The following is a 172,859-nucleotide window of genomic DNA, read 5'->3' as shown; positions in this document are numbered from 1 at the left end:
GGACGCGGATGGTGGCTCCGGGGGCGACGGGGCCGCTGATGCCGCCGGTGCCGTTGCGGGTGTCCAGTTGCCGGAACGGGGCCTGGGACGAGAAGGCTCCCGGCAGTCGGGGAGCGGTTGGTACGTGCAGCAGCATGTTTGGCGTTCCGGCGCCGGCAGCTGTGATCGTTCCGGGAACGGCCGTTGACAGTACCTCATCGGCCACCTGGGCCGGGGTGAAGAGAGGGCGCTGGGAGAGGACCAGGGCCGCGGCTCCGGCGACGTGCGGTGCGGCCATGGATGTTCCGCTCAGTGTTGCGGTGGCCGTTGACGACGTATTCCAGGTTGAGGTGATGCCTACCCCCGGAGCGTACAGGTCCACGCATGGGCCAAAGTCGGAGAAGGACGCCTGCCGGTCCGAAGAGTCGCTGGCTGCCACGGTCATGGCGGACGGGGCGCGGGCGGGCGACGCGGTGCAGGCGTCCATGGCCGAATTCCCCGCGGCGACGATGACCGGGACACCGTCGTTGATGACGTTTTGGACTGCGGTGTCAAGGAGGCTGCTGCCCGGTCCGCCCAGGCTCATGTTGACCACCGCCGGCGCGCCCGCGGCATGGTCGCCGGCAACCCAGTCAAGTCCGGCGATGATGTCCGAGTAAAAGCCCGACCCGTCACAGGCCAGTGCCCTCACGGGCACGATGGTGGCGGATTTTGCCACTCCGTAGACGGTTCCGGCGATGATGCCGGAGACGTGGGTGCCGTGTCCATTGCAGTCACTTGTGCCGCCGCCGTCGGACAGGGCTGTCCAGCCTGCTGCAACGCGGCCGCCGAAATCCACGTTCGAGGCGAGGACTCCGGTGTCAACCACGTACGCGCGGACACCAAGGCCGGAACTGTCGTGCGTGTAGGAGCCGGACAAAGGCAACGCCTGCTGGTCGAGCCGGTCGAGGCCCCAGGGCGCCGGCTTCTCGGTGTCGGAAATCGTCGATACCGCGTCGGCCTCCACCGCCGATGCCCTGCCCGAACGGAGCAGTGCGGTCGCCTGCGCCGGGGTGGCCTTGATCGCCGCCCCCCGGAGCGCTTTCGTAAACGTGTGGTTGATCCCAATACCCTGGGCACGCAAATCCCGTGCCTCCGCTGGCACGTCGGCTCCCGGCGGGAACTGGACGAGGTAGCGGCCAGTTGCGCTTTCAGGAGCGGCAGCGGGCGAGGTGGGTGCCGCCGCCGGCGCCGAAGCCTGCGCCGGTGCACCGCTTGAGCAGAGGGCGACGACGGACAACAGTGCGGCGCCAACGGCCAGGCGCAAAGACTGGGGCAACGGAATCGGATTCCTTTTGTGCTCGGTAGGGGAAGATGCCGGATGATGTCTTCCGGCTTCCAAGGTATCCGAGCCAGGAAGTCTGGCGGCCAAAGCTCGGGCGATCCTGCGCATTATTTGTGGAACCTTGGAAAACCTCCGCATGACACTGCCATCGCGCACATCGCGGCAAGACCATGTTCGTCACAATGCTGTCCACGGCCGGAGCGATGTTCCTACACTGGGCGCAGGTCATGAGTGCCAGCGCCAAGCCCCGGCTCGCTGGCCGGCAACCCTCCATCCGCGGTGGGGTGCCCCGGGTGAGGACCAGGCTGTCCGGCAATGGCCGGAAAGCAAGCGCGGCCCGTGGTGCTCCCAGCATGCCGGGCCCATGTCATAGGAGACTGAGATGTCCAACGGATGGTCCTTCGAAACCCGCCAGATCCATGCAGGCCAGGAGCCTGACGGCGCCACCGGAGCCCGCGCCCTGCCCATCTACCAGACCACGTCCTTCGTGTTCCCGAGCGCCGAGAGCGCGGCCAACCGTTTTGCACTGGCTGAACTGGCTCCGATCTACACCCGCATTGGCAACCCCACCCAGGACGCGGTGGAGCAGCGGATCGCCAGCCTCGAAGGTGGCCTGGCCGCTTTGCTGCTGAGCTCCGGCCAGGCCGCGGAGACCTTCGCGGTCCTTAATATCGCCGAGGCCGGGGACCACATCGTGGCCAGCCCCAGCCTGTACGGCGGCACCTACAATCTTTTCGCCCATACCTTGAAGAAGTTCGGCATCTCGGTCACCTTCGTTGAAGATCCGGACAACCTGGACCAGTGGCGGGATGCCGTGCAGCCCAACACCAAGCTGTTCTTTGGGGAGGTGGTTTCCAACCCGCGCCAGGACGTCCTGGATATCGAAGGCATCTCCCAGGTGGCCCACGACGCCGGCGTTCCCCTGATCGTGGACAACACCCTGTCCACTCCCTACCTGATCCGGCCATTGGAGTGGGGTGCGGACATCGTGATCCACTCCGCCACCAAATACCTGGGCGGTCATGGCTCGGCCATTGCCGGCGTCATCGTCGACTCCGGCAAGTTCGATTTCGGCAAGGACCCTGACCGTTTCCCCGGCTTCAACACCCCGGATCCCACGTACAACGGGCTGGTCTACGCCCGGGACCTTGGCGAGGGCGGCGCACTGGGCGCCAACCTTTCCTACATCCTCAAAGCCCGTGTCCAGTTGCTGCGCGACCTCGGCTCGGCGGTCTCGCCCTTCAACGCCTTCCTGATTTCCCAGGGCCTGGAAACGCTGAGCCTGCGGGTGGAACGGCACGTTTCCAACGCCACGGAGGTGGCGCGCTGGCTGGAGAGAAGGGACGACGTCGAATCGGTCGCCTACGCGGGGCTGCCGTCCAGCCCCTGGTACGAACGCGGCCGCAAGTACGGCCCCAAGGGGACCGGCGCCGTCGTCGCCTTCAACCTTGCAGGCGGCGCGGAGGCGGGCAAACGCTTTGTCGACGCCCTGGAGCTGCACTCGCACGTAGCCAACATCGGTGACGTCCGCTCGCTTGTCATCCACCCGGCGTCGACCACCCACAGCCAGCTCTCGCCCGAGCAGCAGGTGGTGGCCGGGGTCAATCCGGGGCTGGTCCGGTTGTCTGTCGGCCTGGAGCACATCGACGACATCCTGGCCGACCTTGAGGCCGGTTTCCGCGCGGCCAAGGGAGGCGCCGACACCTGATCGACAGCACGCTGCGGCACCGCCGGCCGGCAGCGCCGGGAAGTCACAACCAGTCACACTCTTGGCCTGGACCGGGGGGTGTTTCGTACACTCGAACCAGGTCATGAGTGCCAGTGACAGCCCCGGCTTGCTGGCCGGCAACCCTCCTTCCGCGGTGGGGTGCCCCGGGTGAAGACCTGGCCTGCCGGTCAAATGACGGCAGGCAAGCGCGTAGAAGAGGTCTTGCCATGACGGTTACCGTCGCCCGTACCACCATTCCCGAACACGGAGTTGTCCGCTACGCCTCCATTGGGGGACTCGAGCTGGAGGGCGGCGGCTACCTTCCGGATGTCACCCTGGCGTACGAGACCTGGGGCACGCTGAACGCAGATGGCAGCAACGCCATCCTGATCGAGCACGCCCTGACCGGCAGCACCCACGTGACCCGGGGCGATACTGACGAAGAGGGCTGGTGGGAACAGCTGGCCGGTCCAGGCGCTCCCGTCGATACGGACCGTTTCTTTGTCGTGTCCATCAACATCGTGGGTGGGTGCTACGGATCCACTGGCCCGTCCTCGCCTTCCCCGGACGGAGCACCCTGGGGGTCACGGTTCCCGCTGGTAACGCTGCGGGACAGCACTGTTGCGGAGGCCCGGCTGGCGGACCAGCTGGGCATCGGGAGCTGGTACGCAGTCCTTGGCGGTTCCATGGGCGGTGCCCGCGCCCTGGAGTGGGCCGTGACCTACCCCGGCCGGGTGCAGCGCTGCGCCGTCATCTCCGTCGGCGCTGCCAGCACGGCTGAACAAATCGCCTTCGCCCAGGCCCAGACGCTGGCCATCCGCCAGGATCCGAACTTCAACGGCGGCGACTACTACGGTGGCCCGTGCCCGGAAGACGGGCTGGCCCTGGCCCGGCGGATCGCCCACATCACGTACCGGTCCGCCGCGGAACTGGAAGGGCGCTTCGGCCGGGAGCCCCAGGCCCCCGAGTCGCCCCTGCACGGCGGATTGCTGGCAAACCGCGGACGCTACCAGGTGGAAAGCTACCTGGACCACCAGGGCAGGAAGCTTGTCCGCCGGTTCGACGCCAACAGCTACATCGCCCTCACCGAGGCACTGATGAGCCACGATATCTGCCGGGGCCGCGGGCCGCTGGTCGAAACCCTGGCATCCTCCACGGCCCGGTTCTTTGTTGCCGCCGTCGATTCCGACCGGCTCTACTTCCCGTCCCAGTCCCGAGAATTGGCCCAGGCCCTGCCCGGTGAGGTTGGCGTGCATATGATCAATGCACCGATAGGCCATGACGGCTTCCTGACCGAGATCGGACAGCTGGGGCACCAGCTCCGGACCTCCTTCCTGGTGTAGCAGCGCTCGCCGGATCCCGGCAGCGGGCGACCGACGTCCACCACGGGGCTGCCGCCGCGCTGCGGTGCCGCAGTGCAGCCGGCCCCGAGAAGAAGTACGGCATGATCGTGTCATGAAAGCCGCCGTCCTTTATTCGACCGTTCCCGCCGCCGGACAGGCGCCGGGAAAGCCCACCTACGCTGACGCCAAGCCGTTGGTGGTGCAGGAGCTGGACCAACCGCGGCCCCGCGCCGGCGAGCTTGGCGTTGCCATCACGTATTCGAGCCTGTGCCATTCGGACCTGTCCGTGGTGGACGGCTCCCGGGCCCGGCCGCTTCCGATGGCATTGGGCCACGAGGCGGTGGGGCGGGTGGTGTCTGTGGGCGACGCCGTAGCCGACGTATCCGTAGGAGACCACGTGGTGCTGGTCTTCGTGCCCAGTTGCGGCCACTGCCGGGCGTGCCGCGCCGGAAGGCCCGCGCTCTGCCACCGCGCAGCAGAGGTCAACGGCTCCGGCGACCTGCTTCACGGGCCTGCCTTGCTGCGCACGCCGGCGGGGGAGCGCATCAACCACCATTTGGGCGTCTCGGCGTTTGCGGATTACGCCGTGGTGGCGCGGGAATCGGTGGTGGTAATTGACGACGACGTCCCGGACACCGTCGCGGCGATGTTTGGTTGCGCCGTGCTCACCGGAATGGGGGCCGTCCTCAACACGGCAGGTGTCAGTCCGGGACAGTCCGTGGCAGTCTTCGGCCTCGGCGCAGTGGGCTTGTCGGCCGTCATGGCGGCCCGCCTCGCCGGGGCAGCCGGCGTGATTGCCATCGATCCGAATCCTGGCAAGCACCACTTGGCCTTGGACGCCGGTGCCACGGCGGCCGGCACACCGGAGGACGCGGCGGCGCTGATTGAAGAGGCAGCCGGCGACGGGGTGGACGTTGCCGTCGAAGCGGTCGGCTCGGCGGGCGTGATCGCCACTTGCCTTGACCTGGTGACGCGGGGCGGCGCGGTTGTCTCGGTGGGACTGCCCCATCCCTCTGCTGAACTGACGGTTCCCGCACTGCAGTTCGCGGGTGCCGGCAAACGACTCCTGGGCTCCTACATGGGTGACGCAGTTCCCGGCCGCGACATCCCGGCGTACCTTGGCTACTGGCGGGAAGGCAGGCTTCCGGTGGAACTGCTGCACACCGATACCCGGCCGCTGGCCGAAATCAACGAAGGCCTGGACGCGCTGGCATCCGGGCGGGTGGTCAGGCGGCTCTTCCGGGCTTGAGGCGTGGAGGCGCCAGGCCGTCAGCCGTTCATGATGTCGCCGCGGCGCTTCATGTAGTCCTCCATGGACATTTCGCCGTTGCTGTACTGCTGGTCCAGTTCTGCGAGCTTCCGGGCACGGAACCCCTGGGGCGCTCCCGGCAGGGGAGCGGCCGGGCCTGACGGCGGGTGGCCGGTACCTGGCTGCTGGCCGGGGAACTGCTGGCCCATACCCTGCTGCTGGCCCGGGAACTGCTGGAAGGGCGGTTCCTGGGGAGCGCCGTACCGGGGGTCCGGCATGGGCGGTGGCCCGTACTGGTACGGCTGGGGCTGGGAACCATCGGCCGGCCGGGGCTGGCGGAAGCCGCCGGAGAAGTAGTCCTGCTGGGTGTAGCCGTCGCGGGGCTGGTTGCTCTGCGGCCCCGCCGACCCGGGGAACCCGCCCGGCCCGTACTGTCCCGGAAACTGGCCCGGGTACTGGCCGGGCAAACGCTGGTCCCGGTCCCGCCGTGCCATGGACCGCCGGTACATCCGCATGGCCGTGGGGACAACGAAGGACAGGATGATGATCCAGACAAACAAGCTGCTCACGGTGCCGCGCCTCTCAAAGGTTGTCCTTCCAGCGTAACCCCGGGCGGCGCTACCGGCGGCTGGGTTCCGAGGTTCCCAGCGGACCCTCACCGGATCCCAGCGGCACGCCCGGGCCGAAGACGGGACCCGGCGTCGGCCGTTTTGCCGTGATGCCGTCACCGGAGGACTGGTGCCGCAGCCGGCGCAGCACCCACGGCACGAAGTATTCGCGGGCCCACACCAGGTCCCCGGTCCTTGCCTCGCGCCAGGTCCGGGGCGGCAGCGCCTTGGGCTGGAGCGGTTCCAGGGAGTGCTCCACGTTGAGCGAGTCCAGCACCATGGCCGCGATGGTGTGGTGCCCCAGCGGGGAGAAGTGCAGCCTGTCCTGGTCCCACATCTGCGGATCGCTCAGCTGCCGGAGGGACCACATGTCGGCGATGACGGCGTCATGGCGCGCCGCGACAGTCCGCAGGTTCTCGTTGTAGATGGCCACCTTGCTCCGGATCCTGCCCAGGACCGAGGAGCCGGTGTCCGGACCGTTGAACAGGACCACGGTGGCGCCGCCCATGGACAGGATCTGGACCACGGAATCGAGCTTTTCGGCGAGCACGTCGGGGTCGCCGCCCGGGCGGATGAGGTCGTTGCCGCCGGCGGACAGGGTGACCAGGTCCGGCTTCAGTTCCAAGGCCGGAGCCAGTTGCTGGTCCACGATCTGCTGCAGGAGCCGGCCGCGGACGGCGAGGTTGGCGTAGGCGAAGTCCGGCTTGGTGCGGCCCAGTTCTTCGGCCACCCTGTCGGCCCAGCCGCGGTGGCCTCCGGGGCTTGCGGGCTCGGGGTCGCCGATGCCCTCGGTAAAGGAATCGCCCATCGCCACGTACCGGCTCCAGGGGTGGGAACCGGGGTGCACGGAGGGGGTCTGGATGGCACTTGCGTCAGTCACTGTCCTATCCTGCCTTCCGCTTCACTGGCTACGCCAACGTAGGTTGTTACTTTCGGGTAACTGTAAGAATGGAAACCATGACTGACGCCGAAGTATTTCCCGCTCCCGTTGTCCTGTGGTCCCACCCCGAAGACCAGCGTGCCGGCAAGCCGCTCTTGGTGCTGCTGCACGGCTACGGTGCCAACGAACAGGACCTGTTCAGCCTCGCCGGGATGCTTCCAGGGGACTTCGTGGTGGCATCCGTCCGTGCGCCGATCGCCATGGGCCCCGGCTTCACCTGGTTCCCGCTGACAGCGTCCATCGACTATTCCCTGGACCGGGTCAAAGCGGCTTCGGCCTACGTCCTGGAATGGATCGACACCATCAGGGCAGGCCACCCCTCCGTCTCGCTGCTGGGCTTCTCCATGGGCATGGCGATGGCCACCACCCTCCTGCGGCAGCGTCCCACGGACTTCGCTGCCGTCGTCGGACTCTCAGGCTTCGTGGTGGACGCCGCCGGCGACCCCACGTTCAAGGACGCCGAACTGGACGGAACCGTCCCCATGTTCTGGGGCCGGGACCAGCAGGACCCGGTGATCACCCAGGACAAGATCGAGTTCACCATGGGCTGGGTGCGCAAGCACGTCAAGCTCACCAAGGTGCTCTACGCGGGCATGTGGCACGGCATCAACGAGCAGGAGATCGGCCATGTGGGGGAGTTCCTCACCCACGAGGTGCTCACCAAGTAGGCGTACGACGGCGGCGCTCCGGCCTTGGAGGTCAGCCCGCCTCCGGCGCGACCACCTTCACGGTGTGCCCGTTGACGGTGACAGTGTCCCCGTTGTGCAGCTGGCGGCCGCGGCGGTCATCGATTTCGCCGTTGACCTTCACCAGCCCGTTCTTGATGAGCTCCGTTGCCTCCACGCCGTCCTCCACGAGGTTGGCAAGCTTCAACAGCTGGCCCAGCCGGATCATGCTGTCGCGGATGGGGACGTCGTCAATGGGGTTGCTCATACAGCAATAATGCCTGAACTAAGGTGGATCCAATGACCTCCCCTCCACGCCTGCCCGTCCTCGCAGGCCTGCCCCTGGCGGTGGGCGCCGGCCTGGCCATCCCCGTCCAGGGCCGCATCAACGGGGCGCTCGGCGCCCGCCTCAACGACGGAATCGCCGCAGCCGTGGTGAGTTTCAGCACAGGCCTGCTGGTGATGATCCTGATCTCGCTGGTCCTGCCGCGGGGCCGTGCCGGGCTGGCGGGCATCCTCCCGGCCGTCCGTACCCGCGCTTTTCCCCGCATCTACGTGCTGGCCGGTGCCATCGGCGCGCTGTTCGTCTTCGCCCAGTCCTTCACCGTGGGCCTCCTCGGGGTGGCCCTCTTTACGGTCGCCACGGTGACGGGACAGACCGTGAGCGGGCTGCTGGTGGACAGGCTGGGGATCGGCCCCGCCGGGAAGAAGTCCGTCACGGGAATCCGGATCATCGGTTGCGTCCTGACCATCGCCGCCGTCGCCTGGGCAGTGTCGCCGCGGTTCAGCGGTGCAGGCGCCGGGACCGACGCCGGCCCGGGTGCATTGCTCGTGCCGCTGCTGCTGCCGGTGGCGGCAGGGTTCCTCATGAGCTTCCAGCAGGCCATGAACGGCACCGCCACAGTCCACTACGGCACCCCCATCGCCGCCACGCTGGTCAACTTCGTGGCCGGCACAATCGTGCTGTGGGCGGCTTTCGCCGTGAAGCTCGCGGTGGCCGGGCCGGGCAATCCGTTGCCCGGTGACTGGTGGTATTACCTTGGCGGTCCCATGGGCTGCGTGTTCATCGGCCTGGGTGCCCTGCTGGTCCGCAGCCTCGGCGTGCTGGTCACCGGGCTTGGCATGATCGCAGGCCAACTCCTGGGATCCCTGGCACTGGACCTGTCGCTGCCCGCCCCGGGCACCGTCGTCGCCCCTGCCACCGTCCTGGGGACCCTGCTCACCCTCGGCGCCATCATCCTGGCCACGTTGCCCTGGCCTCGGGGCGCGCTGCGCAGGCAGCGGCCGGTACGCTAGGACACAAGCTTTCCCCGCTTTCCTTCATCCGCCCCGGGCCACTGCCCCTGTGCCACAGGCACGCAGCAGCCGGGGCCTGACAACCCGCGGACCGCACCCAGCGGCCCTGTAGAAATTGGAGTTACCCCATGGCAGCAAAATCCGTCCTCGACCAGGTCATTTCCCTCTCCAAGCGGAGGGGCTTCGTGTTCCAGGCCGGTGAGATCTACGGAGGCTCGCGTTCTGCCTGGGACTACGGCCCCTTGGGCGCGGAGTTGAAGGAAAACATCAAGCGCCAGTGGTGGCAGTCCATGGTCCGCGGCCGCGAGGACGTGGTGGGACTTGACTCCTCCGTAATCCTGCCCCGCCAGGTGTGGGAGGCCTCCGGCCACGTCGAGGTCTTCTCCGACCCCCTGGTGGAATGCCTCTCCTGCCACAAGCGTTACCGCGCCGACCACCTCGAGGAAGAATACGAGGAAAAGAAGGGCCGCCCGGCGGAAAACGGCCTGAAGGACATTGCCTGCGCCAACTGCGGCACCCGCGGCGAATGGACCGAGCCGCAGGAGTTCTCCGGCCTGCTCAAGACCTACCTGGGACCGGTCGCCAGCGAGGAAGGCCTGCACTACCTGCGCCCCGAAACCGCCCAGGGCATCTTCGTGAACTTCAACAACGTCCTGACCACTTCGCGGAAGAAGCCGCCGTTCGGCATCGGCCAGATCGGCAAGTCCTTCCGCAACGAAATCACACCCGGCAACTTCATCTTCCGCACGCGCGAGTTCGAGCAGATGGAGATGGAGTTCTTCGTCGAGCCCGGCACGGATGAAGAGTGGCACAAGTACTGGATGAACGAGCGCATGGCCTGGTACACCGGCCTGGGCATCCGCGACGAGAACCTGCGCTTTTACGAGCACCCCAAGGAGAAGCTGAGCCACTACTCCAAGGGCACCACGGACATCGAGTACCGCTTCGGTTTCCAGGGCTCTGAGTGGGGCGAGCTGGAAGGCATCGCCAACCGGACCGACTTCGACCTCTCCACCCACGCGAAGGCCTCCGGCACGGACTTGAGCTACTTCAACCAAGCCACCAACGAGCGCTACACCCCGTACGTGATCGAGCCCGCCGCCGGTCTGACCCGCTCCTTCATGGCGTTCCTGGTGGACGCCTACACCGAGGATGAGGCACCCAACGCCAAGGGCGGCGTGGACGTGCGCACCGTGCTGAAGCTCGACCCGCGCCTGGCCCCGGTCAAGGCCGCCGTGCTGCCGTTGAGCCGTAACGAGGACCTGTCACCCAAGGCCAAGGCACTGGGCGCCCAGCTGCGCAAGAACTGGAACATCGACTTTGACGACGCCGGTGCAATCGGCCGCCGCTACCGCCGCCAGGATGAGATCGGCACCCCGTTCTGCATCACCGTGGACTTCGACACCCTCGAGGACCAGGCCGTCACCATCCGCGAGCGGGACACCATGAGCCAGGAACGTGTTTCCCTGGACAAGGTGGAGGGTTACTTGGCCGCACGGCTGATCGGCGCCTGAGCATGGCCATCGAATACCGCCCATGGCGCGACGGTGACGACCTTGCGCTCCTGGAGATCTGGGGTGACCCGGGCACCGCCGAGGCACGCCAGTTCCGCGGCGCCCTGGCACTGTCCTCCAACGGCCGTGACGGCACCCCGTGGCGCCGCTGCATCGTGGCCGAGGACGTCATTGACGGCGTCGGCATCCCGGTAGCCGCCGGCGTCATCTACGAGGCGTCCCTGCACCCGGAACGCCTCTGGACCTACATAGAGGTGGCCCGGGACCACCGCCGCGCCGGCATCGGCGCCAGCCTGCTGACCATGCTGCGACGCGAAGCTGAAAACGCGCCATCGGGCGTCACCAGGCTGCGCGCCAAGGTCGAGCCGGGTACCGCCGGCGCAGCCTTCGCCGAAGCATTCGGGCTGGAACCCATCCAGCGCTCGCGCCTGGTGGTCGTGGAACCGGGCGCCCTCCGGCTGCCCGTCTTCCCGGCCAAGGACGGCGACGGTGCGGCCGGCGGCGAGAACGCAGGCTCCGACGTCGTCATGGACCTGGCCACCGGATCGGTGGAGCTCACCGACGTGGTGGGACGCTACTACACCGCCATCCACGACTGGGACTCACCCGGGGTCCTGTCTGTGGGACAGGTACAGAAACTGTTCCTGGACGAGCTCACCGGCGCCCACGGCGCCATCGTGCTGCGGGCCAAGCCGGAATCGGCGTTCGGAGCCGGCGTGGCGCCGAGCAAGAAGGGCCGCATCCGGGCCTTCGCCGTCAGCTACGCGGCCCCGGCCGATCCCGACGCCGCCCCCGGGACCGAGTCCGCAGGACGGGACACGCCGACGGACGTTTTCGTGGGGCATGAGCCGGCGTTGTCCGCCGGGGACGCCGCCGAGGCCGTGCGGGACATGCTCGCCCTCATCGCGTACCAGCACCCGGTGATGCTGGAGCTGGACGACTCCATGACCGCCCTGCGCGCCGCCGTCGAACCCCTCCTGGAGTCCGGCAAGGCCCGCCTCGCCGCGGCGGAAACCTTGGTGGTCTCCGACTGAGCGGGGCCGGGCCGCCCACCCGGCAGCCGAGGCAGCGCCAGGTTTCGCCGTGACCTTCACGGCGGGGCCTGGCGCTTACTTGGTTTGGCGCAAACCACGACGCCGGCCTGCGGCGGCGTCCGCGGCGTCCAGGCGCCGCCGCTCGGCGTCCGAGGGAGCGGCGCCGCCCAGGTGCGCCGGCATCCACCACGCCCCGGGTTCGGGCTGCAGCGGGAAGCCTGCGGTGCACCGGTCGATCCCGGCCTGGAGCGTGCGGCGCAGACCGTCCGTTGCTTCCTCCACGTCAACGTCAGCCGGAAAGACGATGGGCGCTCCCACTTCAAGCCGCACCGGCGCCCGCCAGCTGCGCCGAAGGGAGAAGCCGTGGCCGCGGGTCATCACCCTGTGGGCACCCCAGACCGAAACCGGAATGACCGGGACGCCGGCCTCCGCCGCCATCCGCACGGCACCGGTCCTGCACTCGCGGACGGTGAAGCTGCGGCTCACCCCGGCCTCCGGGAAGACCGCGAGGTACTCGCCGGCCCGCAACTTGGCCACCGCCGCGTCGTAGGCGTCTGAACGGTCCGCATAGCCCACCACCACATGGCCGCTGGCGCTGATGGCAGGTCCGGCCAACCAGTGGTCCGCGGCACCTTGATGGACAAGGAACCGCAACTGGGCACGCGTGTGCCGCCACAGGAGCAGTTCGACCACCGCGAAGTCCACGTAGCCGAAGTGCGTGACGGCAAAGACGGCTCCCTTTCCGGGGGAGGCCCGGCGGGAAGGGCCGGTGGCCGGTTCCTTCGCGGGCAGGTTCTCCACGCCCGTTGCCGCGATGTCCAGCCCGAGGGCCCAGCGCAGGAACTGCCCGGTACGGACGATGACCCGGTAGAAGCGGTCGTTGGGCGGGGGACGCCAAGGCATCGGGACCCGGCCTAGAGGGTGACGTGCACGGACGATTCCGGCAGCAGTTGCGTAAAGGCCCGCGACGGCCGGACAGCGGCGCCCGTGCTCTCGGCGAACGACTTGATGACGAAACCGGAGGCCAGCGTCTGCCACACCCGGATCTTGCGGAGCATGAAGTGCCCCACACCCCTCAGGGACACGTATTGCATGCTTGCCGCTTCCGCAGTGGCGCGGCGGGCGAACGCCAGCGACTGCTTCGGGCTGGTCATGTGGTCCGTGGTTCCGTGCACAATCAGCACCTTCCGTCCGGCCACCCGGGCGGACGGGGTCTCCGGGCTCAGCCACGGCGCAAGCGCCACCACGGCCTCCACCTGGGGATGGTCGGCGGCGCAGACGGCCGTCAAGCCGCCCATCGAGTGGCCCAGCAGGAAGATCGGGACGCCGGGGTGGCGCTCCTCGATCTGCCGAAGCGCCCACCGTGCGTCCTGCAGCGGGGTCATGTCCGGGCCGTTCCAGCCGCGGACGCTGTTGCGCAGGGACCAGACCGCGAGCCCGTGCTTCCTGCCGGTGCGGTGCAGGTCCCGGGCGAACGGGACCATCCTGGCCGGGCTCAGGTGGCGGGCCTCCACTGGTGCGCGGCTGTGGGCCCTTCCGCCGTGCAGGACCAGGACCACGCCCTTGGTGGCGCCGGATGCCTCAAGGACGCTCAGTACTGGACGGTACAGGGGAGCCCCAGGAGCGTGCCCGGCCTGTTCGCCGCCGCTGTTTCCCGTGCCGCGAGTATCGGTTCCACGTGTCCCACCGTTGTCCATGCCTGGTTCCTCCCCATCCGATGGTCCATTTATAAACCCTATGGCGCCGCACGTAGAGTACAAGCCATGAGGTTGTACTGCTGATGGGCGCCGGTCACTCCCACACTTCCGGGAGCCATTCGGAGCCGACACCCCAAGCGATGGCTGCCCGCAGCAAGGCGAACCGCATCCTGGCGGCGGTCCTCATCCCGCTGGCGCTGCTGACCCTGGCCGGGATGGCCGCGCTGTGGCCGTCGGGCAGCAAGGACGGAATCACGCTGGCCAACCCGTATTCCACGGCCCCCGGCGTGACATTCGATACGGGAACCATCCAAAGCGTGGTGACCGAGAACTGCATGCAGGGGACCAGCCAGCAGGGCGGTGGACAGCAGGGCACCGGCCAGCAGACGCCGCCCGGCCAGCAATCCAGCCAAGGCTCGGACTGCACGTTCGCCTTCACGGAGCCGGACAAGGGCGGAAGCCCGGTCAAGGTGGTTATCAACCCGGATGTGGCTTCTTCGCATGGGGTCAAGCCCGGTGACCAGATCCGGTACCTGAACCTCTCGAAGGCCCAGGGGGCCACCGGGTCACAGGGTTCGCCGGCCTACATCTTCGTGGACTTCGTCCGCACGCTGCCCATTGTCCTGCTCGCTGTCCTCTATGCCGCAGTGGTGATCGCCGTCGCCCGGTGGCGCGGGCTCCGCGCCCTGATCGGACTCGTCGGTGCCTACTTCGTCCTGGCCAATTTCCTGCTCCCGGGCCTGGTGGAGGGCAAACCGCCGCTGCTCCTGACCCTGGTGGGCTCCACCGTGATCATGATCGGGGTGCTCTACTTTGCGCACGGCTTCTCGGCGAGGACGTCCACGGCATTGTTGGGCACCATCTTCGGGCTCGGCATCACGTCGCTGTTGGCCGCCTGGGCCACCGACGCCGCCAACCTCGCCGGTGTCGGCAGCCATGACGCCGCCACCCTGGTAAACACCTCGGCAAACATCTCCATCTCCGGCGTGATCCTGTGCGGGCTCATCATTTCGGGACTGGGCGTCCTGAACGACGTCACCATCACCCAGTCCTCGGCCGTGTGGGAGCTCTACGAACTGGCACCGGGCAGCAGCGCCCGGAAACTGTTCACCTCCGCCATGCGGATCGGCCGCGACCACATCGCCTCCACCGTGTACACCATCGCCTTCGCCTACGCGGGGGCCGCACTGCCCATCCTGATCATCGTCATGCTCTACGACCGGCCCCTGATGGATACGCTCACCAGTTCGGAACTGTCCGAGGAGGTCATCCGCACGCTGGTGGGCTCCATCGGCCTGGTCCTGGCCATCCCGGTCACCACCCTGATCGCGGTGCTCGTGGTCAAGGCCACCGGCATCGTGCCAGTGGAGGGCCATGCCGGGGGCGTGGCGCACGACGACGGCGACGTCCACCCCGGGGACGTGGCGGATACCGGGGCGCTCGCCGCAGCCGCGGTGGGGGAGCGCAACCGGCGAGCAGGCGTCGAACCAGCCGCGGAAACCGCCACCCGCCGGGGCCGGAGGGCGGACCGCGCCTGACCGGACGCGCGGCAACCTGCCCCGCGGCGCCTGCCGGAAACCTCCGCCAGACAGCCGTGCGGCCAAGGGGGAACCCCCGATTTGCCCGGCTTTGCAACAATGGACAGGTGACTGTTGCAGCAACCCCTCCCGCCCCCAAGCTGGAACTCCCGCCCCTGAAGCTGGGACCCATCACCGTTGACACCCCGGTGATCCTGGCCCCCATGGCCGGCATCACCAACTCCGCGTTCCGCAGGCTCTGCCGTGAATACGGCGGCGGCATGTATGTGGCGGAGATGGTCACTTCCCGCGCGTTGGTGGAGCGGACACCTGAATCACTCCGCATCATTTCCCACGACGACGACGAGAAAGTCCGTTCCGTCCAGCTGTACGGCGTGGATCCGGGCACCGTCGGCGCCGCCGTGCGGATGCTCGTGGAGGAAGACCGGGCAGACCACATCGACCTCAACTTTGGCTGCCCGGTCCCCAAGGTGACCCGGCGCGGCGGCGGTTCGGCCCTGCCCTGGAAGATCGATCTCTTCACCGCGATCGTGCAGACCGCCGTCAGGGAAGCCTCCAAAGGCAACGTCCCCCTGACCATCAAGATGCGCAAGGGCATTGACGATGACCACCTGACGTACCTCGATGCCGGCCGCATCGCCCGCGACGCCGGTGTTGCCGCCGTCGCGCTCCACGGACGCACGGCCGCCCAGTTCTACTCCGGCAAGGCGGACTGGTCCGCCATCGCCCGCCTCCGCGAAGCCCTGCCGGACATCCCGGTGCTGGGCAACGGCGATATCTGGTCGGCAGAGGACGCCGTCAGGATGGTCCGCGAAACCGGCGTGGACGGCGTGGTGGTGGGCCGCGGCTGCCAGGGGCGCCCATGGCTTTTCGGCGACCTGCAGGCAGCATTCGAAGGCAGCGACGTCCGGCACCGGCCCAACCTGCGCCAGGTTGCCGAGGGCGTCTACCGGCACGCCGAACTGATGGTGGAAACCTTCGGTGACGAGGGCAAGGCGCTGCGTGAAATCCGGAAGCATATCGCCTGGTACTTCAAGGGCTACGTGGTGGGCGGTGAACTGCGCACCAGGCTGGCCCTGGTGACCAGCCTGGAGGTGCTGCGGGAAACCCTCGCGGAGTTGGACCTGGACTCGCCCTACCCCGGGGTGGACGCCGAGGGCCCGCGGGGACGTGCCGGTTCCCCGAAACGGCCAGCCCTGCCCAAGGACTGGCTCGACTCCCGTGCCCTGAACGACGATCAGTCCCGGGACATCGCTGCGGCCGAACTGGATGTTTCCGGTGGCTGAGGCTTCCCTGAGCACCCCGCTCGCTGGCACTCCGGCGCCCGGCACGCCCACCGCGGCCCTCGCGTTGCCCGGCTACGAGCTGCACGATTCCGCCCGCTGGGTGGAGGAACCGCCCAAGAACACGTACCGGTCCGACTTCGAGCGGGACCGCGCCCGGGTGCTGCACTCATCGGCCCTGCGCCGGTTGGGCGCCAAAACCCAGGTGGTGGCCCCGGACACGGACGACTTCGTCCGCACCCGGCTCACGCACAGCCTGGAAGTGGCGCAGGTGGGCCGCGAACTGGGCCGGGCCCTGGGCTGCGACCCCGATGTGGTGGACACGGCCTGCCTGAGCCACGACCTCGGCCATCCGCCGTTCGGCCACAACGGCGAATCGGCGCTGAACGAGGTGGCGCACGCGATCGGCGGGTTCGAGGGCAACGCCCAGACGCTCCGCCTGCTCACCCGGCTTGAGCCGAAGGTGCTCACGGTTGACGGGCATCCGGCCGGGCTGAACCTCACCCGCGCAAGCCTCGACGCCGCGTCGAAATACCCGTGGTCTGCCCTGGAGGCCCCGGTGATCCACGGCCAGCGGACCAGCAAGTTCGGCGCCTACGAGGACGATCTTCCCATCTTCAACTGGATCCGCGAGGGTGCCCCGGAGCGCCGGTCCTGCCTGGAAGCCCAGGTGATGGACCTCGCGGACGACATTTCCTATTCGGTGCACGACGTCGAGGACGCGATCGTTGCCGGCCACTTCCAGTTGCGCTGGCTGGACAACCCGGACCACCGTGCCCGCGTGGTGGGATACGCGAAGCAGTGGTACCTGCCGCACAACGATCCCGCAGCGATCGACGCCGCCCTGGCCCGGCTCGAAGCCACGGACGTGTGGGTGCGTGAGGCGGACGGCAGCCGCAAGTCGATGGCGGCCCTGAAGAACATGACCAGCCAGCTGATCGGCAGGTTCTGCCAGAGCGCCCTGGAAACCACCCGCGCCGTCTACGGGCCCGAAAACCTTACCCGCTACAGCGCCGAGCTCATGGTTCCCGACGAGACGGTGATGGAAATCGCGGTCATGAAGGGCCTCGCCACCACGTTCGTGATGACCACCGAACACCGGCAGCCCATCTACGAGCGACAGCGCGAAGTGCTCCACGCCCTGGTCACTGCCCTGAGCGCCACGGGGGACAGGCACTTGGAACCGATGTTTGCCGCCGATTGGCGGGATGCTGCCGACGACGGGGCACGGCTTCGGGTGGTCATCGACCAGGTGGCGTCCCTGACGGACGGGTCGGCGCTGGCCATGTACGAGCGCCTGGTGGGGAGCCTGCCCTCGCTCTGGTAGTCCCGCGAGGCCTCGGCGGATCCTGCCAACACCCGATCGATCAACAGCTTGCTCAAAGAGTTTCCACAGGAATGAGGGGCAAGATAGGGGAAAAGGCAGGCCGTTAAAGCACGGGAGCAGGTCATGAGTACTCGCAGCAGGGGCAAGCGCCTCGCCACCGGGATTACCGTGGCGGTGGGCGTGGGCAGCGTCGCAGTTGCCGGCGTCAGCGCGGCCGCCGTGTACGCCGCCACGCCTTCCGTCATCGCCAGGACCACTGCCGCCACGGACAACAGCACCCAGGGCACCACGCCGAAATCGGGCGGCTCCGCCGGTTCCGGCAACGACGGCTACGGAAGCCGGCAGGACGGCACGCGCCGTTCCAAGAGCTACGGCAGCACCACGCCGGTTCAACCGGGCAACGGCGGCACGGTCCACGGCAGGTCCTCGGGATCCTGAGATGAACGGTCCTGGCACACACGGTGCCCGCACGAACGGTTCCGGCCCGGCCGGCAGCGCGGCGGCTGAACGCGGCGCGGCGGCGCAATCAACCTGGAAAGTCTGGGAGCTTGAGGCCTCCGTCACCGTTACCGACGCCGGCGCCCTGGCCGACGCGGAACGGATTGTCCGCGACGTTGTGGCCGCCGTCGACGCCGCCTGCAGCCGCTTCCGCGGCGACTCGGAACTTCTGATCCTCCAACCCCGGATGGCGCAGGGCGTCACCGTCAGTCCGATGTTCCGGCTGCTCCTGCAACGCGCCCTGGACGCTGCGGCGATAACCGGCGGCGACGTCGACCCCACTCTGGGAGCGGACCTGGCCGCACTGGGCCACGGCCCCGGCCTGCAGGGTTTGCCGGGGCTCCGCAGCGTGCCGGTCCCGGCACTGGCCGACGGAGCGGCTCGAACTCCAGCGCCGCCGTCGGCCGGATCCCCGGACATGCCCGCGCCGCGGGCACCCGGATGGACCAGGCTTCGCCTTGACTCCACCACCCTGACCCTGCCCGCCGAACTCCGGCTTGACCTCGGTGCCACAGCAAAGGCGGTCGCAGCGGACCTCGCTGCCGCCGAAGTACACCAGCGGCTCGGCTGCGGGGTCCTCGTGGGGCTCGGGGGAGACCTGGCCAGCGCAGGGCAGGCACCCCACGTGGATGGCCAACCCGGCCAGTGGCAAATCCTGGTGCAGGACCTGCCCGCCGACCCCGCCCAGCACGTCTCCCTGGCATCCGGATATGCCCTGGCCACGTCCAGCACGCAAAAGCGCCGCTGGACGCACCGGGGAACCGGCGTCCACCACATCCTTGACCCGCGCTCCGGGCTCCCGGCCGAGCCCGTCTGGCGATCCGTGACGGTGGCCGCGCCCACGTGCCTGGAAGCCAACGCCTACAGCACTGCCGCCATTATCCGCGTCCACGCCGCCGTGGACTGGTTCCGCGCCGAAGGTATCGTGGCCCGGCTCGTGGACCGCCGCGGCCGGATTGTCACCACGGGCGGCTGGCCCGCCGACAGCCAAGGCCCCCGCCGCGCCGGGTCAAACCCGGCAGGACCACCCCGCCAGGCAGCCGGCCTCGGCGCGGCCGGGGGTGACCGCCATGGATGAGGCAATGTGGGCCTTCGGCCGGGTCAGCGGCTTCATCTCCCTGGCCCTGTTCACCGCCTCCGTGCTGCTGGGAATCCTCAACAGGTCCGGCCGGCCCCTGATGGTGCTTCCGCGGTTCTCCATCAGCCTCCTGCACCGGAACATCGCCCTGCTCGCCACCGTATTCCTGGGGCTCCACGTGGGCTCCCTGCTGCTGGACTCGTTTGCCAAGCTGAACCCGGTGGACATTGTGGTGCCCTTCCTGGGCTCCTTCCAGCCGTTCTGGCAGGGTCTGGGAACGGTGGCCCTTGACCTGGTCCTGGCCGTGGTTGCCACCGGTTTGCTGAGGCGCCGGATCGGACAACGGACCTTCAAAGCAGTCCACTGGCTGGCCTACGGCGTCTGGCCGGTGGCGATGGCGCACGCCCTCGGAAACGGAACCGACGTCTCGAGCGGCTGGTTCCTGCTGCTTGCCGCGGCGTCCGCCGTCGCCGTGGCCGCGGCGCTGCTGTGGCGGCTGTCCCCGACATTTCTTGAAACCTCCGCTGCCAGGCAAGGAAACCTCCCGTGAGCCCCGCCAGAGACACCTCCCAGCCCGCGCCGCCGGATGCGGCCCGGCAGGAACCGCGCCTCCTCGCGGCAGGCCCGGATGCCGGCTGGGACCAGCACCTGGGCACCTTCGGCCCCCTGGACGCGGACGCCGCCGCACCGGGGCTGCTTGACGCACTCGCGGCGTCGGGGCTGACCGGCCGGGGCGGGGCAGCGTTCGAAACGTGGCGCAAGGTGACCGCGACGGCGGAGTCCGGCAGGAAGGGCCTGTTTGCGGCCCGGCCGGTGGTGATCGCCAACGGCGCCGAGGGCGAACCACTCAGCTTCAAAGACCGGACCCTGCTTAGCCACGCACCGCACCTGGTGATCGACGGCCTGCTCACCCTGGCATCAGCCCTCGGCGGCGCCGGCACGTACGTGTACGCGCCGGCAGCAGGCCTTCCCCGCGTCCGGCAGGCCCTCGCGGGGCGTCCCGGCACCAAACGGGTGCGGGTGGTGGAGGCACCGGAAACGTTCATCTCGGGCGAGTCGAGCGCGGTGGTCAACATGATTGCCACCGGAAATGCGGTGCCCGTTGACCAGCGCCGGCGCCTGAGCGAATCGGGCCTGAACGGCAGGCCCACGCTGGTGGTCAATGTCGAAACCCTGGCACAGGTTGCCCTGATCGCCCGCTACGGGGCGCAATGGTTCCGCGAAGCGGGGACGGCGACTGACCCGGGAACCCGGCTGGTGTCCGTCTCCGGGCGTGGCCCGGTCCGGGACGTGGTGCTGGAGGTACCGGGCGGGGTGGAACTGTCCGCTGTCCTCAAGGAAGCGGGGATGGACCCGGCTCCCTTGTCCGCCGTCCTGGTGGGCGGCTACCACGGCCGCTGGGTACGGCCCGCTTCGCATGTGCTCTCGCCGGTGGGGCCGGTGGCCGGGACGGTGCGTCCCGGAGCAGGCGTGATCCATGCGCTTGATCCGCACGCCTGCGGTATCGGGGCGACCGCCCGGATCCTCACCTACCTCGCCAACGAATCAGCCAGGCAATGCGGACCCTGCATGTTCGGCCTGCCGGCCATGGCGTCCGTCCTCAACCGGATCGCGGGCGGGGAACGCAACTCCCGCCTCGCCTCCGAACTGGACCGCCTGGGACGGCTGGTGTCCGGCCGCGGCGCCTGCCGGCATCCCGAGGGGACCACCGGCCTGGTCAGCAGCGCCCTCGAGGTGTTCGCCGCAGACTTCCGTGCGCACCTCGCCGGCTACTGCGCGGCCTCGGGAGGGGTGGCGGCATGACGGCCATCCTGCACATCGACTGGACCAGCTGCGATGGCCGCGGCTTGTGCACCGAACTGCTTCCCGGCGTGCTGGCCAGGGATGACTGGGGATACCCCGTGGCACGCGGGAAGTCCGGCCGCGAACGCACGGACGTTCCGCTGCGGGACGCTGACCGGGAAGCCGCCCTGGAGGCCGTGGTCCTCTGCCCCAAGCTGGCCCTCAGCCTCCAGGAACGCTCGGCGCCGGCAAGTGAAAGCCGTACGCCGGGCCGGTGACTAAGATTGCAGTGTGGCTGGGCTGATTAAACGTGAAGATATCGACGAAGTACGCCAGCGCACGGACATCAAGGAAGTGGTTGACGGCTACGTCACGCTCAAAGGCGCCGGGCTGGGAACCTGGAAGGGCCTGTGCCCCTTCCACGACGAGCGCTCGCCGTCCTTCACCGTCCGCCCCCAGGTAGGCCGCTACCACTGCTTTGGCTGCGGCGAGGACGGCGACGTCATCGCCTTCGTCCAAAAGCAGGACCACAGCTCCTTCCACGAGGCGGTGGAAAAACTCGCCGCCCGGATCGGCTACGAACTGCGCTACGAGGACGGCGGAACCGGGCCCAACCGGGAGGAGGTGGGCCGGCGGCAGCGTCTGCTGGATGCCCACAAAATCGCCGACGAGTTCTTCCGGGCCCAGTTGCTCACGCCCGGTGCCGCCGAGGCCCGGAACTTCCTGCACGGACGGGGCTTCGACCGGGCAGCAGCCGAGCACTTCGGCTGCGGGTACGCCCCCCAAGGCTGGGACGCGCTCCTGAAGCACCTCCGGGGCCGCGGCTTCACCGACGCCGAGCTGAAGCTCACCGGCATGTTTTCGGAGGGCAACCGCGGCATTTACGACCGCTTCCGCGGCCGCCTCATCTGGCCCATCAAGGACATTGCCGGCGACACCATCGGCTTCGGGGCCCGCAAGCTGTACGAGGACGACCAAGGCCCCAAGTACCTCAACACGCCCGAAACCACGCTCTACAAGAAGTCCCAGGTCCTGTACGGAATCGACCTCGCCAAGCGCAGCATCGCCAAGGACCGCCAGCTGGTGGTGGTGGAGGGCTACACGGACGTGATGGCCTGCCACCTTGCAGGAATCACGACGGCGGTGGCCACCTGTGGAACGGCGTTCGGCACCGAGCACATCAAGATCGCCCGCCGGCTGTTGTCCGACGACGGCACCGGGGGCGAAGTGGTGTTCACCTTCGACGGGGACGCCGCGGGGCAGAAAGCGGCCCTGCGCGCCTTCGAGGAAGACCAGCGCTTCACGGCCCAGACCTATGTGGCCGTCGAGCCCACGGGGGCCGATCCCTGCGACCTCCGCCTGAGCCGGGGCGACGAAGCCGTGCACGCCCTCATCCAGTCCCGCCGGCCGCTGTTCGAATTCGCCATCCGCACCACGTTGAAGCAGTTCAACCTGGACACCGTGGAAGGCCGGGTACAAGGCCTGAAAGCTTCCGTGCCCGTGGTGGCCGCCATCCGTGACGCCTCCACCCGGACCGGCTACTGCCAGGCCCTGACCGGTTGGCTGGGCATGCCGGACCCCAACGAAGTCCTCCGCCTGGTCACCGCCGCCGTGAAGCGGGGGGACACGGGACGTCCGGCCGCCTCCGGCCAGCCGCAGGCCGGCAACCCCGCCCAGCCGGGTGCCGCCCAGCCCGGCGGCCCGGGCGTTGCTGCCGGGCCGTCGTCGGGCGCGGTCCCTTCCTTCCACCGGCCGGACCCCCGGGACCCGGTGGCCTCAATGGAGCGCCAGGCCCTTGAGGTGGCACTCCAGCAGCCGTCCCTGCTGGCCGGCGCCGTCTGGGACCGTTTTGCTGCCGCCCGCTTCGCCACGCCCGCCTTCCAGGCCGTCCACGACGCCATGCGCGCCACCGGCCCGGGACAGGCTGCCGGCGATCCGGTTCGCTGGGTGGAACATGTGATGCACGAAGTTCCCGAACCCCTCCGGCCGCTGGTCTCGGAGCTGGCTGTGGTGCCGCTGCCCGCGCACACGGAGGAAGCGGTGCTGAAGTATTGCCGCGACATCCTGTCCCGCCTGTTCGAGCTGCAGATCACCCGGGTCAAGGCGGACAAGATGGGGCAGCTGCAGCGGCTCGATCCTGCCGCGGATCCGGAAACCTACCAGCGGCTCAACCGTGAACTGATGATGCTGGAAATGGAACGCCGCTCGCTGCGCGCGGAGGCGTAGCGGCTCCGCACGCGCGTTGCCCCACCGGGCAGAGCCCCGATTTCGTTTCCGCCGCAGGTGTTTGCTAGGCTAATACCCGCTTCATTCCTCCTTAGCTCAATTGGCAGAGCATTCGACTGTTAATCGAAGGGTTGCTGGTTCAAGTCCAGCAGGAGGAGCGCACAGTCCCCGTTCCGGCCTCCGGAACGGGGACTTTTCTTTGCCGCGCGGGGTGTTCAGGCCCGGCAAACCGCCGATTTCCCTTGGGCCGGAATCCTTTGCTAATGTCATACCTGCTTCATTCCTCCTTAGCTCAATTGGCAGAGCATTCGACTGTTAATCGAAGGGTTGCTGGTTCAAGTCCAGCAGGAGGAGCGCAACGGAAAATCCCTGTTCCTCCAGTTGGAGGAACAGGGATTTTTTCTTTCCGCAAACCAAGCTTTGGACGCTCCCGGAAGATTAGACGAAGTCCATTTCCACCTGCAGGAATCTTTCGGCCTCCGCGATGGCTGCATTGAAGGCCTCGTTCTCCGTCGGCGACCTGCGGGGTTCGCGCGGGTTCCATTCGTGCGGGGCCGAGTGGATCCGGACAAAGCCGGCATCCGGCGGGGCGTAGAAAATTCCGAACCGCTGGACCGGCCACTCCGGCGAGGTTTCCGGAGCCACCAGCAGGGCTGCATTGAAGGCGGGATTGAACCACTGGGCGATGGGCCGGCGGCGGTCCTCGGTGAACAGCCCCGCGGCGTACAGCGCCGCTGACTGCTGCCCGGCCTGGGCACACAGGCGCTCCCACCACAGTGGCAGGATCCGGGCGTCGCACCGTTGCCATGTGGCCGGAAGTGGCGGTTGGTTCTGCCAGTTGGGCACGGGAATATTTTATCGCGGGAAGGCCCGGGAGGGCAGGGAGGCGCGTTCGCTGCCGGGCCCGGCCGTCAGCGCCGTTTCCGGTGGCCAGGGTTGAGCCGGTACAGCAGTGCTGCGCCTGCCAGCGTGCCCAGGATGATGCCCCAAGCCGGGTTGCCCACGGCCCGGCCGGCAAAATAGCCGACGACGGCGCCGAGCACGGCGCCCAGGAAAAGTCCCCGTCCGTTGCGGTGCGGTTTCCGGCTCATCGGTAGCCTTCCTGGTCGACGTTTAGTGGATTGAGGGTACCGTGCGCGGGCGGACAACCAGCCACAAGGCCCCGATGGCGAGCAGGATGCACGCGGCCTGTACCGAGCCCATGGGCGCCGCGCTCGTAATGCCCAGCCAGCCCACCACGGGGGAAATCAGTCCGGCCATGAGGAACGTGGCAGCACCAAGCAGCGATGCCGCCGTCCCCGCCTGGGCGGCGTGGCCGGCCAGTGCCAGCACCTGGACGCAGGGGAACATGAAACCCGTACCCAGAATGTAGAACCACAGCGGCACCATCACTCCCCACAGGCCCAGCCCCATGCGGTCGAACACGACGATCAGCACGGCCATCAGGAACATCCAGGCCGTGGCGCACGCCAGGATCCACTGCGGCGGGACAACCCGGATCAGGCGAGCACTGGTTTGGACGCCGGCAACAATGCCCAAGGAGTTGATGCCAAAAAGCAACCCGTACTGCTGGGCCGAGAACCCGAACACGTCCTGGAACAGGAAGGGCGACGCCGACAGGTAGGTGAACAGGCCGCCGAAATTGAAACCGGCCACCATCAGCAGCCCAACGAAGATCCGGTCGCTGAAGAGCGACTTGTACCGCTGCCGGGCGGTCATGCCGCTCTTGCCACGCTTCTCCGGCGGAAGCGTCTCGCGCACCAGCAGCAGGGCGGCCACGATGACAAGGGTTCCGTAGGTGGCAAGGAACACGAAAATTCCGGGCCAGGGCATGACCAGCAGCAGCTGTGAGCCGATCACCGGTGCCAGGATGGGGGCCAGGCCGTTGACCAGCGCCATCCGCGAAAACATCCGCACCATGGCATAACCGGAAAACAGGTCGCGAACCATGGCCATGGCCACCACGCCGCCACCGGCAGCGCCGACACCCATCAGGACACGGAAGATCCCCAGGGTGGTGATGTCCGTGGACAGGGCCGCACCCACGGAGGCTGCGATATGCAGGGCGGTGGCAAGGATCAAGGGGGTCCGGCGGCCAAACTTGTCGCTGAACGGCCCCACCACCAGCTGCCCGAACGCAAAACCCACGGTGGTGCCGGCCAGAGTCAGCTGCACCTGCGCCTCCGTCACGCCCAGGCTTGCCTCCAGTGCAGGAAAAGCCGGCAGGTAAAGGTCGATCGTGAACGGACCCAGGGCCGTCAGGGCGCCCAGGAGGAGGATGTACAGAAGCTTGCGTCGGCGGGTCAGCAGGTCGCCTGGATTGGGGGCATTGGTCACGGTCACCAATCCTAGGCCCGGTGGGGGAGGTTTTTTCAGCGTTGTAGGCCGCGCCGCCCGGCACGCCCCGGAGTTCGCCCTGAACCTGAATGGTAGTTTGGGTGGCGTGGACTGTGCGGCTGCACATTTCCGCAGTACAACGCAGGCAGTATCGACCCAGACGACCAGTAAGGCGGAACCGATGAGTGGACGTCACAGCGGGCGCACCAGTCCCGGATTGCGCATCAGCGCGCTGCCGGGGACGGCACGACTCCTTTTCCGGTTGGCCCCACGCCAGCTCAATGACGAGATCGCCTTCGCCAAGATCGAACTCAAGCGCAAAGGCATCCAGGTGGGGGTGGCCGCAGCATTCTTCGCCATCGCCCTGGTCTTCGTGGCGTTCCTGGTGGTGGGCCTGATCGTCGCCGCCATCATGGGCCTGGCCACCATCATGCCCGCCTGGCTGGCAGCGCTCCTCGTGTCCGCCGCCTTCCTGGTCATAGCCCTCGTCGGCGGCCTTGTGGGCCTGGCCAGGTTCAAGAAAGCCATGCCGCTGGTGCCGGAAGAAACCATTCGCGGCATCAAGTACGATCTCGGCGTCGCCCGCGAAGGATCCGCCTTCAACCCCGCTGTCCTGGATCCGGACAGCCCGGAGGCAAAGGCGGCGAAGGCTGCCAAGGCCGAAGCCGCCGCCAAGGCAAAGGCCGAGAAGGAAGCCAAGGCTGCCCAGCACGACCAGGAGTTCCCGCACGCTTCCGAGCCCGAGCTGGTCCGCCGGCTGAGCCAGCGCCGCCACCACCTCGCCGAGGTCCGGGATGAACTCGGCACGGAGCTGGACCTCAAGACGCAGGGCCGGTACCTGCTGGCCGCGGCCCAGGTCAAAGCCCGGGAGGGCCAGCTGCTCGCCGCCCGCGGCGCGGACGCGGCGGGGCAGCGGTTTGCCGCCGTCGCCGATTCCGCGGACCTGGCCCGCCGCTGGAAGCCGCTGGCCGCCCTTGCAGCTGCCGGTACCGTGCTGGTGGTCCTGCTCCGGCGGCTCCTGCGCGCCAACCAGGCCTGAACCGGCCCGTAACGCACAACCGAAAGACCGCGCCGCGGCGCAACAGCAAGGAGAGGGGGACGGGTGAGGTTCATTGGTGCAGGCGCCCGCCCCGGCCAGCCCCAGGTGGACCACGACCGCGTGTTCACGGTCCCCAACCTGCTCACCGTGGTGCGGTTCATGGGCGTTCCGCTCTTCATTTGGCTGGTCCTGGCCGAGCGGGAGTACGGAGCCGGAGTGATCGTCCTGGCGGTCATGGCCGGAACGGACTGGATCGACGGCTACATTGCCCGCCGGTTCGACCAAGCGTCCAAGCTCGGCCGTGTCCTGGATCCCATTGCTGACCGGCTGGCCCTGCTTGCCGTGGCCGTCACCCTGGTGATCGCCGGCGTCGTGCACTGGCTCTACCTCGCCGCGCTGGTGATCCCCGACGCCATCCTGCTGGTCCTCACGCTTTCCCTCTTCCATGGCCATCCCGACCTCCCCGTCAGCGTCGTGGGCAAGGTCAGGACCGGCCTGCTCCTGCTGGGGACGCCGCTGCTGCTCCTGTCCCGCCTGGACACCGTCGCCGCGGGCCAGCTCCTCGCTGCCGCCTGGGTGGTCCTGGTACTGGGCCTGGTAGGCCACTGGATTGCCGCCTACAACTACTTTTGGGCCATGCTGCGCAAGGGCCGAGAAGCGGAACAACATCACGGCGGTAACGGCTGATGGTGTGGTTCGCCGTCGCGCTGGCGGTCCTGGGTGCCTTCTGCCTGGCCCTCGGCGCCCAGCGGCAGGGGAGTGCAGTCAAGGCCGATACCGGCGGGCTCGCGCTGAGTTCCAACGGTTTCCTCCGCCTGCTGCGCAACCCGCGCTGGATGTTCGGGCTCCTCCTGCTGTGCCTCGGCATGGCCATGAACGCCGTGGCCCTGGTATCAGCCCCGCTGACCGTGGTGCAGCCGATTGGCGCCATTGCCCTGGTGATCACCACGGTGGTCAATGCCCGGGACCAGGACCTCACCATCAACCGGGCCACGGCGGTGTCCATCGCGGCGTGCGTCACGGGATCGGCGCTCTTCGTCCTCCTTGCCGTGAACGTGACCCAGGAAAGCCACCACGTCAGCCTTGCCGACGAGCTGACCATCGTGCTGCTGCTCGCCCTCGCGGTGGGTTTGTTCGGCACGCTGGCGGTGACGTTCAAGCACCGCATGAACGCGTTCGTCTACATCCTCGGGGCCGGTATCCTGTTCGGCTTCGTGGCGGTCCTGACCCGCATTATCGGCAAGCACCTCCTGGACCCCAACGGGCTGTTCCTGCTGAACGTGCAGTGGTACTCGGTGGTGGCCATCATCGCCGCCGGGGGCCTGGGCTCCTGGTTTGTCCAGAGTGCGTACTCCACAGGCCCTCCGGACCTGGTGATCGCCGGACTCACGGTGATCGACCCCATGGTGGGCATCGCCATCGGCGTCATCATCCTGGGCGAACTGCGCCCCGACGTCCACGCCGTCATGGCCATCGCGATGGGAACGGCGGCGTGCCTTGCTATCGTTGGGGTTATCGCCCTTTCCCGGCACCACCCGGAGGTCACCAAGCGCAAGAAGGACGCGCGGAAGGCCGCCGGCAAACCGACCCAATAGCCCGTTCCCGCACATACCTAGCAATCCCACGAGGCCGTGAGCCACCCGCGCCGGCGGCCAACCGTGCTGTCAGTTCCACGCTGCCCGCACCGTGACCATCAGGAGTACTCCATATGACCACGCCAGCCGACCAGCGCCCCCTGACCATCCTGATCGCGGCGGACACCTACCCGCCGGACGTCAACGGCGCCGCCCAGTTCGGATACCGGCTGGCCAAGGGCATGACCGCCCGGGGCCACAGCGTCCACGTCCTCGCGTCCCGCGACAGCAAGGGAAAGAGCTTCACCGAATTCCGTGCGGAAGCAACCGTGCACCGGCTCCGCTCGCACCGGGCGTTCACCCACGAGACCTTCCGCATCTGCTTCCCCTGGGAAATCAAGAAGGAAATCAGCCTGCTTTTCGACCGGGTCAGGCCGGACGTGGTGCACATCCAAAGCCACTACATGATCGGCGAGCACGTCCTCTATGAGGCCGTGAAACGCGGCATCCGGGTAGTGGCCACCAACCATTTCATGCCGGAAAACCTCAACCCCTTCCTGCCGTTCCCGCAGTGGTTCAAGGACATCATCGGCCGGGTTTCCTGGAAGGACATGGGCAAAGTCATGGGCCAGGCCGACGTCGTCACCACGCCCACGCCGCTGGCCGCCAGGGCCATGCACGAGCACGCCTTCCTGCGCAAAGTCCTGCCGCTGTCCAACGGCATAGACTCCGCCGCCTATGAGCTGCAGCCCGGCGAGCACATCGAGCCGCACGCGCACCCCACGGTGCTCTTCGCCGGCCGCCTCGCCGAAGAAAAGCACGTTGACGTGCTCATCGAAGCCATCGGCAAGACTCCGCCGGAACTGAATGTGCACCTGGAGATCGTGGGCGGCGGCGAAGTACGGCCAGCCCTCGAGGACCTGGTCCTGCGGCTGGGACTTGGCGCCCGGGTGAAGTTCCTGGGGCTGGCCAGCGACGAAGAACTGCGCAGGGCCTACATCGCGGCAGACCTCTTCTGCATGCCCGGAACTGCTGAGCTGCAGTCGCTGGTGACCCTGGAGGCGATGTCCGCCTCCACCCCCGTGGTCCTTGCCGACGCCATGGCCCTGCCGCACTTGGTGCGCGACGGTGAAAACGGCTACCTCTTCACGCCCAACGACAGTGACGATCTCGCCAAGAAGATTACCCAGGTCCTGGAACTGCCCGAGGATGAACGGCGCGCCATGGGCCGGGCGAGCCGGCAGATGGTGGAGCCCCACAGTATCCAGGGGACCCTGCAGACCTTCGAGGACCTCTACCGCGGCGCCACCTACGAGGACAAAGTGGTCTGAACCCTGTCCCGGGTTTGCTAGAGTGTTTCTGCCCTGCCGGAGCGCGGCGTTTGCGCCCGCTCCCGGGGCCGCTGGGGGCTATAGCTCAGCTGGTTAGAGCGCGGGACTCATAATCCTAAGGTCCTCGGTTCAAGTCCGAGTAGCCCTACCGCCACGGAACGACCGCGGCCGACGACCCTTGTCGGCCGCGGTCTTCTTGGTTAATGGGGCACCGTCGGGTATGTTACTGACCAGTAACATACCCGGCCGCCACCGCGCCCGGTCAGCGATGATCACCAAAGAAGGTACCCATGCCCACATCGGCAGCCGATCCCCGTGAGCTTCCCTATGCCGACGGCGACTTCTTCGCCTTCGAACAACTCCTTTCTGACAAGGAACGGGACCGGCTGGCCGAAGTCAGGGACTTCCTGGCGCGCGAGGTCCGGCCGATCGCCGTGGACTGCTGGAACCGCGGCGAGTTCCCGATGGACCTGGTACCCAAGCTTGCCGCCGTGGACCTGGTCAGCCCCGTCCGGCGGCAGGGCTACTCCAACCTCTTCGCAGGCATGCTGCACGCCGAGGCCACCCGGGCCGACGCCTCCATCGCCACCTTCCTGGGCGTGCATGACGGGCTCTTCACCGGATCCATCGAACTGCTGGCATCCAAGGAACAGCAGGACGAGTGGCTGCCCGACATTTATGCACTGAAGAAGATCGGCGCCTTCGGCCTGACTGAACCGCTGGGCGGCAGCGACGTTGCCGGCGGAACCCGTACCACCGCACGAAAAGACGGCGACCGGTGGATCCTGAACGGGGCAAAGCGGTGGATCGGCAACGCCACCTTCTCGGACTGGGTAGTGGTGTACGCCCGCGACGAGGCGGACAACCAGGTCAAGGGCTTCATGGTGGACACCACGCTGGACGGCTTCAGCGCCACAAAGATCGACAACAAGATATCCCTCCGCACCGTCCAGAACGCCGACATCGTCCTGGATAACGTGGCGGTTCCCGAGCACTTCAAACTCGCGAACGCCAACAGCTTCCGCGACGTCAACAAAGTCCTGAAGGTCACCCGCCTGGCCGTCGCCTGGCAGGCCGTGGGACTCCAGTTGGCGGCGTTTGACGTTGCCCGGCGCTACGCGGTGGAACGTCAGCAGTTCGGCCGGCCGCTGGCCTCCTTCCAGCTCATCCAGGACCAGTTGGTGCGGATCCTCGGCAACGCGGTCAGCTCCATGGGCATGATGGTCCGGTTGTCGCAGCTGGAGGACGACGGTGAGGCAAAGGATGAACAGTCCGCACTGGCCAAAGCCTTCGCCACCGCGCGCATGCGGGAGAGCGTGGCGCTGGGCCGCGGCATCCTTGGCGGCAACGGCATCGTGACCGACTTCGAGATGGCCAAAATCTTCGCCGACGCAGAGGCCATCTACTCCTACGAGGGGACGGCCGAGATCAACACCCTGGTCACGGGCCGGGCCATCACGGGCATCTCAGCCATCGTGTGATCCGCCGCCGGCTGCAGTGCTCCGGCTAGGGTGCGCCGGCCAGCGGGAGCAGGATGGACGGGCGCAGGTCCAGGACGAACTGCAGCGGATTGACATACTCCTCCCCGTTCCTGACGCCCCAGTGCAGGCACAGGGAGGCTGGGCAATGACCCGGGACCGCCGTGCCGACCATCTCGCCTGCACCCACCGGGGTCCCCACCGCCAGTGTGCTTTCCACCGGTTCGAAGCTGCTCCGCAGGCCGCCCCCGTGGTCGATGGTGATCACCGGCCGGTCCACCACGACGCCCACGAAACTCACCGTTCCCGGCGCAGGCGAGACGACGCCGGTCCCGGCCGCGGCTGCATCAAGGTCGACGCCGCGGTGCCCGCTGAGCCACGGTTTTGGCGGCGGGTCGAAGCCCCGGAGCACCTTCGGCCGGGGAGCCAGCGGCCATAGCCAGGATGGCCTGGCACCTGCTTCGGCTGCCGTCGTCGTGCTGCCCGGTTGGAGCACTGCCGGCCCGCCGGCGTCGTCGGCGCCGGCCGGAACGGGCCCGCCGGGCGAAGGCTGCCCGGCGGACGCCAGGGATGCCGGCAGCAGCAGGAGCGCGGCCAGGAGGACGGGTGGTTTCATGCCACCAGCCTGCCCCGAGGCCCAGGGTGGGGGCAGGGCCCGCAACAGCTATGTGGATAAGCTCCCCGGGGACTGCCTGGACTGTCCGGCGCGCATGGGTCCCTGTAGTACACTTGATGGAGCAGTTTGCTGCGCCCTCAACGCTTCCCGTCCCAGTGGTTCACCCCCGCGGTGCATGCCCCTGTCCGGATTGCGTCGGCACATCTCATTCAGGAGTGTGGGGGAGCAGCGGCTGACTACGCGCATCCAGGCCTCCGGGACCCAACGCCACGGCGTTGACCTTGGAGGACCGGGCTTCCTGCGGTCAGGGCTATCGTCCTGATGGGAAGGCCGGAGGATGCCAGGAGCAACGCCCGTCCGGGCCGCGCTGATCAACCGTCAACTGTTGGCAGGGTAAGAAGCCTTCGGGGTTTCTCATGAATGACCTGCCGGAAAATAAGGAGCGTCGGAATGCCCGTCGTAACCATGCGCCAGCTGCTTGACAGCGGCGTCCACTTTGGACACCAGACCCGCCGTTGGAACCCGAAGATGAAGCGTTTCATCTTCACCGAGCGCAACGGCATCTACATCATCGACCTGCAGCAGTCGCTGTCCTACATCGACCGCGCCTACGAGTTCGTCAAGGCCACTGTCGCCCACGGCGGCACCGTGCTGTTCGTCGGTACCAAGAAGCAGGCCCAGGAAGCAATCGCAGAGCAGGCAACCCGCGTGGGCCAGCCCTACGTGAACCAGCGGTGGCTCGGCGGTATGCTGACCAACTTCCAGACTGTCGCCAAGCGCATCCAGCGCATGAAGGAACTCGAAGAGATCGACTTCGACGACGTCGCCGGTTCCGCGTACACCAAGAAGGAGCTCCTGCTCCTCAAGCGTGAACTGACCAAGCTTGAATCCAACCTCGGTGGTATCCGCAACCTGACCAAGGCTCCGTCCGTGCTCTGGGTTGTCGACACCAAGAAGGAACACCTCGCCGTTGACGAGGCCAAGAAGCTGAACATCCCGGTTGTTGCCATCCTGGACACCAACTGCGATCCCGACGAAGTCGACTTCCCGATCCCGGGCAACGACGACGCCATCCGCTCCGTGAACCTCCTGACCCGCGTTGTCGCCGACGCCGTCGCCGAGGGCCTCATCGCCCGCAACAACCGCGGCACCGGAACCACCGAAGCTCCGGAAGAGCCCCTGGCCGAGTGGGAGCGCGAGCTCCTCGAAGGCAACAAGGCAGAAGCTGCTGCTCCGGCCGAGAACGCTGAAGCTCCGGCCGCCGAGGCTCCCGCCGCTGAAGCTCCCGCCGAAGAGGCTCCCGCCGCTGAAGCTCCCGCCGAAGACGCCAAGTAACACACACGTCAATCCGGATTCTCCGTCCTGTCCTCAGGCGGAGCTGCTGACAGGATGGCAGCCCACACCCGTGGGCTGCCGTCCTGTCGGTCCGTACACCACCAAACATTTCTAGACAGAGGGGTTCACATGGCGAACTACACTGCCGCTGACATCAAGGCCCTGCGCGAGCGCACCGGCGCCGGCATGATGGACGTCAAGAAGGCTCTTGACGAAGCCAACGGTGACGCCGAAAAGGCCATCGAGATCATCCGCATCAAGGGCCTGAAGGGCGCTACCAAGCGCGAAGGCCGCTCCACCGCCGAAGGCCTGGTGGCCGCAAAGGTCAGCAACGGCGTCGGCGTCATGATCGAGGTCAACTGCGAGACCGACTTCGTTGCCAAGGCTGACAAGTTCATCCAGCTGGCCGACAAGGTCCTGGCCGTCGCCGTCGAGTCCGGCGCTGCCGACCTCGAAACCCTGCTCGCCACCGACGTCGACGGCAAGCCGCTGTCCGAGGTCGTCGTTGAAGAGGGCGCCATCCTGGGCGAGAAGGTTGTGGTTCGCCGCATCTCCCGCATCGAGGGTGCAACGGTCGACGCTTACCTGCACAAGACCTCCAAGGACCTTCCGGCCCAGGTCGGCGTGCTGTTCGCCGTTGACGGTGAAGGCGAAGCCGCAGCCACCGCTGCCCACGACGTCGCCGTCCACATCGCCGCGATGGCTCCGAACTACCTCACCCGTGAGGACGTTCCCGCCGATCTCGTTGAGTCCGAGCGCCGCATCGCCGAGGAGACCGCCAAGGCTGAAGGCAAGCCCGAGGCAGCCCTCACCAAGATTGTTGAAGGCCGCGTGACGGGCTTCTACAAGGGCGAGGTCCTGGTTGACCAGGCATTCGCGAAGGACGCCAAGAAGTCCGTGGCACAAATCCTCGAAGAGGCCGGTGTCAAGGGAACTGCGTTCACGCGTTTCCGCGTCGGCTCCTAGTCGAAACTGCAAGGGGTGGCCACTTCGGTGGCCGCCCCTTTTGCATGCGCCCAATCCGCTGGAATCGCAGCGGCAAGCGCGGCCGGTTCCGAGCACTGGACCCGGCAGGATACCCTTTTTTCAGAATCACCAACGGGAAGGCATCATGGAAGCCGTCAACACTGACATGCATTCAGAGAAGAGCAAGCGGCGGGTCCTCCTGAAGCTCTCCGGCGAGGTCTTCGGCGGCGGGAAACTGGGTGTCGATCCCGAGACCGTCCGCGACGTCGCCAAGCAGATCGCAGCAGCCGTTCCGCAGGTCGAGGTGGCCATCGTGGTAGGTGGCGGCAACTTCTTCCGCGGCGCAGAACTGTCCCAAAGCGGCATGGACCGCTCCCGCGCCGACTACATGGGCATGCTGGGAACCGTCATGAACTGCCTCGCCCTGCAGGACTTCCTGGAGCAGGCCGGAGTGGAAACCCGCGTCCAGAGCGCCATCACCATGGGCCAGGTGGCCGAGGCCTACATTCCGCGCCGTGCCATCCGCCACATGGAAAAGGGCCGCGTGGTCATCTTCGGCGCAGGCGCCGGCCTGCCCTATTTCTCCACCGACACGGTGGCCGCCCAGCGGGCCCTGGAAGTCCACGCCGACGTCGTCCTGATGGCCAAGAGCGGGGTGGACGCCGTCTACACGGCAGACCCCAAGAAGGACCCCAGTGCCGAGCGCCTGGAAACCCTCAGCTACGACGATGCATTGCGCCGCGACATCCGGGTCATGGACCAGACTGCCATGACCATGTGCAAGGACAACGACCTCTCGATGGTCGTCTTCGGCATGGAGGGTGAAGGCAACGTCACCCGCGCCATCCTCGGCGAGAAGCTGGGCACGCTGGTCACCGCCTAGCTCCGGCTAGGATGATTTCAGGACAGTTCAGTCCCCGCCTGCGACGGCGGGGACTGAAACAGCAACAGAGAACCACGTGAGTGCAACCGGCGCGATCGGACTGCACCAGACCGTCAGGAGAGACCGTGATCGAAGAAACCTTGCTCGAAGCCGAAGAAAAGATGGACAAGGCGGTAGAGGTAGCCAAGGAAGACTTCGCTTCCGTCCGCACCGGCCGCGCCAACCCCGGCCTCTACAACAAGGTCCTGGTGGAGTACTACGGCTCGCCCACGCCGCTGCAGCAGCTGGCCTCGTTCGCCATCCCGGACGCCCGCACCATCCTGATCACCCCGTTCGACAAGACCGCACTCCGGGACATCGAACGCGCCCTGAGCGACTCCGAGGTTGGCGCCAATCCGTCCAACGACGGCAACGTCATCCGGATCACCATTCCTGAGCTGACCAAGGAACGCCGCAAGGAATACGTCAAGATCGTCAAGACCAAGGGCGAGGACGCGAAGATCTCCATCCGCAACATCCGCCGCAAAGCCAAGGAAACCCTTGACCGCCTGGTCAAGGACGGCGAAGCCGGCGAGGACGAAGGCAGCCGCGCCGAGAAGGAACTGGACAGCCTCACCAAGGCCCACGTGGACGGCATCGACGAACTGCTCAAGCGCAAGGAAGCAGAGCTGCTCGAAGTCTGATGGGCCAGGCAGATCAGGCCCCCGCCCCACGGGCCCGCACACGGGGGAAGCAGCCCAGGAGCAACCCGACGCCGAAGGCCGGCCGGAACCTTCCCGCCGCCGTCGTGGTGGGCCTGGCCATGCTGCTTGGCGTGCTGGGCGGCCTGCTGTTCCTCCCGCTGGCGTTCGTAGCGATCGTTACCGCCTTCGCCGTCTTCGGCGTCTGGGAAATCTACCGTGCGCTGGAGGCCAACGGGACCAGGATGCCCATCGTGCCGGTCATGACCGGCACGGTCGCCCTGCCGTTCGCCGCCTACTTCGGCGGCATTGAGAGCCAACTGTTCGCCCTGCTCCTCAGCGCCGTGGCTGTCCTGCTGTGGCGGTCGATCGAAAGCGCGGCAGGATCAGCCAACAGCATCTTCGCCGGCGTCTTCACGTTGGGCTGGGTTCCGTTCTTCATCAGCTTCGCAACACTGCCGCTGCACGCGGCCGGGACCATCCCGCTGGGGCTGTGGCCAGGCGGCCTGGCCCCCATCGGCGCCTGGGAGATTGCGGTCATGCTCCTGCTGGTGGTCTCGAACGACACCTTCGGCTACCTGGTGGGGGCATCCCTCGGTAAGCACCCCATGGCACCCAAGATCAGCCCCAAGAAGTCCTGGGAGGGCTTCGCCGGATCGGTGGCCGGGGCCATGCTGATCGGCGTCCTGGCGGCCATCTTTGTGCTGGACAAGCCATGGTGGGTAGGCGTGGTCCTCGCGGTGGGCACAGTGGCCGCCTCCACGGCCGGGGACCTGGCCGAGTCCATGGTGAAGCGTGAACTGGGGGTCAAGGACATGAGCAGCATCCTGCCCGGCCATGGCGGCGTGATGGACCGGCTGGACTCCATCGTCTTCGCCTCACCCGTGGCCTTCATCCTGTACGGACTCGTGGCGGGCGCCTGAGGGATGCCCGTGACACACAACGGGACCGGACGGTTGCACCCTCCCCGGCACCTTAAACTAGTGCGGAAGCACTACGGCTGAAGAGCATTGAAGGAATTGAAGTGGCATTGGACATTCATCGGCAGATCCCTGCGTCCTTTGAGCGCGTGCAGCGCAGTGAGTACGGGTACAACGCCAAGCAGGTGGACCAGTTCCTGCAACGGGCCCGGGTCTCGCTGGAAACCCCGGAGACCGCAGGTGAGCCCGTCAACAGCGCGGACGTCAGGGCCGTGTCCTTCGATCCCGTCAAGGGAGGCTACTCCGCCGCTGTGGTGGACGCCGCGCTGGACCGGCTTGAAGACGCGTTCGCCCGCCGCGAGCGGGATGAGCTGATTGCCGCCCGCGGCGAGGAGGCCTGGCTGCGCGAAATCGGAAGCCTTTCGGGCATCCTCCGGGGACGGCTGCACCGGCCGGACGGCGAGCGGTTCCGCAGGCCCACCAAGAAGAAGGCCCGCAGCTACAACACGGCCGACGTCGACCGGTTGTGCCGCGAACTCGTCGCCTACCTGGAGCAGGACAAGCCGCTGAGCGTGGACAGCGTCCGCCGCGCGGTCTTCCGCCCGGCGGTGGGCCGCGACGGCTACGAAGAATCCCAGGTTGACGCCTTCCTGGACCGGGTGGTCGAGCTGATGGCGGCCATCGACTAACAAACCGCTCCCTGGCGGCCGCTTAGTCCCCGGCCGGAGGGGTGGGGGAGAGCGGACTGAACCGCCGCCACACCTCCCGGTAGCTGCGGTAGCCGCGCACGGCGGATAACGCCAGGAACGCGGCCCCGCACACAGCTCCCGCCACCGTTGCCGCCGCAATGCCCGCGCCCGCAAGCGACACCAGCAGCCCGGCAAAGATGGCAATCAAGGCAGCGTTCGCCGTCGTCATGAAAATCATGCTGCTGCCGGCCACGTGGCTGAACGTGCCGCGGTTGCCGAAGAAATAGTACGTCTGGACGGATCCGGCCTCGTCGTCGTGGGAGGACGCCATCAGGTAGGGTGCCACTCCGGGATCCAAGTCCACATACGCGGCCCGCAGGCGGTTCATGGCAGTGACGTACATCAGGTCCTCGTGGGCCACGTTCATGACCCGGAGCTGGGTCAGCAGGCCAATCGCGGTGTCGATGAACAGCACCACCACGGCCAACAGTACGAAGGCCTCCGAGAATCCCGTCGCCTGGCCCACCAGGGCAACACTGACGACGCTCGCGGAGGTGAACGTCAGGAACATGCTGATCCGCGTCAGGACCTCGCTTTGGGCGGTGCTGCGGGATGCCAGCAGGCCCCAGTGTTCCGTGGCGAGCAGCTGCGCCCGTACGGAGGAGGGGGCTGGGCCTTGCCGGCGGGACGGCCCGCCGTCCTCGATGGACATGGCGTTATTGTCCACCCGATCACCGTCCGGTTGCCAGCGGCCTTTCCGGGGTGTGCAGGCGCGTCATGGTCCGCGGCATGGTTGCCGGAACGCGGTGTGCCGTGGCCCTGGAGACGAGGACCATGACGGCGAAGGCCGTGGGGACGCTCCAGGCGGCAGGCTGGGCGAGCCACGCCGGCGTCTGCCCGGAACCGGCCAGCGCCAGCGAGCCGGCGATCATCGCCCCGCCGCAGAGCACGCCGCCCGTCACCATGCCGGCGATCGCCCCGGTGTCCGTCAGGCCGCGCCACCAGATGCCCAGCAGGAGCACCGGGCACACCGTCGAGGCAGTAAAAGCGAACACCAGTCCCACGCTCCCGGCCAGGGCCAGGGAATCGGTCATGAGGGCAAAGCCCAGCGGCACGACGGCGGACACGACGGCGGCGAGCCGGAACCCGCGGACGCTTCCGCCCAGGACGTCCTGGCTGATGACGCCGGCCAGGGAGACCACCAAGCCAGAGGTGGTGGAGAGGAACGCGGCGAAAGCCCCGGCCACCACCAGGGCGGAGAGCAGGCTGCCCGCCGTGCCGCCCACGAATTCGCCGGGCAGCCGCAGGACCATGGCGTCGGGCTGGCCGGAACGTGCCAGGTCCGGGGCGAACATCCGCGCCACCAGGCCGTACGCGGTGGGGAACAGGTAGAACACCGACAACAACCCCAGGACGATCAGCGTGGTGCGCCTGGCCGTGTGCCCGTCCGGGTTGGTGTAGAAACGCACCAGCACGTGCGGCAGCCCCAGCGTCCCGAAGAGCAATGCCACCAGCAGGGAAACATTCTGGTACGGTCCCGCGGGGGCGGCCCCGGTGGGGTTGACGGCGGCCGGGGCCAGCGGCTGCGCGCCGTGGCCGGCCAGCACGAACATGATGAACAGGATGGGCACGGCCAGCGCCGTCAGCTTGAGCCAGTATTGGAATGCCTGCACGAACGTGATGGACCGCATCCCGCCGGCCGCGACGGTCAGGCAGACCACCACCACGACGGCCACCGAACCCACCCAGGACGGCAGGCCCGTGGTGATGCGGATGGTCAGGGCCGCGCCATGGAGCTGCGGCACGATGTACAGCCACCCGACCATCACCACCACCAGGCTGGTCACCCTCCGGACGGTCCGTGACGCCAGCCTGGACTCGGTGAAGTCCGGGATGGTGTACGCCCCTGACCGGCGCAGCGGCGCCGCAACGAAAAGCAGCAGCATCAGGTAGCCCGCGGTGTAACCCACGGGGAACCACAGGGCGTCGGTCCCTGACAGCAGGATCAGTCCGGCCACGCCAAGGAAGCTGGCGGCGGAAAGGTATTCGCCGCCGATCGCGGACGCGTTCCACCAGGGGCGCACCGTCCGGGAAGCCACGTAGAAATCCCCGGTGGTGCGCGAGATGCGCAGCCCGTAAAACCCGATGATTGCCGTGGCAAGGGACACCACCGCGACCGCGGTGATGGCGACCCCGGCGTTCACTGCAGCATCCCCGGGGCGTCCTGTACCGCCGGGTTCATTGTTCGCCGGCCAGGTCGCGGTAGCGCGCCTCATTGCGGGCCGCGCTCCTGACGTACAGCCACGCGCTCAAACCGATTACCGGGTAGATGCCAATACCCAGCAGGAGCCAGTCGAAAGGGATGCCGGCGATCGTGTTGTCGGCAAGGCCCGGAACTGCGACAAGGACCAGCGGGAACGCGGCCAGGATGAGCAGGAAGCCGCCGGCGACAACCAGGGCCAGCCGCAGCTGCGACCGGATCAGGGAGCGCACGAAAACCTGGCCAACCTCGGAGTCCTGGGCGGCTTCGCGTGATTCCAGCGGGCGTGGTCCGCCGCGCCCGGGGTCGCCGGGGGAGGCGTGCGGGGCGGTAACCCGGACCCTGGTCATGCGTGCGGCCTGATCCGGGTGGCTTCCAGCTTCTCGCGCACGATCGGCAGGTGGCGCCGGCTGATGGGCAGCCCTGCCCCGGCCACGGTCACACGAGGCCCGTCGGCAGCCAGCTTCATCGAGGACACATGCTTCAGCGCCACCAGGTAGGAACGGTGCGTCCGGATGAATCCGGCATCCGCCCACTGCTGTTCAAGGTCGGCCAGGGGCACCCGGATGAGGTAGCTGGCATCGGCCGTGTGCAGGCGGGCATAGTCGCCCTGCGCCTGGACATACGTGACATCGTCGCGCCGGATCATCCTGGTGGTCCCGCCCTGGTCCACCGTGATCATCTCCGGTGCGCTGCCGCCGTCGCGCAGTTCGCTGATCCGGCCCACGGAGCGGGCCAGCCGTTCGGTCCGGACGGGCTTAAGCAGGTAGTCGATGGCGGCCAGTTCAAACGCTGCCAACGCGTGGTCCTCGTCGGCGGTGACGAAGACAACAGCCGGGGGATTGCTGCTCCGGGCAATGAAGCCGGCGATGTCCAGGCCGGACACGGCGGGCATGTGGATGTCCAGGAAGACCGCATCGATGCCGCCGCCGGCCAGCGCTGCAAGGGCTTCCGCGCCGGACGTTGCCCGCAGCACCTTGCCGATGCGCTCATCCCTGCCCAGCAGGAAAGCCAGTTCCTCAACGGCGGGCAGCTCATCATCAACGACGAGGACGTTAATCATGCTCCTAGGGTACTTCCAGCGGCGGGAGCCGCTTCACGCGTCATGGCCGGGCTGGGACTTGGGCACCCGCATGGTGATCAGGGTTCCCTCGCCCGGCGCTGTTTCCACCACCAGCCCGTGGTCGTTGCCGTACACCTGCCGGAGCCGGGCGTCGACGTTCCGCAGCCCCACGTGGTCCCCGTCGGTGTGGCCCGCCAGCACGGACCGGAGCTGTTCCGGATCCATCCCCACGCCGTCGTCCTCGATGGTGACTTCGGCGAAGGCGCCTGCGTCCTCGGCGGTGATGCTGATGTGTCCGGGCCCCTCTTTGGCCTCAAGCCCGTGCCGGACGGCATTCTCCACCAGCGGCTGCAGGCTAAGGAAGGGGATGACGGTGCTGAGGACCTCGGGGGCTACGCGCAGGCTGACCTGGACGCGTTCGCCGAACCGGGCCCGTTCCAGCAGCAGGTAGCGGTCGATGCAGCGGAGTTCTTCGGCAAGGGTGGTGAAGTCCCCATGCCGCCGGAAGGAGTAACGGGTGAAGTCGGCGAACTCCACCACCAGTTCCCTGGCCCGCTCCGGGTCCGTGTTGATGAACGAGGCGATGGCGTTCAGCGAGTTGTAGATGAAGTGTGGGCTGATTTGCGCGCGCAGCGCCCGAACTTCCGCCTCCATCAGCAACGTGCGGGAGGCATCCAGCTCCGCGAGTTCCACCTGCACCGCCACCCAGTCGGCCACTTCCCCCGTGGCCCGGACGAGGCCTGCGCCGGCGCTGGGGGCGAATGCCGCGACCGCGCCCACCACCCGGGTGCCGGCCCGCACCGGGGCGATAACCCCGGCCAGGGGGCCGCCGGTTCCCTCCGCCCCTGCCGGAAGCACGGCCGCCCGGCCGGATTCCATGGCCCCGGCGGCGAGCTGCATCAGCCGCGGCCTGATCTCCTCGGCGCCGCCGTCCCAGGCCAGGACGCCGGACGTGTCGGTAATGGCCAGCGCGTCGCAGCCCAGCAGGGAGCGGAGCTGGCGGCCGGCCTTCGCGGCTCCTGAGGGGTTCAGGCCGCGGCGCAGGTGCTGGCCTGCCTGGGAGGCAGCGTGCAGTGTGTGGTACGTGGCGCGCTCGGCGTCGGTGCCCAGCTCTCGGAAGGAACGGAGCACCTTCAGGCCCACGCCGACGACGACGGCAATGGCCATGGCGATCACCGCCACTGCCGCGGCGGTCAGGAGGGGGGAGTCCGGCATGGTGCCCAGCGTAGCGGCGGGTGCCGTTTGCCGCAGCATCGCAGCCGTTGAGCGACCCCGCGCCGTGTAGTTCTGGAATACCGCGCCGGACAGGCCGCAGAGTGATTGCAGTCACATCTGCGGTTTCCCTGGCAGTGTTCCTGGGCAGTTTCCTGCCGCGGGCCCTGCCGCCCGGTGTGTACCCGCATGACTCAATGAGGAGGAACGATGGGTAACGAGGCCCATACTCCGGACGCAGCGGCGTCCGTGGACTTCGAGCAAGTCCAGTCGACCGGGCAGTTCCAGGAACTGCGCAGGCGTCACCGCAGCTTTGTCTTCCCCATGGCAGTGGCCTTCCTGCTGTGGTACTTCGCCTACGTGCTGCTGGCCGATTACGCGGTGGACTTCATGTCCACCAAGGTTTGGGGCAACATCAACGTCGGCCTGATCCTGGGGCTGCTCCAGTTCATTTCGACCTTCGCCATCACCGGCTGGTACGTGCACTACTCCAACCGGAAGCTCGACCCGATCGCCACCGAAATCAGGAATGAGATTGAGGGGCATGAATTCGACAAGGACGGACACCGAGTGGGCGGAGCCAACAAATGATCGCAATCCCAGCTGCGGTGGACGTTGCCGCCCTCAAGGACACCACCCTCTTGAACATGGGGATCTTCGGCTTGTTCGTGGCCGTGACCATGGTGATCGTGTTCCGTGCCAGCCGCAACAACAAGACCGCCGCCGACTACTACGCCGCGGGCCGGTCCTTCACCGGCTCGCAGAACGGCACCGCCATTGCCGGGGACTACCTGTCAGCGGCATCCTTCCTGGGCATCACCGGCGCCATCGCCGTCAACGGCTATGACGGGTTCATGTACTCAATCGGCTTCCTCGTGGCGTGGCTCGTGGCGCTCCTCCTGGTGGCCGAACTGCTGCGCAACACCGGCAAGTTCACCATGGCGGACGTCTTGTCCTTCCGGCTGAAACAGCGCCCCGTCCGGATCGCGGCGGCCATCTCCACGCTCGCCGTCTGCTTCTTCTACCTGTTGGCCCAGATGGCCGGTGCGGGAAGCCTGATCTCCCTCCTATTGGGCATCAGTGACTGGGGCGGCCAGGCGCTGGTGATCATCGTCGTCGGCGCCCTCATGATCATGTATGTCCTGATCGGCGGCATGAAGGGCACCACCTGGGTGCAGATTATCAAGGCTATGTTGCTGATCGCCGGCGCTGCCGTCATGACGCTGTGGGTCCTGGCCATCTACGGCTTCAACCTCTCCGCCCTCCTGGGCGGCGCGGTGGAGACGGCCAACAACCCGGCCGTCCTCAACCCGGGACTGCAGTACGGAAAGAGCGACACGTCCAAACTGGACTTCATGTCCCTGGGCCTGGCCCTGGTCCTGGGCACGGCTGCACTGCCGCACGTCCTCATGCGTTTCTACACGGTGCCCACGGCCAAGGAAGCGCGCAAGTCAGTGGTGTGGTCCATTTGGCTCATCGGCATCTTCTACCTCTTCACCTTGGTGCTCGGCTACGGCGCCGCAGCCCTGGTGGGCGCAGACACCATCAAATCCGCTCCCGGCGGCGTCAACTCAGCTGCACCCCTGCTCGCGTTCCACCTGGGCGGGCCGCTGCTGCTGGGCTTCATCTCCGCGGTCGCGTTTGCCACCATCCTGGCCGTGGTGGCCGGGCTGACCATCACGGCCGCCGCTTCCTTCGCCCATGACATCTACGCCAACGTCATCGCCAAGGGCAAGGCCGACGCCGCCACGGAAGTCCGGGTGGCCCGGCGCACCGTGGTGGTGATCGGCATCCTGGCCATCCTGGGCGGGATCTTCGCCAACGGCCAGAACGTGGCCTTCCTGGTGGCGCTGGCCTTCGCCGTCGCCGCCTCCGCCAACCTGCCCACCATCATCTACTCGCTCTTCTGGCGGAAGTTCACCACCCAGGGTGCGGTGTGGAGCATGTATGGCGGCCTGGCATCGGCAATCCTGCTCATCGTCTTCTCCCCGGTGGTTTCCGGTGCCAAGACCTCGATGATCCCAGGTGCCAACTTCGCCCTCTTCCCGCTCAGCAACCCGGGCATCGTGTCTATCCCGCTGGCGTTCCTGCTGGGCTGGCTGGGCACCACGCTGGACAAGCGGCGGGAGGACCCGGCCAAGCAGGCCGAAATGGAAGTCCGCTCGCTGACGGGCATCGGGGCCGAGAAGGCGGTGGACCACTAACTGACGCCGGGCACCCGGAAACCGGAAGAGCCTCCATGCCGCTGATGCGGTGTGGAGGCTCTTTTGTCGAGGGGGTGCTGCCGGTCAGCCGGCCGGCCGCAGCTTGATATTGGTCATCTTGAGGTCGTTGGTGCCCTCGAAGCGGTAGGCGAGGTCAACCTTCTTCCCGGTGCAGGTGATCTGGCCTGACACATCGGCTGATTTCAGGCCGTTCTCGGTGGCCACTTTGAGCTCCGTGTACGCGGGCTTGCAGGAGTTATCAAGTTCCAGGCTTTTCACGCCGGAGATGAACGCCTCCTTGGAGAGCTGCTGCTGGAGCGCGGGGTCAAGGTAGTCGTCGTACGCGGTGGTTACCTCGCCTGCGATCACCTTCTTGGTGAAGTCGTCGGCGAGGCCCCTGGCCTGGTTGGTGGCGCTGTTCACCACGTTCACCAGGATCACGACGCCGAGGATCACCAGGAGCAGCACCCCGCCGACGCTGCCAAGCACGATCCACAGCTTCCGCCGGCTCCGCACCCGCGGACGTTTCCCGGGCAGGCCGAACGGGGCCGGCTGTGCAGGCATCGGGGGCAGCTGCTGCGGCGACGGGTCCGCGTCGCCGTGCCGGTACGAATCCTGGGGACTGCTCAAGGGGAGCCTTTCGGGGGACGGGTGCGGTGGCACCGGCGGACTGCCCGGGCCATCCCGGCCCGGCGCGTAACTGGAACCAGCCTATAACCCTGCCCGCCGGCGTCGTGCCTCCCGGGGCCGCGGCTAGCCGCCCTCGGAGCCCCGATCCAGCAGCGGCTGCACCCGGAAGGGGATCAGTTCGCCCATGGCCAGGGCCGTGTCCGCCCGCTCCACGCCGTCGCAGGCCAGGATCTTGCCGTTGATCCGGAACAGGTCCTCGGCGTCCTTGGCCACCACCCGCAGCAGCAGGTCTGCCGACCCTGTGAGCCCGTACCCCTCCAGGATCTCGGGGATCGCCGCGATCTCCTCCGCCAGCCGGCTGAGTTTCTGCTGCTGGACGTGGACGGAGATAAAGGCCATGAGCGGATACCCCAGGGCCACCGGATTGATGCGCCGTTCAAAGGACAGGAAGACGTGCTTCTTTTCGAGCTGCGCCATCCGCGCCTGGACGGTGTTCCGGGACAGGCCGAGCTTTTGCGCCAGTGCCACCACGGTCCGGCGCGGGTCCTGCGACAGCGCCGACAGCAGCCGGGTGTCAGTGCCATCTAGAGCTTGCATAATGCGCAACGCTAGCACGGTGGCAGCGCGCCGGACAGGGCATTCTGCTCAGAAAGAGCCGTGGTGGTTGTACCCCCTGAGCATTGTGAGTAGGGTCACAGTATCTGGGGCAATGGCGCCCGGAAGGCCGGTGGTGGCTGGTGCCAAAAGCCCGAAAACCACAGGTCAACGACGTACGAAGGTTGCGGCAATCGTGTCTACAGACGAAACGGGCCATGGCGGTGCAATCACCCCCGACAACGCGGGGGAATCTACCGCGGCCGGGCAGGAACTCCTCCAGTTGGTCACCCCGGCAGGCGAGCGGATCAGCCACCCGGAGTTCGATTTTTGGGTCAAGGACATCACCGACGAGCAGTTGTGTTCGCTGTTTGAGGACATGACAGTCATCCGGCGGATCGATGTGGAGGCCACCGCCCTGCAAAGGCAGGGGGAGCTGGCGCTCTGGCCGCCGCTGCTGGGCCAGGAGGCGGCCCAGATCGGTTCGGGACGGGCCATGCGGGCGGACGACTTTGTCTTCTCCAGTTACCGCGAGAACGGGGTGGCGTACTGCCGGGGTGTGGACCTGACGGACCTGCTCCGGGTCTGGCGCGGCAACGCCTCCGGCGGCTGGGACCCATACAGCATCAACATGGCAACGCCGCAGATCATCATTGGCGCCCAAACCCTCCATGCCACCGGTTATGCCATGGGCATCCAGAACGACGGCGCCGATGCCGTGGCAGTTACCTACTTTGGCGACGGCGCCACCAGCGAAGGCGACGTCAACGAGGCCATGGTGTTCGCCGCCAGCTTCCAGGCCCCCGTAGTGTTCTTCTGCACCAACAACCACTGGGCCATCTCCGAGCCCGTACGGCTCCAGTCGCACATCCACCTCGCAGAGCGGGCCACGGGCTTCGGCATCCCCAGCCTGCGGGTGGACGGCAACGACGTCCTGGCCGTCATGGCGGCCACCCGGCTTGCGCTGGACCGGGCCCGGCGCGGCGGCGGCCCCACGTTCATCGAGGCCGTCACCTACCGGATGGGTCCGCACACCACCGCAGACGATCCCACCCGCTATCGGGACGCCAATGAGCTGGAGGACTGGGCCGCGAAGGACCCCATCTCCAGGCTGGCATCGCTCCTTGACCGGAAGGGACTCCTGACTGCGGAGCTGCAGCAGCAGGTCCAGCTCAAGGCCGATTCCGTTGCGGCGGAAATGCGCCGCGGCTGCACCACCATGCCGGACCCCCAGCCGATGGACGTCTTCAAGCACGTCTTCAGCACCCCCAACTCCTGGCTGGAACGCCAGCAGGACCACTACGCCCGCTACCTTGCTTCATTCGGCGACCCCGCAGGAGCAGTTTCAGAGGAAGGTGCACGCTGATGACCCAGTTGACCTTTGCCCGCGCCATCAACGCCGGCCTGCGGAAGTCGCTGGAAAACGACTCCAAGGTGGTCCTCCTCGGCGAGGACATCGGCGCCCTCGGCGGCGTGTTCCGGGTAACCGACGGCCTGCAAAAAGACTTCGGCACGCACCGGGTGGTGGACACGCCGCTGGCCGAATCCGCCATCGTGGGGACCGCCGTCGGCCTGGCCTACCGCGGCTACCGCCCGGTGGTGGAAATCCAGTTCGACGGATTCATCTATCCGGCGTTCGACCAGATCGTCAGCCAGGTGGCGAAGCTGCATTACCGCACCCGCGGCGCGGTGAAGATGCCCATCACCATCAGGGTTCCCTTCGGCGGCGGGATCGGCTCGCCGGAGCACCACTCCGAGTCCCCGGAAGCGTACTTCACCCACACCTCCGGGCTGCGCGTGGTGGCGGTGTCCAACCCCCAGGACGCCTACACCGTGATCCAGCAGGCCATTTCCTGCGACGATCCCGTCCTGTACTTCGAGCCCAAGCGCCGCTACCACGACAAAGGCGAAGTGGATGAGTCGGCCGCCCTCGCTTCCGCCCTGCCCATGGACAGGGCCCGCGTGCTGACCGAGGGCACCGATGCCACCCTGGTGGCCTACGGGCCCCTGGTCAAGACCGCACTGGATGCTGCCACGGCCGCAGCGGACGAGGGAATCTCCCTCGAAGTCATCGACCTGCGCTCGCTGGCCCCGGTGGACTACGACGCCGTGGTGGCCTCCGTGCGGAAGACCGGGCGCCTGGTGGTCACCCACGAGGCCGGACAATCCGGCGGCCTCGGAGCGGAGGTGGCCGCCAGCATCACCGAGCGGTGTTTCTACCACCTCGAGGCTGCCCCGGTCCGGGTCACCGGGTTCGACATTCCCTACCCGTACTCCAAGCTGGAAATGCACCACCTGCCGGGCCTGGACCGTATCCTCGACGGCGTGGACCGTGCACTGGGCCGCCCGAACTCCCTGAGCGGTCTGGAAGGATGAGCGCCACGATGATCAAGGAATTCCGTCTCCCGGACCTGGGTGAGGGACTCACAGAGTCAGAAATCCTCAGCTGGAAAGTGGACGTTGGGGACACCGTCAGCCTGAACCAGGTCATTGCCGAGGTGGAGACAGCCAAAGCCGTAGTGGAGCTTCCCTCCCCGTTTGCCGGGGTGATCAAGGAACTCCACGAGCAGCCCGGGTCCGTGGTTGAGGTGGGCAAGCCCATCGTCTCGTTCGAGGTGCCGGACGACGCCGGAACGGCACCTTCGGGCCCGGCCGGCAAGTTGACGGCGGGGTCGCGGGAGCGCGGTGCGGAAACGCAGAAACGGGAACCGAACCTGGTGGGCTACGGCGCCGTCGTCGAAGGCTCCGGCCGGCCGGCCCGCCAGCCACGGAACTTCGCCGCCCCGGTGGTTGCGGCGGTCGAAACCGGGACCCCGGCGGTTGAGCCTGCCGAAACCACTCCTGTTCCAACCACGCCTGCCGAGCGGCCGCGTTCCACGCCGCCGGTCCGCAAACTGGCCAAAGACCTCCGCCTGGATCTCACCGAAGTCCCGGGGAGCGGCCCCGGCGGGCTGATCACGCGCGAGGACGTGCTCGGCTTTTCCCGGCACCACGAAGAACCGGCCGCCGCACAACGCGGGGCTCCGGCGGTGTCCGGCAGCCAGTTGGGGGAGCGGGAAACCAGGACTCCCATCAAGGGTGTCCGCAAATACACCGCGGCCGCAATGGTGCAGAGTGCCTTCACCGCGCCGCACGCCACCGAATTCCTGACCGTGGACGTCACGCCAAGCCTTGAACTGCTGGCCAGGCTCAAGAACAGCAAGGAGTTCGCCGGCCTCAAGCTCACCCCGCTGACGCTCGCGGCCAAGGCAGTCCTCGTTGCCCTGCGCAGGAATCCGGCGCTGAACTCGCACTGGGATGAGGAACACCAGGAAATCGTCACCTACAACTACGTCAACCTCGGCATAGCGGCGGCCACGCCGCGGGGACTCACCGTTCCCAACATCAAAGATGCGGACACCATGCAGCTTCCGCAGCTTGCCCAGGCGTTGACGGCGCTCGCAGAAACGGCCCGCGCCGGCAAGACCACCCCTGCCGAGCTGTCCGGCGGCACCATTTCCATCACCAACATCGGCGTTTTCGGCATTGATGCCGGCACTCCCATCCTCAACCCCGGCGAGGCGGCCATCCTGGGGCTGGGCGCAGTCCGGACCCTGCCGTGGGAGTACCGGGGTGAGGTGGCCCTGCGCCAGGTGATCACGCTGAGCCTGTCTTTCGACCACCGCCTGGTGGACGGCGAGCAAGGCTCCCGGTTCCTTGCCGACGTCGGCGCCATCCTGGCCGAGCCGGGAATAGTGCTGGCCATGGTCTAGAGGGAGGGGCGGGCGCCCCCTGCGCTGTCCACCAGCAGCGCTGCCAGCGCCATACGCTCAAGCAGGGGGCGGGCCACGCCGGCCGCGATCCGCCGGCCGTGGCTGCGGACGGAGTGCGGCGTGGAGTTGATGAGGCCGAACGTCGCGTGCGCGCGCATGCGGAGTTCGGCGGCGTCCGTGCCGGGGTGGACCCTGGCGAGGACGTCCACCCATAACTCCACGTAGCTGCGCTGGAGGGAGCGCACTGCGGACTGGTCCTGCTCGGAAAGGTTGCTGAGGTCCCGGTCCTGGACGCGGATCACGTCGGGCTTGCCGAGCGCAAAGTCCACCTGGAATTCCACCAGCCGGCGCAGGGCGGCCGCCGGGTCGGCATTGCTTTCCACCACCTGGCGTCCGCCGTCCAGCAGTTCCTGGCTCACGGTCACCAGGAGGTCAGCGAGGACTGCCTGCTTGCCCGGGAAATGGCGGTACACCGCCGGGCCGCTCACGCCTGCTGCTGCACCAAGGTCTTCGAGCGACACCCGGTTGAACCCGTTGAGTGCGAACAGTGCAGCCGCCGCTGTGAGCAGGGCCTGCCGCCGGTTCTCCTTCGCCTTGCCGCGCTGCGTGGTGGGAGCAGGTTGCGGCGTGGTGGCTGGCTGCGTTGCATTACTGGGTTGTGTTCCCGTGCTGGGCACTTTTCCTCCTCGGACCGACGCAGATTCTACCAAGACCGCCATGTGTTGGACATCACAGTTAATCGAGACTAACCTGAATTTCAGTTATTAGTCACTAACCGAGTTGGCCTGGGGCCGGCCCGGTCCAGACAGGAACGGATCGTCAATGGAGACCCTTGCCAGCCGGCTCGACCCCGCAAGCGAGTCCTTCCGCGCCAACCGGGACGCTCAACTGGCTCTCGCCGGCGACCTTCGGAAGAGGCTGGCGGACGCGGCGCTGGGCGGACCGCAGAAATCGCGGGAGCGGCATGTGGCCCGCGGGAAGCTCCTGCCGCGCGACCGGATCGACCAGTTGCTGGATGACGGCAGCCCGTTCCTGGAGATCGCCCCGCTGGCTGCGAACGGGATGTACGGCGACGACGCTCCGGGGGCCGGCGTCATCGCCGGGATCGGACTGGTGCACGGGCGGCAGGTGCTGGTGATCTCCAACGATGCCACCGTCAAGGGCGGCACCTACTACCCCATGACGGTGAAGAAGCACCTGCGTGCCCAGGAGATAGCCCTCGAAAACGGGCTGCCCTGCATCTACCTCGTGGATTCGGGCGGGGCGTTCCTGCCCAAGCAGGACGAGGTCTTTCCGGACAAGGACCACTTCGGCCGCATCTTCTACAACCAGGCCCGGCTCTCCGCCGCGAAAATACCGCAAATCGCTGCCGTCATGGGGTCGTGCACCGCCGGCGGTGCCTACGTCCCCGCCATGAGCGACGAGACAGTCATCGTCCGGAACCAGGGCACCATCTTCCTGGGCGGCCCCCCTCTGGTGAAGGCCGCCATCGGCGAGATCGTGACCGCGGAGGAACTCGGCGGCGGAGACGTGCACGCCCGGATTTCGGGGGTGACCGACCACCTGGCCGAAAACGATGAGCATGCCCTGCAGATCATCAGGGACATTGTCGCCACCCTCCCGCCGCCCGCCGCGCCCGCCTGGCAAGTGGACCCCGTCGTCGAACCTGCCGCGGAGCCGGACGGAATCTACGGTGCCGTGCCCACGGACGTCAACGCCCCGTACGACGTCCACGAGGTGATCGCCCGGCTGGTCGACGGCAGCAGGTTCCACGAGTTCAAGAAGGAGTACGGCACCACCCTCGTCACGGGATTCGCCCGGATCTGCGGACACCCCGTAGGAATCGTGGCCAACAACGGCGTGCTCTTCAGCGAATCGTCGCTCAAGGGCGCCCATTTCATCGAACTCTGCGACCAGCGCGGCATCCCCCTGCTGTTCCTGCAGAACATCTCCGGCTTCATGGTGGGCAAGGACGCCGAACAGGGCGGCATCGCCAAGAACGGCGCCAAGATGGTGACAGCCGTGGCCACTGCCCGCGTTCCCAAGCTGACGGTGGTGATCGGCGGCTCCTTCGGCGCCGGAAACTACTCGATGTGCGGCCGGGCCTACTCGCCGCGGTTCCTCTGGATGTGGCCCGCCGCCCGGATCTCCGTCATGGGCGGCAACCAGGCCGCCAGCGTCCTGGCCACCGTGAAGCGCGACCAGTACGAGGCGGCCGGAGAAGAATGGCCGGCCGGCGACGAAGAGGCCTTCAAAGCACCCATCCGCCGCCAGTACGAGGACCAGGGCAGCCCCTACTACTCCACGGCCCGGCTCTGGGACGACGCCGTAATCGACCCCGCAGACACCCGCACCGTCCTGGGACTGGCGCTCGACGTCGTCTCCCGCACCCCCTTGCCGGAGACCTCCTTCGGCCTCTTCCGGATGTGAGCCAGCAATGACCATGCAAACCCGAACAGATCCAGCCCCCGGCGGCACCTCCAACCCCCGCCTGTTCGGCACGGTCCTGGTGGCAAACCGCGGTGAAATCGCCTGCCGGGTCATCCGCACCCTGCGCCACCTCGGCATCCGGTCGGTAGCCGTCTACAGCGATGCCGACGCCGGTGCCCGCCACGTCCGCGAAGCTGACGCGGCCGTGCGGATCGGCCCGGCAGCCGCCGTCGAAAGCTACCTGAGCGCGGACGCGCTCATTGAGGCGTGCCGGCAATCCGGCGCCGAAGCCGTCCACCCGGGGTACGGCTTCCTGAGTGAGAACGTGGACTTTGTCCGCGCCCTGGAGAAAGCCGGCATCACTTTCATCGGCCCCGGCGTGGAGGCCCTGAACGTCATGGGGGACAAAATCCGGGCCAAGAACCACGTGGCCGGCTACGGCGTGCCCGTGGTCCCCGGCATCGCCAAGCCCGGCATGACCGACGGCGAACTGGTGGAGGCCGCCGGCGGGGTCGGCTTTCCGCTCCTGATCAAGCCCTCCGCCGGCGGCGGCGGCAAAGGGATGCACGCCGTCGAAAAACCGGAGGACCTGCCCGCCGCGCTGGCAACGGCCCGGCGCGTGGCCGCCGCCGCGTTCGGAGACGACACGCTGTTCCTGGAACGCCTGGTAACCACGCCGCGGCACATCGAAGTGCAGGTGCTGGCGGACAGCCATGGCAACGTCATCCACCTCGGCGAGCGCGAATGCTCGCTGCAGCGGCGGCACCAGAAAGTCATCGAGGAAGCGCCTTCACCGCTGCTGGAGGGCCTCCCGGACGGGCCGGCCATCCGCGCACGGATTGGCGAGGCGGCCTGCAATGCCGCGCGCAGCGTGAACTACCAGGGCGCCGGAACCGTGGAATTCCTGGTATCCGACGACGCGCCGGACGAGTTCTTCTTCATGGAGATGAACACCAGGCTGCAGGTGGAGCACCCGGTCACCGAGATGGTCACCGGCGCCGACCTGGTGGAGTGGCAGGTAAGGATCGCCGCCGGTGCCGAACTGACGCTCCGGCAGGCCGACGTCGAACTCTCCGGCCATGCCGTGGAGGCGCGCGTCTACGCCGAGGTCCCGGAGAAGAACTTCCTCCCCTCCACCGGCACCGTGCTGGTGCTGGACGAACTGCCTGGGCCGAAGCAGCGGCCCGGCGCTCCTGTCCGGGTGGAAGCGGACCGGGCCGGCGCCCGGGTCCGGGTGGACTCCTCCCTCATGGAAGGGTTGGAACTCTCGGCCCACTACGACCCCATGGTCTCCAAGGTCATCGCCTGGGGCGAAGACCGCGGCGCCGCGCTGGCAACCCTCGACGTCGCGCTCTCCGGCTACACGGCGCTGGGCATCGACACCAATGTGGAATACCTGAGGCTCCTGCTCAGCGACCCCGACGTCCAGGCGGGGCACCTTGACACGGGCCTGATCGAGCGGAAGCTGCCCGCACTGGACTTCCGGCGGGTGGGCGATCCGGAACTCGTGGCTGCCGCCCTGTATACGCTCTCCCTGGAGGATCAAAACAACCCTGCCCCGGGGAGCGGCCCGTGGCGGGCCCGCAGCGGCTGGCGCCTTGGAAAGACGTCGCCCCGCCGCGTCAGCCTGGGAACCCCCGACGGCGGTGTGGCCACGGTCCGGGTCACCGGCACCCCCAACGGGGGAGGCACCGCCATGGTTGCCGTCAACGACGGCACCGCGATGCCGGCGTCACTGCAATGGTCCAGCCGGCAAAGCATCGAACTTGACCTTGAAGGCCAACGTCATGCCTACCGGCTGGCGCCCGACTATCCGGAGGCCGCCGCTCCAGCGTGGGACAACCCTTTGCCTGCCGGGCCCACCCGGATCTTCCTGGGCAGTGCTGGCTGGTCCTGCCGGCTTGAGGTCCTCACCCGCGAGGCAAGGCTGGACCGGGTGCTGGCCGCCATTCAACGCGAAGAAGGCTCAGCGGACCCCGAGGTGCGCTCACCAATGCCGGGAACCGTGGTGGCCGTCCCGGTCACCGACGGCGACGCGGTCCAGGCCGGGCAGGTCCTGGTGTCCGTGGAGGCCATGAAGATGGAGCACCACCTCGTTGCCCCGCTGGCCGGCACCGTGCACCTCAGCGCCCGCACCGGGGACCTGGTGAAGGCAGACCAGGTCCTTGCCACCGTGCACCCCTACCCCGCGGACGCAGAACCAGCGCCCGCAGACACAGCCACAGACACCATCCAAGGCGAAGGAGCCTGACCATGACCGGATTCGAACTCAGCGAGGAATACCAGGACCTCAGCGACACCGTCCGCGACTTCGCGGACAACGTGGTGGCCCCGGTCTCCGCCAAACACGATGAGGAACACAGCTTCCCGTATGACGTGGTGAAACAGATGGCGGAGATGGGCCTGTTCGGGTTGCCGTTCCCGGAGGAATTCGGCGGCATGGGCGGGGACTACTTCGCGCTCGCCCTGGCCTTGGAACAGCTCGGCCGCGTGGACCAGTCGGTGGCCATCACGCTGGAAGCCGGCGTTTCCCTGGGCGCCATGCCGGTGTACCGCTTCGGAACCGACGCCCAGAAGCAGGAATGGCTGCCGCTCCTGGCATCAGGGCAGGCGCTCGCAGGCTTCGGGCTCACCGAACCCGAGGCAGGTTCGGACGCGGGCGGCACCAAGACCAGCGCCCGCCGCGAGGACGGCACGTGGGTGATCAACGGCAACAAGGAGTTCATCACCAACTCGGGAACTGACATCACCCGGCTGGTCACCGTCACCGCCGTCACCGGCCGGAAGGAAGCCGCCGACGGCAGCGTGCGGAAGGAGATCTCCACCATCCTGGTGCCCACGGATACACCAGGCTTCAAAGCGGAGAAGCCGTACAACAAGGTGGGCTGGAATGCCTCCGACACCCACCCGCTGACCCTCAAGGATGTCCGCGTACCGGAGGAAAACCTCCTGGGCGAGGAAGGACGCGGGTACGCGAATTTCCTGTCCATCCTGGACGAAGGCCGGATCGCCATCGCCGCGCTCGCCACCGGTGCCGCCCAGGGCTGCGTGGACCTGTCGGTCAAGTACGCCAGGGAACGCCGGGCATTTGGCCAGGAAATCGGCAAGTACCAGGCCATCTCCTTCAAGATCGCACGGATGGAAGCCCGGGCCCACACGGCCCGCCTGGCCTACTACGATGCGGCCGCCAGGATGCTGGCCGGCAAGCCGTTCAAGACCCAGGCGGCCATCGCTAAGATGGTCGCAGGCGAGGCGGCCATGGACAACGCGCGGGATGCCACCCAGGTATTCGGCGGCTATGGCTTCATCAACGAGTTCACCGTGGCGCGCCACTACCGCGACTCCAAGATCCTTGAAGTGGGGGAGGGCACCACGGAAGTCCAGCTGATGCTGATCGCCCGTGAACTGGGACTGTAAGCGCCTGCGCCAGCAGTACGGATCGCAGCCCGCCTGAAAGGATCACTGATGATTGACAAGGTTGTAGCCAGCGCCGATGCCGCCGTGGCAGACATCCCAGACGGGGCTTCGCTGGCGGTTGGCGGGTTCGGGCTCTGCGGAATCCCGGTGGCCCTGATCGACGCCCTCCACCGCGCCGGCACCTCCGGCCTGGAAACGGTCAGCAATAACTGCGGCGTGGATGACTGGGGCCTGGGCATCCTGCTCCGCGACGGCCGCATCCGCCGCACCATCAGCTCCTACGTGGGGGAAAACAAGGAGTTCGCCCGCCAATACCTTGCCGGTGAGCTCGAGGTGGTGCTGACCCCGCAGGGCACGCTGGCCGAGAAGCTGCGCGCCGGCGGTGCCGGCATTCCCGCGTTCTTTACCAAGGCGGGCGTGGGGACGCAGGTGTCCGACGGCGGCCTGCCGCAGAAGTACGACGCTGACGGCGGCATCGCCATCGCCTCGGCGGCCAAGGAAGTGCGCTCCTTCGGGGGAGTGGACTATGTCCTGGAAGAATCCCTCACTCCGGACTTCGGGCTGGTGCACGCCTGGAAGGGCGACCGGCACGGCAACCTGGTCTTCCATGCCACGGCCATGAACTTCAACCCGCTCTGCGCCATGGCCGGACGCGTCACCATCGCCGAGGTGGAAGAACTCGTCGAACCCGGCGAACTGGACCCCGAACACATCCACACGCCCGGAATTTTCGTCCAGCGGGTGGTCCTGGCGGCCGGCGGGGAAAAGCGCATCGAAAAGCGGACGGTTGCCCTGGCGGCGCCGGCCGGAAGCACCACCGGCAGCGACCAGCAGGCAGGAGCATGACCATGGATCCCAACAGCCCTGAGGCGCCGCGACCGGAAACCGTCCGGCCGGAATACCGGCGTGCCGGCGAGCATCAGCCCGGGCCCGGCGGCGCGGCCGCCGCAGGCAGCAAAGGCTGGACGCGGAACGAACTGGCCGCCAGGGTCGCCCGGGAACTCCGCAACGGCCAGTACGTCAACCTGGGCATCGGCATGCCCACCCTGATTCCCAACTACATCCCGGCCGGCGTGGAAGTGGTCCTGCACTCGGAGAACGGGATATTGGGCGTTGGCCCCTACCCGGCAGAGGACGCGGTGGACCCGGACATGATCAACGCCGGCAAGGAAACCGTGACTGTCAACAGGGGTGCGGCGTTCTTCGATTCGGCAACGTCCTTCGGCATGATCCGCGGCGGCCACGTGGACCTCGCGGTCCTGGGCGCCATGGAGGTCGCCGCCAACGGAGACCTCGCCAACTGGATGGTCCCGGGAAAGATGGTCAAGGGAATGGGCGGCGCCATGGACCTGGTGTTCGGCGCCAAGCGCGTGATCGTGATGATGGAGCATGTGGACCGCAAGGGCAATCCCAAGATCGTCCGGGAGTGCTCGCTCCCGTTGACCGGCAAAGGCTGCGTGGACCGGATCATCACCGACCTCGCCGTGATCGACGTCGTCCGGGACGGCGGCCCGTCCCGGCTGGTCCTGCGCGAACTGGGCCCCAACGTTTCCGTCGAGGACGTGGTGGCCGCCACCGGCGCGGAATTGTACGAGGAAGACCAGGAACTCACCGTATGACCGGCGATAACCCCACTGATACGGTCCCGGCAGGCTCATCGGCTGGCGGGGGCGGCAGGCGCGTCATCGAGCAGCGCGGGCTCTACTTCGACGAGCTGGAGGAGGGTGTGCTGTATGCCCACCGGCCCGGACGCACCGTGACGGAAACGGACAACGTCCTCTTCACCACGCTCACCATGAATACGCAGGCGCTGCACCTGGATGCGGCCTGGAGCGCTGGGCAGCCCTTTGGCCAGCGGCTGATGAACTCCATGTTCACCCTCGCCACCATGGTGGGGCAGTCCGTTACCCAGTTGACCCAGGGGACCATCATCGCCCAGCTCGGCCTGACGGATGTCTCCTTCCCGCACCCGCTCTACCACGGGGACACGCTCTACACCGAGACCATGATCACCGGCAAACGGCTTTCGGCCTCGCGGCCGGGCCAAGGCATCGTCACCATGGAGCACACCGGACGCAACCAGGACGGAGCAGAGGTGGCACGGGCCACGAGAAGCTGCCTGATGTGGACCCGGGCCGCCCACCAGGACCAGCCCGGCGCACAGGGGAGAATGCCCGTATGACATTTGTGATGGGCCCTGCCCTGCTCTTTTGCCCCGCCGACCGCCCCGAGCGCTACCTGAAAGCCGCAGCGCGGGCGGACGCCGTGATCCTGGACCTCGAGGACGCCGTGGCGCCACCGGACAAGCAGCGGGCGCGCGGTGCAATCCTTGCCCAGGCGGGCGCTGCCGGGGACGACCCCGAACTTGACCCCAGCCGGACCATCGTCCGGGTCAACCCGGTCGGCACGGAAGACTTCGCGAAGGACCTGCACTGCCTGGCGCACACGCCGTACCGGACCGTCATGCTCGCCAAGGCGGAATCGGCTGAACAGCTCAAAGCGCTGGAGGGGTACCAGGTCATTGCGCTGTGCGAAACAGCCCTGGGCGTGCTGAACGCTCCCGCCATTGCGGCCGCCCCCAACGTGGTGGCCCTGATGTGGGGAGCCGAGGACCTCCTGGCCACGCTGGGCGGCACGTCCAGCAGGAAGGACGACGGCGGTTACCGGGCCGTGGCGCTGCACGCCCGCTCCTCGGTGCTGCTGGCCGCCAGGGCCTTCGGAAAGGAAGCCATCGACGCCGTCTACACCAACATCCCCGACCTCGACGGGCTGGCGGATGAAACCGCCGACGCCGTGGCCTCAGGATTCGGCTCCAAGGCGTGCATCCACCCCGGCCAGGCCGCCGTCGTCCGCCAAGCCTACGCACCCTCCCAGGAGGAAGTGGCCGCGGCCCATGAGCTGCTGGACGCCGCCACGGCGGCCGGCAGCGGGGTCTTCCAGCACCACGGAAAGATGATCGACGGGCCAATCATCAAGCACGCCCAAGGCATCCTGCGCCGCGCGGGCAGGGACGCCTAGCTGCCTTTCGGTCCCTTCGGGCGGCGAAGTGACGTGGGCGGAATGGGCTCGTACAGCAGCGTCCGTACCCAGCGGTTCCCGGTCTCCCGGAGCTCCTTCCGGGTGGCGAAGCGGTAATGGAAACTGCGCACGCGTACCAGGCGCGGCGCGGCGCCGTCGAAGGGGTCATGCCTAAGCAGCCGCAAAACCTGCGGGTCCGCCAAGAGCAGCTTGCCCAGGAAGGCGTAGAACCATTCTTCGTGCACGCTCCGCAGCGGCAGGAACCACATCAGCCAGTCCAGCCGCAGGTGGTACGGAGCCCACTGCCGCGGAATGCGCCGGACATCGCCGGGTTTGCCCTTGAAGCCGTACTCGCGCCAGTCCGAAGCGTCCCCGGGGTTTCCGTCCAGGGTGCCTTCCACCACGATCTCGATGCGCTGCCTGGTCACCGTGCCGAATGCACCATAGGCATTGACCAGCTGCCACCGGTTGAAACTGGCATTCATCAGCTGCCGGCGGGAGAAGAGGTTCCGCAACGGCCAGTAGCTTAGGACCAGCAGCAGGAGGGACGCCGCCAGCGTTATGGCCAGCCACCACAGGGGCGTTGCCGGTGCGGCGCCGGCGTGCCAGTGCGCCGGGATGGCCGGGATCACGGCGTGGGCCACGGGGTCGCTGACCGCGGCAAACGCCAGGACGATCGCCATCCAGTTCAGCCACGCAAAGTTGCCGCTCGCCACCAGCCACAGCTGGGTGGCGACAACGACGGCCGCCGCCACGCCTGCCACTGGCTGCGGCGCGAACAGCAGGAACGGCACCACCAGCTGGGCGATGTGGTTGCCCACCACTTCGATCCGGTGCAGCGGCTTCGGCAGCAGGTGGGCCTGCCGGCTAAGGGGCCCCGGCATGGGCTGGGTCTCATGGTGGTAGTACAACGCTGTCAGGTCCCGCCACTCCCGGCCGCCGCGGATCTTGATCATCCCGGCCCCGAACTCAAGGCGGAACACCAGCCATACAACCAGGATGAGGATGGGGCGCGGAGGCTGCGTCTGGTCAGATCCCAGGAAGGCCACGGTGAAACCGGCCTCCAGCAGCAGCATCTCCCAGCCGAACCCGTAGAAGGTCTGCCCCACGTTCACGATGGACATGTACAAAAGCCACAGGGCAAGGAACGCCAGCAACGGAACCCAGGGCGGCCCGGCCTGGGGGAGCCCGGCCACGAGGAGCGCCGAGACCGCCAAGCCTACGGTGCATACACCGCGCAGCAGGCGGTCCGAGTACCGCCAACGGAACAGCGTGGGCCGGGACAACCGGGAAAACGCGGCCAGGAAATCCGGCACCGGAAGGAGGCCGCGCTCGCCGAGCAACGCCGGAAACTGGTTCAGCGTGGACAGGAACGCAACGAAATACAACGCTGCGACGCCCCGCTGCAGCACCTGCCGGGCAAATTCGTACTCCGGCGCATCGAACCAGGAGAGCCAGTCCACGGATTCCACGTTACGCCCGGCCGCCCGGCGGTCAAGGCACAGCAGGCCCGGCCGCGTGCGGGATACTTAACGGATGCAGCCACGCAGAATCGTCCTCCTCGGATCCACCGGTTCCATCGGCACGCAGGCGATCGACGTCGTCGACGGCGCCCCGCACCTGTTCGAGGTGGTGGCACTGAGTGCCGGCGGCGGCAACCTTGAACTGCTGGCCCGCCAGGCGGTCCACACCGGCGCCGCCGCGGTGGGCATCGCCGCCGGGGACCCCGGCCGGCTGGCATCGCTCATCCGGGAAGCAGCCGCCGCGGCGGGGCGCACCGGGTACCGGCCGGAGATCGTGGCCGGACCTGACGCCTCGGCCCGGATCGCCGCGGTGGAGGCGGACGTGGTGCTGAACGGCATCACCGGGTCCATTGGCTTGGCGCCAACGCTTGCCGCACTCCGCTCCGGGGCCATTCTGGCCCTGGCCAACAAGGAATCGCTGATCGTTGGCGGCAGCCTGGTCAAGGCGGCAGCCAGGGAAGGCCAGATTGTGCCCGTTGACTCGGAACACTCGGCGATCGCTCAGTGCCTGCGCTCAGGTACGGCAGCCGAGGTGGACCGGCTGATCCTGACCGCCTCCGGGGGGCCGTTCCGCGGCAAGAGCCGGGAGCAGCTGCACGCCGTCACGCCCCGCGAGGCGCTGGCGCACCCCACCTGGGACATGGGGGTCATGGTCACCACCAATTCGGCCACGCTGGTCAACAAGGGCCTGGAAGTCATCGAGGCCCACCTGCTGTTCGATATCCCGCTGGACCGGATCGACGTGGTGGTGCACCCGCAGTCCATCGTCCACTCGATGGTCCAGTTCGTTGACGGCTCCACTATCGCCCAGGCCTCCCCGCCGGACATGCGGCTTCCCATCGCCCTCGGCCTTGGCTGGCCGGCCCGGGTACCCAAAGCCGCTCCGGCCTGTGACTGGACGCAGGCCGCCACCTGGACCTTTGAACCCCTCGATACGGTGGCCTTCCCGGCCGTGGACCTTGCCAAGGACGCCGCCAAGCAGGGCAGCACCTTCCCTGCCGTCTTCAACGCGGCCAACGAAGAGGCGGTCATTGCGTTCCACGCGGGGCGGATCCGGTTCACCGACATCGTCGATACCGTGGACAGGGTGCTCAGCGAACATTCAGGCTCCTCCGGGCTGACGGTGGAGTCGGTGCTGGATGCTGAAGGCTGGGCACGTGCCCGCGCCCACGAACGTTTAGCAGTCAGCAGTCTCTAGGAAGCAGCATTACCTCCATGACCCCTGTCCTACTTTTCATCCTCGGTGTCGTCTTCGTGGCCGTCGGAATCGCCGTGTCCATCGCCCTCCACGAGGTGGGCCACCTGGTGCCGGCCAAGCTCTTCAAAGTGCGCGTCACCAAGTACATGATCGGCTTCGGCCCCACCCTCTGGTCACGCCGCAAGGGTGAAACCGAATACGGCGTGAAAGCCGTCCCGCTGGGCGGCTACGTCTCGATGATCGGCATGTACCCTCCCAACAAGGAGGACGGCTCGGTCCGGCCTTCCAGCACCGGCATGTTCCAGACGCTGGCCACAGAGGCCCGGTCCATGGCCCACGAAGAGGTAGGACCCGGCGATCACAACCGCGTCTTCTACCGGCTGCCGGTCTGGAAAAAAGTGGTCGTGATGCTGGGCGGGCCGGCCATGAACATGATCCTCGGCGTACTGCTCACAGCCCTGCTGCTGATGGGATTTGGCGTTGCCACCGCCACCACCACCATCTCCGATGTCTCCAAATGCCAGGTGGCCGCGGGGCAAACCGTCGATCCCGACTCTGCCGACTGCCGGCTGACCCCGGCCGCGGCCGCCGGGCTGAAACCCAATGACACCATCACCTCCTTCGACGGCAAGTCCGTCACCAGCTGGGACCAGCTGACGGAGTGGATCCGCGCCTCTGCCGGCAAGGAAGTGCCCATCACGGTCCAGCGGGACGGCACTGCCGTGTCCACCACGGTCACCCCGGTCCTGTCATCCCGGCCGGTGATGGGAGCCGACGGGCGGCAAGCCACCGATGCCGCCGGCACCCTCCAGTACCAGGACGTCGGTTTCCTTGGCATCGGCGCGCAGACGGCGCTGGTGTCCCAGCCGGCGTCGTCCGTCCTGCCCATGGCCGGAGAGAACATCCGGCAGGTGGCCGGCGTGGTGTTCAACCTCCCCGCCCGTGTGGTGGGCGTAGCCAAGGCCGCCTTCAGCGAGGAACCCCGGGACCCCAACGGCCCCATCAGCGTGGTGGGCGTGGGCCGGGTGGCCGGCGAGGTTGCCGCCATGGAAGCCGTCCCGCTGCAGTCCCGGGTCGCCACCCTTGTGGGCCTGCTGGCAGGCCTGAACTTCGCCCTGGCGGTATTCAACCTCATCCCGCTGCTGCCCCTTGACGGCGGCCACGTGGCCGGAGCCCTGTACGAAGGCGCGCGCCGCACCGTAGCCAGGCTGCGCGGCCGGCCGGACCCGGGAGCGTTCGACATCGCGAAACTGCTGCCCGTGACCTACGTGGTGGCGGCTTTGTTGATGGGCATGAGCGCCCTGTTGATTTACGCGGACATCGTCAAGCCCGTCAACCTGTTCTGATTTCAGCCGAATTAGGCTGACTTTACTAAATCAGTCGGATTTGATTGATTATTATGAATCACCCGCCTATGGTTGAGATATGTTCGTGATGACCATCGACCAGCGCGGCAGCACCGGTGACCTGGACCGGGTCCCGGGTTTCCTTGAGCGGATCGCGCGCCTCGAACCTTCGGGGGCGGGCAGGCCGGTTTTCGAGCGGTCGGTCGGCGACGAAGTCCAGGGGGTGGTGCGGGACGCTGATGCCGTAGTGGACATCGCACTTCACGCGCTGCGCGAAGGGCGCTGGTACGTCGGCATCGGCGTTGGAACCGTCGTGCTGCCGGCGGGCGCCAGCCCGCGGGAAGGCACCGGAACAGCGTTCGTGGCGGCCCGCAAGGCCGTCGAACGCGCCAAGGCCGCCGCTTCCCAGGTGCCAGTGTCAGTGGTGGCCGGCATCATGGCGGGGGAGGCAGGCGGGAGTGCCCCGGCCGGGGAAGGGGAGCGGACATGCGCCAAAGCGGAAGCGGTACTCAGGCTCCTGGGCCGCCTGGTCCAGGAGCGGACGGAAGCCCAGTGGCGGGTGGTTGACGCGCTGCGGCAGCTGTATGCCGGCCCGCAGGGAGCCGGCCGGCCCGGTCCGTCCCGGCACGGCAGCCAAAAGCAGGTGGCCAGGAAACTGGGAATTACGGAGCAGTCCGTGAGCCGCACCGTGCTTCGCTCCGGTTGGCAGGAAGAATGGGCAGCACGGCCGGCCGCATCGTTGCTGCTTGACCTCGCCCGGGCGCAGGTGGTCCCGGCCGTGGAGGAAACCGGAGCCGGCAATGGAGGAGAGAAGTGACCGCAGTGTGGGTGGCCGTGGCCTTGGCGGTGGCAGGCTTCATGGGATGGCCGGTCACCGCCTTGGTGTTCAGGCTCGCCAGGACCATTGACGACAAAGCCGATGCCGCCACGACGGCAAGGGAAGGCGGCTCCGTTGCCCAGGACCCGTCTGCCGACGACACGGTGGACGGTGAGCTGACGGTGCAACCCGAGCCAACGGCAGACGGAACGGACGCCGCAGCGTCCACCCCCGGCCAGCGCATCCTGCGCGGGGGCGCCATCATCGGCGTGCTGGAACGGCTCGGTGTGTGCCTTGCCATCCTTGCCGGCCAGCCGGTCGCGATCGCCTACATCGTTGCCATCAAGGGGCTCGGCAGATTCGCCGAACTCAAGGAGACCCCGGTGGCCGCGGAGCGGTTCATCATCGGAACCCTCACCTCCATGCTCTGGGCGGCCGGAACCGCGGCCGCCGTCAAGATCCTCTTCCTGCAGTAGACCGTGCCCCGCGCCCCCGCGCCGGGACGGCCCGGATGGGTGCGAAGGCAGGCATGGCGATAGGGTAGCCGTATGACAGTTTTTGCCGTTGAGTACGTTTACGCCGCCAACTCCACCGAAACCCGCAACGAGGTCCGGCCCGCACATCGCGAATGGACAGCCGGCCTGGCGCAGGACGGCGTCATCGTGGCCAGCGGCCCCTACGGCGACGGCGCCGGCGCCCTCCTGATCTTCACGGCAACAGACGAAGCTGCCTTGAACTCAATCCTCAAGCAGGACCCGTTTGCCGCGGCCGGCGTCATCGCCGGAACCCGCATCACTGAATGGTCACCGGTCACCGGCATGCTTGCCGGGCTCACCGCGTAGCCGCATCCCTACCCTTTCAACTCAAGGAGTCCACGTGACCTCGGTCAGCCTGGGAATGCCGTCAGCACCGCCGCCCGTCCTGGCGCCCCGCCGCAAGACGCGCCAGATCAAAGTCGGCTCGGTAGGCGTGGGATCAGATTTCCCCATCAGCGTGCAGTCCATGACCACCACGCCCACTACGGACATCAACGCCACCCTCCAGCAGATTGCTGAGCTGACGGCGTCCGGCTGCGACATCGTGCGCGTCGCGTGCCCGTCCGCAGACGATGCCGAGGCGCTGCCCATCATCGCCCGCAAATCCCAGATCCCGGTGATCGCGGACATCCACTTCCAGCCCAAGTACGTCTTCGCCGCCATTGAGGCCGGCTGCGCAGCAGTGCGCGTGAACCCCGGCAACATCCGGAAGTTCGACGACCAGGTCAAGGAAATCGCGGCTGCTGCGAAGGACCACGGCACCTCGATCCGGATCGGCGTCAATGCCGGCTCCCTGGAACCGGGCATCCTCAAGAAGTACGGCAAGGCCACCCCCGAAGCGCTCGTCGAGTCGGCTGTCTGGGAAGCGTCCCTCTTCGAGGAGCACGGCTTCCACGACTTCAAGATCTCGGTCAAGCACAACGATCCCGTGGTCATGGTGGCCGCCTACGAAATGCTCGCCGAAAAGGGCGACTGGCCGCTGCACCTCGGCGTCACCGAGGCCGGCCCCGCATTCCAAGGAACCATCAAGTCCGCCACTGCGTTCGGAGCGCTCTTGTCCAGGGGAATCGGTGACACCATCCGCGTCTCCCTGTCCGCCCCTCCGGTGGAGGAAATCAAGGTGGGCAACCAGATCCTCCAGTCCCTCAACCTTCGCCCCCGCAAGCTGGAAATCGTCTCCTGCCCCTCCTGCGGACGGGCCCAGGTGGACGTCTACACCTTGGCCGAACAGGTCACCGCCGGGCTGGAAGGGATGGAGATCCCCCTGCGCGTCGCCGTCATGGGCTGCGTCGTGAACGGTCCGGGCGAGGCCCGCGAGGCCGACCTCGGCGTTGCTTCCGGAAACGGCAAGGGCCAGATCTTTGTGAAGGGCGAGGTCATCAAGACTGTCCCTGAGAGCCAAATTGTTGAGACACTGATCGAAGAGGCCATGCGTATCGCGGAAGAGATGGGGGAGGCCGATGGCGAAGATGCTGTCAAGGGTAGCCCCGTGGTTAGCGTCTCGTAGGGACGATCTCCACCCTGCGGGTATTTCCGTCCGAACGCTTGACGGCCAGGACACTGCGGCGCTGAGCAGTTTGGCGCAGCAGGATCCCGTCACCAACGTCTTCATCCTGGCGCATTTGCGCGCCACGGGCACCGCGGCACCCACCGCCGGAGGTGCCGGCGTTATTGGAGTGTTCGACAACGGCGTCCTTGCCGGCGCCTGCTGGGCCGGGGCCAACCTGGTGCCGGTCCAGCTGGATCCCGCTCTGGCGCCCTTGGTCGCCGAGGCAGCGAACAGCTCCGGCCGCCGGTACGCGTCCGCATTTGGTCCCGCCGAGGCAGTCCTGGCCCTTAACGCGGAACTCGCCCAACTGGGCCACCGTGCCCATGAAGTGCGGGCGGACCAGCCGCTGATGGTCATTGAGGAGCCGCCCCGCGTCCAACCCCATCCCGGTTTGGCCGAGGGCAACCTCGCCGACTTTGACCGCATCCTTCCCGCCTGCGCGGCCATGTTTGAGGAAGAGGTGGGGTACTCGCCCTACCTGGGTGGCAGGGAGTTCTACAGCCGCCGGGTGGAAGGCCTCATCCGGCAGGGCCACTCCCTGGTCCACCTGAACGAAGCGCATGAAGTGGTTTTCAAGGCCGAACTGGGGGCCGTCACCGCCGACGTCACCCAGGTCCAGGGTGTGTGGATGAATCCCCGCTACCGCGGCCAGGGCCTGAGCTCCGGCTACATGTCCGCTGTGGTGGAAAAAGCCCAGAAGATCGCGCCCGTTACGAGCCTGTACGTCAACGGTTTCAACACCAAGGCCCGGTCCACCTACGAACGTGTCGGCTTCCGGCAGGTGGGTACGTTCGCTACAGTTCTTTTCTAGCGGCGTCCGCCGGAGGAGAACTGAAAATTGGGGGAAAAATGAAGAAGACCGTGCTGGGAACATTCGGGGCTTCTGCCCTCCTGGCCTTGGCCGTATCCGGCTGCGCGGGACAGGCAGCCCCGCAGGCAGCAGATTCCTCGGCGGCAGCGCCCGCGCCGTCGCAGACGACGGCCTCCCCAACCCCCACGGCAACGCCCACGCCGACGGCCAAGGCCTATACGTCCGAGCAGCTAGCTGCCATCGTGGGGCAGGTAAGGGATGCTGCGGACCGTAGGCTTACCGTCCTGCCGACCGGCGACATCGCCACCACGCTGGAGCAGACCAAAACCATGCTCGCCTCCATCGACGTCAAGCCTGCTGAGTGCAAGGAACTCGCTGCCGCCAGCACCGTCCCGTCCGTGGACGGCGCCACCTTGGCGGTTGGCATGAGCACCGATACCGGCACCGGGGCGGTCACGGCATTGTCGCTGATAGCGGGCCTCGACCGGGGCTTCCTCGCCAAGGTCGCGGACTCGTCCGAGCAGCTGGCGAAGTGTTCGTCCATGACCATGACTGCCTCGGGAATGGAGATTGCGGTCACCGTCAAAGCCGTGCCGGGCGTCAGCTCGGTTCCCGGCGCCGTTGCCTACCGTACGGACAGTACGTTGCCGGACGGCCGCACGCAGTCCACGGTCACGGCGCAGGCGGTGCAGCAGGGCTTGGTTCTCACCTCCGTCGCGTCCGGGGGCGCGAGCGAGGCCGACGCCGTCCAGCGGGCGGGCAAGCTCCTCGACTCGGCTGCCGCACTGGTCAAATAGGGCCGGTCAGGTAGCGCTGGACTGTTGGCGCCACCAGGCGCACCACATCCTCCGCGGGTGCTGATGCGAGCGGTTCCAGCCGCACCACGTAGCGGACCATCATCAAACCCACGATCTGGGTTGCCACGAGGCTTCCGCGCAGCGCCACCTCCTGCGGCGGCCCGGGAACCGAAGCCGTGATCCTGCTGATCACCCGGCGTGCCACCGCCTCCCGCAGCAGCGACGTCTTGGCTGTGGACCCGATGGTTCCGCGCAGGAAGGCCAGGAGGCCAGCCTGGGCGGGGCTTTCCCAGAGCCGGAGGACCGTGCGGACCATCAACTCGGCCCGCTGGTCGGGGTCCGATTCCGCCATGCCCGCCAGGACCTGCTCCGGGTCGGCGGGCAGTTCCACGCTGAGGGCAAACAGTTCGTCCTTGCCGTTGAAGAAGTGGTGGATCATGGCCGGATCCACGCCCGCAGCGCGGGCCACCTGGCGCAGGCTGGTCCCGTCGAAGCCGTGCTCGGCGAAAAGCCTCCGGGCGGCGTCGAGGATGTGGTCCCGGGAGGCGGTGGCACCCCCACGGCGTCCGCGGCGACCGGCGGAACCCGCCGGGCGGCCCGCCGGATTCCCTGGTCCGGGGAGGGTCACGCCGTCCGCCGGCGGAGGGTCAATGCGGCGAGCACCAGCACGCCCAGCGCGATGCCGGCCATGGCCGCCGCGTCCTGCCACAACCGGCTGGTTGCTTCCGTATGGGCGGCGACCTCTTGGAGGGCGTCCACGGAGTACGTCAGGGGGAGCACGTTGGAGATGGCTTCCAGGACGTCATTCATCCGGTCGCGGGCAACGAACAGGCCGCACAGCAGGATCTGCGGCACCACCACCACCGGCATGAACTGGACTGCCTGGAATTCGGTCCTGGCGAAGGCCGAACAGAACAGTCCCAGCGCGACGCCCAGGACGGCGTTGATCACGGCGATCAGCACCACGTAGCCCGGGGCGCCGGCGATGTCCAGGCCGAAAATCCAGTAGGCCACCGCTGTGGCCACCAGCGACTGGAGTGCGGCCATCAGGGAGAAGGCCACCCCGTAGCCAAACAGCAGGTCGGCCTTGTGCACCGGGGTGGTGAGCAGCCGCTCCAAGGTCCCGGACGTGCGTTCCCGCAGCATGGTGATGGAGGTGACCAGGAACATCACCACGAACGGAAAGATGGCCAGCATCATCAGGCCGACCCGGTCGAATGTCCGGGGAGCACCCGGCGGCAGCACCTCATTCTCATAGAGGAAGTACACCGCCGTGAGCAGCAGCGCCGGCACCACCAGGATCAGGGCGATGCTGCGGTGGTCGTGGCGGAGCTGGCTGAGCACCCGGCGGGTGGTGGCGAACATCATCAGGAAGTCCATCAGTGCACCGTCCCGTCCGGACGGGACGATGCCACGGTTTCCGGTTCATCGCCTGTCCCGGTGTGGTCCGCGTTCCGGATGATGGTCAGGAAGGCCTGCTCCAGGCTGCTGCTGTGCCCGCGCCTGCTGAGCTCGTCCGGCGTGAGCTGCGCGAGGAGCCGGCCTTCCCGCAACAGCAGCAGCGTGTCGCAGCGGCTGGCCTCCTCCATGACGTGGCTGGAGACCAGTAGGGTCGTCCCGGCCCGTGCCATGGCCCGAAACCGGTCCCACAGGTCCGCCCGGAGGACAGGGTCCAGGCCGACGGTGGGTTCGTCCAGCACCAACAGGCGGGGGTGCGCCACCAGGGCGCAGGCCAGGGAGACGCGGTTGACCTGGCCGCCGGAGAGGTCGGCGGTCTTGCGGCGTGCCAGTGCTTCGAGGCCGACGGCGGCAATCGCCTCGGCCACGTCGGCTTTGCCTTTTCGGTGCATGGCACCGAAATAGCGGACGTTCGCTTCGACAGTGAGGTCCGGGTAGACGCTGGGGGACTGGGTGACGTAGCCAACCTGCCGCCGAAGGGCGGCACTGCCGGCCGGCTGGCCCAGGACCTCGACGGTGCCGCCGGTGATGCGTTGCGCGCCCACGATGGTGCGCATCAGGGTGGTCTTGCCGCTTCCGGAGGGTCCCAGCAGGCCAGTGATGCGTCCGGCGGGAATGCTGAAGTCCACGCCAAGCAGCACGGGACGCCGGCGCAGTTTCACGGTCAGTGCCGACGCTGCGACGGCCGCGGTGTCCTGTCTGCGGGCCGCAGCCAGGGGTGCTTCCGGGTGGGACATGCCGCCTCCGTCGCTGCCTCAGGCCTTACCCGGACGGACCTGCCCGGGGAATTCATCACCTGGTGAATTAAATGTAGGCCCGGGCGGACGAAGGGACAAGGGAATCCTGCTGAGCAAAAACACTTGTCAAACGTGTTCACCATCACATAGGTTCAATCTAGCTGCGCTGGAAGTGGGGTGGGCGGTCTCACCAGTCCTCACCAGTACTTAGGCGATAACGGCGTTGGGCCACGCCCGGATGCGATGACCAGCCTCACTGGGGGGCCAGGGGCTTTGTATTTTCCGGGCGTGGCCCTACTGTTTCCGGCGTGGCGGCCTTCCGGGCCCGGGCGGGCTGCCCGGCCAGTCAGTGCCGCAGGGTGTGTGCCGGTAGATTAGTACCCAGACGAATTGTCCGGCACTGCTGACCCAGCACTTCCCCAGAAACGGATACCACCCGTGGTCCTACGACTCTCCCAGCTATTCATGCGCACGCTGCGCGAAGACCCCGTCGACGCCGAGGTTGCCAGCCACAAACTGTTGGTCCGCGCCGGCTACATCCGACGCGCCGCTCCCGGAATCTATACGTGGCTTCCGCTGGGGCTGAGCGTGCTGCGCAAGGTCGAGGAGATCATCCGCCAGGAAATGGCTGCCATCGGCGCCCAGGAAGTGCACTTCCCGGCACTCCTCCCGCGCGAGCCGTACGAGGCCACCAACCGGTGGACCGAGTACGGTGAGGGCCTGTTCCGGCTCCAGGACCGCAAAGGCGCAGACTACCTGCTGGCTCCCACGCATGAGGAAATGTTCACGCTCCTGGTCAAGGACCTGTATTCCTCCTACAAGGACCTTCCGCTGAGTCTGTACCAGATCCAGAACAAGTACCGGGATGAAGCACGCCCGCGTGCCGGCCTCCTGCGCGGCCGGGAGTTCATCATGAAGGACTCCTACTCCTTCGACGTGGACGACGCCGGCCTGGATGCCAGCTACGCGGCCCACCGGAGCGCCTACCTGAAGATCTTCGAACGCCTCGGCCTCGAGGTGGTTCCGGTGGCAGCCACCGCCGGTGCCATGGGCGGGTCCAGAAGCGAGGAATTCCTGTTCCCCACCGAGATCGGCGAGGACACTTTCGTCCGCTCCGCCGGCGGGTACGCAGCGAACGTCGAGGCCGTCACCACCGTGGTTCCTGCCGAGATCGACTTCAGCAACGCCCCGGCCGCGGAAGTCCTGGATACCCCGGATACACCCACCATCGAGACCCTGGTGGCTGCCTCGAACCAGATTGCCCCGCGGGCAGAGGCCGACGGCGGTGCCTGGAGCGCCGCTGACACGCTCAAGAACGTGGTCCTCGCCGTTACGTTGCCCACCGGCGAGCGGCAGTTGGTGGTCATCGGTGTTCCCGGCGACCGCGCCGTGGACCTCAAGCGCGTCGAAGCCAACATCGGCGCGTTCCTGCCCGTCGCGGGCGAGATCGGCCTCGAGCAGGCCAGCGAGGAAGACCTCAAGAAGCAGCCCCTGATCGTCAAGGGCTACCTGGGCCCCGGCCTGGCCCTGGACCAGCCGCTCCTGGGCTCGGAGAGCGCCACCAAGCTGCTCTACCTGGTTGACCCGAGGGTGGTCAACGGAACGGCATGGATCACTGGCGCGAACCAGGCGGGCAAGCACGTCTTCGGCCTGGTGGCGGGCCGCGACTTCACCTGGGACGGCGTCATCGAGTGCACCGAAGTCCGCGCCGGTGACCCCTCACCTGACGGTTCCGGCCCCCTGGAGACCGCCCGCGGCATCGAGATGGGACACATCTTCCAGCTGGGCCGCAAGTATGCCGAAGCCCTTGACCTCAAGGTCCTGGACCAGAACGGCAAGCAGGTGGTGGTCACCATGGGCTCCTACGGTGTCGGCGTCACCCGCGCCGTTGCCGCGCTGGCCGAAGCCAACCACGATGACCGCGGCCTGGTCTGGCCCCGGACGGTGGCTCCGGCCGACGTCCATGTGGTGGCTGTGGGCCGCGGGGAAGATATCTTCCAGGCCGCGGAAAAGCTCTCCGCAGAACTCGAAGAGGCCGGCCTCTCGGTTATCTACGACGACCGCCCCAAGGTCTCGCCCGGCGTGAAGTTTGGCGACGCCGAGCTCGTGGGCGTGCCCACCATCCTGGCCGTGGGCCGCGGACTGGTGGACGGCGTGGTGGAGATCAAGGATCGCCGCAGCGGCGACGCCGAGAACGTTGCAGTGGACAAGGCCGTCGACTACGTGGTCAACGCCGTCCGCAACCAGTGATCTCCGGCTTCGAGACGATCCAGCTCACCACGATCATCCTGATCGTGGTGGCTGGGTTCGCAGCCGGCTGGGTTGACGCGGTGGTGGGCGGGGGAGGCCTCATCCAGCTTCCCGCCCTGCTCCTGGTTCCCGGCATTGCTCCCGTGCAGGCCCTCGCCACCAACAAGATGGGCTCCATCTTCGGAACCGCCACCAGTGCCGCCACGTACTACCGGCGGGTGGGGCCGGACCTTCGGACCGCCGTCCCCATGGCAGCCATAGCCCTGGCAGGCAGTTTCGGCGGGGCCAGCCTGGCCGCTTCCCTGCCCGCCGGGGTGTTCAAGCCGATTATCGTGGTGGCGCTGGTCGCCGTCGCGCTCTTCACCGCACTGAAGCCCAACGTGGGCGAGCTGACGGCGCTGCGGCACGACGGCCACAAGCACTACGTCGTTGCCTGCCTCATCGGTGCCGTGATCGGCTTCTACGACGGACTCATTGGGCCCGGGACGGGATCCTTCCTGGTCATCGCCCTGGTGTCCGCTATGGGATACGCCTTCCTGGAGGCGAGTGCCAAGGCAAAAATCGTCAACATGGCCACCAACGCCGGGGCACTGCTGTTTTTTGCCCCGCACGGGTCCATCCTGTGGGGCATCGGCCTGCTGCTTGGGGCAGCCAACATGGCTGGCGGCTACCTTGGCGCCCGCACCGCCGTGAACCAGGGCAGCAAGTTCGTCCGGGTGGTCTTCCTCGTGGTTGTCGCCGCGCTGATCGTCAAGCTCGGCTACGACGTCTGGCAGGACAACTTCGCCTGATCCCTCCCCGGAAAGCTGTCCTCGTCGCCGGGGCCGGCCGGGCGTAGCATGCAGGTATGGCACCCGGCGACGACGAGTATGCACCGGCACTCGCGGCCGCTGCGAGGCATACCCAGGCCTGGCTGGCCAGCCTTCCCAGCCGGCCCGTGGGGCCCAGCCTGCACGCCTCCGAGCTTGCCGCAGCGTTTGGCGGCCCGCTCCCGGACGTGGGCATGCCGGCCGCAGAGGTCATCGACCTGCTTGCCGCCGAGGCCGAACCTGGACTTATGGCGATGCCCGCCGGCCGGTTCTTCGGCTGGGTGATCGGCGGCACCCTTCCCGCTGCCCTTGCCTCTGACTGGCTGGTCAGCGCCTGGGACCAGAATGCCGGCCTGCGGTACGCCACCCCGGCCACGGCCGCCATTGAGGAAGCCGCCGGTGCCTGGCTGCTGGACCTGTTGGGGTTGCCGGCCGCCGCGGACGTCGGGTTCGTCACCGGCGCCACCATGGCCAATTTCACCGGAATGGCTGCCGCCCGCTGGCGGTTGCTTGCCGGCACAGGCTGGGACCTGGACCGCGACGGGCTGTCCGGCGCGCCCCGGATCCGCTGCTTCGTGGGCAAAGAGCGGCACGACACCGTGGACCTCGGCCTGCGGTACCTGGGGCTGGGACAGCCGACGACGGTTGACGTCGACGGGCAGGGGCGCCTGGTCCCCGCAGCGCTGGATGCCGCCCTCGCCGCCGGCACCGGACCCGCCCTGGTGTGCCTTCAAGCAGGCAACCTGCACTCCGGCGCCTTTGACCCTTTTACCGACGCCATCGCCGTCGCGCGCAAGCACGGGGCCTGGGTGCACATCGACGGTGCATTCGGTTTGTGGGCGGCCGCCGCGCCGGAACTGCGGCACCTCACCGCAGGCTTCGAGGAAGCAGACTCGTGGGGGACCGACGCCCACAAGACCCTGAACGTGCCCTACGACTGCGGCATTGCGATTGTCCGGGACGCCGCGGCGCTCCGCGCCGCCATGGGCCTGCACGCCAGCTACCTCGTGCAGGATGCCGAAGGCCCGGGGGACCCGTTCGAGAAGGTCCCCGAGCTGTCGCGGCGCGCCCGCGGAGTGCCGGTCTGGGCAGCCCTGAAAAGCCTGGGCCGCGAGGGAGTCGCAGCCCAGGTGGCCGGGCTCGCGGCTGCCGCCGCCGCGATCGCCGACGGTTTGGCAGCGCTGGACGGCGTGGAGGTCCTCAACGACGTCGGCTACACCCAGGTTTGCATCGCGTTCGGCGACGACGAGACCACCCGTGCGGTGACCGCCCGCGTCATCGAGGACGGGAAAGTATGGATGTCCGGTTCGCGCTGGCAGGACCGCGACATCCTCCGGGTCTCCGTGAGCAACTGGCATACCGCCGGTGAGGACGTCGCGACCGCCGTGGAGGCTGTCCGCTCAGCCCTGGCCGCCGTGCGGAATTCGTGACCATTCCCGGGGGCCCGGCGTGCCGGCCGCCTGCCCGCTCCTATCCGCCCTGGCCCGGTTCCGGCAGGGTATGCGGATGCGGCAGGCCCTCCAGCGTCCTCCCGGCCAGCGTGCTGGCCACCCACAGCGACCGGGCCAGGTCACCGTGGTGCCCCTGCGCGGCGTACCACAGCGCGTTGTCCACCTCCCTGGCGATGCCCCACTGCCGGGCCACGTCCGGGTCGAGGCCGGCGGCCGTGCTGAAATCGTGGCACCGCCGCAGCAGGCTTCGGCCGGCTTCCTTTACCGGCAGGTCCGGCAGGCGGTTCCACAGCAGGGGCGCGACGGCGAATTCCGGCTCGCCGATCATTGGCTGCGGGTCAATGGCCGCGTAACCGTCCCGCCGGTGTGGCCCGTCCGGCGCCGCCGCCGCCCCCGGACGGGCCAGGACATTCAGGAAATGCAGGTCCGTGTGGACCAGCAGGTCCCGGGCAGTCCTCCGCCCCACTGCGCCGCGGGTCTGGCACACCTCCAGGGCCGCCTCCAGCAGCCAGCGGGGGAAAGGCCGCCCCAGCTGCTCCCAGTCCGCGGGAAAGTCGTCGCTCCACTGCTCCGCTCGCGCTGCGATGTGGCCGAACTCCAGCCACTGCGGGCGCTGGTCCGGGACCAGCCCCAACTGCTGGACCAGGCCGCCCCACACCCGGACGGACTCCTCCATTGCCAGGCCGGCCAACGACCGGCCGGCGTCAAGGCGTTCCAGGAGCATGGCGCATGAGCCGGGGTCCGAGGCGAGCAGGGCCACCGCCCCCTGCCCGTTCCACAGTGCCAGCGCATGGCGCTCCACCTTGGCCTCGTCGTGGGGAAAGGCGATCTTCAGGGCCGCGGGGGAGCCGTCGTCCTGCCGGACCGGGGACCACCATGCCGCCGTGCCCGCTCCATGGGAGGCTGCCGGGTGCCAGGTCGACCTTAAGGCGCCACTGCGCCAGGCGGTCCTCCAGCAGCCCGGGCAACGCGGCGATCCAAGCCCGGCCCGCGCTGGTACGCGCGTACCGGGACTCCAGGTCCGGAGGGATGGAGACTGCCCGCCCCCGGGTCACCGGGTCAGACAACGCCCGAGGCGCCGAGCAAGTTGCCGATGAGGAACGTCGCCGCCAGCGCCAGGGCCCCGCCCACCACCACCCGGACGGCCGCCTTGGTTCTGGAACCGCCGCCAATCCATGCCCCCAGGGCTCCCGTCAACGCCAAGGCCACCAAAACCGATACGAACGTCAACGGGATCCGGAGCTCCGGCGGAGGAAGGAGGATCGCCAGCATGGGCAGGATGGCACCAATCGTAAAGGCGAGCGCCGAGGCGAACGCCGCGTGCCAGGGACTGACGATATCCGCTTCGTCGATGTTCAGTTCTGCGGCCAAGTGTGCGGCCAGGACATCATGGGCCGTGAGTTCTTGGGCCACCTTGGCTGCCGTCTCAGGTTTCAATCCCTTGGCCTGGTAGATGGCGGTCAACTCGGCCAGTTCCTCGTCCGGTTCTTCCGCCAGTTCCCGGCGTTCCTTCTCGATGAGGGCGCGCTGGCTGTCGCTTTGGCTGCTGACGGAAACGTACTCGCCCAACGCCATTGAGACCGCACCGCCCACCACTCCGGCGACACCCGCCGTAAGGATGGGGCCAGGTGCCGCGGTGGCGCCAGCCACGCCCACCACGATCGCCGCCACGGAGACGATGCCGTCGTTGGCCCCCAGCACGCCGGCACGCAGCCAATTCAGCCGGTGGGCTATATCGTCGCCGTGGGGTTCTGTCTCACGGTGGCGGCTCAGCGCCGGGGTCTCCGGATTGGTGCCCCGGGCATCGGCCGGTTCGTCCGCATTCATGCCTTCAGCAAACCATCCCGGACGCCCGGGTGCCACCCTTCCGGCGTGATCGCCCTGCAAGCGGGTGCCCTGGGATTCAACGGGGCGCAGATTGCGTTCAGGATGCTGCGGGGGAAGCCGTGGCGGGATCGCCGGCACGAAGCGCAGGCAGTTGCCCAACGTCCAGGATGAGGCCTGGAACCGGACCCGGGTCCGCGCCCCACCGCGCGGCCCGGACTGCAGTGGACTGCAGCGCACCCAACGCCCAGGCCCGGTCCTGCCCCTGGGACAATGCCACAGCATCGCCGTAGGCCGCCAGGGTCGCTGCTTCGATCCGGCCCAACCCCGCCGCAGGTGCGGCCAGGAAGCCGCCATCGAGAATGTAGCCCGGCTGCTGCGGCACGGATGCTCCGCAGGCACGCCGGAGCCGCGCTTCCGCTGACACCGCGAGGCCTTTGTGCTGACCCAGGAATTCCGACGCCGGGCCCGCCTCCGCCGGCCCGAGGCGGGGGAGGGCCGCCTGGTAGGCATAGATGGCCTGCTGCTCGGCGGCGGTTACGGCCGCCAAGGCCTGGCGCGCGTCCGCAGGTCCGCCGGGCCCGGGGGACTCCGCCGCGGCCGGCGGCGCCACGCAAGGTGACTCGCTGGAGGCACCCCCGGAGGCGCCCGCGTCCGGTCCTAGTGCCGTGCCCTGCGGCGCCGGCACTCCGGCCGCCGCAGCGAGCCTCCCGGCGGCGAGCAGCTGGGCGGTGCCGGTGCCGGCCAGGAGGCGGGCCAGGCCGCCGTCGGCCTCTTGTGCGTCCTTGACGCGGGTGGCGCCGCTGGCAGCGAGTGCCTGGACCAGCTCTGCCGTCCCCATGGCGGGTGTGGCCGGTACCGGCGACGGGGACGCTGACCCCCGCGCGCCAACGTCGGGGGAGGGGGACTGGAGTGCCCTGGCCTGGATGGTCAGCAACGTCACAACGCCGTCCGCCATGGTGGAATCCACGGCGCCGCTGGAGGCCAGGCCCTGTCCTGCAGCCCGCAGCTCCAGGGCGTCGCCGAGCGCCGCCGCCCTGGCCCGCTCCGAAAAGCCAGGCCCGGCCGGGGCGGGCGTTTCCGCGGGAACCAGGGCGAAACCGAGGCTCAGGACAACCAGCGCCGCCAAGGCGACGGCGGCGAAGCGGAGCGGGCGCAAGCGCGGGCGGCTGTCGTGGCGGCGGTCTTTCACAACAAACCATGGTGTCACGCTGCGGGGGCACCCTGGTGCACCACTGGGCCGGTAAAATAGCTACGCTAGTAAACACCACATCATCTATAGGGAGGGCGGCCGGCATCGTGAGCAATGCAGAAGCCACGGCTTCACCAGACCACACCGGTACGGGAAGCGGATCCGCACCGGCCCACAACCCCGAAGCCGCCCGGCTCCGGGCTCTTTTGGAGCCCGCCGTCCAGGCCAACCGGCTCTACCTTGAGGACGTGGCCATCAACATCGCCGGCTCGCACCGGGTGGTCAACGTCGTGGTGGACCTGCCGCAGGAGGAAACAGGCGGCGTCAGCCTGGACGTCATTGCCGACATCTCCAAGGTGCTCTCCGACGTCCTGGACAGCGACCCCAGCGCAGACACGCGCCCCTACGACCTCGAGGTGTCCTCGCCAGGCGTCGGGCGTCCCCTGACCGAACCACGCCACTGGCACCGCGCCCGCGGCCGGATGGTCAAGGTCAACGTGGTCCAGGGTGAGAACGTCACCGGGCGCATCCAGTCGGTGGGCGACGACGGCGTGACCCTGGTTCCCGAGGTCGCCGTCAAGAAGGGCATGAAGCCCCGGCAGGGCGAACCCGTAAAGCTTCCTTTCGACAGGATCCGCAACGGAAAAGTCGAGATCGAATTCAGCCACCTCTCCGAGGATGGTCTGGAACCTGAACACAATGGACCTTCCGAGGAGGCCTGATGGATATTGACATGAGCGCACTGAGACTTTTGGAGCGTGAGCGTGAAATCCCGCTGGACCTCCTGATCCCCACCATCGAGCAGGCGCTCCTGGTGGCATACCACAAGTCGCCCGGCGCCTTCGAAAAAGCGCGTGCCGAGCTGGACCGCAAGAGCGGCCACGTGACCATCTGGGCTGTCGAGATTGACGACGACGGGGCTCCGATCGGCGAATTCGAGCACACCCCCGAGGGATTCGGCCGGATCGCTGCCAGCACCGCGCGCCAGATCATCCTGCAGCGGCTCCGCGACGTCGAGGATGACAACGTCCTGGGCGAATTCAAGGGCCGCGAGGGCGAACTGGTGTCCGGCACCATCCAGCAGGGCAACAACCCGCACATGGTCCAGGTCAACCTCGGATCGTTGGAGGCGCTGCTGCCGCCGCCCGAGCAGGTCCCCGGGGAAAAGTACATCCATGGCAACCGCCTGCGCGCCCTGGTTATCGACGTCCACCGCGGCACCAAGGGTCCGTCGGTCACGCTGTCCCGCTCGCACCCGGGCCTGGTCCGGAAGCTCTTCGAACTCGAAGTGCCCGAAATTGCCGACCACTCCGTGGAAATCGTCGCCCTGGCACGCGAGGCCGGACACCGCACCAAGATCGCCGTGAAAGCGAACACTCCCGGGATCAACGCCAAGGGCGCCTGCATCGGGGAAATGGGCTCGCGGGTCCGCGCCGTCATGACTGAACTCAACGACGAAAAGATCGACATCGTCGATTTCAGCGAGAACCCGGCGACCTTCATTGCCAGCGCCCTCTCGCCGTCGCGCGTGAATTCCGTCACCATCACGGACGAAGCAACCCGGTCCGCCCGGGTGGTGGTCCCGGACTACCAGCTGTCCCTGGCCATCGGCAAGGAAGGCCAGAATGCCCGCCTGGCGGCAAAGCTGACCGGCTGGCGGATCGACATTGTCTCCGACGCCGCGGCGCCACGCGACAAATAACGTTCCGGGGCCGGTGGTTGCCGAACTCCGGCAGCCACCCGGTTTCGGGCAGAACGGCCCAAAGGGGCTAGAATAGATAAGACCGCGCCTAACGGCCGGCAGCCGTGTGCCCTGTGCATGCCAGTTTTCGGAACTCCGGAGGCCGGTGTAGCAGGCCAGCAGAATGAACGTCAGGACGATGACCGTGGCAGAAGTGCTTTCCACCGGGAGTCAGCCCGAACGTACCTGCATCGGATGCCGGAAGAAAGGCCAGCGGTCGCAGTTGCTCCGGCTCGTCGCCGAAGGCAGCGGGTCATCCGCTGTCCTGGTGGATGAACGACGCCGGATGGCTGGCCGGGGTGCTTGGCTGCACCCCAACGAATCGTGCCTGGCTCTGGCGATCAAGAGGCGAGCATTCGGACGTGCCCTTCCGGGCGCGACCGGGACCGCCGCCGTTGAACACCGGATCACGTCAGGCCCGGCCGTTGAAGTCGCCGCGGCGGCTGCAACACCAACCGTCCAACCTGAAAGCGGGTCAGAAATCTGATGGAAACCCGATGAGTTCCCAGCGATGAGTGCGTAACGATGACAACTTTGTTGCGCTCTGCAATGGGCCCTTCCGCAGTATCGGCGGCTGGGGTCCGCAGTAAGAAGTAGACGGTTCGTGCCTGGCTCGGTGCGGACCGAGACAGGAGAAATGTGGCCAAGGTCCGCGTACACGAGCTCGCCAAAGAGCTCGGTATAACTTCCAAAGATGCAGTGACAAAACTGCAGGAACTGGGCGAATTCGTTCGCTCCGCCTCATCCACCATTGAGGCCCCCGTTGTGCGGAAACTGCGCAACGCCTTCCCCGACGCCGCTGCCAAGTCGGCCGGCCCTGCCGCGACGCCCGCGGCCGCCCCCAAGGCGCCCGCACCCGCAGCAGGATCACGTCCCTCAGCACCGGCCCCCGGCCCTGCCGCGCCCAAGGCTCCGGCCCCCGCGGCGCAAGCACCGGCCGCGCCTGCCCAGGCTGCTCCGGCAGCTTCCGCAGCTGCAACCCCCGCGCCGGCCGCCCCCGCGGCTCCGTCCACGGGTGCCAAGCCCGGCGCCCGCCCTGCCCCCAAGGCAGAGACCCCGGCACCCTCCGCCCGTCCGGGTGGATCCACGCCGGGTGCCTCCGGCCCCCGTCCCGGCGGTCCCCGTCCGGGCAACAACCCCTTCGCCACCTCACAGGGCATGCCCCGTGGCCGCGGCGGAGACGGTGAACGCGCTCCGCGTCCGGGCAACAACCCGTTCGCCACCTCACAGGGCATGCCCCGTCCCGGCGGCGGCCGCGACGGCGACCGTCCCGGCGGTCCCCGTCCCGCAGCCGGTGCCGGTGGCCCCCGTCCCGGTGGACCCCGTCCCGCAGCCGGTGCCGGTGGCCCCCGTCCCGCGGCAGGCGCAGGCGGACCTCGCCCCGGCGCCCCGCGCCCGGGCGGTCCCCGTCCTACTCCCGGCATGATGCCCAACCGCACCGAGCGTCCCGCACCCGCAGGTGCCGGCCGTCCCGGCGGCGGCCGCGGACCCGGACGCCCGGGCGGCGCTCCCGGCACCGGTGGTCCCGGTGGCGGCGGCGGTGCTCCGGCCGGCGGTGGCTTCGGCAAGGGCGGCCGCGGCCGCGGCGGCACCCAGGGTGCGTTCGGCAAGGGCGGCGCAGGCCGTGGCAAGCAGCGCAAGTCGAAGCGTGCAAAGCGCCAGGAACTTGAGCAGATGAGTGCCCCGTCGCTGGGTGGCGTGAGCGTACCCCGCGGCGACGGCAACACTGTGATCCGGCTCCGCCGCGGTTCGTCCATCACGGACTTCGCCGACAAGATCGAGGCAAACCCCGCCGCGCTGGTCACCGTGCTGTTCCACCTCGGTGAAATGGCTACGGCCACGCAGTCGCTGGACGAGGAAACCTTCGCCCTGCTCGGCGAAGAGCTTGGCTACAAGCTCCAGGTGGTCTCTCCCGAGGACGAAGAGCGCGAGCTGCTCTCCGGCTTCGATATCGACTTCGACGCTGAGCTGGAAGCCGAAGGCGACGACGACCTCGAGGCCCGTCCTCCGGTAGTCACCGTCATGGGTCACGTCGACCACGGTAAGACCCGCCTGCTCGATGCCATCCGCAAGTCTGACGTTATGGCGGGCGAGCACGGCGGCATCACCCAGCACATCGGTGCTTACCAGGTCACCCACAACCACGAAGGCAATGATCGCAAGATCACCTTCATCGATACCCCGGGCCACGAGGCGTTCACCGCCATGCGTGCCCGTGGTGCGAAGGTCACCGACATCGCCATCCTGGTTGTAGCAGCGGACGACGGCGTAATGCCGCAGACCATCGAAGCGCTCAACCACGCCCAGGCGGCCAACGTGCCGATCGTCGTGGCCGTGAACAAGATCGACAAGGAAGGCGCCAACCCGGACAAGGTCCGCGGCCAGCTGACCGAGTACGGCCTGGTTCCGGAAGAGTACGGTGGCGACACCATGTTCGTGGAGGTCTCTGCCCGTCAGAACCTCAACATCGACGAGCTGCTCGAGGCCGTCCTGCTCACCGCGGACGCTGCCCTGGACATGCGCGCCAACCCGAACAAGGACGCCCGCGGTATCGCGATCGAAGCCAACCTGGACAAGGGCCGCGGTGCAGTTGCCACCGTCCTGGTCCAGTCCGGTACCCTCCGCGTCGGCGACACCATCGTGGCAGGCACGGCCCACGGCCGCGTCCGTGCGATGTTCGACGACGACGGCAGCGCCCTGACCGAGGCCGGCCCGTCCCGCCCCGTGCAGGTGCTGGGCTTGTCCAACGTGCCGCGCGCCGGCGACACCTTCTTTGTGACCGCTGACGAGCGCACCGCCCGCCAGATTGCCGAGAAGCGTGAAGCAGCCGACCGCAACGCCGCCCTGGCCAAGCGCCGCAAGCGCATCAGCCTGGAAGACTTCGACCAGGCCGTCGCCGAAGGAAAGATCGACACCCTCAACCTCATCCTCAAGGGTGACGTGTCCGGTGCCGTGGAAGCCCTCGAAGACGCACTGCTCAAGATCGACGTCGGCGAAGGCGTGCAGCTGCGCGTCATCCACCGCGGTGTGGGTGCCATCACCCAGAACGACGTCAACCTGGCAACGGTCGACTCCGCCGTCATCATCGGCTTCAACGTCAAGCCCGCCGAGCGGGTTGCCGAACTGGCAGACCGCGAAGGCGTGGACATGCGCTTCTACTCCGTCATCTACGCAGCAATCGATGACATCGAAGCAGCCCTCAAGGGCATGCTCAAGCCGGAGTACGAAGAGGTCCAGCTTGGCACTGCCGAGGTCCGCGAAGTGTTCCGTTCCTCCAAGTTCGGCAACATTGCAGGCTCGATCGTCCGCTCCGGAATCATCCGGCGCAACGCCAAGGCCCGCATCAGCCGCGACGGCAAGATCATCGGCGACAACCTCACCGTTGAGACGCTCAAGCGCTTCAAGGACGACGCCACCGAGGTCCGCACGGACTTCGAGTGTGGTATCGGTCTTGGCTCGTACAACGACATCACCGAGGGCGACATCATCGAGACCTTCGAGATGCGCGAGAAGCCGCGCGTCTAGGGTGTCCTAGCGTTACTGGTGCGGGGCCGTTGGATTTTTTCCGGCGGCCCCGCCCCTTCGCCGGACGGTTTTCGATCTTCGATCGCAAACCGTCCGGCTCCGATAGGCCCGATGCCACTCCCAGGCCGCCGGAAAAAACCCAATGGGAGTCCGTCGTAGGCTTGCCTTAGGCGCGTGGCAAACAAACCCGAGTCTGTGCGTTCGTCGTTTTGCGCCGTCGTACGTCCCAAATCTTTCTTCTTTTAGGAGTTGTTCATGGCTGATCCGGCACGTGCTGCTAAGTTGGCGCAGCGGATTAAGGTTGTTGTTGCTGAGGCTCTGGGCCGGAAGGCCAAGGACCCCCGGCTTGAGGGCATTACTGTTACCGACGCCCGGGTGACCAATGATCTGCAGCACGCCACTGTCTACTACACGGTCTTCGGCGACGAGACTGTCCAGGCCGACGCCGCCAAGGGGCTTGAAAAGGCCAAGGGTGTGCTTCGGCAGGAAGTCGGCCGGAACATCACCGTCCGGCTGACCCCCACCCTCGAGTTCGTGGCAGACCAGATCCCGGTTAACGCGTCCAACCTCGAGGAACTGCTGCGGGAAGCCCGCAAGCGTGACGCCGAAGTGGCCGCGCTGGCTGCCAACGCGCAGCACGCCGGCGACGCCGACCCCTACAAGGCCGACGTGTCAGACGACGTCGACATCGACGAAGACGACTTCGACGAAGAGGATACCGACCTCAGCAGCGACGGCGACATCGACGAGGACAGCAACAAATAGAATGCGTACGCAGGGCCCGGGAGCTGATCCCGGGCCCTGCTGCTTTTAACCCATCAGTGCCGCACCCCTAGTGCAGGTCAGCCTTGATGACCTTCCCGGACGGCGGCTGCGAGGGATCCCCGAGCGCGTCAGCCGTGGCGTAGAGCGTGTTACCGCTGATGTCGACGTCCGCGGGCATGTTAACAGCCAGGAATTGGGAACGGCTGCCCTCACACGTGAACTTCAGGATCTCACCGCCGAACAGCGACGCCACATACACGTCACCATTGCCGGACACCGCCAGGCCCGTGGGGCTGAGAATGTGGTCCGCCCAGAGGTCGGTGTCACCGTTCCACGGGTTGATCTTGAAAATCGCCCCGCGGGCGCCGAGTTCCGGTCCTTCCGGTCCGCCCGGCAGGGACGTCACATACAGCATCCCGTCCGGGCCGATCACCACATCGGTAGGCACAGGCTCGAACGCGTACTTATGCCCCACCACACAGTCCGGAACCGTCATGGTGTTCCCCTGCATGTCCACCGGGATCTTCAAACCTGCCGGAACGGTGGCCGGTCGTGGCGGCAGGACAGCGACCGTGTCGATGTCACCGTTCTCCAGGTTCACCTTGAGTATGGCGTTCATGCCGGCGTCGGCTACGTATGCTGTGTCATCCTTGACCGCCAAGGCATAAGGGTGGGAGTCCACCATGCCCGTGTACTTGGCCGGCGGGAACGCGGGCCAACCGGCAAGGCACTGATCGCTGACGTCCCGGCCAAACCCGTAGTGCTGGGATCCGTCCGGGTTGTGCCGCCGTTCGTAGTCGGCGAAGTTGGCGATGGTGTCCACATCGCCCTTGGCGTCGATCGACTTGAGGTACCCATGCAGCGCGGCGGGGTCTCCCTGGCCGGCGCCAACACTTTCAAGGTAATACGTGGTGCTGCCGCGGGAGTCCGAGCCGGCCACCTCCCATCCCTGGGGCGTCCCCGTCGCCAGGTCCTTCGCGGAGCCGTCCTTGCTGATACGGGTGAGTTTCCCGGCAAAGTCCTGGGACACCAGGACCGATTTTCCGGCACCTGCCGTGACGTGCAGGGGAGAGACGAGTCCATCTGCAAGGACATCGTAGTCGTGTGTGCGGGTGGATGCGGACGCGGGGCCAGCGGACGCCATGGCGGCGGCGGTGGCCGCGATACAGGCTAAGAGTGCGAGTCTTTTCTTCATTGGGTTCTCCGGGTGCGGGGCCCTTTCGGGCTGGATATGAAGCCTTGTAGAGGCAAAATGTTCCCCCGCGCGCAAGCGTAGGCTCCTACCAGCGGGTAGTCGTTGGGGTTAGCCCCCCTTCCTGGCCCCCTTTCCATCCCCCAACAGGGCACACGTGGCTAGGATCGTGCTATGACCTCCGAAGAGCACGGCACCCCCTCTGCGTACCTCGAACAGGCAGTGGACCTGGCAACGCGGAACGTCGGCCTGGGCGGGGGACCGTTCGCCGCTGTGGTGGTGACCCCCGACGGGCAGGTCCACGCCGGTGTCAACCGCGTCACCCGGGACAACGATCCAACCGCCCACGCGGAGGTCGTGGCCATCCGGGCAGCGGCGGCCGCGACGGCAAACTTCGACCTCACCGGTTCGGTGCTCTACGCAAGCTGCGAGCCGTGCCCCATGTGCCTGGCCTCGGCCTTGTGGGCCAGGATCGGCCACGTGTACTTTGCCGCAGACCGGCACGGGGCCGCGGCCGCGGGCTTCGACGACGCCCTCTTCTACGACTACTTCAACGGCGCCCGGCCGGACCTGATGCCGGTCACCCGGGGTGACATCCCGACGTCGGACCTCCCCTTCCAGGCATGGGGCGCCTTCGCCGACAGGACGGACTACTAGCCATGGAAACAGCGCTCATCGGCTGCACTGCCTGCGGAAAGACCAACCGGGTCCCCGCCCGGGCGTCCGGGCATCCGCGCTGCGGCAACTGCAAGGCGGACCTTCCGTGGATCGTGTCCGCAGGCGACGCAGACTTCGCCGCCGTCGCCGAGCAATCGCCACTGCCGGTGCTGGTGGACTTCTGGGCCGCATGGTGCGGGCCCTGCCGGATGGTCAGCCCGGTCCTGGACAAGCTGGCCCGGGAGCGGCCCGGAAAGATCAAACTGGTGAAGGTGGATGTGGACACCTCTCCCGGTTTGTCGCGGCGTTTCGATGTCCAGGCCATTCCGACGCTGATGGTGATCGTCGACGGCAAGGTGGTGGCCCGCCAGGCGGGCGCGGCACCGGCGGACGTCCTGCGTTCCTGGCTGGACCGGGCCCTCGCCGGCGCCCGAACCTGACGCCGGCGCCGAACCCGAGGACGGCCGCCAGGTCCCGCGCGCGCAGCTACCGGGAGGCTGCGGGAAGCCGCGACACGCCCTCGACGAGGTCCTGCTTCCGGCCGCACAACGCGATCCGCACCCAGCCCTCGCCGATGGAGCCGAACGCGGTCCCCGGCGCCAGCGCAACACCGGATCCCGCCAGGAAACGCCGCACCCAGGCTCGCACGTCGCCGCCCGTCACATGGGACATATCGGCCCACAGGTAGAACGCACCCTGCGCCGGGAGGAAACGGATCCCCTTGGCGGCCAGGACCGTCGAGGCGGCATCCCGGTTTTCCCGGTAATGCTGATGCGCGTGCCGGACGTAGTCCTGCGGTCCGGTCAGGGCGGCGAGCGCCGCATACTGCGGGGCAGACGCCACACACGACACGATCGACTCCATAACGTTGTCCATCTTCTGTTTGAGGCCCGGCGGGCAGATGAGCGCGCCAATCCTCAGTCCGGTGAGGCCGTACGTTTTCGACAGCGTCAGGGAGGTGAACACGCGGGCCCCTTCCGGGGTGCCGGCGTCGAACCGTGCCGGGCTCACGTGCGGCACATCGTAGGTGAACGCCTCGTAGCACTCGTCGGAGATGACCCAGAGATCGTGCCGGCGGGCCAGGTCCATCAGGTCGCGGACCAGGTCTTCGCCCAGGACGGCGCCCAGCGGGTTCGACGGAGAGTTGAGCACCAGCACCCTGGTGCGGCTGGTGATGAGGGCTTCGACGTCGGCCACCCGGGGCTGGAAGTTGTGGTCCGGGTGCAGCGGGTACTCCACGGGCACGGCATTGAGCAGCCGGCTGGTCATGGCAAAGGTGGGATAGCCCGGGTTGGGGATCAGGATCTCGTCGCCCGGGGCGAGCAGCAGGCTCATGGCGAAGTGCAGGCCCTGCTGCGCGCCGGACACTACGTAGACCTGGTCGGCGCCGACGTCGACGCCCTGGTCCTGGCGGAACCTGGCCGCGAACGCCTCGCGCAGCGCCGGGATCCCGGCGTTCGGTGTGTAGTTGGTTTCATCGCGGTCCAGGCAGGCAATGCCGGCATCCAGGACGTGGCGGGGGAGCGGGAAGCCGGGCTCGCCGATGCTCAGCACCAAGGCGCCGGGGGTGCGCCAGGCGGCCTCGGTGATCTCGCGGATCTGGTTGACGGGCACGTCGCGGACATGGGCGGCAAGCTCGGGCATGCCAGCCATCCTAGCCCTACCGGTCCGGCATCGGCTTGGCGTGCGGGCGCCCCAACCTGCGCCGATATACTGGGAGGCGTGCTTTCTGGACTGGTGATAGTGGACAAGCCGCAGGGATGGACCAGCCATGATGTGGTTGGCCGGATGCGGCGCCTCGCAGGTACCCGGAAAGTGGGGCACGCAGGAACCCTCGATCCCATGGCCACCGGCGTGCTGGTCCTCGGCATCAACAAGGCCACCCGCCTGCTGACCTACATCGTTGGCACTTCCAAGACCTACACGGCCACCATCCGGCTGGGCCAGTCCACCGTCACGGACGACGCCGAGGGGGAGGTCACCGCCACGGCCGGCACTTCCGGCGTGGGCGAGCAGGCAATTTACGACGGCGTCGCAGCCCTCACCGGCGGGATTGAGCAGGTGCCCAGCAGCGTCAGCGCGATCAAGGTCAACGGCGAACGCGCCTACGCACGGGTGCGCTCCGGCGAGGACGTCAAGCTCGCCGCGCGCCCCGTCACCATCCACCGGTTCGAGGTCCATGCCGTCCGGCGGGATCCGGATGCGGATGTGATCGACCTCGATGTCACCGTTGAATGCTCCTCCGGCACATACATCCGTGCCCTCGCCCGGGACCTCGGCAACGCCCTCGGCACCGGCGGCCACCTCACCGCCCTCCGCAGGACCCAGGTGGGCCCCTACTCGCTGGACCAGGCGCGAACCCTCGAAGAACTCGCCGAAGAACTCACCATCCTGGAAATGTCGCAGGCCGCCCGGACGCTGATGCCCAACCGCGAGCTGACTGCGGAGGAAACCACGGAAATCTCTTTCGGCCGGCGGATCGCTGCCGGGGCCGCCCCCGGCACCCCGGGCACCGCCACGGCGGACCACCCGGCCGCAGCCTTCGCCCCCGACGGCACCCTGGTGGCCCTTCTCGCCGATGCGGGCAGCTACGCCAAACCTGTGCTGGTCTTTGCCCCAGGGACCGGCCCGGCCGCGACCGCCGCGGAGGCATAAGCGTGGATGCATATTTTTGGATCATCCTGGTGGTCGGCCTGGTGTCCACGGCGCTCTGCCTCGGTGCGGGAATCCTCAAGAAGGCGCCCAACGACGTCACCATCCTCTCCGTCGCCGCCGTTGAAGTGGCCCTGGTGGTCTACCTGGTGGGATCCATCGTGCGGGTCATCGCCGGCGAACACATCGCGGGCGAGGCCTGGGAATTCTGGGGCTACATGGCCACCGCCATGCTCCTGCCCCCGGCAGCGGCGTACTGGTCCATCCTGGAACGGACCCGGTGGAGCAACTTTGTCCTGGCCGCCGTCGGCGTCACCGCATTGGTGATGGCCGCGCGGATGAACCAGATCTGGTACTGAAGTGGAAGAGGCAGCACAATGAAAGACCAGCAGGCCCGTCCGGCCGCCGACGCACCCGCCCGCAACACCCGCAACACCGGGCCCGGCAGGTTGCTGATTGCGGTCTACGGGGTTTTCGCGATCTCCGCCACGGCCCGCGCCGGCTACCAGATCCTCACCAAATTCTCCGAGGCCCCGCTGGCCTACCTGCTGTCGGCCTTCGCCGCCCTGGTGTACGTGGTGGCCACGGTCTCCCTGGCCAAAGCAGGCAGCACCTGGTTCAAGGTCTCCGTGGCGGCGGTTCTGGTGGAACTGGCGGGTGTCCTGGTGGTGGGGACGCTGAGCGTCCTGGACTCCGTGCAGTTCCCGCACGAGACGGTCTGGTCCTTGTTCGGCCGCGGCTACGGCTTCATTCCGCTGCTGCTGCCCATCCTCGGGCTGGTGTGGCTGTACCGCCGCCGCCCCTCGCAGGCCAAAGCGGCGCCGTGAATCCGGGTAACCTTGAAGAGTTCCGCGGCCGGCGTGGCTCCGGAACACCGATTTTGCAGGCAGCTTAAGGCGAGGGTGATGGTCTACATCTGGAACGATCCGTCCGATGTCCCGGCGGACTTCGGCCCATCCGTTGTCACTTTCGGCAACTTCGATGGCGTTCACCGCGGCCACCAGCAGGTGCTGTCCCAGCTGATCCGCTCGGCCCGCCTCGCGCACGCCAAGGCCGTGGCTGTCACCTTCGACCCCCACCCCGCGCTGATCCACCGCCCGGAGGCTGCGCCGGAACTGATCATGGGCCTGGAGGACAAGCTGGAGGCCCTGGGCGAGCTCGGCCTGGACGCCGTCCTGGTGGTCAAGTACTCGCTGGACCTCGCCAGCCTGACTGCAGAGGAATTCGTGGAGCAGTACCTGGTGGACTGCCTGCACGCCAGCCACGTGGTCATCGGCCACGACGCCCGCTTCGGCCGGGGCAATTCCGGTGACCTGGACACCATGAAGGCGCTGGGCGAAAAGTTCGGCTTCGACGTCCAGGTGATCAGCGAGTTCGGCTCCGAGGGCTACCCGCTGCACGGTGATGAAGCCACCGACCGGCGCTGCTCGTCCACTTGGGTGCGCGAGGCGCTGCAGGAGGGCGACGTCGCCACGGCGGCCGCCGTGCTGGGCAGGGCCCACCGGATGCGCGGCGAAGTGGTCCACGGTGCCGCCCGTGGCAGGGCGCTCGGTTTTCCCACTGCAAACCTCGCCTCCAATGCTTCGGGACTTATCCCGGCGGACGGCATCTACGCAGGCTGGCTGGTGGACCAGGCCGGAACGCGCTGGCCGGCGGCGATTTCGGTGGGGTCCAATCCCACGTTCGACGGCGTCAGCCGGCAAGTAGAGGCGCATGTCATCGACAGGCCCAAGGAAGCCGTGGAGGACTTCGATCTGTACGGCCAGACAGTGATCGTGGAATTCGTGGAACGGCTGCGGGGCATGGTGGCCTATCGTGGCCCTGAGGCTCTGGTGGAACAGATGCGGCTGGATGTGGCCCAGGCCCATCAGCTCCTGGGCGCCCGCTGACAGCATTGCCCGGGCCACAACAACGAAAGGCAGTGCGTGTCCGTCCAAAAGAACACCCGCAAGCTCGATGACGGGATTGTCCGCGACTTCAGTTCACGGATGAGCTACGCCTCCTACCTGCAGTTGCCCACGCTGCTCAGTGCCCAAAAGCCGGTCAGCGAGCCCGAACACCACGACGAGCTGCTGTTCATCATCCAGCACCAGACCACGGAGCTGTGGCTGAAGCTGGTCCTGCACGAGCTCCGCAGCGCCGCCGCTTGGCTCCGGGCCGACGACCTCGGGTCGGCGCTGAAGGGCATTGCCCGGGTCAAGCACATCCAGAAGACGCTCACCGAACAATGGTCCGTGCTGGCCACCCTCACACCCACCGAGTATTCGCAGTTCCGCGGATTCCTGGGGAATTCCTCCGGCTTCCAGTCCGCCCAGTACCGGGCGGTCGAGTTCGTGCTGGGAAACAAGAACCGCAAAATGCTTCCGGTCTTCGAATCGGATCCCGAGGCCCACGCCATGCTGGCGGAACTGCTCGCGGCCCCCAGCATCTACGACGAATTCCTGGCCTATCTGTCCCGGCACGGATTCGAGGTGCCCGCCGCCGTCCTGAACCGGGACGTGACCCGGGCCCATGAGTTCACCCCGGACCTGGTCCCGCTCTTCAAGCACATCTATGAAAACGCGGCAGAGAACTGGGCTGCCTATGAAGCCTGCGAGGAACTGGTGGACTTGGAAGACAACTTCCAGCTCTGGCGTTTCAGGCACCTGCGCACCGTCCAGCGGACCATCGGCATGAAGACAGGCACCGGCGGTTCCAGCGGCGTAACCTTCCTGCAGAAGGCCCTGGAACTGACATTCTTCCCGGAACTATTCGCCGTCAGGACGGAGATCGGACAATGAGCATCCACCACCACAACCCCACCGGCCTGACCACCGAAGCGCTCCACCGCCGGGCCGCGGAACTGGACGGCCAGGACCCGCTGGCGGCCTACCGGGACCACTTCATCGGCACGGACACCCCGCTGTCCTACCTTGACGGCAATTCCCTGGGCCGGCCGTTGAAGCGGACGGCCGACGACGTCGCCGCCTTCGTCCGGAACGAATGGGGCGGCCGGCTCATCCGCGGCTGGGATGAGCAGTGGCTCGCCATGCCGCAGGCCATCGGGGACCAGCTGGGCCGGGCCGTGCTGGGCGCGGACCCGGGACAAACGATCATCGCCGATTCCACCACCGTTGTGCTCTACAAGCTGATCCGCGCCGCACTGGCTGCCGTGCAGGACCCGGACCGCAACGAGCTCGTGCTGGATACCGGGAACTTTCCCACGGACCGCTACCTGGTGGAGGGCATCGCCCTGGAGGAGGGGCTGACCCTCCGCTGGATCGATCCCGATCCCGCCGCCGGGGTGACCCTCGACCAGGTGCGCCAGGCCACCGGGCCGCGGACCGCCGTCGTGCTCCTGAGCCAGATCGCCTACCGTTCAGGGCACCTGGCGGACCTGCCGGGAATTACTGCGGCAGTGCACGACGCCGGCGCGCTTGTGGTGTGGGACCTTTGCCATTCCGCGGGCTCGGTGGAGATCGGCCTGGACGGCGCGGCCGTGGACTTCGCCGCCGGCTGCACGTACAAGTACCTCAACGGCGGCCCCGGCTCACCCGCCTTCGCGTACGTCAACGCCCGGCACCTGCCGGCGCTCAACCAGCCCATCTGGGGTTGGATGGGCCGCAAGGACGCGTTCGAGATGGCCGCCGGCTATGAACCGGCCGCAGGCATCCGCGGCTTCCTCAGCGGCACCCCCGCCATCTTCGGCATGATCGCCATGCAAGGCACCCTGGACCTCATCGAGGAGGCCTCGATGGCTGCCATCCGGGAGAAGTCCGTGGAACTGACCGCCTTCGCCATTGAAGTCTTCGACGCCTGGCTCGCCCCGCTGGGTGCCGAACTGGCTTCGCCCAGGGACGCGGGGGAGCGGGGCGGCCACATCACCGTGGACCACCCGGACTTCAGCAAAGCCACCGTGGAAGCACTCTGGGAAGGCGACGTCATCCCGGACTTCCGCTCACCGCACGGCATCCGGGTGGGTTTGTCGCCGCTGAGCACCAGCTTCGACGAGGTGCTCAGCGGCATGGCCGCCATCCGGGACAGATTGCTCGGCTGACGCCCGGTGGCGGACCGGGCCGCTGCTCCGCCTGCACTGTTTCGACAACGTTAGGCCCGGCCCGGTAAACTGGACGATGGATCCGGCTGCAGTCCGTGGCGGCTGGGTCCGGTCGTTGGCGGCCTGCCCGGGTTTTCCGGACCGGGACGTACGCGGCAGACCCGGCAGTGAGTTACTGACCTGGGCCCTCACGGCACATCCCAAGGAGTTATTGTGGCACTTGACGCCGCTGTAAAGCAGTCCATCATCAAGGAATACGCAACCGCCGAAGGCGACACCGGTTCACCCGAGGTCCAGGTTGCTGTCCTGACCCAGCGGATCAAGGATCTGACTGAGCACATGAAGGAGCACAAGCACGATTACCACACCCAGCGCGGTCTGCTGGGCATGGTTGGTCGCCGCAAGCGCATGCTTGGCTACCTCAAGAAGACTGACATCGCCCGCTACCGTTCGCTCATCGAGCGCCTCGGCCTGCGCCGCTAGTCTGGCTTTGGGGCGGCCCAATCCACATGGATCGGGCCGCCTTCTTCAAATGAAAAACTAAACAGGAGGATCAACCGCATCACGCATTCGCGGTCCTCGGTAGTGATCCCCGGGAACGGCTTCGTTGACTGAAGCCGGCGGCCCGTGGGTCTCGATCGATGACCGGGTGCAAGGGCCAGTAGACAGATGCTGGGCTGGGTTGATGCGGCTGGACTTCCGTGAAACAGAAACGGAGGTGACTCTCTTGGAGGGTCCCGAAATCCAGTTCTCAGAGGCTGTCATTGACAATGGCCGCTTCGGCAAGCGTGTAATCCGCTTCGAAACCGGCCGCCTCGCCAAGCAGGCCGCCGGCGCAGCCATGGTGTACATCGACGACGACACCGCGCTGCTGTCCGCAACCACCGCAGGCAAGCACCCGCGTGAAGGCTTCGACTTCTTCCCGCTGACGGTCGACGTCGAAGAGCGCATGTACGCTGCCGGCCGCATCCCGGGCTCGTTCTTCCGCCGCGAAGGCCGCCCCTCCACCGAAGCCATCCTGGCCTGCCGCCTGATGGACCGCCCGCTGCGCCCGGCCTTCATCAAGGGCCTGCGCAACGAGGTCCAGATCGTGGTGACCGTCCTGGCCATCAACCCTGACGAGCTGTATGACGTCGTGGCCATCAACGCTTCCTCGATGTCCACCCAGCTGTCCGGCCTGCCGTTCTCCGGCCCGATCGGCGGCGTCCGCGTTGCCCTCGTCGCCGACGAGCACGGTTCGCAGTGGGTTGCGTTCCCCAAGCACTCCCAGCTTGAGAACTCGGTCTTCAACATGGTGGTTGCCGGCCGCGTTGCCGGTGACGATGTCGCCATCATGATGGTTGAAGCCGAAGCCACCGACAACTCCTGGAACCTCATCAAGGAACAGGGCGCCACCGCCCCCACCGAAGAGGTCGTGGCCGAGGGCCTCGAGGCCGCCAAGCCGTTCATCAAGGCTCTCTGCGACGCCCAGGCCGATCTCGCCGCCCGCGCCGCAAAGCCCACCGTCGAGTTCCCGGTCTTCCTGGACTACGAGGATGACGCTTACGCCGCCGTCGAATCCGCTGCGGCCGACAAACTTGCCGCTGTCTTCCAGATCGCCGACAAGCAGGAACGCGACAACGCGTCCGACGCGCTCAAGGACGAGGTCACCTCCTCCCTGGCCGGCCAGTTCGAAGGCCGCGAGAAGGAACTCTCCGCAGCCTTCCGCTCCGTCACCAAGCAGGTAGTGCGCCAGCGCATCCTCAAGGACCAGATCCGCATCGACGGCCGCGGCCTGACGGACATCCGCCAGCTCACCGCCGAGGTTGAGGTCCTGCCCCGCGTCCACGGCTCGGCCATCTTCGAGCGCGGCGAGACCCAGATCATGGGTGTCACCACGCTGAACATGCTCAAGATGGAACAGCAGATCGACTCGCTGTCGCCGGTCACGCGCAAGCGCTACATGCACAACTACAACTTCCCGCCGTACTCCACCGGTGAAACCGGCCGCGTGGGCTCGCCCAAGCGCCGCGAGATCGGCCACGGCGCCCTGGCAGAGCGCGCCATCGTGCCGGTGCTGCCGTCCCGCGAGGAATTCCCTTACGCCATTCGCCAGGTGTCTGAAGCCCTCAGCTCCAACGGTTCGACGTCGATGGGTTCCGTCTGCGCCTCCACCCTGTCCCTGCTGAACGCCGGTGTGCCCCTGAAGGCCGCCGTCGCCGGTATCGCCATGGGCCTGGTCTCCGACCAGGTCGACGGCCAGACCCGCTACGCAGCCCTGACCGACATCCTCGGCGCCGAAGACGCTTTCGGTGACATGGACTTCAAGGTGGCCGGTACCGCCGAGTTCGTCACGGCCATCCAGCTGGACACCAAGCTCGACGGCATCCCCGCTTCGGTTCTGGCAGCAGCACTGAAGCAGGCCCGCGAAGCACGCCTTCACATCCTCGAGGTCATCAACTCGGCCATCGACACCCCGGACGAGCTCTCCGAGTTCGCACCGCGCGTCATCGCCGTCAAGATCCCCGTGGACAAGATCGGCGAGGTCATTGGGCCCAAGGGCAAGATGATCAACCAGATCCAGGAAGACACCGGCGCTGACATCTCCATCGAGGATGACGGCACGGTCTACATTGGCGCCACCAACGGTCCGTCTGCAGACGCAGCACGCTCCGCCATCAACGCCATTGCCAACCCGCAGGTTCCGGAAATCGGCGAGCGTTACCTGGGCACGGTCGTCAAGACCACCACCTTCGGTGCCTTCATTTCCCTGACCCCGGGCAAGGACGGCCTCCTGCACATCTCCGAGCTGCGCAAGCTGGCCAACGGCAAGCGCGTGGACAACGTTGATGATGTGGTGTCCGTCGGCCAGAAGATCCAGGTGGAAATCACCAAGATCGATGACCGTGGCAAGCTGTCGCTTTCCCCCGTGGTAGCTGAGGAAGAGGCTTCGGCCGACACCGAGCGCGCCCACACCACGGAGCCTGCTGAAGGCGCCGACGTCTAACAGCCCGGGCTTGGCACCAGCATGAAACGGCGGGACCGGTGGATGATCCACCGGTCCCGCCGCTGTTACGATGGCAGCCAGATCCGGCTGCCCGTCCTGAAAGGCTTCAATGACTGTTGTACCCCTGCCGCTTGAGCAGAACCACGCCGGCGACACCCTGGTCCATGGCTCCGACGGCGGGTCCGAGGTCCGCCGTTCCGTGCTGCCGGGGGGAGTGCGGGTACTGACGGAAGCGATGCCGGGCCAACGGTCGGCCACGATCGGATTCTGGGTAGGTGTCGGGTCCCGTGACGAGGCGCCCGGCCAGCATGGCTCCACGCACTTCCTTGAACACCTGCTGTTCAAAGGCACCCGCCGGCGCACCGCCCTGGAGATCGCGTCGGCATTTGACGAGGTGGGCGGCGAATCGAACGCCGCCACCGCCAAGGAAAGCACGTGCTACTTTGCCCGTGTCCTGGATTCGGACCTGCCCATGGCAATCGACGTTATTGCGGACATGATCACCGGCGCGGTCCTGGATCCGGACGAAATGGAGCAGGAACGCGACGTCATCCTCGAAGAAATCGCCATGGACAGCGATGACCCCACCGACGTTGCGCACGAACACTTTGTTGCCGCAGTCCTGGGCAGCCACCCACTGGGACGGCCGATCGGCGGGACCCCTGCAGCGATCAAGGCCGTGGCCCGCGACTCCGTCTGGGACCACTACCGCAAGTACTACAAGCCCGAGGAACTGGTCATCACCGCCGCGGGCGGCCTGGACCACGAGGTTGTCTGCGGACTGGTGGTGGACGCCCTTGAATCCGCCGGATGGTCGCTCGAACCGGACGCGGCCCCGGTCAGCCGGCGCCCCACCGAACGCGCCCTGATCACCGGAACGGCTGGCCTGCACGTGGTCAAGCGTGCAGTGGAACAGGCCAACATCATCATGGGGTGCCCCACCATTGTTGCCACGGATGAGCGCCGCTACGTGATGAGCGTCCTGAACGCCGTCCTGGGCGGCGGCATGTCCTCCCGGCTGTTCCAGGAAATCCGCGAGAAGCGCGGCCTGGTGTACTCCACCTACTCCTTTGCCTCGTCCTACGCCGACGCCGGTTACTTCGGGATGTACGCGGGCTGCACGCCGTCCAAGGTCCGCCAGGTGCTGGACCTGCTGGCCGTGGAGCTCGACAAACTCGCGGAGCGCGGCATTTCAGACGATGAACTGCGCAAGGCCGTGGGACAACTCGGCGGCGGGATCGTCCTGGCGCTGGAAGACACCGGGTCCCGAATGTCCCGGTTGGGCCGCGCCGAATTGGTATCCGGCGAATACCAGGACATCGACGAAACCCTGCGCCAGATCAAGGCCGTCACCGCGGAGCAGGTCCAGGAACTGGCCGCCGAACTCGCCGCCGCGCCGCGCACGGTCACCGTGGTGGGCCCGTTTGACGAGACCGAGACGTTCGGGCTGTAGCAACCTGGCGGTGATCCGGCAGGAGCGGCACTGGTGGCATGGCGCCGAAAGGACCATCCTGAGTTACAGGATGCCACTGGCAGATGGCCATGAGGTCGTCCGTTCCGAGGAGGTGGCGTGAGAGAGCAGGGGCCAGGACTTGAGCGCGGACATCCGGCGTTATCGGGCCTGCTGGGTCACTGGAGGGGCAGCACCCGGGTAACGGCCGGTCCCTGGGGGCCGGAACACCGCGTGAACGCCGAGGTGTCCTACACTCTGGTTGCCGGCGGTCTTGGTGTGGTGCAGAGCTACCGGCACGTTGAACCCGACGGCAGCCATTTCGAAGGCCACGGCATCTTCACGATCGATCCGGTCCACAACGATGTGCTGTGGTACTACGTGGACAGCGCCGGCGTTCCGCCCGGCAGCGCCACCCGCTGCACTTGGCGCGACGGTGTCCTCCGTGTTGAACGCCGCACCGCCGGAAGCTGGACACGCCACTCCATCGAGGTGGCGGACGATGTCCTGACGCACGTCACCGAACTACGTTCTGTCGGGCAGGACGACGGCGGCGACGCCCCGGAGGCCGGAACCGACGGCAATGAATCGCCGTACAGGCCATTCATGCGCTCGGAGTTCCACCGCGCCTGAGGCATGGGCTAGGGCGCCGCCTCGATGATGCGCGTTTTCGGCGCACCGGCGAGGGCAGGGGCGTTGGCGGGCGAACGCCATACCTCTGTTCGAAGGTTCGTCAGCAGCTGTTCTGCCTGGGCCAGGTCCGCGAAGTCGAGTTCTACAACAATGTATTGCGGTTCGCCCACGGGCCGACCTATCCGGTGCGCGAGAACCCCCGACGCGGACCGGCCCACCGGATCCCGGTCGAAGGCTGCCTTCCAGGTGCTGAAATCGGTGATGCTGTGTTCGATCTGCAGGGTGAACATCCCAGTCTCCTTACTCGTCCCGCCAGGTTGGGGGCCCTCCACCCTGCTAAAGCTAGGCGGTCCAGGCTGCGCCGGATATCCCAGAATTCTGGGCGGCAGCGCTTCCCGGTTGCCCGGGACGGTCGGAGGGCATACTTGGAACATGACCAAGGGCTGGGCTGGAAACCGGAGCCAGGAGCGCATCCGGCTCCTGGCAGGCTCGTACCTCGATCACCAAGCACTGCGCACAGCGGTTGTGGCAGAAGTGGCCACAATGGTGCCTTTCGATGCATTCGTTTGGCCGTTGTGTGATCCCGTCACGACGGTGGGGATGGCGCCGAGGGCCAGGATTCCCTGCCCCCAGGAATTGCCCACACTTATCCGCCTTAAGTACCTCTCGGAGGCCGGCCGCTGGACCGAGTTGATGCATTCGCAGGAGCCGGCGGCATCCCTCCTGAAGGCAACACAGGGAGAGCCCTCCCGCAGCCCGGTGTGGAGCGGGGTGTTGCAACGCTATAGCGTCCGCGATGTCCTGTCCGCCGTGTTTGCCGACAAGTATGGGTGTTGGGCCTGGCTCGATTTGTGGCGGACAGGCGATTCGGTCCCCTTCACGGATGAGGACACTGCATACCTGGGCGAGCTCGCAGAGGTAGTGACCGCCGGCCTGCGGAGGTCCGTGGCCAGGCAGTTTTGGACTCCACGGGAACCGGAAGCTGCCCCGGACCCGGCAACCGGCGCAGGAGCCGGGCAGCCCGGGTTGCCGGAGCAGGCTGTCCTCACCTTGGACGATGATCTGGCGATAGCTGGCCGAACGGCTTCCGTGGACGACTGGCTGCAGCTGCTTCAGCCTGGCCCGGCCCCTCACGATCATGTGCCGGCTGAGGTGTTGAACGTTGCTGCCCAGCTGGCGGCAAGGGAAGCGCAGGTTGACACCCACGCCGCGGAATGCAGGGTCTACGTCGGGGCGGGCCGCTGGGCCTCCCTGCGGGCCAACCGCATGGAGTCCGGAGTGTCCCGCACCACTCCACCGGTGGCAGTGACGATTCAGGCCTGCACGTCCGCCGCCCGGCTTGACATGTTTGTCCGGGCGTTTGGCCTGACACCCCGGCAGGGGGAATTGCTGTGGCTCACTGCTACAGGGGCCGATACGGCAGCCATGGCGGATGCCCAGGGCGTGACGCCGTACACGGTCCAGGACCAGTTCAAGCAACTCTTCAAGGCTTGCGGAGTCCACAGCCGGGCGTCACTGCTGGCCATGGCACTGGGAACGGGGCCCGCGTCCAGCGGTGGGCCATCGGCCCCTGTACCCACCCGCTGACGCACACCCCTGGGGAAGTACTACGACAGGAGCACGTCCCAATGTCCCGCCGGGTCTGGCGGCAGGAGGAACGGCATGGCGTAGAAATCGTCCCACAAAGGATCTGTCGGCGGGAGTTCATCCGGCTCAAGCAGGTTGCGGCCAGGCGGTTCCTCGGCTGGCTCGTCCGGCCACTCCAGCGTGTCTGTCACTAACTGGCGCCATAGCGGCAGTTCTACCGGCAGTTCCGATGGTGGTTCCATTGGTCCCACTTCGTCCGCTGTCGCCGGTGCGCCCAACCCGGCTGGGCCCACCTCTGGTGCGTCCAACGCTGTCGGTGCGGACTTCCCGGAGACGATGGCCTTCGGCGCCAGGATTCCTGGTGGCCAGTGGGTTGGTTGGGGGTCTGGGTGTTCGGGTTTGTAGTGTCGGCCGGTGGGTGAGGTCCAGCCGGGTGGTTCATTCGGGGTCGCCGCGTCGGGGACCCAGGTGCTGGTGTGTTTGAGGCGGTGATGTTTGGGACAGAGCTGTGCCAGGTTCTGGGCACCGGTGGTGCCGCCGTGGTGCCAGGGGTTGAGGTGGTCGGTGTCGTTGTCGGGGGTGTTGTTGGTGCAGCCGGGGAAGGTGCATTTGCGGTCCCGCAGCCGGATCCATTTCTTGATGGTCTCCGGGAGCCGGTAGCGGGTGCGGCCGATCTCCAGGGGCGCCCCGTCGCGGGGGTCGACCAAGACCCGGTAGAACGATTCCGCCCCGCCGGCGACGAGTCCCCGTGCCATGGATGCCGGGATCGGCCCGAACCCGTCCAGCACGGCGGGTTCATCGGTGAGGCCGAGCAGCGAGAACACCGGGACCGTGACCAGGACATCGGCCCGCGGTGTGGGGATTTTCCCAATGCAACGCGTGTTTCCGGCATCCTCACCCTCAGCAGCTCCGGCACCAAGGAGCAGGGACGCGGCGACGTCGGCGCGCAGCTGGGTCAGGGTCCGCTCTTCCGCAGGGCTTTGGAGGCCGCGGGCGGTGGCGGTGCTCCGGTTCCAGATGGCGCACGCGGTATCCCCGGGCAGGTAGAGCGAAACCCAGGCCATGCCGTCCCGGTCCGGGGCGTAGTCCATCCGCCGGTCCGCCACCCCCTTCACATGCCGTTTCTCCAAGGACTCAGGGTGGTGGCGTTCCCGCCAGGCCCGGACCTTCGCCCGGAACCTGGACGGGACAAGGTCACCGGGCGCGGCGCCCCGGGCCGGGTTGGGCGCGTCGGGGTCGAAGAAGTGCGCCACCAAGCCGGCGGCAGAGTCGGGGGTGAGGCCTTCGGTTTCGTCCGCCACAATCCGGGCGTGCTGCCACGACACCGCACCCGCAGCCAAGGCCTCAAACACAAGTGGCAGCGAACATACCCGCCGCGACTGCTCCACCAACGCCCCCGCCGCCCCCGAACTGACTGTCAGGACCCCGGCGATCTCCTCCACCACCGACATCTCCGCAAACGCGCGCTCATAAACCGGAGCATCCGGCGGAAGCAGGGCATGCTGGAACCGGACGCAGTCCGCCACATCCCGCGCTTTCACCGCCGCCAGCTGGGCCTCCAACCGGGCCACGACCTCAAGCCTCTCCAGACATAACCGGTACCGCCGCCGCAACACATCCACGTCAGCACCAACATGAGCGCCCGAAGCCAAGGAATCATCTTCCAGAGCCAGCCCGCGGAGGGCGGCAACAGAGGCAGAAACATCCTCGATAACCGCCTCAACACTTGTGCCTATCCCCATGACAACATCATCCAACAGGGGTCTGACATTCAAAGCGGACGCAGCTTTGGCAGGGCGGGCCAGCCGCTGCCCAGGCGCCCGGACGTGCTTGGATTACTACCCGCCGGCAAACGGGGGAAGAACGTCAACCACGTCGTCGGGGCCAAGAACCGTTGCGTGGTCCCGGACGGCTACCTCGTTGAGCAGGAAGCTGCTGCGGGACAGGAGCCGGGGGAGCGGAGGGGTCCCTGCCGGTGGCTCGGCACGGGGCACAGCCAGCACCGCCTCCAAAAGATGGGCAACGGTGGCACCATCCGGCAGGTCGAACTTTTCTTCCTCCCGGCCGGCGGCAGCGCGTGCGGCAGCGAAGTAACGTACAAGCATTCCTGTCAGCCCCCGATGGCGCTCATGCTGCGGTCCGGCTGGACGAAGTCCGGGGCGTCGAGTCCCACGTGGTCCATGCCGTGGGCCTTTGGCTTGAGCCACATGGCATCCTGCCACCGCTGCGCCAGCTCATCATCAGTCGCGCCAGAGCGCAGCAGGCCCAGCAGGTCGAATTCCTCGCGGGAGAACAGGCAGCTCATGATCTTGCCCTCGGCGGTGATCCGGGTGCGCCGGCAGTCAGCGCAGAACGGCTCGGTGACGGAGGCGATGATCCCTACCGTTCCCAGCACCGGACCGTCAGCCTCCAACGGACCGGCCGCCCGTCGTCGTACGTCAAAGCGCTCGGCCGGGGCACCGTCACGTGCCCGGGCATCGGGGCTGAGGACATAGTCCCGGGACAGCAGGGCGCGGATCTCGGCGGCCGTGATCATGTTGCGCCGGGTCCAGCCATGGTCGGCGTCGAGCGGCATTTGTTCGATAAATCGCAGTTCATATCCCCGCTCCAACGCCCACGTAAGCAGTTGCGGCGACTCGGCGTCGTTGATGCCGCGCATGAGGACAGCGTTCAGTTTCACCGGGCCCAGGCCTGCCGCCCAGGCAGCGTCCACACCGGCCAGGACCTGGTCCAGGAACGGCCGCCTGGTGAGTTTGGCGAACGTTTCCTCATGCAGCGAATCCAGTGAGACATTGATGCGGGTCAGCCCGGCCGCTTTGAGCGGGGCCGCCTTCTTGGCCAGGCCGACACCGTTGGTGGTCATCGAGATGGGCAGGTCCGGATGGTTGTTCCGCAGCGCCGAGATGATGTCCACGAGGTCGTGCCGGACCAGCGGCTCGCCGCCCGTCAGCCTCAGTTCACGCACCCCCAGCTGATCCACGCCGACGCGGACAATCCGGACGATCTCCTCAGCAGACATGACGGCCTGCTTCGCGAGCCATTCCAGGCCTTCCGCCGGCATGCAGTAGGTGCAGCGGAGGTTGCACTTGTCCGTCAGGGACAGCCTCATATCCGTGGCGCGGCGGCCGTAGCGGTCCACCAACCCGTCCGGTGCATCCGCGGGGCGGCGTGCGGGAACGCCGGGCAGCGCCGGTGCTGCTTCCTCCCGCGGCTGCGGCATGCCTAGCTGGACAGTCATGGATTCAGGCTACGCCACGTTGAGCCGCCCATCACACCCGTGACTGCCCGGGTGCCGGTCACACGTGCGGGGGCAGTGCCGGCGGGGGGTGGCAAACCTATGCTGGAGGTGTGAAGAGTTCCCTGCACCGGAGGGCGGCGGACGACGACGGCGAGCGCGTTGGGGAGCAGCCGGAACGTCCTGTGCCGCGCAAGGCTGCCACGCGGGCCATGGGCAGGTGGGCCGCCGCCGCAGGAATAGTCGCCGTTGCCGGCGGCGTTGCCGTAGGGGAGTTGCTCGCAGGCTTTGCCAGTCCTTCTGTGTCGCCGCTGACGGCAGTTGGTGGTGCGGTCATCGACGCCGTCCCGCCGGGCGTCAAGGACTGGGCGGTATCGGTCTTCGGGACGGCGGACAAAGCTGCGCTCCTGGCGGGCATGGCGCTGGTCATCGCCGTCCTGGCCGCGCTGGCGGGTGTGGTGGAGTTCCGCCGAGGCTACCGGGGTGCGGCCGTGGTGGGCATCTTCGGAGCCGTGGGAGCCGCGGCTGTCCTCACCCGGGCCCAAATGACGCCGATCGCCGTGGCGCTTCCGCTCGTGACCGCTGTGGTGGCCGTGGTGCTGCTGCGATTCCTGATCGGAAAGCTTCGCGAATGGAACGCGGGAGCTCCTGAACCGGCTGGGCCACGCAGTTCCCGTCGGAGTTTCATCCAGGCCCTTGCCGGCACAGCGACCGTGTCCGCGGCGGCCGGAGTCCTGGCCGGCGCATGGCGCGGGGCGACAAGCGCCGTCAGCGACGCCAGGGCACGCATCACCCTGCCGGCCCCGGCGTCACCCGCGCCGCCGGTTCCGGCCGCCGCCGAGCTGGGCGTGGCCGGAGTGACGCCGTTGGTCACGCCCAACCGGGAGTTCTACCGGATCGACACCGCCCTGTCCGTTCCGGCAGTCAACCCTGACACCTGGGCCCTGAAAGTCACCGGCATGGTGGACCGGGAGATCCAGCTGTCCTACGCGGAACTCCTGGCGAAGCCGCTGACCGAGCGCCACATCACCATCGCCTGCGTCTCGAACGGCGTGGGCGGCGACCTGATCGGGAACGCCCGCTGGCTGGGCTGGCCGGTCCGCGAATTGCTGGCCCAGGCCGGCCCCCACCCCGGGGCGGACATGGTGCTCTCCAGGAGTTCCGACGGCTGGACGGCCGGGACGCCCCTTGGGGTCCTCACCGACACCAGGGACGCCTTGCTTGCCGTCGGCATGAACGGGGAGCCGCTGCCGCTCGAACACGGCTTTCCCGTCCGGATGATCGTCCCGGGACTCTACGGCTACGTGTCCGCCACCAAATGGGTCACCGAACTCAAAGTCACGACGTTCGCCCAGGACGCCGGGTATTGGACCCCTCGGGGCTGGTCCGAGCGCGGCCCGGTCAAGACGTCCTCCCGTATCGATGTGCCGCGCAGCGGACGTCCGGTCAGCGCAGGGTCCGTGGTCTTCGCGGGCGTCGCCTGGGCCCAGCACACCGGTATCCGGGGCGTTGAACTGAGGACCAACCGTGGACCGTGGCGGGCAGCCGAACTCGCCGCGGGCCTGTCAACGGACACCTGGTACCAGTGGAAGCTGGCCGTGGACCTCACCCCCGGGCAGTACGAGGTCCAGGTCCGCGCCACGGACCTGACGGGCCAACCCCAGGAGGAAACGGAGCGGCCGCCCGAACCTGACGGGGCCACCGGATTCCACACCGTTAGAGTGGACGTTAAATCCTGAAGTCCGCGACCTAAGGCGTACCCATGACCAGCCCCTCCCCGCACGGCCACCCGCCCGAAGGCCACGCCCGGCACCCGCGGGAGCACGCCCGCTCCGTCGGTGACCATGCGGCCGCCGTCGCAGCACTCCTGCAGCCGCTCCGCGCGGCAGGACGCGTCGAAACCCTGCCACTCGGCCAGGCCCTGGGCCGCGGGCTGGCGGCCGATGTGGCCGCGCCCGTCAGCCTGCCCCCGTTCGCCAATTCGCAGATGGACGGTTACGCCGTCCGTTCCGGCGATATTCCCGACGGCGGCGCGGACCTCCGAATTATGCCCCCGGTAGCCGCCGGATCAACGCCGTCCGCGCTCGAACCCGGGACTGCGGCGCCCATTATGACTGGTGCCGTGATCCCGGCGGGGGCGGACGCCGTCGTACCCATTGAACGGGCCGTGCCGGACCACTTCCTGGAACCCGCCCGGGGTGGCACCGTCAGGCTGCCCGCCACCGGACCCGGCACGTATGTGCGGTCCGCCGGCAGCGACATCGGGGCGGGGGAGCGGGCCTTGGCGGCCGGGACCTGCCTGGGGGCGGCCCAGCTGGGCCTGCTTGCCGCCTTGGGCCTGGCCGAGGTGCCGGTCTATCGGGCGCCCACAGTCTTGCTGGTCACCACCGGGGACGAAGTGGTGGAACCCGGCCGGCCCCTCCCGCCCGGGAAGATCTACGATTCCAACGGGACCCTCCTCGAAGCCGCCATGACGCAGGCGGGCCTCTCCGTCCGGCGGGCCGGTATCGCCACCGACAATCCGGACGAACTGCGGACGCTGCTGCGCGCCCGGGGCCAGGGTGCCGATCTCATCGTCACCACCGGCGGGGTCAGCAAGGGCGCCTATGAAGTGGTGCGGCAGGCCATGGTGGATCAGCCCGTCGATTTCCTGCACGTAGCCATGCAGCCCGGCGGGCCCCAGGGCCTGGGAACCTTCGACGACGTCCCCTTCCTCGGGTTCCCCGGCAATCCGGTCAGCTGCCTGGTGTCCTTCGAAGTGTTCCTCCGCCCCGCCCTATCGGGGCTCCTGGGCGCACCGGCGGCCAGGCTGCCGCTGCGGGCACGCCTGGCCCACCCGCTCACGTCCCCCGGCCACAAGCACCAGGTCCGGCGGGGCAGCTTGCAGCCCGGGGGCGCCGTGCGGCTTGAGGGTGGTGAGAGTTCCCACCTGATGCATGCGCTGGCGGGCTCGAACGTCCTGGTCCACGTCCCCGCCGGCGTCACGGAACTCGGCGCCGGCGATGAGGTGGAAGTATGGATGCTGTGAACGCAGAACAGACCCCCGCCCTGACGCACCTGCGCCAGGACGGCAGTGCCCAGATGGTGGACGTCTCTGCCAAAGCCGAGACCACCAGGGAAGCCACGGCCACCGCTACTGTCCGGACCACCACCGGGGTCATGGAACTCCTGGGAGCAGGCGGCCTCCCCAAGGGCGACGCGCTGGCCGTGGCCCGGGTGGCCGGCATCATGGCCGCCAAGAAGACGCCCGACCTCATTCCGCTTTGCCACCCGTTGCCCCTGTCCAAGGTCACGGTCGATTTTGACCTCGGTCCCGATACGGTCACCATCAGTTCCACTGTGAAGACCCGGGGCGTCACCGGCGTGGAAATGGAGGCCCTGACGGCTGCGTCCGTTGCGGCCCTGAGTGTTTACGACATGATCAAGGCCGTGGACAAGCACGCTGTCCTGACGGACATCAAGGTGCTGGCCAAGAGCGGCGGCAAGAGCGGAGACTGGGCGCTGTGACCAACCCCAACACCCTTGGCGCCCCCGAGCCGCACCGGCATGGCGACGTGCAGGGACGGAAAGCCGGCGTGGTGATCGCCTCCACCCGCGCCGCAGCCGGAATCTACGACGACGAGACCGGCCCGGTGATCAGCGATTGGCTGGCCGAACACGGCTTCGATGTCTTTCCGCCGATGGTGGTCCCGGACGGAGAGCCCGTAGGAGCTGCCATCAGGGCGCTCCTGACCCAGCGCCCCGCCGTCGTGATCACCAGCGGCGGGACCGGCCTGAACCCGGACGACCGGACTCCGGAGGTGACGCTGCCCCTGTTGGACCGGGAGATCCCGGGCATCATGGAAGCCATCAGGCGGGCCGGCGCCGCCAAAACCCCGCTGGCCGCCTTGAGCAGGGGCCACGCCGGCGCTGCCGGTGCAACCTTTATTGTGAACCTGCCCGGTTCACCCAAGGGCGTCATGGACGGGCTCTCCGTCCTGGACCCTGTGATCGGGCATCTCTGCGACCAGCTGGAAGGCGGCCATGGGCACTGACGCGGCATTCGAGGTGGTCCGGGCAGTCCTCAGCGCGGACCCCATCTCTGTTGACCAGGCGATTGCCGCGGTGGAGAGCGACACCGCGGGTGCGGTGGTCAGCTTCAGCGGCGTAGTACGCAACCACGACGCCGGCAGGGCAGTCGAGCGGCTCAGCTACAGTGCCCACCCCACGGCACACCAGGTGATGGCCGACGTCGTGGCCCGCCTGGTTGCCGAGCAGGACGCTGCGCCAGGCGCAGGCGGCGACGCCGTACGGCAACCCGTCCGGATCTGGGCGGCGCACCGGATCGGCATGCTGGAAATCGGCGATCCCGCCCTGGTGTGCGCGGTTTCCGCAGCACACCGTGGCCAGGCTTTTGCCGTTTGCTCGGAACTGGTGGACCGGATCAAGGAACAGGTTCCCATCTGGAAGGAACAGTTCTTTTCCGACGGCACCGTCGAATGGGTCGGCGCGGACGGCTGATGCTTGCTGCGTCCGCGGACCGGCTCGTCCAGGCCGGCGTGGTTGTCCGCTCCGTTGCGAGGTAACGCACAGTGACCGGTTCCTGCGGCAACCGGTCCCGCCGGTAGGCTGGATGGCATGATCGAACAACACTCCGCCCCCAAGCTGGTAGCCGTCCTGGGCGCCAACGGGCGCATGGGCGCCGAGGCCGTAAAAGCCGTCGAGGCCGCGCCCGACATGAAGCTCGTCGCAGCCCTGGGGCGGGGTGACTCGCTGGAGCAGTTGACGTCCTCCGGCGCGCAGTACGTCGTGGACCTCACTGTTCCCGAGAGCACCGAAGCGAACGTCCGCTTCGCCGTCGACCACGGCATGCACGCCGTGGTGGGCACCACCGGCTGGGACGCCGGCCGCCTGTCCGCGCTGGAGTCCGTGCTGGCCGGGCACCCGGAAACCGGCGTACTCATCGCGCCGAACTTTGCCCTGGGATCCGTGCTGGCCTCAGCTTTCGCGGCGAAGGCCGGCCAGTACTTCGAGTCCGTGGAAATCATCGAGCTGCACCACCCGGACAAGGTGGACGCGCCGTCGGGCACCGCCGTCCGGACCGCCCAGCTGATCGCCGCCGGGCGCAGCGCCGCGCAGGTGCCGCCCAGCCCTGATGCCACCACCAGCGAACGTGCCGGCGCCCGCGGCTGCGACGTGGATGGCGTCCGGGTCCACAGCGTCCGGCTCCGGGGGCTGGTGGCGCACCAGGAAGTCCTGCTGGGGGGCCCCGGCGAGCAGCTGACCATCCGGCACGACTCCTTCGACCGTGCCTCGTTCATGCCCGGAGTGCTCCTGGGTGTCCGGAAGGTCGCGGCGCATCCCGGCCTGACGGTCGGCCTGGACGGTTATCTGGACCTGGGGCTCTGACCATGAACGGGCTTGTTGGCGGTTTCCGGAAGAACCGCACCAAGATCTGGGTGGGAGCGGTGACGCTGCTGCTGGTCTTCTACCTGGTGGTGTCCTTCCAACGCTCACTCCTTCTCCTGGCGGACAGCAACCTCACGGCGAAAGCCATTGGCGCGGCGTACCTGGTGCTGCCCGTCGTGGGCGCATGGGCGCTGATCCGCGAGCTGATGTTCGGTGCCCGCACCGAGCAGATGGCCAAGGTCCTGGAAGCCGAAGGCGGATTGCCGGTTGATGAGCTGCCGCGCACGCCCGGCGGACGGATCGTCCGTGCGGCGGCAGATGCCGAGTTCGAAAAATACCGTGCCGAAGCCGAATCGGCACCCGACGACTGGCGTTCCTGGTTCCGGTTGAGTTGCGCATACGACGCCGCCGGGGACCGCAAGCGGGCCAGGGCCTCCATGCGCGACGCCGTCCGGTTGTTCACCGCGGCGTCCTAGCAGCGGCCGTTCCAGCGGCCGGCGCGCGCCGCTGGCCTCCTGCGATGGGCATTTCTGCCCATCGCAGCTGCATGCCGCCCGCGGTACGTTCGTGTGGCAACACTTTCCGGCTTGGGGGGCGGAGATGGGTTTGGCGGGTTCTCCGCCACGGTCGTCCCTTGAACCCCGCTTGCCCGCACCCATCCCGCATGAAGGACGATCAATGAGCCAGCCCCAGTACCCCCATCCCCGGCACCCCCAGCCGCCCCACAGCGGACCGGCCGTGCCCCCGGTCCCGCCGGCACCCTCTCCGTTTGGCGGGACGTACCCATTGAGCCCTCAGGAGGAGTACCGGCCGGACGCCTACCCCCAGGTTCCCTACGACGACGGGCCGCGCAAGTCCTTCGTGGCCACCTGGCTCCTGTCCCTGCTCCTGGGCACTTTCGGCGCGGACCGCTTCTACCTCGGCAAGGTAGGCTCCGCCGTGGCCAAGCTGCTGACGGCCGGCGGCCTGGGCATCTGGGCCATCGTGGACCTGGTCATGACGTTGACCGGGAACACCCGGGACATCCATGGCCGCCCGCTGGAGGGCTACCCGGAAAACAAGAAGAAGGCTTGGATCATCACCGCCGTCGTCTGGCTTGTGGGCGCCATTACCGGGATCGTGCTGGCTATTGCCTCCATCGCAGTGGTTGCCGCTGCCGTTGACGGCTTCAACGTCCCGGCCCAGGCGCCCCTCCCGGCGTCCCAGACAGCTCCAGCGCCGTCACCGGGCACGTCCACGGGCGCGAACTCCTTCGTGGTCACCATGTCCGAGGGCAACACGGTGAGGGTCGGGGTGCTGGATTCCATCTACGCCGCAGAGATTCCCGGCATGTCCTACCTGAAGCCGAAGAACGGCGGATTCCTGGCTGTGCAGGTGTCCTGGGAGACGGTGACGGGTACCAGTTTTGTTACTCCGTCGAACTTCAGCGTCTTTGACGGGGACGGCAAGGAGGGTGAGCTGATCTACCTGGACCAGGAAGTCGGTGGCCTGCAGACCGAAGAGGTGGGCGCCGGTGATTCGCGCCAGGGCGTCATCGCCTTCGACGTCAAGAAGGGCCCCGTCAAGGTGGTGGTCAACAATGACTACGGCGACCAGGTGTCCAGTTTCACCTTGACCCCGCAGTAGCAGGCCACGGCAGCACGCCGCGGCCGAGTTGGCCCGCGGCGTGGCCCAGCCATTCCAGCGGGCCACGCCACGACAACCTGGCAAACACCACGCCGACAGTGATGGCAACGGCGGCGTGCACGAAGTACATGCCATCCTCGGTCCAGCCTGCCGGCAGGGGCTTCAGGTAGAAGTTCGACAGTACCCAGACGTGGACCGTGTACAGGGTCAGTGTCATGGCCCCTGCGCCGCGCAGGGGCAGCAGCAGGTCCAGGTCAACCCACTCGGCCAGCCGCCCCAGCAGGAGGCATGCGCCGATAACGGCTGCGGCCACCGCCGAGGTGTGGAGCAGGTCAAGGGGGGTCCCGGAATGCGGTGCAGCAGAGGCCAGCCACCACCAGGAGCCGTCCTGCGGGAGCCCGGCCAGGTTTACCTGCAATACGCTGCCCAGCGGGTAGCCGGGGGCGTTGACGACTTTCTCCAGGGCGGCCAGGCCACCCCAATCCTCGATCGCGGCCACCCCGATGGCCTTGGCGAGGACGGCCATCACCGTTCCGCCCACCAGCAGGAGGACAGGGACCAGTGCCTTGGCAAGGACCAGGCGGCCGATGGCCAGGCCCACCAGCAGGTAGGCCAGCCACTGCACCACCGGGTAGTAGCCGGTCAGGAAGAGGTCACCCAGCAGCTGGCCCGGCGTCCCCAGGTCCTCCCACCGCGGGTTGTGGCCCAGCCTCAGGGGCGGCTCGGCGGCAAGGAGCCAGGGGCGGAGCAGGTAGGCCAGCACGGGCGATGCCAGGATCCAGCCTGCGGCCCAGGCGCACAGGCTCTTGACGCCCAGGCCCAGGAAAGGCAACACGCACAGGAACAGCACGGCGTAATGGACCAAAATGACTGCCACGTTCAACTCCAGGCCGCCCAGGGTAAGTCCGACGGCGGCAATCACCATGGCGCGGAGCGCCACGCCGCGGCGGGCCTTCGCGAGATCGGGACCGGCCAGGGGTTGGTGCTTTCCGGTAGACAAGGCAAGTCCCACCCCGGCCAGTACGGCGAAAAGGGCCGCGGCCCTTCCGGAGAAGGTGAGGCCGATCCAGGTGGGGGTGAGGTTGGCGTTCGACTCGAACGTTGGCAGCAGGTGCGTGGCCATCATGCCCAACAGTGCGAGCCCCCGGGCTGCATCTATGCCGCGAAGACGGCCCGGCTGGTTCCGCCCGGGGGCCTTTCGCGACCGGGTGGCCGGGGTGCGGGACGTCATGACCCGATCGTCTCACATGCCCGCGCGGTGAGGTTCTCAAGCGATGTGCAGGGCGCCCGTCCGCGGACGGCCGTGCCGGGGCGGCGGGCCGCGAACCCCTTGTGTTCGAATATATGTTCGAATAACATGGCGGTATGGACACGCCATCATCCGGATCACCCGCCCGGCGGGAAAGCCTGCAGCCGGCACACGCCCACTCCGTCAACCTGCCGCTGAGGGCAATGAGCCCTGGCGTGGTCGACTATCTGTTCCGTCAGTTGGTGTCCGGGCGGCCGCCTGAGGACCTGCAGTGGGAGCGGGAGGGCATCACGCTCGCCGCCCAGCCGGAAGGCGCAGAACTCGCCCGGCGGCTGTCCGAGACGGATATCGACGCCCTGACGCCCACCGAGCTGTTCCATTACGTGCGGGCGGCGCAGCGGCTCGCTGCCTGGGCGGAGGACTTGCGGCAGGCCGCCGTCGGCCGTTATTGCCACGCCGGAACCGACGCGCCGCGGCCCGGCAGCCGGGCTGTTTGACGCTCGTCACGCCCGTGGCATTGTCCTAACCAGCCGGGGACAGGGTAACGTTTTTTCCATGGCTGATTCTTCCGCGCACATCCCTGCCCTCGGTACCCTCCTGACCGCCATGGTCACGCCGTTTACCAAGGACGGCGCAGTGGATTACGACCAAGCGGCTGCGCTGGCCAGCAAACTGGTCGACGACGGCTGTGACGGGCTGGTGGTCACCGGCACCACCGGTGAGACCTCCACCCTGACGGACGAAGAGAACCTCGGCATGTTCCGCGCAGTGAAGGACGCCGTGGGTGGCCGCGCCGCGATCATCGCCGGTACCGGCACCAACGACACCGCGCACTCGGTCCACCTTTCCAAGCAGGCGGCAGCCCTCGGCGTCGACGGCCTCCTCCTGGTGACCCCTTACTACAACAAGCCCAGCCAGGCAGGGGTCCGGGCCCACTTCGAAACCGTTGCCTCCGCCGTGGACGTTCCCGTCATGCTTTACGACATTCCGGGCCGGTCCTCCATCGCGATCGAGCCCGACACCATGATCCGGCTGGCCCAGCACCCCAACATTGTGGCCGTCAAGGACGCCAAGGCGGACCTCGTTGCGGCAACCCGCGTCATGGCGGAAACCGACCTCCTGTTCTACTCCGGCGACGACGGTCTGATCCTTCCCTGGATGGCGCTGGGCGCCGTCGGCCTGGTGGGCGTCACCACGCACGTGGCCACCCGCCGCTTCCGCGAACTCATCGACGCCGTCAATGCCAACGACCTCGGCACCGCCCGGAAGATCAACATCGAGCTCCAGCCGGTGGTCCGGGCAACCATGACCCGCGTCCAGGGGGCCGTGGCGGCCAAGCAGATTCTTAAATGGCAGGGAGTCCTGCCCAACTCGATTGTCCGTTTGCCCCTCGTGGAGCCGGACGAAACCGAGATCGAAACCATCCGCGGGGATTTGGCGGAAGCGGGGCTGGTCTTCTCCTGAGGCTAAGACCGGCACCCTTCCGCCTGGAAAGTAGTGCATTATGACCCAAACTGCCCTTACCGGCCTTGTCACCCCTCCGCGCCTGCCCCAGGGGACGCTCCGGATCGTTCCGCTTGGCGGGCTGGGGGAGATCGGCCGGAACATGGCCGTGTTCGAAATCGACGGCAAGCTGCTGATCGTGGACTGCGGTGTCCTCTTCCCTGAGGAAACCCAGCCCGGCGTCGACCTGATCCTGCCTGACTTCTCCTACATCGAGGACCGGCTGGACGACGTCGTGGCCGTCATCCTCACGCACGGCCACGAGGACCACATCGGCGCTGTGCCGTACCTGCTGCGGCTGCGCAACGACATCCCCCTGGTGGGATCGCAGCTGACCCTCGCCCTGATCGAGGCCAAGCTGCAGGAGCACCGCATCCGGCCCTACACGCTGACCGTGGAGGAGGGCCAAGTGGAGAAGTTCGGCCCCTTCGAATGCGAGTTCGTGGCCGTCAACCACTCCATCCCGGACGCCCTGGCCGTCTTCCTCCGCACCGCGGGCGGAACCGTCCTGCACACCGGCGACTTCAAGATGGACCAGCTGCCGCTGGACGGCCGGATCACCGACCTCCGGCACTTCGCCAAGCTGGGCGAGGAGGGCGTGGACCTCTTCATGTCCGACTCCACCAACGCCGACGTGCCCGGATTCACCACGGCCGAGAAGGAAATCGGCCCCACCCTGGAGCGCCTCTTCGGCCAGGCCACCAAGCGCATCATCGTGGCGTCTTTCTCTTCCCACGTCCACCGCGTGCAGCAAGTCCTCGACGCAGCGGCCAAGCACAACCGCAAGGTGGCCTTCGTGGGCCGGTCCATGGTCCGCAACATGGCCATCGCGGAAAAGCTTGGCTACCTGGACGTTCCCGCCGGGCTCATCGTCGACATCAAGAACATCGACAACCTGCCGGACAACCGCGTGGTGCTGATGTCCACCGGTTCCCAGGGCGAGCCCATGGCCGCCCTGTCCAGGATGGCCAACGGCGACCACCGTGTGGTGGTGGGCGACGGCGACACCGTCATCCTGGCCTCCAGCCTCATCCCCGGCAACGAGAATGCCGTGTTCCGCATCATCAACGGCCTCCTGAAGCTCGGTGCCGACGTCATCCACAAGGGCAACGCGAAGGTCCACGTCTCCGGCCACGCAGCCGCAGGTGAGCTCCTGTACTGCTACAACATCCTTGAGCCCTTGAACGCCATGCCCGTGCACGGCGAAACCCGGCACCTCATTGCCAACGGCAAGATCGCCATCGAGTCCGGCGTGCCCGAGGCGAGCGTCATCCTTGCCGACAACGGGACGGTCATCGACCTCCGCGACCACCAGGCAGACATCGTGGGCCAGGTCGAGGTGGGCTTCGTCTACGTTGACGGCTCCAGCGTGGGCGAGATCACCGACGCCGACCTGAAGGACCGCCGCATCCTGGGTGATGAAGGGTTCATCTCCATCATCACGGTCATCCACCGCGCCACCGGCAAGGTGGTATCCGGTCCGGAGATCCACGCCCGCGGCGTCGCCGAGGACGATTCCGTCTTTGACGACATCATCCCCAAGATCAACGCGGCCCTGGAGGAAGCAGTCCAGAACAATGCCGACCACACCAGCCACCAGCTCCAGCAGGTGGTGCGCCGCGTCGTGGGCACCTGGGTCAACCGCAAGCTGCGCCGCAAGCCCATGATCATCCCCGTGGTCCTCGAAGCCTGAGTGCACCAGCGCAGCCGTCTGCGCGACTGACCTGCGCGGACAACTTTCCTGCAGATCCGAAAAGGCCCGGTTCCTGGTGGACCGGGCCTTTTCGCGCGTCCTGCCAGGTGCGTCCGGGAGCCCCGGCGGGCGGCCCGGCAGCCCCGATATCCCCGGAATCACAGCATGCTTCCGGTACCGTGGCTACTATGGCCACACGTACTACTTCCGCGCCCAAAGGTACCGGCAGGGGCACTTCCGGCAGCAAAGCCGGCAGCTCCACAGGCCGCGGAACCGGCTCCACCGCCGGCAAAACCGGGCGCGGCGGCTCAACCAGCACCGCACGCACCCGCCAGCTTCCCGCCGTCGAACACCACCAGCCCTGGCTCCTGCGCGTGGTGGGCGGGGCGTGGCTCGGAGTCGGGCACCTCGTGGGCGGGGGAGTACGCCGGATCGGCCATGACGTCAGCGACCTCCCCGCCGAGGAACGCCGCGACGGTGCCGCGCTGTTCAACCTGGCCCTGGGTGTGTTCATTGCCACGTTCGCCTGGTGGGGCCTGACGGGCTGGTTCCCGGACGCCGTCTACGCCGTGGTCAACGGAACCTTCGGCTGGCTCTCCCTGCTGCTTCCGCTCATGCTCTTCGTCTGCGCGTTCCGCCTGTTCAGGCGCCCATCGGACGGCCGGGGTAACAACCGGGTGGGCATCGGCTTCCTCATTATGACCTTCGCCGGCTGCGGGCTGGCCCATATCCTCGGGGGCCAGCCCACGGTCGCCGATGGCTTCGACGGCCTCCGCAAAGCCGGCGGCATGCTCGGATTCCTGGCCGCCACCCCCTTGGCCGCCATCCATCCCGCCGTACCGGTGGCGCTCTACGGGCTGCTGGCTTTCGTTTCGCTGTTGATCATCACGGCCACCCCGTTCACCGCCATCCCGCGGCGGCTCCGAGGCGCCTACGAGCACCTCATGGGCATCGACCTGATGGACCAGGAACCTGGCGACATCCACGACCGCAGCTACCTCGAACGGACAGCCCCCGCGGCGCCCAAAAAGAAGAAGCGCAGGCTGTTCGGCAAGGACCAGGAGTCCGACGCCGGCCTGGAAGGCTACGTGGGCGACGAAGCCTTCGAACATGCGGTCATCGACGACGACGAGCCGGAGCCCGCGCGGCCCGCACCGGGCGTCCGGCGCCCCACCCAGGCGGAGATCGCCGTCGAAAAAATCAAGGCGGCGCAGGGCCTGGGCGCCGGCGCGGCGCCTCCGGCCGAGAATGCCACCGAAGCCATCCCGCTGGTCATTCCCGGCGCCGCGGCTCCCGGGAAACCGGGCGCCGCACCCACGGTGCCCTCGAACCCTGTAGCGCCAGCTCCGCCACCGGTGCCCATCCCGCAGCGGACCGAGCAACTCTCCCTCGCCGGGGACGTCACCTACACGCTCCCTGCCTCGGACTACCTGACTCCAGGGTCCATCCCGAAGGAACGCACCGAGGCCAATGACGCCGTCGTCGCCGCCCTGACCGACACCCTGACGCAGTTCAACGTCGATGCCACCGTGACCGGCTTCAGCCGCGGCCCCACCGTCACCCGGTACGAGATCGAGCTCTCGCCCGGCACCAAGGTGGAACGCGTCACCGCGCTGTCCAAGAACATCTCCTATGCCGTGGCGTCCAGCGACGTGCGGATCCTCAGCCCCATCCCGGGCAAGTCCGCGATCGGCATCGAGATCCCCAACACGGACCGCGAGACGGTCTCCCTGGGCGATGTGCTCCGCAGCCAGAACGCCCGCCGCACGGACCACCCGATGGTCATGGGCGTCGGCAAGGACGTCGAGGGCGGCTACGTAGTGGCCAACCTCGCCAAGATGCCGCACCTGCTCGTGGCCGGCGCCACCGGTGCCGGTAAGTCCTCGTTCGTGAACTCAATGATCACTTCCATCCTGATGCGCGCCACCCCGGACGAAGTCCGCATGGTCATGGTGGACCCGAAGCGCGTGGAGCTGACCGCCTACGAGGGCGTCCCGCACCTCATCACGCCGATCATCACCAATCCGAAGAAGGCCGCCGAGGCTCTGCAGTGGGTGGTCCGCGAGATGGACGCCCGCTACGACGACCTCGCCAACTACGGCTTCAAGCACATTGACGACTTCAACAAGGCCGTCCGCGCCGGCAAGGTCCACCCTCCGGTGGACTCCAAGCGCGTCATCCGCCCGTACCCGTACCTGCTGGTGATCGTGGACGAGCTCGCGGACCTCATGATGGTGGCCCCGCGCGATGTCGAAGACTCCATTGTCCGCATCACCCAGCTGGCCCGTGCCGCCGGCATCCACCTGGTCCTGGCCACCCAGCGCCCCTCCGTGGACGTAGTGACCGGCCTCATCAAGGCCAACGTGCCTTCCCGCATGGCCTTCGCCACGTCCTCCGTTACCGACTCCCGCGTGGTCCTGGACCAACCGGGCGCCGAAAAACTGATCGGCCAGGGCGACGCGCTGTTCCTGCCCATGGGCGCTTCCAAAGCGATGCGCGTCCAGGGCGCCTGGGTCACCGAGTCGGAGATCCACAAGGTGGTGGAGCACGTCAAGGGACAGCTCCAGGCCGTCTACCGTGATGACGTTGCCCCAGAGGCGGAAAAGAAGCAGATCGACGACGACATCGGAGACGACCTGGAGGTGCTGCTGCAGGCCACGGAACTGGTGGTCACCACGCAGTTCGGCTCCACCTCGATGCTGCAGCGAAAGCTCCGCGTCGGCTTCGCCAAGGCCGGCCGGCTCATGGACCTCCTCGAATCCAGGGGAGTGGTGGGCCCCTCCGAAGGCTCCAAGGCCCGCGACGTCCTGGTCAAGCCGGACGACCTCGCCGCGGTGCTGGCAGCGATGAAGGGCCAGGAAGCACCCGCTGTCGCGGACTCGCAAACTGCAGCCCTGAGCGAGAACGCCAACGCCAACATCGCCCAGGGCGGCTACGCTGAGGACCTGGTGGCCGCCGACCTCGACAAAAGAAAGCAGAACGTCGAGTACTACGACGGCTCCGATTCCGCCCCCGGCGGGTACGGCGCTGACGACGACGGCTCCGAGGACGCCTGGTCGCTCACCGGACGGTAGGGGCCAGGCCGGCGTTGCGGCAGCCCCGGGAAGGTAGCCTAGGAACGTGACTAGCACCGATGCCACCGCCGCCGGCCCCCGCCGTGCCGGGGTCTGGAACCTTCCCAATGTCCTGACCATGATCCGCATCGCGCTGGTCCCGTTCTTCGTGTGGTTCCTCGTGGCGGATGCCCCCGGCCTGCACAGCACCTCGGGACCGTGGCGCTGGGCCGCGGTGGCGGCGTTCGCCGTCGCCATCTACACGGACAAGCTCGACGGCGACATCGCCAGGAGCCGGAACCTTGTCACCGATTTCGGCAAGATCGCCGACCCCATCGCTGACAAGCTGCTCATCGGATCCGCCCTGGTGATGCTTTCCCTGCTGGGTGAACTGCCGTGGTGGGCAACGCTGGTGATCCTGGTCCGGGAATGGGGGATCACGGCCCTGCGCTTCTTCGTCATCCGCTATGGAGTCATTCCCGCTTCCCGCGGCGGCAAGCTCAAGACCGTCGTGCAGACCGCAGCGATCTTCCTGTATTTGCTGCCCTTCGGGGCCTTTGCGCCGTGGCTGGTGTGGGTGGCTTTCGCCGTCATGATGGCGGCGGTCGCGATCACCGTGTGGACAGGCGTCGAGTATGTCATCGAAGCCCTGCGCCTCCGCGCGAAGGGACGGCGGGCAGCAACGGCGAAAGGACAGGAACCGTGAGCAACCTCCACCAACTTGCCGGCCAAGCCGTGCGGCAGGCACTGGACGCCGGACTGACCGTTGCCACCGCAGAGTCCCTGACCGCCGGAATGGTCTCCGCCGTGCTCGCCGATACGCCCGGCGCCTCCGGCATGCTCCAGGGCGGCGTCGTGGCCTACCAGAACTCGGTCAAGGAAGGCGTGCTCCAGGTCCCTGCCGAGCTCCTGGCCCGCGTTGGCTCCGTCGACCCGGACGTCGCACGCGCCATGGCGGCAGGAGCCCGCGATGTCCTCGGCGCGCACCTCGGGGTTTCCACCACCGGAGTGGCCGGCCCTGAGGCGCACGACGGCAAACCTGTCGGGCGGGTCTATGTGGGGATCGCCACCGCCTCCGGTACCGAGGCATTTGAATACTCCTTCACGGGCAGCAGGCCCGACATCCGCGCCGAGGCGTGTGCGGCGGCCCTTGAAAGGCTCCTCGAGGCTCTCTCCGCCTGACGCTTGCCCGCTTAAGTTACCGCACGTAAAGTTGCCGGGAACAAAAGCCGGTACCGATTAGTTATTACATTGTGTCGCTTCCGGAGAGCGGAGGCGCCTAGGATGAAACGACCAGACGGTCCGCCTTTCGGCGGACCTGACCAATGAGGGAGCAAGGCGATACAGATGGTAAAGCAGCCCGTATCCGTAAACGGCGTTGTCCGCTGGAAGGATGTGGGCCTCGCCGAACAGGCTAAGAGCGAACAGAAGGAGCGCAAGATGGTGGTACTTCGTCACGAAATCGGTGATGTGCTGCGCGATGTCCGCCAGCGTCAGGGGCGCACGCTCCGTGAAGTTTCGCACAGCGCCCGCGTTTCCCTGGGGTACCTCAGCGAAGTGGAGCGCGGCCAGAAGGAAGCCTCGTCAGAGCTCCTGTCCTCAATTTGCTCCGCCCTGGACGTACCGTTGTCCAGCATGCTGCGCGAGGTCAGCGACCGGGTGGCGGTAGCCGAGGGCGTTGCAGTTCCGGACACCGTTCCGCAGGAATTCTCCCAGCGTTACGGCCGTGACCTGGAACGCGACCTCAACGCTGAACTGAACGACGAACTCTCCACAGGCCTTCTCTCCGGCGCCCGTTAGGGGCAGCCCCCACCCGTTGGTGGGCCGTGGAACAAGGAAGCCCCCGGCATGGCCGGGGGCTTCCTTGCGCCAGGGGCTATTGCTCCTGTGCCGGAGCAGCGCCCGGTGCTTCCTTGGGGAACCCGTCGGGCTCGTAGGTGGAATTCAGTTTGGCCATGTAGCGGGCCAGTTCCTGCAGGTCCTCCACCGGCCATTCCCGCAGCCGTTCCTGGAAGACCTGGCGCCGGGCGTCCTGGACCTGGTGCATCTTTTCCTCCCCTTTGGGCGTGAGTCGAATGGACTGCGCCCGCCGGTCCAGCGGATCGGCTTCCTTGGAAACCAGCCCCAGGCCTTCGAGGAACGCGATCTGGCGGCTGACGGAGGGCTTGCCCACCCCGATGTTCATGGCCAGTTCGGTCAGCCGGATGGGCCCCTCCCGGCGGATCACCGTCAACAGTCCGTACGCGGCAGGCTCCATGTCAGGGTGCACTTCCCGTGAAAGCTGGTTCGAGATGGCCCGGGCCCGCCGCCAAAAAAGACTGATCTGGTGCTCGACGTTCTGCAGGGCCGTGTCGGCGGCAGCCTCGGTTGCGACATCAGCCGGCGTGCCATCGGGGGAGTTGCTCATGGCAACAATTCTAGGGTCCCCGATCATGAGAGGATTTACCGATGCGAATCAGCGACTACTGGCGGCTCATGGACGACGAGTTCGGTGCGGGCTACTCCCGCGTGCTGAGCAGTACCCTGGTCCTGTCCGGGGTTGGCGGGCGTACCGCCGACCAGGCACTGGCTGCCGGGGTGGAGCCGCGCAAGGTATGGCTTGCACTCTGCGACCTCCAGGACGTGCCGGCTGAGCGCCGGCTCGGCCGGGACATAGCCCCCCGCCGCGACTGATTCCTGCGGGCCTGGCCCGTCCGCCGGCTGGCGGGGCCTGTCCCACCGACCGGTCCGGGAACCGTTGCCGGACACGCCGCGGGACCTTCCTCTTCGAATACCTGTTCGGATAACGCTATGCTTTTTCTATTGGGTTTATCCACATAGCCGATGTCCTGAGGCCGGATTGTCAGTGGGTCCCCTTAGCGTCAGAGATGACCAATAAGACGGCCGCGCAGGCCACCATCGAGAAAGCATTAGAGGTGTCAACCATGGCGGCAGCCCCGGATCGTGCAAAAGCGCTGGAAGCAGCACTTGCCCAGATTGACAAGCAGTTCGGCAAGGGCTCGGTGATGCGCCTGGGCGACGAAGTCCGTGCCCCCATCGAAGTCATTCCCACCGGGTCCATCGCCCTGGACGTCGCCCTCGGCATTGGCGGGCTGCCCCGTGGCCGTGTGGTGGAGATCTACGGGCCGGAATCGTCCGGTAAGACCACCGTGGCACTGCACGCCGTGGCCAACGCCCAGCGGCTGGGCGGCATCGCGGCCTTCATCGACGCCGAGCATGCCCTGGACCCGGACTACGCCGCAAAGCTCGGCGTGGATACGGACGCCCTGCTGGTCTCGCAGCCGGACACCGGTGAACAGGCCCTGGAAATCATGGACATGCTGGTGGGCTCCGGCTCGCTGGACATCGTCGTCATCGACTCCGTGGCCGCACTGGTTCCGCGCGCTGAAATCGAAGGCGACATGGGCGACAGCCACGTCGGCCTCCAGGCACGGCTCATGAGCCAGGCACTGCGTAAAATCACCGGCCGCCTGAGCCAGACCAAGACCACCGCCATCTTCATCAACCAGCTCCGTGAAAAGATCGGTGTGTTCTTCGGTTCCCCCGAAACCACCACCGGTGGTAAGGCGCTGAAGTTCTACGCGTCGGTCCGCATCGACGTCCGGCGCATCCAGACCCTGAAGGAAGGCGCTGATTCGGTCGGCAACCGGACCAAGGCCAAGATCGTGAAGAACAAGATGGCTCCGCCCTTCAAGGTGGCCGAGTTCGACATCATCTACGGCCAGGGCATCTCCCGCGAAGGCGGCATCATCGACATGGGCGTCGAGCACGGCATCATCAAGAAGTCAGGCTCCTGGTTCACGTACGACGGCGACCAGCTGGGCCAGGGCATGGAGAACTCGCGCCGGTTCCTCCGCGACAACCCCGAGCTTGCCGCCGAACTGGAGCGCCTCATCAAGGAGAAACTCGGTGTGGGCGTGAAGCCGGCGGAGGACGAGTCCAAGGACACGCCCAAGCTCAAAGCCGTCGACGGGTTTTAGCCCTTGACCTGGTCTCCCGAGGCGAAGCCTCCTGAAGCCCGGTCACCCGAATCCGGTTCCCGGCGGCGCCGCTCCGCCAACCCCGCCAGTGGGGCAACGGAGCGGTCTGCCGTGCCCGAAGACCCCATGGCCGAGGACGCCGAACCGGATCCTGCCGGGGTGGCCAAAGCCATCGTGTACAGGCAACTGACGGCCTCGCCGAAGAGCCGGCTGCAGCTTGCCCGGAAACTGGCCGAACGGAACATCCCGGAACACGTGGCAGAGGAAGTCCTGGACAAATTCCAGGAAGTCCGCCTGATCGATGACGCCGAATTTGCCGACATGTGGGTCAGGAGTCGATCCCAGTCCCGCAAGCTCGCCAGGGGTGCCCTCCGGCGCGAGCTGTCGGAGAAGGGCATCGACCCCGACACCGCCGCCGCGGCCCTGGAGCAAGTGACGGACGCCGACGAGGAAGCGGCCGCCAGGTCCTTGGTGGAGCGCAAGTTGCGGCCCGGAACAAGCCTGTCGGACCCGGCCGAACGGGATAAAGCAGTGCGCCGGCTGGCGTCCATGCTGGCGCGAAAGGGCTACCAGCCCGCGCATGCGTTCAGGATCGTCAATGAGGTGCTCGGTTCCGTCCAGGATCCCGACGGTGACCCGCTCCAGAGCCGGTACCCTTAACTGGTGAGTTTGACCATTCCTTCCCCCCATTCCGGCACCACCCCTTCCCCTGAACCCGGGACGGGTCCGCAGCCCGGAGCCCGGCCGCGTACCTACCAGGTTCGGACGTTCGGGTGCCAGATGAACGTCCACGACTCGGAGCGGATGGCGGGCCTTCTTGAGGACGCAGGGTACGTTCCCGCGGAAGGCGAGCACGCCGACGTCGTGGTGTTCAACACCTGCGCGGTGCGCGAGAACGCTGACAACAAGCTCTACGGAAACCTCGGTATCCTGGCGCCCGTCAAGGCGGCGAACCCCGGGATGCAGATCGCGGTGGGCGGATGCCTGGCCCAGAAGGACCGGGAAACCATCCTCAAGAAGGCGCCATGGGTGGACGCCGTCTTTGGCACCCACAACGTTGGTGCGCTTCCGGCCCTGCTCGACCGGGCCCGGCATAACGACGAAGCACAGCTGGAGATCCTGGAGTCCTTGGACGTGTTCCCGTCCACGTTGCCTACCAAGCGCGACTCCGTGTACTCCGGCTGGGTGTCCATCTCCGTCGGCTGCAACAACACCTGCACGTTCTGCATCGTGCCGGCCCTGCGGGGCAAGGAAAAGGACCGCCGGCCCGGCGAGATCCTCGCTGAAATCCAGGCCCTCGTGGACGACGGCGCCATCGAAGTCACGTTGCTTGGCCAGAACGTCAACTCCTACGGGGTGGAATTCGGCGACCGCCAGGCCTTCTCCAAGCTCCTCCGCGCCTGCGGCGAAATCGAAGGACTGGAACGGGTACGTTTCACCAGCCCCCATCCGGCGGCATTTACCGATGACGTCATCGAGGCCATGGCGGAAACACCCAATGTCATGCCCCAGCTGCACATGCCGCTGCAGTCCGGCTCGGACAGCATCCTGAAGGCCATGAAGCGGTCCTACCGGTCCACCAAGTTCCTCGGCATCCTGGACAAGGTCCGGGACAGGATCCCGGACGCCGCCATCTCCACCGACATCATCGTCGGCTTCCCCGGCGAGACAGAAGAGGACTTCCAGGCCACGCTCGACGTCGTCGAGAAGTCGCGCTTTGCCACCGCCTTCACCTTCCAGTACTCCAAGCGTCCAGGGACACCTGCCGCGGACCTGCCGGACCAACTGCCCAAGGCCGTGGTCCAGGAAAGGTTCGAACGGCTCACCGCGCTGCAGGACAGGATCGCCGCGGAGGAAAACCGGAAGCAGCTCGGCCGCCGGCTGGAGGTCATGGTCACCGCGCAGTCGGGCCGCAAGTCCGAGGAGACGCACCGGCTCTCCGGCCGGTCCAGGGACCAGAGGCTGGTACATTTCTCGGTCCCTGAAGGCGCGCCGGCCCCCAGGCCGGGCGACCTCGTGACCGTCACCATCACCGAAGCCGCTGCCTTCCACCTGGTGGCTGACCCCACCCCCGAGGAGTACAGCCTGCGCAGGTCGCGCGCCGGTGACGCCTGGGACCGGTCGCAGGCGGATTCCTGCGGCGCGCCGGTGCCGGGGAGCGGGGCTGGACAAAAGGGTGTCTCGCTGGGCATGCCTTCGCTGCCGCTGCGCACCCGCTGACCGGTGGTCGCCCCGCCCGTCATCGCCGTCGTCGGTCCCACCGGCTCCGGCAAATCGGATCTTGCCGTCAACCTTGCCCTGGAACTGGACGGCGAGGTCATCAATGCCGACGCCATGCAGTTCTATCGGGGCATGGACATCGGCACCGCGAAGATCTCCGTCGCCGAGCGCAAGGGCGTGCCACACCACCTCCTGGACATCATGGACGTCACGCAGGAGGCGAGCGTCTCCACGTTCCAGGAGCAGGCCCGCAACGTGATAGCGGCTGTCCATGCCCGCGGCAAGAGGGCCATCCTCGCCGGCGGCTCGGGGCTCTACGTACGGGCCGCCCTGGACGTACTGGAGTTTCCCGGCACGGACGCATCGTTGCGCGCGCGGCTTGAAGCCGAACACGCGGAACGCGGGACGGCAGAACTCCTGGCAAGGCTCCGCTCCGTGGATCCTGTGTCCGCGGAGCGGCTCTCTGATGCCCGGCGGATCATCCGCGCCCTGGAAGTCCACGAACTCACCGGACGGCCTTTCAGCTCCTTCATGCCCCGCCGGGAGTACAACCAGCCGGCCGTCCAGGTGGGACTGGACGTGGACCGTGATGTCCTGCGGGAGCGCCTGGCAGCCAGGGTGCACCGGATGGTGGACGCCGGGCTGCTGGCAGAAGTCGGGACGCTTGACGCCCAAGGCCTGCGGACCGGGAAGACAGCCTCCCGGGCCCTCGGCTATTCACAGTTCCTGCGGGTCCTCGACGGCGCCTCAACCGTGGCGGACGCTGCGGAGGAAACCATTGTTGCCACCCGGCATTTTGCCCGCCGCCAGCTCACATGGTTCCGCGCCGACCCCCGCATCAAGTGGCTGGACTGGCAGGATCCGGAACTAGCCGGCAAGGCTGCGCTGCTCTGCAGGTAACCGCGGTTTCAGCGGCGGCGGCATCCGCCGCTACGCTTGGGACCATGAATGCTACCCCCGCCGAAACGTCCGGATCCGCCCTTCGTGCCATGGGCGGCCTCCGCTTTTCCAAGGGGCACGGCACGGGCAACGACTTCGTCCTGGTGGCCGATCCCGAGGGCACCAACGCCTTTGACGCGCACCAGGCTGCGGCCCTGTGCGACCGGCACCAAGGAATCGGCGCCGACGGGCTGATCAGGGCCGTGCCCTCCCGTTTCCTGCCCGAAGGCCGGGACTTGCTGGTGGACACGCCCGCCGCGGAATGGTTCATGGATTACCGCAACGCGGACGGTTCGCTGTCCGAAATGTGCGGGAACGGCGTCCGTGTGTTCGTCCACTTCCTGCGCTCCGAGGGGCTGATCGACCTGCCCGAGGGCGGTTCACTGGCCATCGGGACGCGGGGCGGGGTCAAGACAGTGGTCCGCACCGGGAACGACTACGCGGTGGATATGGGCCCCTGGGAGTTCATTTTCCCCGGGGAAGCCAGTGCCAAGGCCATGGATTCCCTGGTCGCCGCCGACGGGCTGGAAGTTCCCCGGCCGGCCTTGTCCGTGAGCATGGGCAACCCGCACACCGTGGTGGCCCTCGCCGAGCTCTCCGAACTTGCCGGCACCCGCCTTTTCACAGCGCCGAAAGTCGACCCCGTCCCGGCAAACGGAACCAACGTGGAGTTCGTCGTTCCGGCGGAACCCCTCGTGCATGACGGCGTCGGATCGGTGACCATGCGGGTGCATGAGCGCGGTGTGGGGGAGACCCAGTCCTGCGGCACGGGCGCCTGCGCGGCCGCCGTCGCCATCCGGCACTGGGCGGGTGCCGAGGCTCCCGACGTCTGGCGCGTCCAGGTTCCCGGAGGGGTTGTCGGCGTTAAGTTCTTCGCCGGACCCGGCGGCCACGAGCATGTGGAGCTCAGCGGCCCGGCGGTCATTGTGGCGAGCGGGACGCTTTCCTGACCTTCAGGATCCGGAAGGACTTGGCGGTCGATTCGCGCGTTACGGTGAAGGAGCTGTCCAGCTCGGCCGCCAACCAGCGCTGCAGGGAGTCCGAGCCCAGGTTCTTTTGCACCACCAGCCACGCCGTCCCGCCCTCAGTCAGGCGCGGGAGCCACAGCTTCAGCAGGGCATGCAGTTCGTCCTTGCCGATCCTGATGGGCGGATTGGACCAAATGGTGTCGAAACGCACGTCGGCGTCCACGGCCTCCGGCGTGCTGGCAACGACATTGGACAGGCCAAGAGCCTCGGCGTTCTCGTTCGTCAGGGTGATGCACCGTTCGTTGACATCTACAGCGTAGACCCTTGACTGGGGCGCCAGCAGCGCCATGGTGAGGGCCACCGGTCCCCAGCCGCAACCAATGTCCAGCAGGTTGCCGTGAGGGTGCGGGGCGGGAACCTCCGCCAGGAGTACCGCCGTGCCCTTGTCGATCCCGTCCGGGCTGAAAATTCCCGAGGAGGTCTGGAGCCTGCGCGTTCCGCCGGCCAGTTCGACGGTGAGGGGCTTGCGGGTAAAGGGCCCGGCGGGGGACGTGCTGAAATAGTGAGCGGACTCCATAACTGGCCAGAGTAGTTCCCCCTGCAGCGTAATGGGAAACTGTGCACGCACCCCTCTGTTAGGCTAGTGGGCATGTTCTTGATCTTCGAGTAGCCGGTACGGTCCCGACCGTACCCGCAGCTGCCCCCCCAGGGGGCAGCCCGTCCCGCAACGACGCAGGTTTCCAATGCCTTCCGTTTGTGCACCGGACCGGACCGTTCCGTCCAGGCCCGGCCGCCGGACAAAACTCGAACGTCAGCCTTCCGCTGCGCTTCGCGCCATTCTCCGGCCCCGCCAGCCCAGCCGCCCAGTCCGACGCGGCATCCCGGCCCCGGCATCGCAGCCGGCGGCCCCACCATCAGGAGTACTGCATGACCGCAGGCCGTCAGCCCAGCGCGAATACTTCCCACCTTCCAGCCAATCGGCACTATTCTGGAAATGCCGAATCTTCAAAGGAGACCATGACCAGCCAGCCAAATACCGGGTCCGATCCAGCCGCCCAGGACATGAGTCCCGAGGAAATCCAGGCTGTCATCGACCGGATCCTCGCCAAGGACGTACCGGCCCGGAATGTCAGCACCCCCCGCGGCGACGGCACCGGAGCTGGAAAAGCCGTGTTCGGCAAGGCCCAGGCCATATCCCGCCTCGACGAAGAACATTCGACGTACGACGGCGACCAGCAGGACCTCGAGGAGCGGCGGGCCCTGCGCCGCAGGGCAGGGTTGTCCACCGAACTCGAAGACGTCACCGAGGTCGAATACCGCCAACTCCGCCTCGAGCGCGTGGTCCTGGCAGGGCTCTGGTCCGACGGAACCCTGGCCGACGCCGAAAACTCGCTTCGCGAGCTCGCCGCCCTCGCCGAGACAGCCGGCTCGGAGGTGCTCGACGGGCTGGTACAGCGGAGGGCCAAGCCGGATCCCGGAACGTTCCTGGGCTCGGGCAAGGCGCTCGAACTGAAGGACATCGTCATGTCCACCGGTGCGGACACCGTGGTGGTGGACGCCGAACTCGCACCCTCGCAGCGTCGTGGCCTCGAAGACATCGTCAAGGTCAAGGTGATCGACCGTACGGCCCTGATCCTGGACATCTTCGCCCAGCACGCCAAGAGCCGCGAGGGCAAGGCCCAAGTGGAGCTGGCGCAGCTGGAATACCTGCTTCCCCGCCTGCGCGGCTGGGGCGAATCAATGTCCCGCCAGGCAGGTGGCCAGGTGGGTGGCGCCGCCGCCGGCATGGGCTCGCGCGGCCCCGGTGAAACCAAGATTGAACTTGACCGGCGCCGGATCCGTACCCGCATGGCCAAGCTCCGGCGCGAGATCGCCGCGATGAAGCCGGCACGGGAAACCAAGCGGGCCAACCGCCGTCGTAACGAGGTCCCGTCGGTGGCTATCGCCGGGTATACCAACGCCGGGAAGTCCTCCCTGCTCAACCGGCTCACCGACGCCGGCGTCCTGGTGGAAAACGCCTTGTTCGCCACCCTGGATCCCACCGTCCGCAAGGCGGAAACCGCTGACGGCCTGGGCTACACGCTGGCCGATACCGTGGGCTTCGTCCGCTCGCTGCCCACCCAGCTGGTGGAGGCCTTCCGCTCCACCTTGGAAGAGGTAGCCGATTCGGACCTGATCCTGCACGTGGTGGACGTCTCGCACCCCGATCCCGAGGGCCAGATCGCCGCGGTCCGGAAGGTCTTCAGCGAAGTTGACGCCCGCAAGGTGCCCGAGATCATCGTGCTGAACAAGGCCGATGCCGCTGATCCCTTCGTGATTGAGCGGCTGAAGCAGCGCGAACCACGCCACGTGGTGGTCTCAGCCCGGACGGGCGAGGGTATTGCCGAGCTGCTGAAGGCCATCAGTGACGCCATCCCGAGGCCCAGCGTGAAGCTTGAACTGCTCATCCCGTACGACCGGGGCGACCTGCTCAGCAAGCTGCACGAATCCGACGCCGAAATCATCAACCTCGACCACGTTGAGGAAGGTACCAGGGCCGTGGTGATGGTCCGCGAGGGCCTGGCATCCGAGCTGGAACCATTTGCCCTCAATGACTGACCTCGCGGCCGGGGAAGCTGCGCAGACGGCCGGCGAGCAGTTCGTCCTGGAACTGCTCGACCGCGCCGTCGCCGGCATGGGCGGACAAAGCCGCACCGGACAACACGAAATGGCCCGCCAGGTGGCCCGGGCCATCAGCACAGGCAACCATCTCCTGGTCCAGGCCGGCACCGGTACCGGAAAGTCGCTGGCCTACCTGGTACCGCTCATTGCCCACGCCCTGGAAAGCAATAAGCCCGCACTGGTGTCTACGGCCACGCTGGCCCTGCAGACCCAGATCGTGGGCAGGGACCTGCCCCGGCTCCTGAAGAACATCACCCCGGCCTTGGAGCGGCCCGTCAAAGTGGCCTTGGTCAAGGGGCGGTCCAACTACGTCTGCCGCCACAAGGTGGAAGGCGGGTTCCCTTCCGAGGAACCTTCGGAGGGCCAGCTGTTCTCCCTGGGCGAGGACACCAGCGTGCCGCACTTCGCCGCCTCTGTGGGCGGTGCTGCCTCCCAGCTGGGCAGGGAAGTGGTGCGGCTGCGGGAGTGGGCCGAAAAAACGGCCACCGGCGACCGTGACGAGCTCCTGCCCGGCGTGACCGACCGTGCATGGCGGCAAGTGTCCGTGACCTCCATGGAATGCCTGGGAGCCCAAAAATGCCCCATGGCTGCTGAGTGCTTCAGTGAACTGGCCCGGCAGGACGCCGCCGAGGCAGACGTCGTGGTGACCAACCACGCCATGCTCGCCGTCAGCGCCTTCGAGGGGCTCGCCGTGCTGCCCGAGTATGACGTCGTGGTGGTGGACGAGGCACACGAATTGCAGGACCGCGTCACGGGCGCGGTGTCCGGGCAGCTGTCCGTCGCCATGGTGCACGCCGCCGCATCAGGTGCCCGCAAGCACACGGCCATCACCGTTGACGCCCTGAACGCCGCAGCCGCCAACCTTGAGCTGGCCCTCACCGGGGCGCCGAACGGCCTGCTGCCCAACGGCCTGAACGACGAACAGCTGGACTGCGTGGACCAGCTGCGCGAGGCCTGCCGCGCGGCACTGTCCGATTCCAAGGGGGACAGCAACACCACAGCCGACGGCGGGCGGCAACTCGCCCGATCCCGCCTCATGCTGATCCTGGAACTGTGCGAACGGCTGCTGGCCGCCCGGGAGAACCGCGAAGTGGTCTGGTTCTCCCGCGCCAGCACCTTCGACCCCGGCCAGGGCTACTCCCAGCCTGACGAGAATGCGCCGGTCCTGGTCAACATCGCCCCGCTGTCCGTTGCCGGGCGGCTCAGGGAAGGGCTCTTCGCCGGCCACACTGTTGTGCTGACCTCTGCCACCCTGGCCATCGGGTCCGCGTTCGAACCGGCAGCGGGCGGACTGGGGCTGATAGGCGACGGAGCTCCCAGCTGGACGGGCGTGGACGTCGGCTCACCATTCGACTACCCCAGACAGGGCATCCTCTACGTGGCGGGCCACTTGCCCAAACCCGGCCGGGGTGTTTCGCCGGAAGCTCTTGAGGAGCTTGAGGCGCTCATCAAAGCATCCGGTGGCGGTGCCCTCTGCCTCTTTTCCTCGCGCCGCGCCGCGGAGGAAGCCGCCGACGCCCTGCGGCCCAAGCTCGACATGACCGTGCTCTGCCAGGGCGAGTCAACCATGACCGCCCTGGTCAAGCAGTTCGCCGACGAACCGGACACCTGCCTCTTCGGGACCATGTCCCTGTGGCAGGGGGTGGACGTTCCAGGCGGGTCCTGCCGGCTCGTGGTGATCGACCGCATTCCCTTCCCCAGGCCGGACGATCCCCTCATGACAGCACGGTCACGGGCCGTGGCCCAGGCCGGCGGCAACGGATTCATGTCCGTTTCGGCTACCCACGCGGCCATCCGGCTGGCCCAGGGCGCCGGGCGGCTCATCCGGTCAACAGGCGACAAAGGGGTGGTGGCGGTGCTGGATTCGCGCCTGGCAACCGAGCGCTACGCGGGCTTCCTGCGGGCCGCTCTGCCGCCATTCTGGTCCACCACGGACCGCAGCAAGGCGCTGGCCGCACTCACCAGGCTCGGCGCGGAGGCCTCAGGATAGGGGCCTGCCGCGGCCGGGGTGACACGCGGTGTCAGAGGGACCGCAGCACCGAAACCACTTTGCCCATGATGGTCGCGTGGTCGCCCAGGATGGGTTCGTACTGCGTGTTCTGCGGAAGCAGCCAGGTGTGGCCGTCCCGCTGGCGGAAGGTCTTGACGGTTGCTTCGTCATCGAGCAGGGCAGCGACGATGTCACCGTTGACGGCGTCCGCCTGGCGGCGCACCACTACCCAGTCTCCGTCGCAGATGGCGGCGTCCACCATGGAGTCTCCGGCCACCTTGAGCATGAACAGCTCACCCTGGCCCACAAGTTGGCGGGGGAGCGGCATGACATCTTCAACGAGCTGCTCGGCGAGGATGGGACCGCCGGCGGCAATCCGGCCAACGAGCGGAACCATGGCGGTGTCCAGCGCCGTGGGCAGTTCCGTTACGGTGGCGCCGGGCGCCTGCGGCGCTGACGCGGCAATCGGCTTCCCGACGCCGCTATCGAGCGTGAGGGGCATGAGCACCTCCATGGCCCGCGGCCGCTTCGGGTCGCGCCGGAGGTAGCCCAGCTTCTCCAGCTGCGACAGCTGATGGGTCACGCTGGACAAGCTCGCCAGGCCCACCGTATCGCCGATCTCGCGCATCGAGGGCGGGTAGCCGTTGTCATTGACGGACCGCTGGATGGTCTCGAGGATCTTCTTCTGCCGCGGGGTAAGCCCCTTCGGAGTCCTCTTTGGTTGCGGGGCCGTCCTGCCCCCGGCGGCTGCTGCTGCCATGTTCGCCAATGCCTTTCGCTTGCCGCCGGATCTTCCGCCTTGCGCCGTTCCCCGGCGCTGCGTGAAGGGTCACCGCTGTCATTGTCAGACCCTGCTGTTCAACTTCAGTGGTGGTTGTTCTTGGTTTCCAAGCTAGGCCAGCCACATTGCTTTTTCAAACATTTGTTCTAGCGAGTCTCGACATTGTTCGTTGATAGGTGCTAAAACTTAGTAAGCAAAGTTCGAATATGTGTTCTAACCATTGCATGGCCTGTTCGAAGACCTGGCCGGAAACGATCGACATTCCGGCAGGGCAGTTAGGACGGCAGCGGCGGACACCCGGGCAGCACGGCAGGTCCAGGAGGGCTCAGTTCATGTCAGCTTTAACTCTTTCCCACGTTTCCCGTCCGAAATACCTCGTCGGGGAGCGCCACACGTCCGTCAACCGGCGGATCAGTGCCGGACCTGCGCCATCACCGGCGCCGCTTCGGTTGACCCGGCGGGGCCGGATCGTCCTTGTGGGAGTGCCGCTGATTCTCCTCGCGGTTCTGCTGCTCTCACTGGCGGGACTCTTCCACTCCCCGGCCAAGGCCTCCGACTCCGCCGCGGACCTCGCCGTGACACCCACGGTGACGGTCACCGTCCAACCAGGCCAGTCCCTGTGGTCCATCGCCGGTGCCGTGGCTCCGAACCGGGATGCACGCGACGTCGTGGCGGACATTGTCCAGCTCAACAACCTGTCTGCCGGTGCCGTCCTGCCCGGGCAGCAGCTCTTCGTCCCCAGCCACTGAGCTGCCCTTGGGTGGTCGCCGCGGAGCGGCGGCCGGGCGACCGCCGCCGGGCGCCCCTCGGAGGCTTCCGTCAGTTCCTCGTCCAGGCCGTGTCCGAGGGGGCCTAAGGTGTCACATTTTCCGGTAGTTGCCACGGCAACTAAACTGTTCAGGTGAACGACCAGCTAGAACGCCTGAACCGGCTACCCCTCCGCAGCAACCTTCGCGGGCTGACTCCCTACGGGGCGCCCCAACTGGACGTCCCCATTCTCCTGAACGTCAACGAGAACACGCATGGTGTCCCCGCGGACGTGCGGGCCGCAATCAGCGCGGCCGTGACGGAGGCGGCCGCGGGCCTCAACCGCTACCCGGACCGGGAGTTCACCGATCTCCGCAAGGCCCTGGCGGAATACCTTGGCCACGGCCTTGACGAAACCAACCTGTGGGCCGCCAACGGCTCCAACGAGGTCCTGCAGCAAATCCTCCAGGCTTTCGGCGGCCCGGGCCGCACCGCCCTGGGCTTCCCGCCCACTTACTCCATGTACCCGCTGCTGGCGAGCGGCACGGACACCGAGTACATCACCGGTGTCCGGGCGGAAGGCTACGACCTCAGCGCAGAATCCGCTGCCCGCCAGGTCAGGGAGCTGCAGCCAAACATCGTGTTCCTCTGTTCACCAAATAATCCCACCGGCACCGGCCTGGGGCTGGATGTCGTCGAGGCTGTCTACGAGGCCGGTGTTCCAAGCCAGACCATCGTCATCGTGGACGAGGCGTACCACGAGTTCGCCCACGACGGCACCCCGAGCGCACTGACGCTGCTGCCCGGCAGGGAGCGGCTGATCGTCTCCCGCACCATGAGCAAGGCTTTCGCCCTTGCCGGGGCCCGCCTTGGCTACATGGCCGCGGCACCGGAGGTCACCGATGCCCTGCGACTGGTGCGCCTGCCCTACCACCTGTCCGCCATTACACAGGCCACCGCACTGGCGGCCCTCCAACACCGGGAAGCGCTGATGGCCGATGTGCAGGACATCAAGCAGCAGCGCGACCGCATTGTGGCTGAGCTGACCAGGATGGGCCTGAAGCCTGCGGCGTCCGACTCCAACTACGTGTTCTTCGGCGGCCTGGAGAACCCGCACCAGGTCTGGCAGGAACTGCTGGAGGCGGGCGTGCTGATCCGGGACGTGGGAATTCCCGGCCACCTGCGGGTCACAGCAGGCACTGAGGCCGAAACCACGGCTTTCCTCACGTCCCTGGAACGCATCCTTGCGGGCCACGCCGCGCTTCCCGCCTAGACTTGATACTGCGGCGCTGGACGCCCTGAACCACTCCTTCTCCCACTAAGGATCCTTCACCATGAGTTCAACCGGATCGAACACGGCTGCGGCCCGGACCGCCCGCATGGAGCGCGCCACCAGCGAGTCCTCCGTCCTCGTGGAGATCAACCTCGACGGAACGGGTGTGTCCGACATCGACACCTCGGTGCCGTTCTACGACCACATGCTGACCGCGCTGTGCAAGCACTCGCTGATCGATATGACCGTCAAAGCAACTGGTGACACCCACATCGACGTCCACCACACCGTGGAGGACGTCGCCATCACGTTCGGTGAAGTCCTGCGGACCGCCTTGGGTAACAAGGCCGGGATCCGCAGGTTCGGCGAGGCCACCGTGCCCCTTGATGAGGCCCTCGCCAACGCAGTGGTGGACGTGTCCGGCCGTCCCTACCTGGTCCACGGCGGCGAGCCGGCAGGCCAGGAGTACCACCTGATCGGGGGCCACTTCACCGGCTCCCTGACCCGCCACGTCTTCGAAGCCATCACGCTGCACGCCGGCATCTGCCTGCACATGAACGTCCTGGCAGGCCGGGACCCGCACCACATTGTGGAGGCGCAGTTCAAGGCCTTCGCCCGCGCCCTGCGCGCGGCCGTCGAACCCGATCCCCGCGTCGAGGGCATCCCGTCCACCAAGGGTGCGCTGTGAGCGGCCAGGTCCTCAAGGACGGAGCGATCATCGATCCCACCGCCTCGCAGAAGCTCCCGTCGCCCGAGGGCAAGCCGACTGTGACGGTGCTCGACTACGGCTCCGGGAACGTCCGCTCGGCCGTGCGCGCCCTGGAGCGCGCCGGTGCGGAAGTGATCCTCAGCGCCAAACCGGAAGACGTGCTCAACGCCGACGGCCTGGTGGTGCCCGGCGTCGGCGCATTCGAGACCGTGATGCGCGAACTCAAGGCCGTGGACGGCATCCGGCTCATCGGCAGGCGCGTGGCCGGCGGACGCCCCGTGCTGGGCATCTGCGTGGGTTTGCAGGTCCTTTTTGAGGCCGGCGTGGAACACGGCACCGAAGCCGAGGGCATCGGTGAATGGCCCGGGAAGGTGGAGGCGCTGCGCGCCGAGGTTGTCCCGCACATGGGCTGGAATACCGTCAAGGTGCCCGAAGGCTCCAAGCTGTTCGCCGGCGTCGAAAACGAACGGTTCTATTTCGTGCACTCCTACGGCGTGCAGGAGTGGAATTTTGAAGTGATCCAGCCGCGGATGGCGCCACCCCTGGTCACCTGGTCCGAGCACGGCGGCCCCTTCATTGCCGCCGTGGAGAACGGGCCGCTCTGTGCCACCCAGTTCCACCCCGAGAAGTCCGGCGACGCCGGCGCCCGGCTCCTGCGCAATTGGGTGGAAGGCCTCCGCAAACCCGTTGCCGGGGAAACCAGCCACGGCACCTCCCAGGCCGAAGCCGGCAGCGGCGCCTAGATGTGGTCAGTACTTCTCATGGGCCTCGCCGGCATCCTGATTGGCGGCGGCATCTCGTTCCGGCAGCAGCACAAGCCGCTCTGGACCCAGGTGTCGTTCTACGTCCTGGCCGCCATGTCGCTGCTGGCCGCCTACCTGCTCACGCTGCCTGCCAGCTGACCCCGCCGGCCGGCGCCGTTGATGCCGGCTGCTTCGCTCTTGCCCCTGTCCCGAAGAACCAACACTGAGGATGAGTATGACCACCGCACATGACCTGCCGGTCCTTGAACTGCTGCCAGCCGTCGACGTCGTCAACGGGCAGGCCGTCCGGCTGGTCCAGGGGGAGGCAGGCAGTGAAACCAGCTACGGCACGCCCCTGGACGCGGCGCTGAACTGGCAGCAGCAGGGCGCCGAATGGGTGCACCTGGTGGACCTGGATGCGGCGTTCGGGCGCGGCTCCAACGCGGACCTGCTCCGCGACGTGGTGGGCCGGCTGGACATCAAAGTGGAACTCTCCGGCGGCCTTCGCGACGACGAGTCCCTCGAAGCAGCCCTGGACCTGGGCGTGGCCCGGGTCAACCTGGGCACCGCTGCGCTGGAGAATCCGGAGTGGACCCGCCGGGCCATCGAACGCTTTGGCGACAAGATCGCCGTCGGACTGGACGTCCGGGGGACCACGCTGGCCGGCCGGGGCTGGACCAAGGAAGGCGGGGACCTCTGGGACGTGCTGGGCCGCCTTGAGGAGGCCGGGTGTTCCCGCTACGTGGTGACCGACGTGACCAAGGATGGCACCCTGCAGGGACCCAACGTTGAACTCCTGCGCCAGATGGTGGAGAAGACCGGCAAACCCGTGGTCGCCTCCGGCGGCATCTCCAGCCTCGATGACCTCAAGGTCCTCCGCTCGCTGGTGCCGCTGGGCGTGGAAGGCGCCATCGTGGGCAAGGCCCTGTACGCCGGGGCCTTCACGCTGCCCGAAGCCCTCGACGTCGCCGGCCGGCGCTAGGCGCCCGGAAGGTCCAGCCAATGCCCAACGCCGAGGAACCGGGACATCTCCCAGCCCGCCAACTGCCCGGACATATCGCCGCAGCCCTTGCCGGGGCCGGCGGGCCCGCAGACTCCGCGGGCCGGCCGTGGGCCGGGCGCAGCCTCGCCGGTGAAGACGGTAAGATCCACAACTTCGAGGACGACGACGGCACGGCCGACGCCGGCTACCTCGCCGCCGTCGCCGCACTCCGGCAGGGGAGCGGCAGTGAAGCCGGCGTGGTCTCCGCACTGGCGACGGCCCGGGTGTTCATCCCCATCGTGGCGCAGTTGGCTGAAGAAGCGGAAACGGATCACGGCCTGCACGCCGACAAGCAGGCAGACATGGCCCTGGTCACGCTGAAGGCCGCCGACGGCCGGACGGCGCTCCCGGCGTTCACCTCCGCCCCCGCGCTCTCAGCCTGGCACCCCGCCGCCCGGCCGGTTGCCGTGTACGCGGCCCGCGCCGCGCTCTCTGCCGTCGCTGAGGGCGCCGAACTCCTGGTCCTGGACCCGGGGGCCGACTTCACCTTCGTGGCCCGCCGCCCGGCGGTCTGGGCCCTGGCCAAGCAGCACCGCTGGGTCCCGTCCTACGAGGACGCTGAGCTTGCGGGCGAACTTGGCCGTGCCGCCTCCGTGTTTCCCGCGGTCCGCGGCATCGAACTCCTGCCTGGCAGGGGAGTGTCCGCCACTGCTGCCGACGGCGCCGTGGTTCCCGGCGGCGGCGCCGGACCCGAACTCCAGGTGGTGCTCTACCTCGAGGACGGGCTGGACGCCGCCGGGGTCCAGCAACTGGTGGCCGGCCTGCAGGCGGAGTGGTCCAGGAATGTATTGTTTGGGGAGCGCGTCGATTCCCTGGACATCAAGCTCAGGCGCGCTCCCGACTAGCTGCCGGCCGGATGGGCGACCCCCGCCCGCGCCGGGGCAGACCCTGAAGGATCGCTTCGTGAATTTCGCTCTCTACCGGGAGTTGCTCGCCGTCCGGCCCATCCGGCGGCTGCTGCTGGTGGGCATGGTTGCCCGGATCCCGCACTCGGCTGCCGGAGTGCTGCTCACCCTGCACATCGTCCTGACCCTGGGCCAGGGCTACGCCGCGGCCGGCGCCGCCGCGGCGGTGATGACCATTGGCATTGCCCTTGGCGCACCCTGGCGTGGCCGGCGCGTCGACACCGTGGGCCTGCGGACGGCGCTGATTCCGTCGGTGATCTCGGAGACCATCATCTGGTCCGTGGTGCCCCACGTGTCATACCAGTGGCTCCTGCCGCTCGTCTTCGTCGGCGGCCTGCTCACACTGCCCATCTTCAGCGTCGTCCGGCAGTCACTGGGCGTCCTTGCCGAGGGCGACCAGCGCCGTACGGCGTTTGCCCTGGACGCCATCACCACTGAAATGGTTTTCATGATCGGCCCGGCGGCGGGCGCCGTCGTGGCCACCAGCGGGTTCACCACCGCAGGCTTGACCGTGGTGGGCATAGCGACGTCGCTGGCCGGATTGTTCCTCATGTGGTTCAACCCGCCCACCCGCAGTGCGGACCAGGGAGCAGGACGCGCCGTTGACGAGCAGCACGCGGCGGAGGCCGCCGTCGTCTCCACCGCCCCGGCCCATGTCCAGGAAGCCGCCGCGGAACTGGCGCCCGCAGGCGCCGCTGCCCCGCAGGAGGGCTCGCAGGGAAGGCTGGCGGGCTTCTCCTGGTTCACCGCCACCGTGGCGGCCCTCTTCGCGGTTGCCGCCGGCGCCGGCATGGTCTTGAGCGGCACCGACGTTGGCATTGTTGCTGCCCTGGAAATTGGTGGACACCAGAGCGAAATCGGCATCGTCTTCGTCTTCTGGTGCGCCGCCTCCGTGGTGGGTGGGGTCATCTACGGCGCCATGCACCGGCCTGTCCCGCCCGTCCTCCTGCTGCTGGGCATGGCGGCACTGACGCTGCCCATGGCCCTCGCCCACGACACCTGGACGCTGGCTTTCGTCTCCGTCCTGCCCGGGCTGCTCTGTGCTCCGGTGCTCTCGGCGGCCTCCGAGAAGGTGGCGGACCTTGTCCCGGAGGAGCGGCGCGGAGAGGCGATGGGGTGGTACGGCTCGGCCTTGACGGCCGGGGTTGCGCTCGGTTCGCCGCTCGCTGGCATCTTCATCGACCTGATGGGCCCCTCCGGCGGCTTCGTCTCGGTCGGGGGCGCGGGTGTGCTGCTGTGCCTGGTGGGGTTGGCCTTGCAGCGGCGCCGGCGCAGAGCCGCCGCCTGAACCACTTCCTGCGACTGCTCGCCACCCGTGTGGACGAGCCGCGGGACATGATCCCGGGGATACGACGACGGCGGGACGACCTCGGATGGTCGTCCCGCCGTCGGGCGGTGCGTGGGGGAGTCCGGCGCTAGTTCACGGCCCCGGTGTACTTTTCGCCCGGGCCCTTGCCCGGAGCATCGGGAATCAGGGACTCCTCACGGAAGGCGAGCTGGAGGGACCGGAGGCCATCGCGCAAAGGTCCGGCGTGCTGGGAGCCGATTTCCGGGGCGGCCGCGGTGACCAGGCCGGCCAGGGCGGTGATCAGTTTCCGGGCCTCGTCCAGGTCCTTGAGTTCGGCTGCGTTGTCTTCAGCGGCGAGGCCCAGCTTCACGGCGGCGGCGCTCATGAGGTGCACGGCGGCCGTGGTAATGACCTCGATGGCGGGAACCTCCGAGATGTCGCGGATCTGCTGTGAAACGTCCGCGCCTGCGTCAGCGGGCTCGAAGACGTACGAATTACTGTCTGAGGTGCTCATACTGGTAAGCTTGACACAGACCGACTGGATGTCGTTATTTCAGAGATCGTTCCAAACGATGGGGTTCCCAGCAGCGCTTCGCGGCGTTGGCGGGAATTTTTTCTGTAGAATGGCATGCAGTTTGCAAGCGGAGTTCTCTCCCACCCGCGTCAGCCGCTGTTTCCCTGGTTCCTTGCGAACCGCTGGGGGACGAAAGGTTGCCGGGTACCTGGTTGGGCATGGAACCGGTAGAAGCCGGAACTGTGCGCGTGCTTCCCGTTTTCGGGGGCGGCTTTGCCAACCTATCTGAGGCCTTCGATTGCTCCGGCAATTGGGGGCCTTCTCTATTTGCCGGACACAACAACAAACACAGGAGCTTTAACATTAGCGAGCCAAGAATCAATGAGCGTATCCGCGTCCCCGAGGTGCGGCTGGTCGGCCCTGCAGGTGAACAGGTAGGAATCGTCCGTATTGAGGATGCCCTGCGCCTGGCTGCCGAGTCCGACCTTGATCTCGTTGAAGTTGCACCTCAGGCGAAGCCTCCGGTGTGCAAGCTGATGGACTTCGGCAAGTACAAGTACGAGGCCGCGGTCAAGGCACGTGAGGCCCGGAAGAACCAGACGAACACTGTTCTGAAGGAAATTCGCTTCCGCCTCAAGATCGACACCCACGACTACGAGACCAAGCGGGGCCACGCCCTTCGCTTCCTCGGCGCCGGGGACAAGGTCAAGGCCATGATCCAGTTCCGTGGCCGTGAGCAGCAGCGTCCGGAAATGGGCATCCGCCTGCTCCAGCGCTTCGCGGACGACGTCGCCGAAGTGGGCGTGGTGGAGTCCAGCCCCCGCATCGATGGCCGGAACATGGTCATGGTTGTAGGTCCGCTGAAGAACAAGGCCGAAGCCAAGGCTGAAGCCCGTCGCGCCACCCAGCGCGCCGAGGCGAAGGCACAGAACGAAGCCAAGGCCTCCGGCCGGGTGGACACGTCCGGCACGGACCAGGCGCCCATGACCCAGTCACTGGCCGACCTCCTGCCGGAAGGGTTTACCGTTTCCACCGAACCGGACACGGCTCCGGAGGAAACTGCCGCCGTCGAGGCGACTGCTGCACCGGCTCCCGAGCAGGAAACTGCCCCCGAGCAGGAAACTGCCAAGGAGGAAGCTCCCAAGGTTGCCCCGGCTCCCCGCCAGGAAGCACCTAAGGCTGCGGCCCCCAAGGCTGCTGCTGCGAAGCAGGAGGCTCCGAAGCAGGAGGCTCCGAAGGCTGCCACCGCAGCGCCGAAGCCCGCGACTGCCGCCAAGCCGGCGGCAGCGGCGCCGAAGCCCGCTGCCGTGCCTGCACCGCCGAAGCCGGTGGCCAGGCCTGCTGCACCGAAGCCTGCTGCCCGCCCTGCCCCCAAAGCAGTGCCCAAGCCGGCGGGTAAGAAGACCAACTAGTTCACAGCTGCCGGAGGTTCCGCCCTCCGGCAGTCAGCAACCAGCATGCTGCCCGCAGGGGCGGCTGCGCGATAGAACTGCCGGCCCCAGGGCCCGCAGAAACGTAAGGAGATCGGTTCCCATGCCGAAGATGAAGACCCACAGTGGTGCTAAGAAGCGCTTCAAGCTGACCGGCAGCGGCAAGCTGCGCCGCCAGCAGGCCAACCGCCGCCACTACCTGGAGCACAAGTCCAGCCGCCTGACCCGCCGCCTCGCCGGCGACAAGATCGTCTTCAAGGGCGATGCCAAGGTCATCCGGAAGATGCTCGGCATCTAGTTTCCAAGTTTATTGATGGGCCGCCCCCTGGCGGTTCGTCTTCTGCCAAACAGCCTTCTCAGGCCGCCGGATTTCCGGCAACAGATGCTTGGGATCAGATTTTCGAAGGAGTACGCACGTGGCACGTGTGAAGAGGGCGGTAAACGCCCACAAGAAGCGCCGGGTTGTCCTTGAACGGGCAAAGGGTTACCGCGGACAGCGTTCGCGCCTGTACCGCAAGGCCAAAGAGCAGCTGCTGCACTCGTTTGTGTACAGCTACGGTGACCGCAAGAAGAAGAAGGGCGACTTCCGCCGCCTGTGGATCCAGCGCATCAACGCTGCGTCCCGCGCCAACGGCCTCACCTACAACCGCCTGATCCAGGGCCTGAAGGCCGCTGAGGTCGAGGTTGACCGCCGCATGCTGGCCGAGCTCGCCGTCTCGGACGCCAACGCATTCGCCGCGCTGGTCCAGGTGGCCAAGGACTCCCTGCCGGCTGACACCTCCGCCAAGAAGGTCGCCGCAGCCTAGAGGCCGCGCAGTGCTCCTCTCCGAGGGGCCGGTTCAGGAACTGGTGGCAGCAGCTACTACAGTTTCTTGTATGAACGACACCGGGCGCCCGCAAGATTTTCCACTTTCCAACCCCCGAGCCGATCGGGTCAGGGACGTGGCAAAACTTGCAGGGCGCCCGGCCCGTTTAAAGCGTGGCCAGTTCCTTGCTGAGGGGCCGCAGGCCGTGCGTGAGGCCCTCAAGCTGCACCAGCAGCGCCTCGCGGCCGGAGCCCCGGGCATCGTTACGGACGTTTATGCGAGCGAAAGCTGCCTGGACCGGTTTCCCGAGTTCGAGGAGCTTGCCGAGGGGACCACCGCGAGGTTGGCCACCGATGAAGTCCTCGCGGCCATGGCCGACACGGTCAATCCCCAGGGAATCGTGGCCGTCTGCCGCTTCGTGGACGTCTCCCTGGCCGACGTGCTCGACGCCGGACCGCGCCTGGTAGCAGTGCTCTGCCAGGTCCGGGATCCCGGTAACGCCGGAACGGTGCTGCGCGCCGCCGATTCCGCCGGGGCCGACGCCGTGGTGTTCACCGCGTCCAGCGTCGATATCTACAATCCCAAGGCAGTCCGCTCCACCGCCGGCTCCCTGTTCCACCTGCCCGTTGTCCTGGCTGCCGACCCGGCGGAACTCGCTGCCGCCTGCAAGGCCCGCGGCATCGGCATCCTCGCCGCGGATGGCTACGGACAGCTGGACCTGGACGTTCTCCAGGACGAGAGTGCCCGCCGCAGGCTCACCGGACAGGGCCCGGAATCCGCATACGACCTGGCCGGGCCAACCGCGTGGTTCTTCGGCAACGAGGCACAGGGGTTGTCGGAGGAAGAACTGGCCCTGGCCGACCACCGGGTGGCTGTCCCTGTCTACGGGGATGCGGAGAGCCTGAACCTGGGCACCGCCGCCACCGTCTGCCTCTATGCCAGCGCCAGGTCCCAACGCCGGGACGGGGCAGTTCCGGAACAGGTACCCGCCGGCTAGGGAGCAGGGGCGCCGCCCACCAAGGGGCGGCCGGGCACAAAGAAAGGCCCCGGAGATCCGGGGCCCTGTGGTTATGTGGCGACAGAGTGGTCAGGGCGCGCGGGTGGCTTTTCCGCGTCCGGTGACGAATCCGTAGATGCCGGCGACAAGGAGGCCACCGACGATAGCGAGAATCCACGTGCCGAGGTCGAAGAAGCCCATATCGCCCTTGGCGAAAAGGAGGCTGCCGATCCAGCCGCCAACAATGGCACCAACAACACCAAGGATGAGGCTGGTGACCCAGCCGCCGCCAACCCGTCCGGGCATAACGGCCTTAACGATGGCCCCGACAATCAGGCCCAAAATAATCCAAGCAAGAAAACCCATGTCTCCTCCTTATTGTGACCGGGATTAATAGTCCCGATGAGCCTCAAGCTAACATAAGCACCCCCCAAAGTCAGTAGTCGGGCCTGCGCCGTTGCTGCATCGTTAGGGGCGCTCCAGGTACGGTATTGACGGGGTGTGGCCACGGCCGGATCCTGCACCATCCGACTGCGAAGAACCGGCGAAGAGGTGAAGCCCCATGGCTGCACATGGTGGTACCAAGGCAATAGTGGCGGCACTGGCCGCGAACCTGGCCATCGCGGTCATGAAGTTCCTGGCCTACCTCCTGACACTGTCCTCATCGATGCTCGCCGAAGCCATCCACAGCGTGGCCGATTCCGGAAACCAGTTGCTGCTGCTCCTCGGCGGCAAGAAGTCACAGCGGGCCGCCAGCCCTGAGCACCCCTTCGGCTATGGCCGGGAGCGCTACATCTACGCCTTCATCGTCTCCATCGTGCTGTTCAGCGTCGGCGGCCTTTTTGCCCTCTATGAGGCCTGGCAGAAATTCCAGCACCCGCACGGCATCGAAGGCGGCTTCTGGTGGGTTCCGCTGGCCGTCCTGGTGGGTGCCGTCATCGCCGAGTCCTATTCCTTTCGGACTGCCATCAAGGAGTCGAACCACACGCGCGGCAACCAGTCCTGGGTCACTTTCGTGCGCAGTGCCAAGCAGCCCGAACTGCCGGTGATCCTGCTCGAGGACTTCGGTGCCCTCCTGGGCCTGCTGTTCGCCCTGGCCGGAGTCGGCCTGACCCTGCTGACCGGCGACGGGGCGTGGGACGCTGCCGGCACAGGAATGATCGGCCTGCTGTTGGTGTCCATCGCCGTCGTACTGGCCTTGGAAACGAAGTCGTTGTTGCTGGGTGAATCGGCCACAACGGCGGACGTGGAAGGCATCCGGGCTGCCATCGAATCGGACGGCGGCCGCGTCATCCACCTCAGGACCATGCACCTGGGCCCGGAAGAACTGCTGGTGGCAGCCAAGATAGCGGTCAGCCGCGCCGCCACTGGAGAGCAGATCGCCACGGCCATCGATGACTGCGAGGCAAGGATCCGGGCAGCAGTGCCCATAGCCCGCGTAATCTACCTGGAGCCGGACCTGCACCGCCCGGCCGCTGCCGGCGGCCAGGAACCGGCCGCACCGGCGCCCGGACCCTGAACGCAGCGGGCGGATCAGGCCGCCAGCGGACGCCTGCGCTCCAGCAGGCCGCTGAGCAGTGCGACGCCGAAGCCGAGGACGGCGAGCACGGCGCCCACCAGCGCCGGAGCCACGAAGCCCCAGCCGAGGGCGATGACAAGGCCGCCGAGGAAGGCTCCCAGGGCATTGGCGACGTTGAGCGCGGCGTGGTTGAGCGAGGAGGCCAGTGAAGGCGCATCCGGTGACGCGTCCAGCAGCCGGGTCTGCAGGGCGGGGATCAGCATGGAACCGGCGGCCCCCACTACGAACACCATGACCAGTGCGCTCCATGCCCAGTGTGCTGCCACGGCGTAGAGCACCAGGGCAACTGCTATGGCGGGCAGGACGCGGTAGAGGGTACCCATCACCGACTTGTCGGCCAGCCTGCCGCCAATGAGGTTCCCGGCCACCATGCCCAGTCCGTAGAGGGCCACCACCACCGGGATCAGGGTCGACGGGATTCCGGCCACGTTGGTCATGGTGTGGGCGATGTACGTATACGTGGCGAAGAAGCCGCCAAAGCCGACGATTCCCACCAAGAGCGCAAGCCAAACCTGGAGCCGTTTCAGGGCGCCTAGTTCACGCCGGATGCTCGCGTCCGGGTGCGTCTTCTGGAACGGTACATAGATCCAGACCAGCACCAGTGCCAGCAGCCCGATGCACCCCACCAGGATGAACAGCAGCCGCCAGCCAAAGGCCTGGCCCAGCCAAGTGGCGAAGGGCACTCCGACGACGTTGGAGATGCTGAGGCCGGCCATCACCATGGAGATGGCCCAGCCGCGCCGTGTCGGCGGGACCAGGGAGGCGGCAATCACGGCGGCCACCCCGAAGAACGCCCCGTGCGGCAAGCCCGCGGCGAACCTCGAGACGAGCATGGACCCGTAGTCAGGTGCTATGAAGGAACTCAGGTTGGCAACGGTAAAGAAGAGCAGGAGCCCCAGCGCCAAGTATTTGCGGGGGAGCTTGGCGCCGACGACGGCGAGCAGCGGAGCGCCGACCACGACACCCAAGGCGTAGGCGGAGATCAGGTAGCCGGCTTGGGGGGTGGTGATCGCCAGGCCCTCCTCCACCTCCTTCAACAGGCCCATCATCGTGAACTCGGTAACACCGATGCCCACTCCGCCCATGGCCAGCGCAAAGATGGCCATCCCAAGGTTCGGGGTCTTGGCGGGTGCTGCCGTGGACTGGGAAAGAACGCTGCTCATGTGCCTGCTTCTCAAAGGTGGGTGGAAAAGACCGGGTGCCACGGCAGTGGGGCAGGAACGTCCGGACAGAGTCGCAAACCCCTGGCGGGCAGGACCTATTCCCTCGGGTGGAAATGCTGTTCCGGGACATTCCATTGTGGACCATAGAATGGGCCGGTGACTGGACTGATACAGGTTGTGGGCGGAGCCATCGTGGACAAGCTGGCGGAACCGGCGGCCCTGCTGGTCGCCAGGCGTAGTGCGCCGGAGCACCTTGCCGGGCTGTGGGAGTTCCCGGGCGGCAAGGTCGAGCCCGGCGAGGAGCCCGAGGCTGCGCTGGTGCGGGAACTTTCGGAGGAACTCGGAGTCGGTGTTCGGCTGGGTCCCGAACTGGCGGCGGAGGCTCCCGATGGCTGGCCGCTGAACGAGCGGGCCAGGATGCGTGTCTGGTTCGCGGAAGTCAGCGACGGCGAACCACGGCCCCTTGAAGACCATGACGAACTGCTGTGGGTAGACCTTCGGGACCGGGACGTGGTCCTGGGCCTGCCGTGGATCCCGGCGGATTTTCCGATCGTCCGGGCCTTGCTGGACTCGGTGGCATCGCCGCTGGGCGGGGCCCGCTGAACCAACCGCCACTACAGGATCCGCTGAAGCAGGACTGCCACTGCAGGACCTGCTAGAAGAGGGCGTCCTGCTGCGAGGGCCGGGCGGGTACCTTCGTGGTGGTCTCCTTGGCGGGGGCGGGGATACTTCCGGCCGGGTACTGCGCTTCCTCGGCACGGGGATCGTCCAGGTCCCGGTGGCTGAAGCCGGAGGAATGCGAGAAACCGTGACGTGCCTTGAAGTACCGGACCTTGGCGGCCAGCCAGGTGCGGTATTCCTTGGAGGCGTAGGACCCTGTCCCATACAGCCGCCGGTAGCGTCCGGCCAGTTCGGGGTGATGGGCTGCGATCCACTTCATGAACCACTCCCGGGTCCCGGGCTTCAGGTACAGGGCGCCCGCGGTGACTCCCGTTGCGCCCGCCGCCGCCAGGGAGCCGAAGAGTGCATCCAGGGCTTCGTCACTGTCGGAAAGCCACGGCAGGATGGGCATGGCCATCACGCCACACGGGAGCCCGGCTTCGCGCAACCGGGACACCAGCCTCAACCGCGCCCTGGGCCCGGGTGTGCCCGGCTCGATGGCTTCCGAGAGGGCCTCATCGGTCATGGCCAGCGAGATTCCCAGGCCCACCGGCACCTGCGTGGCGGCACTCTTCAACAGGGGGATATCCCGCGCCAGCAACGTGCCCTTGGTGAGGATGGACAGGGGAGTGCCGGAGTCCGCCAGTGCGGAAATGATGCCTGGCATGAGGCGATACCGCCCCTCGGCGCGCTGGTAGGGGTCGGTGTTGGTGCCAAGCGCCACCTGCTGGCGCGTCCAGGACGCCTTGTTCACTTCCTTGCGCAGGACTTCCGCTGCGTTGACCTTGACCACCACCTGGTTGTCGAAGTCCATGCCGGCGTCGAAATCCAGGTACGTGTGGGACTTCCTGGCAAAGCAGTACACGCAGGCGTGACTGCAACCCCGGTAGGGGTTCACCGTCCACTCGAAAGGCATCTTGGACCCCGCCGGGACCCTGTTGAGCACCGATTTTGCGGTGACCTCGTGGAACGTGATGCCGGCGAACTCGGGAGTGGTGACGGACCGGACCAGGCCGGCGAGCGGCAGCAATGCCGGAGCGGCCCCCCTGGCAATATCCGGGGTCGGAACCAGTGCTTGCGCTTCCCATCTCATGGGCTCCATTCGAAGACATGTTCGAATGGAAGTCAAGGGCGGCGCGCTGCCTCATGGTTTCCCGCATCCGCCGCCCGCTGGTGCAGCAGTTCCCACGTGACCGTCACGCCGGCCTCCACCCGGTTCCTGCCGGACTCAATGGCCGGTGCCTCAACTGCTGAAGCCCGTTGCAAGCCGGCAACCGGTACCGGGCCCGGACCTGCCCGCTGGTCCGTCACGGACAGTACGCGGCCCAGGGTGGCTGAAGCGAGCGACGCGAACTGGGCGGCTGCGCGGAGCGCGTCCTGCCAGGCAGCCTCACGGGCCTGTGCACGGACGGCGGAGTCGTCGGAGAGGACAAGCCGCAGGCTCTCCAGCCGGACGTCGTCGCCGCCCGACTCAACGGCGGCGGAGATGGCCGCCGGTGCGTTGTCCACGTCCCGCAGCCTGACAGCAAGGCTGCCGCCCGCAACGTAGCCCACGAGTTTCTGCCCTTCGCCGTCCCGCCACGCGAGGTCTGCCCGCACCGACAGGCCGCCCGTCCGCAGGTCGGCAGAGGCAACACCTTGCTGGCGGAGGGCCGCGGCCACGGAGGCAAGGCCCCGGCCCGCTGCCGCATACGCGTCTGCCACCGACGGTGCGCGGCACTCCACCGCCACGGAAACCGTCACCAGGTCAGGCACCGCCTCAGCCCACCCGCTCCCGGTAACGGTAACCGTGCCGGCATCCGCGAGGGCCCGCTCCGGGAAGTTCACAGGACCGCGCCCGCCGCCGGAACAGGGTAACCGCCGGCGGCTAGGCCGGCCCTGCGTTCGAAAATATTCGCTGTTCCCGGATTTCCGCTCCGCAGGACGGACCAGCCGGCCGCGGCCAGGTACAAGGGAATGAACGGCAGGCCGAGGCACCAGGCGTACTGGCTGCAGTGCCGCTCCTCATGGCCCAGCAACGCCGGCCGTGACAACAGGTCGGCGGCCGGACCGCGGTACAGCACCACGTTCCCCACCGTGAAGGCGCGGGCGGCCGGAAGCCGCCAACGGTACCCGGCGGCCAGGACCATGCCCCGCGGGCCGCGGCTCACCCGCGTACCCGCGGCGAGGGCGACGGCGAGGCCCGCCAGGGTGCTCCCGTTGAGGAGGTTCGCTGCCCGCCTGAGCCGCTGGGCCGTCGTCGGGACATCCCGGGTACCCGCGCGCTGCCGCAAAGTCATGAGGCCATGGTAGCCGGAGGGTTCAACTAGACTGGAGGGCAGTGGCCGCCGGTCCTGCCGGCGAGCCCTGACCTGGTCATTGAATGAACTGACGTTCAGCGCATTCATCCATGACCTGCCAGCGACGGACGCGCCGAGCGGGAAACCGCGTACGGCTGCCCCGCCTGCCGGCAGCCACGACTCGTAGCTAAGAACAGTAGATGACTGAAACTTTGCCGGGCGCCGCCATTCCGAACCCCACGGATGAGGCCGCCATCAACGCCGCTGTAGACCAGGCCATCACCGCCATCGACGGTGCGGCCACCCTTGACGAACTGAAGGCGGTGCGGCTTGCCCACAGCGGCGAGAAATCCCCGCTGAGCCTTGCCAACCGTGAGATCGGCCGGTTGCCCAAGGACCAGAAGGCGCTCGCCGGAAAGCTGATGGGCGCCTCCCGCGGCCGGGTCAACAAGGCGCTCGCCGACCGCACGGCCGTCCTGGAAGCCGAGAACGATGCCCGCATCCTGGTTGAGGAAACCGTGGACGTCACCGCCGCGCCGCGCCGTCGCCGTGCCGGTGCGCGCCACCCGCTCTCCACCCTCCAGGACCGCGTGGCGGACATCTTCGTGGGCATGGGCTGGGAAATCGCCGAAGGCCCCGAGGTCGAATCGGAGTGGTTCAACTTCGATGCCCTGAACTTCAAGCCGGACCACCCGGCCCGCGAAATGCAGGACACCTTCTTTGTTGAGCCGCCCGAAGCCCACCTGCTGATGCGCACGCACACGTCCCCGGTACAGGTCCGCTCCATGCTGGAGCGTGAAGTACCCATCTACGTGCTGTGCCCCGGCAAGGTGTTCCGCACCGACGAACTCGATGCCACCCACACCCCGGTGTTCCACCAGTTCGAGGGACTCGCCATCGACAAGGGCCTGTCCATGGCCGACCTGCTGGGCACCCTGGAGCACTTCACCCGGCAGATGTTCGGCGACCAAGCAAAGGTCCGGTTGCGGCCCAACTACTTCCCGTTCACCGAGCCCTCGGCTGAGCTCGACATCTTCCACCCCGGCGCCAAGGGCGGCCCGCGCTGGATCGAGTGGGGCGGCTGCGGCATGGTCAACCCCAACGTCCTGCGGGCCGCGGGCATCGACCCGGACGTCTATTCGGGTTTTGCCTTCGGCATGGGCATCGAGCGTGCCCTGATGTTCCGCAACGAGGTAGGAGACATGCGGGAAATGATCGAAGGCGATGTACGGTTCAGCGAGCAATTCGGGATGGAGATCTAAGCGTGCGTATCCCACTTTCCTGGCTGCGTGAATTCGCGGCCGTACCGGCCGGTGCAACGGCCGAAGACGTCATGGCCGAACTGGTCAAGGTCGGTTTCGAAGAGGAAGCGGTCCACCGCCCCACCGATGCCCTGCGCGGGCCCGTGGTGGTGGGCCAGGTCCTGAGCCTGGTCAAGGAACCGCAGACCAACGGCAAGACCATCAACTGGTGCCAGGTCCGGGTTGTCCCCGAAGGGCAGGAGCAGACCCTCACCGGGGACGGCATTGACCCCTCCGGCGTGCAGGGCATCATCTGCGGTGCCCACAACTTCGTGGAAGGCGACAAAGTGGTGGTCACCCTGCCCGGAGCCGTGCTGCCCGGCGACTTCCACATCTCCGCCCGCAAGACCTACGGCCACCTCTCCGCCGGCATGATCGCCTCCGTCCGCGAACTGGGCATCGGCGATGACCACGACGGCATCCTGGTGCTCTCCCGCATCGGGCTGGACCCGGAAATCGGCACCGACGCCATGGAGCTCCTGGGCCTCTACGACCAGGCCGCGGAAATCAACGTCACCCCTGACCGCGGCTACGCCTTCTCGATCCGCGGCGTGGCCCGCGAGTTCGCGCACGCCACCGGTACCGCGTTCACAGACCCCGCCACGAAGGTCAACACCCCGGCAGGACTGTCCGGCGGCTACGGCGTCAAGCTCAACGACGACGCCCCCATCTACGGCACACCCGGCTGCGACCGCTTCGTGGCCCGCACCGTGCGCGGCGTTGACGCCACCCGGCCCACCCCGCCCTGGATGGTGTCCCGGCTCCGGCTTGCCGGCATCCGCTCCATCTCGCTGCCGGTGGACATTTCCAACTACGTCATGCTCGAGCTGGGCCAGCCCACGCACTGCTACGACCTCGACACGCTCTCCGGCGACATCGTGGTGCGCCGGGCTGCGGCAGGGGAGAAGATCACCACCCTGGACGGCAAGGAGCGCTCCCTTGACGCCGAGGACCTCCTGATCACCGACGACTCCGGCGCCATCGGCATCGCGGGCGTCATGGGCGGCGCGGCCACCGAAGTGAGCGGTTCGACGTCGAACGTCCTGGTCGAAGCGGCACACTTCGACGACGTGTCCATCGGGCGTTCCCGGCGCCGGCACAAGCTGCCGTCCGAGGCGTCCAAGCGCTTCGAACGCGGCGTCGACTGGCAGGTTGCGGGCATCGCCGCGCAGCGCGTGGTGGACCTCCTGGTGGAACTGGCCGGGGGAACCGCTGATGAAGCGGGAACAGACGTCGGCACACCCCCGGAAACCATCACCATCGAACTGCCGGCCGGCTTCGCCGCAGCCCGCATCGGGATCGACTTCACCGAAGCGCAGATCGTCACCTCGCTGGAGGACCTGGGCGCCGTCGTCGTAAAGCACGACGCCGGGTGGACCGTGACGCCGCCCAGCTGGCGCAGCGACCTGGAAACCAAGGAAGACCTCACAGAGGAAATCGCCCGGCTGGTGGGTTACGACAAGATCCCCGCCACGTTGCCCGTGGCCCCTCCCGGCCGCGGCCTCACCCGGGTCCAGCAGCAGCGCCGGCGCCTGATCCAGTCCCTGGCGGACGCCGGACTCACCGAGGTCCTGTCCTACCCGTTCGTGTCCAAGGCGGCCAACGACACCTTTGGCACCGCCGACGAAGGTGCCCCCCGGAGCGCCGTCAAGCTCGCCAACCCGATCAGCGAGGAGCAGGGCTACCTCCGGACCTCGATCCTTCCCGGCCTGATCGAGGTGGCCAAGCGGAACCATTCCCGCGGCTTCCGCGACCTCGCCCTGTTCGAGTCGGGCCTGGTCTTCCTTCCTGGCGCCGCTATGGGCACCGCTTCCATCCCGCCATTGGGGGCCAAGCCTGCCGACGAGGTGCTGGACGGACTCTACGACGGCGTCCCGGACCAGCCCTTCCACGTTGCTGCGGTCCTTACCGGCCATGACTCCCCGGCAGCCGCCGCGCATACCCCGCGGGCATGGGACTGGGCGGATGCGCTGGATGTTGCCCGCCTTGCCGGGGACGTCCTCGGCGTCGACCTGGTGGTCAGCCAGGGCAGCCACCAGGCCTTCCACCCGGGACGCACGGCCAGGCTCGCGCTGCGCACCGGGGAAGTGGTGGGCTACGCCGGCGAGCTGCACCCCAAGCTGCTGGCAGCCTCGGACATGCCGGCCCGTTCGGTGGCGCTGGAACTCAATGCCGACGCCCTCTTCGACGCCGCACCGGACGTGATCGTTGCACGCCACATCTCCACCTTCCCGGTGGCCACCCAGGACGTGGCGCTTGTGGTCCCGGCCGAGGTACCGGCGGACGAGGTCCTTGCCGCCCTGCGTGAAGGGGCCGGCGAACTGCTGGAGGATGTTGCCCTGTTTGATGTCTACGCAGGCAAGGGCATTGAGGACGGCAAGAAGTCGCTGGCTTTCGGGCTCCGGTTCCGCGCCGCGGACCGCACCCTGACCGCGGACGAAGCCTCGGCCGCGCGCGAAAGCGCCGTGGCATTGGCCGCGGAACGCTTCGGAGCCGTCCAGCGCTAGTTACTGTTCGCAGCCTCCGGAAGGGCGGGTCATGGCACACTGCAACCTACGTGCCATCCCGCCCTTTTCGCTGCCCGGGGAAGCCGGGGCGGTGCGGAGCAACGCCGAACGCCTCTTGGACGGCGTGGAACTGGCGCGGGCCCAGGCCATGGCGCCTGCCGCCGGGGCCGTCTTCCTGGCCGGTCGGCTGGCCCAGCGGCTCTTCGCCGCCGAGCTGATGTCCGTGTCCGCTGCGGACCTTGCCACGGCCTACGACTGCCCGCGCTGCGGCGGCGGCCCGGAGCTGGGCCATGGCAGGCCGGGGTACACCTATCGCGGCGCTCCTTTGCCGCTGGCCCTGAGCCTGTCCCGGGCCGGCGGCTGGACCTTGCTCGCGGCCGTGGCGGACGCCGCACCGGGAACCCGCCTCGGGACGGACATCGAAGATCCTTCGCGCACCGGTTTCGACGGGTTCGACAGCCTGGCCCTGACACCTGCGGAGCGGCTTGCGCTCCGTGACGTCACGGCGGACCTCCTGCCGGCCGCCAGGGCAAGGTTTTGGGCCCGCAAGGAGGCCTGGCTGAAGATGACCGGCGAGGGACTCAGGAGGGCGCCGTCTTCCCTTGACGTCCTGGAACGTGCCGGCCTGGGCGACCTTGGCCCCGCAGAAACCGGGCTGCCCGCCCACCTGGCCGCCGCCGTCGCGCTTTCCGGGCCTGGTCAGGACGCCGGCAGCGGCGGCAGCGGCTCCTCGTAAAGCCAGGGGTGCAGCAGGGATTCGGCATCCACGGCTGTTGTCCGGCTGACCGCCATGATGAAGTCCTGCGTCGTGACCGAGCCATGCCGGTGGCTGGCGGTCCACTCCTGCAGGACGGCAAAGAAGGCGAGGTCTCCCACGGCCATCCGGACGGCATGGACGGCCAGCGCGCCCCGTTTATAGACGCGGTCATCGAACATCCGCTCGGGTCCGGGATCGCCCACCAGGATGTCCTGTTCCTCCTCGGCCAGCCGTCGCCAGGCAGCCACGGCCCGGTCCGCCACGGCCATGACGCCGGCTTCTTCGGACCAGATCCATTCTGCGTAGCAGGCGAAGCCCTCGTGCAGCCAGATGTCCTGCCAGCTGGCCGCCGTCAGGGCATTCCCAAACCATTGATGGGAGAGTTCGTGGGCGATCAGGCGCTGGGACTCCCAGTCCAGGCCCAGGTGGTTGGGGCCAAGGATGGACATGGCCTGCGCCTCAAGCGGGATTTCCAGTTCGTCCTCGGTGACCACCACGACGTAGCCGGGAAAAGGGTAGGGGCCAAAGCAGCTGCTGAACGTGCGCATCATGGCAGGCTGGAGCGCCAGGCCGGCCCGTGCCCGGTCCGCGAGGGCGTGGGAGACGGCGACGGTCTGCGGAACGGGGGTGCCATGCCGTCCGCTGTCCAGTTCCAGCAGCGCGTACCTGCCGATCTGCACGCTGGCCAGGTACGCGGGCATGGGGTCGGCCTGTTCGTAGACCCAGGTTTCCCGGCTGGAACGGGCGGTGTGCGATTGCAGGACGCCGTTGCACACCACGCGGTAGTTCGCATCGGTGGTCACGGTGAACCGGTAGCTGGCTTTGTCCTGGAGGTGGTCGTTGCAAGGGAACCAGGAAGGGGCCCCGTTGGGCTGCCCGGCCACCAGGACGCCGTCGGTGAGTTCCTCCCAGCCCACCTCACCCCACAGGCCGCGCCGTGGGCGCGGATTGCCTTCGTAACGCACTTCCAGCGTGAATGGCTGCCGGGCCTCGAAGGGGCTCTGCGCCGAGACCACCAGTTGTCCTGCCCGCTGGCTGAACCGCAGCGGCTTCCGGCCGTCCAGCAGTACTTTCGTGGCGCGCAGCCCGGCAAGGTCCAGCACAATGGCCGACGCCGGGACGCTCGTGACGCCGTGCAGCACCGCCCTGCCGCTGAGCCGGTTGCTGGCCACCCGGTAGTCCAGGTCCAGTTCGTACCGCTCCACCTGGAAGGCGTTGGTCCCCGCGCCGGGCAGGTAGGGATCCGGGGCAGTCCCGCCGGCCTCGTAGACGCTGCCGCGGGCGGCTGATGCTGAAGAACTCATGGGGACCTTCGGTTGGCAGACGGCGATCCGGGGCCGCTCCACGGGCTGACGGGGTTGCCCATCCAGTACGTCGCGGCGGGAACTGCTTCGCCGCGCATCACCAGGGACGCCGGCCCCACTGTTCCGCCGGCACCGACGCTGGCCTGGGGAAGGATGACCCCGTGCGGGCCCATGGTGGCCCCGTCCTCGAGCGTAACAGCGTCGATGCTCATCACCCGGTCGTGGAACAGGTGGGTCTGCACCACGCAGCCCCGATTCACCGTGGAGTTCCGGCCGAGCGTCACCAGGTCCGCCTCGGGCAGCCAGTAGCTCTCACACCATGTGCCGCTGCCGATCTTCGCGCCAAGCGCACGCAGCCACCAGACCAGCGCCGGCGTGCCGGAGGCGGCCCGCGCAAACCACGGCGCGGAGACCAGCTCGATGAAGCTGTCCACCACTTCGTTGCGCCAGATGAACGAGCTCCAGAGCGGGTGCTCACCGGGGCGGATCCGGCCCACCAGGATCCATTTGGCGACGACGGACGCGGCTGCGGCGACCAAGCCCGCCAGGAGCATGACCACGCCGGTGAGCAGGGCCGCGGCGGCGTAGTCCAACGTCGCTGCGATCCAGTCGAAGGCCAGCATGGTGCCGGCAGCGATGGCCACCGTGAGCATGACCGGCAGGAACCGGCCCAGCTCCCACAGGGTACGGGCCACCTTCAGCCGCGCCGGGGGCTGGAAGGTGCGGGTACCGTCTGAGGCGATCGCGGTCCGCCGCAACCGGACCGGCGGGCTTCCCAGCCAGGAGGTGCCCGCCTTGGCTTTCGCCGGCGTCGCGGACAGGACGGCCACCAGCGAGTTTTTGGGCACGTTGCGGCCGGCGGCGGTCATCCCGGAATTGCCGAGGAACGACCGCTTGCCGATCTTGGCCGGTGCCACCCGCAACCAGCCGCCGTCGAGCTCGTAGGAGGCCACCATGGTGTCATCGGCCAGGAAGGCACCCTCACCCACGGTGGTCATCTTCGGTATCAGCAGCACGGTGGAGGCCTCGACATTCTTCCCGACCTTGGCGCCCAGCAGGCGAAGCCACACCGGCGTGAACAGGCTGGCATAGATCGGGAACAGCAGGTCCCTCGCCAGGTCCAGCACCCGCTCGGTGGCCCAAATCTGCCATCCCACCCGGCTTCGGATCCGGTAGTAGCCCTCCGCGATCCCGATGGACAGCAGGCGCGTGGCGGCCAGCACCAGGACGGCGTTCGTGGCGAACCACACCAGCGACGCCGGGGCAAGGGCCGGCAGCAGCCGGGGGAGGGCTTCCGCGAGTGACGAACAGCCCTGGATGAAGGCGAACGCGACCCACAGCGCGGCAGCCGCGGACAGGTACGGGATGACGGAAAGGCAAGCCGACGCCAGCGCGAAGCCGGCGAACCAGGCCCGGGCGGCAAACCTGCCCTGGGCTGCGGCATCCGGCACGCTGTGCTTGGCCTTGCCCTGCCGGCGCGCCGGTGACCCGGCCGCGAGCTGGCCTGCCTTCACCTTCCCCAGCACCGCGGAACCGGGTTCCACTTGCGCCCCCGCTCCGATCGAGGCCCCGGGCATCAGCGTGCTCCGTGCGCCCACGCTGGCGCCGCGGCCAATTCGGATGGCCCCAATGTGGACGTCGTCGCCGTCGATCCACCAGCCCGAAAGGTCCACTTCCGGTTCCACGTTGGCTCCGCTGCCGAGCGTCAGCATCCCTGTAACAGGCGGCAGCGAATGCAGCTGGACGTCCCGGCCGATCTTCGCCCCCAGCGCCCGGGCGTAATACGGCACCCAAGGCGCACTGGCGAGGCTGATGGCACCGGCGAGGTCCTGGATCTGTTCCGCGAGCCACAACCGCAGGTGGACGCGCCCTGACCGCGGATAGATGCCCGGCTCCACCCCGCGCAGCAGGAACCGGGCGGCCGCGATGGCCAGCAGCATCCGCCCGGCCGGGCTGACGAACACCAGCCAGGACGCCGCCACCCACCACCACGAGACCGTGGGAGCGGCAGTAAAGCCGGCAATCCCGGACAACAGGTTGTTCAGGGCCATGAGGTAGGTCAGCCACCGCATGCCCACCAGGATGTGCAGCGGCACACCCATCAGGGTCTGGAACACCTGCGACTTCCTGGCCGTCGGCCGGACGGTGCGCTCCGGTGCCGGGCCGGGAGAGCCGCCCGGACGGGACTGGCGTGCCACTTCCACCAGCGCACCGATGCGCGGCGTGGCGTAGATATCGGCCACGGTGATGGTGGGGTAGCGGACCCGCAGGGCGGAGACCAGTTGGGCGGCCGAGAGTGAGCCGCCGCCGTACGCGAAGAAATCGGCGTCCAGCGAGGTGACCGGGCTGCCCAGCACGTTGCTCCACTGCTCCACGATCCAGGCGGCGTCATCCGGGATGTTCAGGGGTGCGGCGTTTGCCTCCGCGGCGCCCGCACCGGCCAGCGGCCACGGGAGTTCGTGCCGGTTGACCTTGCCGCTGGTCTTTGTTGGCAGGGAATCCACCACGGTGAGCATGGGAACCAGGGCGGCAGGCAGGTTCGCCGTCAGCTGCTCCCGGGCAGCCGAAAGGTCAAGGGCCACCCCGGCCGCCGCCGCCAGGTAGCCCACCAGGACCTGGTTTCCGGCGGCTGTGGTCTGGACTGCGGCGGCACCGCCGGCCACCCCGGGGAGGGACTGGAGCGCGGCGTCGATCTCGCCCAGCTCAATCCTGCGGCCGCCGAGCTTTACCTGTTCGTCGGCCCGGCCCTGGAAGACCAGGCCCGCCTGTTCGAAGCGCACCAGGTCACCCGAACGGTACGCCCGTTCCCACCCCAGGGTGGGCATGGGGGCGTACTTCTCCGCGTCCTTGGCAGGATCGAGGTAGCGGGCGAGGCCAACTCCACCGATGATGAGTTCGCCCACCTCGCCGTCTGCTACCGGTACGGCGTTTCCGTCCACGATGGCCAGGTCCCAGCCGTCCAGCGGCAACCCGATCCGCACGGGACCGGGTGCACCCAGGGGCGCTGCGCAGGCCACCACCGTTGCCTCCGTTGGACCATACGTATTCCAGACTTCACGGCCTTCCACGGCCAGCCGCTCGGCGAGTTCGGGCGGACAGGCCTCGCCGCCGAAAATCAGGAGCCGGACGTTCTCGAGTGATTCTGCGGGCCAGAGCGCGGCGAGGGTGGGCACGGTTGAAACGGCGGTGATGCCGTGGTTGATCAGCCAGGGGCCAAGGTCCATGCCGGTCCGGACCAGGGCGCGCGGTGCGGGCACAAGGCAGGAGCCGTGCCGCCAGGCGAGCCACATTTCTTCACAGGAAGCGTCGAAGGCGACCGATAGCCCGGCCAGGACCCGGTCCTGCGGGCCGAGGGGTTCGTCCTGGAGGAAGATTCTTGCCTCCGCATCCACAAAGGCGGCGGCGGACCGGTGCCGGACCGCCACGCCCTTGGGTGTTCCGGTGGAGCCGGAGGTAAAGATGATCCAGGCGTCGTCGCCAAGTTCCGGCGGCCGTGCGCCCTTGAACGGGCCTTTCCGGCCCAGCCCGGCCGGCCCCTGTCCGATCGAGCCGCCGGGCCCCAGGACGGCTGCCACGTTGGCCTCGCCGAACACCAGCCGCGCGCGTTCCTCGGGATCGTCGGCGTCCACGGGGACATACGCGGCTCCCACCAGGAGCACGGCGAGGATGGAAACGTACAGTTCGCTGGTGCCGGAGGGGATCCGGATGCCAATCCTGTCCCCGGCGCCCAACCCGGCCTGGTGCAGGCGGCGGCCGGTGGCACGGACTGCGTCCAGCAGTTGGGCGTAGCTGAGTGATGTCCGGCCGTCGTCCAGGGCCGACGCGTCGGGAAACCGGGCAGCGGTGTCCAGCAGGACATCGATCAGCGTCCGGGCCGGGGGCGCCGCCGAGGCCCCGGGCAGCTGGGGCGCGTACGTGGCAAAGGCCGGGCCGGGGTCGTCGGCCGGGGGCGCGGCTGCGGAGGCCGCCGGATGCTGGCGGACGGTGCTGGCCGGCGCTGCACCGGGGTGGTCATCCCCGAAGGGGACCTGCTGCTGGGTCACCCGTGCATTTTCGCGGGAGAAGATGAACAAAAGGTGTCCGGCGCGCCCGGACGCGCCGTCTGCGGCGGTCCGGGGGTTTGCCCCGTGTTCACGTTGCCCATGGCTACGGAACCAGCAGCACTTTTCCGGTGGTCTTCCTGCCCTCGAGGTCGCGGTGCGCGAGGGCTGCCTGCGACAACGGGTAGCGGGCGCCGACCCGCACCTTGAGGCTGCCATTGGCCGCCGCGGCAAACACCTCGTCCGAGCGCCAGCGCCGCTCCGCGGCATCCCGGAGGTAGTGGCCCATGGTGGGCCGGGTCAGGAACAAGGAGCCACCGGCGTTCAGGCGCTGCGGGTCGACCGGCGGGACGGGGCCGGAGGCGGCACCGAACAACACCAGCATCCCCCTGATGCGCAAGGCGGCAAGGGAGCCGTCGAAGGTGTCCTTGCCCACGCCGTCGTACACCACGTCCATGCCGTTGCCGCCCGTAATGTCCCTGACCCGCTCTGCGAAGCCTTCGTACCGCAGCACGTGGTCCGCGCCGGCGTCGCGCGCCAATTCTTCCTTCCCGTCCGTGGACACCGTGGTGAACACCTCCGCGCCCCGTGCCTTGAGCAGCTGGATCAGCAGCAGTCCCACGCCTCCGGCGCCGGCATGGAGCAGGACCCTGTGGCCGGGTTCCACTTTGAAGGTGGAGTTCATCAGGTAGTGGGCGGTGATTCCCTGCAAGGGAAGCGCCGCGGCGGTAAATACGTCCAGGCCCCTTGGTACCGGCAGCGCGGCGTCTTCATCCACCAGTGCGTAGTCCGCATAGCAGTTGATGCCTTCAGCGGTGGCAATCCGGTCGCCGACGGCAAATCCGGTGACCCCCTCACCCACCGCCTCCACCGTGCCGGCCGCCTCGGATCCCGGGGTGAAGGGGTACTGCACTTTGTAGGTGCCGCTGCGCTTGTAGGTGTCGATGAAGTTCACGCCGGCCGCGCCCACCTTGAACAGCAGCTGGCCTGGTCCCGGCGTGGGAGGCTCAACCCCGGCATACTCAAGGACTTCCGGTCCGCCTGCCTGCCGTGCGACGATTGCGTGCGTCATGGCGCTCCTTTCCCGGGTTCCGGTACGTCCGGCCCGGCTGCCGAATTCCATCCTAGGGACACCCTGTGCCGGACGGACAAGTATGCGGAACAACCGTTACCGGATTTGCCTATGCATAAATATCGGTACCAATGCATAATTATTGTTGTATAGTCGAGGCATGACTATTTCTGTTGCGGTTTCGGGAGCCAGCGGCTACGCCGGGGGAGAGGTCCTCCGCCTCCTGGCCGGACACCCCGGTGTGACCATCGGCGCGATCACAGCCCACAGCAACGCGGGTTCGCGGCTGGGCGAACTGCAGCCCCACCTGCACGGACTCGCAAGCCGGATCCTGGAGGACACCACCGTGGAGAACCTCTCCGGCCACGACGTCGTCTTCCTCGCCCTCCCGCATGGCGCCTCGGCCGAGATCGCCGCCCAGCTGCCGGAAGGCACGGTCGTCATCGACGCCGGCGCCGACCACCGGCTCGAGGACCCTGCGGCATGGGAAGAGTTCTACGGTTCAGCCCACGCCGGCACCTGGCCCTACGGACTTCCGGAGCTGCCCGGCCAGCGCGAGGCCCTCAAGGGTGCCAGGCGCATCGCCGTCCCCGGCTGCTACCCCACGTCCGCACTGCTGGCGCTCACTCCCGGGTTCGCAGCCCACCTGCTGGAACCCGACGACGTCGTCATCGTTTCCGCGTCCGGCACCTCGGGCGCGGGCAAGGCGGCCAAAGTCAACCTCATCGGCTCCGAAGTCATGGGATCCATGAGCCCCTACGGCGTGGGCGGCGGACACCGGCACACGCCGGAAATCGAGCAGGGACTCTCCAACGCGGCGGGGGAGCAGGTCACGGTGTCCTTCACCCCCACGCTGGCGCCGATGAGCCGCGGCATCCTCACCACCGCCACCGCCAAGGTCAAGGCCGGCACCACCGCGGCGCAGCTGCGCCAGGCCTGGACGGACGCGTACGACGACGAGCCCTTCGTCCACGTCCTGCCGGAAGGCCAATGGCCCGCCACCAAGTCCGTCCAGGGCTCCAACCACGCCGCCATGCAGCTCGCCTTCGACCCCCACACCGGACGCGTGATCGTGACCTGCGTGATCGACAACCTCACCAAGGGCACCGCCGGCGGCGCCGTCCAGTCCATGAACATCGCACTCGGCCTGCCGGAAACCGACGGCCTCAACCTGCAGGGAGTAGCCCCGTGACCATCACCGCACCCCAGGGATTCCGGGCCGCCGGCGTCACCGCCGGCCTCAAGGCTTCCGGCAACCCGGACCTCGCCCTCGTGGTCAACGACGGCCCGGCCAAGGCCGCAGCCGCCGTGTTCACCAGCAACCGGGTGGCAGCCGCCCCCGTCCACTGGTCCCGCCAGGTGGTCTCCGACGGCCGCGTGGACGCCGTGATCCTCAATTCCGGCGGAGCCAATGCCTGCACCGGCCCCACCGGCTTCCAGAACACCCACAGCACGGCGGAGAAAGTGGCAGAGGTCCTGGGAATCTCGGCCACCGACGTCTTCGTCTGCTCCACCGGCCTGATCGGTGAACAACTGCCGATGGACAAGGTCCTGCCGGGCGTCGAAGCGGCGGCGGCAGCATTGAGCGCCGACGGCGGTCCGGCGGCGGGCACCGCGATCATGACCACCGACAGCGTGCCCAAGTCAGCGCTGTTCATCGGCACCGACGCCGACGGCCAGGAGTTCAGCATCGGCGGCATCGCCAAGGGCGCCGGCATGCTGGCCCCCGGCCTGGCCACCATGCTGGTGGTCCTCACCACCGACGCCGCCGTTGATTCGGACATGCTCGACGTCGTCCTGCGGGACGCCACCCGCGTCACCTTCGACCGGGCCGACTCGGACGGCTGCATGTCCACCAACGACACCGTGGTCCTGCTGGCCTCCGGCGCGTCCGGGGCCGTGCCGTCCGCGGCGGACTTCGGTGCCGGCCTCACCCAGGTCTGCGCCGAACTGGCCCGCAAGCTGATCGCCGATGCCGAAGGCGCCAGCCACGACATCGCCATCCGCACCTTCAACGCCGCCAGCGAGGCGGACGCCGAAACGGTCAGCCGCTCCGTGGCCCGCTCCAACCTGTTCAAGGCCGCCATCTTTGGCAAGGACCCGAACTGGGGCCGCGTGCTTTCCGCCGTGGGCACCACGGACGCTGCGTTCGAGCCGGACAAGCTCAACGTGGCCATGAACGGGATCCAGATCTGCCGCAACGGCAGCATCGGCGACGACCGGGCCCTGGTGGACCTGGAACCGCGCGAGGTCCTGGTGGAGATCGACCTGCAGGCAGGCGACGCAGAAGCGACCATCTGGACCAACGACCTCACCCACGACTACGTCCACGAGAACAGCGCCTACTCCAGCTAGGGGCACCCGCTCCCGGCAGGAACCGCTGCGGAAAGTGACAGCATGAACACCCAGACGCGTGAAACCACCAGCATGTCCGCTGCCCAGGACAAGGCCGCCACCCTGATCGAGGCGCTGCCCTGGATCCAGCGGTTCGCCGGCACCACCATGGTGATCAAGTACGGCGGCAACGCCATGGTCAACGACGAACTCCGCCGCGCCTTCGCCGAGGACATCGTCTTCCTCCACCACGTAGGCATCCACCCCGTGGTGGTCCACGGCGGCGGCCCCCAGATCAACTCCATGCTGGGCCGGCTGGGCATCGAGTCCGAGTTCAAGGGCGGCCTGCGCGTCACCACCCCGGAAGCCATGGACGTGGTCCGGATGGTCCTCACCGGCCAGGTAGGGCGCGAACTGGTGGGCCTGATCAACTCCCACGGGCCCTACGCCGTCGGCATGTCCGGCGAAGACGGCGGGCTGCTGCGCGCCGTCCGCACCGGCACCGTGGTGGATGGCGAAGACATCGACCTTGGGCTGGTGGGCGAGGTGGTCGGCGTCGACCCCGCGGGCATCGTGGACATCCTGGCCGCCGGCCGCATCCCGGTGATCTCCACCGTCGCCCCGGAAATTGTCGACGGCGGGGAGAACGTGGCAGGTGCCGGACGTTTCCAGCCCACCGGCCAGGTCCTGAACGTCAACGCTGACACGGCGGCCGCCGCGGTCGCCTCAGCGCTGGGCGCTTCAAAGCTCGTCATCCTGACCGACGTCGAAGGCCTGTATGCCAACTGGCCGGACAAGTCCTCGCTCATTTCGTCCCTGACGGCCTCTGAGCTGCGTGACATGCTGCCGCGGCTCGAATCGGGCATGATCCCCAAGATGGCCGCGTGCCTGAAGGCCATCGACGAAGGCGTGGAGCGGGCGCATATCGTTGACGGGCGCCTGCCCCACTCCATGCTTCTTGAAACATTTACGACGGCGGGCATCGGCACCCAGGTAGTCCCGGACGAGGAGAACAACGCATGAGTAAGCACACCGCAGAGGTTGAGCTTGTCGAAACCCCGGTGGCCGCACTGGTGGAAACCACGGGCCACGCGGGCTCCGAGTGGCTCTCCCGCTACTCCACCTCGCTGATGAACGTGTTCGGCACGCCCCAGCGAGTCCTGGTCCGCGGCGCCGGCTGCCTGGTGTGGGACGCCGACGGCAAGGAATACCTGGACCTGCTCGGCGGCATCGCCGTCAACGCCCTCGGCCACGCCCACCCCTTCGTGACGTCAGTCATCGCCAGCCAGTTGGCCACCCTGGGCCACGTCTCCAACTTCTTCACCAGCCCCACCCAGGTGGCCTTGGCCGAGAAACTTTTGGAACTGACCCATGCCCCTGCCGGGTCCAAGGTGTTCTTCAGCAACTCCGGGACGGAAGCGAACGAGGCCGCCTTCAAACTTGCCCGCCGCAACACCGGCACCGGCGACACCAAGCGGACCACGATCATCGCCCTCGAAGGCGCCTTCCACGGCCGGACCATGGGAGCCCTGGCGCTGACCGCTAAGGAAGCCTACCGGGCACCGTTCGAACCGCTGCCCGGTGGCGTGGTGCACATTCCGTTCGGCGACGTCGCTGCGCTGGAGGCAGCAGTGGACGAAACCGTCGCCGCCGTCTTCCTGGAGCCCATCCAGGGCGAAGCCGGCGTCCGGCCGCTGCCCCCGGGCTACCTGAAAGCTGCGCGCGAGGCCACCAGTAAGGCCGGAGCACTCCTGATCCTCGATGAGGTCCAGACCGGCATCGGGCGCACCGGCAAGTGGCTGGCCAGCGAGGACGCCGGGATCGTCCCCGACGCCGTCACCCTGGCCAAGGGCCTCGGCGGCGGCTTCCCCATCGGTGCCCTCATCACCTTTGGCGGCCAGACGTCGTCGTTGCTGTCAGTGGGCCAACACGGCACCACGTTCGGCGGCAACCCGGTGGCCACCGCCGCCGCCCTGGCCACCCTCCACGCCCTCGAAAGCCAGGACGTCCTGGCGAACGCCACCGCGGTGGGCGCGCACCTGCGGTCCGGGCTCGCCCGGATCCCCGGCGTCACGGAAGTCCGCGGCGAAGGACTGCTGATCGGCTTCGACCTCGATGCCGACGTCGCCCCCGCCGTCGTGCAGGCCGGCCTCGACGCAGGCTTCATCGTCAACAGCCCCGGCCCGCACACCATCCGCCTGGCACCGCCGCTGATCCTCACCACAGCCCAGGCGGACACCTTCCTCGCCGCTTTCCCGGCAATCCTCCAGACAGCTAAGGACGCCCAGTGACCAACGCAACCCGGCACTTCCTCAAGGACACCGACCTCAGCCCCGCCGAGCAGGCAGAGGTCCTGGACCTCGCAGCCCGGATGAAGGCCGCCCCGTACAGCGTCCAGCCTTTCGCCGCCGCGCGCAGCGGCCGCAAGACCGTGGCCGTCATCTTCGACAAGACCTCCACCCGGACCAGGGTCTCCTTCGCCACGGGCATCGCGGACATGGGCGGCAATGCCCTGATCATCAATCCCGGCGAGGCGCAGATCGGGCACAAGGAATCCGTGGAGGACACCGCCAAGGTCCTCGAACGCATGGTCTCCACCATCGTGTGGCGCACCGGCGCGCACGACGGCCTGGTGGCCATGGCCGCCAACTCCAAAGTCCCTGTCATCAATGCCCTGTGCGATGACTACCACCCCTGCCAGCTCCTGGCCGACCTTCTCGCCGTCAAGGAACACAAGGGCAAACTGAAGGGGCTCACCATGAGCTACCTCGGCGACGCCGCCAACAACATGGCCAACTCCTACCTGCTGGCGGGCGTCACGGCGGGCATGCACGTCCGTATCGCCGGGCCGGCGGGCTACCTGCCGGCGGAGGACATCGTCGCCGCAGCCCGGGAGCGTGCGGCGGAAACCGGCGGCTCCGTGCTGATCACCACCGACGCGAAGGAAGCCCTGCAAGGGGCGGACGTGGTGGCCACCGATACCTGGGTCTCCATGGGCCAGGAAGACGAGAAGGAAGCCCGGATGCAGTTGTTCCGGGAGTTCTCCGTGGACTCCGGCGCCATGGCACTCGCCGCGGAAGACGCCGTCGTGCTCCACTGCCTGCCCGCCTACCGAGGCTACGAAATCTCCGCGGACGTCATCGACGGACCCCAATCGATCGTCTGGGACGAGGCGGAAAACCGCCTGCACGCCCAGAAGGCGCTGATGGCCTGGCTGATGCACCGGTCCGGCCTGGCCTTTGTTGACGGCCTTTCGCCCGTTGAAGGTACCGGGGAGAGCACGTTCTAGTGTCCGTCCAGCCGTCCTCACCGGGCAGCAGCCCGGCCACCAAGACCGCCCGGCAGGCACGCATAACCGCCATCCTCACGGGGCAGTCCGTGCGTTCCCAGGCGGAGCTTGCGGCGTTGCTGGCGGACGACGGCGTGCAGGTCACCCAGGCCACCCTGTCCCGGGACCTGGTGGAATTGGGCGCCGTCCGCGTCCGCGGCAAGGAAGGTGTCCTGGTGTACGCCGTGCCCGGCGAGGGCGGTGAACGGGCCGCGAAAAGCGGTGTCAGCCAGGAAATCCTGGACGCGCGTCTGGCGCGGCTGTGCAGCGAACTGCTGGTCACGGCGGAAGCCTCCGCCAACATCGCCGTCCTGCGGACCCCGCCCGGGGCCGCGAACTTCCTGGCCCTGGCGATCGACCATTCGGTGATGCCATCCATCCTGGGCACCATCGCCGGGGACGATACGGTCCTGCTGGTGTCCCGTGACCCGCTGGGAGGTCCGGACCTCGCCGCCCGGTTCCTGCAACTGGCCGAAGAAGCCGGGCAATAAGCTTGAAGACAAATCATCAACCAACCCCAACAAGGAGCATCTAAAGTGACTGAACGCATTGTGCTGGCCTACTCCGGCGGCCTGGACACGTCCGTCGCCATCGGCTGGATCGGTGAAGCCACCGGTGCCGAGGTCATCGCCGTGGCGGTCGACGTCGGACAGGGCGGCGAATCGCTGGAAACTATCCGCCAGCGCGCCCTGGGCTGCGGCGCCGTCGAGGCCTACGTCGCCGACGCATCGGACGAGTTCGCCAACGAATACTGCGTGCCCACGCTGAAGGCCAACGCCCTCTACCAGGGCCACTACCCGCTGGTGTCCGCCATCTCCCGCCCGGTCATCGTCAAGCACCTGGTGAAGGCCGCCCGCGAATTCGGCGCCACCACCGTCGCGCACGGCTGCACCGGCAAGGGCAACGACCAGGTCCGCTTCGAAGTGGGCATCCAGACCCTCGGCCCGGACCTGAAGTGCATCGCACCGGTCCGCGACCTCGCCCTGACCCGCGACAAGGCCATCGCCTTCGCCGAGGAAAAGGGACTGCCCATCGAGACCACCAAGAAGAACCCGTACTCGATCGACCAGAACGTCTGGGGCCGCGCCGTGGAAACCGGCTACCTCGAGGACATCTGGAACGCCCCCACCAAGGACATCTACGACTACACCGCCACCCCGGAATTCCCGCCGGCACCGGATGAAGTCACCATCTCCTTCGAGGCCGGCGTGCCGGTCGCGATCGACGGCGTCAAAGTCACCCCGCTGCAGGCCATCAAGGAACTGAACCGCCGCGCCGGCGCCCAGGGCGTGGGCCGGATCGACGTCGTCGAGGACCGTCTGGTGGGCATCAAGTCCCGCGAAATCTACGAGGCCCCCGGCGCCATGGCGCTGATCACCGCGCACAAGCACCTCGAGGACATCACCGTTGAGCGCGAGCAGGCCCGCTTCAAGGCCACCGTCGGCCAGCGCTGGGCCGAGCTGGTCTACGACGGCCAGTGGTTCTCGCCGCTGAAGCGCTCCCTGGACGCCTTCATCGAGGACACCCAGAAGTACGTCACCGGCGACATCCGCATGACCCTGCACGGCGGCCAGGCCATCGTCAACGGACGCCGCTCCGACACCTCGCTGTACGACTTCTCGCTGGCCACCTACGACACCGGTGACACCTTCGACCAGTCCCAGGCCAAGGGCTTCATCGAGCTGTGGGGCATGTCCGCCAAGGTTGCCTCCGGCCGCGACATCCGCGTCGCAGGAAAGTAAGTTTCGGTGGTTGAGCCTGTCGAAACCCAAAAAACCGAAGCCACCAACGCAGGTGCGCTGTGGGGCGGCCGGTTCGCCGGCGGCCCCGCGGACGCCCTCGCGGCGCTGAGCAAGTCGACGCACTTTGACTGGCGGCTTGCCCGCTATGACATTGCCGGCTCGAAGGCGCACGCCCGAGTGCTGCACAAGGCGGGGCTGCTGGATGCCGACGAGCTGGAAGGCATGCTGGACGCCCTGGACCGGCTGGATGCGGACGTCGCCTCCGGCGCCTATGTGCCCGCCGAGTCAGATGAGGACGTGCACGGCTCGCTGGAACGCGGCCTGATCGAGCGCGCCGGCACCCAGTTGGGCGGCAAGCTCCGCGCCGGCCGGTCCCGCAACGACCAGGTGGCCACCCTGGGCCGGATGTTCCTGCGCGACCACGCCCGGATCATCGCCCGCGGCGTCCTGGCCACCGTTGAGGCCCTCGTGGAACAGGCCAAGGCACACCACGGTGTTGCCATGCCCGGCCGCACCCACCTGCAGCACGCCCAGCCGGTCCTGCTCAGCCACCACCTGCTGGCCCACGCCTGGGCGCTGCTGCGCGACGTGCAGCGGCTCCAGGACTGGGACAAGCGGGCAGGCGTCTCACCGTATGGGTCCGGCGCGCTGGCCGGCTCCTCGCTGGGCCTGGACCCCGAAGCGGTGGCGGCTGACCTCGGGTTCTACTCGGCCGTGCACAACTCGATCGACGGCACCGCGTCCCGCGACGTCTTCGCCGAGTTCGCCTGGGTCTGCTCGATGATCGGCGTGGACCTGTCCCGCATTTCCGAGGAGATCATCTTCTGGGCCACCAAGGAGTTCTCCTTTGTCACGCTGCATGATTCGTACTCCACGGGGTCTTCGATCATGCCGCAGAAGAAGAACCCCGATGTGGCGGAGCTCGCCCGCGGCAAGGCAGGGCGCCTGATCGGCAACCTGACCGGGCTGCTGGCCACGCTCAAGGGCCTGCCGCTCGCGTACAACCGCGACCTCCAGGAGGACAAGGAACCGGTGTTCGACGCCGCCGACACCCTGGAGCTGCTGCTCCCGGCCGTCTCCGGCATGATCGCCACCCTGAAGTTCAACACCGAGCGGATGGAGTCGCTGGCGCCCCAGGGCTTCGCGCTGGCCACGGATATCGCCGAGTGGCTGGTCCGGCAGGGCGTGCCGTTCCGTGAAGCCCACGAGCTTTCCGGCGCCGCCGTCAAGCAGGCGGAGTCCCGCGGCGTGGAGCTGTGGGATCTTACCGACGAAGAGTACGCCGCCATCTCGGAGCACCTGACTCCCGAGGTCCGCACGGTTCTCTCCACCGAGGGCTCACTCAACAGCCGCAACTCCCAGGGCGGCACGGCGCCGGCCGCCGTCGAACGCCAGCTTGTTGCCCTGGAGGGCGAACTGGCCGGCGTGCGGGCGTACGCCGGCTGAAACGCCCGCTCACTTCCTGCAGGTTTTTGGGCAACGCCCGCTCGCTTCCTTTACGGAAGTGAGCGGGCGTTGGCGTTTTAGGTGCAGGATGTGAGCGGGCGTTGGGGTGGTTGCCGTTGGTTGAGCCTGTCGAAACCCCATGTGGCTAGGCTGGGACCATGAGCGAAACGTTCCGCAAGTTCCTTCGCACGCTGCCCGATTTCCCGGCCGACCTGCCCACTTTCGATCCCGGGAGCGCCCCGCGGGATCCGGCTCTGCTCTTCAAACAGTGGCTGGACGAGGCCCTGGACGCGGGGGAGCAGCAGCCGCACGCGTTCAGCCTCGCCACGGTGGATGCCCCGTCCGGCGGTGCCCCGCAGCCGTCTTCCCGGATGCTGATCCTGAAGAACATCGACGACGACGGCTGGCACTTCGCCACATCCCGCCTTTCCCGCAAGGGCAGGGAACTCGCGGCGGCTCCGAGGGCTGCGATGAACTTTTACTGGCCGGGCCTGGGCCGGCAGGTCAGGCTCGCCGGGACGGTGGCCGAGCTCTCCGCCGAGGCCTCCACCCTCGACTGGCACGAACGGCCCCGCGCGGACGGCAGCGACAACCCGAACTGGCAGCTCTACGCACTCCAGCCTGGCGAGATTGAGTTCTGGCAGGCAGCCACCGACGGCCGGCATGTCCGGCACCGCGTTGGACCGGACGGAACCCCGCTGGAATAGGCGCGGGCGCGCCGGGCCCTCCGCTAGGCTGGCCGCATGACCTCACCTTCCCCTGCCGCGCTCCAGGCTGAACTGCACAAGGCTGCCGACGCGCTTGCCGCCGCCTTGGAGCGCCTTCCCGACGGCGGCGAAAAGGCGCCTTCAACGCTTCCCGGCTGGAGCCGCGGCCACCTGCTGGCCCACATCGCCGGCATCTGCGACGCCCTCGCCCGGCAGGTGGAGTACGGCCGCCGCGGCGACAAGGTGGCGCTCTACGACGGCGGCGTGGAGGGACGCAACCGTGCCATCAATCTCGCGGCGGGCCACAGCCTCGGTCAACACCGCAGCGACGTCACCGCCGCCCTCCAACGGGCGCTGGCTGCCTTCGATGCCCTTAACGAACCTGAGTGGCAGACGCCCATCGCCTTCCGCGACGGAGTCATTTTCGACGCCGGCCTGGCGTTGTGGCGCGAACTTGTCATCCACACCTCGGACCTCGACGCCGGCACGGGCCCCGAAACCTGGAACGGGGCCTTCTGCTCGCACCTCTTCGATTTCCTGGCCGCCCGCGTTCCCACGGGAACCCGGCTGGTCCTGCAGCCCGTGGCCCTGCCGCCTCTGGGCCTCGGCGCCGGCGGCAGCACCGTCGTCGTCAGCGGGATGGTGACGGACATCGCCGCGTGGCTCGCAGGCCGGCAGCCATCTCTGGACAGCCTGCGCGCCACTGCGGCCGGGGACGGCACGGACCTCCCGGACCTGCTGCCCTGGCCTTCGGCGATGCCGGACCCCAAATAGCTCTACGCGGACTCGCGGGCCAGCAGGCTCTCCTTGATGCGCAGGCCCCAGCGGAAGCCGCCCAAAGAGCCGTCAGTGCGGATCACCCGGTGGCACGGGACAAAGAGGGCCGCCGCGTTGAAGGCGCACGCACTGGCCGCTGCCCGCACTGCCTTGGGGTTCCCTGCCAGGGCCGCGTACTCGCTGTACGTGACCGGGAAGCCTGGTTTGACCTCCCGCAGCACCTCCCAGGCGTGCGCACGGAACGGCCCGGACCGCTGCAGGACCGGGACAGCCATGGCGGGCGCCGGGTCGCCATCATAGAAGGCCTCGACGGCGGACGAGATTCCCGCAAGCCCGGCCACCTCCTCCACGTCCTCGGGGCGCAGCGCGGGATGGACCTGCCCGATCAATTCCGGCAGGCCGGCTGTCCAGCCCGAGGCCAGGACCATGCCGTCCCTGGCGAGGATGGTGAACGGACCGTCCGGGGTGGACAGCTGCAGCAGTTGGGCTTTCATGGCATCCCTTTCGCGGGAGTGGTGGGTTGAATGGCAGGCCGTGCCGCGGCGCGCCACAAGTGCATGGTGGCGTAGGAACGCCAAGGGCTGGTTTCCCGGAAGTCCGGTGTGAAGGTGTGTTCCCCGGCATCCAGGGCGCGAATGCCGTTCCGCACGGCGGCGTCGTTGGCGAGGAAGATATCCGGGGCACCCAGGACCCGCATTGCCACGTATCCCACCGTCCATGGTCCCACCCCCGGCAGGGGAAGCAGGGCCGCAGTGAGGCTTGGCAAATCGTCACCGTACCCGAACTCAAGGCGCCCGCCCGCCATCGCGTCCGCAGCGTTCAGCAGCGATTCGATCCTCCGCCGGGGACCGCGCAGCAAATGTCCTGCTGCGGTGATCTGCGCCGGCGTGGGAAACAACCGTTCCAGGCCTCCACCGGCGGTACTGGCGGGACTGCCGGCGGCGGCCAGTTGCGTCAGTGCGGTCCGGGCGGCCGCCACCGTGATCTGCTGCCCCACCATGGCCCGCACCAACAGTTCCTGCGGGTCCAGCGCACCGGGCAGCCGCATCCCGGGGGCAGCGGAAACGGAGTCCGCCAGCCGGGGGTCCGCAGCAAGGGTGCCGTCAATCGCTTCCGGGTCCGCGTCCAGGTCGAACAGCCGCCTCACGCGGCTCAGGAGCGCCGGCAGGTCCCGCAGGTCCACCGCGCCGACGGTGAGGGTCAGCGGCCGCCCCCGCGCGGCGTCGTCGTACTCCACCCGGAACCGGGCGTCGCCGTGCGGGAGGCGAAGGGTCCGGGCATAGGAGGTGGGCGTGCCCTCCTCGATTCCCGGAATGGCACGCACGGCCAGGAAGGAGAAAATGCCGGTATCAAAGGGCGCCCGGTAGGGCAGGCTCAGCGTCAAGGCGGTGGCGCCCCCGGCGGCTGCCGGATGCCGGGTGGTCCGCCGCAGTGCCGTGGGGGTCAGGTCGAAGACTTCGGCAATGGTGTCGTTGAACTGCCGGATGCTGCTGAAACCGGCAGCGAAGGCCACATCCGCAAACTTCATGGACGTGGACACCAACAGGGTGCGCGCCGTCTGTGCCCTCGCCGCCCGGGCCAACGACAAAGGACCGGCACCCAGTTCCTGGCCGAGGATGCGGTTGAGTTGCCGGGCGGAATAGCCCAGCCGGGCAGCAAGACCAGCCACGCCGTCCCGGTTGATGACGCCGTCGTTGATCAGGCGCATCGCCCGGCCGGCAACGTCCTGGCGCACATTCCAGGCGGGTGTCCCCGGGACAGCCTCCGGCAGGCAGCGCTTGCAGGCCCGGTACCCTGCCTCGTGCGCGGCGGCGGACGTCTCGTAGAACGTCACATTCGAGGCCTTTGGCGTCCGGGCCGGGCACGAGGGCCGGCAATAGATCCCAGTGGTGCGGACGGCTGTGAAGAACTGGCCATCGAACCGGGGGTCGCGGGCATCGATTGCCCGGTAGCGCTGCCAGAAGTCCATTCCTCCATCCTGCCAGCCCCACACCACTCCTACTAGCGGAAATCGGACATGGCCGTGGTTGGCGCCGGATGCCCGTTGCTTCCCGTGGGAACCGCGGACTTCTGGGTACAGTCGAGCAATGGATGAGAGCCCTTCAACCACCGGGCCGCTCCGGGATTTCCTCTCCGGGGACGCCCGGGAACTCGCGCCGTTGCTGCTCGGCGCCGTGCTGACCCACGAGTCCCTGGACGGCACCGTGTCCGTGCGGCTGACCGAGGTGGAGGCCTACCTTGGGCCGGAGGACTCCCTGCATCCCGATCCCGGCTCGCACACCTACCGCGGCCCGACTCCCCGCAACGCGCCCATGTTCGGCCCTGCCGGCCACCTCTACGTCTACTTCACCTACGGCATGCATCACTGCACCAACATTGTGTGCGGACCCGAGGGCGTGGCCTCCGCCCTGCTGCTGCGGGCCGGGGAAATCGTCGGCGGGCTGGACCTGGCGCAACGCCGGCGTCCGACGTCGCAGACCCCCGCCGACCTGGCCAGCGGCCCGGCCCGCCTGGCCAAGGCGCTGGGCATGACGACGGCGGACAGCGGCCGGGATGCGCTGGCACCGCCGTTCGGGCTGGAGCTTCCCTCCGGTCCGGCTGGCCCGGTCAGTTCCGGTCCGCGGGTGGGCGTGGCGGGGGCCGGGGGATCGGACCGCTACGCGTGGCGGTTCTGGCTCACCGGCGACCCCACAGTTTCCAAATACAAGGCAGCCGCACCGCGGACCCCGAGGCCGGCACCCGGTGGGCGGCCCGGGGCCGGCACGTTTCACAAGCGTTAATCGAAATGGTTGTAGAATGGACGGTCTGTCTTTCGCGATAGGGGAACGTTGATGCTCGACGCCGAATTGGCCCACGAACGGGACTATGTTGCCGGCCTGTATGCCCGGCTGGAGGAGCTCCGTGAGGAAAAGCGCCGCCAACTGGCGCAGGTCCGCCGTGCCGGAGCGGTGGGAACCATGCAAAACGTCTCCGAACGTGATGCGTTCGCCGCATTGTATGAGGACCGCCTGGCCCAGCTGGACGCCGTGGATGACCGGCTGGTGTTCGGCCGCCTGGACCTGGATTCCGGCGAAGCCCAATACATCGGGCGCATCGGTCTCACCACCGAGGACCTGCAGCGGTTGATGGTGGACTGGCGGGCACCCGAAGCCGGCCACTTCTACCAGGCCACCGCCTTTGACCGGCAGGGCGTGCGCCGCCGCCGGCACCTGATCCTGCAGGGCCGCGACGTCAAAGCCATCGAGGACGACGTCCTGGACGCCGGCATGCTCACGGACGCCGAATCGCTCCAAGGCGAAGGGGCCCTGCTCGCTGCCCTGAACTCCAAGCGGACCGGCCGGATGTCGGACATCGTCAGCACCATCCAGTCCGAGCAGGACCGCATCATCCGGTCCTCCATCTCCGGGGCCGTAGTGGTCCAGGGCGGCCCGGGCACCGGCAAGACCGCCGTGGCGCTGCACCGTGCCGCCTACCTGCTCTACACCCACCGTGACCGGCTCAAAAGCGCCGGCGTCCTGCTGGTGGGGCCGTCGTCGTCGTTCATGAAATACATCGAACGGGTCCTGCCCTCGCTCGGCGAGACCGGGGTTGTCATGGCCAGCGTTGGCCGCCTGATGCCGGGCATCCACGCCGTGCCGGAAACCAACGCGGACGTGGCCGCCATCAAGGGGCGCCTGGATATGGCCGCCATCGTGGCCAACGCCGTGTCCAACCGGATGCGCGTCCCCGCCCGGAACCGGATCCTCGAGGTGGACGGGCGCAAGCTGACCTTGACGCCCAGGCAGGTCCGCCGTGCCCGGGAACGTGCACGAGCCACCGGGAAGCCGTACAACGAGGCACGGGTGACGTTCGTCAAGATCCTGCTGCGCGAGCTGACCGAGCAGATGACCGAACTCGTGGAGGCCGGGAGCATCGGGAACAACGCGGACCGCTCGTACCTGACCGAGGACGTGCGCACCGCCCGCGACGTGCGGATCGCGCTGAACCTGTGCTGGATGCCTATGACTCCGGAGAAGCTGATCTCGGATCTCTTCAGCAAGCCGGAAATCCTGGAATTCTGCACCCCCACCATGACACCGGACGAGCGGGCGCTGCTGCTGCGCCCCGCCGACGCCCCGTGGACCGAGGCGGACGTGCCGCTGCTGGATGAAGCCGCCGAGCTGCTGGGCGAGCTGGACCCGGCCGCCGGGCGTGGGCTGGCCCAGCAGGAACACGACCGGGCCCGGGACCTGGCCAATGCAAAACAGACCCTGGTCAACATGCAGGCCGCCGGCGTGGATCCGCTGATGTCCGCGGAGGAGCTTGCCGAACAGAACCAGGAGCAGGACGCCCGGCAGACCGCCGCCGAGCGTGCCACCAGCGACCGGAGCTGGGCGTTCGGGCACATCGTGGTGGACGAGGCCCAGGAACTGTCGCCCATGCAGTGGCGGCTGCTGGTGCGGCGCTGCCCGCTGAAGTCCTTCACCATCGTGGGGGACATTGCCCAAACGAGCTCGGTGGCCGGCGCGAACTCGTGGCAAAGCGCGCTGGCCCCGATGTTCGGTGACCGGTGGCAGCTGGAGGAGCTCACCGTCAATTACCGCACGCCCTCCCAGATTGCCGAGGCCGCCGTCAGGATGGCCAACGCCGCCGGCCTGGTGGTGTCCGCTCCGAAGGCCGTCCGTGAAGGACGCTGGTCACCCATCATCGATGAAGTTGCTGCGGGCGGCGTCGTGGACCGGCTCCTCGAGGTCCTTCCGGAGGAGTTGGGAGCGCTCGACGGCGGCCTGCTCGCCGTCATTGCCGACGGTGACCTGCTGCCCCAGGCGACCTCCGCCCTGCGTGCGGCTTATGGCCGGCGGATCGGCACCGGTGCGGGAAGCTACGAACAGGACATCGTGGTTATCAGCCCGCGTGAGGCGAAGGGCCTGGAGTTCGACGGCGTGGTGGTGCTGGAACCGTCCGTCATGCTCAACCACGAACACGGCAAGGTGGGGGACCTCTACGTCGCCATGACCCGGGCCACGCAGCGGCTCCGGCTGATTGCCGCGGAACCCGTGCCGGCCGGGATTGCCGGCTGACCGGCGTCCCGGCGTTACTGCTAACTTAGGAAGCGTGCCAGAACTGAACAACCTCGAACCGCAGCGCAACGACCCCACTTTCGCCAACATTTGGCAGGAACTGAAGTGGCGTGGGCTGGTCCATGTCTCCACCGACGAAGCTGAGCTGGAGAAGCTCCTCGCCAACGGGCCGGTCACGTACTATTGCGGCTTCGACCCCACCGCGCCGAGCCTGCACCTGGGCAACCTGGTCCAGCTGCTGGTCATGCGGCGGCTCCAGTTGGCCGGGCATAAGCCGCTCGGGCTGGTTGGCGGCTCCACCGGCATGATTGGTGATCCCCGTCCGACGGCGGAGCGCACCTTGAACACCAAGGACACCGTGGCGGAGTGGGTTGGCTACCTCCAGGCCCAGGTCAGCCGTTTCCTTAGCTTCGACGGGGACAATGCTGCCAGGATCGTGAACAACCTGGACTGGACGGCGCCGTTGAGCGCCATCGATTTCCTGCGGGAAGTGGGCAAGCACTTCCGGGTGGGCACCATGCTGCGGAAAGACGCCGTGGCGTCCCGGCTGAACTCCGATGAAGGCATCAGCTACACCGAATTCAGCTACCAGATCCTGCAGGGCATGGACTACCTCCAGCTCTACCGCGATTACGGCTGCGTGCTGCAGACCGGAGGCTCGGACCAGTGGGGCAACCTCACCAGCGGAACGGAGCTGATCCGCAAAGTCGAGGGCAAGAGTGTGCACGCCCTCGGCACCCCGTTGATCACCAACTCCGATGGAACCAAGTTCGGCAAGAGCGAGGGCAATGCCATCTGGTTGGACGCCGGCATGTGCAGCCCGTATGCCTTCTACCAGTTCTGGCTTAACACCTCCGATGCCGACGTCGTGGACCGGCTCAAGGTCTTCACGTTTCTTGCCCGGGCCGAGATCGACGACATTGCCGTTTCGGTGGCTGAGCGGCCGTTCGCACGGGAAGGCCAGCGCAAGCTCGCTTATGAGGTGACGTCACTGGTGCATGGCGTCGAAGCCACCGAGAAGGTTATCGCCGCATCGGCGGCCCTTTTTGGCAACGGCGACCTGGCCGCGCTGGACAAGGCGACCCTGCAGGCGGCGACCTCCGAACTTCCCTCCACCACGGTGCAGGTGGATGGGATGGGAATCGTGGACCTGCTGGTGGCGTCAGGTCTTTCTGAAAGCAAGTCGGCTGCCCGCCGGACCGTGGGGGAGGGCGGCGCCTACGTCAACAACGAGAAAGTCTCGGATCCTGAGGCCGTGATTTCCGAGTCCGAACTCCTGCATGGCCAGTACCTGCTCCTGCGCAGGGGCAAGAAGAACCTGGCCACCGTTGAGGTGCTGGTTCCCTAGCACCTTCGGATCCCTCATGCACGCCTCTCGGCGGCCGATTTGCGCGGCTGCCGGGGGGCGTGTATTGTTTTTTGAGTCGCCGCCGCTGAGTGGTGACAAACCCCCAACTGATGAGAAGCAATTCTTACCGCGCACAGCGTGGAACTGGAGAAATTGCTTCTCATTCTGCTGGGCGGATTCATTCCACCGAGTGAATTCCGGGAAAATATCCGGATTTGCGAAAGTGAATATGAATGAAATAAGATGGAAACATCGCAGCGAAGAAATACGGAACAGAAATTCCTTTATGAATTGGTTCCGGGAATATTCGAATGTGTCTGTTGTTTGAGAACTCAATAGTGTGCCAAGTTTGTTGATACCAATTGTTTTATGGATTGGTTGAATTGACTGGATCCGCCACCCCGTGGTGTGGTCTGGTTTTTACAGCTGGTTTCAAATTTTGTGCATTGTGTTTATCCCGCTTTCCCGGGGTTGCATGGTGTGTCTGTTTTACTTCAACGGAGAGTTTGATCCTGGCTCAGGATGAACGCTGGCGGCGTGCTTAACACATGCAAGTCGAACGATGAACTGGTGCTTGCACTGGGGATTAGTGGCGAACGGGTGAGTAACACGTGAGTAACCTGCCCTTGACTCTGGGATAAGCCTGGGAAACTGGGTCTAATACCGGATATGACCT

General features: G+C 67.6%; 166 protein-coding genes, 3 tRNA genes, 1 rRNA gene, 1 pseudogene and 2 riboswitches. Of the genes and pseudogenes, 125 read left to right on the top strand and 46 right to left on the bottom strand.

Features of this window, described 5'->3' with window-relative positions; translation table 11 throughout:
- The coding region (locus ACFVVC_RS13400; RefSeq protein ID WP_387453902.1) for a S8 family peptidase at positions 1–1,297 on the bottom strand (1,297 nt) is incomplete at its 3' end.
- Between the two features lie 229 nt (positions 1,298–1,526).
- A riboswitch (SAM riboswitch) is annotated at positions 1,527–1,642 on the top strand.
- Between the two features lie 43 nt (positions 1,643–1,685).
- Here ACFVVC_RS13400 and ACFVVC_RS13395 point away from each other — a divergent pair.
- The 3 genes from ACFVVC_RS13395 (at position 1,686) to ACFVVC_RS13385 (ending at position 5,603) form a co-directional block, all read left to right on the top strand.
- Entirely contained in the window at positions 1,686–3,011 is a 1,326-nt protein-coding gene (locus tag ACFVVC_RS13395; protein WP_387453899.1) for a bifunctional o-acetylhomoserine/o-acetylserine sulfhydrylase, read from the top strand.
- A 99-nt stretch (positions 3,012–3,110) separates the two neighbouring features.
- A riboswitch (SAM riboswitch) is annotated at positions 3,111–3,226 on the top strand.
- Between the two features lie 12 nt (positions 3,227–3,238).
- Positions 3,239–4,354: a homoserine O-acetyltransferase gene (locus ACFVVC_RS13390; protein ID WP_387453896.1), complete on the top strand. Its 1,116-nt coding sequence runs from the start codon at positions 3,239–3,241 to the stop codon at positions 4,352–4,354.
- A gap of 112 nt (positions 4,355–4,466) precedes the next feature.
- Positions 4,467–5,603, top strand: coding sequence for an alcohol dehydrogenase catalytic domain-containing protein (locus tag ACFVVC_RS13385; RefSeq protein WP_387453894.1), 1,137 nt, complete (start codon positions 4,467–4,469; stop codon positions 5,601–5,603).
- Positions 5,604–5,623: 20 nt separating this feature from the next.
- On the opposite strand, the gene ACFVVC_RS13380 is transcribed toward ACFVVC_RS13385, so the two are convergent.
- Positions 5,624–6,172, bottom strand: a complete 549-nt coding sequence (locus tag ACFVVC_RS13380) for a hypothetical protein (RefSeq protein WP_387453891.1) — start codon at positions 6,170–6,172, stop codon at positions 5,624–5,626.
- Between the two features lie 49 nt (positions 6,173–6,221).
- Complete coding sequence (locus ACFVVC_RS13375; RefSeq protein WP_387453888.1) at positions 6,222–7,091, bottom strand: SGNH/GDSL hydrolase family protein; 870 nt, start codon at positions 7,089–7,091, stop codon at positions 6,222–6,224.
- A 77-nt stretch (positions 7,092–7,168) separates the two neighbouring features.
- Here ACFVVC_RS13375 and ACFVVC_RS13370 point away from each other — a divergent pair, with 77 nt between their 5' ends.
- Complete coding sequence (locus tag ACFVVC_RS13370; RefSeq protein WP_387453885.1) at positions 7,169–7,819, top strand: alpha/beta hydrolase; 651 nt, start codon at positions 7,169–7,171, stop codon at positions 7,817–7,819.
- A 31-nt stretch (positions 7,820–7,850) separates the two neighbouring features.
- Here the strand turns inward: ACFVVC_RS13370 and ACFVVC_RS13365 are convergent, their stop codons facing one another.
- Positions 7,851–8,084 carry an RNA-binding S4 domain-containing protein gene (locus ACFVVC_RS13365; RefSeq protein WP_387453882.1) on the bottom strand — a complete coding sequence of 78 codons (234 nt, stop codon included), beginning with the start codon at positions 8,082–8,084 and terminating at the stop codon, positions 7,851–7,853.
- A gap of 32 nt (positions 8,085–8,116) precedes the next feature.
- On the opposite strand from ACFVVC_RS13365, the gene ACFVVC_RS13360 reads away from it, so the two are divergent.
- From ACFVVC_RS13360 to ACFVVC_RS13350, 3 genes are all read left to right on the top strand, one after another.
- Positions 8,117–9,112, top strand: coding sequence for a DMT family transporter (locus ACFVVC_RS13360; protein WP_387453879.1), 996 nt, complete (start codon positions 8,117–8,119; stop codon positions 9,110–9,112).
- Positions 9,113–9,240: 128 nt separating this feature from the next.
- A complete protein-coding gene (locus tag ACFVVC_RS13355; RefSeq protein ID WP_387453876.1) occupies positions 9,241–10,626 on the top strand; it encodes a glycine--tRNA ligase in 1,386 nt (461 codons plus the stop codon).
- 2 nt (positions 10,627–10,628) lie between these two features.
- A complete protein-coding gene (locus ACFVVC_RS13350; protein WP_387453874.1) occupies positions 10,629–11,660 on the top strand; it encodes a GNAT family N-acetyltransferase in 1,032 nt (343 codons plus the stop codon).
- A 75-nt stretch (positions 11,661–11,735) separates the two neighbouring features.
- Here the strand turns inward: ACFVVC_RS13350 and ACFVVC_RS13345 are convergent, their stop codons facing one another.
- Together ACFVVC_RS13345 and ACFVVC_RS13340 are read right to left on the bottom strand one after the other, a co-directional pair.
- A complete protein-coding gene (locus ACFVVC_RS13345) occupies positions 11,736–12,563 on the bottom strand; it encodes a lysophospholipid acyltransferase family protein (protein ID WP_387453871.1) in 828 nt (275 codons plus the stop codon).
- Between the two features lie 11 nt (positions 12,564–12,574).
- Positions 12,575–13,357 (bottom strand): alpha/beta hydrolase, encoded by a 783-nt coding sequence (locus tag ACFVVC_RS13340; protein WP_387453868.1) that lies wholly within the window; start codon positions 13,355–13,357, stop codon positions 12,575–12,577.
- A gap of 140 nt (positions 13,358–13,497) precedes the next feature.
- Between ACFVVC_RS13340 and ACFVVC_RS13335 the strand changes: the two genes are divergently transcribed.
- From ACFVVC_RS13335 to ACFVVC_RS13285, 11 genes are all read left to right on the top strand, one after another.
- Positions 13,498–14,895 carry a YibE/F family protein gene (locus ACFVVC_RS13335; protein WP_387453865.1) on the top strand — a complete coding sequence of 466 codons (1,398 nt, stop codon included), beginning with the start codon at positions 13,498–13,500 and terminating at the stop codon, positions 14,893–14,895.
- A 107-nt stretch (positions 14,896–15,002) separates the two neighbouring features.
- Entirely contained in the window at positions 15,003–16,181 is a 1,179-nt protein-coding gene (dusB, locus tag ACFVVC_RS13330; protein ID WP_387453862.1) for a tRNA dihydrouridine synthase DusB, read from the top strand.
- The gene (locus ACFVVC_RS13325; protein ID WP_387453859.1) at positions 16,165–17,505 is read left to right on the top strand and encodes a deoxyguanosinetriphosphate triphosphohydrolase; all 1,341 of its coding nucleotides are present in this window, start codon (positions 16,165–16,167) and stop codon (positions 17,503–17,505) included. The genes dusB and ACFVVC_RS13325 overlap by 17 nt, the downstream gene beginning before the upstream one ends.
- A gap of 123 nt (positions 17,506–17,628) precedes the next feature.
- Complete coding sequence (locus tag ACFVVC_RS13320; protein WP_387453856.1) at positions 17,629–17,943, top strand: hypothetical protein; 315 nt, start codon at positions 17,629–17,631, stop codon at positions 17,941–17,943.
- 1 nt (position 17,944) lies between these two features.
- Positions 17,945–19,081, top strand: a complete 1,137-nt coding sequence (locus tag ACFVVC_RS13315; protein ID WP_387453853.1) for an FAD:protein FMN transferase — start codon at positions 17,945–17,947, stop codon at positions 19,079–19,081.
- Positions 19,074–19,631, top strand: a complete 558-nt coding sequence (locus ACFVVC_RS13310) for a ferric reductase-like transmembrane domain-containing protein (protein ID WP_387453850.1) — start codon at positions 19,074–19,076, stop codon at positions 19,629–19,631. Before ACFVVC_RS13315 ends, ACFVVC_RS13310 begins: the two co-directional genes overlap by 8 nt.
- Complete coding sequence (locus ACFVVC_RS13305; RefSeq protein WP_387453847.1) at positions 19,628–20,884, top strand: NADH-ubiquinone oxidoreductase-F iron-sulfur binding region domain-containing protein; 1,257 nt, start codon at positions 19,628–19,630, stop codon at positions 20,882–20,884. The genes ACFVVC_RS13310 and ACFVVC_RS13305 overlap by 4 nt, the downstream gene beginning before the upstream one ends.
- Positions 20,881–21,141, top strand: coding sequence for a ferredoxin (locus ACFVVC_RS13300; protein WP_387453844.1), 261 nt, complete (start codon positions 20,881–20,883; stop codon positions 21,139–21,141). The genes ACFVVC_RS13305 and ACFVVC_RS13300 overlap by 4 nt, the downstream gene beginning before the upstream one ends.
- 13 nt (positions 21,142–21,154) lie before the next feature.
- Positions 21,155–23,089, top strand: a complete 1,935-nt coding sequence (gene dnaG / locus ACFVVC_RS13295; RefSeq protein WP_387453841.1) for a DNA primase — start codon at positions 21,155–21,157, stop codon at positions 23,087–23,089.
- 85 nt (positions 23,090–23,174) lie between these two features.
- Positions 23,175–23,247 (top strand) — tRNA-Asn (locus tag ACFVVC_RS13290).
- A 123-nt stretch (positions 23,248–23,370) separates the two neighbouring features.
- Positions 23,371–23,443 (top strand) — tRNA-Asn (locus tag ACFVVC_RS13285).
- An 84-nt stretch (positions 23,444–23,527) separates the two neighbouring features.
- On the opposite strand, the gene ACFVVC_RS13280 is transcribed toward ACFVVC_RS13285, so the two are convergent.
- The 3 genes from ACFVVC_RS13280 to ACFVVC_RS13270 form a co-directional block, all read right to left on the bottom strand.
- On the bottom strand, positions 23,528–23,935 hold the full coding sequence (locus tag ACFVVC_RS13280; protein WP_285248156.1) for a hypothetical protein: 408 nt from the start codon (positions 23,933–23,935) through the stop codon (positions 23,528–23,530).
- A gap of 65 nt (positions 23,936–24,000) precedes the next feature.
- On the bottom strand, positions 24,001–24,180 hold the full coding sequence (locus ACFVVC_RS13275) for a glycine zipper 2TM domain-containing protein (protein ID WP_387453836.1): 180 nt from the start codon (positions 24,178–24,180) through the stop codon (positions 24,001–24,003).
- Positions 24,181–24,202: 22 nt separating this feature from the next.
- Positions 24,203–25,426, bottom strand: a complete 1,224-nt coding sequence (locus ACFVVC_RS13270) for a multidrug effflux MFS transporter (protein WP_387453833.1) — start codon at positions 25,424–25,426, stop codon at positions 24,203–24,205.
- 181 nt (positions 25,427–25,607) lie between these two features.
- Between ACFVVC_RS13270 and ACFVVC_RS13265 the strand changes: the two genes are divergently transcribed.
- The 6 genes from ACFVVC_RS13265 to ACFVVC_RS13240 all read left to right on the top strand — a co-directional run bounded on the left by ACFVVC_RS13265 (position 25,608) and on the right by ACFVVC_RS13240 (position 30,851).
- Complete coding sequence (locus tag ACFVVC_RS13265) at positions 25,608–26,465, top strand: phage holin family protein (protein ID WP_387453830.1); 858 nt, start codon at positions 25,608–25,610, stop codon at positions 26,463–26,465.
- Positions 26,466–26,528: 63 nt separating this feature from the next.
- On the top strand, positions 26,529–27,152 hold the full coding sequence (locus tag ACFVVC_RS13260; RefSeq protein ID WP_387453827.1) for a CDP-alcohol phosphatidyltransferase family protein: 624 nt from the start codon (positions 26,529–26,531) through the stop codon (positions 27,150–27,152).
- Complete coding sequence (locus tag ACFVVC_RS13255; protein WP_387453824.1) at positions 27,152–28,060, top strand: DMT family transporter; 909 nt, start codon at positions 27,152–27,154, stop codon at positions 28,058–28,060. The genes ACFVVC_RS13260 and ACFVVC_RS13255 overlap by 1 nt, the downstream gene beginning before the upstream one ends.
- A gap of 113 nt (positions 28,061–28,173) precedes the next feature.
- A complete protein-coding gene (locus ACFVVC_RS13250) occupies positions 28,174–29,370 on the top strand; it encodes a glycosyltransferase (protein WP_387453821.1) in 1,197 nt (398 codons plus the stop codon).
- Between the two features lie 74 nt (positions 29,371–29,444).
- Positions 29,445–29,518, top strand: a tRNA-Ile gene (locus ACFVVC_RS13245).
- Between the two features lie 142 nt (positions 29,519–29,660).
- The gene (locus ACFVVC_RS13240) at positions 29,661–30,851 is read left to right on the top strand and encodes an acyl-CoA dehydrogenase family protein (RefSeq protein WP_387453818.1); all 1,191 of its coding nucleotides are present in this window, start codon (positions 29,661–29,663) and stop codon (positions 30,849–30,851) included.
- 25 nt (positions 30,852–30,876) lie between these two features.
- On the opposite strand, the gene ACFVVC_RS13235 is transcribed toward ACFVVC_RS13240, so the two are convergent.
- The gene (locus ACFVVC_RS13235) at positions 30,877–31,464 is read right to left on the bottom strand and encodes a M23 family metallopeptidase (RefSeq protein WP_387453815.1); all 588 of its coding nucleotides are present in this window, start codon (positions 31,462–31,464) and stop codon (positions 30,877–30,879) included.
- A 450-nt stretch (positions 31,465–31,914) separates the two neighbouring features.
- On the opposite strand from ACFVVC_RS13235, the gene rpsB reads away from it, so the two are divergent.
- The 6 genes from rpsB (at position 31,915) to ACFVVC_RS13205 (ending at position 36,937) form a co-directional block, all read left to right on the top strand.
- Complete coding sequence (gene rpsB, locus ACFVVC_RS13230) at positions 31,915–32,799, top strand: 30S ribosomal protein S2 (RefSeq protein ID WP_387453813.1); 885 nt, start codon at positions 31,915–31,917, stop codon at positions 32,797–32,799.
- A gap of 129 nt (positions 32,800–32,928) precedes the next feature.
- Entirely contained in the window at positions 32,929–33,765 is an 837-nt protein-coding gene (tsf, locus tag ACFVVC_RS13225; RefSeq protein WP_018763429.1) for a translation elongation factor Ts, read from the top strand.
- A gap of 145 nt (positions 33,766–33,910) precedes the next feature.
- Positions 33,911–34,648, top strand: coding sequence for a UMP kinase (pyrH, locus tag ACFVVC_RS13220; RefSeq protein ID WP_018763430.1), 738 nt, complete (start codon positions 33,911–33,913; stop codon positions 34,646–34,648).
- A 125-nt stretch (positions 34,649–34,773) separates the two neighbouring features.
- Entirely contained in the window at positions 34,774–35,331 is a 558-nt protein-coding gene (frr, locus tag ACFVVC_RS13215; protein ID WP_018763431.1) for a ribosome recycling factor, read from the top strand.
- Positions 35,331–36,251: a phosphatidate cytidylyltransferase gene (locus tag ACFVVC_RS13210; RefSeq protein ID WP_387453808.1), complete on the top strand. Its 921-nt coding sequence runs from the start codon at positions 35,331–35,333 to the stop codon at positions 36,249–36,251. Before frr ends, ACFVVC_RS13210 begins: the two co-directional genes overlap by 1 nt.
- Positions 36,252–36,352: 101 nt before the next feature.
- Positions 36,353–36,937, top strand: a complete 585-nt coding sequence (locus ACFVVC_RS13205; protein WP_387453805.1) for a DivIVA domain-containing protein — start codon at positions 36,353–36,355, stop codon at positions 36,935–36,937.
- A 22-nt stretch (positions 36,938–36,959) separates the two neighbouring features.
- On the opposite strand, the gene ACFVVC_RS13200 is transcribed toward ACFVVC_RS13205, so the two are convergent.
- From ACFVVC_RS13200 to ACFVVC_RS13180, 5 genes are read right to left on the bottom strand one after another with little or no spacing between them, the layout of a single operon-like run.
- Positions 36,960–37,649: a hypothetical protein gene (locus ACFVVC_RS13200; RefSeq protein ID WP_387453802.1), complete on the bottom strand. Its 690-nt coding sequence runs from the start codon at positions 37,647–37,649 to the stop codon at positions 36,960–36,962.
- Positions 37,650–37,668: 19 nt separating this feature from the next.
- On the bottom strand, positions 37,669–39,141 hold the full coding sequence (locus ACFVVC_RS13195; RefSeq protein WP_387453799.1) for a cation acetate symporter: 1,473 nt from the start codon (positions 39,139–39,141) through the stop codon (positions 37,669–37,671).
- A 34-nt stretch (positions 39,142–39,175) separates the two neighbouring features.
- Complete coding sequence (locus ACFVVC_RS13190; protein ID WP_387453796.1) at positions 39,176–39,547, bottom strand: hypothetical protein; 372 nt, start codon at positions 39,545–39,547, stop codon at positions 39,176–39,178.
- Positions 39,544–40,260: a LytR/AlgR family response regulator transcription factor gene (locus ACFVVC_RS13185; protein WP_387453793.1), complete on the bottom strand. Its 717-nt coding sequence runs from the start codon at positions 40,258–40,260 to the stop codon at positions 39,544–39,546. The genes ACFVVC_RS13190 and ACFVVC_RS13185 overlap by 4 nt, the downstream gene beginning before the upstream one ends.
- Positions 40,261–40,293: 33 nt before the next feature.
- On the bottom strand, positions 40,294–41,475 hold the full coding sequence (locus ACFVVC_RS13180; RefSeq protein ID WP_387453790.1) for a sensor histidine kinase: 1,182 nt from the start codon (positions 41,473–41,475) through the stop codon (positions 40,294–40,296).
- A gap of 207 nt (positions 41,476–41,682) precedes the next feature.
- Here ACFVVC_RS13180 and ACFVVC_RS13175 point away from each other — a divergent pair, with 207 nt between their 5' ends.
- The gene (locus tag ACFVVC_RS13175; protein ID WP_387453788.1) at positions 41,683–42,063 is read left to right on the top strand and encodes a DUF485 domain-containing protein; all 381 of its coding nucleotides are present in this window, start codon (positions 41,683–41,685) and stop codon (positions 42,061–42,063) included.
- On the top strand, positions 42,060–43,676 hold the full coding sequence (locus ACFVVC_RS13170; RefSeq protein ID WP_387453785.1) for a cation acetate symporter: 1,617 nt from the start codon (positions 42,060–42,062) through the stop codon (positions 43,674–43,676). The genes ACFVVC_RS13175 and ACFVVC_RS13170 overlap by 4 nt, the downstream gene beginning before the upstream one ends.
- A gap of 84 nt (positions 43,677–43,760) precedes the next feature.
- On the opposite strand, the gene ACFVVC_RS13165 is transcribed toward ACFVVC_RS13170, so the two are convergent.
- Both ACFVVC_RS13165 and ACFVVC_RS13160 read right to left on the bottom strand, forming a co-directional pair.
- Positions 43,761–44,306: a hypothetical protein gene (locus tag ACFVVC_RS13165; protein WP_387453783.1), complete on the bottom strand. Its 546-nt coding sequence runs from the start codon at positions 44,304–44,306 to the stop codon at positions 43,761–43,763.
- 123 nt (positions 44,307–44,429) lie between these two features.
- Positions 44,430–44,903 (bottom strand): Lrp/AsnC family transcriptional regulator, encoded by a 474-nt coding sequence (locus ACFVVC_RS13160; RefSeq protein ID WP_387453780.1) that lies wholly within the window; start codon positions 44,901–44,903, stop codon positions 44,430–44,432.
- 193 nt (positions 44,904–45,096) lie between these two features.
- Between ACFVVC_RS13160 and pdhA the strand changes: the two genes are divergently transcribed.
- Genes pdhA through ACFVVC_RS13145 form a run of 3 tightly spaced genes read left to right on the top strand, consistent with a single transcriptional unit; the run spans position 45,097 to position 48,652 of the window.
- Complete coding sequence (gene pdhA / locus ACFVVC_RS13155) at positions 45,097–46,266, top strand: pyruvate dehydrogenase (acetyl-transferring) E1 component subunit alpha (RefSeq protein ID WP_387453777.1); 1,170 nt, start codon at positions 45,097–45,099, stop codon at positions 46,264–46,266.
- Positions 46,266–47,276, top strand: coding sequence for an alpha-ketoacid dehydrogenase subunit beta (locus ACFVVC_RS13150; RefSeq protein ID WP_387453774.1), 1,011 nt, complete (start codon positions 46,266–46,268; stop codon positions 47,274–47,276). The genes pdhA and ACFVVC_RS13150 overlap by 1 nt, the downstream gene beginning before the upstream one ends.
- Positions 47,273–48,652, top strand: a complete 1,380-nt coding sequence (locus tag ACFVVC_RS13145; RefSeq protein WP_387453772.1) for a dihydrolipoamide acetyltransferase family protein — start codon at positions 47,273–47,275, stop codon at positions 48,650–48,652. Before ACFVVC_RS13150 ends, ACFVVC_RS13145 begins: the two co-directional genes overlap by 4 nt.
- On the opposite strand, the gene ACFVVC_RS13140 is transcribed toward ACFVVC_RS13145, so the two are convergent.
- Positions 48,649–49,329: a TetR/AcrR family transcriptional regulator gene (locus tag ACFVVC_RS13140; RefSeq protein WP_387453770.1), complete on the bottom strand. Its 681-nt coding sequence runs from the start codon at positions 49,327–49,329 to the stop codon at positions 48,649–48,651. The genes ACFVVC_RS13145 and ACFVVC_RS13140 overlap by 4 nt on opposite strands.
- A 145-nt stretch (positions 49,330–49,474) precedes the next feature.
- On the opposite strand from ACFVVC_RS13140, the gene ACFVVC_RS13135 reads away from it, so the two are divergent.
- The 7 genes from ACFVVC_RS13135 to ACFVVC_RS13105 are packed head-to-tail and all read left to right on the top strand — an operon-like array spanning position 49,475 to position 57,517.
- Positions 49,475–51,082 (top strand): carboxyl transferase domain-containing protein, encoded by a 1,608-nt coding sequence (locus ACFVVC_RS13135; protein ID WP_387453767.1) that lies wholly within the window; start codon positions 49,475–49,477, stop codon positions 51,080–51,082.
- 7 nt (positions 51,083–51,089) lie between these two features.
- Entirely contained in the window at positions 51,090–53,333 is a 2,244-nt protein-coding gene (locus tag ACFVVC_RS13130) for a biotin carboxylase N-terminal domain-containing protein (protein WP_387453764.1), read from the top strand.
- Positions 53,334–53,335: 2 nt separating this feature from the next.
- Positions 53,336–54,499 (top strand): acyl-CoA dehydrogenase family protein, encoded by a 1,164-nt coding sequence (locus ACFVVC_RS13125; RefSeq protein WP_387453761.1) that lies wholly within the window; start codon positions 53,336–53,338, stop codon positions 54,497–54,499.
- Positions 54,500–54,547: 48 nt separating this feature from the next.
- The gene (locus tag ACFVVC_RS13120; protein ID WP_387453758.1) at positions 54,548–55,345 is read left to right on the top strand and encodes a CoA transferase subunit A; all 798 of its coding nucleotides are present in this window, start codon (positions 54,548–54,550) and stop codon (positions 55,343–55,345) included.
- Complete coding sequence (locus ACFVVC_RS13115) at positions 55,342–56,118, top strand: CoA transferase subunit B (protein ID WP_387453755.1); 777 nt, start codon at positions 55,342–55,344, stop codon at positions 56,116–56,118. Before ACFVVC_RS13120 ends, ACFVVC_RS13115 begins: the two co-directional genes overlap by 4 nt.
- Entirely contained in the window at positions 56,115–56,681 is a 567-nt protein-coding gene (locus tag ACFVVC_RS13110) for a MaoC family dehydratase (RefSeq protein ID WP_387453752.1), read from the top strand. The genes ACFVVC_RS13115 and ACFVVC_RS13110 overlap by 4 nt, the downstream gene beginning before the upstream one ends.
- Entirely contained in the window at positions 56,678–57,517 is an 840-nt protein-coding gene (locus ACFVVC_RS13105) for an HpcH/HpaI aldolase/citrate lyase family protein (protein ID WP_387453750.1), read from the top strand. The genes ACFVVC_RS13110 and ACFVVC_RS13105 overlap by 4 nt, the downstream gene beginning before the upstream one ends.
- Here the strand turns inward: ACFVVC_RS13105 and ACFVVC_RS13100 are convergent.
- Positions 57,514–58,980 (bottom strand): lipase maturation factor family protein, encoded by a 1,467-nt coding sequence (locus tag ACFVVC_RS13100; protein ID WP_387453747.1) that lies wholly within the window; start codon positions 58,978–58,980, stop codon positions 57,514–57,516. The two genes, ACFVVC_RS13105 and ACFVVC_RS13100, sit on opposite strands and share 4 nt — an antisense overlap.
- 73 nt (positions 58,981–59,053) lie before the next feature.
- Between ACFVVC_RS13100 and dxr the strand changes: the two genes are divergently transcribed.
- The 8 genes from dxr (at position 59,054) to ACFVVC_RS13060 (ending at position 66,094) form a co-directional block, all read left to right on the top strand.
- Positions 59,054–60,238 carry a 1-deoxy-D-xylulose-5-phosphate reductoisomerase gene (gene dxr / locus ACFVVC_RS13095; protein WP_387453745.1) on the top strand — a complete coding sequence of 395 codons (1,185 nt, stop codon included), beginning with the start codon at positions 59,054–59,056 and terminating at the stop codon, positions 60,236–60,238.
- A gap of 17 nt (positions 60,239–60,255) precedes the next feature.
- Positions 60,256–61,584 (top strand): M50 family metallopeptidase, encoded by a 1,329-nt coding sequence (locus tag ACFVVC_RS13090; RefSeq protein ID WP_387453742.1) that lies wholly within the window; start codon positions 60,256–60,258, stop codon positions 61,582–61,584.
- 79 nt (positions 61,585–61,663) lie between these two features.
- A complete protein-coding gene (locus tag ACFVVC_RS13085; RefSeq protein WP_387453740.1) occupies positions 61,664–62,401 on the top strand; it encodes a MarR family transcriptional regulator in 738 nt (245 codons plus the stop codon).
- The gene (locus ACFVVC_RS13080; protein WP_387453737.1) at positions 62,398–62,877 is read left to right on the top strand and encodes a hypothetical protein; all 480 of its coding nucleotides are present in this window, start codon (positions 62,398–62,400) and stop codon (positions 62,875–62,877) included. Before ACFVVC_RS13085 ends, ACFVVC_RS13080 begins: the two co-directional genes overlap by 4 nt.
- 72 nt (positions 62,878–62,949) lie before the next feature.
- A complete protein-coding gene (locus tag ACFVVC_RS13075; protein WP_387453734.1) occupies positions 62,950–63,243 on the top strand; it encodes a YciI family protein in 294 nt (97 codons plus the stop codon).
- A 34-nt stretch (positions 63,244–63,277) separates the two neighbouring features.
- The gene (gene ispG, locus ACFVVC_RS13070; protein WP_331573793.1) at positions 63,278–64,444 is read left to right on the top strand and encodes a flavodoxin-dependent (E)-4-hydroxy-3-methylbut-2-enyl-diphosphate synthase; all 1,167 of its coding nucleotides are present in this window, start codon (positions 63,278–63,280) and stop codon (positions 64,442–64,444) included.
- Positions 64,407–65,297: a GNAT family N-acetyltransferase gene (locus ACFVVC_RS13065; RefSeq protein WP_387454132.1), complete on the top strand. Its 891-nt coding sequence runs from the start codon at positions 64,407–64,409 to the stop codon at positions 65,295–65,297. Before ispG ends, ACFVVC_RS13065 begins: the two co-directional genes overlap by 38 nt.
- A 38-nt stretch (positions 65,298–65,335) precedes the next feature.
- Positions 65,336–66,094, top strand: coding sequence for a hypothetical protein (locus tag ACFVVC_RS13060; protein ID WP_387453731.1), 759 nt, complete (start codon positions 65,336–65,338; stop codon positions 66,092–66,094).
- Here the strand turns inward: ACFVVC_RS13060 and ACFVVC_RS13055 are convergent.
- Genes ACFVVC_RS13055 through ACFVVC_RS13045 form a run of 3 tightly spaced genes read right to left on the bottom strand, consistent with a single transcriptional unit; the run spans position 66,087 to position 68,289 of the window.
- Positions 66,087–66,722, bottom strand: a complete 636-nt coding sequence (locus tag ACFVVC_RS13055) for a TetR family transcriptional regulator (protein ID WP_387453728.1) — start codon at positions 66,720–66,722, stop codon at positions 66,087–66,089. The two genes, ACFVVC_RS13060 and ACFVVC_RS13055, sit on opposite strands and share 8 nt — an antisense overlap.
- A complete protein-coding gene (locus ACFVVC_RS13050) occupies positions 66,719–67,462 on the bottom strand; it encodes an ABC transporter permease (RefSeq protein ID WP_387454129.1) in 744 nt (247 codons plus the stop codon). Before ACFVVC_RS13050 ends, ACFVVC_RS13055 begins: the two co-directional genes overlap by 4 nt.
- 11 nt (positions 67,463–67,473) lie before the next feature.
- On the bottom strand, positions 67,474–68,289 hold the full coding sequence (locus ACFVVC_RS13045) for an ABC transporter ATP-binding protein (RefSeq protein WP_387453725.1): 816 nt from the start codon (positions 68,287–68,289) through the stop codon (positions 67,474–67,476).
- A 438-nt stretch (positions 68,290–68,727) separates the two neighbouring features.
- On the opposite strand from ACFVVC_RS13045, the gene ACFVVC_RS13040 reads away from it, so the two are divergent.
- The 3 genes from ACFVVC_RS13040 to ACFVVC_RS13030 are packed head-to-tail and all read left to right on the top strand — an operon-like array spanning position 68,728 to position 72,778.
- A complete protein-coding gene (locus ACFVVC_RS13040) occupies positions 68,728–70,539 on the top strand; it encodes a proline--tRNA ligase (RefSeq protein WP_387453722.1) in 1,812 nt (603 codons plus the stop codon).
- Positions 70,536–71,330: a sulfite exporter TauE/SafE family protein gene (locus ACFVVC_RS13035; protein WP_387453719.1), complete on the top strand. Its 795-nt coding sequence runs from the start codon at positions 70,536–70,538 to the stop codon at positions 71,328–71,330. The genes ACFVVC_RS13040 and ACFVVC_RS13035 overlap by 4 nt, the downstream gene beginning before the upstream one ends.
- 56 nt (positions 71,331–71,386) lie before the next feature.
- On the top strand, positions 71,387–72,778 hold the full coding sequence (locus tag ACFVVC_RS13030; protein ID WP_387453717.1) for a pyridoxal phosphate-dependent decarboxylase family protein: 1,392 nt from the start codon (positions 71,387–71,389) through the stop codon (positions 72,776–72,778).
- Positions 72,779–72,818: 40 nt separating this feature from the next.
- On the opposite strand, the pseudogene ACFVVC_RS13025 reads toward ACFVVC_RS13030, so the two are convergent.
- The 3 genes and pseudogenes from ACFVVC_RS13025 to ACFVVC_RS13015 all read right to left on the bottom strand — a co-directional run bounded on the left by ACFVVC_RS13025 (position 72,819) and on the right by ACFVVC_RS13015 (position 75,815).
- A pseudogene (locus ACFVVC_RS13025) lies at positions 72,819–73,854 on the bottom strand (aminoglycoside phosphotransferase family protein).
- A gap of 4 nt (positions 73,855–73,858) precedes the next feature.
- Positions 73,859–74,626, bottom strand: a complete 768-nt coding sequence (locus ACFVVC_RS13020; RefSeq protein ID WP_387453714.1) for a VIT family protein — start codon at positions 74,624–74,626, stop codon at positions 73,859–73,861.
- Between the two features lie 97 nt (positions 74,627–74,723).
- Positions 74,724–75,815, bottom strand: a complete 1,092-nt coding sequence (locus ACFVVC_RS13015) for a DUF4439 domain-containing protein (protein WP_387453711.1) — start codon at positions 75,813–75,815, stop codon at positions 74,724–74,726.
- 107 nt (positions 75,816–75,922) lie between these two features.
- Here ACFVVC_RS13015 and rimP point away from each other — a divergent pair, with 107 nt between their 5' ends.
- The 5 genes from rimP to rbfA all read left to right on the top strand — a co-directional run bounded on the left by rimP (position 75,923) and on the right by rbfA (position 81,846).
- Positions 75,923–76,537 (top strand): ribosome maturation factor RimP, encoded by a 615-nt coding sequence (rimP, locus tag ACFVVC_RS13010; RefSeq protein ID WP_387453709.1) that lies wholly within the window; start codon positions 75,923–75,925, stop codon positions 76,535–76,537.
- A complete protein-coding gene (gene nusA, locus ACFVVC_RS13005; protein WP_387453706.1) occupies positions 76,537–77,517 on the top strand; it encodes a transcription termination factor NusA in 981 nt (326 codons plus the stop codon). Before rimP ends, nusA begins: the two co-directional genes overlap by 1 nt.
- Positions 77,518–77,680: 163 nt before the next feature.
- A complete protein-coding gene (locus tag ACFVVC_RS13000) occupies positions 77,681–78,043 on the top strand; it encodes a YlxR family protein (RefSeq protein ID WP_387453703.1) in 363 nt (120 codons plus the stop codon).
- 152 nt (positions 78,044–78,195) lie between these two features.
- A complete protein-coding gene (gene infB, locus ACFVVC_RS12995; RefSeq protein WP_387453700.1) occupies positions 78,196–81,081 on the top strand; it encodes a translation initiation factor IF-2 in 2,886 nt (961 codons plus the stop codon).
- 255 nt (positions 81,082–81,336) lie between these two features.
- Positions 81,337–81,846 carry a 30S ribosome-binding factor RbfA gene (gene rbfA / locus ACFVVC_RS12990; protein ID WP_387453697.1) on the top strand — a complete coding sequence of 170 codons (510 nt, stop codon included), beginning with the start codon at positions 81,337–81,339 and terminating at the stop codon, positions 81,844–81,846.
- A gap of 67 nt (positions 81,847–81,913) precedes the next feature.
- Here rbfA and ACFVVC_RS12985 read toward each other — a convergent pair whose 3' ends face one another.
- Positions 81,914–83,041: a ScyD/ScyE family protein gene (locus ACFVVC_RS12985; RefSeq protein ID WP_387453694.1), complete on the bottom strand. Its 1,128-nt coding sequence runs from the start codon at positions 83,039–83,041 to the stop codon at positions 81,914–81,916.
- 171 nt (positions 83,042–83,212) lie between these two features.
- Between ACFVVC_RS12985 and ACFVVC_RS12980 the strand changes: the two genes are divergently transcribed.
- Positions 83,213–83,695: a nucleoside deaminase gene (locus ACFVVC_RS12980; RefSeq protein ID WP_387453691.1), complete on the top strand. Its 483-nt coding sequence runs from the start codon at positions 83,213–83,215 to the stop codon at positions 83,693–83,695.
- A 2-nt stretch (positions 83,696–83,697) separates the two neighbouring features.
- On the top strand, positions 83,698–84,135 hold the full coding sequence (trxA, locus tag ACFVVC_RS12975; RefSeq protein WP_387453689.1) for a thioredoxin: 438 nt from the start codon (positions 83,698–83,700) through the stop codon (positions 84,133–84,135).
- Positions 84,136–84,181: 46 nt separating this feature from the next.
- Here the strand turns inward: trxA and ACFVVC_RS12970 are convergent, their stop codons facing one another.
- The gene (locus ACFVVC_RS12970; RefSeq protein ID WP_387453686.1) at positions 84,182–85,339 is read right to left on the bottom strand and encodes a pyridoxal phosphate-dependent aminotransferase; all 1,158 of its coding nucleotides are present in this window, start codon (positions 85,337–85,339) and stop codon (positions 84,182–84,184) included.
- Between the two features lie 78 nt (positions 85,340–85,417).
- On the opposite strand from ACFVVC_RS12970, the gene truB reads away from it, so the two are divergent.
- The 10 genes from truB (at position 85,418) to ACFVVC_RS12920 (ending at position 95,452) form a co-directional block, all read left to right on the top strand.
- Complete coding sequence (truB, locus tag ACFVVC_RS12965) at positions 85,418–86,350, top strand: tRNA pseudouridine(55) synthase TruB (protein WP_387453683.1); 933 nt, start codon at positions 85,418–85,420, stop codon at positions 86,348–86,350.
- A gap of 2 nt (positions 86,351–86,352) precedes the next feature.
- On the top strand, positions 86,353–86,706 hold the full coding sequence (locus ACFVVC_RS12960) for a hypothetical protein (RefSeq protein ID WP_387453680.1): 354 nt from the start codon (positions 86,353–86,355) through the stop codon (positions 86,704–86,706).
- 18 nt (positions 86,707–86,724) lie between these two features.
- A complete protein-coding gene (locus ACFVVC_RS12955) occupies positions 86,725–87,174 on the top strand; it encodes a hypothetical protein (protein WP_387453677.1) in 450 nt (149 codons plus the stop codon).
- Between the two features lie 78 nt (positions 87,175–87,252).
- Complete coding sequence (locus ACFVVC_RS12950) at positions 87,253–88,236, top strand: bifunctional riboflavin kinase/FAD synthetase (protein ID WP_387453674.1); 984 nt, start codon at positions 87,253–87,255, stop codon at positions 88,234–88,236.
- A 36-nt stretch (positions 88,237–88,272) separates the two neighbouring features.
- Complete coding sequence (gene kynA, locus ACFVVC_RS12945) at positions 88,273–89,127, top strand: tryptophan 2,3-dioxygenase (RefSeq protein WP_387453671.1); 855 nt, start codon at positions 88,273–88,275, stop codon at positions 89,125–89,127.
- On the top strand, positions 89,124–90,383 hold the full coding sequence (locus tag ACFVVC_RS12940) for a kynureninase (RefSeq protein WP_387453668.1): 1,260 nt from the start codon (positions 89,124–89,126) through the stop codon (positions 90,381–90,383). The genes kynA and ACFVVC_RS12940 overlap by 4 nt, the downstream gene beginning before the upstream one ends.
- Positions 90,384–90,596: 213 nt before the next feature.
- Positions 90,597–90,866 (top strand): 30S ribosomal protein S15, encoded by a 270-nt coding sequence (rpsO, locus tag ACFVVC_RS12935; RefSeq protein ID WP_285245402.1) that lies wholly within the window; start codon positions 90,597–90,599, stop codon positions 90,864–90,866.
- Between the two features lie 244 nt (positions 90,867–91,110).
- Positions 91,111–93,369, top strand: coding sequence for a polyribonucleotide nucleotidyltransferase (locus tag ACFVVC_RS12930; protein ID WP_387454126.1), 2,259 nt, complete (start codon positions 91,111–91,113; stop codon positions 93,367–93,369).
- Positions 93,370–93,478: 109 nt separating this feature from the next.
- Entirely contained in the window at positions 93,479–94,822 is a 1,344-nt protein-coding gene (locus ACFVVC_RS12925) for a M16 family metallopeptidase (RefSeq protein ID WP_387453664.1), read from the top strand.
- A 117-nt stretch (positions 94,823–94,939) separates the two neighbouring features.
- Positions 94,940–95,452: a DUF1579 family protein gene (locus ACFVVC_RS12920; RefSeq protein ID WP_387453661.1), complete on the top strand. Its 513-nt coding sequence runs from the start codon at positions 94,940–94,942 to the stop codon at positions 95,450–95,452.
- A gap of 8 nt (positions 95,453–95,460) precedes the next feature.
- Here ACFVVC_RS12920 and ACFVVC_RS12915 read toward each other — a convergent pair whose 3' ends face one another.
- Entirely contained in the window at positions 95,461–95,742 is a 282-nt protein-coding gene (locus ACFVVC_RS12915) for a hypothetical protein (protein ID WP_387453658.1), read from the bottom strand.
- Positions 95,743–95,884: 142 nt separating this feature from the next.
- Here ACFVVC_RS12915 and ACFVVC_RS12910 point away from each other — a divergent pair, with 142 nt between their 5' ends.
- Positions 95,885–97,039 (top strand): helix-turn-helix transcriptional regulator, encoded by a 1,155-nt coding sequence (locus ACFVVC_RS12910; RefSeq protein ID WP_387453655.1) that lies wholly within the window; start codon positions 95,885–95,887, stop codon positions 97,037–97,039.
- A 20-nt stretch (positions 97,040–97,059) separates the two neighbouring features.
- Here ACFVVC_RS12910 and ACFVVC_RS12905 read toward each other — a convergent pair whose 3' ends face one another.
- The 3 genes from ACFVVC_RS12905 to moaA all read right to left on the bottom strand — a co-directional run bounded on the left by ACFVVC_RS12905 (position 97,060) and on the right by moaA (position 100,277).
- A complete protein-coding gene (locus ACFVVC_RS12905; protein WP_387453652.1) occupies positions 97,060–98,781 on the bottom strand; it encodes an HNH endonuclease in 1,722 nt (573 codons plus the stop codon).
- Positions 98,782–98,877: 96 nt separating this feature from the next.
- Positions 98,878–99,144: a MoaD/ThiS family protein gene (locus ACFVVC_RS12900; RefSeq protein ID WP_387453649.1), complete on the bottom strand. Its 267-nt coding sequence runs from the start codon at positions 99,142–99,144 to the stop codon at positions 98,878–98,880.
- A gap of 5 nt (positions 99,145–99,149) precedes the next feature.
- The gene (gene moaA / locus ACFVVC_RS12895) at positions 99,150–100,277 is read right to left on the bottom strand and encodes a GTP 3',8-cyclase MoaA (protein WP_387453646.1); all 1,128 of its coding nucleotides are present in this window, start codon (positions 100,275–100,277) and stop codon (positions 99,150–99,152) included.
- 209 nt (positions 100,278–100,486) lie between these two features.
- On the opposite strand from moaA, the gene ACFVVC_RS12890 reads away from it, so the two are divergent.
- From ACFVVC_RS12890 to ACFVVC_RS12855, 8 genes are all read left to right on the top strand, one after another.
- Positions 100,487–102,013: a molybdopterin-dependent oxidoreductase gene (locus ACFVVC_RS12890; RefSeq protein WP_387454123.1), complete on the top strand. Its 1,527-nt coding sequence runs from the start codon at positions 100,487–100,489 to the stop codon at positions 102,011–102,013.
- A 23-nt stretch (positions 102,014–102,036) separates the two neighbouring features.
- Entirely contained in the window at positions 102,037–103,302 is a 1,266-nt protein-coding gene (gene glp, locus ACFVVC_RS12885) for a gephyrin-like molybdotransferase Glp (RefSeq protein ID WP_387453643.1), read from the top strand.
- A complete protein-coding gene (gene moaC / locus ACFVVC_RS12880; RefSeq protein WP_387453640.1) occupies positions 103,290–103,781 on the top strand; it encodes a cyclic pyranopterin monophosphate synthase MoaC in 492 nt (163 codons plus the stop codon). Before glp ends, moaC begins: the two co-directional genes overlap by 13 nt.
- On the top strand, positions 103,778–104,308 hold the full coding sequence (locus tag ACFVVC_RS12875) for a MogA/MoaB family molybdenum cofactor biosynthesis protein (RefSeq protein WP_387453637.1): 531 nt from the start codon (positions 103,778–103,780) through the stop codon (positions 104,306–104,308). Before moaC ends, ACFVVC_RS12875 begins: the two co-directional genes overlap by 4 nt.
- Positions 104,298–104,774, top strand: coding sequence for a molybdenum cofactor biosynthesis protein MoaE (locus tag ACFVVC_RS12870; RefSeq protein WP_387453634.1), 477 nt, complete (start codon positions 104,298–104,300; stop codon positions 104,772–104,774). Before ACFVVC_RS12875 ends, ACFVVC_RS12870 begins: the two co-directional genes overlap by 11 nt.
- A gap of 117 nt (positions 104,775–104,891) precedes the next feature.
- A complete protein-coding gene (gene dapB, locus ACFVVC_RS12865) occupies positions 104,892–105,662 on the top strand; it encodes a 4-hydroxy-tetrahydrodipicolinate reductase (protein WP_387453631.1) in 771 nt (256 codons plus the stop codon).
- A gap of 2 nt (positions 105,663–105,664) precedes the next feature.
- Entirely contained in the window at positions 105,665–106,138 is a 474-nt protein-coding gene (locus tag ACFVVC_RS12860) for a hypothetical protein (RefSeq protein WP_387453628.1), read from the top strand.
- Between the two features lie 310 nt (positions 106,139–106,448).
- Positions 106,449–107,288: a TM2 domain-containing protein gene (locus tag ACFVVC_RS12855; protein ID WP_387453625.1), complete on the top strand. Its 840-nt coding sequence runs from the start codon at positions 106,449–106,451 to the stop codon at positions 107,286–107,288.
- Here ACFVVC_RS12855 and ACFVVC_RS12850 read toward each other — a convergent pair.
- Complete coding sequence (locus tag ACFVVC_RS12850) at positions 107,269–108,519, bottom strand: heparan-alpha-glucosaminide N-acetyltransferase domain-containing protein (RefSeq protein ID WP_387453622.1); 1,251 nt, start codon at positions 108,517–108,519, stop codon at positions 107,269–107,271. The genes ACFVVC_RS12855 and ACFVVC_RS12850 overlap by 20 nt on opposite strands.
- Before the next feature lie 134 nt (positions 108,520–108,653).
- Here ACFVVC_RS12850 and ACFVVC_RS12845 point away from each other — a divergent pair, with 134 nt between their 5' ends.
- From ACFVVC_RS12845 to ACFVVC_RS12815, 7 genes are all read left to right on the top strand, one after another.
- On the top strand, positions 108,654–109,034 hold the full coding sequence (locus ACFVVC_RS12845) for a hypothetical protein (protein ID WP_387453619.1): 381 nt from the start codon (positions 108,654–108,656) through the stop codon (positions 109,032–109,034).
- A 58-nt stretch (positions 109,035–109,092) separates the two neighbouring features.
- Positions 109,093–110,001 carry a 4-hydroxy-tetrahydrodipicolinate synthase gene (gene dapA / locus ACFVVC_RS12840; protein WP_387453617.1) on the top strand — a complete coding sequence of 303 codons (909 nt, stop codon included), beginning with the start codon at positions 109,093–109,095 and terminating at the stop codon, positions 109,999–110,001.
- 40 nt (positions 110,002–110,041) lie between these two features.
- Positions 110,042–111,733, top strand: a complete 1,692-nt coding sequence (locus ACFVVC_RS12835; RefSeq protein WP_387453614.1) for a ribonuclease J — start codon at positions 110,042–110,044, stop codon at positions 111,731–111,733.
- A gap of 188 nt (positions 111,734–111,921) precedes the next feature.
- On the top strand, positions 111,922–114,807 hold the full coding sequence (locus ACFVVC_RS12830; protein ID WP_387453611.1) for a DNA translocase FtsK: 2,886 nt from the start codon (positions 111,922–111,924) through the stop codon (positions 114,805–114,807).
- Positions 114,808–114,853: 46 nt separating this feature from the next.
- Positions 114,854–115,492: a CDP-diacylglycerol--glycerol-3-phosphate 3-phosphatidyltransferase gene (gene pgsA, locus ACFVVC_RS12825; RefSeq protein WP_387453608.1), complete on the top strand. Its 639-nt coding sequence runs from the start codon at positions 114,854–114,856 to the stop codon at positions 115,490–115,492.
- Entirely contained in the window at positions 115,489–115,968 is a 480-nt protein-coding gene (locus ACFVVC_RS12820) for a CinA family protein (protein ID WP_387453605.1), read from the top strand. The genes pgsA and ACFVVC_RS12820 overlap by 4 nt, the downstream gene beginning before the upstream one ends.
- A gap of 165 nt (positions 115,969–116,133) precedes the next feature.
- Positions 116,134–116,586 (top strand): helix-turn-helix domain-containing protein, encoded by a 453-nt coding sequence (locus tag ACFVVC_RS12815; protein ID WP_018763632.1) that lies wholly within the window; start codon positions 116,134–116,136, stop codon positions 116,584–116,586.
- A gap of 76 nt (positions 116,587–116,662) precedes the next feature.
- On the opposite strand, the gene ACFVVC_RS12810 is transcribed toward ACFVVC_RS12815, so the two are convergent.
- Positions 116,663–117,193, bottom strand: coding sequence for a MarR family winged helix-turn-helix transcriptional regulator (locus ACFVVC_RS12810; RefSeq protein ID WP_387453601.1), 531 nt, complete (start codon positions 117,191–117,193; stop codon positions 116,663–116,665).
- A gap of 41 nt (positions 117,194–117,234) precedes the next feature.
- Between ACFVVC_RS12810 and ACFVVC_RS12805 the strand changes: the two genes are divergently transcribed.
- The 6 genes from ACFVVC_RS12805 to dapF all read left to right on the top strand — a co-directional run bounded on the left by ACFVVC_RS12805 (position 117,235) and on the right by dapF (position 122,875).
- On the top strand, positions 117,235–117,459 hold the full coding sequence (locus tag ACFVVC_RS12805) for a DUF3046 domain-containing protein (protein ID WP_387453598.1): 225 nt from the start codon (positions 117,235–117,237) through the stop codon (positions 117,457–117,459).
- 251 nt (positions 117,460–117,710) lie between these two features.
- Positions 117,711–118,766 (top strand): recombinase RecA, encoded by a 1,056-nt coding sequence (gene recA, locus ACFVVC_RS12800; RefSeq protein WP_026265110.1) that lies wholly within the window; start codon positions 117,711–117,713, stop codon positions 118,764–118,766.
- Positions 118,767–118,892: 126 nt separating this feature from the next.
- Entirely contained in the window at positions 118,893–119,426 is a 534-nt protein-coding gene (locus ACFVVC_RS12795) for a regulatory protein RecX (protein ID WP_387454120.1), read from the top strand.
- Positions 119,427–119,429: 3 nt separating this feature from the next.
- The gene (gene miaB / locus ACFVVC_RS12790; RefSeq protein WP_387453595.1) at positions 119,430–120,986 is read left to right on the top strand and encodes a tRNA (N6-isopentenyl adenosine(37)-C2)-methylthiotransferase MiaB; all 1,557 of its coding nucleotides are present in this window, start codon (positions 119,430–119,432) and stop codon (positions 120,984–120,986) included.
- 3 nt (positions 120,987–120,989) lie between these two features.
- On the top strand, positions 120,990–121,886 hold the full coding sequence (gene miaA, locus ACFVVC_RS12785; protein WP_387453592.1) for a tRNA (adenosine(37)-N6)-dimethylallyltransferase MiaA: 897 nt from the start codon (positions 120,990–120,992) through the stop codon (positions 121,884–121,886).
- Between the two features lie 44 nt (positions 121,887–121,930).
- Positions 121,931–122,875 carry a diaminopimelate epimerase gene (dapF, locus tag ACFVVC_RS12780; RefSeq protein WP_387453589.1) on the top strand — a complete coding sequence of 315 codons (945 nt, stop codon included), beginning with the start codon at positions 121,931–121,933 and terminating at the stop codon, positions 122,873–122,875.
- Here the strand turns inward: dapF and ACFVVC_RS12775 are convergent.
- A complete protein-coding gene (locus ACFVVC_RS12775) occupies positions 122,847–123,470 on the bottom strand; it encodes a class I SAM-dependent methyltransferase (protein WP_387453586.1) in 624 nt (207 codons plus the stop codon). The genes dapF and ACFVVC_RS12775 overlap by 29 nt on opposite strands.
- Positions 123,471–123,910: 440 nt before the next feature.
- On the opposite strand from ACFVVC_RS12775, the gene hflX reads away from it, so the two are divergent.
- Together hflX and ACFVVC_RS12765 are read left to right on the top strand one after the other, a co-directional pair.
- Entirely contained in the window at positions 123,911–125,491 is a 1,581-nt protein-coding gene (gene hflX / locus ACFVVC_RS12770) for a GTPase HflX (RefSeq protein ID WP_387453583.1), read from the top strand.
- On the top strand, positions 125,484–127,544 hold the full coding sequence (locus ACFVVC_RS12765) for an ATP-dependent DNA helicase (protein ID WP_387453580.1): 2,061 nt from the start codon (positions 125,484–125,486) through the stop codon (positions 127,542–127,544). Before hflX ends, ACFVVC_RS12765 begins: the two co-directional genes overlap by 8 nt.
- Positions 127,545–127,575: 31 nt before the next feature.
- On the opposite strand, the gene lexA is transcribed toward ACFVVC_RS12765, so the two are convergent.
- Entirely contained in the window at positions 127,576–128,304 is a 729-nt protein-coding gene (gene lexA, locus ACFVVC_RS12760) for a transcriptional repressor LexA (RefSeq protein WP_387453577.1), read from the bottom strand.
- 353 nt (positions 128,305–128,657) lie between these two features.
- On the opposite strand from lexA, the gene ACFVVC_RS12755 reads away from it, so the two are divergent.
- From ACFVVC_RS12755 to ACFVVC_RS12720, 8 genes are all read left to right on the top strand, one after another.
- Complete coding sequence (locus ACFVVC_RS12755; RefSeq protein WP_387453574.1) at positions 128,658–129,074, top strand: LysM peptidoglycan-binding domain-containing protein; 417 nt, start codon at positions 128,658–128,660, stop codon at positions 129,072–129,074.
- Positions 129,075–129,226: 152 nt separating this feature from the next.
- Positions 129,227–130,345 carry a histidinol-phosphate transaminase gene (locus ACFVVC_RS12750; RefSeq protein WP_387453571.1) on the top strand — a complete coding sequence of 373 codons (1,119 nt, stop codon included), beginning with the start codon at positions 129,227–129,229 and terminating at the stop codon, positions 130,343–130,345.
- Between the two features lie 61 nt (positions 130,346–130,406).
- Positions 130,407–131,033 (top strand): imidazoleglycerol-phosphate dehydratase HisB, encoded by a 627-nt coding sequence (gene hisB / locus ACFVVC_RS12745; RefSeq protein WP_141160952.1) that lies wholly within the window; start codon positions 130,407–130,409, stop codon positions 131,031–131,033.
- Positions 131,030–131,797 carry an imidazole glycerol phosphate synthase subunit HisH gene (hisH, locus tag ACFVVC_RS12740; protein ID WP_387453568.1) on the top strand — a complete coding sequence of 256 codons (768 nt, stop codon included), beginning with the start codon at positions 131,030–131,032 and terminating at the stop codon, positions 131,795–131,797. The genes hisB and hisH overlap by 4 nt, the downstream gene beginning before the upstream one ends.
- Complete coding sequence (locus ACFVVC_RS12735; protein ID WP_018763616.1) at positions 131,798–131,956, top strand: hypothetical protein; 159 nt, start codon at positions 131,798–131,800, stop codon at positions 131,954–131,956.
- A gap of 76 nt (positions 131,957–132,032) precedes the next feature.
- Positions 132,033–132,779 (top strand): bifunctional 1-(5-phosphoribosyl)-5-((5-phosphoribosylamino)methylideneamino)imidazole-4-carboxamide isomerase/phosphoribosylanthranilate isomerase PriA, encoded by a 747-nt coding sequence (gene priA, locus ACFVVC_RS12730; RefSeq protein WP_387453565.1) that lies wholly within the window; start codon positions 132,033–132,035, stop codon positions 132,777–132,779.
- Between the two features lie 20 nt (positions 132,780–132,799).
- Entirely contained in the window at positions 132,800–133,684 is an 885-nt protein-coding gene (locus ACFVVC_RS12725) for an SseB family protein (protein ID WP_387453562.1), read from the top strand.
- Between the two features lie 58 nt (positions 133,685–133,742).
- Positions 133,743–135,032: an MFS transporter gene (locus ACFVVC_RS12720; protein ID WP_387453559.1), complete on the top strand. Its 1,290-nt coding sequence runs from the start codon at positions 133,743–133,745 to the stop codon at positions 135,030–135,032.
- A gap of 127 nt (positions 135,033–135,159) precedes the next feature.
- Here the strand turns inward: ACFVVC_RS12720 and ACFVVC_RS12715 are convergent, their stop codons facing one another.
- Positions 135,160–135,546 (bottom strand): DUF1844 domain-containing protein, encoded by a 387-nt coding sequence (locus tag ACFVVC_RS12715; protein WP_018763612.1) that lies wholly within the window; start codon positions 135,544–135,546, stop codon positions 135,160–135,162.
- A 404-nt stretch (positions 135,547–135,950) separates the two neighbouring features.
- On the opposite strand from ACFVVC_RS12715, the gene infC reads away from it, so the two are divergent.
- The 4 genes from infC to ACFVVC_RS12695 all read left to right on the top strand — a co-directional run bounded on the left by infC (position 135,951) and on the right by ACFVVC_RS12695 (position 138,779).
- The gene (infC, locus tag ACFVVC_RS12710) at positions 135,951–136,958 is read left to right on the top strand and encodes a translation initiation factor IF-3 (protein ID WP_387453556.1); all 1,008 of its coding nucleotides are present in this window, start codon (positions 135,951–135,953) and stop codon (positions 136,956–136,958) included.
- Positions 136,959–137,079: 121 nt separating this feature from the next.
- Positions 137,080–137,274, top strand: a complete 195-nt coding sequence (gene rpmI / locus ACFVVC_RS12705; protein ID WP_009358635.1) for a 50S ribosomal protein L35 — start codon at positions 137,080–137,082, stop codon at positions 137,272–137,274.
- A 118-nt stretch (positions 137,275–137,392) separates the two neighbouring features.
- Positions 137,393–137,782, top strand: a complete 390-nt coding sequence (rplT, locus tag ACFVVC_RS12700; RefSeq protein ID WP_018763610.1) for a 50S ribosomal protein L20 — start codon at positions 137,393–137,395, stop codon at positions 137,780–137,782.
- A gap of 70 nt (positions 137,783–137,852) precedes the next feature.
- Positions 137,853–138,779 (top strand): TrmH family RNA methyltransferase, encoded by a 927-nt coding sequence (locus ACFVVC_RS12695; RefSeq protein WP_387453551.1) that lies wholly within the window; start codon positions 137,853–137,855, stop codon positions 138,777–138,779.
- A 90-nt stretch (positions 138,780–138,869) separates the two neighbouring features.
- Here ACFVVC_RS12695 and ACFVVC_RS12690 read toward each other — a convergent pair whose 3' ends face one another.
- Positions 138,870–139,145: a GlsB/YeaQ/YmgE family stress response membrane protein gene (locus ACFVVC_RS12690; RefSeq protein WP_308931416.1), complete on the bottom strand. Its 276-nt coding sequence runs from the start codon at positions 139,143–139,145 to the stop codon at positions 138,870–138,872.
- 196 nt (positions 139,146–139,341) lie between these two features.
- On the opposite strand from ACFVVC_RS12690, the gene ACFVVC_RS12685 reads away from it, so the two are divergent.
- A complete protein-coding gene (locus ACFVVC_RS12685) occupies positions 139,342–140,298 on the top strand; it encodes a cation diffusion facilitator family transporter (protein ID WP_387453547.1) in 957 nt (318 codons plus the stop codon).
- 14 nt (positions 140,299–140,312) lie between these two features.
- Here ACFVVC_RS12685 and ACFVVC_RS12680 read toward each other — a convergent pair whose 3' ends face one another.
- Positions 140,313–141,521, bottom strand: coding sequence for an MFS transporter (locus ACFVVC_RS12680; RefSeq protein WP_387453544.1), 1,209 nt, complete (start codon positions 141,519–141,521; stop codon positions 140,313–140,315).
- A 156-nt stretch (positions 141,522–141,677) separates the two neighbouring features.
- On the opposite strand from ACFVVC_RS12680, the gene ACFVVC_RS12675 reads away from it, so the two are divergent.
- The gene (locus ACFVVC_RS12675) at positions 141,678–142,124 is read left to right on the top strand and encodes a (deoxy)nucleoside triphosphate pyrophosphohydrolase (RefSeq protein WP_387453542.1); all 447 of its coding nucleotides are present in this window, start codon (positions 141,678–141,680) and stop codon (positions 142,122–142,124) included.
- Positions 142,125–142,176: 52 nt separating this feature from the next.
- On the opposite strand, the gene ACFVVC_RS12670 is transcribed toward ACFVVC_RS12675, so the two are convergent.
- The 3 genes from ACFVVC_RS12670 to ACFVVC_RS12660 are packed head-to-tail and all read right to left on the bottom strand — an operon-like array spanning position 142,177 to position 144,460.
- Complete coding sequence (locus ACFVVC_RS12670) at positions 142,177–143,274, bottom strand: Rv2578c family radical SAM protein (RefSeq protein ID WP_387454117.1); 1,098 nt, start codon at positions 143,272–143,274, stop codon at positions 142,177–142,179.
- 32 nt (positions 143,275–143,306) lie between these two features.
- The gene (locus tag ACFVVC_RS12665; RefSeq protein WP_387453539.1) at positions 143,307–144,008 is read right to left on the bottom strand and encodes an SIMPL domain-containing protein; all 702 of its coding nucleotides are present in this window, start codon (positions 144,006–144,008) and stop codon (positions 143,307–143,309) included.
- Positions 144,005–144,460 carry a hypothetical protein gene (locus ACFVVC_RS12660; protein ID WP_387453536.1) on the bottom strand — a complete coding sequence of 152 codons (456 nt, stop codon included), beginning with the start codon at positions 144,458–144,460 and terminating at the stop codon, positions 144,005–144,007. The genes ACFVVC_RS12665 and ACFVVC_RS12660 overlap by 4 nt, the downstream gene beginning before the upstream one ends.
- Positions 144,461–144,660: 200 nt before the next feature.
- Here ACFVVC_RS12660 and pheS point away from each other — a divergent pair, with 200 nt between their 5' ends.
- The 3 genes from pheS to ACFVVC_RS12645 are packed head-to-tail and all read left to right on the top strand — an operon-like array spanning position 144,661 to position 149,004.
- On the top strand, positions 144,661–145,722 hold the full coding sequence (gene pheS, locus ACFVVC_RS12655; protein ID WP_387453533.1) for a phenylalanine--tRNA ligase subunit alpha: 1,062 nt from the start codon (positions 144,661–144,663) through the stop codon (positions 145,720–145,722).
- Between the two features lie 2 nt (positions 145,723–145,724).
- A complete protein-coding gene (gene pheT, locus ACFVVC_RS12650) occupies positions 145,725–148,268 on the top strand; it encodes a phenylalanine--tRNA ligase subunit beta (RefSeq protein ID WP_387453530.1) in 2,544 nt (847 codons plus the stop codon).
- Between the two features lie 31 nt (positions 148,269–148,299).
- Positions 148,300–149,004: a 4'-phosphopantetheinyl transferase family protein gene (locus ACFVVC_RS12645; protein WP_387453527.1), complete on the top strand. Its 705-nt coding sequence runs from the start codon at positions 148,300–148,302 to the stop codon at positions 149,002–149,004.
- On the opposite strand, the gene ACFVVC_RS12640 is transcribed toward ACFVVC_RS12645, so the two are convergent.
- The 3 genes from ACFVVC_RS12640 to ACFVVC_RS12630 form a co-directional block, all read right to left on the bottom strand.
- Positions 148,968–150,329 (bottom strand): M1 family metallopeptidase, encoded by a 1,362-nt coding sequence (locus ACFVVC_RS12640; RefSeq protein WP_387453524.1) that lies wholly within the window; start codon positions 150,327–150,329, stop codon positions 148,968–148,970. The genes ACFVVC_RS12645 and ACFVVC_RS12640 overlap by 37 nt on opposite strands.
- Positions 150,326–154,231, bottom strand: coding sequence for a Pls/PosA family non-ribosomal peptide synthetase (locus tag ACFVVC_RS12635; protein WP_387454114.1), 3,906 nt, complete (start codon positions 154,229–154,231; stop codon positions 150,326–150,328). The genes ACFVVC_RS12640 and ACFVVC_RS12635 overlap by 4 nt, the downstream gene beginning before the upstream one ends.
- A gap of 244 nt (positions 154,232–154,475) precedes the next feature.
- On the bottom strand, positions 154,476–155,441 hold the full coding sequence (locus tag ACFVVC_RS12630; RefSeq protein WP_387453521.1) for a quinone oxidoreductase family protein: 966 nt from the start codon (positions 155,439–155,441) through the stop codon (positions 154,476–154,478).
- Between the two features lie 160 nt (positions 155,442–155,601).
- Between ACFVVC_RS12630 and argC the strand changes: the two genes are divergently transcribed.
- The 10 genes from argC to ACFVVC_RS12580 all read left to right on the top strand — a co-directional run bounded on the left by argC (position 155,602) and on the right by ACFVVC_RS12580 (position 165,772).
- Positions 155,602–156,633 (top strand): N-acetyl-gamma-glutamyl-phosphate reductase, encoded by a 1,032-nt coding sequence (argC, locus tag ACFVVC_RS12625; protein ID WP_387453518.1) that lies wholly within the window; start codon positions 155,602–155,604, stop codon positions 156,631–156,633.
- A complete protein-coding gene (argJ, locus tag ACFVVC_RS12620; protein ID WP_387453515.1) occupies positions 156,630–157,796 on the top strand; it encodes a bifunctional glutamate N-acetyltransferase/amino-acid acetyltransferase ArgJ in 1,167 nt (388 codons plus the stop codon). Before argC ends, argJ begins: the two co-directional genes overlap by 4 nt.
- Positions 157,797–157,838: 42 nt before the next feature.
- Positions 157,839–158,798 carry an acetylglutamate kinase gene (argB, locus tag ACFVVC_RS12615; protein WP_387453512.1) on the top strand — a complete coding sequence of 320 codons (960 nt, stop codon included), beginning with the start codon at positions 157,839–157,841 and terminating at the stop codon, positions 158,796–158,798.
- Positions 158,795–160,066 carry an acetylornithine transaminase gene (locus ACFVVC_RS12610; RefSeq protein WP_387453508.1) on the top strand — a complete coding sequence of 424 codons (1,272 nt, stop codon included), beginning with the start codon at positions 158,795–158,797 and terminating at the stop codon, positions 160,064–160,066. Before argB ends, ACFVVC_RS12610 begins: the two co-directional genes overlap by 4 nt.
- On the top strand, positions 160,063–161,064 hold the full coding sequence (gene argF / locus ACFVVC_RS12605; protein WP_387453505.1) for an ornithine carbamoyltransferase: 1,002 nt from the start codon (positions 160,063–160,065) through the stop codon (positions 161,062–161,064). The genes ACFVVC_RS12610 and argF overlap by 4 nt, the downstream gene beginning before the upstream one ends.
- Positions 161,064–161,594, top strand: coding sequence for an arginine repressor (locus tag ACFVVC_RS12600; protein WP_387453502.1), 531 nt, complete (start codon positions 161,064–161,066; stop codon positions 161,592–161,594). The genes argF and ACFVVC_RS12600 overlap by 1 nt, the downstream gene beginning before the upstream one ends.
- Positions 161,595–161,639: 45 nt before the next feature.
- Positions 161,640–162,845 (top strand): argininosuccinate synthase, encoded by a 1,206-nt coding sequence (locus tag ACFVVC_RS12595; protein ID WP_214941290.1) that lies wholly within the window; start codon positions 161,640–161,642, stop codon positions 162,843–162,845.
- Between the two features lie 6 nt (positions 162,846–162,851).
- Complete coding sequence (gene argH, locus ACFVVC_RS12590) at positions 162,852–164,291, top strand: argininosuccinate lyase (RefSeq protein WP_387453498.1); 1,440 nt, start codon at positions 162,852–162,854, stop codon at positions 164,289–164,291.
- 158 nt (positions 164,292–164,449) lie between these two features.
- Complete coding sequence (locus ACFVVC_RS12585) at positions 164,450–164,998, top strand: pyridoxal 5'-phosphate synthase (protein ID WP_387453495.1); 549 nt, start codon at positions 164,450–164,452, stop codon at positions 164,996–164,998.
- A 36-nt stretch (positions 164,999–165,034) separates the two neighbouring features.
- Positions 165,035–165,772 (top strand): maleylpyruvate isomerase family mycothiol-dependent enzyme, encoded by a 738-nt coding sequence (locus tag ACFVVC_RS12580; protein ID WP_387453492.1) that lies wholly within the window; start codon positions 165,035–165,037, stop codon positions 165,770–165,772.
- 2 nt (positions 165,773–165,774) lie between these two features.
- Here ACFVVC_RS12580 and ACFVVC_RS12575 read toward each other — a convergent pair whose 3' ends face one another.
- Complete coding sequence (locus ACFVVC_RS12575; RefSeq protein WP_387453489.1) at positions 165,775–166,269, bottom strand: methylated-DNA--[protein]-cysteine S-methyltransferase; 495 nt, start codon at positions 166,267–166,269, stop codon at positions 165,775–165,777.
- Positions 166,266–167,744: an AlkA N-terminal domain-containing protein gene (locus tag ACFVVC_RS12570; protein WP_387453487.1), complete on the bottom strand. Its 1,479-nt coding sequence runs from the start codon at positions 167,742–167,744 to the stop codon at positions 166,266–166,268. Before ACFVVC_RS12570 ends, ACFVVC_RS12575 begins: the two co-directional genes overlap by 4 nt.
- 118 nt (positions 167,745–167,862) lie before the next feature.
- Here ACFVVC_RS12570 and ACFVVC_RS12565 point away from each other — a divergent pair, with 118 nt between their 5' ends.
- The 4 genes from ACFVVC_RS12565 to ACFVVC_RS12550 form a co-directional block, all read left to right on the top strand.
- Positions 167,863–168,555 (top strand): DNA-3-methyladenine glycosylase, encoded by a 693-nt coding sequence (locus ACFVVC_RS12565; protein ID WP_387453484.1) that lies wholly within the window; start codon positions 167,863–167,865, stop codon positions 168,553–168,555.
- Positions 168,556–168,606: 51 nt separating this feature from the next.
- The gene (locus ACFVVC_RS12560) at positions 168,607–170,835 is read left to right on the top strand and encodes a HelD family protein (protein WP_387453481.1); all 2,229 of its coding nucleotides are present in this window, start codon (positions 168,607–168,609) and stop codon (positions 170,833–170,835) included.
- A 34-nt stretch (positions 170,836–170,869) separates the two neighbouring features.
- Positions 170,870–172,183: a tyrosine--tRNA ligase gene (gene tyrS / locus ACFVVC_RS12555; RefSeq protein ID WP_387453478.1), complete on the top strand. Its 1,314-nt coding sequence runs from the start codon at positions 170,870–170,872 to the stop codon at positions 172,181–172,183.
- Between the two features lie 494 nt (positions 172,184–172,677).
- A 16S ribosomal RNA gene (locus ACFVVC_RS12550) occupies positions 172,678–172,859 on the top strand; the annotation flags it as partial.

The organism is Pseudarthrobacter sp. NPDC058196 (genome assembly GCF_042882685.1).
In the GTDB taxonomy this organism is placed as follows: domain Bacteria; phylum Actinomycetota; class Actinomycetes; order Actinomycetales; family Micrococcaceae; genus Arthrobacter.
The sequence above is the reverse complement of the archived record's forward strand: the minus strand, read 5'-3'. Positions and strand labels throughout refer to the sequence as shown.

Excerpts from the sequence above, each read along its gene's own strand:
- ACFVVC_RS13395 (WP_387453899.1), top strand. The coding sequence starts at position 1,686 with ATGTCCAACGGATGGTCCTTCGAAACCCGCCAGATCCATGCAGGCCAG.
- ACFVVC_RS13390 (WP_387453896.1), top strand. The coding sequence starts at position 3,239 with ATGACGGTTACCGTCGCCCGTACCACCATTCCCGAACACGGAGTTGTC.
- ACFVVC_RS13385 (WP_387453894.1), top strand. The coding sequence starts at position 4,467 with ATGAAAGCCGCCGTCCTTTATTCGACCGTTCCCGCCGCCGGACAGGCG.
- ACFVVC_RS13370 (WP_387453885.1), top strand. The coding sequence starts at position 7,169 with ATGACTGACGCCGAAGTATTTCCCGCTCCCGTTGTCCTGTGGTCCCAC.
- ACFVVC_RS13365 (WP_387453882.1), bottom strand. The coding sequence starts at position 8,084 with ATGAGCAACCCCATTGACGACGTCCCCATCCGCGACAGCATGATCCGG.
- ACFVVC_RS13360 (WP_387453879.1), top strand. The coding sequence starts at position 8,117 with ATGACCTCCCCTCCACGCCTGCCCGTCCTCGCAGGCCTGCCCCTGGCG.
- ACFVVC_RS13355 (WP_387453876.1), top strand. The coding sequence starts at position 9,241 with ATGGCAGCAAAATCCGTCCTCGACCAGGTCATTTCCCTCTCCAAGCGG.
- ACFVVC_RS13350 (WP_387453874.1), top strand. The coding sequence starts at position 10,629 with ATGGCCATCGAATACCGCCCATGGCGCGACGGTGACGACCTTGCGCTC.
- ACFVVC_RS13345 (WP_387453871.1), bottom strand. The coding sequence starts at position 12,563 with ATGCCTTGGCGTCCCCCGCCCAACGACCGCTTCTACCGGGTCATCGTC.
- ACFVVC_RS13340 (WP_387453868.1), bottom strand. The coding sequence starts at position 13,357 with ATGGACAACGGTGGGACACGTGGAACCGATACTCGCGGCACGGGAAAC.
- ACFVVC_RS13335 (WP_387453865.1), top strand. The coding sequence starts at position 13,498 with ATGGCTGCCCGCAGCAAGGCGAACCGCATCCTGGCGGCGGTCCTCATC.
- ACFVVC_RS13325 (WP_387453859.1), top strand. The coding sequence starts at position 16,165 with ATGTTTCCGGTGGCTGAGGCTTCCCTGAGCACCCCGCTCGCTGGCACT.
- ACFVVC_RS13320 (WP_387453856.1), top strand. The coding sequence starts at position 17,629 with ATGAGTACTCGCAGCAGGGGCAAGCGCCTCGCCACCGGGATTACCGTG.
- ACFVVC_RS13315 (WP_387453853.1), top strand. The coding sequence starts at position 17,945 with ATGAACGGTCCTGGCACACACGGTGCCCGCACGAACGGTTCCGGCCCG.
- ACFVVC_RS13310 (WP_387453850.1), top strand. The coding sequence starts at position 19,074 with ATGGATGAGGCAATGTGGGCCTTCGGCCGGGTCAGCGGCTTCATCTCC.
- ACFVVC_RS13300 (WP_387453844.1), top strand. The coding sequence starts at position 20,881 with ATGACGGCCATCCTGCACATCGACTGGACCAGCTGCGATGGCCGCGGC.
- ACFVVC_RS13275 (WP_387453836.1), bottom strand. The coding sequence starts at position 24,180 with ATGAGCCGGAAACCGCACCGCAACGGACGGGGACTTTTCCTGGGCGCC.
- ACFVVC_RS13265 (WP_387453830.1), top strand. The coding sequence starts at position 25,608 with ATGAGTGGACGTCACAGCGGGCGCACCAGTCCCGGATTGCGCATCAGC.
- ACFVVC_RS13255 (WP_387453824.1), top strand. The coding sequence starts at position 27,152 with ATGGTGTGGTTCGCCGTCGCGCTGGCGGTCCTGGGTGCCTTCTGCCTG.
- ACFVVC_RS13250 (WP_387453821.1), top strand. The coding sequence starts at position 28,174 with ATGACCACGCCAGCCGACCAGCGCCCCCTGACCATCCTGATCGCGGCG.
- ACFVVC_RS13240 (WP_387453818.1), top strand. The coding sequence starts at position 29,661 with ATGCCCACATCGGCAGCCGATCCCCGTGAGCTTCCCTATGCCGACGGC.
- ACFVVC_RS13235 (WP_387453815.1), bottom strand. The coding sequence starts at position 31,464 with ATGAAACCACCCGTCCTCCTGGCCGCGCTCCTGCTGCTGCCGGCATCC.
- rpsB (WP_387453813.1), top strand. The coding sequence starts at position 31,915 with ATGCCCGTCGTAACCATGCGCCAGCTGCTTGACAGCGGCGTCCACTTT.
- tsf (WP_018763429.1), top strand. The coding sequence starts at position 32,929 with ATGGCGAACTACACTGCCGCTGACATCAAGGCCCTGCGCGAGCGCACC.
- pyrH (WP_018763430.1), top strand. The coding sequence starts at position 33,911 with ATGGAAGCCGTCAACACTGACATGCATTCAGAGAAGAGCAAGCGGCGG.
- ACFVVC_RS13210 (WP_387453808.1), top strand. The coding sequence starts at position 35,331 with ATGGGCCAGGCAGATCAGGCCCCCGCCCCACGGGCCCGCACACGGGGG.
- ACFVVC_RS13200 (WP_387453802.1), bottom strand. The coding sequence starts at position 37,649 with ATGTCCATCGAGGACGGCGGGCCGTCCCGCCGGCAAGGCCCAGCCCCC.
- ACFVVC_RS13190 (WP_387453796.1), bottom strand. The coding sequence starts at position 39,547 with ATGACCAGGGTCCGGGTTACCGCCCCGCACGCCTCCCCCGGCGACCCC.
- ACFVVC_RS13185 (WP_387453793.1), bottom strand. The coding sequence starts at position 40,260 with ATGATTAACGTCCTCGTCGTTGATGATGAGCTGCCCGCCGTTGAGGAA.
- ACFVVC_RS13180 (WP_387453790.1), bottom strand. The coding sequence starts at position 41,475 with ATGCCGGACTCCCCCCTCCTGACCGCCGCGGCAGTGGCGGTGATCGCC.
- ACFVVC_RS13175 (WP_387453788.1), top strand. The coding sequence starts at position 41,683 with ATGGGTAACGAGGCCCATACTCCGGACGCAGCGGCGTCCGTGGACTTC.
- ACFVVC_RS13170 (WP_387453785.1), top strand. The coding sequence starts at position 42,060 with ATGATCGCAATCCCAGCTGCGGTGGACGTTGCCGCCCTCAAGGACACC.
- ACFVVC_RS13160 (WP_387453780.1), bottom strand. The coding sequence starts at position 44,903 with ATGCAAGCTCTAGATGGCACTGACACCCGGCTGCTGTCGGCGCTGTCG.
- ACFVVC_RS13150 (WP_387453774.1), top strand. The coding sequence starts at position 46,266 with ATGACCCAGTTGACCTTTGCCCGCGCCATCAACGCCGGCCTGCGGAAG.
- ACFVVC_RS13145 (WP_387453772.1), top strand. The coding sequence starts at position 47,273 with ATGAGCGCCACGATGATCAAGGAATTCCGTCTCCCGGACCTGGGTGAG.
- ACFVVC_RS13135 (WP_387453767.1), top strand. The coding sequence starts at position 49,475 with ATGGAGACCCTTGCCAGCCGGCTCGACCCCGCAAGCGAGTCCTTCCGC.
- ACFVVC_RS13130 (WP_387453764.1), top strand. The coding sequence starts at position 51,090 with ATGACCATGCAAACCCGAACAGATCCAGCCCCCGGCGGCACCTCCAAC.
- ACFVVC_RS13125 (WP_387453761.1), top strand. The coding sequence starts at position 53,336 with ATGACCGGATTCGAACTCAGCGAGGAATACCAGGACCTCAGCGACACC.
- ACFVVC_RS13120 (WP_387453758.1), top strand. The coding sequence starts at position 54,548 with ATGATTGACAAGGTTGTAGCCAGCGCCGATGCCGCCGTGGCAGACATC.
- ACFVVC_RS13115 (WP_387453755.1), top strand. The coding sequence starts at position 55,342 with ATGACCATGGATCCCAACAGCCCTGAGGCGCCGCGACCGGAAACCGTC.
- ACFVVC_RS13110 (WP_387453752.1), top strand. The coding sequence starts at position 56,115 with ATGACCGGCGATAACCCCACTGATACGGTCCCGGCAGGCTCATCGGCT.
- ACFVVC_RS13105 (WP_387453750.1), top strand. The coding sequence starts at position 56,678 with ATGACATTTGTGATGGGCCCTGCCCTGCTCTTTTGCCCCGCCGACCGC.
- dxr (WP_387453745.1), top strand. The coding sequence starts at position 59,054 with ATGCAGCCACGCAGAATCGTCCTCCTCGGATCCACCGGTTCCATCGGC.
- ACFVVC_RS13090 (WP_387453742.1), top strand. The coding sequence starts at position 60,256 with ATGACCCCTGTCCTACTTTTCATCCTCGGTGTCGTCTTCGTGGCCGTC.
- ACFVVC_RS13085 (WP_387453740.1), top strand. The coding sequence starts at position 61,664 with ATGTTCGTGATGACCATCGACCAGCGCGGCAGCACCGGTGACCTGGAC.
- ACFVVC_RS13075 (WP_387453734.1), top strand. The coding sequence starts at position 62,950 with ATGACAGTTTTTGCCGTTGAGTACGTTTACGCCGCCAACTCCACCGAA.
- ACFVVC_RS13065 (WP_387454132.1), top strand. The coding sequence starts at position 64,407 with ATGCTGTCAAGGGTAGCCCCGTGGTTAGCGTCTCGTAGGGACGATCTC.
- ACFVVC_RS13060 (WP_387453731.1), top strand. The coding sequence starts at position 65,336 with ATGAAGAAGACCGTGCTGGGAACATTCGGGGCTTCTGCCCTCCTGGCC.
- ACFVVC_RS13050 (WP_387454129.1), bottom strand. The coding sequence starts at position 67,462 with ATGATGTTCGCCACCACCCGCCGGGTGCTCAGCCAGCTCCGCCACGAC.
- ACFVVC_RS13045 (WP_387453725.1), bottom strand. The coding sequence starts at position 68,289 with ATGTCCCACCCGGAAGCACCCCTGGCTGCGGCCCGCAGACAGGACACC.
- ACFVVC_RS13030 (WP_387453717.1), top strand. The coding sequence starts at position 71,387 with ATGGCACCCGGCGACGACGAGTATGCACCGGCACTCGCGGCCGCTGCG.
- ACFVVC_RS13020 (WP_387453714.1), bottom strand. The coding sequence starts at position 74,626 with ATGAATGCGGACGAACCGGCCGATGCCCGGGGCACCAATCCGGAGACC.
- nusA (WP_387453706.1), top strand. The coding sequence starts at position 76,537 with ATGGATATTGACATGAGCGCACTGAGACTTTTGGAGCGTGAGCGTGAA.
- ACFVVC_RS13000 (WP_387453703.1), top strand. The coding sequence starts at position 77,681 with ATGAACGTCAGGACGATGACCGTGGCAGAAGTGCTTTCCACCGGGAGT.
- rbfA (WP_387453697.1), top strand. The coding sequence starts at position 81,337 with ATGGCTGATCCGGCACGTGCTGCTAAGTTGGCGCAGCGGATTAAGGTT.
- ACFVVC_RS12985 (WP_387453694.1), bottom strand. The coding sequence starts at position 83,041 with ATGAAGAAAAGACTCGCACTCTTAGCCTGTATCGCGGCCACCGCCGCC.
- ACFVVC_RS12980 (WP_387453691.1), top strand. The coding sequence starts at position 83,213 with ATGACCTCCGAAGAGCACGGCACCCCCTCTGCGTACCTCGAACAGGCA.
- trxA (WP_387453689.1), top strand. The coding sequence starts at position 83,698 with ATGGAAACAGCGCTCATCGGCTGCACTGCCTGCGGAAAGACCAACCGG.
- ACFVVC_RS12970 (WP_387453686.1), bottom strand. The coding sequence starts at position 85,339 with ATGCCCGAGCTTGCCGCCCATGTCCGCGACGTGCCCGTCAACCAGATC.
- ACFVVC_RS12955 (WP_387453677.1), top strand. The coding sequence starts at position 86,725 with ATGAAAGACCAGCAGGCCCGTCCGGCCGCCGACGCACCCGCCCGCAAC.
- ACFVVC_RS12950 (WP_387453674.1), top strand. The coding sequence starts at position 87,253 with ATGGTCTACATCTGGAACGATCCGTCCGATGTCCCGGCGGACTTCGGC.
- ACFVVC_RS12940 (WP_387453668.1), top strand. The coding sequence starts at position 89,124 with ATGAGCATCCACCACCACAACCCCACCGGCCTGACCACCGAAGCGCTC.
- ACFVVC_RS12925 (WP_387453664.1), top strand. The coding sequence starts at position 93,479 with ATGACTGTTGTACCCCTGCCGCTTGAGCAGAACCACGCCGGCGACACC.
- ACFVVC_RS12915 (WP_387453658.1), bottom strand. The coding sequence starts at position 95,742 with ATGTTCACCCTGCAGATCGAACACAGCATCACCGATTTCAGCACCTGG.
- ACFVVC_RS12910 (WP_387453655.1), top strand. The coding sequence starts at position 95,885 with ATGACCAAGGGCTGGGCTGGAAACCGGAGCCAGGAGCGCATCCGGCTC.
- ACFVVC_RS12905 (WP_387453652.1), bottom strand. The coding sequence starts at position 98,781 with ATGGGGATAGGCACAAGTGTTGAGGCGGTTATCGAGGATGTTTCTGCC.
- ACFVVC_RS12900 (WP_387453649.1), bottom strand. The coding sequence starts at position 99,144 with ATGCTTGTACGTTACTTCGCTGCCGCACGCGCTGCCGCCGGCCGGGAG.
- moaA (WP_387453646.1), bottom strand. The coding sequence starts at position 100,277 with ATGACTGTCCAGCTAGGCATGCCGCAGCCGCGGGAGGAAGCAGCACCG.
- ACFVVC_RS12890 (WP_387454123.1), top strand. The coding sequence starts at position 100,487 with ATGGGCAGGTGGGCCGCCGCCGCAGGAATAGTCGCCGTTGCCGGCGGC.
- glp (WP_387453643.1), top strand. The coding sequence starts at position 102,037 with ATGACCAGCCCCTCCCCGCACGGCCACCCGCCCGAAGGCCACGCCCGG.
- moaC (WP_387453640.1), top strand. The coding sequence starts at position 103,290 with ATGGATGCTGTGAACGCAGAACAGACCCCCGCCCTGACGCACCTGCGC.
- ACFVVC_RS12870 (WP_387453634.1), top strand. The coding sequence starts at position 104,298 with ATGGGCACTGACGCGGCATTCGAGGTGGTCCGGGCAGTCCTCAGCGCG.
- dapB (WP_387453631.1), top strand. The coding sequence starts at position 104,892 with ATGATCGAACAACACTCCGCCCCCAAGCTGGTAGCCGTCCTGGGCGCC.
- ACFVVC_RS12860 (WP_387453628.1), top strand. The coding sequence starts at position 105,665 with ATGAACGGGCTTGTTGGCGGTTTCCGGAAGAACCGCACCAAGATCTGG.
- ACFVVC_RS12850 (WP_387453622.1), bottom strand. The coding sequence starts at position 108,519 with ATGACGTCCCGCACCCCGGCCACCCGGTCGCGAAAGGCCCCCGGGCGG.
- ACFVVC_RS12845 (WP_387453619.1), top strand. The coding sequence starts at position 108,654 with ATGGACACGCCATCATCCGGATCACCCGCCCGGCGGGAAAGCCTGCAG.
- dapA (WP_387453617.1), top strand. The coding sequence starts at position 109,093 with ATGGCTGATTCTTCCGCGCACATCCCTGCCCTCGGTACCCTCCTGACC.
- ACFVVC_RS12835 (WP_387453614.1), top strand. The coding sequence starts at position 110,042 with ATGACCCAAACTGCCCTTACCGGCCTTGTCACCCCTCCGCGCCTGCCC.
- ACFVVC_RS12830 (WP_387453611.1), top strand. The coding sequence starts at position 111,922 with ATGGCCACACGTACTACTTCCGCGCCCAAAGGTACCGGCAGGGGCACT.
- ACFVVC_RS12815 (WP_018763632.1), top strand. The coding sequence starts at position 116,134 with ATGGTAAAGCAGCCCGTATCCGTAAACGGCGTTGTCCGCTGGAAGGAT.
- ACFVVC_RS12810 (WP_387453601.1), bottom strand. The coding sequence starts at position 117,193 with ATGAGCAACTCCCCCGATGGCACGCCGGCTGATGTCGCAACCGAGGCT.
- ACFVVC_RS12805 (WP_387453598.1), top strand. The coding sequence starts at position 117,235 with ATGCGAATCAGCGACTACTGGCGGCTCATGGACGACGAGTTCGGTGCG.
- recA (WP_026265110.1), top strand. The coding sequence starts at position 117,711 with ATGGCGGCAGCCCCGGATCGTGCAAAAGCGCTGGAAGCAGCACTTGCC.
- ACFVVC_RS12795 (WP_387454120.1), top strand. The coding sequence starts at position 118,893 with ATGGCCGAGGACGCCGAACCGGATCCTGCCGGGGTGGCCAAAGCCATC.
- dapF (WP_387453589.1), top strand. The coding sequence starts at position 121,931 with ATGAATGCTACCCCCGCCGAAACGTCCGGATCCGCCCTTCGTGCCATG.
- ACFVVC_RS12775 (WP_387453586.1), bottom strand. The coding sequence starts at position 123,470 with ATGGAGTCCGCTCACTATTTCAGCACGTCCCCCGCCGGGCCCTTTACC.
- hflX (WP_387453583.1), top strand. The coding sequence starts at position 123,911 with ATGACCAGCCAGCCAAATACCGGGTCCGATCCAGCCGCCCAGGACATG.
- ACFVVC_RS12765 (WP_387453580.1), top strand. The coding sequence starts at position 125,484 with ATGACTGACCTCGCGGCCGGGGAAGCTGCGCAGACGGCCGGCGAGCAG.
- lexA (WP_387453577.1), bottom strand. The coding sequence starts at position 128,304 with ATGGCAGCAGCAGCCGCCGGGGGCAGGACGGCCCCGCAACCAAAGAGG.
- ACFVVC_RS12755 (WP_387453574.1), top strand. The coding sequence starts at position 128,658 with ATGTCAGCTTTAACTCTTTCCCACGTTTCCCGTCCGAAATACCTCGTC.
- hisB (WP_141160952.1), top strand. The coding sequence starts at position 130,407 with ATGAGTTCAACCGGATCGAACACGGCTGCGGCCCGGACCGCCCGCATG.
- ACFVVC_RS12735 (WP_018763616.1), top strand. The coding sequence starts at position 131,798 with ATGTGGTCAGTACTTCTCATGGGCCTCGCCGGCATCCTGATTGGCGGC.
- priA (WP_387453565.1), top strand. The coding sequence starts at position 132,033 with ATGACCACCGCACATGACCTGCCGGTCCTTGAACTGCTGCCAGCCGTC.
- ACFVVC_RS12725 (WP_387453562.1), top strand. The coding sequence starts at position 132,800 with ATGCCCAACGCCGAGGAACCGGGACATCTCCCAGCCCGCCAACTGCCC.
- ACFVVC_RS12715 (WP_018763612.1), bottom strand. The coding sequence starts at position 135,546 with ATGAGCACCTCAGACAGTAATTCGTACGTCTTCGAGCCCGCTGACGCA.
- rpmI (WP_009358635.1), top strand. The coding sequence starts at position 137,080 with ATGCCGAAGATGAAGACCCACAGTGGTGCTAAGAAGCGCTTCAAGCTG.
- ACFVVC_RS12695 (WP_387453551.1), top strand. The coding sequence starts at position 137,853 with ATGAACGACACCGGGCGCCCGCAAGATTTTCCACTTTCCAACCCCCGA.
- ACFVVC_RS12690 (WP_308931416.1), bottom strand. The coding sequence starts at position 139,145 with ATGGGTTTTCTTGCTTGGATTATTTTGGGCCTGATTGTCGGGGCCATC.
- ACFVVC_RS12685 (WP_387453547.1), top strand. The coding sequence starts at position 139,342 with ATGGCTGCACATGGTGGTACCAAGGCAATAGTGGCGGCACTGGCCGCG.
- ACFVVC_RS12680 (WP_387453544.1), bottom strand. The coding sequence starts at position 141,521 with ATGAGCAGCGTTCTTTCCCAGTCCACGGCAGCACCCGCCAAGACCCCG.
- ACFVVC_RS12670 (WP_387454117.1), bottom strand. The coding sequence starts at position 143,274 with ATGAGATGGGAAGCGCAAGCACTGGTTCCGACCCCGGATATTGCCAGG.
- ACFVVC_RS12660 (WP_387453536.1), bottom strand. The coding sequence starts at position 144,460 with ATGACTTTGCGGCAGCGCGCGGGTACCCGGGATGTCCCGACGACGGCC.
- pheS (WP_387453533.1), top strand. The coding sequence starts at position 144,661 with ATGACTGAAACTTTGCCGGGCGCCGCCATTCCGAACCCCACGGATGAG.
- ACFVVC_RS12645 (WP_387453527.1), top strand. The coding sequence starts at position 148,300 with ATGGCACACTGCAACCTACGTGCCATCCCGCCCTTTTCGCTGCCCGGG.
- ACFVVC_RS12640 (WP_387453524.1), bottom strand. The coding sequence starts at position 150,329 with ATGAGTTCTTCAGCATCAGCCGCCCGCGGCAGCGTCTACGAGGCCGGC.
- ACFVVC_RS12630 (WP_387453521.1), bottom strand. The coding sequence starts at position 155,441 with ATGACGCACGCAATCGTCGCACGGCAGGCAGGCGGACCGGAAGTCCTT.
- argC (WP_387453518.1), top strand. The coding sequence starts at position 155,602 with ATGACTATTTCTGTTGCGGTTTCGGGAGCCAGCGGCTACGCCGGGGGA.
- argB (WP_387453512.1), top strand. The coding sequence starts at position 157,839 with ATGAACACCCAGACGCGTGAAACCACCAGCATGTCCGCTGCCCAGGAC.
- ACFVVC_RS12610 (WP_387453508.1), top strand. The coding sequence starts at position 158,795 with ATGAGTAAGCACACCGCAGAGGTTGAGCTTGTCGAAACCCCGGTGGCC.
- ACFVVC_RS12585 (WP_387453495.1), top strand. The coding sequence starts at position 164,450 with ATGAGCGAAACGTTCCGCAAGTTCCTTCGCACGCTGCCCGATTTCCCG.
- ACFVVC_RS12580 (WP_387453492.1), top strand. The coding sequence starts at position 165,035 with ATGACCTCACCTTCCCCTGCCGCGCTCCAGGCTGAACTGCACAAGGCT.
- ACFVVC_RS12575 (WP_387453489.1), bottom strand. The coding sequence starts at position 166,269 with ATGAAAGCCCAACTGCTGCAGCTGTCCACCCCGGACGGTCCGTTCACC.
- ACFVVC_RS12570 (WP_387453487.1), bottom strand. The coding sequence starts at position 167,744 with ATGGACTTCTGGCAGCGCTACCGGGCAATCGATGCCCGCGACCCCCGG.
- ACFVVC_RS12565 (WP_387453484.1), top strand. The coding sequence starts at position 167,863 with ATGGATGAGAGCCCTTCAACCACCGGGCCGCTCCGGGATTTCCTCTCC.
- ACFVVC_RS12560 (WP_387453481.1), top strand. The coding sequence starts at position 168,607 with ATGCTCGACGCCGAATTGGCCCACGAACGGGACTATGTTGCCGGCCTG.